A 230,686-nucleotide genomic window follows, 5' to 3' on the forward strand; every position below is an offset into this window, starting at 1 on the left:
GTCACTCAAGCAAGCTCTGCAATTCCTGTAATGCCACTGTACATTGCAATGGTATTTAAGAAGATGCGTGAAGAAGGCGTTCATGAAGGCTGTATGGAGCAAATCTACCGTATGTTTAGCCAACGTCTGTACAAAGAAGATGGCAGCGCAGCAGAAGTGGATGAGAAAAACCGCCTACGCCTAGATGACTGGGAACTGCGTGATGACATCCAACAGCACTGTCGTGATCTGTGGCCACAAATCACTTCTGAAAACCTAAAAGAGCTTACTGATTACGTTGAGTACAAAGAAGAGTTCTTGAAGCTGTTTGGTTTCGGTGTGGAAGGCGTTGACTACGAAGCGGATGTTAACCCAGACTACAAAGCAGATTTCATCGCTATCTAATCTAGATTAGCAACGCGAGAAGTAAAAAATCCGGAGTTTGGCTCCGGATTTTTTGTATTTGTCACTTTGAAAAACTACTTAAACGTTGACCAAATTGGCGCATGGTCAGACGGTTTTTCAATGCCACGCAATTCGTAATCGATATCGGCTTCAATGCATTTCGCTGCGAGCTTAGGTGTTGCCAATACCACATCAATGCGTAGTCCGCGATTGTCTGGGAAGCCTTTCGAGCGGTAGTCAAACCACGAGAAACGATCGTTTACGTCAGGGTGGATCTGACGGAAAGTATCGACAAAGCCCCAATCTAATAAAGTTTGTAGCCACTGACGTTCTTCCGGTTGGAAAGAACACTTACCTGTTTTCAGCCAGCGCTTGCGGTTTGGTTCACCGATACCGATATCGGCATCGATTGGGCTAATGTTAATGTCACCCATCACGATCAACTGCTCATCGTTGTTGTGATGATCGTTTAGGTAAGTCATCAAGTCTTTGTAAAACTGACGCTTATACGGGAACTTTGTCTCGTGACCGATGTTGTCGCCTTGTGGAAAGTAACCGTTCAGTACGGTGACTTTCTCGCCGTTGTCATCTTCTAACGTCACCATAATCATGCGCTTTTGGTGCTCATCATTATCGGTCGGAAAGCCTTTCTGTACCGAAATTGGCTCCTTCTTACACAGCATCGCGACACCGTAATGGGCTTTTTGACCATGGAAGTAGACTTTGTAGCCCATCGCCTCGACGTCTTCGAGAGGGAAGGCTTCATCGTGCACTTTGATTTCCTGTAAACCAATCACATCAGGCTGATGTTTATCAATGACTGCTTGCAGTTGGTGAAGTCTGGCGCGAAGCCCGTTGATGTTGAAGGAGATGACTTTCATCCGGATTCCTTTTTATTTTTCTGTGACGAAATTTATTCGATGTTATCACTTTCTTTCAAAGGATACGAAAGTAACGCGAACGTTTGATTCGCATTAACACATTCGTAAACTTTTAATTGATATATCAGTGCATTGTGTTGTAATTAAATTGTTAATATTTTGCTCGCTGTGGTGTGGATGCACAAAGTGTCCGCTAAAAAGGATGTAATATGCGAACTCTATCTGTTCAATGGAAAATCTCTTTATTAGCAGGGTGCTGCCTGCTCCTCACATCGTTATCTCTCATTGGATTCTCTATCTATAACGCGGTCACGAATCAACAATTGATCAAGCAACAGAGCTCTCAATCGGTAATTAAGAAATCAGAGCAACTGATTGAGACACAAGCGCGCTTGAATGCGACGGTCGTGGCAGAATATTTGAATGAAGCGCTTTATCGCGCAGAAATGCTCGCGGCGAGCGCTCTATTTCAAAAGACCAACAGCGAAGAAAATTTTGGCGATAGTGAAGAGCTCAGAACTGCGTTGGATGAGATGGTCAGAAAGTCGGTGCTTAACTTTGACTCGATTCAAGGTGCGTATTTGGTGTTTGAACCCAACATGCTCGACAATGAAGATGCAAATTATGAAGGGGCGGAATATGTGGGTTCGAATGAAAAAGGACGCTTTGCCCCGTACTGGGTGACGGCTGAGAATGGCGAAAACATCATCCCTAATGTGTTGGCTGAGTCCACCCTTTCTGCGAACGAAAATAGTGAACGTTTCTTTTGCCCGATTTCCAGTGGCGCATCGTGTATTTCCTCACCCAAGCAGGTTAATCATCAAGGCAGTTCATTTCTTGCCTCTTCGCTTTCCGTTCCTATTTTGATCGATGATATGGCCGTGGGCTTTTTTGGTATCGATTTGCGCCTTGACCCGCTTAGAGCGTTGGCGGTTGAATCGGATGCAAAGTTGTTTGAAGGGCAGGGCTCGGTATCTATTGTGAGTCTAGATGGCACTTTGATCGGCAGTGATGATAGCAGCAAAACGCTTGGTCAGCCGTTTAACAGCGCTTATGTAACGGGCGATCAGCTGACCGATCTTCTCTTTGGACAATCGGTGGAAACTCACTGGAGTAGCGATGGCGAGCGCTTGACCGTATTTGCACCTATCGTGGTTGCCAACCAAACTTGGGGCGTGCTGTTTGATATGCCAAGAAGCAGCGTTTTAAGGGATGCAGTACAACTGGATAGCATCATCAGCGAGCAGGTGAGCGCCAGTATTCAGACTGAAATATTGGCCGGCTCGGCTTTGGTTATTTTCGGTTTGCTCACCGTAGCATTTATGGCGTCTCGTTTGGTTAAGCCGATACGCGAAGTGGTCGCAAGACTCGACGATATTGCGTCTGGCGAAGGCGACCTTACTCAAAGGATTGAAGTAAAATCAGGCGATGAAATTGGCCAGTTGGCCAACGGTTTCAACCTCTTTTTAGGTAAGCTGCAAGTAACAATTAAAGATATAATCGACAACACAATGCAGGTTGCGACAACTTCAGAGCAATCAAAAGTCGCGGCGCAAAATACCAGCAGCAGTAGCGACGCTCAGTTTAAAGAGGTCGATTTAGTCGCGACCGCGGCCGAGGAAATGACTCAGACCGCTGGGCTTGTCGTACAAAATGCGCAAGTGGCTGTGAGAGAAGCGGAAAGAGCCAACGACGCAGCATCGGTTGGGCAACAGGTTATCGAGAAGTCACAACATGAAATGGAACGTTTGGTAGAGAGAATGACCTCGGCAGTCCCAGTGGTTGAAGACCTCGCCAAAAACAACGCGAATATCACCGAGATCTTAACGGTGATTGAAGGCATTTCTGAGCAAACAAATCTACTTGCTCTCAACGCTGCAATTGAAGCGGCGCGAGCTGGCGATCAAGGCCGTGGTTTCGCGGTGGTTGCTGAAGAAGTGAGAAACTTGGCAAGTCGTACACAATCTTCGGTGGGTGAAATTCGAGAAGTGATTGCCAGCGTTCAAACGGGCACCCAAGATGTGGTGTCAGCCATCCAAGAAGGGAATGAACTGGCGCAGCATTCGTCAAATCAAGTCGAACAAGCGGTGGGCGAATTGAGCCATATATTTGAGTCGATTGCTTCGATTAATGATATGAACAGCCAAATCGTTAAGGCAGCAGAAGAGCAGCAGTCGGTGTCTGGAGAGGTTAACCAAAGCGTCAGTAATATCAGAGATCTCAGCGCGCAGATATTATCGCAAGCCGAAGAGTCAGAGACGGTCAGTGTGCAGATTGGCGAGCTCTCGAAAAACCAACAACAGCTCGTTAATCAGTTTAAAGTGTAATGAAAAGCCGCAGTGTTGCGGCTTTTTTGATCTTGAGGCAGTCAGATGCTCAGTCGAGTTAATCTAAATACCAGTACCCTAGGTTAACTAAGCGTGTCAGTAACGCGATCCAAGACGGGTATTCAATTGAATAGCTATCGAGCGTGATAGACGCTTGGTCGCAAAGAATAGGCGCAAACGCGGGCTTCGCCACAGAAAACTCTTCACCATTGATGAATACATGATTCGCGTCATTGGCGTGGTACAGCGTTCTCAAGCCTGATACTTTTACCACATGACCGAGCGCTTCTAAGTGAGCATATACTTGCTCTTGCGATATGATTTCTTCAGGTTCGACAATATCAAGTTGGTGACGAGATTGGCTCAAGTTGATGGCTAAGAAGTTTTCAATATCTTGCTTGGATTCAAGCGCAGACTGCAGCATTTGAGTCAGCAGGGTAAGATCAGAGCGTAAAATTTCACCCTGATTGCGTTGAGTTTGCATTTGAGGGTTATGCAGATGCACATCGCCTTTTTCTTTGGCGAGGACATAATCAGCAAAATGGCTCAGCAATTCTTGCTCTTTTGGGGAGCGAAAACCCATTGAATAGCTCATGCTCGGCTCAATGGTATTGCCCTCATGCGGGAACCCGGGCGGAATGTAAAGAATATCTCCAGGCTCCAAGACTTCGTCGATTATTGCGTCAAAGCCTTCGATTTGGCGCAGAGCACCTTGGATGGATTCTTGGTACTGTCCTTCGTCGGCGGCGCCTACTCGCCAACGTCGTTTCCCGCTGCCTTGAATGATAAATACATCATATTGATCGATATGCGGTCCAACGCCACCTTGAGGAGCGGAATAGCAGACCATCAAGTCGTCAAACAACCATTGAGGCAGCGCTTTAAATGGAGCGACTAACTCTGCTGCGCCCAGATGCCAGTGATTACACGCTTGAACAATCAATTGCCAGTGGCTTTCCTCGAGTTGAGAAAAGAGTGACTCGGGTAGCGGACCATGTTGTGCTCGCCAATGACCGTCCCTATTGGTGACAAATCTAGAATCAACTTCTTCTTCCATCGCCAAGCCGGCAAGTTCTTCTGGCGAAATAGGATCGATAAAGTTGGCAATACCATGCTTTATAACGGTTGGTTGCTTGTGCCAATATTTGGCTAAAAAAGAGTCGAGTTCAAAAGAGAGTTGATACATTAATCAGCCTGTTCCAGTTTGCTTTCTAAATCAGACTTAACGATCTTGATCGCTTCAAGCGCGACTTTTGGGTCGACTTCGTTGCTTTCCAATAAGTAAATCAAATCAACAGCGAGTTTGATTTCGTCAGGGGCATTATCGAGTCCGGAAGACATTTATTGATTTCTCTCACGGTAAGTTATTTGGTTTTCAATTTTCAGCTTCGCCTCTTGGCAACGTTTTAAACGTTGCTCGGTGGCGAGCAATTCCTGCTGAGCCGCTTGTTGCTGAAAGGGCGGGGCATATTGAAGTGCGAGCTCTTTGTCTCGTACCATTTCCATTAAACGCCGCTCCCACTCTTGATGCTGAGATAGGTGTTGATAAAGCTCGTTAATGGGCTTTTGGAAGTAGCTTCGGTGCTTTGGCTCGTTCTTGCGTATCGTTACCGTCGCAAGTTCTCGCTGAATCGCACTGATTTGAGATAAGAGGCGCTCGGTTAAGTATTCGGCACGTAAGGCGGTGAGTTTCCCTGCCGCTTCTTCGCGAATGATGCTATCTAGGGTCGATTGGGTCTCTTTGACACAAGGGACCAAAAGCTTGGACCGACCTTTGAATAGGCGTTCGTCGAAAAGAGGCAAATGGTGCTCGCCTCTTTTTCTATCGACCGCGGCTGCTTGCTGTGCTAACTCGTCGAGAGTATTGGAGAGTTGACTAATCCGGCTCATAAATTAACAAACCACGCTTCGTAGGCCAGTTTTACTGCAAGGATGCTGACAACAGTAACAAATACTGGGCGAATAAACTTTGCGCCAAATCGGATTGCTGAGTGTGCGCCCACGAAGGCACCAGCCATCAAACACAGACCCATGGTTAAACCTAATACCCAGTCGATATGGCCAAGAATGGCAAACGTCACCAAAGAAGTGAAGTTGCTGGTAAAGTTCATTGCTTTGGATAGACCAGAAGCGAGCAAAATATTGAGCTTATAGAGCGCCATTGAGCTGACTGTCCAAAAAGCACCGGTTCCGGGCCCTGCGACACCATCATAAAAACCGAGAATGAGACCTTGTCCATACTGTTTCTTGTTTAGTACAGGGCATGGTTCTGGCATCTCGTTTTTAACTGCATTTGGTGTTTTATGCCAAATGGTGTAGACGGCAGCGGCTAATATGATCAGTGGAAGGATTTTCTCTAGCCACTCTGTCGAAATCAAATCGACAAACAAGGTACCAAGGGTGGCACCAATAAGCGTAGAGACAAATGCCCGTTTCCAGCAGCGCGGTTTGAATAAGCGTTTGCGGTAATACGTAAATGCCGCCGTTGAAGACGCGAAGGTAGCAGCAAGTTTATTGGTGCCGAGTGCGATATGCGGGGGTAAACCCAGTGATAGCAGTGCAGGGACAGTGAGCATCCCACCTCCACCAGCTACCGCATCAATGAATCCAGCAGCAAAAGCAACAAGGGCCAACACCAACAGCACGGTTGGCTCAAACAATTCCATAGAGTTATCTTTTTATAGTTGTTTATGGTCAACGGACCTTAGTATTCAATCACGCGTTTAAACGGTGGTAGGGAGTCTAGCAATGATTTTCCATATCGTTTGGTTACAATACGGCGATCAAGGATGATGACTTTACCAGAATCCCTCTCTTTACGCAGCAAGCGTCCCACTGATTGAATCAGTTTTTTACTTGCTTCCGGTACCGTGATTTGCATAAAAGGGTTGCCGCCACGGTTTTCAATATATTCTGCATGTGCTTGCTCTACCGGCGAAGTGGGAACACCAAAGGGAATCTTGGTGATGATTAAGTTCTCTAATAGCTCTCCCGGTAGGTCGAGCCCCTCAGAAAAGCTCCCAGTCCCAAACAGCACACTGGTTTTTTGGCATTGTGCGAGTGTTTTATGTTTTTTTAGTATTTCCGCCCTCGACTCTTGGCCTTGAACTTGAAGTGCCCATCCTTTTTTAACGAAATATGTTGAGAGCGCTTCAGCAACCTGATTCATTTGCCAATAGGATGAGAATAAAACTAAATTAGCCTGTTTGTCCTCGATTAAGTTAGGCAAAATATCGATAAGATATTCCGTAAACTGAGGAGCCTGCGGTTCATATTTCATTTTAGGCACCCGAAGCTCAGCTTGATTCTGATAATCAAACGGAGACGCGAGGGCTAAGAAACGTACGCCGTCTTCCGGTTTTTCGCTGATACCTGCTTGGCGGCAAAAAAAACTAAATGAGTTGAGTGCACGCATTGTCGCTGAGGTGAGTACTGCACCAATACAGCGACTCCATAACTGCTGATCGAGCTGCCAGCCCACTTCAAGAGGCGAAACATTGACAACAAAATCGCCTTCACGTTCTGGGCTTACTTCAAGCCATCTTGCAAGAGGGGCGCCTTTTTCGCGTTGAGGCTCTGCCATTAGGTTCCAGACGGCTGCAAGGTTGTCCATCCTCTGAATATAGAAACCCAACTCCGCCAATGCTGGCTCAGCCAACCGGTTGGTGAGTTCGCCATCTTTAACTCGCTCGGCAATCAAATCCGCAATTTTCCCGACGGCTTGAGATCCTTTTTGAGAGAGCTTCTTTAGTTCTTTAGACTCTTCATCAAGCCATGACGGCAGCTCGCCATTTTCAAATCGATAGATATTTTCTTCAAAATGCGCAGGATCAAATCGGGTTGCCAACTGAGATAAAGAGGGAATCAACTGTTGAATCGCATCCTGTAGTTCATTGCGAAATCGGCTGACTCGTTTTTCATCGGCGAGATTGGCAAACTTGGTCACGGACTGGTTCAAACGCTCTAGCCAACTCGCAGCGCCTTTCAAGCTTGCAGCGGCGGATGAGTGATCCCGTGCGACATGGGGTAGGTGATGCGCTTCATCGAATACATAGATGGTATTCTCTGGCTCTGGAAGTATGACGCCGCCACCAAGATCTGCGTCCGCCATTACCAAACTATGATTGGCAATGATGATGTCGGCTTTATCCATTTCAGAGCGGGCTTTCTGGAATGGGCAACCTCTATGAGCAGGCATACTCCCATTGCAGCTGTGTTTGTCACTGACGATGAGCTGCCAAATGGCATCATCGATAGGCTTTGGCCAAGAATCTCTGTCTCCGTCCCATTTATTTTCGGCGAGTCTCTTATACATCAACTCCAGCTGATCGATCTCTTTCTTCTTTGGCTTGGTCTCAAACATCGCCAGTTGACCGCCGTCCACACCCGAGGCCGCTGCCAGCTTTTCTGCGCAGCAATAACGCTGTCTGCCTTTAGCGAGTATAAAAGAGAACTCACGATCCGTGATGCGTCTATATAGAGGAAGGTCTTTATTCACCAACTGTTCTTGCAGCGCGACGGTTGCGGTCGATATGACAACCTTTCTGTTGTTATGCAAGGCGACAGGAATAGTCGCCATCAAATAAGAAAGCGATTTACCGATTCCCGTGCCTGCTTCTGCGACAATCATCCGAGTTGATTTGTGATACTCACCACACAGTGTCTTTGTTATTTCCGCGACAAGGTAGTTCTGGGCACGTCGAGGTACAAAGTTATCTAACTGGGATTGGAGGTTTTGATAGCTGTTGCGAATGGATTCTTGGATTTTACTGGTTGTCATACGGAGATCTCTAAAACGGGATGAGGATGATAGCACACTTCTCTAAGCGCTACTCAGCTCACGAAATAGAATCCTTAATCCGCAAATGTGGATCTTGTTCACAAAAAAAAACTGAACCATCAGCGACTTAGATTAATTTCTAAATGTAAAAAATATATAACTCTATCTCATATAATATCGTGGTTATAAATTTTATTAATCTTTTTTTAACTCTTATTTTTTGGTGTTTTATTCTGTTTTTTATTTTTGTGCTTTTACGGATATTTATCGGGTTTAGGGTATGAACTTGGTCGTAAAATGTGCGCAAAACTATGTAAGTTGCTGTTATTAAATGTTTTTATGTTTTTTTACGTGAGGTTTTTAGAAGATTTGACACGCAGGACATTCTTTTGCAATCTAGACCCCGCAATTTAGATGGCGATGGCATCAAACCCAAATAGAGGTGAGAGTCATCATCAAAAAACATAAAGGGAACCGGATAAGGATTTCCCAGTTTTAAGAAAAGGCAGTGGATTATTATGAAAAAGACTCTAGTAGCTCTTTCAGTTCTAGCAGCAGCATCAGCACAAGCTGGTATTGAACTATACAACCAAGATGGCGTAACAGTAGCTCTTGGCGGTGACGTTGAAGTTGTTTACGTTAAAGACAAAGCAAAAGGTTCTGAAGCTGAGCAACAAATTCAAGACGCTGACATCAGCCTTGATGTTCGTTATGCAATCAACGACGCGCTTCAATTCGGTGGTTTCTGGCAAATCAACGATGTAGGTGTTGACGAAGACGCTGGAAACGATGGTGACGCTTACGTTGCTTTCTACTCAGACGATTACGGTTCAATCAAGTTTGGTCGTACTTGTGCAAACCTAGATGACGCTGGTATCGGTTCTGACTTCCAGTTCGGTCTAAGCACGTTCTTCGGCGGTGACGACAGCCACTTCTGTGCAGACGAAACAATCCGTTACGATCTTGACAAAGGCGCGTTTTACGGCGGTTTTGCTCTAGTACAAGACAAAAACGGTGACGAAGGTCTAAACGACGACTCTACTTACTTCGATGGTAAACTAGGCTACCGCGTTGAAGACTTCGACTTTACTGCATTCTACGGTGCTGGTGAAGTTGGTGAAGGCGCAGCTGCTCATGATGAGAAGCTTTGGTCTGCTCAAGCTCGTTACAACGGTGTAGAGAACCTAGAGCTAGCTGCTGCTTACTACAACATCGATAACTCTGACGTATCAATCGATACTATCGGCCTAGCTGCAACATACACAATCGAAAAAGTTGTGTTTGCTGGTGGTTACAGCACTTCTAAGTCTGACGCTTCAGGCTCAGACAGCTTCAATGCTTGGTACGTAAACGCTGGTTACAAGCTAGCTCCAAACACTACAGCGTATGCTGAAGTTGGTGGTGACAACGGTGAAAACGACCAAGGTGAAAGCAACGAAACTGGCGTTGCTGTAGGTATCAAAGCTTACTTCTAAGCCTAAATACTAGACACTTAAGCCACCCATAGGGTGGCTTTTTTAGTTCATAAGAGGGATTATATGAAAGCTTTATCAATTGTGATTATGATGTTGCTAACGGCGAGTGTGAATGCCGCTAGCCTAGAGCCTAAAAAAGGCACAAACTTCTTGTTTCTTAACGGTGTCGAGCTTGATGATAAGCGTGAAGTTGTCGATATTCAGTCTGGGCCTATTCAGATAATTGTAAAATATAGTAAGAAGCTAAAAGACTCTGGAGAGGACCGAGTGTTCGACTCAAATCCATTTGTTATTAGCTTCGAAGCTACAAACGATGATATTTCTGTAGTTCCTCCTAAATTGTACACGTATGAGCAAGCAAATAGAGCATTCAAGAACAGCCCAGAATGGGTGATTAGAACAGCAGATGGAAAACCAATAGAATACACTCAAGAAGCACTTGATCGTTCAGAAGGTTTTATGCCTTATTTTAATATGCCAGAACGAGTAGCAAAACATAATGAAGCGCGTGGCATCGTTTTCGGCTCTTCGGCAGCACTTGTAGCAAAAGCAGCTGTTGCAGAACAAGCAACTCCTGCAGTGCCAAATACACAGGCTAAGTCAGATAAAGTTATCAAGCCTGTAGACACGGATAACCTTGAGCAACTAAAGGCTTGGTACGTTAAAGCGTCTAAGCAAGAGCGAAAAGAATTCCGACGTTGGATGATTGACCAAGAGTAGTCATTCGCTGACGTTTACCACAAGAAAGGCTTCCGTTGTGGAAGCCTTTTTGCGTATCAGCGCTTTAATACTGAAAACAATCGGGAGATGTTAACGCTGACTTAATTGCGGCAATGAGCTTCTCAATATCCGCAGGTCGGCTAATAAATGGAGGCATTATGTAGATGAGTTTACCAAATGGCCGTATCCAAACGCCTTGCTTAACAAAGTGTGCTTGAATGGCACCCATACTGACGGGGTGGGTTGTTTCAACCACACCTATCGCGCCTAACCAGCGAACGTCTTTGACTAGAGAGTATTTCATTAGGTTAGGTAATAGCTCTGAAAAAATGCCTTCGATCTGTTTGGTTTGCTTTTGCCAATTACCGCTTTCTAATATCTCCATGCTCGCCGTAGCAACAGCGCACGCCAACGGGTTACCCATAAAGGTTGGCCCATGCATAAAACATCCTGCCTCACCACCACATACGGTATCTGCGACCTCTTTTGATGCTAGGGTCGCCGATAATGTCATGTAACCCCCAGTTAAGGCTTTACCGACGCAAAGTATGTCTGGCTGGATGTTAGCGTGTTCGCAAGCAAACATCTTCCCGGTTCTGCCAAATCCGGTCGCAATCTCGTCCAAGATCAAAAGTAATCCATATTGATCACACAGATCCCTAACTCCTTTTAAGAACTCAGGGTGATAGATTCGCATTCCTCCAGCACCTTGTACTATCGGTTCTAAAATGACAGCTGCGATGTCCTTATGATTCTCCTCGACTTTACGTGTGATATCGTCAAGGTCACTTGGTTGAAACTCCTGCCAGAAACCGGACTTTGGTGATGACGCAAAGATATGTTCAGGCAAGAAGCCTTTGTAAAGTGAGTGCATTGAATTATCGGGATCAGTGACAGACATTGCTGCAAAAGTATCACCGTGGTAACCGTCTCGTAAGGTAAGGAACTTTGCTCGCCTCTCACCCTTAGCATGCCAATACTGGAGCGCCATCTTTAAACTTACTTCGACCGCAACCGAGCCAGAATCGGCTAAAAATACGTGTTCTAAGTTATCCGGTGCAAAGTTGAGCAGTTTTTTGCAAAGCTCAATAGCTGGCTCGTGAGTGATTCCCCCAAACATAACATGTGATACCGTATCGATTTGGCGGTGCGCAGCCGCGTTGAGCTGAGGGTGGTTATACCCATGTATCGCACTCCACCATGACGACATTCCGTCAACGAGTTGATTTCCATCTTCCAATTCAATTAACACGCCATGTGCAGAGACAACGGGGTAGCAGGTCAGAGGTGTTAGCGTTGATGTGTAGGGATGCCAGATATGACGGCGGTCAAAGGCGAGATCCATAGATATGTGTCCTATTTTTCTGGTTAAAAGATAACCATCTGTAAACTTTTAATTTTCTTAATTGTTGACAGTCTACCTGCCGAGGTTAGACTAGCCAAGTAACAAATCTAATAACTAAAGGAATGCACGTGGAAGTACGTCACAACTGGACTGTTGCAGAAGTTCGTGAGCTTATGGAAAAACCATTCATGGATCTCCTCTTCGAAGCGCAACTGGTTCACCGTCAATACCAGCAACACAACCATGTTCAAGTCAGCACACTGCTGTCGATTAAAACAGGGGCATGTCCAGAAGACTGTAAGTACTGTCCGCAAAGTGCGCGCTATAAAACCGACGTAGAAAAAGAGCGTCTGATGGAAGTCGAGCGTGTTTTAGACGCTGCGCAAAAAGCGAAAAGTGCGGGGTCAACACGTTTCTGCATGGGGGCGGCTTGGAAGAATCCTAAAGAGCGTGATATGCCACACCTTAAAAAGATGATTGAAGGTGTTAAAGGCATGGGGCTGGAAACTTGTATGACGCTTGGTATGCTTACGCCAGATCAGGCAAACGAGCTAGCCGACGCGGGTTTGGATTACTACAACCATAACCTAGATACGTCACCAGAGTTCTACGGTAACATCATTACCACTCGTACTTACCAAGATCGCCTTGATACTTTGTCTCATGTCCGTGATGCCGGCATGAAGATTTGTTCGGGTGGCATCATTGGCATGGGTGAAAGCGTCAATGACCGAGCGGGTCTTTTTGTAGAATTGGCAAACTTGCCGGTTCACCCAGAAAGCGTGCCGATAAACATGTTAGTCAAAGTGAAAGGCACACCACTTGAAGAGGTGGATGATGTCGAGCCGTTCGACTTTATTCGCTTGATTGCCATTGCACGCATCATGATGCCAAAGTCGGCGGTTCGCCTTTCTGCTGGCCGTGAGAACATGAATGAACAGATGCAGGCGCTCTGTTTTATGGCAGGGGCCAACTCGGTATTTTATGGTTGCAAACTGCTCACTACACCAAACCCTTCCGAAGACAAAGATATGCTGCTGTTTGATAAGTTGGGCATCAATAGTCAGCAGGTTTCTCAAAAACCAGATGAGATACAAGAAAATGACCTTTTAGACCGAGTTGTCGAGCGCGTAGCTGCACGACCGGCTAAAGATGATTTGTTCTACGATGCCAGCGTTTAAAGCGCGTATAAAGCGCGAGTTGCAGCGTCGTCAAGAATTTGGGCTTTCTCGTCAAGTCAAAGAGGTCAATTTTGGCAACTGCCCCGTACTTGAGAATGGTGGGGAGAAGTTCTTAAATTTTTCGAGTAATGATTATTTGGGCTTGGCCTGCGACGATGAATTGCGCAGGGCTTGGCAAAAAGGGCTTGAGATCTATGGCTGCGGAAGTGGTGCGTCGCCACTGGTTACGGGTTTTAGCTCTGCCCATGCGGGGTTAAAGTCCGCGTTATGTGAATGGTTGGGCTTTGAGAGCGCAGTACTATTTGGTTCGGGCTTTGCGGCAAATCAGGCATTGATTTTTGGCTTATTAGAAAAGGGCGATTTACTGCTGCAAGATAAGCTCAATCACGCTTCTTTGATGGAAGCAGGTATGCTTTGCCCTGCAACAATGAAACGCTTTAAGCACAATGATGTTGCATCGCTTAAGGCACTCCTGACCGACGATGCGTTTGTCATCACAGAGGGGGTCTTCAGCATGGATGGCGATCTGTCACCACTTGCAGATATCCGTGCTGTGGTAGAGGAGGGCTCCTTGCTGGCGGTCGATGATGCTCATGGCATCGGTGTACTGGGGAGTGAAGGCCAAGGCAGTTGTCATTTGGCTCAAATCACTCCTGACGTTTTGGTTGTCACGTTTGGTAAAGCATTTGGCCTTTCGGGCGCGGCAATTCTATGCAGTGAAGAAATGGGCGACTACCTAACTCAATTTGCTCGTCACCACGTTTACTCAACGGCGATACCGCCTTCACAAGCGTATGCCTTAACTCACGCGGTTACCATGCTGCAAACTCAGCATTGGCGTCGAGAAAAGCTCGCGGAGTTACAACATAGCTTCAAAGAGAACTTTAGCCGTTTTCCTGGTTATGTAGAAACAGTAACCCCCATAAAACCGGTGTTACTTGGTGACAGTCACTTTGCTGTGGAAGTATCACAGGCTTTGAAAAGTAAAGGGTTATGGACCACCGCCATCCGTCCACCAACTGTGCCGCAAGGTACAGCGAGACTGCGAATCACGTTGACGGCTAATCATGAGTTGTCGCACGTCTTGCCTTTGGCTGAGAACTTAGAACGACTACTTGAGAATGGAAGTATAGGGTGATTGGATGGAACAAGCGTTAGCGGTACACGGATCGTCATCCAATGATAAAACGGCCATAGCTGAGGCGTTTGGCAAAGCGGCTCAAACTTACGATGCTCACGCGGCTTTCCAGCGTGACGTCGGCCATCGGTTACTCGATTTGATGCCTGCAGACCTGACGGGGCGAGTTGTGCTCGACCTTGGTTGCGGCACTGGGTATTTTTCGCAGAGGCTACAGCAAAGGGGCGCTCACGTTGTTTGTTGTGATTTATCGCAGCAGATGCTCGACACTGCCCGAAAACGCTGTGGCGAGCGCAATATGAGTTACCACTTGGGAGACGCAGAGAAGCTGCCATTTAAGGTTGAGCAGTTTGATATGGTGTTTTCGAGCTTGGCACTGCAATGGTGTGAGGATCTCGCCGATCCACTTAGAGAGATTCGCCGCGTACTAAAGCATACTGGACAGGCCTATTTCTCTACGTTGCTGGATGGCTCATTGAGCGAGCTTAAGCAGTCTTGGGCGAAAATTGACTCATATCAACACGTGAATGACTTTATCAGTACCAATCAGGTAAAAATTGCGTTAGCGCAATCCGACTGCGTAAACCATCGACTAGACTTGCCCTCGATCACAGTTTGGTACACGACGGCTTTTTCTCTCATGCGTGATTTAAAAGGCATTGGAGCAACTCATGTTCACGGTCGCTCTCATGGCTTGACAAGCCGTACAGTGCTTCGCCAAGTCGAGCAAGCATACCAGACGTTCAAAAACCATCAGGGTCTTCTTCCTGCCACTTATCAGGTTTGTTTAGGGGTTATTCATCGATGATTGATGCATTTTTTATAGCTGGTACGGATACCGATGTTGGAAAAACAGTTGCTTCAAAAGCAATTTTAAACGCGCTTGCTGAAAATGACTTAAATACTATTGGCTACAAACCAGTAGCAGCAGGCAGCGAACGAACAGAGCAAGGCTTTCGCAACTCTGATGCACTGTATTTGCAAAGTGCAGCGACAGTTGATGTCGCCTACGATGATGTGAACCCTTATGCGTTAGAATTACCGGCGTCTCCGCATATTGCAGCGCGTCGTGAAGGGGTCGAAATCAATTACTCAGTCTTGAGTGCAAAGTTAGCTGAGCACAAAGCGAATTCGGATATTGTTTTAGTCGAGGGTGCGGGCGGTTGGCGCGTTCCGGTATCAGACAGCGACTGCCTTTCAACATGGGTACAACAAGAAAAGCTGCCTGTCGTGTTGGTCGTCGGGATTAAGCTAGGCTGTTTGAGCCACGCAATGCTTACGCTAGATGCAATCAAAGCAGATGGCTTAGAAGTAGTAGGTTGGGTTGCAAACCGCGTAAACCCAGGCACAGAACACTACGCTGAAATTATTGAAATGCTAGAGCAAAAAATTGATGCGCCAAAAATCGGTGAGATTCCTTATGTTCCTAGTGTCAAACGTAAGGGCTTAGCAAAGTACATTAATGTTGAACCATTAATTAAACGCAGTTAATACAAAAAGGGCAGCCAAGTGGCTGCCCTTTGATTTTTCGAGGGCCGAGCTATTTCTCGTTGCTCAATCCAATCATCGCTTGCTGCATTTCATTAACATGAGTTTGAGCGCCCTGTTCGGATGAAATGCCAAGTTGCTGTTTTGCTTCTTCCTCTGAAATACCAAGGTGACAGCAAAGTAAATCAATAGCCATTTGATAGTTGCTAGTTTCAACCATGATGTTATCCCTTATTCCCATGGATTTATTATCTAATCAAAACTTAGCATGTTTCGCTAATTAGACAATAAGACCAAAGTCTAAAGTTAGATTTGAACGCTTATCTCTCGCAGAGCAAGGATAACTTGGCTGAATGTGAACTGTAGCTAAATGGCATTTGCGAGAGATGGAAAACAAATGTTTCAATTTGAGACTTAACCTTGTTTTTAAAGCCGTTAGACTATATCTATATGTTAACTCTGCTGATGCCATCAACTATGGCAGCTAGGGCCAATAATAATAAGCTTCCAGTTTCGGAGAAAAGTCATGAAGCGTGTAATGTTGTTTCTCGCAACCAACTTAGCCGTTGTACTCGTGCTAAGTGTTGTACTAAATATTGTTTATGCTGTAACGGGGATGCAGCCTGGTAGCCTTTCTGGCCTACTTCTTATGGCTGCAGTGTTTGGTTTCGGCGGTTCTTTTATCTCATTGATGATGTCGAAGAGTATGGCTCTGCGCTCAGTTGGCGGTATGGTCATTGAAAGTCCTCGCAATGAGACCGAGCATTGGCTACTAGAGACGGTTCGTCGCCAATCAGAGCAAGTGGGCATTGGTATGCCTACGGTCGCGATCTATGACTCGGCTGATATCAACGCTTTTGCAACAGGCGCAAAGCGAGATGACTCTTTGGTTGCAGTGTCAACGGGCTTGCTACACAACATGAGCCGAGATGAGGCGGAAGCGGTGCTTGCACATGAGGTTAGCCACATTGCAAATGGTGATATGGTCACTATGACGTTGATGCAAGGTGTAGTGAACACCTTCGTAATTTTCTTATCTCGTTTCATTGCTAACATTGTTTCTTCTAACAGTGACGAGGAAGAAGGCGGCAGCAACATGATGGTTTACTTCGGTGTTTCCATTGTACTGGAACTTGTATTTGGCTTCTTGGCAAGCTTCATCACTATGTGGTACAGCCGTCATCGTGAGTTCCACGCAGATGCAGGTGCAGCAAGACTAGTCGGTAAGCACAAGATGATCGCGGCGCTAGAGCGTTTGAAAGTGAGTCACGAATCTCAGCTTGAAGGCTCAATGATGGCGTTTGGTATTAACGGTAAACGTTCAATGACTGAATTGCTGATGAGTCACCCTCCACTCGATAAACGTATCGCAGCACTCAGAAATTCTTAACAGGTCTACAATGTATTGAAAAGGCTTGGCTTTATGCCAAGCCTTTTTTGATCCAAATTTTTGAGTATTGCGTAACAAATTAAGCAAGTGTATGCATTTTAATTTGTACAACGTTCTCTAATGTTCTAAGCTGAATTTGTTGTACAAAAATATCACTTGTATAACAAATTGAGAGGTAACGATGAACGTAGAGTCTGTTGGCAACATTTATCAGTGTCTAAATAAAGCGAATTTGCACCTGCTAGAAGGTGTTTATCACCAGGACGTTGTTTTTGAGGATGCTGCCCATCGATTGGAAGGCTGGGATGCGTTGCAAAAGTATTTTGTCTCATTATACGAGAACGTAAAGCGCTGCGATTTCGACATTGAAGAACACCAACAGGTCGGGGATGCTGGCTTTCTGACATGGACGATGACGCTCGAACATCCGAAGTTGCAGCGGGGAAGTAAGGTCGAGGTGAAAGGGGTAAGTCACCTCAAGTTCGCCGACGGTAGAGTCGTCTACCACAGGGATTATTTTGATCTCGGTGAGATGCTTTATGAGAACTTGCCACTTCTGGGTTCTGTCATCAAGACCATCAAGCAGAGGTTAGGGCAATGAACCGAGTATTGATTACAGGCGCAACATCGGGCATCGGCCAGCGATTGGCTCGAGATTATGCCGATGATGGTTGGGAGGTGGTTGCTTGTGGCAGAAACAAAGCCAAGCTTTCCGAGCTGGAAGTGTACTCTGACCGGATTCATTCTGTCGCCTTTGACGTAACAGATCTTCAAAGCACTCGCGACGCTCTCGCTACTTTACCGTTTACTCCCACTCTTTGGATTATGAACGCTGGAGACTGTGAATACATTGACGATGGGTGCGTTGACGCTTCTCTCGTGAAGCGAGTATTCGATATCAACGTTGTGGGATTAGCGAACGTGATCGAAGCGTGTCAGCATCACTTTGAACCTGGCCATCGTGTGGCAGTCGTTGGTTCCATCGCGAGTGAGTTGGCGCTCCCTCGAGCTGAAGCCTATGGCGCGTCTAAAGCCGCGGTAAGTTATTTTGCTCGCGCTTTACAAGTCGATTTAAAAAGCAAATCAATTGACGTTTCTGTTATCTATCCGGGGTTTGTTGAAACACCACTCACGGACAAAAACACATTTCCTATGCCCATGCTTGTAAGTGTCGAATACGCCTCGAAAGCGATACGACTCGGGCTGTCTAAGGGCAAATCACATATTTACTTCCCAAGTAGATTTACTTCAATTTTAAGGTTACTTGGGTTACTGCCATACAGTTGGCAAAACAAACTTACATCAAAGCTCATTTCTGGTTAAGGAGTCCAAAGTGAAAATTGCGATTATTGGTACAGGTATTTCAGGGCTTACTTGTGGTTACCATCTACATAAAGAGCATGATGTTACCGTGTTTGAGGCCAACGACTACATTGGCGGTCACACTGCGACGATCGATGTCCAACTCGAAAATAAAACCTACGCCGTCGATACCGGTTTTATTGTTTACAACGACCGAACGTACCCAAATTTTATTCAAATGATGAATGAAATCGGTGTAAAAGGTTTGCCGACGCAAATGAGCTTTAGTGTTCGCAATGATGCCTCCGGACTAGAGTACAACGGCCACACTGTGACAACACTTTTTGCGCAAAAACGAAACTGGTTCAACCCAAAATTCTACTCATTTATCTTTGAAATCCTTAAGTTTAACAAAGCAGTAAAACAGGTTGTGGAGCTTAATAAAGGTCAGCAACAGACGCTGGGTGAGTTCTTAAACACTGAGGGCTTTAGTGACTATTTTTGCGATAACTACATTCTACCAATGGGGGCTGCGATATGGTCGTCAACGTTAGCCGATATGCGTGCCTTTCCTCTCGACTTCTTTGCGCGTTTCTTCCTAAATCATGGTTTGCTTGATGTTACCAATCGACCGCAATGGTATGTCATTGAAGGGGGCTCTCGAGCCTATGTCGAGCCGCTGATTTCCGGTTTTAAAGATCGTATTCGCCTGTCGACGCCTGTCGAGTCAGTAACAAGAGATTCATCTGGAGTTGTGATTAAAGCAAATGGAAGCGTGGAGCGTTTCGAGCACGTTATTTTTGCTTGTCACAGTGACCAAGCAATGGCTCTGTTGCAAGATGCCAGTTTAACGGAAACCGATATATTGACAGGATTGGAGTATCAAGAGAACGAAGTGATTCTTCATTACGATGAAGAACTGCTCCCTAAATCGAAAGCAGCATGGGCTTCTTGGAACTATCGATTGAGTGGCGGTCAAGATGAGCAAGAGAGAAGGCCAACACTCACTTACAACATGAACATACTCCAACATATTGAATCACCAAAAACCTTCTGCGTGTCGTTGAACAGTTCAGAGCAAATTTCTCCAGATAAGATACTGCGTACCTTCCACTACGATCATCCGGTGTTTAATCAAAAGTCTCTGGCATCCCAGAAGCGCCGTAATGAAATCAATGGTATCAATCAAACTTGGTTCTGCGGGGCATACTGGTATAACGGGTTCCATGAAGATGGTGTGCGAAGCGCGTTAGATGTGGTGAAAGGTCTACAATCTCAAACTGCTGCGGTGCCTCAAAAAGGGGCGGCTTAATGAAGACAGATACACGGTCCACAAGCGCATTGCTCGTCGGCAGCGTCAGGCACCGTCGATTTTCGCCAATCAAACACCAGCTCAGTTATCCATTATTTATGCCTTGCTTGGACCTTGATGGCTTGGCAGAGCTAGAAAAGGATGTGTGGTGTTTTGGTCAGCGCTGGTGGCACTGGGCACGGTTTAAGCGCGAGGACTACCTAGGGTCAGGTTGCCTAAAAACGGCTGTCCAGGACAAAGTGTACGAGCTTACTGGAGATCGGGTCGATGGTAAGGTCGAGGCCGTGGTTCACCTAAGATATCTAGGTATTTACTTCAGCCCGGTAAACTTCTACTACCTTTATAACAAAAAGGGGCAGTGGCGTTACTTGCTGGCTGAAGTGAGTAACACACCTTGGAACGAGAGACACTACTATGCCGTTCCAGCATCGAGCAAGCGAGGTTTTGAACAAGATAAGGCTTTCCACGTCTCTCCTTTCAACCCGATCGAACAAAAGTACCAATGGCGAGTAAAACCTTTAGACAGCCGACTATTTGTACATTTGGAATGTCACCGAGAAAACAAAGAGTTTGACGCGACGTTGACGATGAAAAAGCATCCGTTGTCGTCTAAATTTTTACTTAAGCAACTGATCGTGACGCCGATTATGGCAGTAAAAGTAGTTATTGGAATTTACTGGCATGCGCTAAAGCTATGGTTAAAAGGGGCGCCGTTCTATTCACACCCCAAATATCAGTCTGGCGATGACAAACAGGATAAGAGAAAAGAAGTCGAGGAGAATCGAACATGATCAACTCTCAAGCAATACCTTTTAATGGGACACTGACGACTGGGCAAAAGACGGCAAGGTCTATCGCGTTTACTTGTTTATACAAAATATCCAAGGGCTGCCTGACTGTCGTAGAGTCATTTGATGGCGCTGAGAGCAACCAAAGAACAATGTTTGGTCGTCCGAAAAGTGGAGAGCCGAGCGCGCTTATTGAAGTTAAAAATCCTGCATTTTATTCGCGTTTGTTAACGGGTGGCAGTATTGCGGCTGGTGAAGCTTATATGGAAGCTTGGTGGGACAGCCCAGACTTGACCGCGCTTATGGAGCTGATGGCACTGAATATGTCAGCCCTGGATTCAATCGAAAACCGCACCAGTTTTATCTCCAAGCTCTCTTACAAAGTAGGGCACTGGCTCAACCGTAATACGGTCGCCAACTCTCAGAAAAACATACATGCGCATTACGATTTAAGTAATGATCTTTACGACACCTTCCTCGATGAAAACATGCTGTACTCATCGGCGATTTTCTTGTCTCCAAACGATACGTTGGAGCAAGCGCAAATCAATAAGATGGAGCGCTTGTGTCAGCAACTAAAGTTGCAATCTTCCGATCATGTCGTTGAGATCGGTACGGGTTGGGGGGCAATGGCTATCTATATGGCAGAGAAGTATGGCTGTCATGTTACAACAACGACCATCTCTGAACAGCAATTTGACTATGCGCAAGCCCAAGTTAAAGCTCGAGGATTAGAAGACAAAATAACGTTACTGAAAGAAGATTATCGCAACTTAACGGGTGAGTTCGATAAACTCGTGTCGATTGAAATGATTGAAGCGGTCGGCAAAGAGTACCTCAATTCATACATTCAGAAATGCCAGTCTTTACTGAAACCTAAAGGCTTGATGGCGATACAAGCAATTACCATTGCTGACCAACGCTATGATTACTACAGCAACAACGTCGATTTTATCCAAAAATATATTTTCCCAGGGGGATTCCTACCTTCAATTACGGCGCTAACACAAGCCGCGACCAAGCAGAGTGACCTCGTGTTGCGAGATTTGTTTGATATTGGTGAGGACTACGCGCATACATTGCACCAGTGGTATCTCCGCTTTAATGCTGCGGAGGCGCGCGTTAGAGAGCTTGGTTTTGATGATACTTTCATCCGTATGTGGAACTATTATTTCTGTTATTGTGAGGGTGGCTTTAAAGCGAAAAGCATCAGCACCGTACATATGACATTTGAAAGACCCTAATATGAGTGCTCGACGTTTAATTCTCTTATCCACATGGTTTCAGCTCATCTGGTTTCTTGCCATATTGGGTAGAGAAGAGTGGGTATGGCTGACGTTGAGCCTTGTGTTTGTTACCCAAGTATTGACCGTTGGGCTCAGCCAAATTCGATTGGGGGCATGGTTAGGATTACTAGGTCTTGGCGTGTGTATAGACTACGCCAACTACTATTTTGGCTTGTTTCAGTTTGAACCAAGCCGTTTTCCAATCTGGCTCATTCTTCTTTGGGCTATCTTCCTCTGGTATGCCAACTATTTAACGCCAATTCTGAACCAATACCGCCCAGTACTCGTATCACTAGTGAGTGGGATAGCTGGCGCAATGAGTTACTTTGCCGGCATGAAACTCCAAGCGGTTGCCTTCCCACATGGTAACGTGACGACTCTATTGGTTCTGTTCATCGAGTGGTCACTCCTTATTATTGTGATTAAGAAGGTGTATAGCCATGAGCCGAATCTTTCAGTTGATCAAAAGGGGGCTAACTTTTAGCCTGCTAGTCTCATCCACAAGCTATGCGGCCCCAGTAGACAGCGAAACTGAATGGAACACGTGGCCTGCTGTGGGAGAAGCTCAGTTGTCGGTATTTATTTTTGATGTCTATCAGTCACGACTCCAAACCCCCAATGGAACCTATTCTGTTGATGCTGACATTACGCCTCATCCTCTAGCACTTTCGATCGATTACCAAAGAGATATAAGCCAGCAGCAATTGCTTGATGCAACCGAGGACCAGTGGGAAGAAATGGGTTTCGATAAGCAGCTCTCACAGAGATGGATCCAAGAGTTGGTCACCATTTTCCCAAATATCGAGAAAGGACAAAACCTCACTTACGTGACCGATGGCCAAAGCGGGCACTTTTATTTTCGTTCGAATGAAATGGCATCGCCGACACGTATCGGCTCAATCACCGACGAGAGCTTGAATGATGCCTTTCTCGCTATCTGGCTTTCACCCAAAAGTACGTACCCTAAACTGCGAGCACAACTAATAGGACTCAGCCAATAATGAAACTTTTGAAAACCTTTCTTCTAACGTTAGTTTTTGCCGTCACGGGGTGTTCCGCTGACTTAGACAGCTACCAAGCATCAAACCCACGCTTTGACCTTTTCGACTACTTTGAAGGTAAAGTGACCGCTTGGGGTATGGTTCAAGATTACACCGACAAGCAAACTCGTCGTTTTACGGTTGAGATTATTGGCAGCGTTGAAGGTGACACGCTCACACTGGTTGAAGATTTCGTGTTTGATGACGGAGAGATAGACCAGCGAATTTGGGTGATTAATCGAGATGGTGAAGGCAGATACGTCGGCCAAGCAGATGACATCATCGGACAGGCAACGGGCAAAGAAGTCGGCAACGCACTTCAGTGGCAGTACGACTTTGAACTACAAATGGATGATTCATCCGTGGTGGTTGGGTTTGATGATTGGTTATATCGCCAAGACGAAAAGCACGTATTCAATTTAACTAAAATCAAAAAGTTTGGCATTGAGGTTGGAACGATAACCCTCTTCTTTCAAAAGCAATAACGCTCAACTTAATCACACTGACAAACAAAAAGGGCTGATGTGTTTACATCAGCCCTTTGATATTTAACTGTTGAGAGGACTACAGCTTATCTGTCAGCTCGATTGCTTGACCGATGTAGTTCGCTGGCGTCATCTCTTTAAGGCGCGCTTTCTCATGCTCAGGAAGCTCAAGACCGTCGATGAAGTTACGCATTGCTTCGCCGTCTACACGCTTACCACGAGTCAACTCTTTTAGCTTCTCGTAGGGTTTTTCGATGCCGTAACGACGCATTACCGTTTGTACAGGCTCTGCCAATACTTCCCAGTTTTGGTCTAGTTCAGCAAGAAGCGCTTCACGGTTAACTTCTAGCTTGCTGATACCTTTAAGCGTAGAAGTATAAGCGATGATAGCGTAGCCCACACCAACACCTAGGTTACGTAGTACCGTTGAGTCAGTAAGGTCACGCTGCCAGCGAGAGATAGGCAGTTTCTGTGCTAGGTGGCCGAATACAGCGTTCGCAAGACCTAGGTTACCTTCAGAGTTTTCAAAGTCGATTGGGTTAACTTTGTGAGGCATGGTTGAAGAGCCGATCTCACCAGCAATGGTTTTTTGCTTAAAGTGGCCTAGCGCAATGTAACCCCAAACGTCACGGTCGAAGTCAATCAGGATAGTGTTGAAACGAGCGATTGCGTCGAACAGTTCAGCGATGTAATCGTGTGGTTCGATCTGAGTTGTGTAAGGGTTCCAAGTAACGCCGAGAGACTCAGTGATGAACTCTTCAGAGAACTTATGCCAATCAAGCTCTGGGTAAGCAGAAAGGTGTGCGTTGTAGTTACCTACTGCACCGTTGATTTTCGCTAGGATTTCAACGTTTTCGATTTGCTTAAATTGACGTTCCATACGGTACGCCACGTTTGCCATCTCTTTACCCATAGTAGATGGAGAAGCAGGCTGACCGTGAGTACGAGATAGAAGAGGAATGTCGCGGTATTCCACTGCTAGCGCTTTGATTGCGTCGATTAGGTTACGGATTTCTGGAAGAATAACCGTTTCACGCGCTTCTTTTAGCATTAGAGCGTGTGACGTGTTGTTGATGTCTTCAGAAGTACAGGCAAAGTGGAAGAACTCGTTTACTGCGTGCAGTTCAGGAACGTCTGCTACTTTCTCTTTTAGGAAGTACTCAACCGCTTTTACGTCGTGGTTAGTTGTACGCTCGATCTCTTTGATACGGCGTGCGTCTTCTTCTGAGAAGTTTGCAGCAAGGTCGTCTAGGAATTGGTTTGCTTCAGCGCTAAATGCTGGTACTTCAGCAATTTCAGCCGTTGCAGCAAGCTTTTGTAACCAGCGGACTTCAACGATAGTACGGTACTTAAGTAGACCATATTCACTGAAGATTTCGCGCAACGCAATTGTCTTGCTTCCGTAACGACCGTCTACTGGTGAAACAGCAGTCAATGCTGACAGTTCCATGATGTTCTCCTGAATTGAGTTTCTAAATTTCGTGAGCTTTATACCAATATCGAAAGCATTTGTCACTAATGTTGCGCAAACGTTTGCCTTGGTTGTCTTTGATACAAAGTTTTTTGGTATAAACAAAGAGCTCGCGACAAGTCGCGAGCTCATATTGATTATTGCATTCTTGCTAACAGGATTTGAGCTTGTTCGACCATCTTCTTACGCCCAAAAATCAGGTGGCGGCGTTTACCTCCAACTTGACGCCAAAGGACAGAGCAGCGAATACCGGAAAGAAGCAGCGCTCTTACTTTGTGTTGGTTGGTCGTCTGTTGTAGTACAGATGGGGTGCCCGTAACTTGAATTCGGGGGCCAATTGGACTCACCACATCAAGATAGACACTCGCAAGGTTGCTGAGCATTTGCTCGTCGAGTAGCTCGAAATGGTCAAGTTGGCGCTCTAGCATTTGGATGCGATCACCTAGCTGTGCCATAGCGTCATTACGGCCGCTTAGTTTGCGTTCCAAGGCCATCAAGCTAATGATATAACGGGTTATTTCGCTGCCAGTTGGCGTACTATCAATGCCCTTAACTAAACACTCTAAACCCAGTTTAAGATCTGACTCGCGGCCAAATACACTTACCGTATTGCTCGGGTTCGTGTTCATGATCGCTTTGAGAGACGTTTCAAACGCGTCGTTGTCGCAGTGACCGTTTTTCGCTACTTGTTGGACCAAAGCAACGGCTTGGCAAATTCCTGCGAATGCGATGGTGCGGTCATATAATGCGTTAGCCACGTAGTCATACTCCTAAATGTAAGCGTAAATTAAATGCGTTTTTCGATAATTCCACCACCAAGACACACTTCGCCTTGGTAGAATACCGCAGATTGGCCAGGGGTGACGGCGATCTGAGGCTCATCAAAAATAACTTTAATGTTGTCATCATCAATTGGGATGATTGTACAAGGTATATCTGTTTGACGGTAACGTGTTTTTACTGTGCACTTCAAAACATCAGTAATTGGCGTGCGATCTACCCAGTGGAGTTGGGAAGCGATCAAGCCTTCTGATTTAAGAAGAGGATGATCTTTACCCTGAACGGCAATCAATACGTTGCGTTTTAGGTCTTTGTCGCCAACAAACCAAGGCTCTTCATTACCACCGCCGCCTTTTTGACCACCGATGTGAAGCCCTTTACGTTGACCCAAAGTATGGTACATCAACCCTTGGTGTTTACCGATAACTTTGCCTTCAGGCGTTTCGATGTTGCCTGGCTGCGCGGGGAGGTATTTGCCAAGGAATTCAGTAAATTTACGTTCACCGATGAAGCAGATACCTGTTGAGTCTTTTTTCTTCGCGGTGATGAGATCTTGCTCTTCCGCGATGCGTCGAACTTCAGGCTTTTCAAGCTCACCAACAGGGAACAGACTGCGGGCAACTTGGTCGCTGCTTAGTGTATACAGGAAGTAGCTTTGGTCTTTGTTACTGTCTAGACCACGCAGCATCTCAGGTTTTGCTCCCGCCTCAAGCTCTTCCTGAGTTGGGAAAGTGCGGCGAACATAATGCCCCATGGCGATATAATCCGCGTCGAGTACTTCATCTGCAAACTCTAGGAAGGCTTTAAACTTGATTTCTTTGTTACAAAGAATGTCTGGGTTTGGCGTACGTCCTGCTTTGTATTCCGCAAGGAAATATTCGAATACATTATCCCAGTACTCAGCCGCAAAGTTGATGGTGTGAAGGTGAATGCCTAACTTGTCACACACTGCTTGAGCGTCAGCTAGATCTTCAGCTGCCGTGCAATACTCCTCATTGTCATCTTCTTCCCAGTTCTTCATGAACAGGCCTTCTACTTGGTAACCTTGCTGTTGTAGCAGGTACGCAGAAACAGATGAATCAACGCCGCCGGACATACCGACGATGACTTTCTTTTGGCTGTTGTCAGACATTACTTAACACCACTTAAATTAACTGGACGCAGATTCTAACAGAAAGCCGTTCGAGGTGACAGATCCGAGATCGGACTCACACTTCGAAAACAGAGCGAATTTTGTTCTGTTAATCACTATATCTGCGCTTTTTTAACAATAGAGTGTCTATATATGGCATAGTTGCCGAAAATCAAGCCTAACGGGTTAAACAAATGAGTGAAGAAAACCAAGTTTTAGAAGAATCCCATTTGATCGAAGTGGTCGAGAATCAATTGGAAGATGGCAACCCTATTAAAGTCAAAGAGACCCTCATGCGGTTGATGATGACAGGAACCCCGCGTGATGAAGCCGTAGCAATGATGGCCTGTGCCATGTCGATTGAAATTTTCGATGTAATGAAAAACGAAGGGGAATTTAATCTTAAACGCTACTCTGAAAACCTAGATCGCTTACCTGATTTGAGCTTTATGGAAGGGGAATAACTTCTTCTTATTTAAAACGTCCGGAAACGTTCGCAAATTAATTATACCTGCAAACGTTTGCTATACTTGAGATTGTTGCCGCGCCTAATTGTGCGCGGTAGAATCCGGCATCCTTTCATCCCTTACTCGAATCCTTTACCACAGAATATAGCTATGAAATTTCCTGGCCAACGTAAATCGAAACACTACTTTCCCGTTCACGCACGCGATCCTTTGGTGAGCCAAGCACAAGAAAGCAAGAAAATGTCTCGCACCCACATTATCGGTATTGATCAAACCTTGGTTGATATTGAAGCAAAGGTGAGTTCAGAGCTAATCGAAAAATATAACTTGAGTAAGGGACACTCATTAGTTATCGACGATGTTACGGCAGAAGCTTTATATGTTGAGTTGAAACAAAACGAGCTTATCACCAATGAATATGCAGGCGGCACCATTGGTAATACGCTACACAACTATTCTGTTCTTGCTGATGATCGTTCAACGTTACTAGGGGTGATGAGTCAAGATATTAAAATTGGCAGCTATGGCTATCGTTATCTGTGTAATACATCCAGCCGAATGGATTTGAATTACCTGCAAGGGGTTGAGGGCGCCATTGGACGTTGCTTTGCACTCATTACAGAAGATGGTGAGCGTACTTTTGCGATCAGTGAAGGTCAGATGAACCAACTTCACCCTGATAGCATTCCTGAAAAAATCTTTAAAAACGCGTCTGCGCTGGTATTAACGGCCTATTTGGTACGTTGTAAGGAGGGCGACCCGATGCCAGAAGCGACAATGCGCGCGATTGAGTACGCTAAAAAGCATGACGTGCCGGTAGTGCTTACATTAGGTACCAAATTTGTCATTCAAGACGATCCTCAATTTTGGCAAGCATTCTTGCGTGACCACGTTTCTGTTGTGGCCATGAATGAAGATGAAGCTGAAGCTCTGACGGGCGAGTCTGACCCATTGGCCGCGTCTGATAAAGCGCTTGATTTGGTGGACTTGGTGCTATGTACCGCTGGTCCTGTTGGCTTGTTTATGGCTGGCTATACTGAAGAAGCGGCTAAGCGCGAGACTTCTCTACCTTTATTGCCAGGTAGTATCGCAGAATTTAACCGTTTTGAATTTAGTCGACCAGCAGTAAAAGATAACTGTGAAAATCCAATTAAAGTGTATTCGCATATTTCACCTTATATGGGCGGGCCTGAGAAGATTAAAAATACAAATGGTGCAGGGGATGCAGCGTTATCTGCCTTACTGCACGACATGGCGGCAAACAAGTATCACAAAGAAAACGTGCCTAACTCAAGCAAACATGCCCATGCTTATTTGACTTACTCGTCGTTCTCTCAGGTATGTAAGTATTCAAACCGTGCTAGCTATGAAGTTCTGGTACAACACTCGCCACGTTTGTCTAAAGGCTTGCCTGAAAGAGAAGACAGCTTGGAAGAAGCGTATTGGGAAAGATAGAAAAGAAAGCCTCAAAATTATGAGGCTATTGACTTATAAAAAAAGCGCCATGAAGGCGCTTTTTTGTTGTTACTTATTTTAGATTAGGAAATCGTCTAGTGATTTACCTGCATCTAATTGTTCTTGAATTGCTGAAGGTGTACGACCTTGGCCAGTCCAAGTTTTTTCTTCGCCATTCGCGTCTGTGTATTTGTACTTCGCAGGGCGAGGCGCACGCTTTGATTTCGCTTTAGTTTTTGCTTTTGAGTCACCAGCAAGCGCAGAAATCAATGCTTCTACATCGATGCCATCTTTCGCGATTTGCTCTGCAATAGCCGACAGTTTAGCTTCTTGCTCAGCTGCTGCCGCACGTTCTGCTTCTTCTGCTTCTCTGCGTTCTTCTACAACTGTCGTCAATTTATCTAGTGCTTCTTCCAATTGTTCCAGTGTTAATTCACGAGAGAAAGCACGCAAGCTGCGAATGTTTAATAGTGTTTTTGTTAGTTCCGACATATTTAAATCTCACTTTTATAAGGAGTGCCTAATATGAAAGATAATAATCCTGAAAAATGGATATTACAATATATAGAATGTAAATTTAGTTAAATCCTGACAAATATAATTCAACGCAGAAGATTTGTATTTTTTAACGCAAGTTTTCGTGACCTAGTTTAGATTTTACAGAGGTTTTAGACCATATTGATAAATAGTCAACTCATGATTAAGTATTTGGTTTCATATATTGGAAACTGTTTCTAATTTAAGAATAAACAAATCGTCAAAAAATAGTCAGCGACAAACATTTGGATTTTTAGGTGCCACATTATTAATGTCTATTTTAGATGCTTGCCAAGGTCGTCATTCCTTAGTTGTATGAAATGGTATGCAAAGAATGTCTATGCACAAAAGTTGGAAGGTTAATCTTTCCGGTATAAAAATATTTTTAACAATAAATCTGGCACGATGTATTGAAAAGAAGTGTGACTTAAGTACAATAAGCGGAACCTAATGCATTATGCTGGTTAAATTATTGTTAAAATGACTTTTCGATAGTTTAAAGTTTCAGTATGTGCGGTAGAGGCGCGGAATAAATAAGTAATGCTTGTTGGGGTGATGCCAATGAACAAGTAGGAAAGGTTATTTCGCCGAAGTGGGCTATCAAATCAAAGATGCTTGCTGGGGTTACACTCGAAAGGGGTAACACTGCCATAGTCTATAATTTGTAAAACTATGGAGCGCTACTGTAGGGCTGGGTAAGCATTCGCTTGCCTGTCGCTTATTTTTAGTTAATTGTTTGGAAATGAGTTCCTTCAATTAGTCTGCAGTAGATCTCTAACCATTTATTACTGGTTTTTGAAGATCATGAATTTAATTGATTTTGCATCATCTCCTTTATCTCTTTTGCCTCCTTTGGTGGCGTTGAGTCTTGCTATTGTTACGCGTCGCGTACTTGTTTCTCTAGGTGTCGGTATTGTTCTTGGTGCCGTCTTGCTTAATGACTATTCATTGGGTAATGCGCTCGGATACGTGGGTTCTACTGTATCTAGTGTGTTCATCGAAGACGGTGGAATTAACTCTTGGAACATGAGTATTGTCGGCTTCCTATTGTTGCTCGGTATGATGACTGCGCTGTTAACACTGTCAGGTGGTACTCGCGCTTTTGCTGAGTGGGCGCAAACTCGCGTGAAAAGCAAACGTGGTTCTAAGCTTTTGGCTGCGTTTCTTGGCGTGTTCATCTTCGTCGATGACTACTTTAATAGTTTAGCGGTAGGGGCAATCTCTCGACCTGTTACTGACCGTTTCTACGTGTCTCGCGCTAAGCTTGCTTATATCCTAGATTCTACAGCGGCACCTATGTGTGTGATCATGCCTGCGTCTAGCTGGGGTGCTTACATCATGACAATAATCGGCGGCATTCTCGTCTCCCACGGCATCACAGAATACTCGGCATTAGGCGCTTACTTGCGTTTGGTTCCGATGAACTTCTACGCAATCTTTGCGCTATTGATGGTGTTCGCCGTGGCTTGGTTTGGCTTAGATATTGGCAAGATGCGTGACCATGAGATCGCTGCGTCTCAGGGCCGAGGTTTTGACAAAGACCAAGAAAATGATACCGAAGAAGCTCATGAGTTGAACGAAGAGCTGGATATCCGTGAAAGTGAAGGCGGCAAAGTGTCTGATCTTGTTTTGCCGATTGTTTTCCTAATCATTGCGACGGTTGCGTCAATGCTTTACACCGGTGGTCAAGCGTTGGCTTCAGACGGTATCGAGTTCAATCTATTGGGTGCGTTTGAGAATACTGATGTTGGTACCTCTTTAATTTACGGTGGTTTGGTTGGCCTAGCGGTTGCACTATTTACGGTATTCAAACAAGGTATCGCCGCATCGGAAATTGGCCGTACACTTTGGATCGGTGCCAAATCAATGTTTGGCGCAATTCTTATCCTAGTCTTCGCATGGACAATTGGTTCTGTTATCGGCGATATGAACACAGGTAAATATCTGTCAACGCTTGCGCAAGGCAATATTAACCCACATTGGTTACCTGTAATCTTGTTCCTATTGTCTGGTTTGATGGCATTCTCGACGGGCACATCATGGGGTACGTTTGGTATCATGTTACCAATCGCGGGTGATATGGCTGGCGCAACCGATCTTGCGTTAATGCTTCCGATGCTAAGTGCTGTTTTAGCTGGTTCGGTATTTGGTGATCACTGTTCACCAATCTCAGATACGACCATTCTGTCTTCGACAGGCGCACGTTGTAATCACATTGATCACGTTGCGACACAGCTACCTTACGCGTTGTCTGTTGCAGCCGTATCCTGCATTGGTTTCATCACATTGGGTATGACGGCGTCGGTCGGTATTTCTTTTGCCGTCTCTTCTGTGGCGTTTGTAGCGGTTTGTGTATTGCTATCTGTCCTGTCTAAATCGAAAATAGCCAGTTGTCAAAATGCTTAACTGAGCAATATTGCATCATGTTAAAAAGGGAGCTTCGGCTCCCTTTTTAATTGTCATATACAAATGGAAAAAAGTTTAAATAAATGGTTGAAAAATGTTTACACCTTAGTTAGTGTGGATATCAACAAAGCGAAAACGAAGAGCTATATAAGTATGCGTCCAACAGTAATGAACATTCATCACCATCATCACCCAGTCTAATCTTTCGGGAGATGCGCGCATACCCGGGAGGCAGGAAACTCCCGGAGGCTAAAATCGTAAACTACAAGATTTAGAACCCTCGGGAGACCAACTCTTCCGAGGGTTTTTTAGTATTCGATTAACGTAAAATTTCATAAATTTCAAATATTTGCACAGGGATTACAGCAATGCAAACACAACGCCTAAGAATCGCAATTCAGAAAAAAGGTCGCCTCAGCAAAGAGAGCCAAGCTCTACTTAAAAAATGTGGCGTGAAGTTCAATGTTATGGGTGAGCGATTAGTTGTTCATTCAGAAAATATGCCAATTGACTTGCTGTTAGTTCGTGACGACGATATCCCAGGTCTGATTATGGATGGTGTGGTTGACCTAGGCTTCATTGGCGAAAACGAACTGGAAGAAGTTCGTCTCGATCGTAAAGCGCTCGGCGAGCCATGTGAATTTGTTCAACTTCGTCGTCTTGATTTCGGTGGCTGCCGTTTGTCTATCGCAATCAATAAAGACGAGGAGTACAACGGTCCTCAAGATCTAGCGGGCAAACGTATCGCAACCACATACCCGCAACTGCTAAAAGCTTACATGGATGAAGCGGGCGTTCCTTTCTCAACATGTATGCTGACAGGCTCTGTAGAAGTGGCACCTCGCGCTGGTCTTGCTGATGCGATCGCTGACTTAGTCTCTACTGGTGCGACGTTGGAAGCGAACGGCCTTAAAGAAGCAGAAATCATCTTCAAATCAAAAGCGACACTGATTCAACGCACTGGCGAATTTGATGCAGATAAAGTAGCGCTAATCGAAAAACTTCTGACTCGTATGCAAGGCGTACAGCAAGCGAAAGAGTCTAAGTACATCATGCTACACGCACCAGCTGAGAAGTTAGACCAAATCAAGGCATTACTTCCTGGCGCAGAAGACCCAACGGTATTACCTCTGTCAGCTGACAAGCAAAAAGTTGCGGTTCATTTGGTAAGTACTGAAAACCTGTTCTGGGAAACCATGGAACAACTGAAAGAACTGGGTGCGAGCTCAATTCTAGTACTACCAATTGACAAAATGATGGAGTAACGGCAATGAGAACTGTTGTATGGCAATCACTCAGTGAAACGCAACAAGACGCGATTTTGGAACGCCCAGCGATTAGCGAAGGGGCAAATATTACCGCGTCAGTTGCCGAAGTTATTGCGAAGGTTCGCGAAGAAGGTGACGCTGCGCTGTTTGAGCTGACTGAAAAGTTTGACCGTGTAACTCCAGATTCGCTAAGAGTCTCTGAGCAAGAAGTGACAGCGGCGTGTGGTCGATTGTCTGACAATATGAAAAAGGCGTTGGATCAAGCGTACTCAAACATTGCTAAGTTTCACAAAGCGCAGAAGCCACAGCCAATCAAGGTAGAAACTCAACCGGGTGTACTTTGTGAACAGGTAACGCGCCCAATACAAAAAGTGGGTTTGTATATTCCTGGTGGTAGTGCGCCATTGCCATCGACGGTTTTGATGCTTGGTGTTCCGGCAAAAATTGCAGGTTGTCGTAAAGTAGTCTTGTGCTCACCACCACCAATTGCCGATGAAATTTTATATGTTGCAAGACTGTGCGGCATTGATGAAGTGTACAATGTCGGTGGTGGACAGGCGGTTGCTGCGATGGCTTATGGTACAGAGACCGTATCGAAAGTCGACAAGATCTTTGGTCCGGGCAACGCTTATGTGACGGAAGCAAAACGACAGGTGAGCAATGATTTCCGTGGCGCAGCTATTGATATGCCAGCAGGCCCATCAGAAGTGCTAGTGATTGCCGACGAAACCGCAGATGCAGAGTTCATCGCGGCAGACCTTCTAAGCCAAGCTGAACACGGCCCTGATTCTCAAGTGGTGTTGGTCACACCTTCTCCTGTGATTGCTGATCAAGTGACAGACGCCGTTCAACGCCAGCTTAGAGAACTGTCTCGTGCGGATATCGCTGAACAAGCATTGGCTTCAAGCTTGATCATCATTGCTGAGTCTCTGACTCAATCGGTTTCAATCTCAAATTACTACGGTCCTGAGCACTTAATTGTTCAGACTAAGAACCCTCGCGAGCTTTTGCCTCTATTAGACAACGCAGGTTCTATTTTCCTTGGTGATTGGTCGCCTGAATCAGCAGGTGATTACGCATCTGGTACTAACCACGTTCTTCCTACTTACGGTTACACACGCACGTATTCAAGCTTAGGTTTGGCGGATTTCTCTAAGCGCATGACGGTTCAAGAACTGTCGGCTGATGGTCTAAAGAACCTTGCACCAACGGTGGTAACCATGGCGGAAGCGGAAGGTTTGGATGCGCACAAACGTGCAGTGACTATTCGCACTGAAAAATTAACCCGCGTAGAAAAACTGGCAGCGAAGTAAGAGGATATTGAGATGGAAAAGCTAGCGCGCAAACAAGTCCAACAACTTACCCCTTATATGTCGGCTCGTCGAATTGGTGGTACCGGTGACGTATGGCTAAACGCCAACGAATCGCCATTCAATAATGAATACAAAACAGACTTCGCTCGTCTTAATCGTTACAGCGAATGTCAGCCTAAAGAACTGATTTCTGCCTACGCAGCCTATGCGGGTGTGAAACCAGAGCAAACACTAACATCTCGCGGAGCCGATGAAGGTATTGAACTACTGATTCGTGCTTTCTGTGAGCCGGGTGAAGATGCGATTCTTTACTGCCCACCGACTTACGGTATGTACGCCATCAGTGCAGAAACCATCGGTGTAGAGCGCAAAACCGTGCCGCTAACGTCAGATTGGCAACTAGACCTTGCAGGCATCGAAGCTAATCTGGATAACGTGAAACTGGTTTTTGTATGTTCGCCAAACAACCCAACAGGTAACTTGGTTAAGCGTGAGGACATTGTGTCTCTGCTTGAGATGACAAAAGACCGTGCAATCGTGGTGATGGATGAAGCGTACATCGATTTTTGTCCAGAAGCGTCAACGGTAGACCTACTGGCGCAATACCCGAATCTTGCGATTTTGCGTACTCTGTCGAAAGCTTTCGCGCTTGCTGGTCTGCGTTGTGGATTTACGCTTGCGAACGAAGAGCTGATTAATGTACTTCTTAAAGTTATCGCACCTTACCCAGTCCCGGTTCCAGTGGCAGAAATTGCGACTCAGGCGCTTTCGGAAGCTGGTTTAGCGCAAGCGAAGTTCCAAGTTCTCGATCTGAACGCAAACCGTGCTTACTTGCAAGTTGGCCTTTCAATGATTCCGGGTTTGGAAGTGTTTGAAGGGTGGGGGAACTACCTATTGGTGAAATTCCCAGATGGCGATGATCTTTTCAAAGCGGCTTGGGATACGGGCATTATTTTGCGTAACTCGCCAATTGAGAACTGTGTACGTATCAGTGTGGGTAACCGCGACGAGTGTGAAAAAACGCTTGGATTTATTAGAAACTACTACGCATAAGTAGAGACAAAATTAATCGCTCTCGCTCAATAGCGGGAGCGCCAAAAGAATAGCAATAAGGAAGTTCTCGAGTGAGCAAACAACAAAAAATCCTTTTTATTGATCGTGATGGCACCTTAATTGTTGAGCCGCCGATTGATTTTCAAGTAGACCGTTTAGACAAACTAAAGCTAGAGCCATTTGTTATCCCAAGCCTGTTGTCGTTGCAGGATGCAGGATACCGTCTAGTGATGGTCACGAACCAAGATGGTTTGGGTACTGACAGCTACCCACAAGCTGATTTTGATGCACCGCACAACATGATGATGGAGATCTTTGAGTCTCAAGGTGTGAAGTTTGATGACGTGCTGATTTGTCCTCACTTCGATGAAGATAACTGCTCTTGCCGTAAGCCTAAACTGGGCTTGGTAAAAGAGTACCTTCAAGGTGGCAAAGTTGATTTTCAAAACTCCGTTGTGATTGGCGATCGTCAAACAGATCTTCAACTTGCTGAAAACATGGCAATTCGTGGCATTCAATACAACCCAGAAACCATGGGTTGGAAACAGATCCTAAAAGATCTGACGGTGAAGGCACGCGTTGCTGAAGTGGTTCGCACCACAAAAGAAACAGACATCAAAGTATTCGTTAATCTTGATGAGCAAGGCGGTAACGATATTTCTACAGGTCTTGGCTTCTTTGACCACATGCTGGATCAAATCGCTACGCACGGTGGATTCCAAATGGTGTGCAAAGTGGAAGGTGACCTGCACATTGATGATCACCACACGGTAGAAGATACCGCTCTTGCGTTGGGTCAAGCTTTGAAAGAAGCACTGGGTGACAAGCGTGGTATTGGTCGCTTTGGCTTTAGCCTTCCAATGGATGAGTGTTTGGCACAATGCGCACTAGACCTATCTGGTCGTCCTTACCTTAAGTTCGACGCGCAATTCAGCCGTGAGCAAGTCGGTGATCTTTCAACAGAGATGGTAGTTCACTTCTTCCGATCTCTGACTGATACCCTAGCGTGTACGCTGCACCTGTCTTCTGCGGGCAACAATGATCACCACATCATTGAAAGCTTGTTTAAAGCGTTTGGTCGTACTTTGCGCCAAGCAATCAAAGTAGAAGGCACTGAGCTACCAAGTAGTAAAGGCGTGCTTTAAGGCTAACCTTAGCAAGGAGAAAAACAGTGACAGAACAGAAAGTTGTCATTATCGATACTGGCTGTGCCAACGTCTCTTCGGTGAAGTTTGCTATTGAGCGCCTAGGCTATGACGTGACTATTTCAAAAGATCCGCAAGTCGTATTGTCGGCAGATAAGCTATTCCTACCGGGTGTGGGAACCGCCAGCGAAGCGATGAAGAACCTAGAAGAACGCGATCTTATCAGCTTGGTAAAACAGGTAGAAAAGCCGTTGTTAGGTATCTGTTTAGGTATGCAACTGTTGGGCAAAGTGTCTCAAGAGAAAGGGCAGAAAGCCGACGAGTTGGTTGAGTGTCTTGGGCTTTGTGATGGCGAAGTGAAGCTACTACAAACTGGCGATTTGCCGCTGCCGCACATGGGTTGGAATACAGTGTCTGCAAAAGCAGGTAATCCACTTTTCAAAGGTATTGAAGAAGGTGAGTACTTCTACTTCGTGCACAGCTTTGCAATGCCTGTTGGGGATTACACGATTGCGGAATGCGAGTACGGCAACCCGTTCACAGCAGCAGTACAAAGCGGTAACTACTACGGTGTGCAATTCCACCCTGAGCGTTCTTCAAAAGCGGGCGCGAAGCTTATTCAAAACTTCTTAGAATTATAAAAGGGATTTAGTGTGATTATTCCAGCTCTTGATTTAATTGAAGGACAGGTGGTTCGCCTTTATCAAGGTGATTACGGCCAAGTAACCGAGTACAAAGTCGACCCAGCAGAGCAGTTCAACTTGTACCACCAAGCGGGTGCTAACTGGCTGCACTTGGTGGATTTAACTGGCGCGAAAGACACGACAGCACGCCAGCTAGATTTGATTGCAAAGCTACTAGCAAGCACGCCAGCGAACATCCAAATCGGTGGCGGAGTGCGTACAGAGCAAGACGTGATTGATCTGCTAGAAGCTGGTGCTCAGCGTGTTGTTGTTGGTTCTACAGCAGTAAAACAGCCAGAGCTTGTGAAAGGTTGGATGGAAAAATACGGCGCAGAGAAAATCGTTCTCGCGCTAGACATAAACATCGATCAAGACGGCACACGTAAAGTAGCGATTTCTGGTTGGCAAGAAGACTCAGGCGTGACTATCGAAGCACTGATCAACGATTACCTAACGGTAGGTTTGCAGCACGTGCTTTGTACGGACATTTCTCGTGACGGTACGCTAGAAGGCTCAAACGTAGAGCTTTACGTTGACCTATGCAAACAGTACCCACAAGTGCAGTTTCAATCTTCAGGTGGCATTGGCTCATTAGCAGATATCGAAGCGCTAAAAGGCAGCGGTGTGGCTGGTGTGATTGTTGGTCGTGCGCTGTTAGATGGTAAGTTCACAGCAGAGGAGGCGTTTGCATGTTGGCAAAGCGAATAATTCCATGTCTTGATGTTCGTGATGGACAAGTGGTAAAGGGCGTTCAGTTCCGTAATCACGAGATCATTGGCGACATCGTTCCTCTGGCACAGCGTTATGCGGAAGAGGGCGCTGACGAGCTTGTGTTCTACGATATTACCGCTTCAAGTGATGGTCGTGTCGTAGATAAAAGTTGGGTCGCTCGCGTTGCAGAAGTGATTGATATTCCTTTCTGTGTCGCTGGTGGTATTAAATCAGCGGAAGATGCAGCGCGCATTCTTGAGTTTGGTGCAGACAAAGTGTCTATCAACTCACCTGCATTAGCGAACCCGCAGCTGATTACTGACCTTGCTGATAAGTTTGGTGTGCAATGTATCGTCGTTGGTATCGATTCATACTACGACAAAGAGACAGGTAAGTATCAGGTTTACCAGTTTACTGGTGATGAAGAACGCACCAAAGCAACCCAATGGGAAACGCGTGATTGGGTGCAAGAAGTACAAAAACGCGGCGCTGGTGAAATCGTACTGAACATGATGAACCAAGACGGCGTGCGTAACGGCTATGATATTGAACAACTCAATATGGTGCGTGAAGTGTGTAACGTGCCATTGATTGCATCGGGTGGTGCAGGTGCCATGGAGCACTTCGCAGAAGCCTACCAAAAAGCAAATGTGGATGGCGCGCTTGCCGCATCGGTATTCCACAAGCAAGTCATCAATATTGGTGAACTAAAGCAGTATTTGAAACAACAAGGCATTGAGGTACGACTATGAGTGTGAAAGCCGCCGAAGTAAGTTCGCTAGCTGAGCGAATCAACTGGGAAAAGGTGGATGGTCTGGTACCTGCCATCGTACAAGATTTCCAATCAAGCCAAGTGCTGATGATGGGGTACATGAACCAAGATGCGTTGGCAAAAACGGGTGAAACAGGTCAAGTGACGTTCTTCTCTCGTACCAAGCAACGTCTTTGGACGAAAGGTGAGACCTCTGGCAACGTATTGCAATTGGTGAACATGCAGCTCGATTGCGACAACGATACGCTACTGGTGAAAGTGAATCCCATTGGTCCTACGTGTCACTTGGGTAACACAACTTGCTGGGATGTGGACCCTCAAGAGGAGTCACAAATGGTGTGGCTTCATCAACTTGAGCAGCTATTGGCTGCCCGCAAGAGTGCCGACCCAGATTCCTCTTATACTGCCAGTCTTTATGCCCGTGGCACCAAGCGTATTTCGCAAAAAGTGGGCGAAGAAGGCGTTGAAGTCGCGCTTGCGGCGACGTCGGGCGATAAGGCGGAGTTAGTGTGTGAATCAGCAGATTTGATTTACCACTTGTTGGTATTGCTTCAAGACCAAGACGTATCGATGAATGACGTAGTGAATAAACTGAAAGAGCGTCATAAATAACCACGTTTAAAGTAACCACTCGTAGAGTACGAATGCTTCATTAATTATGTAAACGCCCTCAGTTGAGGGCGTTTGATTTTAATGCTTTGCAATAAACTTGCGTTATATTTCGAATAAGAAGTAGTAGCCGTAGCCAACGATAAAAGCAGGTATAGCGGAATAAATTGTCGCGACAAGTGCTGCTTTAGGGGCAAGAGCTATAGCTGGGAATAAGGCGTCACCATCATTTGAAATGGCGTTGGCAAGTTGTGCCGAGAAAGGGGCTGTGCCTGCAATATAAAGACTGGTGACCAATATTTGAGGGCCACAGCCAGGTAACAGGCCAATAGCAACGCCCATTAGAGGCATCCACATTCCCCATCCTGAGAAGCTCGCTGTCAAGTCGATGTGCCCAAAGAAAGCAATCAGTTCAAAAGCCATAAAGGCGAGGATTACCCATGCTGTGACGAAGTTTGTGTCTTGCGCGGCTTTTTGTAACGGGTGAGAAGAAACTTGCTTAGTATCCTCAGAAACAGTCGATTCGTAGTCCTTTATCTCTTTGGTCAGCGACCAAAGCAGCATGCTCGTGATGATTAAAACTGCGCCAATCCATTCAATTGTCATGGCTGGAAGTGATAGTAGTTCGTTTACATCCACTTGGAATGACCCAAGCGCAGCGATGATAGTCGCAGGAACGATCAACCATTTCCAAAATGTGCCTTGGAGATTAATCGCCTTTCTCTCTAGCTTGTTTTGTTCACTGGCGTTTTGACATGAAAATCGCTCACTAATAGATTTCAACTCTGGGCGTAAAAAGTCATCGTCGTGAATAGCGTTGACGGCCCAACCAGATACACATCCGACGATAACACCAAGACCAACGACGGCAAATCCCACGTCAGGTTTGCTTGCCAGCAACAAAAAGGCCGCGTCGCCCATTGTGGAGGTTAATACCGCAACAATTGCCCCAAAGCCAACCCGGCCACTTACAAACTGGGTAGTCACAATGATCGCACCGCCACATCCGGGTAAAGCTCCGAGTAATGCAGCAAACATTACCTGGTATCGTCGAGAGCTTTGATAGAGGTTCACCACCTTGCTTTCTTTACTCATTAAAAGCGACAAGTAATGGTAAAGGGTGAGAGTAAAGGCGACATACGCGGAAACGGCCCAAAACGCGTCAGAAAGTGTGTTGACGGTCAATTCGCTTGTTGTCCCATTTGCGATAAGGGCAATCAACGCAACCGGCAAGAATAAGCGTTTGTAAGCGGGCTTAAACTGTGAAAACGAAAGCCAGTCAGGGGCAATTTGAGAGAGTCTAAGTGAGTCCATAGTTACATCAATGCAAATGATAATGATTATGATTATGATTATCAATATAGTTAAGTGGGAATTATTTGCAACAAAAAGTTGAAAGAAACAGTTTTCTTTTTGCTAACCCATGACAAATCTCAAAATTCAGGTAAAGTAACGCCTTCGTGAGTAATTTGCCCTGAACGGGCCTATTTTAGTCGTATAGGAAATAAGATGATTCTAGTTGTAGGTCACAAGAACCCTGATAGTGATAGTATCTGTAGTGCGCTTGTAGCAACTGAGCTACTGAAAGCGCGTGGTGTTGAAGCAATGCCAATTCGCCAAGGCGAAATCAACCGTGAAACGCAACACATTCTAGAAGTTGCGGGAGCTGAAGTTCCTGAACTTCGCACGTCTGTAGCGGGCGAGAAAATTTGGTTGGTAGACTACTCAGATCTTGCACAAGCTCCGGATGATGTGGCTGAAGCTGAAATCCTAGGCATTGTTGACCACCACCGTTTGGGTGACGTTATGACAGTTAACCCAATGGAAGCTTGGATTTGGCCTGTTGGCTGTACAAACACAGTACTATTCAACATGTTCAAAATTGAAGGTCACGAGATCACGCCTCAGATCGCTAAACTAATGATGTCTGCAATCCTTTCAGACACAGTAGGTTTTGCATCTCCGACTTGTACTCAAAAAGACAAAGATGCGGTTGAAGAGCTCGCTAAAATCGCTGACGTGTGCGATGTTGATGCCTTCATCAAAGATCTTCTCATTGCAAAAACAAACATTGAAGGTCTATCAGCTGCTGAACTAGTAGAAAAAGACCTGAAAGGCTACCCATTCAACGGCCGCGATGTTGTTGTAGGCCAAGTTGAACTTGCAACTCTTGAGCAAGTAGATGGCATGATTGATGCGCTTGAAGCTGACCTAGAGCGCCGCTGTGCTGAAGAAGGTTTAGCGTTTGCTGCTGTTATGCTAACAGACATCACTACGGCGCAAACTCGTCTACTATACAAAGGTGAGTGGGCTGAGAAGCTAGTGAAGCATGAAAAAGATGGCATGCTTATGATGGAAAACACACTAAGCCGTAAGAAACAAGGTTGGCCTTGGCTACAAGGTGAGCTTGCATAAGCTGGCTATTGTTTGAATTGCTCAAACGCCCACAGTTTCATACTGTGGGCGTTTGTTTTTTTAGCTAATCAATTCGTGGAGAGGCTGATGTCTGAATCACTTTCACAAGATCAAATCGCAACAGTTAATAAAATGCGCGCGGAAGAGCGTTTCAACTACTGCATTAAAGAAATCGCTAAGCATCGAAAAGTGTGGATCCTCACTGATGAACATGGCTGTGTGATGCTTAACACGGAAGATGAAGACTGTGTACCTGTGTGGCCACATGAAGAGTTTGCAAATCAGTGGGCAACTGGTGAATGGGAGCATTGCAAAGCGGAGTCTATCTCTACAGCAAAATGGTTCAGTCGCTGGACTTACGGTCTAGAAGACGATGAGCTTGCTGTTGCTGTTTTTCCAAACAACGAGGAAGAAGGTGTCGTCCTTTATCCGGACGAGTTTGAATTCGAACTCAAAAAGCGCGGTTAATCTTCCCTTAGGCCAAGTGACAATCAACTTGGTCTAACTCTTTTCTCTTCTCACATAAACAGTCCAGTTGCTCACGGGCGTGGTATAGGTGTTATCGCGTTCGTACTGCTGAAAAGCGTCCGCGAATTCAGGGTACTGACTAAAATGTTCGATAAAATCAAAGCCTTTAGGGTAGCGCAGCAGCTGTTCTGACTCTTCGACCAAAATGACTTTAGGCTGATTGCGTAGGATATCTTCCGTCACAATTTGGCTTACCAATTGTAAACGTTGTTGGCTATCTTCACTTTCTGGGTGCTTTAGCGATTCAGGTAATGGCCAAAGAACGGGGAAGCGACCTGCCCACTTTTGTTCAAGATGAATAGCTATCGGGTGTCCGACAAATAATCGAGCGCTAAATGCGTACACCTGTTCTCCTGGCTGCGTCACTTCGCTGACCGCGTTGTAAACCACGTGATAGGGGTTATGCTCAATGACTTTTTCAGGTGCGTAGCTGTGCTTGGCTAGGAGTTGTGTTGCCGCCGCTTCATAGTCCACTCTATCGATATCAATAAAATGAAATTGTCTCAAGAACACTAGGATGGCGCTAAAAAATAGAAACTGAGCGAGGCGCTTTGTCGAAAATCTTTGACTTAACTCGCCAGCCGCATAGAGCCAACTGCTGATAGAGACAATACCAAGCAGAGCAAATACCAGAACTAAGTGATAACTGAATCCAGCTCGGCCAAGCACGTAGGCAACAAATGCGGCTGCCAATGTGACATAGAGATAATCGATAGTTTGGGGCGATTGAGTTGCGTGTCGTAAGTAACGATAGGGTAAATAGGAGACCACGGCCAAAAGAGCCACACGAGTGAGCAGACTATAAATCGGCTCAAAATAGGCAATGTAAGTCTGTTTAGCGAGGGGGGCGACGTTATCGAAATAACTCGGGTGGGCAAAGTAGACGTAAGTTATGTACGTAGCGCCCAGCAAGCCTAGGTATAGGTTTTGCCATCGAAACAACAAGGATAATCGACGTGCCGTCCATAGGTAGTAGATATCGAGCAACACAAAAACAGTCACATACTGAGGTTTCAAGCAGACACTGAGACCAGCGAGTGTCAATGTTAGCCATTGGATGGCAACAGAGCACGATTGATTCTGCATGCGGCACAAAATCATGCACAAGTATGCGATCATTGCTGCGGCGATGATATGTTCTCGCTGCAAGAATGCTGCTGGTAGGACAAAAACAAGGCTTAATCCTATTGCTGCAATCCAGATGTAAGGCTGACGAATGGGCAGCTTAACCACGTAATAGTGGCAGAGTGCGGCTATCCCGAGTAAGTAACCAATCATCGATATCCGCAGTGAGGAGACAACGCTCCAATCGCCCAAATAATGAGGCACTAAGAAAAGCCGATAGATATATACAATCAACGGCGGATTGATTTCAAAATATTGGGTATACAGATCACCGGGTTGGCCATAGAGTGCCATCTGCGTTAGAAAGGCAACATCTGCATTTAAGAAATAATGCGTCTGGCTAATAAGTGAATGCAGCGCCCCAACAAGAATTACGCTCCAAGCAAGGATTGACCATAGCTTGTAATTCGGTTGCGACTGATGATTAGTTTCCAACAAGCTGATAAAGCTCCCCTGAATTAGCTGTAGCGACGGCTTTGCCCAAGACGCCCTGTTTTTGATAGCGGCGCAGTATTTTTCTGACGATAGGTCTGGCTTGCTTCGCGCTCATCCCGACGGTTAACTCTGGCTCGTACAGCAACTGAAGTAAGACAACATCTAACGGCGACAGTAAGTCTTCGGGTGTTTCATCGTTAAAGATTGATGGGAATGCACTCTCTGCATCATTTGGAAGCCCCATGACCTGGGTTATCTCCTCAACAATACAGGCTAGTAGTTTGCCGTGGTTGCGAGCTTGATCGACGGGAATAATAATAGCTGCTGACGTGATAGCGCCAGAGCGAGAATCTAGGCGATAACCTGCTTTGCATATTGCTCCATGCATATTGTTTAACGCAGCTTTGCCGAGCTCTTTTTCAACTTCTTTACGCCACTGAGACTCGCGAGTGAATATCCAGATAACATTCGCTTGGCTACGAGTGTTGACTCTAGTTATTGGCATGCCAGTCACCTTAGAAAGGTGTGTTATGTGTGCGTTGGTAAGCAGGTCATGAAGTTCTTGATCGCCAACTTGATGGTTAACCCAAATCTTGATTGGTTGGTTCCATTTAACCAGTTGCCAATTGCCCGAGTTGTATTCGCGTTTTAGTGCCACATCGACAAAAGCGCGTTCCACAAATTCAGGATCAAGCCAAGTGCGATTTTGAGGGTAATTCGCGTACACGCTGCACGCGAACACACCACATATCAAGAGAGCTATCCTTAGCATAATCGTGCTACTTAAAGCAGGTCGACTTATTGAAATGGCTTTCTACAAGTCGCTGGGTGACGATGTGTTCAGGGCAAGAGAGTACCTGCTGAGTATCGCCACTTTCCACCACTTCACCTTCATGCATGACCATTATTTTATCCGTGATGTGTTTCATGATTCCAATATGCTGCGAAACGTAAACAAAGGAAACCCCCATCTCTTCTTGTAGCTCAAGGAACAGGTTAATGATCTGCGAACGCATCGCCATATCCAATCCGTTTAGCGCTTCGTCGGCGACAATAATGGAAGGTTGCAGAATGAGCGCCCGCGCCAAACAGACCCTCTGTTTTTGGCCCGTTGCCAACATTTGTGGGTAAAAATAGGCGTGCTCAGGGAGTAAGCCGACGCGAAGCAAGGTGTCCTTAACGCGTTTCATGCGTGCTTCGGGAGGCATGCTGGTGTTTCGTTTTAGAGGGCCTTCCAGAATTCGCCCAATTTGAATTCTCGGGTTGAGCGACGTGTTCGGGTCTTGGAAGATCATTCGAATCAACTTACAGCGCGTTTCGTAATCTTTGTGCGACAGAAGCTCACCATTGACTCGGATCTCGCCCTGAGTGGGTTCCACTACACCTGCAAGCATTCTTGCTAACGTCGACTTTCCAGAACCGTTTTGGCCAATAAAACCAATGGTTTGTCCTGCCTCTAAGTCAAAACTGACAGGCTTAACCGCTTGGTGAACTTTTTTACGAAACAATCCAGAGCGCGTAGTAAACACTTTGGAAAGATCAGTGACTTCTAATAGAGCACTCATGCTTTTTTCTTCTCCCTCTCTTTTGGAGAGTGATTGAGTGGGAAGTGACAAGCAAATTTATGATTTTTGATTCGTCTCGTCATAGGGATTTCGACACATTGTCGCTGTGCATACGGGCAGCGTGGACCCAAACGACACCCAATGGGTAAATGCTGCAGTGGAGGTATGGAGCCCGGCAGCGACTGTAGTTTCTCTTTGTGAGGAATCCAGTCGTTAAAGTCAGGCATCGCTTTCAGAAGGGCAACAGTATAGGGGTGCTTGGGTTTTTCGAGAATCTTCTTCGTGTCAGCAGATTCAACGGATTGGCCGCAGTACATTACCGTGATTCGGTTTGCCCACTGAGTGATGGTTGTCAGGTCATGACCGATTAGCATGATCGAGGTATTGTGAACCTGATTCATTCGACTCAGCAGACGCAGAATTTGCGATTGAGTAATCGGGTCTAAATCGTTTGTCGGCTCGTCCGCGATCAGCAGTTTAGGTTTCGCTGCGATGGCCATCGCAATCATCACCTTTTGACACTCACCGTCGGTCAGTTCATAGGGGTAGCTGCTCATCAATTGACGGTGGTTTTTGATACCGACTTTATGCAGTAGGGCAATCGCTTGTTTTTTACGCCACTTAAAACGCTCCCACCATTTCCCTTCGAATGATTTCGATGGAATGGCCTCGATAAGCTGCTTTCCAACTTCTTCAGAAGGATCTAAACAAGTGGAAGGCTCTTGGAAAATCATGGCAATATCGCGAGCAATGACGCGTCTACGTTCTCGCGGGGTGAGTTGCAATAAGTCAATATTGCCGAGTCGCATACGGTCGGCTGTCACTTTCCAGTTGTCTTTACAGACGCCAACAATGGCTTTCGCGACTAAGCTTTTGCCTGAGCCCGACTCGCCTACAAGACCGCGAATTTCGCCCTCATTTAAGGTCAGGCTCATGCGATCGACCGCTTTCATCATCCCTTGCGGGGTTTCGATTTCTATCGTCAGATGTCGAATATCAAGTAAAGGCATTATTCGATTCCTGCATTAAGGGCTTGGCGAACACCTTCACCTACAAGGTTGATGGCAATCACTGTAAACATAATCGCAAGTCCGGGTAAGGTCACGGTCCAAGGCGCAAGGTAAATTAACTCAACAGAGTCTCCAAGTATTGCGCCCCATTCGGTACTCGGTGCCTGCGCGCCAAGGCCTAAGAAGCCTAGCGCGGTAATATCTAAGATCGCAATTGATAGCGCGAGGGTGACCTCTGATGCAATAACCACCAATATATTTGGCAGTATTGAGTTCCACAGCAAGTAGAAGTCGTTGGCACCATCAAGTCTCGCCGCCATGATGTAGTCTTTCTCTACTTCTGTGTGAACCGCGATATAGACGGAGCGAACAAAACGTGGAATGAGCGCCAAGCAGATGGCGAGCAGAATATTGAACTCGCCGAACCCCAAAAAGGCGACAAAGATGATCGCTAGCAAGAGTGAAGGGATCGACATCACCGTATCCAACAGGTGGTTCAAAATGCTCGAAACCAGACCTTTTGTCATCCCGGCAAGAATACCGATCAAACAGCCGACAGTACCCGCAATCAAGGTGATAATCACCGCCGCTCCGAAGGTGAGCTGCGAACCGCCAATTAGGCGCGATAGAATATCTCTACCGAGATCGTCAGTTCCTAAAAAGTACTCGACGGTGCCCGCTGGGTTCCAAGAGGGTGGAATGAGGAGTTCGCCCGATTGCGCTTGTGGATCGTGCGGAGTGATCCAAGGTGCGATTATGGTAATGATGACAATCAGCCCCAAACACCACAGGCCAAACATCGCAAGATTGTTGGATCGATAGCTTCTCCAGAATCGCTCAAATTGAGTCGGGACCTGCTCTTCCTGATAAATGTTATCGGTTAGCATACCATTCCTTCCTCACTAACGGGTTGATCATCGCGCCGATCAAGTCAGACAAGATATTTGCGGTCAAGACTAGCGTGGCCACGACAATTACGCCTGCTTGAATGGCGACGTAATCTTGATTTGAGAGCGCATCGAGCAGCCAGCGACCGATGCCTGGCCAGTTGAAAATAGACTCGGTAATGATTGCCAAGGTCAACATACTTGATAGCTGCACGCCAATCTTGGGAATAATGGGTGGAATGGCATTTCTCATCACATGCTGAGTGACGATTTCTCGCGTCGATAAACCTTTGATTCGGGCTGCGCGAATATAGTTTTGCCCCATCACTTCTGCCACTGAAGTACGCATTAAGCCGATGACCTGAGTAGTCGGTGCGAGTGCAAGCACTAGGCAAGGCAGAATCAGATGCTCTATCACACTCTGTAATGCGTGGGCACGGTATGGACCCTCGGCAAAGAAGGCGTCGATGATGGCGAAGCCCGTCACGTGATCAATTTGATACAGCAAGTCATAACGGCCAGCGACAGGAAACAACTCAAAATGGAGTGAAAACGCCATAATCATCAGTAGTGCGACCCAAAAAAGAGGCGCAGAGTACCCAGACATAGAGGTGAATGAGATAAGCGTATCAACCCATTTTCCTTGTTTCATGCCAGCGATAGTGCCAATAGGGATGCCAATTAGTAGCGAAATAACAAACGCGATAAAGCACAACTCAAGAGTGGCAGGAAACACGACCGCGAGCTCATCAGCGATCGGAACGCCATAGTGATTGACGCCGAAATTTAGCTGCATCAACTCACCTAGGTAGGTTAACCAACCCGGCCAAAAATCTTGCAGTGCCCAAACCGAATCTGGAGCTAAACGTAAAATGCTAAAACCAACCATGGTCAGAATTAACATTGTGATAATGAAAAGGTTAAGTCGCCTTACGGTGTAAAGAAACATTATCTGACCCTCTCTACATTATCGAAAGGCTGCGCGTTAAACGGGCTCACTTTAAATCCTTGCAATGAATGATGCTGCGCCTGCAGTTGCATTCCGTGATTGAGTGGAATGACAGGGACTTCTTCATTCAAAATATTTTGGGCTTGTTTGTATAGGTTTAAGCGGTATCGCTTCTTATCGACTTCTAGAGCGAGGTCGAGCAAAAAATCGAAATCAGGATTACACCAGCTCGAAACATTGAGCCCGACACGTTTTGAGTCACATGAGAGCAATGGTCGGAAAAAACTGTCTGGGTCACCCGTATTAGCTATCCAACCCGTTAAATAGAGATCCACGCTCGCATCGAGTTCAGTACGATTAAATCTGTCATCGGTCATAAGGTTTAGCTTTATACCCACATCCGCTAGGTTAGCTTGAATAAGTTCGGCTGTTTTGCGTGGACTTGGGTTGTAAGCTCTTGGCTCTAAAGGTACCGACATGGTTAACTCTAAGCCCTTGCTGTATCCCGCCTCACGAAGCAACGCGATTGCGTAATTACGGTCATAGCGAAGTTGGGTTGTGTCTTTTTGATACGCCCATGATGAAGGTGGAAGCACAGAATAGGCTTGGCTGCCTGTACCGTAATAGACGGAATCGAGGATGTTTTGCCTGTTAATCGCGTAACTGAGTGCTTTACGGACTCTTGAATCATTCAGAGCAGGATGAAGAGTATTGATGGCCACAAATGAAATGTTCATCGCAGGTTTGGCTGTCAGCTTAATATCATCTCGTTGCTCAATAACAGGCAGTTGGCTTGATAACGGCGCGTTGAGAATATCGCACTCTTCCCTAAGCATCTTGGCTAATGTTCCGGTTCCGCGATTTGAGATATCAAATACGACTTGCTTCATTTTGGCTTTGCCTTGCCAATAGTCGTTGTGTCTTTTTAGTCGAATGAAGTCATTAATTTGGTACTCGGACAGGTAAAACGGACCAGTACCGATCGGGTGAGAGTCCATCATCCCTTTCTCGTCACGCAGCTCTAACTGGTTGCCATACTCTTTTGAGTGAATTACCGCGTGGCTGGTTGCGATGTTGGACAAAAAAGAGTTATCCGGTCTACTCAGAGTGAAACGGACTTGGTGACGAGACAAGGCAACAACATCAACCAACAAGTTTTGGAAATCGATGCCATTAAACCAAGGGTATAACCCACCACCTACGTAATGAAAGGGGTGACTAGAATCGATAATGCGACGAAAGCTGAAGACCACATCATCTGCCGTTAATGAACGAGATGGTGTAAACCATGCTGCGGACTGGAACGCAATGTTGTCTTGAAGTGTAAACGTATACTCCGTCCCAGATTTATTCACTGTCCAACTCTTAGCGATGTTTGGAACGGGCTCGAACGTTTCAGGATCAAGGGTAAGCAAGGTGTCGAAAAGTTGCGGACTGAGGGTCTCAGGCGTTATGCCACTGTCAATCAACTGCGGGTTAAATGTCTCCGGCCCGCCTTGACCACAATAGACAAACCCTTGTTGTCGAATTTTATTGTGGTCGATGGCTTCGCCACAGCCAGATAACAGGCTGAAGCTAAATATACCAAGTGTAAGTTGTAAGAATGCTTTCATAGAAAGATTAACTGCTGAAGACAAGCACAAAGGGATCTCCAATTGTGCCTTATTCTGCCACCCGTTTACCATCAATAATTACGTTAAACCTCAGTAAACCTTAACTTATGTCATGTTACTCAGACTGAGTTAGGTTGTATTTGCGCACCATGCCTCTTAGCTGGTGATAACTTAAGTCTAGCAATTGAGCCGCTTTCCTTTGATTGAATTTCGCTTCTTCCATGGCGGCATTGAGAATTTTCAAGTCTTGTTCTTCTTGCCATTGCTTGTAATTAAGCGGAAAGGTTATGGTGTCACTGCTTGTTGATAGCTCGCTTTCCGAGCCCGGTTCGGGCTCTGACCAAGTATTGGCGAAGGGGTCGAAAATCATGTGAGAGATAGGCTCGTCTTGCTGCCCATGTTGATAGACGGCTCGCTCGATCACGTTTTTTAGCTCACGAACGTTACCTGGCCACGCGTAGTCTAACAAGCTCTGCTTTGCGTGTTCGCTAAACCCGACAAAATACTCGAACCCGAGTTCACGACACATTTTGATTGCGTAGTATTCGGCGAGAAGCAAGATGTCTTCCGTTCGTTCGCGCAGAGGTGGGAGTTGAATGACATCGAAAGCAAGCCTGTCGAGAAGGTCGGCACGAAACTCCCCGTTGGCAGCCATTTCTGGAAGATTGGCATTGGTGGCACACACCAAACGTACATTCGCATTGAGCAACTGGTGCCCACCAACCCGCTCATATTGACCATATTCAATCACTCGCAACAATTTTTCTTGAACGAGGAGGGGGGCGGTCGCAAGCTCGTCTAGGAACAAAGTGCCATTTTCTGCGCGCTCAAAGCGACCTTTATGCCTGCCTTTTGAGCCTGTAAATGCGCCTTGTTCATGACCGAACAACTCAGAGTCAATAAGCCCCTCACTCAATGTTGAACAGTTCAACGAGATAAGAGGCTGATCCCAACGTTTAGATAAATAATGCAGACGCTGCGCGATGAGTTCTTTGCCGGTTCCGCGCTCTCCAATAATCAGGATAGGGCGCTCAATCGCTGCAAGTTTTGATACTTTATCCAGTACCGCAAGGAAAGCGGGAGACTCACCAATCAGGTTTTGTTGCATGACTTCACTCCGTTGGTCAAATTTACCTAAAGTTGGCTAAATTCATCACATATTGAATCAGGTTGCAAGTTGATATTTGTTAAGTTTATGATTTTTAATGAATAAAAAGTTGGCACACATATTGGAGTAGTTAAACCAACATAAAGAGTTCGATGATGACTCAAACCCCAATGACTACTATCGGCCTAAGTGCCAACATATAAAATGAGGAGCTGTGCTATGGGTATTTTTTCTCGATTCGCAGATATTGTAAATTCAAACATCAGCGCACTACTGGATAAAGCGGAAGATCCAGAAAAGATGATTCGCCTTATCATTCAAGAAATGGAAGACACCTTGGTAGAGGTGCGCACTAACTCGGCAAAAGCGATTGCAGATAAAAAAGAGTTGGCACGTAAAGTGGAAACTTTGGAAGATCAAATTGCGCAATGGCAAACCAAAGCCACATTGGCGTTGACCAAAGAGCGTGAGGATCTGGCTCGAGCAGCATTGATTGAGAAGCAAAAGCTGCAAGATGTCTTAAAGGGTTTACATACTGAGCAAACGCTTGTTGAAGAAACTATCGATAAGCTAACGGGTGAAATTGGTAAGCTAGAAACTAAGATCACGGAAACCCGAGCTAAGCAGCAAGCATTGGCTATTCGCTCTCAAGCTGCGTCAAATCGTCGCGATGTGCAAAAGCACCTTCATACTGCTCGTACGTCAGAAGCGATGGCGAAATTCGAACAGTATTCGAGAAAAATTGATGAGCTTGAGGCGGAAGCGGACGTCTATTCCAAAACCGGCAATGCGAAATCGCTTGATCAAGAGTTCGCAGAACTTCAAGCTCAAGATGAGATTGAACAAGAACTGGCCAAGTTAAAAGAGCAGATGGGAGAGAAGAAATAATCCGTCGCATTCTTTAACTCAAATAAATGTGCACCGATCTAGGTATTGAGGTTTCACTGCCTGAGCTTGATACTTAGATTGGTGACTAAGGCTTAATTGTTTTATCTAAATTATCAGTCGGTTGTCTATAAAATCAATCTGATTGAGCGCTATCAGTAGGAGTTGTTTATGTCGACATTTATTATTGCCGGGCCATTGATTGTTTTTTTGATTTTTGTCGCTCCCTTGTGGCTCATCTTACACTATCGCAGTAAGAAGAAAGCGGCAGGTGGACTATCAGAAGATGATTTCCAACGCTTGCAATCTTTGTCAGAGAAAGCTGATCAGATGCAAGATCGTGTTAACACGCTAGAAAGAATTTTAGATTCAGAGGCGCCTGAATGGAGACGTCGCTATGAGTAAACAAGAGCTTTATCGTGATACTGATAATGGAAAAATTGCTGGTGTTTGCGCAGGCGTGGCCAATTACTTCGGATTGGAGGTATGGTTAGTCCGAATCTTAGTCATATCCGCCGCGTTACTTGGTGGTAGTTTTCTTGTTTTACTCGCGTATGTTGCATTTGCATTTATGATCGAAAAGCAGCCGCCAAACTACGTAGAAGCGATGAAAAGCAAACAAGAGCATAAGTTGAAAAGTAAACCTTGGACTCAGGGCCAAGCGCCTGATGCGTTGCTGACAACGCTCGAAAATGATTTTTCTACGCTAGAGACTCGAATTCGCTCCATCGAGGCGTATGTCACATCCGATACGTTTAAGGTTAATCGCGAGTTTAACAAGCTGTAAGTCGTTTCTGAGACTTAGTCGCGTTTTCTTTTAGCAAATTATTAATTTTAATAAGTTTTTACCACCCCTACTGTGGAAGTCATTAATCCAATCATCTATCTTTGTTATTAATTGTGATAACTGGATGATTGGACATGCAAAAATCAATGCTGCTTCTCGCCATAGCTGCGTCACTCAGTGGCTGTGGTAAGGAGCATCCACCCGTACCTGAGCCCGATTCTCGGCCTGCGAAACTCTTCACTATTTCAGTGGGCAATGCCACTTTTGAACGCCATTTTCCAGCCACTTCTGAAGCCGGTGATAAAGCAGTTCTTGCATTTAGAGTACCTGGTCAGCTTCAAACCATTGATGTTGTTGCCGGGCAACGGGTCAAAAAAGGGGATGTGCTTGCGTCTCTAAACCCTGATGAATACACCCTGTTGGCGAAGCAGGCAGAGGCTCAATTTAAACTTGCCGATGTTCAATACCAACGCTACAAAAAGTTAAGAAAAGATAAAGTGGTTTCCGAGCAAGATTTTGATCAAGCTAAAGCCAACCACAATTCTGCGCAAGCAGCTCTTGAGCAAGCAAAAGCGAACCTAAGATACACCAAACTAGTCGCTCCGTATGATGGGACTATCTCACTCGTTCCCGCAGAGAATCACGAATACATAGCCGCTAAGTCTGGCGTGTTAAACATTCAAACCAATCAGTTGATGAAGGTGATTTTCCAGCTCCCCGATCACTTGTTAAGCCGATTTTCTACAGGGATTAACCTAACGGCGACAATGACCTTTGATGCCTTTCCGCAAAATACCTACGATCTAACCTTCCAAGAGGTCGATACTGAAGCCGATCCCAAAACGGGCTCTTACAAAGTCACCATGATTATGGAACGTCCTGAAGATACTGGGATCCTACCTGGTATGGCAGGGTCGGTTCACGTCGCTGTCGAATCGACAGGCGCGACTCGTATTCCGGAAGCCGCTTTGTTTGAAGAGCAAGGAGACACCTTTGTTTGGCGTGTTGACGACCAAGGTATTGTTTCCAAAGCGGCGGTTGAACTGAACGATAAGCGACAAGTGGAAAGCGGTTTAGCCGATGGCGAGAGAATCGTCGTGTCCGGAGTGAGTGGTATTGAACCGGGAATTAAAGTTCGCGAATGGATCAAAGAGCGAGGTCTGTAAGATGAAGCAATGGTTAGGGATAAGTGTGTTATCCACGGCAGCGTTCTTAGCGGGCTGTAGCGGAGAGGTAGCATATGTCGATTTTGGTCTTGCCAAAGTAAAAGTGTTGGAGCTGTCGAATCACGAAGTGAGCGAGGACAGATTGTATTTTCCCGCTGTTGCCAATGCAGCGGAACGCTCACACCTCAGCTTTAGGGTGGCGGGTGAAATTAGCAAGATTTACGTCAAGGAAGGGGATCAAGTTAAGCAAGGAGACCTGATTGCCGAGATTGAACCAACGGATTACAAACTTGATGTTGATAACGCAAGTGCTCGTTATTCGGTCGTCGATAGTCAGTATAAACGCTCCAAGCCTTTGGTCGACAAAGGCTTACTTGCCAAGTCTCAGTTCGATGAAATAGCGGCTAATCGTCAAATTGCCTACGCAGAGTTGCAGTTAGCGAAGCTACGATTGTCTTTTACTCAGCTGAAAGCGCCTGTTGACGGGATCATATCTCGAGTGAGTGCGGATCAGTTTGAGAACATTCAAGTTGGCCAGCAAATCGTTAATATTCATAGTCTAGATAACGTAGAGATCCTGATTCAATTGCCTGATCGCCTCTACATCAATCAGCCTAGCCAAGAGGCTTTTGAAAAAGTCGATGCTGTGGTTAAAGTACCAAGCGGTAATGAATACAGCGCAAAAATCAAAGAGTTTACTACAGAGCCGGATCCGGCGACGGGGACGTTCACTGTGACACTGTCGATGCCGATGCCACAGCAAGAGTACATCTTGGATGGCATGGCGGTCGAAGTGACTTCTAGAGGCGAAGACATTGGATTGGAGCTGAACACTGGTGTCCAAGTCCCGATTGAGTCAATATTCAATGCAGATGGCGATGACTTAGCGCGTGAAAACAAGTACGTGTGGACGGTAGAGTCTGACAACACGGTTACCAAGAGAAAAGTCGTTGTTGGTAAGGCAAATAAGGAAACCGTTCAGGTTCTTGAAGGGCTAGACAAAGACCAAGTTGTCGTGGTCGCAGGCGTATCACGATTAAGGGAAGGTATGCATGTAGAAGTTATTGAGAAGGAGGCGGGTCATGAGTGAACAAAATCTCAACGCGCCTCAACGTGATGAAGACGTAACGGGCATCGCCGCGTACTTTATTCGAAATAGAGTCATCAGTTGGATGATCTCGCTGATCTTCCTTATTGGCGGCACCGCAGCATTCTTTGGATTGGGGCGCCTCGAAGACCCTGCATTTACCATCAAAGATGCGATGGTTGTTACTTCTTACCCTGGTGCGACCCCTCAGCAGGTCGAAGAAGAAGTGACATACCCATTGGAAAAAGCCATCCAGCAATTAACTTATGTGGATGAGGTGAACTCGATATCCAGTCGGGGTTTGTCGCAAATCTCGGTGACGATGAAAAACAACTATGGTCCCGATGATTTGCCACAGATCTGGGATGAGCTACGCCGTAAGGTCAATGACTTAAAAGGTCAGTTACCTCCGGGGGTCAATGATCCACAAGTGATTGATGATTTCGGTGATGTTTACGGAATCCTACTAGCGGTCACAGGTGAAGGTTATAGCTACAAAGAGTTGCTCGATTATGTTGACTATTTGCGACGAGAATTAGAGCTCATTGATGGTGTAAGTAAGGTCTCGGTATCGGGTCAGCAGCAAGAGCAAGTGTTTATCGAAATCTCGATGAAACGCATGAGCAGTTTAGGGCTTTCGCCAAACACCGTGTTCAATCTGCTGTCTACTCAAAACGTTGTCTCTGATGCAGGAGCGATTCGAATTGGTGACGAGTACATTCGTATTCAGCCTACGGGTGAGTTCCAAAATGTGGACCAACTTGGGGACTTGATCTTAACGGAGAGTGGTGCTCAGGGGCTTATCTACTTGCGGGATGTTGCTGACATCAAACGTGGTTACGTTGAAGTACCAAGCAATATCATCACGTTTAACGGCGATCTGGCGCTCAACCTCGGCGTCTCCTTTGCGCAGGGTGTAAACGTCGTCGAAGTTGGTAAACGCTTTGACCGACGCTTCGCCGAACTCAAGTATCAGCAACCCGTTGGTGTCGATATTTCGGAAATTTACAGTCAGCCAAAAGAAGTCGACAAGTCAGTCAGTGGCTTTGTCGTCAGTTTGGGACAGGCTGTTGCTATCGTAATCATCGTGCTCCTTTTCTTTATGGGATTGCGCTCTGGTTTGCTCATCGGTTTGATTCTTTTGCTTACGGTGCTCGGTACATTCATCTTCATGAAGTACTTCGCTATCGATTTGCAACGAATCTCTCTTGGGGCGCTTGTTATCGCTTTGGGTATGTTGGTGGACAATGCCATCGTGGTGGTCGAAGGGATATTGATAGGGACGCAAAAAGGTCGAACGAGGCTGCAAGCTGCGACAGATATTGTCACACAAACCAAGTGGCCGTTGCTTGGCGCGACGGTGATTGCCGTGACGGCTTTTGCTCCTATCGGCTTGTCGGAAGATGCGACTGGTGAATATTGTGGCACGTTGTTTGCGGTGCTTTTGATCTCGTTGATGTTGAGTTGGTTTACCGCAATTTCATTGACGCCTTTCTTCGCAGATATCTTCTTTAAAGGTCAAAAAGTCCAACAAGATGGCGCAGAGAGCGACCCGTACAATGGCATGATCTTTGTGGTGTACAAAAACTTCCTTGAGTTTTGTATGAAACGAGCTTGGTTGACCGTCGTTGTTCTGATCCTTGGATTAGCCGCGAGTGTGGTTGGCTTTACCCACGTTAAGCAATCGTTCTTCCCATCTTCTACAACACCGATTTTCCAAGCGGATATCTGGCTGCCTGAAGGGACGGACATTAGAGCGACCAACACTAAGTTGAAAGCCCTTGAAACGTGGATCTCTGGGCAAGATGGAGTGGACCATATCACCACAACTGCGGGTAAAGGTTTGCAGCGCTTTATGCTCACTTACGCGCCAGAGAAAAGCTATGCCGGTTACGGAGAGATTACGACTCGAGTGACCGATTATGAGAAACTTCATGACCTTATGGCACGTTTTCGTCTGCACGTAGAAGAGAACTTCCCTGAGATTAACTACAAGTTGAAGCAAATTGAGCTTGGTCCTGGCGGCGGTGCTAAGATTGAGGCGCGTCTAGTAGGCTCTGATCCTACCGTATTGCGTAGCCTTGCTAAGCAAGTGGAAGACATCATGCACGCGGATCCAGGTACGACAAACGTCCGTCATGACTGGCGTGAAAGAACGAAGGTGCTTGAACCTCAGTTTAATGAAAGTCAGGCTCGTCGCTATGGTATTACCAAGTCAGACGTCGATGAGTTTCTCGCGATGTCTTTCTCAGGAAAAGCGGTGGGTGTCTATCGTGACGGAACCACTCTAATGCCAATCGTGGCGCGTTTGCCAGAGGACGAGCGTGTAGATATCCGCAACATCGAAGGTATGAAGATCTGGAGTCCAGCGCTCAGTGAATATATTCCACTGCAACAAGTGACGATGGGCTATGACCTTCGCTGGGAAGACCCGATCATCGTGCGCAAAAACCGTAAACGTGTCTTAACCGTTATGGCTGATCCCGATCTATTAGGTGAAGAGACGGCGGCGACGTTGCAAAAACGTTTGATGCCACAAATTGAAGCAATCGAGCTTCCTCCTGGCTATTCATTGGAGTGGGGCGGTGAGTATGAGTCTTCTGGAGACGCTCAAGCTTCGCTGTTCACAACGATGCCAATGGGTTATCTGTTCATGTTCTTAGTGACGGTGTTCTTATTTAACTCAGTCAAAGAGCCACTGATTGTGTGGCTGACAGTACCTCTCGCGATTATCGGTGTGACGACAGGACTGTTGGCGCTCAATACCCCATTTGGGTTCATGGCGTTGCTTGGTTTCTTGAGTTTGTCGGGGATGCTTTTGAAAAATGGCATCGTATTGCTGGATCAGATCGAGATCGAAATGCATTCAGGCAAAGATCCTTATGTTGCCGTGGTCGATGCAGCGCTGAGCCGCGTGCGTCCAGTGTGTATGGCGGCCATCACCACGATTCTCGGCATGATTCCTTTGCTGCCTGACATATTCTTTAAGCCAATGGCGGTAACGATTATGTTTGGTTTAGGTTTTGCAACTGTTCTGACACTAATCGTTGTGCCAGTGTTGTATCGTTTATTCCACAAGGTCGCGATACCAAAATAGCGTAACTCGCCAATAATGTTTTTCAAACGCCCTTGATGAAGAATCCGGGGCGTTTTTATAAGGATTGAAAATGGATAACAAAACATGTGCTTGGGCGATGAACCACCCACTTGAACGCGAATATCATGATGCAGAGTGGGGTGTGCCCGTTTATGACGATAACTTGTTGTTTGAGTTCATCACGTTAGAAGGCGCGCAAGCCGGTTTAAGTTGGGTTACGATTTTGAAAAAGCGAGAAGGCTATCGCCAAGCATTTGAAAACTATGACTTAGATAAGCTCATTCAACGTGATGAAATACGTACTGAGTTCATCGTTGAACACTTCGACGTGGTTAAGCACCGTGGCAAAATTAACTCGGTATTTACTAACGCTAAAGCGGCAAAGCAATTAATCGAAGAATACGGGAGCTTATCTAATGCTCTATGGCAGTTTGTTGATGGCAAGCCTATTGTGAATCACTGGACAGATATGAGCCAAGTGCCAGTCTCTACGGAACAGTCCAAAGCGATGAGTAAGTTCCTTAAAAAGAAAGGCTTTAAGTTTGTGGGTGAAACAATTTGCTACGCCTTTATGCAGGCCGTGGGCATGGTGGATGATCATGTTATTGGTTGCCCTAAAAAGCCTAATTAGTTTTTCGATTGTTCGTCATGAATACGCTCAAGAGCTTCGATTCGCCTTTGTTGGTGTGGTTCAAAACTCTGATTTCTTAGCGTGGTGATTTCTTGTTGAATTGCTTCAGGTCCTAAACCTGGGGTGTTCAAAATGTCTGACCGTTGGCCGAAGTAGTGGTCGAGGGACGCTTTAAAGGCGGCCCTTTTGTCGTCAAGTTCTTGCAGTCGCTGAGCACCTTGTTCACCAACCAACTCAACCCTTGCCAGATACTTTTGCTGTGAACTTAACTGTGATGTATTGACTAGTTGAAGAGTGAGAGCATTATTTCGTTCGCTTTCCTGAATGTGACTTGGTTGCGCGATTAAGAGCTCTTCTAAACGCAGCTTTTGGTCTACTGTGTCTAAGGTGTTCTCTTTAATGACCAGTTTGTCGACCGCGAGTTGGCGTAACCTGTTTTCCTCATCAAAAAGTTGTTTAATTTGCTCATCAGTAAAGAACTGCCGCTGCAGCGCCAGAATTTCATCATTGATTCGCTGTAACTCCAAAACTGAAAGTGACGTCGCGCCTAACGGCTCAAGATTCGTAAGCGCTCGTTTGTAGGCGAGGTAGGTGTCAAAGAGCGCAATACTGACGTTGATCGATGTTTGCTCAGCGGCATCAGAACGCACATTTGTCCGCACTTGATCAAGCGACTGCTCGCCAACACTGCTTAACGAATATTCAAAAAAATCCTTTTGGGAAGAAAGGTCGACAGCAACATCTTGTTGTGATTCTGCTTTGATTGGCATTGGTGAGGTCAGCGGATGAAAATAAGTCGCTCCAACGAAAAAAAGGGAAACGACAAACAGTGAGAACAGAGCGACTTTTTTCATAACGGACTCCTTACAAACCTTGTTGTTTCAGGCGGTTTGCATGTTGACGGTATAGCGTTACTGGATCGGTCTCGAATAAATGATGAATACCAAGCAACCCATTGATTTCGTCGAGATGGTTCATCTTGTAATCGTCGCGAATGACTTTGCCTAAATGCGTACTGCAAGTGGCGACCAACCCATCGTTTGGACCATCAAACGCCAGCCCTAAAACCATCATGGCACCGTCCGTTGGATCAAAGACGTTGGTAAAGTTTGCCGCACCTGTCCAAGAGTAATAGTACACACCATTAGATGCTAACAGGTCGCCGTTACCGCATTCGGTGCTTGGGATGCCCTCTGGGTAATATCGGTTAAAAGTTAGTGAGCCTTCCGTCGTAAGTGCATCTAATGACGCTAAAGGATCTTGCTCAAGATCGGAGCCTCCAGACAGTAAGTTAATCAATGTCACTAGCCCTTGTGCGAGTTGGACGGCTACTCCTTCACTGATTGAGCCCTCAGGTACCGTTCCACGAACAATGTCTGCCACCTTTGACCCTTTATGTACACCACCAACACTTGTTACTGAAGCGACCAAATCTGGGCGAATCGATGCAACATAACGAGCGGTAGGGCCACCATGACTGTGTCCAATCAAGTTGACCTTTTGAGCGCCAGTCGCCGCGAGTAGCGTCTCAACTTGGTTTAAGAGCTGTTCACCTCGCGCTTCGCTACTATGAGTCGCAGAGACTTGAGCGACATAGACGGTGGCGCCATCTTTAGTTAGTGATTGAGGTATGCCGTAAAAATAATCGACGCCAGCCAATGAATCAAAACCGAACAGCCCATGCACTAAAACGATAGGGTACTTGGTTTCGGTATACCCTGATGCATGGGCGAGGTTGACGACGGGTTGGACTATTGCCAAAGAGACGAAAAGAGTCAGTGCTTGGTAGAGTTTCAAATTGTTGCTCCTTCTGGTTAGACCTCTGATGAGAAATAACAACGTAGAAGAAACGCGACAGATAAGGCAAGAAACAATGTAAATAAAATGTTAACTCGTGAGCTTGAGATAAAAAACAACAGATTGGTTTAACTCGACCAAAGGTATGAGAAATATTGAAGAGTGTAGATAAAACAAAAAGCCCCGCAAATGCGAGGCTATAAGTTTGTTAGTGTCGTTACGCAGTCGCTTCTTTCTCTAAAATCAACGCGTTGTAACGCTCCAACCCTGCTTCTAGATCGGAAATTAAGTCGTCTACGTCTTCTAGACCAATGTGAACGCGAATCAATGTGCCTTCAAAATTGGGATTCGCGACGGTACGCAAACTGTTGAAACTTTTTGGCTCGTTGGCAAGGATTAAACTCTCAAATCCTCCCCATGAATAGCCCATACTGAAATGTTTCATTCCATCAAGCAATGCTGTCGTCGCGCGAGGATAACTGGTTTTCAATACGAAAGAGAACAGACCGTTTCCACCAGTAAAGTCGCGAGTAAAGAACTCATGACCTGGACATGTCTCAAGGGCAGGGTGTCGAACATGATCGACTTCTGGACGGCTTTGTAACCACTTTGCCATTTTTAAGCTATTTTCCGCATGTTGGCGAAGTCGAACATCTAGGGTTCGAATCCCTCGCAGGCCCAAGTAGGCATCATCAGGAGAAACGCATTGGCCCATTAAGTAGCTTTGCTCGCGCAATTGATCCCAATGCTTTTCGTTGGCGACTGCGGTACCCAGCATAACGTCGGAATGTCCCACGATGTACTTTGTCGCCGCCTGAATTGAGATATCTACGCCGTACTCAAAAGGAGAAAAGTTAACGCCAGCGGCCCATGTGTTATCAAGCATTACAACAATGTCAGTTTCGTGAGCAATACGGGACAGAGTTGGAACGTCTTGTACTTCCATCGTGATTGAACCAGGCGACTCTAAAAATAGAACTTTAGTATTTGGCTGGATGAGTTCACGAATACCTTCGCCAATTGTTGGGTCGTAATAGGTTGTTTCTACGCCCATTTTTTTCATGATCTTGTCGCAGAAATCTCTTGTAGGTTCGTAGCACGTATCAACCATCAAGATGTGATCGCCAGTCTCTACAAAGGCAAGTATGGCGTTTGATATTGCTGCGGTGCCACATGGATATAAAGCGCATCCCGCACCGCCTTCTATCTCAACCATCGCGTCTTGGAATGCAAAGTGGGTATTTGTTCCTCTGCGCCCATAGAACAGAGTCTTGTTTGCTCTGTTGACGGTAGCGTGGTGCTTTTCGGCTACGGTGTTGAAGACAACGGTAGAGGCGCGTTGTACTGGGGGGTTAACGACTCCGTTTGTCCATTTGCCATCACGGCCGGCTGTGACAAACTTAGTTTGTTTCTTTTCTGACATTTGAAGTCCCTATCTCTAACTGTTGCCCTATTTAAAACATGACAACACTCAATAAGCAAGGGCTAGAGCAGGGGATTAAACAAGTAAAAGACTCGCTCAAGAAAACGTGAGTACAATGAGCGCTTCTGCCATTGTTTCAAACTGACTCGATGCGACTCCTGCATGTAGCTGTTTTGTAGCCAGAACATTTCTTTGGTAAATGACTCGTCGTCAATAGCCAGTGTCAGCTCGAAATTGAGCCATAAGCTACGCATATCGATGTTTACGGTGCCAACTAGGCAAAATTGTTCGTCGATCACGACCGATTTTGTATGCAGAAGACCGCCATAGAATTCGTAGATCTCAACACCTGCCTGCATCAGTTCGGTATAGAAGGCGCGCGATGCCCATTGAACCATGATTGAATCGTTCTTATGTGGAATGATTAGCTCGACTTTGATACCCCGCTGAGCGGTCATTTTAAGCGTTTCAAGTAAATCGGAGCTCGGGACAAAGTACGGCGTGGTGATCCGCACCGACTGATTCGCTTGGTTGATCGCCAATGTAAGCACTTGAGAGATCAGATGCTCTGGCATTCCCGGTCCAGATGGCACAACTTGAACAGGGTGTTGCGGTTCTTCGGGATTAATTCTGCATTCAGGCAGTTTGGGTAGCCTACGGTTTCCTGTTTCGACCTCCCAGTCCCAACCGTGAATGGCGGATAGGACGTTCACGGTCGGTCCGGTCAAGCGAACCATAATGTCTATCCACTGGCCAACACCGCTACTTTGTTTAAAAAAGGCAGGGTCAACCATATTCATCGATCCCGTGTAACCAATGTTATCGTCGATAACGATGATTTTTCTGTGCTGCCGAAGATCGAGGCGGCGAAGAAAAATACGCCAAGGGCTGACTTCTAGCGCTTGCACTACCTCTATGCCAGCAGATTTCATCATCTTGTACCATTCGCTTCGAAAGAAACGCGGGCTACCTGCAGAGTCGAGTAAGAGTCTAACTTTAACTCCACGTTTAGCTGCTTTAATCAGAGAAGCGGAGACGGCATCAACAAGGCCGCCCGGGTGCCAGATATAGAAGACCATGTGGATGCTTGATTTTGCCGTTTCAATATCTTGAATGACGGAATGGAGGATCTCGTTGGGTGAACTTTGCAGAGAAAGAGTGTTGCCGCTTAATGCAGGCAAGCCTAGACGATTATTACAAAGTTCATCGATTCGGTAGATATGGCGGCCAAAACTCTCTGGTGCATGCGCATGGCATTCATTCAAACTAGAAAACCATTGCTCGAAGGGAGCAAACATAAGCTTCGCTCTCTCGGCTCGCTTCCTGCCCAAGTTCAGTTCTCCAAACAGGAAGTAGCAGGCAACACCAACGATCGGGATGATATAGATGATCATCAACCAAGCAAGGGAAACACTAACAGCACGCCGTTTTAATACCACGCGAATCGTTACACCGGCCACAAGAATCCAGTAAAACACGATCCCGGCAAGGGTTAGAAAGTGATAAAACTTGTCCATTCAACTACCTAGAACACATATCGAGCGACTTAATAGTAATCTGCCATAGTCATAGTCACAACAACAAACTGGGTTGAATTAAGAGAGTGTTGCAAAGTTTACAAAAAGAGGATTTGTGTTAGAGGAGTGTTAAATCTAGTGGGTAGAGCTTGCTATTGTGTAAAAAATCAGCATTTAAACACAATAATTACATTTGTGGTGAAGAAATGTACTTTTCGGGGTTTCAATTTTACTTTTAAACTGCTTTACTTGCTACAACGTTAGCGTCACTCAAAATTCTAATTAGTGTAAAAAAATATATACACCCACTTTTAAAGACGCCTAACAGAAGCAAACACAACTTATAAAATGATTTTAATGGAGTAAATCGTGGCTACTAGTTCAAGTTCAAAGCCCCGTGATACGTGGGGGTCTAAATTAGGCTTCGTTATGGCTGCAGCAGGTTCTGCTGTTGGTCTTGGTAACATTTGGAAGTTTCCTTATACGGCAGGTGAAAGTGGCGGTGGTGCATTCGTTGCTATCTACCTTCTTTTTGTCATCTTTATCGGCTTTAGCGTCATGCTTACCGAATTCACGATTGGTCGTAAGACAGGTCTATCAGCAGTAGGTGCGTTCAAATCGACTGACCGTCGTTGGACGTTTACCGGTGTTATGGGAGTATTAAGTGGTCTACTTATTATGGGTTTCTACCCTGTAGTAGGTGGCTGGGCACTAGCTTACATCTTCAAAGTAGGCGGCGGTCTACTAAGCACACCTGAAGCGATCGGTGACAGCTTTGGTGGCTTTATCTCTGATCCAGTTCAGCCACTTATGTGGATGGCTGTATACCTATTCCTTAACATCGTAATTGTTATGAAAGGTATCTCTGGTGGTATCGAGAAAGCAGGTAAGGTTCTAATGCCTTTATTATTCCTGATTCTGATTGTTGTATCAGTGAAAGGTTTAATGCTGCCAGGTGCAATGGCAGGTCTAGAATTCTTGTTCATGCCTGATTTCTCTAAAGTAGACAGTAATGTTGTACTAGCGGCGCTAGGTCAAGCATTCTTCTCTCTATCACTTGGTATGGGCTGTATGATGACATACGGTTCTTACCTTAAGAAGAAAGAGAACCTAGTTCAGACGACAGGTATGGTTACTGCGATGGATACAGGTGTTGCTATCCTAGCTGGTGTTGCAATGTTCCCTGCAATGTTCGCATTTGGTATGGAGCCAGCAGCGGGCCCTGGTCTAGTATTCGTCGTTGTTCCTCAGCTATTTGCGGAAATGGGTGGCGTAATTGGTCTTCTATTCGCTCTAATGTTCTTCATCGGTTTAACAGTCGCGGCTCTAACTTCTTCAGTATCTCTTCTAGAAGTTGTGGTGTCTTACCTAATCGATGAAAAAGGCATGAAGCGTTCAACTGCGGTAATCTCTTCAAGTGTTGTTATGGCGACACTATGTGTGTTCGCATCACTATCGCTTGGCGGTGTTGGTCCAACACTATTCGGTACTGGCGCGTTTGATATCTTCGACCTACTGACAGATAAGATCTTCCTAGCGGTTGGCGGTATGTTAGTGTGTATCTTTGCTGGCTGGCGTCTATCTCGCGCAGAGCTTGAGAAAGAAATTACTAACGACGGCAAAGTATCTTTCCCACTATTCGGTCTATGGTACAACTTAGTTAAGTACGTAATTCCAGTTGCAATCGCAATCGTTGCGTTCATGGGCATTAAGTCTGGCTTTGATAGCGGCAAAGGTGAAATCATGCTGCTTGGTATCGGTATCATTGCTTTAGCTGGTATTTTCTCGAAGAAACTATAACGCTAAGAAAGAACGAATCAAAAACCTCCCAATTGGGAGGTTTTTTCGTTTCTGTCAGCTACTTTTATTAAAGTTATCGATAATTAGTGCCGATACAGAACGATATTAGCAATAAATTGGAAGGTGCTTTGTGAAGTGGTCTGTTCGTAAAAAAATGTATGCAGGTTTTGGTTGTGTTTTAGCAATCATGACGATTATGGCCGCAACGATATGGGCTGAAGTCACTCGGTCACACGCAGTTGCTCACGAGATTCGTACGGATGATGTACCAGAAGTTGTCGGTTATCTTGTTCTTATTGATGAAGCCGGTGATGTCTACCGTGATGCGACCGGAGCTATTACCGGTGTCCCTGGTGCTATCAATGACTATCGAACCAACAAACAAGAATTTGCTGACGCGATAAACGTAGTAAAAAACCTTGAGGTTAGAGGAGGGGCGGATTATCAACGAGTTGAAAAGATTGAGCGTTTGATGTCTGGTTTTACACAAGGTTTTGAGCGAGAAATCGTCCCTTTGCTCGGTAACAAAGAGCAGTTGAATAAACAAATTGCCCAACTTCGGCAATTATATGAGACTTACTTATCGCCGATAGAAGCGTATTTAGATGAAGCATCGTCGACCGAGGTAGTAGAAACTGATGCAGCGCTGTTGGCACTCACAGATTCATTCTACACGATTGAAACGACAATCATCACACTCTTTATTGTTGCCTTGGTGCTAACGTGCGTAGTGGCATATTGGCTATCTCATTCCATTACAACTCGTTTATCTAAACTTGATTCAGTTGCTCAGAAAGTGGCGAATGGCGACTTAACCACGGAGGATATAGTCGATAACTCAGGTGATGAGCTCTCTAATCTAGCCGGTTCAATCAACCAGATGCAAGCCTCTTTAACAACCCTGATTGGTAGTATATCCGCCGTTGCAGATGAAGTGAAAGTGGTAACCAAAGAGCTTTCCGATGTAAGCCAAGACATTGTAAGTGGAGCTTCATCCCAAGCCGATAAAGCTAATCTGATTGCCACTGCCGCAGAAGAGTTGAGTTTGACGATTTCAGAAGTGGCACAGCAAGGTAACGCGACTTTCGAGGAAGCGCAGCGTTCTGAAGGAAACGCTGAGTCGGGGCGTAAAGTAATCAATGAAATGGTCGCGTCGATACAGCAAGTCAGCGTGCAAATGACAGAGATGTCAAAGCAAATGAATGAACTCGGGACGCATAGCGAGCAAATTGGTTCGGTTATTCGAGTAATTGAAGAAATCGCAGAACAAACAAACTTATTGGCGTTAAACGCGGCCATTGAAGCCGCGCGTGCTGGAGAGTTCGGCCGCGGCTTCGCCGTTGTAGCGGACGAAGTTCGAGCGTTGGCAGAGCGCACAACGAAAGCGACACAAGAGGTAGGCGGAATCATCCAACAAATTCAATCAGGCACTCAAGAGGCTGTTACCTACACTGTAGAAAACTGTCAGCTAGTAGAAATCGGTGTCGAGCGAAGCTCTGGTGCAGTGAGTGCTTTGGATGAAATTGTATCAGGTGCTGCCAACGTTCAGGCGATGGTTAATTCTATTGCGACTGCGGCGGAAGAACAGACAGCTGTAACCAAAGAGATAGCCGCTGACATCACGGCAATCAGTGACATTTCGGAGCGCTCGCTACAGCTTGCGAACAACAGCTCACATAACGTCAATGGGTTGAACGCAAAAGTATTGGAACTTGAATCCCTCGTTGGCAAGTTTAAATTGAGTTAACCTCACTTTCTCGCTACTGGCTTTCACTCGGATTGTAGGTATACTCTTGCGTCCTAAGTGGAGCCAGTCGTATGTTTGATATCCTTTATACCCACCCAGATTTTATTGTCGTCATTAAACACCCAAACGTGTCTGTGCATAAAGACGAAGGCGAGACCATGCTACTCCAAGAAGTTGCAGCCAAGACGGGTGACCCTAAGTTGTATCTTGTCCACCGTTTGGACAAAATGACATCAGGTTTGTTATTGCTCGCAAGAAGTTCCAAAGCGGCGAGTGCCTTGGCAACACTCTTTTCTGACAGAGAAATTGAGAAATACTACCTAGCTATTGGCAGTAGTAAACCAAAGAAAAAGCAGGGCGCAGTGATTGGCGATATGGAACGTTCAAGGCGTTCTGCCTGGAAACTTATCAATCGGCGAGACAATCCTGCTATAACCCAGTTTTTCTCGACTGCTAGTGGTCAGGGAGAACGCCTTTTATTGTGCAAGCCTCACACTGGCAAGACGCACCAAATCAGAGTTGCCTTGAAGTCGGTTGGTTCCGCGATTGTTGGAGACGCGATTTACAACGCATCATGTAAAGCCGATAGAGGCTACTTGCATGCTTTTGCTTTGCGCTTTAATTATCTAAATGAAGAATATAAGTTCATTAGTGACCCAAGAGAGAGTACTGAGCTTGGCACTAAATGGAGAGATGAAACAACGAGTCAGGCGATTGAATCCTGGCTCAAGCCTTGGGAGCTGTCATGGCCGAAGATCAAAATGTAATTCCACTACCAATGCAATCAAATCAATTGCCTGTCTTCTTTGAACAGCTTACGCAGCGATTAACCGATGCTCCAAACGAAGTAAGACGCCTGTTTCATGGGCGAGGACGCTGCTTCTCTGGTTTAGAGCAAATTACCTGTGACTGGGTAAACGGACAGCTGATTGTTGCTTTGTTTAAAGAGGGAGATGCACTCTTTGTTGAAGAATTAAAGTGTGGCTTGCTTGCCCTGGCGACTTCAGAGTTGTGGCGTTCAACAGCTGGACGCTCAATCGTCATACAGTATCGATACAAGGAAGGGGCTCCTTCTGAAGTGCTTATCGGTGAACTGGAGAGCAACCCAGTAGTTATTGAATCTGGAATCAAATATCAACTCAACATTGGACGCAATCAAAATTTTGGTCTGTTTCTTGATATGCGCTTTGGGCGGGATTGGGTAAGAGAGCATGCGCAAAACAAAAACGTACTCAACTTGTTCGCTTATACCTGTGGGTTCTCTGTCGCCGCTGTAGAAGGTGGAGCAGACAAGGTTGTAAATGTCGATATGTCGAGGAGCTCTCTTTCAAAAGGGCGTGAAAACCACAAGCTAAACGGACACAACCTAAACAGCGTGAGTTTTCTTGGCTATGACATCTTCCGGTCATGGGGGAAAATTCGCAAGCTTGGTCCCTATGACTTAATCATCATAGACCCGCCTTCATTTCAAAAGGGGAGTTTCGCCCTAACGAAAGATTATAAAAGAATATTAAGACGCCTACCTGAACTGCTTACTTCAGACGGTAGAGTGTTGGCATGTGTAAACTCTCCTCAAGTAAGTTGCGACTTCTTGATAGACAGCATGAGAGAAGAAGCACCGAGTTTGCGCTTTGTCCAACGTATTGATAATCCGCCAGAGTTTAAGGACATCGATTCAGAAGCCAGCTTGAAAGTGATGGAATTTACATACTAGCCCTAAAATATAATCTTGGTTATTTCGCACTAAAAAGTAACTAAGGGGCTCTTTTCCAAGTTTGATGTTTCAAAAGTGAGATTTTTTGACCTTGCTAACTTCTGAGTGAGTACATGTTAAGTCAACTATATTGTACAAGAGTAAGTAAAGATGTGTTTTATGTCAAAATGTTCATTTTTTGTGAATAAGCATGCTTAACCAAAACAAATTACGTCACATAAATCACTATCAATTAGTGTTACACTGTAATTGTTGTTTATTTTATTATGTAAAATAAGTGTCAGTAATTGTTTGTCACTTCGCATTCACTTATATAGAATGCGTACATCTTTGATGCATATATTGTTACAAAAATATATGCAATAGTTCTAGTAAAGGAAAAATATCATGTTAACTAAAGCTTTTGTTGCTGCTCAATGCGCTCTTTATTCATTTAAAAACGATCAACGCGGTGTCACTGCAATTGAATACGCAATCATCGGTGTAGCTGTATCTGCAATCGTGCTTGCTGTTTTTAACAGCGACCTAAAAACAGCATTAACAGGTGCTATCACAAAAATTTCAGGCAACATCGACAAAGCAAACTCTTAGTAGCTTGAGTAACTACTTGAGTTTTGTGTGGTGGCTAATACTAGCCACCATTTGTCTATTTATATGTTGGCGCGACTATCGTTTCCGATTAGTTTCCAACAATAGTGTTTTGTCACTGGGATGTGTGTTACTTAGCTCTGCTTTCATAAACGGTTCACAAATATATCCTTCTACTGCACTGATGCTATTTATACCTGGCTTACTTCTCTGGCGGTTAGGAGTGTTTGGTGCTGGTGACATAAAATTGATATGTGTATTCTCACTGCTTATTCAGCCCGATTTTTTACTCTTAGTCGGAGTGATTCTTATGCTGCTGGGTGGGCTCGAGGCGCTAGTCTACATACTAATTAAAAAATTTAAGCCTATAAGTATTGTCCATGACGGGCTGCCCTTTGCGATACCAATTGTGTTAAGTGGTGTGTTTGGCATAGGTGCTTCAATTTAGGAATTTAACATGCGCACAAAACTTATTCTCGCTGTCGCCGTTTTAGCCATCATCTTTGGTCTTTATGGATTAGCGGGTAACTTAACACGCCCCACAGACTCCAGCAGCCCACAAACGGCTCAACCACTCAAATTCTATTCCGTCTGGCAAGTTAGAAGCCAAGTCTCTGCTACCGACGTTGTGCGTCCGGAACACTTGCAAGTACTAAAAATCCAAGAAGACGACGCGGCCCTTCAGGGAATTACGGAAGACATGTTGTTCGAATACCCGCTAGGTTCCATTTATCGCTCTGATATGGCCGAAGGTAGCTTGCTGTATCCAACCGATATTGTTGCGCCTAATTCACCAGAATATTTAGATTTAACGCTTGCTGACGGGTATGTTCCATATCCACTAAAGGTTTCCCCCGAAGCGGTTATAGGTGGGGTAATAAGAGCCAGTAGTTATATTGATATTTTGGCGTTGACGGTGCCCGGTAATGCGGCATCTATAGAAGTAGGGGCTTCTGTTTCTGCACGAGGCAAGGCAATTTCAATATCGCCTGTATTGATGGGCGTCAAAGTGTTGCGCGTCGATCAATCAGATGCCAAAGAAGCGACCGGTGAAGATGTCGCATTGGAGACTCATCTAATACTAGAACTTGATAGAAAACAAGTTTCTATATTGAGTGTCGCGAAGCAGATTGCGACACTGGAAGTTCACAAATCTGTAGGGAATTATCGCCCTGCGGACCTTAGTGCTGATGCTGGTGACGTATTACCGGGATTTAAATCAGTGATTGAATATCGAGCTGATGCTGTAACCATTAAGTAGGGAAAACGACAATAATGTATTTAGTTAGAGCGAGCGTTGCTATTTTCATTGCTATGTGGAGCAGTATCACCTTCGCGCAGGTTTTGATGAACCTTGGAGAGGGGGAGGCAAAAGCAATCAATACCAAGGCTGAAATAGCATCAGTTTTTATCTCAGACCCTCAAATTGCTGACTATCAAGTGGTTGATAAGAATAAGTTGGTAATCTTTGGTAAGAAAGTGGGTACAGTTTCGTTGCTCGCGTTCGATGATAACTCTGAGACGATAATCAGCCGAAAGCTCGTAGTAAATCAAAGTCTTATTCATATCCAGCAACAGGTTCAAATTCGTTACCCTGATGTCAGTATCTCAATATACAACTTGGGTGAGCAGGTTGTGCTTGCTGGCAAAGTACCCAGTGAAAAAATTCGTGATGAGATAAATATTCTTGTGGGTGAACTTCTTAACAAAGAATATGAGGATTATAAGATTGAGTGGGATCTAGGCGATAACACCTACGAGATGGAGTTCATGACTAGACGTCACTACAAGGGCATCGTTAACAATATTGAAGTTTCTACAACAAAGCAGGTCAATGTAAAATTATCGATTGCCGAAGTGTCACAGTCCTTTCTCGAGCAGTTTGGTGTTAAGTATGGCACAGTCGGACAAGATACATTTATGCCAGGAACTTTTGTCGACCAACTAATCAATTTCAGTGCCTCGGATATTGTGTCTGTGATATCAGCAATTGGTGATGATGCAGTAGGGCAAGTATTAGCCGAGCCGAATTTATCGGTCATATCGGGAGAGACCGCTAGCTTTTTGGTTGGTGGGGAAATCCCTGTGGTGACGGTAGTCGATGGTGGAACCAACGTTCTGTTCAAAGAATTCGGTATTCGACTAGAGATGATGGCGAAAGTTTTGCAAGACGACAAGATCAAGCTATCACTAATGCCTGAGGTCAGCTCGTTAGATACCCAGTATCAAAATGACCGCTATAGCCTACCTGCACTGAAAACACGTCGTGCTCGCACAACCGTAGAGTTGGGTGATGGTCAGAGTTTCGTGTTAGGTGGCTTGTTAAGTACCGAGGATCGCGAGTCGCTAAGCCGAGTTCCGTTTATTGGTGATGTCCCCATTTTAGGCGCGTTATTTAGACATACAGAAACAGTCCGAAATAAAACAGAGCTTGTTATTGTCGCGACGGTAAACCTAGTTAAACCAGTTAATCCTTCGCAAATCCAACTACCGACGATGAAACGAACAACGACCATGCAAAGATTTTTTAATGTCGAGTACAGCTATACGCCAGCAAGTAAGGCTTGGGCGGAAGAAGTACTGCAGGCTGGAGGCTTCAAGAAATGAGAAGTTTATTGGTTGTGCTAATGTCGAGTGTGTTACTTTTTGGTTGTGCTGAACGTGTAGCAGAGCGAAATGGTATTTCAGTAGATTTGGTCCCAGTGACCTATACCTTTAAAGCGAAAGTAGATAAAACGAACCGTGATAAAGTCGATAAACAAGTGAACGAGTATCTCGATACGCATCGTGAAAAGGTGCAAACTGAGCAGCTATTTTTTACATGGTCTTCTGAACTGGCTAAAGAGCATGTATTGAAAACAAAGAAAATGCTTTTACAGCAAGGTATCGATCCTCAAAATATCCATGTAGCAGAACAATCAAACGGTATAGGCCCGTTCAACCTGACGTTATCATTGCAGCAATACCAAGTGCTTGTACCAAGATGTGAAGGTGCCCAAGTCAATCGATTCGACTTTACGACACATGACTGTTTTGTTGAAGGGAATCGTTGGCATTCATTACAGCACCCCGAAAAAATGGTCGATAATAAAGCGCAATACAACGACATGGATGAGTAGTAAATGTTAGATCTTGTTGAACTATTAAAGCCTTCTGAATCCAAAGAGCCTGAAACGCAAGGGCTGTCTTCTGTCCTGTTTTATCAAACAGAGGTCTGTAGAAAATTAGTTGAAGAAGCGTTCACTTTTGAAGGCCTTGCTGTCCCTAAACTATTAGAAAACGACGACGAAGTAATAAAGAAGTATGCGCGTAGTAGTGCGCTAGAGATTGTTATTGTTGAGCTGAATGAAAGCAACAATGTCACAGAAGATATGCGACGTATCAGTCATTTGTTGCCAAATTCTGCGTCAGTGATCGTGGTCGGAAGTGAAGATGCGATTTCGACGATTCGAAATCTTAAGGAGATGGGTTTCTATTACCTGTTCTGGCCTGTAAGTAAGCAAGAACTGATAGATTTCGTCAAAAACGTTTCTGATAACCGTCAGAGAAATGCTGGTTTGGGTAAGGCGCGAGAAGCAAAAAAAGTCGCGTTTTGGGGAGCGAGTGGTGGCGTTGGTAATTCACTGCTCGTTGCTGAGATTGCTTGTGAACTCTCGAGTAAGAAAAACAGTTCTTGTGTTGTGATTGATCACGACTTTGTCGGGGGCAACCTAGACATACTGCTTGGCCTTAAGAAGTTCGAGAAAAAAGACATACCACCAGGAGCTTTAACTGCCAACTTGGACACCTCGTATGCGCTTAACATGACGCAAAAGATCACGCCAATGCTGTCTATACTCTCTGTTCAGTCAAAAGATCTCAACGAAATTCAGATGAAGGAATACGTAAGAACTTTGTCTGATGAACTTTCAGAGCAAACTAATTTTTTGATTGAAGATCTCTCGTGCTCAGTAAACTGTAAGCAAGATTTAGAGTACAGTGCAAAAGAGTGCGATGCGATTGTATTGGTATTGAAGCCGACAGTTGCATGCCTTCGCGACGCCAGCCGGATAGTCTCCCAATTAAAAGAGTTAGAAACTAGAGCTCGAATCATAGTGGTAATTAACCACACGAGTCCCGAAAAGCACGCGACGGTGACAGAAGAAGAGATCGAGAAGTATCTTCGCAGGCCTATCGATGTAATGTGTCCTTATGATGGACAAATGAGCAAAGCGCTTCTTGAAGGAAAACACCTTCATGAACTAAAGCTACCAATTAGTAAAAGCATAAAACAGATTACTGCAGCACTATTGGGCGAAAAACATGAGATCGGAAAAGTTGGTGTGTTGAGTAAGTTGTTTAAGAGGAGCCGTAAATAATGGATCACTCTAAGTCAATTTTCATTGCTATTCGCAGCCAAATTTTTGAGGCTTTAGATAGCGAAGCGGTCACCGTTTTATCTAAAGAGCAGTTGAGTAAACAGTTAGCTGAAGCTGTCGAGCTTTTGATTGAACGACAAGGGTGGTCAGTGCCATCTATTGTGAAAGCCGATTATGTTCAAAGCCTCGTCAACGAAATCCATGGTTTAGGTCCGATGCAGTCACTTATGGAAGACGAGTCCATCAGTGACATCATGATTAACGGGTGTGATAACGTTTTCGTCGAACGAAATGGCTTGGTTGAGAAGTCAGAAGTTACCTTTATCGACGAAGATCAGTTGATTCAGATAGCGAAACGTATCGCCGCACGTGTTGGACGTCGTGTCGACGATTCTTCACCAACTTGTGATGCGCGTTTGCCAGATGGCAGCCGTGTAAACATTGTTATCCCACCTATTGCGATTGATGGCACTTCGATTTCAATTCGTAAGTTTAAAAAGGGCAGCTTGAGCTTCGATGCACTGGTTGAGTTCGGTGCGATGAGCCCGGAAATGGCCAAGTTACTTATGATTGCTGCACGTTGTCGCTTAAATATACTTATCTCAGGGGGGACGGGCTCGGGTAAAACAACCATGCTGAATGCCCTTTCCCAGTTTATTTCCGAAAAAGAACGTATCGTAACGATCGAAGATGCCGCCGAACTTAAGCTACAACAACCACATGTTGTACGATTAGAGACGCGTACCTCCGGTATTGAAGGAACTGGTGCGATTGACCAGCGTGATCTTGTGATCAACTCACTTCGTATGCGACCAGACAGAATCATTGTCGGTGAGTGTCGTGGTGGAGAAGCGTTTGAAATGCTTCAAGCAATGAACACTGGTCACGATGGCTCAATGTCGACCCTCCACGCCAACACGCCCCGTGATGCGTTAGCACGTGTTGAAGCGATGGTTATGATGGCCACCAACAACCTACCGCTTGAGGCAATCCGTCGGAACATTGTTAGTGCGGTTGACTTGGTCATTCAGATTAGCCGCCTGCATGATGGCTCTCGTAAAGTGATGAGTATATCCGAAGTTGTTGGTCTAGAAGGACAAAGTGTTGTACTTGAAGAGATATTCCGCTTTGTTCCGAATCAGATGCAAGGGGATGATGGTAAAGTGCGCGGAAACTTTATGACTGCTGGCTTAATGCAGCGCTCTGTACTCGTTGAGAAAGCGAAATTTTTCGGCTTAGATGCACAATTGAGTCAGCTATTTGCTGCTAGAGAAGCGATATGATCTTCTGGCTTGCTCTCATTCTCGGAGGTGTTTTATTCATCATTGCGTTTTGGCCCTCAAAGCGCAAAGAGAATGAGTACCTCGAACAGCTAAATAGAACGATGTACGTCAACTCCATGGATGAAGACCACAAAGCCGTCAACCTCAATAGTCTGACAGGTGAAACCTTCCGCCAGAAAATCCAACGTAGAGTACGCAATATCAAAATGCAACTAGGGGCGTTTGCGCTACTTAAAGTATTGGCTTATTGTCTGGTCGTCGCTCTGGTTAGTTTCTATGCGAACAACACCTTCATCAGAGTCAATCCTCTGTATGCACTAGTGATAGGGCAGATGGTCGGTATATTTTCTGGTTTGACGATACTCGAGAGTCGTCAGCAAAAAGAGTTTGAAATGGCCTTTCCAGACGCTCTTAACATGCTTGCCAGTGCTGTTAGTTCTGGTGAAAGTTTGATGCACTCAATTATCTTTGTCGGCAAGTCGTTAGAAGGCAGTGTAGGCGAAGAGTTCAAACGCATGGGTGAAAGGCTACAAATGGGGGAGTCGCCAGATACGGTATTTAGGAAATCTTGTAACCGTTTCCCTTATCGATCTTTCCAATTTTTCGTCATCACCCTGAGAGCAAATATGCAACGTGGTGGCCAGTTGAAAGACGTGATTACAAGACTCAACAGGCTAATGTTTGACGCAAGAGCCATCGAGAAGAAGAAATACGCGTTAACATCGGAAGCTCGAACGTCAGCAAAAATTGTTGCCGCTATCCCTTTTTTCTTTCTATTTATGTTGCAGTACCTGAGCCCAGAGAACTATGACTTTGTGATGAACCACCCTAAAGGTCAGCCGATTTTGTATTATATGCTGATCAGTGAAGCGATAGGAATCAGCATCGTTTGGGGACTCATGAGAGGGGTTCGCTAATGGATATCTCACCGCAACTTTATGTCTTCCTTCAGTTATGCGCGGTTTTTTTAGGTGTTTTGTTAATCGCACTTGTTATTTTTCGTCTGACTAAGCGAAAGATGTTTTTAAACCAGCTTTCTTTAAAATCTGACTCGAATCGGATGGCTGGCTTTGTCGAGTTTATGTCTGAGAAGGTGGCGAAACCAGCAGTAGAACACAGCAACCAGGAAATAAACGACAAGTTTAAGCGTGCTGGCATATCATCGAAAAGTAAATGGGTTGCCCTTTATATGCCCCTAAAATATGGGGCGTTGATGTTAGGCTGTGCTGCGATATATATCTATTCGATTAAAAGCGCAATTTCTACACCGACATTAATCGCGTTTATGGCCACATGGTTAATTATTTGTATTGTGGTCCCTGATGCACTTCTGGATGGCAGAGGTAAGGCAAGGGTATCTCGAGTATCTGGTCAGTTACCTTACCTGCTCGACCTGTTGGCTGTATGTGTACAAACAGGTATGACGATTGAGTCAGCGATGAACTATTTGTCAAAGGAGATGGTTGGTTTCGACAAGGAATTAGCTGGGCTGCTCAAAAAAACGAATGATCGCGCTCGATTGGTTGGTATGCAAAAAGCTTTGGACGAGCTCTACGAAGACATTCCTTCCAGTGAAATGCGTAGCTTTGTTATGACCTTGAAACAAAGCCTCCAATACGGGTCTTCCATTTATGGTGTGCTTACTACGCTTGCTGGCGACATACGTGACGTACAGATGCTTACTTTAGAAGAAAAAATCGGTAAGTTGGCCGCGAAAATGTCGGTACCTTTGATCCTATTTATAATGATGCCAATTGTTATTCTCATTGCAGCACCGGGTATTCTGAGGATGATGTCCAATGTCTAAATTAAGTTGTTTTTTACTCGTTGTTTTTTTAGTCGGATGCGCGACCACAAACTCTGATGATCGCTCTCTGAATAAAGAGGCGTTGCTTTTACAGGCTCAGAACTACAATGAGCTCGTTGGTTACTATAAATCTCAACTCAGTGTCAGAGATACAGAAGAAGTACGAATCAAGTTAGCAAGAAGCTACCTTAAAATTAAAGATGCGGATTCTGCACTATTTATCCTGAAACCTCTGATGGCACAAAAAAAGATATCTGCTGAGGCATTGTTGTTAAATGCCAACAGCTTATACGAACTGGGAGAATTTGAACAAGGTCTTCGAGACATCGAAAAGGCAAAAGAAATAGACCCCAAAAACGCTGAAATTCAAAATATGGCGGGTTTATTGTACTCGGCAAACGGAGATTATAACCGTGCGAGAATGATGTTTAATCACGCACGTAGTAATTTCTATGATGATATAACGGTCAAAAACAACCTAGCTGTATTGGATATAATTGAAGGCCACTATCTAGATGCGGTACAGCGTTTGATGCCTATTTACACTAATGATAAAGCAGATGCTCAAGTTCAAGCAAACCTGATGTTAGCGTTGGCAAAGTTGGGGAATTTTGATTACGTGAAAACTATGCTTGGTCCTGAAGTAACGGAAGAAGAGGCATTTAACCATTTTGCAGCACTAAGAAACAGTGAGCCTACTAGCCAAGTGAACCCTGAGCTCTTAAAACAAAACGAAGAGAAGACACTGCAATGATAAAAAAAGTGCGATCGTTTTATCAAAGAGGCATTGCGAGTATAGAGTTTGCTCTTGGGTTTATGGCTTTTTGGCTTATGTGTATGGCGTGGGTAGAAATGAGTTACCTCTCTTATGTTAGCGCTATATCTGACTTAGCCATTTCTGAAGCAGCACGTTCGGCGAAAGTCTCGAAAGGAAACTATAAACAGTCTTTTTCTAGTGTCATTGACGATAGCAACGCCCTTTGGTCTGGGGTTGTCGATGAATCGAATTTTCGTATGTCGGTAAACTATATACGCAAGGTTGCCGATCTAACCAATGTGAATCCGTGCGAAGTGCCCGATGGCGATACTTTTGCTGAGTGCGGGATAGCAGCGAATAGTGCGATGGCTATTTATCGTGTTGACTACGATTTCAACTCTATCTTCACCTTTTTCATAGATACCTCGAATCTGGTAAGCCGTGAGGTGATTGTAGTGCAGGAGTACGAACGGGATGCCTTCTAAATCATCGCCTCGTAAACAACGGGGCACTTTTAGTGTTGAGTTCGCCATCGTTGGCTTGTTCTTTAGCATTCTACTCGTCTTCAGTGGAGATCTGGTGATGAAACTGTCTTTGAAAGGCAAGCTTGACCGCCTTTCGTATTCGATGGTTAATATTCTTAAAGAGCGTACCCAACTTTATGATGAAGAGTATCGAATTAACAGCAGCGAAGCGCGTCAACTCTATGTGATTTCTCAAGGCTCTCTTGAACGAATGGGAGGATCCTCATTTGACAACACTAAGTATCGAGTCGTAGTTGAGGAGCTGACATTTGCATCGAATGGTTCGCCAAATCCATCTACCACTTTTTCGTTTGGTCCAAATGTATGCACGTTAAGCAATAGGTTGAGTGATTTACGCCATCTATCTGTCATTACATCTTGGGATCGCCAAGCCACCCTTTATCGTGTGACCTTGTGTTATGAGACTGATAATTGGATAGGCGACATTTTGGGTAAAGACTTTAAGTTAGTCTCTTCAGATGCGGTCATTATAGGTAGGTAGCAATATGAGAAAGATCAAAAAGCAATCCGGTCATGCTGCTCTGCTATTTGCTATGATCATACCAGGGCTCTTTGGGATATTTACACTCGCGACTGATGGAGCACGTGCGTTGCAAACTAAGGCGCGTATTGAAGATGCCTCGGAAATCGCAGTGCTTGCCATTGCAGCTCACAACGATGACAACGTGGACTCACAGGGAGCAGGCTCAGGAAGCCGGGTTAATCGCCAGATTGCCACCGATTATTTAAACGCTTATTTGCGTGATTCTACACAGCTCACAGGTTTAAAAGTTAAAAAATACAATTGTGACCAAATCGCTGAATGTAGAGCGGGCTTGGCACGCGGTGAACCTCGTTTCTTCCAATACGAGATTGAAGTTTCTAGCGTTCAGGATACCTGGTTCCCAGGAAACGATTCGATAGAAGGGTTCGGAGATACTTTCTCTGCAAAAGGCGCAGCTGTTGCTCGCAAGTATCAAAGCGAGGCTGTTGATATCGTTTTTGTTGCTGATTATTCGGGATCGATGAAAGACCCTTGGCGTGGCGGGAGTAATGCCAAATATGTTGATCTTAGAAATATTATTAAATTGGTAACTGACGAGTTGCAGAAATTTAACGATCTTAATAATACGGACGACAATACGGTCGGAATCACGGCGTTTAACTTTTACACCAGAACGAAACGAAACGGTAACGGAAGCCGTTGTTGGATGAGCCAACTGTACGGGAACTTATGGGGAGGCATCAACTACGCAAGAACAGTCTCCAACTTATGGGTAGAAAAAGGTAGTTCACATTGCGTCGGTGAGTCGGGAGGCGCTTCGTTTAGAGATATTCCCTTGACGACCAATTATAGTAACTTGAATTTAAATGTACGCGATTTTCGCCCAAATCACGGCACCGCTTCATACCAAGGCATTATGCGTGGTGCACAAATGCTCAGAAAAGGCAAAAATCCGCGGCGACTGCTAATCGTACTTTCTGATGGGGATGATTGGAGAGAACATAGAACTTATCACTCGAACCTTGTCGCGTATGGTATGTGTGATGAGATTCGGCGTGGGTTAAACCAGGGCACTACCGCTAGCGGGGCGAGTATCAAAGCGCGCTTGGCAGTTGTAGGGTTTGACTATGATGTAAATGATAACCGTGCTCTTAGAGATTGTGTTGGCGCAGAAAATGTCTATAAAGCACAAAATCGAGACGATATACTCAATAAGATTCTTGAGCTTATTACAGAAGAAATTGGTCACTTAAAATGATATTAAGCGAATTAAAATGATTACTATGCGAACTGTTATTGCAACATCTCTTTGCCTTGTTTCTTTTCATGGTTTTGCCCAGGAAAACCATGACCCTCTTGCATTATATTGTAATCAAGACGGGTTGGAGTTTGAGCACTCTATGAAAGTTGGGCAAAGTATACAAGTGATGACTCACCAAGGTGGTTTTCAACAAATTGTCAGGCAAGGAGAAGTAGCTCCCGAGATGGCTTGGTTGAAAGAAGAATTAAAAGCAATTGGTCTTTCCCTAAACTGTACAGAATACCTTCTAACTAACTCCGAAGTCCGACTTTCTAATGATCCGGAAGTGATCGCCAGAGTCTATTTTAACTTCGATCAATCAACACTGACACAGCAGTCGGAATATGTACTGACGCGGGTTATCAGAATGGTTGAATCAAGCCCCTCTAACCTTGAGTTGGCTGGTCACACGGATAACGTTGGGGATGCTGGCTATAACTTTTCACTGGGTCTAAAAAGGTCTAAGTCGGTAGAAGACTATTTGATAGGCCAAGGAGTGGATCCAAAACGCGTGACTACAACCAGTTATGGTGAAACGAAACCATTCGTCGACAATATGAGTGATGAGAATAGAAAGCTCAATCGACGTGTTGAAATTTCCACACTTTAGTTGTGACCACTATACCAGTGGTAGAAACTGCCAATGGACCATGCCCGGAGAGATGTTTACTGGGCATTTTCTCAAGTATCTAAACATTAAGTATTTTCCTACCTCAATCTAACAGGTCTTTCGTTTGCTATCTTTGCTTGCTCTGCTTTCGTTGAATATTATCCTTTTATTTATTGGGGTAATCCTCTGCTGGAGTAATGAACATCTACTGATATCACTTTTTTCATTCTATTTTACTGTTTTAACGATCTTATATTTGGGGCGGAAAACCAAGCTTCCGTTATTGATGTCTGCACTACTGTTTTTCTATGTGGGACTGTTAGTTTTTGCGAAGCTATATTATGGCGGCTTCACAGTCGGAGTTATCGGTGCATTATACGAAAGTAACTATCAGGAAAGTATCGAGTTTATAAGCTCTTTAGGAACTGTTAACTTAATTTGTTTCTTTTTCGTTGTGTTAGTTTTTTCTGTTTACAGTGCAAATTTTGTAGCAGTAAGAAAAAAACACTATGTGGTAATGCTATTAACCTTCCTTGTCTCAATTGTTTATGTAGCGCACTTTGCAAAAAATATTGATTCTGACTTGAAGTATACGTTTTCAGAATATGGCTTAGGAGAAAATGATTTGATGATAATCAGATTACTAGATACTAATCCATTTTCTCAACCGCTTTCTTCTTTATATGTTTTCTACAATATTCTCAACTACCATAATTCTAACAACGGTGAGAGTTGGAATCGAATTAACTATGCCAACGCTTCTAATAACAATGAGATTTATGTGGTTGTCATTGGTGAGTCGGCACTAAAATCGCATTTTAGTATATACGGGTACAAACTGCCGACTATGAAGGATGTTAGTGGATTAACGGTATATGATGGTGTGATTGCCCCCTCGGTGGTTACCCGTCTTTCTGTTCCTAGAATGTTATCAAAGAATGAGAGTGCAGCGATATATCAACCGGGTAAGAACATTATCGCTCTTGCCAATCAGGCTGGCCTAGAAACGTATTGGCTGTCAAATCAGGCGAAGTACGGTATTTTTGATACGCAAGTATCTAAACTAGCATCAGAAGCGAATCATGTTATATACACAAGCTTAGATTATTTGTCTTCGCGGCCAGATTCTGTCTTGCTGCCAATATTTGAACGCATTGTGTCAAAGCCTAGTGAGAAAAACAGAGTTGTATTCATTAACACCATGGGTTCTCATAGTGATTTTTGTTCTAGATTCGACTCAATAGCCAAACCGATAGAAACGAATAGACCGAAACAGTTAGATTGTTACGACAATTCAATCAAGGCTAGTTTTGACTTTTTGTTGGAACTAAGGTTTATTCTTGACCAAAGTAATCTCGCCTACCAGATGATATATTTCTCTGATCACGGTTTGAGATCTATCGATGCCCCCCCTTACTATATTCATGATACTAACGGGAGGATATCAACTTCATCCGTTGAGATTCCCTTTTTCTTATTTGACAGTAAAAAAAGAAAGGATATGACAAAGATTATTCGACGGCCTTATAATATGCGGGATTTCAGTGCGACGTTTGCCGATTGGACAAATATTGAGGTAGATGGTCTAAATATGGATAACAGTATATTTAGAGATGAGAATAATTACCTCATGAGCTATGAAGTTATCGATGCGAATCTGAGAATACAAACCGTTAATTAAGATTCACTAGCTAAATCATGACGACTTATTTCCCAACCAGTTTGCTTTTCTTTCGCTTCATACATGGCTAGATCGGCGTTGTGAATGATTGCGGATATATCCTTATAATTTTTAGGCTTAGACGCAATACCAATGCTGGCAGACACATGAAGTAACGAACCCCTATATTCAATCGGTGAGCTTATTGTTGCAACAAGGCTTTTTGCAAGTTTAGTAGCGTCATCTGAGTTAAACGCCTGTTCACAAATAAGAACAAATTCATCCCCTCCTAGGCGATAAACTTTTGTATTTGAGTTTGCTTGCTCATGAAGCCGAGACGCAATCTCTTTTAACAAAAAGTCCCCAGCACTGTGCCCATAGGTGTCATTAATAGGTTTAAACCCATTTAAGTCTACCATTACAAAGTAGACCGCTTGGTTTGGAGCCCTTTCTAGCTTTTCGATGTGTCGATTAAATCCTACGCGATTGCCAATCTTCGTCAGTGAGTCAGTGATAAGCTGCGTCTCTAGCTCACGTTTGGTTGCAATAAGAGAGGTTACATCAAGGGCTGAGCACTCAACGATAAAATCATCACTGTCAGTTGTATTAAAGTGAAATGACCGTTCGCCTTGCAATGTACTGACTTGGAAGTACTTTCCGTTTCGAATCTGGTCATTTGCAATGCGCATAATTAGGCTAAGTTGCAGGTCATTCACGTCGTCAGACGTACTGCCAAAATGCCGTTTGAACTCGTTGTTAGAACGGACGATAGTTTTGTTCTTTGTGTCTACGACAAACTGGCAGACCTGAGTGAGGTTATAGCTTGTGTTTAATCGCTGCTCACTTTTTTTGAGTTCGTTTATATTATCGAGCAGTCGTTCTCTAAGGTTATCTATTGAAGCGAATAGGGCACTGAACTCCACATATTGGTGCTCTGGTGGTGCAACGTTTATTTCCCCTTTTGCCATCAGATAGCCGTATCGCTGTGCGTCATAAAATGGTTTGCTGAGTAGAGCTAAAACTTTGCGACTAAACAAAAAGCCAAGAATTAAAAATGAAAGAACAAACAACATGGCGAAAGGAAGAATGGCGGCAACTTCGCTTTTTCCGATCGCATCGGTGTTTTTTTCAACCAAAATAGATCCGACTTTATTGTGAAGATGATCATACAGAGGGAATTTGAACTGTTCCGTCTCTGCTGAGTCGGTAGTGGAGACCACCTCGGACAGAACCAGGTCATATACGGAAGAAGTTAACGTCACTTTGGTGACATGTTCTACATGGGAAATGTGTATCGCGACTTGTTGCGCCATTTCAGTATCGAGCTCAGTAGCGGCGTGCACTGCATTTAAAGTTTGTGACTCGATAACCTCATAAAACTGGTGGTTAAGAGACTTTAGGTTGGTTTGGTAGTAGAAAACAAAACCAATCGTTCCAAGAACAGTAAGAGGGAGTAAGGTAAAGATCGTGTAGTAGAAAATAATCTTGTGTGTTAGTCGTTTCATTAGAAGTGTCTGCTACAGTTCCGGTTAAGCGCTTTTAAAGGCCCACTCGAGGTCATTTTCATCTTATTGCTCAGTTGTTCTAACAACACTTTGTCCTCTTCACGAACGGCTTGGTGCTCTGGATTTAGAATAATCTCAACCATATTTTGAGAGGTTCCAAAGTGTTTGTGATTGCTATTCCATATCCCAAGGTAAAGCTGTTTCATCACCGCAAATGTCGCATCGTCAACGTGCTTGAGCATAGATGCCATAACAACGTGCGAATAAGCATCATTTTGGTTGGTGTCTACACCAAAGGTGGTGATGCTGTTCTCACTTGCTGCTTTATACACACCTTGGCTTGCAAAACCTGCTACTGGAAATAGAACATCTATCCCTTGCTCAATTAAGCCCTCTGCGATTTCCTCAGCTTTAGTGCTGTTTAGCCACGCATCAGATGTTGTCCCGACATATTCGCTATTGAGCGCCGCATTTGGGTTTGCGTCGTGTAACCCAAGCTCAAAACCACACCGAAAGTTCTCAACTGCTGGGTTGTCTATGCCGCCAATAAAGCCCACTTTTCCTGATTCGGTTTTCGAACCGGCAAGGTAGCCTAAAATGTATGCAGCATGACTGCTGTCAAATAATATTCCCAGGCTATTAGCGATATCGAAACTGATATCGTAAAGGACGAATCGCGTGCCTGGATAGGCTTTCATCACGTTACTTAGTTGAGGTGTACTCGTCGCATAAACGGATATGATTGGGTCGTATCCAGCTTTTACCGCGCTAATTATCGACGCTGTATAACTCTCTTTTTTTGTGATGATCTTGCGTGTCGTTTCAATCCCTAACAGCTTGTCCGTTTTATCAAGCCCTTTTTCTATCAATCCAAGAAAGCTTTGTGGATTTGGCTTTGATTTATAAATAACGATTGGCTTTAAACCAAGCGACTGAGATTTTGCCAAAGCACTCTGAGTGAAAACTAGTGATGAGAATATCGCTAGTAGGGCAACAATGTTTAAAATAGGTTTCACTAAATCAAAGCCTGTATGTGCGCATTTGATATGCATCTAGTTATTGACAGCAAACGCAGGATTTTATTGTATGTTTAATCGTCATTCAATTGTCGTCGTCAAAAAGCCAGATATTTAGTAATAAAACCTTATATCCAATTATTTAGCAGTGAAAATTATCACTTGAGAGTCTGATAGCCTGAGTAGATTCGGGTAAAGGTTGTAAACCAACAGGCAAAACCAAATGCATATGCAATGATGGAATAATGCGCAGGCATTAGACAGAACAGCACGAAACATCCGATGGTTTCTGTTCCCTCGGTTAAACCACTCATGTAGTACAACGACTTGTTTTTGTAAATTGGATTTTCTATGCCTCTTTTGTTTGCCATTACTGCAAACGCGAGGAAACTGCTGCCGGTGCCAATAAATGCAAAGATCAAAAAGGCACTCGCTAATGCATTTTGTTCAGGGTTAGCAAGCGCGAAACCAAATGGAATTAATGAGTAGAACAGGAAGTCTAAACTGATATCCAGAAAACCTCCCGCATCAGTAATGCCTTGTATCCGCGCCAGTGCACCATCAAGCCCATCAGCTATTCGATTGAGCAAAATAAAGATAAGCGCTAATTCAAATTGTTGATAATACAGCGCAGGTAGAGCAAAACAGCCAACAATAAAACCTCCCACAGTGATTTGATTTGCCCTAATGCCAAAGGTATCAAGACGTTTTGCTGTCGAGGAGAGTGGGTTTCGAATGAGTTTTATACTGTAACGATCAAGCATGGTCTATGTTCCAGCTGGGTAATATTAAGTTGCCATCTTTAGGTATGTCGCTTTGGTCATGCGTCACGAGCAGAGTGGGAATACTCGCTTTTCTGAGTTGGTCAAATACCCAGTCTCTGAACTGTATACGTAACTGTTTGTCTAGCTTGCTAAATGGCTCATCGAGCAACACTGCCGAAGGTTTAGTGAGCAACATGCGAGCTAAGCTGACTCGAGCGCGCTGCCCTCCGGATATTTGTTCTGGATACGAATGTGCTATTTTCTCCAACCCTATATGGCCCAATGCGCGTAAAGCGTGAACCTCTCTAACATTTGGTTTGACCGACTCTGGGAGAGCAAACGCCAAATTTTGCCAAACGTTTAGATGAGGAAAGAGCAAATCGTCTTGAAACAGTATCCCTACGCCTCTTTTGTGGGGGGGAATGTCTAATAAGCTCTTACCATTAAGTATCACATCGCCTTGAGGGTGAAAGTCGTCGCTGAGATGACCTGCTACTAGGTTGAGCAGTGTCGATTTTCCACAGCCACTTGGCCCCATAATTACTGCTACCGTGCCTGCTTCAATATCTAACGTTAAGGGAGAAAACAGAGGTTGCTTGTGCTTATCATGGATGACGATGTTTTCGAGCCGTAGCGTCATTGATTCGTGATTCCTTATGTATGATTTGAGGTGCTTTCTTCCTACTTAAGTAGAACCGAGGTAGGAGTATCGCCAAAGAGAAAAATGCGAAAGGAAGAAGCGCTTGCCACAATGCGTAAATCGCGGTCACACGACGATCGTAGCCACTTGAGAGTGCGACAGCTTCCGTAGTAATGGTAGCGATGCGACCCGCGCCCAGCATCAATGTCGGTAAGTATTGCGCCAAACTGACGCTCGCCCCAATTGCCCACGCATAAAAAATGGGTTGAAGTAATATTTTTGCCTTTATCTGAACAAATACTTGCCAAGGGGTTTTACCGAGGCTCAGCGCAACCTGAGAGTATTGATTGTTGTAACTTTTCCAAGAGCCATCCAACGCTAGGTAGACAAATGGAAAAGCGAAAAAGACATGCGACCAAATCACCCAAACGTAATAGCTATCATTGGATACATAGAGCGTTGAAACCTGCAAACCAAATAACAGTGAAAGCTGTGGCATCAACATGGGTAATGCGATGACATAGCTTGGTAAGTGAAGCCGATGCTTGAGTCGGTACTCATGTGCCAATATCGCCAAACCGAGGGCGATTAAAGCGCTAATGAGTGCGAGGTTGATACTTTCGCCCAGTATCGGTAAAAAAGAGCCCGATTCGTTTGCCCAAAATCGAAAGCTAAAGTTTGAAGGAAGCAGGTCAGGAAACCGCCACCTATGGGCCACAGACCATATGGCCATGATTGGCATGAGTAACACATTAATAAACGCAATACTCAGGACAACAAATGTGCCTGGTAAACGAAGCCCAAAACGGCCAGAGTATTGCCAGCTTTTCTTGTTAACCAGATATCGTTCCACTATGTAGACCGTCAATAACAGGCACGCGCAAATGACAAAGAGTAACATCGCCCCCGCAGCGGCTCTGGGCAAGAGGGATAAATCTGGCTCTGCAAACCACTGCCATACCAATACGGCAAGTGTTGGTGGCGTAGTTGGGCCTAGCACCAGTGCGAAATCAACGACAGAAGCTCCGTAAGCGATGACGGCAAACAGAGGGAAGCGCATTTTATTTAGCCATTGGGGTAAAACGACTTTCCACCAAAATTGGTGAGGAGAATATCCCAAAGACGTCGAGACTTTAGCCAAGTTGTCGACGTTAATTTGATGCAAGATTGGGATACTCATTAAAAGCAAGAAAGGTAACTCTTTCAAGGCAAGGGCTAACGTCAACCCGATAGCAAACGGATCGTGCACCAGCCAAGATGCCGCCGAATGGTCACCTTGAAACCAAGGGAGTGTATTTAACACTCGATTGGATAAGCCGGTCGAAGTAAACAAAAAAGCGAATCCGATAGCAAAGGCGACGTGAGGCACAGCTAGAAGTGGGGATAACAAGTTTTCGACGTATCTCCAACGTCTACTATTCCAAAGGCTTTGCAACACCATAAAGCACAAAGCTAATGATAAGTAGGTACTGACTAATGCAGAGAATATCGTCAATAAGCTTGAAGTCGTAAACCCAGGCCACGCCAAGGCTTGGCGATAGCCTGAGAGTGATAGTTCGAATGAACCAATGGGTGGCAAGTAACCTACAGACGAGAGCATGACGCCTAATATCCCAGGAATAGTGGGTAGGATCACGATGAAAATCAATAATAAATACGCAGCTCTAAACATCAGGCTCTCGTTGTAACACTCAATTTAATTTCCGTAACGCTTCTGCCATTCGGTCTCAATCGCAGTTTGCCAACTAGGATGAGGCTCCGCGACTGACTTGAACAGTTTTGTGTTTTTAGCTGAACCGCTAACAAATTCGTTTTTAAGCACAGATGGATCACCCCATACGGTTAAATCGCCTTTACGCGATTGAGCCTCTGGGCTTAGGAGGAAGTTGATCGCTACTCGCGCACCTTCAGAAGCATTTGCATTCCAAGGAATGGCGAGAAAGTGAATGTTAGATAGCGCCCCTGATTCCATTGCATACGCCTTAGTCGTTTCTGCTAGCGTGCCATTCGCTTGAGAAGAAAACACTGCGTTCGGGTTAAAGGTAATAGCTAGATCCAACTGGCCGTCATCCAACAGTTGGAACGTTTCTGCGCTACCTCCGGGAAACTGCTCGCCTTTGCGCCAAGCTACTTTGTGAAACTCCTCTAGGTATTGCCATAACGGCGCTGTCACCTGTTCGAAATTATTAGCGTTTACAGGTTGACTCAGCGATGGATCGTTTGCCGTAAGCTCGATGAGAAGCGCTTTTAAAAAGCTGGTGCCATGAAACTCAGGTGGCTGAGGATACGTCACTTTATTTGGGTAGGCTTTTGCATAGCTCAATAGCTCAGTAAAAGACATAGGTGGATTGTTCAGCGTTTGAGTATCGTGAATAAAAACCAACTGGCCAACTCCCCAAGGCGCTTCTAATCCTTCAGTTGGTTCGGAGAAGTCACTATCGACAGGTAAAGTTTTATCAACATATTCCCAATTTGGTAATTGCTCCACAAACGGACCGAACAGCAATTGATTGGATTTCATAGACTTGAAGTTTTCACCGTTGATCCAAACCATATCAACGCTGCCGCCTTGGTTTTTACCCGCGGCTTTTTCAGCAATCAGCCGTGTTGTTGTTTCGGCTATATCTGAGACTTTTACGTGCTTTAACGTTACGCCATATTGTTGATTCAGTTGCTCGCCGGCCCAACGAATGTAGTTATTGATTTCTTGGCTGCCTCCCCAAGCGTGAAAATACACGGTTTGGCCTTTTGCTTGTTCGGTAATATCTTGCCAAGTATTGCTGGCATAAGCAGCAGTGGAAAGTAATGTGGTGATAAGTAAACTAATAAGCCTTGTCATAACATTCCCTGAGTATGGTTAAAATGGTCTATTTCCATGTAGAGACCGAGCACCGGCCCACATTCTTTCATTATGACGGAAAAATACTAATTTTTTTATGTATTTGCTGGTTAAATGTATCAATGAGTTAGGAACAAAAAAAGCAGCCACGTTGGGCTGCTTATTTGCATTGAGAGTCAGTTACTTTTTCCAGTCACTGAGCTTGAATGTAAGAGTGTGCACATCATTCTTTAGCGTTAAATTCTCTTTAGTTAGAGAAATTGTGCTCCAATCAGAAAGGGTTTGAGAAAATGCTTGCTCAATATCCATGATATCTCCAACACACATCTTCATGGTCATTCCCATTTTCTCGACACGAAACTGATTGTCTTTTAGCTCCGCTTGGCCAAAGAAGTTGTTACAGCCAGCATTGCCGTTTGCCATCATTTTTTCGCCGATCTCTAGGTTTGGTGATTGCTGGCGTCCTTCAGTTTTCACTTCGTTTCCGTCGACACTGACCAGTACCCAATTATGGTGTAGTAGATCGTTTGCGGAGATCTGCTTTATATCGTCACTGTTGCTTGCGCAAGCCGTCATCAGAAAAGGCAGCGATACTGCAGCAAGGAATGTTTTTGGACTAAACTTCATAATAATCGACTCCAATATACGGATAGACTCGTCGGAATTACGACGACAAATATGGGTGCCAGTATAGTTAATAAAACGCTGTTTTTGTCAGCTTTGCGTCATAGTTTGTTGCAAATCACATTGTGGAAGTTATTGATAAACATTCGGTTACGCTTATCGTAAATTAGAATCAGGTGATTAAAGGAGGCTGGATGGAGCAACTAGAATTTTTTAACGTTCCAAGTCCTTGTATCGGAGTATGCACCGTCGATGAGCGGGGCTACTGCAAAGGATGCATGCGAAAGCGAGAAGAGCGTTTTAATTGGTTGTCAATGACTCCCGCCCAGCAGCTGCATGTCATTAAGTTGTGCCGTCAGCGATACTTGCGGAAAATAAGGCAAGGAAAGAGCAATCCAGAAGACATTTCTTCTACTACTAGCCCTCAACAAGAACTTTTTTAACTCTCGTGGTGAGGTAAAGAAAGTTACAAACGTTTAAATGTCACACCAGATGCCTTCGCATCGTTCTTAAATCAATAAAAGAGACGCATTAAAAGTCGTTTCACGCCTCTTCACTTAATGTTATTCACGGTTATTTCATACCCCAGCGATCGCTTACCCAACCACCAGCTGTTTCGTCAAAGTGATTACCAGAAAAACGGTGGTTTTTTTCGATGGTATTGTCAACTTCTGGACGAGCATCGATAAGGGATTGGATATAATTGGCCATTGGATCACCGCAACTAAGCCGCTCTCTCCGAGTTGCGACCTCTTTAATCAGTTGAAGTCGATATGAGTTGCTTGCACGTTTCATTTTGTGATCCTCCGTGGTTGTGACACTAATATGAAAAGTTAGAAGCTCAAATCGATCCCGTCAACGCAGGAACACTGTTTTTTAGCATTATTCTCTTTATCAAAAGCGATAGGTTGGAGCTAAGAATTACTTGAGATTGTTAAGTGGTTAAAATTTCGAATAATTCACTAAATACGCAACTCAAGCATTCACAAAAAATTAACAAAAGGGGCTAATGACGAAAAGTCTTGGGGTATTTTAGGCAAGATGCTTTGTTCTAGTTGTTCAAAGCTCCACGAATGCAGAGCTTTGAATTGAATTAGTTGCTTTCACAGGTTTGTGCAGACACTAACTCGTCAGCCATCAGCTGACCGCGGGTATTGCGTATTTTTATCCGGTAGGTTAATCCAGCGTTGAGGTTTCCTCGAATCGATGGATTGGTGCAATAAGTATTGATGCTATGTTTTAAAACCGCTGAAGTTGGTTTTGCACCAACTTGATCTTGGTTGTATACCATCATCAATTCAATCGTTGTACCACTTGCTGACGCGCGCATTACAGAGAGAGGGCCAACTTCAAGTGGTAGCTCAGAAGAAAGAAGTTGAGCACGGTTGTCTGCCAACAACTCCAAATTTCGTTGTTGTTGCGCATTAGATGAACATCCAAACATCGCGGCCAAAACAGCGAGCAATAGAGTGTTTTTGATGTGATTCGTCATGATTAGAACACTTTCTTAAAGGGTTTGACGATGACGTTCTCATAAACTCCAGCTGCAACATACGGGTCGGCATCTGCCCAAGATTGAGCCTCGGCGAGAGAGCCAAACTCTGCGATAACAGTTGAACCAGTAAAACCTGCTTCCGCTGGGTTTTCTGAGTCAACAGCAGGCATTGGCCCAGCTGTCAATAAACGACCTTGGTCTTGTAATGCTTGGAGTCTTTCTAGATGAGCTGGGCGAACGCTGAGTCGTTTTTCTAGAGAGTTTTCCACGTCTTGAGAAAATATAACGTACCACATGACGAGATATCCTTATTTGGTATTGGGCAGATAGGCTAACACTTTACTTAAATTCGATTCATTTAAAAGTAGTTACGACAATATTTTTGTGAAATCAAACATTAAGCGGTGACAATAGGACGTGGTTTACCGTTACCATCAATTGCCACGTAATTAAAGGTGGCTTCACAAACTTGATAGCGAGATTGTATGCCATCTTCAGTTACGGGTTTTACCCATACTTCCAAATTGATTGACATTGACGTCCGGCCAATTTTGGTACATTCACCGTAGCAACATACCACATCGCCTACTTTTACCGGTTTTTTAAACGTGATACTCGAGACGGATACGGTAACGATACGACCTGCTGAGATCTCTTTCGCTAAGATACCGCCAGCCAAGTCAAGTTGAGACATAATCCATCCGCCAAAAATATCCCCATTAGCGTTGGTATCGGCAGGCATGGCTAAAGTGCGCAATAAAAGTTGGCCTCTTGGGGCGCAATTTTCTGAATTCATAATTAACATCCACAACAAACAAAACAGCGGCTAGTGAGCCGCTGGAAATCCTTTACAAGGAGAATGAGTTGGATTGTAACAAAACTTGCCGCGTTGTCGCCAGAACCACACCTATGAGCGAAATAATCTCGCGATGTGTATATCTAAGAATCGATAAAGCGAACGCTTTGTAAATGGTTAAGTGTGAATTTGGCGCTTCCAGTCTTCTAGATAACCTTCATTACGTAAGTTATCGACGGTTGATTCTAACTCTTCGTCGCTCATCGCAAAGCAACTAGATTTGCCCGTCATCAGGTTTAGATATTCGTGATATTCCATTTCTGTAAAGTGACCCAATCGGTCGACTAGAAGACTTTTAATCCCATGATGTATAAGTCGGTAATATGTGTGACGATGAACTTCCATAACCAGCCCCTTACAGCTACCAGCAAAGTCGAGACTTTGCCGCTTTGAGTGATGTAGTGGAAAGATGCATGATTGGTGCCACAAAGAACGTCAAAAATAGGGGGATGTTGCCTCAAAAATCGTAGCGGTGAGTCATTCTGAGAATTGACGTTTCAAAATGAGAAAATCAGTGTGTGGCGTTACTATGCAGGTTCTTTCGTCTCAAACGTTCCGATTAAAATTCGTTCCAGGGCATTTTTTGTTGTCGGTTTAGAGAGACGACCATCCATGAGTTGACTCATGCGCAATATGTCTTGTTCACCTGATTCACCCGAGAGAGCAATAATCGGTATAGCAGGGTAGGATTGTTTGATGATGCCCGCCGCTTCGAATCCATCCATTACCGGCATCTGTATATCCATAAAGATCAGGTCAATTGGATTATTGTGGATGATTTCTATCGCGACTTTTCCATTGTTAGCGAGTACCACACGGTAGCCAAGTTGTTCCAGATAAAGTTTTACCAACGCTCGTTGGACTTCTTTATCGTCAACCACAAGGATTAATTGAGGCTTACTGGCAACACTAATAGGCTTCGTTTGAATCGTGGCGGACGCCGTAACTTGCGAAGGAAGTGGTGTTTCTTCCGGTGCGATTGAGATGTTACTGATCGGAAATGACAGCGTAAACTCCGTATAATGCCCGTACTCGGAACGGCACCGAATAGAACCTCCAAACGACTTCATTACACGTTGACAATAGCCTAAACCAAGCCCGCTACCACCGCTCTTGTTGTGACTGAAAAAATCATCAAAGATTCGACTGAGCAGATCTTCGGGGATGCCAGGGCCTAAGTCTTTAATTATGATGTTGTTTTCATAGTCATTGACGTCAGTTCGGATCTCGATACAGCTTGAAGGGTAGGAGTCAAAATAGTAAACCGCATTTCTTAATATGTTGAACATTACAAAGTTAAACAAGGTTTCATTTATCTTGGCAATAAAGTCATGTTCGGCGGTTATCTTTACTTTTTTTGCGTCCTCGCTGCTATCGAACCCATACAGTGAAACTGCGTTGTTGATTGCTGTGCGAATGGATGTAGGTTCGACAGGCTCTTGGTCAAGTGACGAGTTGTTCACCTCTCTTAAAATGATGTCGATTAACTGGCGGCCACGCGCGATTGCTGAGCGACCTTGTTCCACGTGATGGTACAGCTCTTTAGTGGTTGCATGAGCCAACAACTTTTCATTCAAACATTCAAACTCTAACTGCACTTGAGCCAAAGGGTTTCTCATCTCGTGAGCGATTGAGTTAGCTAATGCTTGGGCTTGTCGCAAACGCTGATCGTAGTTGATATGGACTTGGGCTTTTTTCAATACGCGAGACAACGCGACTAACTCCTCATAAGAGAAGTTGTGTCCATCTGGTTTATGGCTTGAGACGAGCACATGAGAAAGCTTGTTTTTCGACTCGTATAGCGGTAGGACTAGAGCATAATCAGTCTCGTTCATTTGGCTATGAAGTTCAGACAACTCTTTCGTTTTGGTTTGCTCCAGTTCATCTTCGAGTTCATCAATAACCAAAGGATCGGTGTGGCTTTCAAAGTATTGCCTGTAGGTGTTTGCCCCTTGGTAGTCATCGAGCAGTTTTAGCTTGTCATTCGGGACACCTAGATATCGCGCGAGGTGTGAAACGGCTTGAGAAGGAGACTGCTGAAACATATCTTCGAGACGCACGATTTTGTCAGCGGGTGAAAGTGTCGTGCCATACATCAATAAATTGGCAATGATCTTGGTTCTTGTGTAAAGATATGGCCAAGTAGCCCCGATGACAATCGTGCTCAATAGAAGAGATGTGGGAGTAAGTTCAATTGAGTTACTAACCAACAACAGTGTCAAGGTATAGATAAGACCTGCAAGGATGGCAGCAATCGAGACAGTACAAATATGACGGAAGCTGTAAAAGCGAGACGCCAAGATGGCGTAACCCATAAAGAGCATCTCACTAACAGATAGAGCTGGTGGTAGCCAAGTTAACGAGAAATCTTGGAAAAAATAGGTGAACCCTAGCTGAATGATGGCGGTAGAACACATGAAAATAGTCATCCCCAGCAACATATAGTTGATTCTGGTTCGACGTATTCTCTTCGCACTACCGCGAATCGAGAATAGATTAATAAACGTGAGTACTACCAAGGTTGTTAAGCCTAGAAAGAAGGGCTTGGTGTAGTCACCAAAATCAATGATAAATTGACTAGGTGCGACGATAGTGACGCCGCGAATGGTTAGATCTGGGATGAGGTTCCAAGATAGGCATAAGACAAATGTGATGAGTGCGAGCGCTCGTTGAATATCCCAAGGCTTACTGCGAGTGTAATGATGTTTGAGCTTTACGGTGAACTGATAAGCGGATGCAAATGCGACCAAAGCAGATAAGTTTGCCACTATTGCCATCCATACGGCAGTGCTTTCACCAAAATCGACCAAGTACCCGGTATGGAAGTAGGCGTTACTCAATATCCAAATTGACAGTCCTAGCGTGTAGCTTATGTAGTAGCTGTATGATTTAACACTCTTGCCACCAAAACGCTTGTGTAAAGATAAACAGAAGTAGCCGGCCCATACAAAAACGAGTACTGCGGTAAGAATCAGAACGATGGCTTTGGGGTAAAAAGTGTTCGCAGCAAAAGTACTAAGCATGGTTGAGCTCATTGTGACGTGTCTTTTTTATTTGTTGTAAAGTTTGTTGTTTGTAGCGGCGATAATCTGAGGATGTTAAAGCGAGGTGCATTTGAGGAACAACCCAAGCCCCTTTATACGTTGGATTATCCGACCCCACTAACGTGCATGCTCCAAATTGGCAATAAGATCCCAAAGATAAGCTTTCATAGTACTTGATCATCAAAGGTTGTTCGACTACCACGAACGACAGCATCATTTGTTGTTCGTACAACTGTTTCATCAAACGCTTTTGCGAAAGATACAAGTAATACATTTTTTGTAATTTGGTTCCGCTCACGGTTAGCCGAATCACTTCACAAGATCTTTCAGGGCAAACTAGGTGCTCCCAGACTAATTTATCAAACTCTTGTTGACTCCGTGGCTCTTGAAGCAATGCTTCCGCAGATAGCAGCCCCTTTTGTATAAGTGTTGTAAGTTGCTGTGTGTGACTGATGCTTCTCCAATGTTTGCTTTGGAAAAAAGAGGAGAAGTAGAGCCAGTCTTGCATCCCGACGGCAAAGTTCACTCTTGCGGTTGAGACGATCAGTGGATGCTCAAGCTGTGGATCTGAATAAGTGAGTAAGAAGTGTGTGCCAGACTTAGACAGTTCGATATGTTCGAGCAGCTCATACCATTGAAGCTCTAAAACCAAAGTCGACAGATTGATCATCGCCACTGCATCTTTTAGGACCATAGCGAAAGGAGAATGAAGCGTGAAAAACAATTTCCGGTTTTGGTCGATATCGTCGACAAGGCCATCGTCATACTCTGCTTCGTTTTCTGGCAGTGCTTGCCAATGGTTTAGATTTATACGTCGAGTTTGTAACTCTGTGTATTTTTGCTCTAGCGACCAAATTTGAAATTGCGTCCATGCTTCAGCCCAGTTCGAAAAGTGCGCGAGCAGTAAGGATTCATAGTAACACCAATCTGAAGGCCAAAAGGTTAGGGGCGTGCGCGAGCTAACGTTGAACTCAGAAGAATTTATTTTGCTTGAAATATTATCGTCGCGCTTTTCGGGGAATCGCTCGTGAAACTGTTTGAGCCGGGATTTGAGGCATTGATAAAACAGCTGATTCGCGGAATCGCCAAATTGACTTTGGATGAGATAAAAGACATCGGAGTAGGTTTCAGACGCTGAGAGACAAACCGAATTTGTATGATCGTAACTAGCCATCACGAAGTTTGGTTCTGTTGTTATAATTTGACATCATTATTGATTTGTTGTGAATGATACGCAAATTATTTTATAGCAAATAAATACATCTATCAGTATCTTGCAACGAAAGTTGTAGCGAGTTTGCGTTTTCAACGGGAGATGTCATTGCTTATCTAACGTGTCGAGCGATTGTTGTGGTTTAAGTGAACTTTTTCTTTCGGGTGGCGATGACACTGAAATGCACGACAAGATGAGTTAACGTATTGATTTAACAATCAATAAAATAGCATGTGACAGCATTTCTTTGATTTTTAGCGTTTTATATTAATAGTTGTGTCAATTTGGTTTGTTGTCTTGCTATTTTGTGTTTTTATGGTGCTTTTTGGCATTAACCTCTGTTTTGGTTTGCGCTAAGTTGGCGACTTTGAAGCGTTTTTTGTCTCAAATGATCAACATTTCATAAAAAAGTTGGCGAAAATCATAAGCTTGGCATACACTTTCCAAAGTGAGGCCGATATGTTGTTGATTGGCTTGACGAAAGTGATGGTGTCGCCCTTGGGTGACGAGGTTTAACACAGCTTTGAGGAAAGTTTTATGGCGCTCACAAAGGCCGATTTGGCTGAGAACCTGTTTGAGAAGCATGGATTCAGTAAACGGGATGCCAAGGAAACGGTTGAGGCGTTTTTCGAAGAGGTGCGTAAGGCACTAGAAGGTGGCGAGCAGGTTAAACTATCTGGTTTTGGCAACTTCGATCTTCGAGATAAAAATGAACGTCCAGGTCGAAACCCTAAAACAGGGGAAGACATTCCTATCAGTGCTAGACGCGTAGTTACCTTCCGTCCGGGTCAAAAGCTAAAAGCACGTGTAGAAAACATTTCAATTGATGAGTAATGACAGCTAAATTGGCTAAGCATTGACTCATTCGCCATTCTCTAAAGCAGACAATGGCAGATAAAACACCCAAGTCTATTTACTTGGGTGTTTTTCTATTTAGCTAGTCTCTTTTCCACAGAATGTGGCAAAACTTGTGGTCTGGGTCTCGGCTTACAAGCAGTCGAGCAAATACGTCATCAAGGACGTCGTTTTCCTCGTTAACCAGTCCAACCCTGACTTCTGCATAGACCTCTTTGTCCACATCAAAGCCAACATGGCCAGACCAATCATCACCTGTCTCAACCAGTTCAGCAGCGCCGCGCTCTTCAAATTGCGCAGTGAAGATAATGACGTCTGCTGCCTCTAGGTTGTCGGGTGCCATTTCCAAGAAGATGTCGTAGGCCGTGTCGATGGCATCATCGTAAGAGATCAAATCGGTCATCACTACGCGCGGCTCATGTATTTACGTTCAGCAGTGTTCACGATGATGCGATCACCTGTCGCGATGTACTCTGGTACTTGTACTGTTAGACCAGTAGGAAGACGCGCTGGTTTAGTGCGTGCAGACGCTGAAGCACCTTTGATCGATGGGTCTGTCTCTTCGATGGTTAGCTCAACGGTTGCTGGAAGTTCAATACCTACCGCATTTCCGTTTACCAAAATGATATGCAAACCTTGGATCTCTTCAGTGATGAACAGCAGTTCGTCTTCAATTTCGTCTTTTTTGAATGTGAACTGAGTGTAATCCTCGTTATCCATGAAGATGTACTCGTCGCCATCAACGTAAGAGAATGCTGCCGCACGCTTAAACATATCTACCGTTTCAACAACGTCATCAGACTTGAAGCGCTCATCAACGCGAGCTCCTGTGTTTAGGTCTGTGCAACGCAGCTTGTAGATTTTTGCGCCGCCGCGACCACCAGGCGTTGTTACTTCGATATCTTTGATTAACAGCGTTTTACCATTAGATTCAATAGCAAAACCTTTTTTAAGCTCACTTGCCTTAGGCATGAACGTTTTCCTTTGTATGGTGTTGAATTCGAGCATTATATACTTAGCAAGAGGTAGAAGGAATATCTTGATTCACAACCTTCTCTAAGCGAACATTGTAGGATTACCAAGAATAAGCTCCTTTACGTTATGTATCTGTCAACTATCGATTCCGACCAACCATTACAAACGCCATACCGACCGGCGGTTAAAGAACTGATTGGCTTTTTGACAAGCGGGTTGGAAGACAATCTGCATAGCATTTATTTGTATGGCAGTGTTGCTAGGCGCACTGCGAACCCCGGCTCGTCTAATCTCGATGTGATTGTGGTGACTCACAAATCATTTAATGACTCTAAGGCGGCTCTGTTTAATACCATCAAGTGGCGTTTTCAGAAGAGTTATCCATTTATCACTGAGGTGAGTTTTAAAACCGCATTGGTTAGTGACGTAGTCAGCTTAGACAGTATTTTCTCTTGGGGCTTTCAGTTGCGACATTGCGCTGTTTGCGTTCACGGTGAGAACCTAGCGGAGTGTTTTGGTGATTACGAGCCAAGCTGGGAAATCGCCAAGCATTGGAATATGGACGTGGAAGATTGGGTAGCGGTTTATCGCAATCGAATAGCACGAGCAGATAAAACGGAAGACTTGATAAAATCACAAAAAATTATCGCCAAAAAACTGCTTCGTGCGAGTTACTCAGTGGTGATGTATCGTGATAAAAAATGGTTTGATGATCCGTTAGAATGTGGCCAACAATTTTTACGTTACTTCCCCGAAAAACAGGTAGAAATTGAGCGTCTTGGTATCTTGCTGTCAGGCCGCCTCATTGCCAAACGCTCTGTTATTGGGATCTTGGATAGCTTCGGTGATTGGCTGGTGAAACAGTATAAAAAAACCGAATTTAAAATTGGTTAAACCTCCGAATACACTCATTTTTTGATATGTCTGTTACTAATTGTGCTAGCTTTATTAAAGGAGAGGGTTCCACCGAGAGGTTAGATACCAGTGCAGGACCATGCGAAAAATCATCAACTTTCTAAGGTGAACACTTCAAGCCACATTCGACGTTATATTGTCCCTTCCTTACAAGCGATACGAGAGGGGATGTTGTGGCTGATTCCATGCCTTATGATCTCCTCGTTTGCTCTATTCTTTGCCAGTATTGGTGAGTTTATTGCGGGGCATAGATACCCTTGGATCGAGCTTTTTTATCAAGCTCATTCCGCCATTGCGACCTTTTTCCCTTATTTGATGACCTCTACTATTTCCTATGTTCTAGCGATGCAGTGGAAATTGCCTCGCCCTCCCATCGCGTTGTTGATGATGACGTTTCTAGTGACGGTCAGTAACCTTTTGCCAGCCGAGAATACGGTGCTGACATTCCATATCATCATGGCGATTACGATGCCTTTGTATGCTATTCCCTTGCTTGCCTATCTACTCAAATTTGACGCGTTGAAGTTGACTAAAACCGACTCCGCAGGACAAATAGTCAAAGAGTCGCTGAATTTTGTGCTTCCTGCATTGATTACGGCTTTTATTGTATTGGCGGTTAACTATGGTGTTGTTACCGCGTTGGTGAATGTTGAGTTTTTGTCTTTGCTTTCCGTCGACTATTCCAATGAACCCACGTTATTTGGCGTGACATTCGCTGCATTGAACTCAACACTCTGGTTTATGGGCGTACATGGGTACTACGCACTATTACCGCTGGTGGAACTATTACAAGAAGCCAGCAACTTAAACTATTCCACAACGTTAGCGGGTGGTGCTGCCCAGTATCATATGAACCTGTCCTTCATGGGTGCGTTCGTTTTTATCGGCGGTAGTGGCGCAACCTTTTCTCTGGTAATAGCACTTCTGTTATTTGCCAAGCAGCGAAGTTTAAGGCTGATCGCGCTTGCTAGCATCCCGATAGGAATACTGAATATCAACGAAATTCTACTCTTTGGCCTGCCTATCATCTTTAATCCGAGACTATTTTTACCTTTCTTGATCGCGCCCATCGTGAATGTCATGACGGGAATGGTCGCAGTCTCATTTGGCTTGGTGGATTCGCCCTCCGTGTCGGTGCCGTTCAATAGTCCCATCTTGCTCAACGCATGGATGGCAACTGACGGTGACTTTAGCGCAGTGATGCTTCAGTTGGTCAACATCGCGCTTGGCGTGCTCATTTACTTCCCTGCAGTCAACTCGTTGAGCAGTCATCAGGAGAGAGCAAGTATTCGCCTGTCCGCATTTGATACTTCGTATACGCGCAGACAAGAAGAGGCCAAAACCCTGATGGATGACCCAATTGCACAGGCGGTAAACCGTGAAAAGGCCACCATACAAGTGGAACAAGCACTAGAGCAAATAAGTCAAAGAGACTTTTGCTTAGAGTATCAACCGCAAGTTTGTTCATTGACTGGAAAAGTGATTGGTTGCGAAGCCTTGATTCGTTCTGTGGATACGAAAGGGCATATGCAGTATCCGAACACCTTTTTACCATGGCTAGAAAAAGCCAATCTCATGAAGGATGTCGATTTATGGGTATGTAAACAAGTGGTGCGTGATCTTGCCGATATGCAAGCGAAAGGACTATACATCGCGGTAAGTGTCAACGTGACAGCTGATGTACTCACTGATGAAGAATATCTGACTGAGTTAGAGAAAACGATAGAGCCTTATGCGCGTTTCATTCACATTGAAATTACCGAAGAGACCTTGCTGGCAGATGAGCAGGTATTGGCGCTTGCCTTTAATCGGCTACATATACTGGGAACTAAAATTCATATTGATGACTTTGGTACTGGGTATTCTTCGCTGAGCTACTTAAACAAGTTTGAAGTGGATGTACTCAAAGTTGATCGTTCTTTTGTCTTAGCATTGAGCAGTGACAAAGGGCAGAAAGTATTTTCTAGTATTATGTCTACCGCGCAATTGCTTGACTTGGATGTGATTGTTGAAGGCGTAGAGACCGACGAGCAACTTTCCCATATTCCCAAACAGAAAGGGACGTCTATTCAAGGCTGGTATTATGCAAAATCCCTGTCGCTCGAGAAGCTCATTGAGTTCGTCTTAAAATAGTCCCATTTGAGGTTCACTTAGCGATGTAAAGTCCAGCCCAATAAACGGCAAGATCGCATCCGCGACAGGTTTTAGCTGTTTATCGATGTAGTGCTGGTAGTCAATCGCACTTTTGACATACTCCTTGGGTTCGGGGCCTGACAGTGTGATCAGATATTCGATTCTCCCCTTGTTTTGGTACTGTAGCGGCCTACCGAGTTGAGTATTGATCTCGTCAGCCATTCTTGCTGCCCTTACTTGAGGGGGCACATTCTTTTGATATTCATGCAGTTTACGGCGTAGACGCTTTTGATAGATTAGCTCCGCATCAAAATCACCAGCCATGGTCTTCTCGACCATATCACGCACGTATTCGCTTGGGTTTTCTCCATGGAACACCATTGAGTAGAGCGTTGACTGAAACCTCTGTGCGAGAGGGGTCCAGTCAGTACGAGCACTTTCGAGACCTTTGAATACGATGCGTTCGTTATCACCCGCGCCAATCAAACCCGCATAGCGTTTTTTGGAGCCTGTTTCTTGGCCTCGAATGGTTGGCATCAAAAAGCGTCGATAGTGGGTTTCATACTCCAGTTCAAGAATAGACGTTAAGTTGTATTGCTCTTTTAAATGTTCAGTCCACCACCTGTTGATGTGATCCACCAATGCTAGGCCAATTTGGTCGGCGTCTTGCTGCGAATAGGCGCCGTTAAGAGACACAAACGTAGAGTCGGTGTCGCCATAAATAACCTGATAGCCTTGCTCTTCAATCAACTTTTTGGTCTGCTTCATGATCTCGTGACCTCGCATGGTAATGCTTGAGGCTAAACGGGTATCAAAGAAACGGCACCCCGACGAACCAAGCACGCCATAGAAGGAGTTCATGATGATTTTTATCGCTTGAGAGAACGCCTTTTCGTTGTTCTGCTTGGCAATATCGCGTGCTGCCCACAAGTCTTCGATCATCTTAGGTAAAAAGTGTTTGCTCCTGTGGAACTGACCGCCGCGAAAACCCGGGACAGCTTGATCCATTTGATTGCCGATCTCTAATCGAAGGCCTTCAATCAAACCCATAGGGTCGATGAGAAATGACCGAATGATCGACGGGTAGAGGCTTTTAAAGTCCAATACCAGTACTGAATCATAGAGATTTGGAATCGAGTCCATCACATAACCACCAGGGCTTGCGATCCAGTTTTCTGAATGAAGATTGGGCGCGACATAGCCCGCTCGGTGTATCTGAGGAAGATAGAGATTGGTGAATGCCGCAACCGAGCCACCAACACGATCGAGCTCAACACCGGTTAACCTTGAGCGCTCTATGGCAAACTCAAGCAGATGTGTATGAGCGAAGATTTTATTAACCAGAACGCAATCTTGCAGGTTGTATTTTGCCAGTGACGGTTTGTCGTTGCGAAACATCTGGTTAATTTCATCCATACGGTCATGGACGTTATGAATCTCTTTCCCTTCACCGAGCAGCTCTTGGGAAACCGATTCTAAAGACCAACTTCGAAAGTGGTAGGTTGCTGTCTTGAGAGTGTCAATACCATCTAATACCACCCGGCCTGGAATCGAAATAAAGCCTTGTTGAGTGGTATTTGACGAGCGGAAAAAACTGGATTGTTTTGCTCGACCTAGCGTTAGTTTGACTTGGTTCCACTCAGCTCGTTTATGCAGTAAGCGGAAGTCGAAGTCGATAACGTTCCAACCGATAATGACATCTGGATCAAAGCGTTCAAACCAACTTACCAAAGCGAGCAGTAGCGCGCGTTCATCGTTGACCCATTCGACGGGCGTGTCGCAAGGTTGTGGTGCACCAACCATTATTACTCGGCTATCCATCGGGCTATCTAAACCGACAGAGTAAAGAATTCCTTTCTCAGAACATTCAATATCCAAAGAGACAACCTTCAATTGGGGAAGGTAATTTCCTTGGCGAAGTTTGCTATGAGCGATGCGTTTGTAGCCGGGTTTCTGAGCAATTGAGCCAGTAAACTCAAGGCTCCCTTTTACGAACCGCTCCATGAGGTAGCGATCTGCGAGGCGGATGTCGTCCTCAAGCACTAAAACGTCGTGATCTTTTAGTCGTTGGCTCAGAGCTTTAGAGTCTTTGATGGTATTGCAGTAACATGCCGACAGGTCAGTCTGATCAAAGTCTTTGAGTGCTAACGATTTGAACGTGATCGACAGGTTAAGAGAGTCTGCGACTTGCTGCGCTTTGTTACATTCAGCTTGAGGGATGAAGAACACGGGTTGCTCATCTGTGATTATAAGCTGGGCTGGCCCGTTATCAGTGGTTACCCAAAGTTCAATTTGAGTTGTGCCTGATACATCTCTTGCTTGTCGAGTGAGAAGGAAACCTTGTTCAACTGTCATTCTTGTGCTGCTACATAGTGAAATCGAAACACCGTTGTGATGTTTCGAAACTTGCATATTAGCACAGACCTCAGTAATAGAAGTAGCCAGTCAACCGAGTGGTGAGCTCTTCGTTTGTCCAATGTTGGTAGTTCACCTGACCACGAAGCGCAAAGTGACGATTCAGTGACCAGTGCCAAGTCGCGGTTGCGTTGGCATTTTGCTTCGCTTTGGAGTTAAACAAAGAAAGGTATTGCCCTTCTAGACCAAGTCTGTGCTGGTCGTTCAGTTGATAAAGGATACCACTCTCGACACCGACTCCCAGTGTTGATTGATAGTCAGTGAGTTCTCCGCCGCTCAGTTCCCCCGAGAGTAAGCTATAAACGTGGAGTTTATCTGAATTTCCCCAAGCTTTGCCAAATCCAGCTTGCCCAAACCAACGTCCCAACGAGTCATTTAGGTGGGGTTTACGATCATAACCTGTGCGGATGTTCCAAGCCCAACTGTCGAAGACACGATTACTTGGCGCGAGAGACATTGCGTCGAGTATGTAAAGCTTATCAATCTGAGTGCGTGAATGACCGTCGATGCTTGCTTGAAGGTCAAGGAAGCTAATTTGTGCTCCTGGGATAAAGCCCGCAGGTGAATCGAGAAGATCATGATAAGCGGCCCGCCATTCAATCAAGCCTTGATTGAGGTAAGAATCGCTGTATTGATAACTGAGACCAATTCGAGCGGAGGCATGGCCTTTCTCTGGGCTAACGTTTGGTTTTGGTACAGGCGTGAACGGTGAATCAACTTTTATGAGGCTTCTTTGGTAAAGGAGCGCGGTAAGCTGTTTTGCGGTCGGGTCTCTTTCAAGTCCCAAGTCATACAACTCAAAGTTCAGCCACTCATAGGCAAACTCGAGGATGGCAGCTCGCTCAGCGTCAGTGTATTTATCTTTTGACGGGAACTCTCCTTGTTTCGCTCTTTCAGCCGCATCAAACAGTTGCTGATCGATCTCGTTGGCTTGATGGAGTAACCGCGTACCGAATGCCTCGCGATAGTTCGGCTCTTCTAGCAGGTTGCTATTCGCCAGTGCCTCTACGGTATCCGAGGGAATTGCCTTGAAAGGAAAATCTTTGACCAAATACAAATCATCTCGCGCAAGCTCTAACAGTGCCAGCAACTGATACGAGCAGTTTTCGTCAAGAAAATAGTAGTCAAACTCGGCGTCTTGCATTTCCCAAAGGTGCAGCAACACCCTCTCGACTTCCTGTGGGGATAATTTGAGTTTGTATTCCCAAATGTCCCTTGATTCTATGTCATTGTACTCGCGAACCTTTCGGTAGTAGGGCATCACTGTGTACCTACCTGGGTAACTGCCGACTAGACCTTTAAGGGCATAGAGTGCAGCGTTGTCATCACTGTCTGGCTCGGCAGCAAAATTGATCGCAAAAGCAACAAGCTCTTTATGTCGGGTTTGGTCTTTGGCGTCCACACGAAGTAGCGTGTGCCCAAACATAGAAGAAGGGTTGTTCATAAATGCAGTGGGGAATACCAATGTTAGACCTTCTGGGTCCAACACATCACGCCATCGATTTAACTCCTCACAGTTTAACTTAGCCTCACGCCCAAGCTTAGCTTCGAGCCAGGTATAACGAGCGGGAAAACGACATTGCGCAACCTTAGCTGCATCATTGGACTGTCTATAGAATGCCTCATAGGTTGCTTGCAGTTCATTGGTTGGGGATGTCTTACCGTCTTTCGCAAAGAAGAATGCCTCTGAGTCAACTGTGCTTGTATGTCCAGTCAGCGTGTTGGGTAAATAGTGTCCTAGTTTCAACCAGTATGGGTCGTTAGCTAGATCGACTATGCCAGGAACTGGGTTCGCAAAACTGACAAACGAGGTTAGTGCGCCAATTCCTATAAGGAAGGAGTGCTTAAGATGGATTAACTTCATGACGACTGCTTACCTGTAGACAGTTTCCAAACGAGAGTGGTTTCTATAACGTATTGAACAATAGGGAATAATACAATAGGAAAGAAAGGTGCTCACAAAGGAGCACCCTAATAGGAGACACTTATCGAGCTAGATTAAATCGCGTAAGTTGCAAGTGTACCGTTGTTAGCAACAAGCGCATTAAGGTTTACGAAAACCTCTTCTGACGTTACGTTTTCAGATTGGAAGATTGACGCAAAGTTTTCTTGTGCAAGTTCGTTGAATGCTGCTTTGTCAGACTCTTGAATGCCCCACACTTCAGAAAGTGTCGCTAGGGTTTCACCTTCGCCTTTCGCGATGTCACGCGCTAGGTTGTCCATATTGCCATCAATGAATAGCGCTAATTTTTGCGATGAACTGATGGTGCCAGAGCCGTCACAGCCTAGTGTACCGAATGTGATACCAAAAGTTTGGTTACCCGAGGTGCCGTTTGTTGTCGCACCAAGGACTTTAAAAACTTTGCCTGATTGACCGTCAAAGATCATTGTACCTAGACCACAACCGATGTCTGAGTCAGCCATTGCGATGTTTGAAAGAGGAAGCGTTGTTGCCAAAGCTGCCACTGCGAATAGCTTTTTCATAGTATATCCTTATGAAGTTATCGTTCACTAATGAAGTAATTCGTTTTTATGCAACTCAATGAGTTTAGCTAAGAAAAAATAGTGGAAAGTTGACATATAAGCAATGTGAATTATTGCATAACCATGCATTGTTCCAACAGCTGAGACACTTGGCATAGTTGAGTGCCAAGTTATTGATTAATAGCTAAATAAAGATTTAGTCATCAGATATGAGAATAAGTACTTGCTAAAGTTTGCGTTTCGGCACATATTCAGAATACGTAAATTCTCGAATTTGCGCTAGAATGCAACCATCCTGCTTTTCTCATAGTGAGAAGTAGCAGAGCTGAACAAAAAGTGTGGAGATACAAGTTTGATAAGTGTTTTCCTTGTAGATGATCACGAGCTGGTTCGCACAGGGATACGACGTATTATTGAAGACGTCCGTGGAATGAACGTAGCAGGGGAAGCTGAGAGCGGTGAAGATGCGGTAAAATGGTGTCGTAGCAATCATGCAGATGTCATTTTAATGGACATGAATATGCCGGGTATTGGAGGTTTAGAAGCAACCAAAAAAATCCTGCGATTCAATCCAGATGTCAAAATCATCGTTTTAACTGTTCATACGGAAAATCCGTTTCCAACTAAAGTGATGCAGGCCGGCGCTGCCGGATACCTGACAAAAGGCGCAGGGCCAGATGAAATGGTCAATGCAATTCGTGTGGTGAACAGTGGCCAACGCTACATTTCACCAGAAATCGCGCAACAGATGGCTCTTAGTCAATTTTCTCCAGCATCGGAAAATCCTTTTGCCGACCTATCTGAGCGTGAATTGCAAATCATGATGATGATTACCAAAGGGCAGAAAGTGACAGACATTTCTGAGCAACTGAATTTAAGCCCTAAAACGGTAAACAGCTATCGTTACAGACTGTTTAACAAGCTCGATATCTCCGGTGATGTAGAGTTAACCCATCTTGCCATCCGTCATGGAATGTTAGACACCGAGACATTGTAGTGACCTCTTCATTTGACTCGGTTTCGTTCCTCAAAACAGTAACGAATCAGCCCGGCGTTTATCGTATGTATAACGCCGACGCTGTCGTTATTTACGTGGGCAAAGCGAAAGACCTCAAAAAACGCCTTTCTAGTTATTTCCGTAAAAAAGTCGACAGTGAAAAAACACGTGCTTTAGTCGCCAATATTAACAAGATTGATGTCACGGTCACCCACACTGAGACCGAAGCGCTCATCCTTGAGCACAACTACATCAAGCAGTATTTGCCTAAATACAATGTATTGCTGCGTGACGATAAATCTTACCCCTACATATTCATTAGTGGTCATAGGCACCCAAGAATATCCATGCACCGTGGGGCTAAGAAGCGCAAAGGTGAATACTTTGGTCCCTACCCAGATTCGGGTGCGGTGAGAGAAACACTCCACCTCATTCAAAAGATTTTCCCCGTTCGTCAATGCGAAGACACCGTGTACAGCAATCGAACCCGACCTTGTTTGATGTACCAAATTGGTCGCTGTGCCGCACCTTGTGTCAGCTCAGTCATCAGTGATGAACAGTACGCTGAGCTTGTTGAGCTCGTACGACTGTTTTTGCAGGGCAAAGATCAACAGGTGCTTGAAACCTTGATTGAGAAAATGGAGCAGGCGAGCAAGACCCTTCGTTTTGAAGATGCGGCGAAATTTCGTGATCAAATCCAAGCTATCCGACGCGTTCAAGAGCAACAGTTTGTTTCTGAAGACTCGATGGATGATATGGATGTACTTGGGTTCGCCCAAGAAAATGGCATTGCCTGTGTTCATATATTGATGATTCGCCAAGGTAAAATTCTTGGTAGTCGAAGCCATTTCCCCAAAATTCCAAACGACACCAATCGCGAAGAAGTGTTCTATAGCTTTTTGAGCCAATATTATTTGAGCCACAATGAAGCGAGAACGATCCCAACTCGTATTCTACTCAACAGTGGACTTCTTGATGACTCAGAACCGTTGCAGCAGGCGTTGACCAGTATTGCAGGACGAAAAGTACGTTTTCATGTCAACCCAAGTGGTACGCGAGGTCGATATCTCAAATTGTCGAATACGAACGCGTTGACGGCGATTACCACCAAAATCAACCATAAGATGACCATTTCCCAACGTTTTAAAGAGTTGAGAGAAGTTTTGGGGATGGAGGGTATCTCGCGAATGGAGTGTTTCGATATCTCACACACAATGGGGGAAAACACCATAGCTTCTTGTGTGGTGTTCAATCATGAGGGGCCGCTCAAGCAAGAATATCGTCGCTACAATATTAGTGGTATTACTGGTGGGGATGACTACGCGGCGATGGGGCAGGCGTTAGAACGTCGCTACTCCAAGCAACTCGATGTTGAGAAAATTCCGGATATTGTTTTTATCGATGGTGGTAAAGGGCAACTAAATCGTGCCCACGACATCATTTCTCAATATTGGTCTGATTGGCCGAAGCAACCAAAACTTATTGGTATCGCGAAAGGTGTGACTCGCAAACCAGGTTTGGAAACTTTGATTACGACGGATGGTGATGAGTTTAACTTGCCAAGTGACGCGCCTGCTTTGCATTTGATGCAACACATTCGCGATGAGAGCCACAATCATGCCATTGCTGGCCATCGCGCGAAACGCGGTAAAGCGAGAAGAACCAGTGCCTTGGAAGGTATAGAGGGTGTGGGTCCTAAGCGTCGTCAGTCGCTTTTGAAGTACATGGGCGGATTGCAAGAGCTTAAACGTGCAAGCGTTGAAGAAATCGCCAAAGTGCCTGGCATTAGTCACTCTTTGGCAGAAAACATTTATCAAGCATTGAAACAATAAGAAAAATCCCGCACCATAAGGGCCTGTTTTCAAGCAGTAAACAGCGCAACACGATAAGAGCCATTAATAAATATGCGTTTAAACATCCCTAATATTCTATCTTTGCTTCGACTTTTTCTGATTCCAGTCTTCGTCGTAGTCTTTTATCTTCCTTATAGCTGGGCTCCGTTTGCGGCTGCTATGGTTTTTTGGGTAGCAGGTTTCACCGACTGGTTAGACGGTATGCTAGCAAGAAAATTAGGGCAAACCTCTCGATTCGGTGCATTTATCGACCCAGTTGCTGATAAAGTGCTTGTCGCTACCGCTCTTATCTTGATTACGGAACATTATCATTCGATTTGGGTCACCATTCCTGCCGTCACCATGATTGCTCGAGAAATTATTATTTCGGCGCTCCGAGAATGGATGGCTGAAATTGGTAAACGCGCGAGTGTTGCTGTCTCTTGGGTAGGTAAGGTAAAAACCGTCAGCCAGATGTTTGCTTTGTGGGTGTTAATTTGGCGCTACGATGATTGGATGATATGGGTCGGCTTTGCTGCGCTTTACATCGCGACCATCCTCACTTATTGGTCGATGGGGCAGTATTTACTTGCCGCCAAAGATGACTTGCTCAATGAAGAGCATCACTGATTTAAATAAACGGGCTCTGGCCCGTTTTTTTGTATCTGTGTTAGCGTTTATCCTAGGAAACTTACCGTTATTCAAAGAATTAACGCGAGTAAATTGAGCAATTTGGCGCTTTTTGAGCGTTAATTAGACAAACGATTCAAAAAATTAAAAATAGTGTTGACTCATTAGTTCGAATCCGTAGAATGCATCCCGTACCCAAGAGGAACGCAGCAATTAAGCGAGCTGATTGGAGTATCGAAGGCGTGTTGGCAGAGTGGCTATGCAGCGGATTGCAAATCCGTGGACCTCGGTTCGACTCCGGGACGCGCCTCCATTTGCGACACTAGCTCAGTTGGTAGAGCGCAACCTTGCCAAGGTTGAGGTCACGAGTTCGAACCTCGTGTGTCGCTCCAAATTATTGGATAGCGAAACAAGCTTCGATATCTAGATGGTGTTTTACTTACTTCAGTAAAGGCCTCACAAATTTAGATTTGTGTGCCCTGGTGGTGGAATTGGTAGACACAAGGGATTTAAAATCCCTCGGCGTTCGCGCTGTGCCGGTTCAAGTCCGGCCCGGGGCACCATCTAACACAAATTATTGCGACACTAGCTCAGTTGGTAGAGCGCAACCTTGCCAAGGTTGAGGTCACGAGTTCGAACCTCGTGTGTCGCTCCAAATTATAAAAAACCAGCCATTCGGCTGGTTTTTTTGTGCCTTCATATTTCCTTTGATGATAAAATACTCAAATAAGTGTTAATTCACTCGTAAATCCCATAAAATACGCCACAGTTTATAAGGTTGTTCTTGCTACGCGAAAGGGTGTTGGATTGCGTATGAAAAAAGTTTTGCTGTTGAGCCTGTCGGCAATACTGTCTTTGGTGTCCTCCTGCGTGTTATCCCAATCATTAGCGAGTTACCCTCAAAATTGGTCTCAATGGCCTGTAGTCAAAGAGTCGATGAACCTTCCAGCAGATACCGTCCTTCCTGACGACGCTTCGCTCTTTTTACAAGAATCTGTAAAAGCATACAGCTGGATCAATAATGGGCAAGGCTCCCCCCTGACGATTCGAGTCAATCCTGAAAAAATCGAACAATATCAGAATCATGGTCCTTACACTGATGGGCCAACCGCTGTCGCTGTTTCAGAAGTTCAAGGCATTGTTTGGGTCACCGAGCACATAGGCGGAGAAGCCATTTATGGCAGTTACAACCGAAAAGGTGAGGATATTAGCCACACTCATCCTTCACTCCAGCCAAGTTACTGTCAAAGCTGTCATACAACTTACAAAGATATTTGTCGCAACGGGACATGCGCTTCGTCAACTTCTCTTGATACAGAGTGACGCTGTTTATGAGATTTAGTGCCCCGCTGCTTAAAATGACCATTAAACAAATGCTGATAGTCTCTCACTTGGTATTGGTGGTGATGATTGTGCTAGGCATGAGCTACGCACGCTATTCCAGTGAATGGGATCGTCAAGTCAGATATTCGGCGTTGCTTGCAAAACATTCGCTTGATACGCAGGTAAACTTCTTCTCTGGTTCTGTTGCTGGCGTAAACTATGCCAATCTCACGATGTCATCGACCAAACAGGTGATAAGTTCTATCGAGGACATTCTGTTTTTCGAAGTTAAAGGCGTCTCAGACTACTCTAAGCGAAATGTCCATGTCCGGTATTTAGCGGAACGTGATTTGCTTTGGCGAAATGATGTTGAAGCTCAAGAACTGATAACGGCAGCCAGGCGAATAGAGATACTTGAGCAGAGGTTAGCGGACTCAGCAAACAGCAGTCCGGTGACAGTAAAGAAGCTCAATTACCTGTTGAAAAGAAATAAGACTGAATATGATTCACTGCTCCGCAGTAAGGAGTTGAGTGAAACCATCAGGCTCGCTTGGGATAAGCCAAAGTATCAAGGATTACGATATTATCTTGATCAAGAACGGTGTGCTTTGCACATCGAAGTGCCGCTCACTAACGCAAATGGTGGCTACATTTGGGCGGTTATCGACGCGAGCAATTTGACGAAAATCAGAACTCACTTGATCAAAGAACTTGTTCTGGAAGCCAGCGTTGCGTTACTGATCTCTTTACTGTTGATAGGTTGGGTAACACACTGGATTGTGTCACCGATGAAAAATCTGGCTCGCAGCATGGACTCGGAAAATGCCTATCAAGAGATTGATTCTCTGGTGGAGCTCAAGCGGTCGGATGAAATTGGCCAACTTGCCAGAGCGTATAAAGGGTTGTTGGTTAAAATTGAAAACCAGCTGAATATATTGCGTACGAAATCCGACACTGACCCGCTTACTGGCTTAGGATCTCGGAATAAATACACTCGCATGGTGCAACCGTTTATCAAACGCTACCTTAGTAAAGACTATTACGTTGGAATGATTGTCTGTGATGTGGATAACTTCAAAGCGTTTAATGATTTGTATGGGCACACAGAAGGTGACAATGCATTAGCGAAAGTAGGAAGCAAAATTGCTGAGTTAGTGCGCGATACCGATCTTGCTTTTCGTTATGGTGGAGAGGAATTTGTGATTCTTTGCGCACGCCCGTCCGGGTCTCAGCTGGACTACTTTACAGAACGGCTAAGGCTAGAAATTGAAGGTTTAGCCATTCTACATGGAGGCAATGATCCGCACCGAGTTATTACGGTGTCTGCGGGAGGAGCTCGAGTTCGGGCTTTCAAACCGACATCGGAAACGGATTACGAAGCATTGCAAGATCAACTGTTTAACGCTGCCGATAAATCACTGTACTTGAGCAAAGAGCAGGGACGAAACTGCGTCAACTGGAAGAGTATTGACGCATAACTCGTTTGTTACTTACTCCACGAGACGGTAGAGATTCCCGCTGTCAGTGCTAAACAGAATCTCTCCTGCTGGTGTTACTTCCAGATCTCGTATTCGCTCTCCTAAGGATTCTAGTAGCCGCTCTTCAGCAACGATATTTGCTTTCTCATCGAGTGTGACGACATTGAGGTGTGTGAGTTTCAATGCGCCAGATACCAGTTTGCCATTTAGGGATGGGTACTTATCCCCTCTGTAAAGGATGAGAGAGCTAGGTGCGATAGAAGGCACGTACACTTTCTTCGGTGTTTGAATACCCGGTAGGGTTTTGGCTTCACCGACTGAGATTGGCCCCCAATACTCTTTGCCGTGGGAGGTTACAGGCCAGCCATAGTTTTCTCCTTTGAGAATCAAGTTGATCTCATCTCCGCCTCGCGGACCATGCTCGATAGACCATAGCTGTTGAGTACTGCGGTCATAAAACAGTCCTTGAGGATTGCGGTGACCATAACTCCATATCTCGTTTAACGCTGAGTTTACTTTGGTAAACGGGTTGTCTTCTGGGGCTAGCCCGTTTGGTAATAGGCGCAGGATCGAGCCGGCGTGTGTCGTCTGATTTTGCCCGTTGTCTCGAACGCCTCTATCGCCGACAGACATATACACGTAGCGTTCGTCAAAGGTGATTCGGCTACCAAAATGCCTGCCCGTATCAGATCCAGACTGAGTCACGAGAAGCTCTTTCCATCCAATCAGTTTACCTTGTTGATATTGAGCGGAAGCTAATACCGTTTCGTATGCATCTTCCACTTGCTTTGAATAGGTGAAATAGAACGTATTGTCTTCAAAAGGAGACTTGGCAACATCAAGCAAGCCTCCCTGACCAACAGCGCTCACCTGTGTCGGCTTAGCGACAGTACGATAGGTGCCATCATCAAGGTTGACTACACCTACTTCGCCATGGCGTTGTGTGACAAGCAATTGGTTGTCGTCAATCGAGCTCATCCCCCAAGGTACCTTGAGACCAGACGCAACAAGCTCGGCTTGCCAAGCGTATACGGAAGTTGAGAGCACTGCTCCAATTGCGCCAAGAGCCAAATATGTGTGTATCTTCATCGTCTGCCGCACCTCTCACTTGGGTTTAATGACTATCTAAGTTGTATACGTTAAATGGGTTGTCATCAATCATTCTTATAAATGTACTTGAAATGATCAATAAATACACTATTATGACGATGTGTCAAAAATGACGAATCGTCATAAATCGCTGTTTATCACGTTTATGGTAATCGTGTTACAATGACTAGGTTAAGGAGTAACGGATTAGTACGGATTGATACATCATGTTTGGCTTTAGCTGTAGTAAAAATGACAAAAGTGAACGTTCTGGTGGTGGTGGTGCTCTTTCGAAGAAGCAACAGGCAATCGCTGACAGAGAGGTTGAGTTAACGCTTCTCGCTAAGTCGATAGTGCAAGAGCAAGGTTGGAGTAACTTGACAATGGACAAGTTGACCGCGGCGAGTGCTTATTCGAAAGGAACGATTTACAACCATTTCTCGAGCAAAGAAGATGCAGTGATCGCACTGTGTATTCATTCGCTCAAGAGTGAAGCCATTTTGTTTGCTAGAGCCGCAGCTTTTGAGGGGACAACACGTGAAAAAGTGATGGCGATGCACGTAGGTTACCGAATTTACGCCCGCATGGAGCCAGTTCTTTCTACGTGTGCCATTATGGCCAAGAGCCCGTGGGTGCTTGAGAAAGCGTCACCTGAGCGAGTCAAAGAGCTCAACGAGCTGGAGGAACAAGTCATTGGCCACGCCGATTTGCTTGTGAATACCGCGGTAGAGCAGGGCGACTTGAAGTTTTCTCCCGGCATAGGCTCTGATGCCATTGTTTATGCGAACTGGTCCATTGCTTTTGGCTCCAATGCTTTAAACCAAAATGCCTCAAACAGTCATTGTATCAAGCGTATTCAAGATCCATTCTCTGCATTGCATAACGCGAATATGTTGTTGGATGGGTTGAACTGGAAGCCACTTTCAAGCGAGTGGGATTACCGGAAAACCTGGCAGCGCGTGGAACAAGAAATGTTCTCCCAAGAGATTGAGTATTTGGAATCGGTGGGAAGGTAACACTTTATTTTAGAAGCCCTAGCGGGCTTTTAAATTGCCAATGGATGACGAATCGTCAAAAAAAAGACACAAAAGCAAAATGATAGTGGTCTATGACCATTAACGATGTGTAGAAACCAGCTTAGTCTGGTTTTTAAATGTATATTTTTGACGAAACGTCACAAACGGAGAGTGTGATGAATACCGAACAACCGATCCCAAAACAGCCTCCCTATTGGCTAACCATGCCCACCCGTTTTAGCTGGTGGATGTTGTTAGCAACAATGTTGCTTGTTGTTGTGGCAACCATTGGCGGGAAAAACCTCTACTTCAGAGGGGACTACAACATATTTTTTGATGGGCAGAATGCTCAGTTAAGAGCGTACGACGAAATCCAAACGACATTCGCGAAATCAGACAACTTGTCTATCGTGATTGCACCGAAAAGCGGCGAGGTTTTTGAAGGTGAAACCTTGTCTCTTATTCAGCAACTGACCAAAGATGCGTGGCAAATCCCTTATTCGAGTCGCGTCGATTCACTTGCCAGTTATCAGCATACCGAAGCGCTAGAAGATGACTTGATTGTCGAAGACCTGTTGTTAGAAGAATACGAGCTAACAGATGCACGAATCGATAAGATAAAACGTATTGCGTTGTCGGAGCCTGTTGTAAAACACTCGCTTATTTCCGGGAAAGGGGATGTCACGGTCGTGAACATTACCGTCCAGTTACCACAAGTAGATGAAACGGCAGAAGCGATTGAAGTGATCGACAGTGCAAATGCGTTGATTGCGAAGTATCAGCAACAATACCCAAACGTTGAGTTTTATAAAGCGGGCATTGTTGCGATGAACCATGCCTTTATGGTCGCCGCGCAAGATGATAGCGCGACACTCGTTCCGACTATGCTATTGGTAATTTTGCTGTTTCTCACCATCATGTTGCGCTCTTTTCTTAGCGTAATTGCTACTCTCGTGGTCATTGTCGCGTCGGTGATGGCAACAATGGGGTTATCAGGTTGGGCTGGCATGTTCCTTAGCACAGCAACGGTTAATATCCCCACCTTGGTAATGACCCTAGCAGTCGCAGACTGCGTCCATGTAATTGCCACTATGCGTCAAAACATGAAAAAAGGGCACTCAAAGCCGTTTGCCATTGATCAAAGTGTTGCGATTAACTTTATGCCAATTCTGATGACGTCGGTCACCACGGCAATTGGCTTTTTGATGATGAACATGTCTGACTCACCGGTTCTGAGAGACTTTGGCAACCTGGCTGCACTGGGCGTGATGATCGCGTGTTTTCTTTCTGTTTCGTTGCTTCCTGCGTTACTGCGGGTGTTACCAATCAAAGTCAAACAGGTGGACAAGACGCAACAAGGCTCTCCTGATTTTATGGACAAGTTGGGTGATTGGGTTGTCTGGAACCGCAAAGCCTTGCTACCGGTGTCTGCGATTGTGATTGCTATGTCTGCAGCGCTCGTGCCTTTGAACAAGGTGAATGACGAGTCGGTGAAGTACTTCGATTCACGAAGTGAGTTTCGACAAGCGGCAGACTTCATGGAAGCGCGAATCAGCGGTATGACGAATATCAGTATTGCGGTTAAGACCAATGAATCCCAAGGCATAGCGGATCCTGTGTTCCTAAAAGCGATTGGTGATTTCTCTCAATGGTTAAGAGATCAACCAGAAGCGGATCACGTCGCGACGCTTTCTGATGTGTATAAGCGTCTCAACAAAAATATGCATGCTGATGATCAAAGCTACTACACACTTCCGTTGGATCGAGAGTTAGCCGCTCAATACTTGCTTCTTTACGAGATGTCTCTTCCTTATGGGTTGGACTTAAACAACCAAGTTAATGTCGATAAGTCCTCGATTAAAATGGTGGTTACAGTCGATAACCTAGGTAGCGTTGAGTTGGTCGATCTGGAAAACCGAATCTACGCGTGGTTTGCACATCATGCTCCTCAATATGAGGTGGTCGCTTCAAGTCCATCATTGATGTTTGCCCACATCGGAGAAACAAACATGGCAAGCATGCTGTCCACCCTTCCAGTGACACTCATTCTAATCTCTGCACTGATGATTTTTGCGCTTCGCTCGCTACGTTTGGGCTTAATCAGCGTCGTGCCTAACATGGCCCCAGCGATAATTGGCTTTGGTTTGTGGGCCCTTCTATCTGGAGAGATCAATTTGGGGCTCTCTGTAGTCGTGACGCTGACGCTGGGAATTGTCGTCGATGATTCCGTGCATTTTCTATCGAAATACCAACGCGCCCGCCTGCAAGGTCAATCTGCGGAGCAGGCAGTACGATACGCATTTCACACGGTAGGGCGCGCGTTATGGATAACTACGGTTGTTCTGGTTGCTGGTTTTTCCGTACTCGCGATGTCGAGTTTTAGGCTGAACGCTGACATGGGCCAGCTAAGCGCACTTGTTATTTTCATTGCACTGGTTGTGGATTTTATTTTCCTTCCTGCATTGTTAATGAAGTTTGATACGGCGAGTTATACCGAAAAACAAGAAGAACAAACATTGTCTACCACGGCTGTAGCTCCAACCCAAGGTTAATAAGGATATAACGATGAACACATTGAGAAAGACACTGATTAATACGATGGCATTGGCGGTTTTGTTTGCGTTTACTGGACCAGTGATCGCATCTCCAGAACGTGGTCTGGAGATCGCCAAGGAGCGCAAAGCAAGAGATGAAGGCTGGAAAGACTCCATCGCAACCATGGAAATGGTTTTGAAAAACGCACAAGGCGAGAGCAGCACGCGTGCAATGAGGCTGAAGTCATTTGAGGTCGATGGCGATGGCGACAAAGGGCTTACGATATTTGACCAACCGAGAGATGTGAAAGGGACGGCTTTTCTAAATCACTCCCACACCTTGGATGCGGACGACCAGTGGCTTTACTTGCCTGCATTGAAGCGAGTGAAAAGAATCTCCTCACGCAACAAGTCAGGCCCTTTTATGGGCAGTGAATTCGCTTACGAGGATCTGAGCTCATTTGAACTCGAAAAGTACTCCTTTAACTATCTACGCAACGAGGCGATAGAAGGCGTCGAAAGCTACGTGTTGGAGCAAGTACCGACGGACAAAAACTCAGGTTACACCAAGCAACTGGTTTGGCTAGATCAGCAACACTATCGACCAATTAAAGTCGAGTTTTATGATCGCAAAGGTGCACTGCATAAAACATTGCAATTTGAAGATTATAAACAGTATCTCAATCAATACTGGCGAGCTCACACCATGGTAATGGTGAATCATCAAACAGGTAAAAGTACGTTACTGACCACCAGTCAATTAGATTTCCAAACAGGTCTCAGCGAAAAAGATTTCGAGAAAAACATACTCAAAAGGGTGAAATAAACCATGAAGCAAAGTGTTAATGCATGCGCTTGGCGACTGACAGCGAGCTCAATTCTGACTCTGTTTGCGTTACATTGTCACGCTTTTGAGTTGGCGGGGAAGTCCACCGTCGAGCATCGTCAATTTTTCTCTGAAGGAATACAAGGTCAGGATAAAGGGCAAAGTTCGCTTATTTTAGAGCCCGAGCTGTATTGGAAAATTGATGACAGCTCTGATTTTACATTTGTGCCTTTTTATCGTGTCGACAGCTTGGACGAAGAGCGAACACATGGTGATATCCGTGAGGCGCTCTATCTGAAATATTGGGACGACTTCGAAGTTCGAGTTGGCGTCGGTAAAGTGTTTTGGGGAGTCACGGAGTCTGCGCACCTTGTTGATGTTGTCAATCAAACTGATGCAATTGAGTCACTGGATGGAGAAGATAAGCTAGGCCAACCAATGGTTCACTTTACGTCGATTCAAGATTGGGGAACGCTTGATGCCATGATACTGCCATGCTTTCGGGAACGAACGTTCGCAGGGGAAGATGGGCGTTTAAGGCCAACAGTGCCTGTCTCAAGCCACGCTGTTTATGAATCAAGCCGAGAAGAGAAGCATGTCGATGTGGCGTTTCGTTATTCACAAATGCTGGGGGATTGGGATTTAGGTGTCAGCTATTTTCAGGGGACAAACCGAGATCCCTATTATCGCTTCGATGGTCGAGAGCTTCAGCCTTATTATGCTCAAGCAAAGCAAGTAGGGTTCGATCTACAAGGGATTGTGGGTGATTGGTTGTGGAAACTTGAAAGCATCTACCGAGACAGTGATGACCACCACATAGGTATGGTCGGTGGGTTTGAATACACCATTGTGGGGGCGTTTGGTACAGTTTGGGACATTGGCTTGATCGCTGAGTATTTGTATGACAGCCGAGGAAACAATGCCCAATCGATCGGACAAAACGACGTATTTGCGGGTACCAGAATTGCGCTCAATGATGAGGACAGTACGGAGATATTGTTTGGTATTACTCAAGACTTAGATAATCGAGATGTATACAGCGCCAAACTTGAGGCATCTAGTCGCTTAACGAATCATTTGTCTTGGACTGTGAATGGCTGGTTGTTTGAAAACGATACGCCAGACGATCTGCTGTACTTTGCTCGAAAAGACGATTTCGTTGAAATTTCATTAGAGTATTACTTCTAAAGAGATCCGAATCACTATTTAAATAAGTGATATGGATTCCAAACCATAGGGAGCTGATCTAGCTCCCTTTTTTCGTGTTTCAGTCGGTGAAATGAAGAAAATCTATGTAGAATTCCATATACGAGGTATGGTTATTATAAATCTATTAAATTAAACCCAGTAAATTATAGACAAGGGCGAACGGTCGATGCAGTCATTTAAATGGGACAAATGCTACACGACAGGTATTGATGAAGTAGATGAACAGCATCAGTATCTCGTTGAGATCATCAATCGGTATGGAGAGTTAATCGCTAAAAACAGTATCTCAATCCAAGATATTCGAATGGCGCTATTTGAACTTTCTCGTTATGCAGAATTTCATTTCAAAGAAGAAGAAAACCTCATGCGCAGTGCTGGGGTTTACTCGGAACATATTGAAGAGCATGTGAAGGTTCATCGTGCGTTTATGGCTGACATCATTGGCATGCAAGCCTTTATCAGCGACGAGAACAAAAAGGCGTCGGAACACTTGCTTAACTTTTTGATTCATTGGCTTGCCTACCATATTCTCGGCATCGATCAGAATATGTCTCGCCAAGTCAAACAGATAGAAGCAGGGGTAGACCCAAAGACCGCTTGGCTCAATGAAGAGAGAAAACAAGACAGCTCAACGGAGCCACTGCTTAAAGCACTCAACGGTTTGTTTGAACAAGTTTCAGAGCGCAACAAAGAACTGCTTGAGTTAAACCAATGCTTGGAAGACAAGGTAGAGCAGCGAACCAAAGCGCTATCTGAAGCAAACAAGCAGTTAGAAGAACTGTCGTTGACGGACTCCTTGACTAATTTACCAAACCGACGCTGCGCCATCCGAAAACTCAAGGTCTACTGGCAAGAATCAGTGCAAAACAACGAGCCTTTGGTTTGCATCATGATTGACGCAGATTACTTTAAACAAGTGAACGACACGGCAGGTCATGATGCAGGGGATAGACTGCTAATCGAGTTGTCGCAAAATCTTGCCCATTCGTTTAGAAGTGATGACTTGGTGTGTCGCTTAGGCGGAGATGAGTTCTTTGTCATTTGTCCAAACACCGATCTTGAAGGTGGCTTGCACATCGCCGAAATTACACGAGACAGAGTAAGCCAAATGTTGGTTCCGGTGGGAGAAAGCGTTTGGCGAGGTAGCATCAGTGTCGGGGTTGGTGTACGCACGCCAAATATGAACGATTATAATGACTTGATTAAAGTGGCCGACAATGCGGTGTACTTAGCGAAGTCGTCGGGGCGAAATCAAGTTGCCACGGTTCAATCGAGTGACTTCAGCATCCAGACATCACAGCCACTGTGTTCGGTTCCATCTAAAGGCTGATCTAGGTGTGCAAACCCCAGTTTTTCATACAATCGAATCGCGGATTTCATAGAAGTGAGTGTATCCAGATAACACTCACGAAATCCTTGTTCTTTCGCATAGGTTAAGCACTGCTCGCTGAGCGCTTGGCCTATGCCATGACCGCGACTTTCTTCCAATAAGAACAGCTTTTTTAGCTCGCAAACTGTGTTCGAACCTTGAAAAGGCGCGATGCCGCACCCGCCAACAATTTTTCCATTTAGGCTTGCTACAAGATATAAGCTTCGGTTTTGTGCGGTGTAGTACTGGCTCATGGCAAGAACCTCTGGGTCCGATGGACCAAACCCTTCGCCGATGGCACCAAATTCGGCACCAACCGCTTTGATTATCTTGCAGATCTGATCATCTTGATGTGCCTTAATCGGTTCAATTAACATTGCCATTTCTCTTCCTTAGGATTCCGTCAATGCTTTATAGATTGGTCTGAAAGCCTGTTTTATCAAGCATTGAGGCGAATTTTTACCCAAAGGCGGTAAATAGCAAGATTTCAATTTGGATTTGACCTTGTCATTCGTTACTATGTAGAGCTATTTATAGACCCAAAATCCCTGTCGGGTAATCGCACTTTGCGAGTAGCCCAGAATGGACACTACCACTTATGCCTATTGCATGTAGGTGTAGGTAGATGAGGAAACGATGCAACATCTAGAAGAGATCATTGCTAACGCGAACGCCGCTATTGAAGCAGCAGATTCGTTAGTTGCACTTGATGAAGTGCGTGTTCAGTATCTAGGTAAGAAAGGTGAGCTAACAGCTCAGCTTCAAAGCCTAGGTAAACTACCACCAGAAGAGCGCCGTGAAGCTGGTCAAGAGATCAACAAAGCGAAAGGCGTTGTTCAACAAGCGATCGCAGCTCGTAAAGATGCACTACAACGTGCAGAGCTAGAAGCGAAGCTAGCCGCAGAAACAATCGACGTGACTCTACCAGGTCGTCGTATCGAGAACGGTGGTCTTCACCCTGTGACTCGTACTGTTGAGCGTATTGAACAGTTCTTTGGTGAGCTAGGCTTTAATACTGAGTCTGGTCCTGAGATTGAAGATGCATTCCATAACTTTGATGCACTAAACATCGCAGAAGACCACCCAGCGCGTACTGACCACGACACGTTCTTCTTTAACCCAGATCTAATGCTACGTACTCACACGTCTGGCGTTCAGATCCGTACGATGGAAAATGGCAAACCACCATTTCGCTTCATCGCACCGGGCCGTGTTTACCGTAACGACTACGACCAAACGCATACGCCAATGTTCCACCAAGTGGAAGGCATGCTAGTCGACGAGAACGTAAACTTCGCACAGCTTAAAGGTATCCTGCACGACTTCCTATGTAACTTCTTTGAAGAAGAAGTTGAAGTTCGTTTCCGTCCTTCTTACTTCCCATTCACTGAGCCTTCAGCTGAAGTAGACGTGAAAGGTAAGAACGGCAAATGGCTTGAAGTTCTAGGTTGTGGCATGGTTCACCCGAACGTACTTCGCAGCGTTGGCATCGACCCTGAGAAATACTCTGGTTTCGCATTTGGTATGGGCGTTGAGCGTCTAACTATGCTTCGTTACGGCGTAAACGATCTTCGTGCGTTCTTCGAGAACGACCTTCGTTTCCTAAAACAGTTCAAGTAATCCAGGGGAACCATCACTATGAAATTTAGCGAATCATGGCTTCGTGAGTGGGTAAACCCTGCGGTATCGACTGACGAACTTACACACCAAATCACAATGGCGGGTCTAGAAGTAGACGACGTACTACCTGTCGCTGGTTCTTTCACTGGCGTTAAAGTAGGTAAAGTGGTTGAGTGTGGTCAACACCCAGACGCTGACAAACTACGTGTAACTAAAGTAGATGTTGGCGCTGAAGAACTTCTAGATATCGTTTGTGGCGCATCCAACTGCCGCCTAGGTATCAAAGTTGCGGTTGCAACTGTTGGTGCTGTGCTACCAGGCGATTTCAAAATCAAAAAAGCAAAACTACGTGGTCAACCATCACACGGCATGCTGTGTTCATTCTCTGAGCTAGGCATCGACGTTGAATCTGATGGCATCATGGAGCTAGCAGAAGACGCAGTTATCGGTACTGATTTCCGTGAATTCCTAGGTCTAGACGACGTAACAGTAGACGTAGACCTAACAGCAAACCGCGCTGACTGTTTCAGCATCCGTGGTCTAGCTCGTGAAGTTGGCGTACTAAACCGTGCTGACGTAACTGAGCCTGCGGTAAACGCAGTAGCACCAGCTATTGACGACACAGTTTCTATCGAAGTGAAAGCGACAGCTGCATGTCCACGTTACCTTGGCCGTGTGGTTAAGAACGTAAACGTTCAAGCTGAAACACCACTATGGATGCAAGAGAAGCTGCGCCGTTGTGGTATCCGCTCTATCGACCCTGTTGTTGATATCACTAACTTTGTTCTTCTAGAGCAAGGCCAGCCAATGCACGCATTCGATCTAGCTATGATTGAAGGCGGCATCGTCGTTCGTATGGCAGAGCAGGGCGAAAAGCTCACTCTTCTAGATGGCAACGAAGCTGAGCTAAACGCTGATACTCTAGTAGTAGCAGACCACAACAAAGCACTGGCTATCGCAGGTATCTTTGGTGGTGAAGAGTCTGGTGTAACGGCTGAGACTAAAGACGTTCTTCTTGAGTGTGCATTCTTCGCACCAGACCACATCCGTGGCCGCGCGCGTAGCTACGGTCTACACACGGATTCTTCAATGCGTTTTGAGCGTGGTGTCGATTTCGCACTACAAACAAGCGCAATGGAGCGTGCAACAGAACTTCTTGTTGAGATCTGTGGCGGTGAAGTAGCACCTGTTGTTGCTGTAGAGTCAGAAGCTGACCTACCAAAAGCAAACACAGTATCACTACGTCGCACTAAGCTAGACAGCCTACTAGGTCACCACATTGCTGATAGCGATGTTGTTGAAATCCTAGAGCGTCTTGGCCTAACTGTTGAAACAACAGACGCAGGTTGGAAAGCAACTGCACCAACATGGCGTTTTGATATCGCAATCGAGCAAGACCTAATTGAAGAAGTAGGTCGTATCTACGGTTACGATAACATCCCTAACCAAAACCCAGCGGCAGCACTTAAGATGCACGACCACGTTGAAGCGAACATTCCGCTAAAACGCGTTCGTAACCTACTTGTTGACCGTGGTTACCAAGAAGCAATCACTTACAGCTTCGTTGAGCCAGAGCAGCAAAAGCTTGTTGTTCCAGGTGTTGAGCCGCTAATCCTGCCATTCCCAATCTCTGCGGACATGTCAGCTATGCGCCTAGGCCTAATCCAAGGTCTACTAAACACTGTGGTTCACAACCAGAAGCGTCAACAGCCACGTGTTCGTCTATTCGAATACGGCCTACGTTTCATCCCATGTGAGTCTGCTGAAAACGGTATGCGCCAAGAGCCTATGCTTGCTGGTGTTATCGCAGGTACTCGCAGCGAAGAGCACTGGGACATCGAAACCAACACGGTTGATTTCTTTGACCTGAAAGGCGATCTAGAAGCGGTTCTTGAGCTAACAGCTAATGAAGCGGCTTACTCTTTCGCAGCGCTTTCTGCAGAAGACAAAGCAGCGAACCCAGCGCTTCACCCAGGCCAATCTGCAGCTATCATCGTTGATGGCAAGCAAGTTGGTGTGATTGGTACCGTTCACCCAGAGCTTGAGCGTAAGTTTGGTCTAAACGGCCGTACTATCGTATTTGAAGTAGAATGGTCTGCAATCAACACTAAAGTGATTCCTGAAGCAGTAGCGCTTTCTAAGTTCCCATCAAACCGTCGTGACATCGCGGTCGTTGTTGACGAAGCAGTCGCTTCTGGCGACATCGTTGCAGCGTGTCTAGAGCAAGGTGGCGAGTTCCTGAAAGACGCTAAACTATTCGACGTTTACGTTGGTAAAGGTGTTGAAGAAGGTAAGAAGAGCTTAGCAATCGCGCTAACACTACAATCTGTAGAGCGTACGCTTGAAGATGCAGACATCGCTGGTGCGGTTGACGCTATCGTAGCTCACGTATCTGAGAAGTTTGGTGCGTCTCTACGCGACTAATCACTTCTGATTAGATAGAAAACCAAAGGCCTCGCAATCGCGAGGCCTTTTTGTTTGGGGCGGTGTTAGCTCATTAGTGGACAAAAGTTACTTAGAACTTCTACTTAAATTAGCAAAACACGAATTAGCTAAAATATGGGAAAACTTGATTAAATGTATGCATAGCACCGATTATTGTATCTTCTGTCTGCTTTAACCAAAAAGGCTTCCTTTGGTTTTAAACTAGACAATTTTGTGGAACTCTATAAATGCTACTAAACCGATAGTCGCTCAGATAGATAATCAACCAACATTCTGACTCGTCTTGATAGATTTCGATTTAGTGGATATAAGGCTGAAATTGTCGTGGCTGGTTGGTAGTAATCGCTAAGTAGTAATTGCAAGCGGCCCTCTTCAATATCATTTTTGAATAAAAAACTAGGCCCAAATCCTATGCCTACCCCACTAAGAATACTCTCAACTATTAAACCACCATCATTACTCGTTAAACTACCTTTTGCTTTTACAGTAATTGATTCACCACTAGGAGAGAGAAACGGCCAACCCCGATTAATCTTGGAGTCACTATAAATTAAGCAATTATGTTCCATTAGATCTGCTGGTTGGTAAGGTACTCCCGATTTCCTTATATATTGGGGAGAAGCGACGACTTGAAACGTGCAGTCTGCTAACCGACGAGAGATTAGACTGGAGTCTTCTAATTGTCCTACTCTTAGCGCAATATCTATACCTTCTTCCACTAAGTCTTCAGTACGCCCACTGGCTATTACCTCAAGCTCAATTTCTGGATACTGGAGTTGAAATTCTATTAATAATTGACCAAAACCTGAAATGAGAAGACTTTGAGGTAATGTTAGGCGTATTTTTCCCTTTGGTGCGCCTTGGCTATCCATGACCTCAGCACGAGCATTCTCAGCTTCTGCCATAATTATCTTACAGTGCTTATAGAACTGTCCGCCTTCATCAGACAAGCTCAATTTACGAGTCGTACGATATAGTAGGCGAGTTCCTAAATCATCTTCCAAGGTGGAGATCTGTTTGCTGATAAATGATTTAGAGAACCCGAGTTTCTCCGCTGCCGCCGTAAAACTTCCGGTATCTACAACAACAGAAAAAGTTTCCATAAGAGTTAAAATATTCACATTAGCACTCGTGAGTAAACAATGAGTTTACTTTAAGCATATATATCTCACCCTATAAATACAATAAAATTGAAGTTAACAGTTTGAAAGCGATTCGATAACACAAAATGAACAACGTGTGGGTAATGATTACCTTTTACGTAAGTGGTTATCATTAGAGTTTGACCTTTAAATACGACAACACAATGAGACTTTATCTAGGATGAATATTATGAAAAAACTACTACTTACTATATCACTCATTTTATTGAGTTTTACTTCAATTTCACCAGTACACGCGAGTGATGCTGACATGCGCAACACATATATGGTTACGTGGACGCTTGAAGTGAATGATGCCAACTTATTCAAAACCACTCTGAAAGAGCAGATGGATAAAGTACTAGAACTATGGGTTAGTGGCACGATAGAGAATGTCTACCTAGACAACAAAAAATCGGAAGTGATTGTGCGTAAAGGTGATGTTGGTAAAGTGATTTTCTTTATCAAAGCGAAAACTGAAAATGAAGCACAAAACATATTAGATGAATTACCTTTAGCTAAAAAGAAAATAGCGTCATATCAATTGACACCTGCTGGCGTGCTTTGGTTAAAACAGTATTAATTTAACGCTAAAGTGAAGAGTTTTTCTTACCAATGCTTCAGGTGGAAATGCTACATACTGGCTACTAGGTTTCTCTTATAGCCAGTACTTATATTGGACATTAATTTCTCTAAAAATCAATTAAGAGGCTAACCATGGGTACTATTCATGAAGATGAAAAAAAGTATGGATCTGTCGCTAAAATTTTTCATTGGGGGATGGCGATTATAATATTAGTACTAATTGCTATAGGCACCTACATGACAGGCTTAGATAAAACGGAACCAAGTAAAATGCAACTCACGGGTATGCATAAATCGTTTGGTGTTATCTTTATGCAACTCGTTATTCTCCGAATAATATGGAGTAGTATTAATAGCTATCCACAATTGCCAAATGTACTAGCAAGGTGGGAGAAGTTATTATCAAAAACAATTACATTCTTATTATATTTCTTAATGTTGGCAATCCCATTTAGCGGTTACATCATGACGAATTTATTTGGTCATCCTGTTAGTATATTCGGATTGGTAGATTTACCTTTGTTATTTAAAAAAAATACAGAAATGGGATTAATTGCCAAGCAAGCGCACGTTTCACTAGTATATATATTCATGGCTGCATTATTTGCTCATATTTCAGGTGTACTTAAACATCGTTTTTTAGATAAGCCTGAGGCTGATGTATTACCACGTATGCTGCCAGTTAAACCGCGAATATAAAGCGATTTAATTCGTCTGCTCAAAGCTTAGAGGATAGGTTCCTAACACTATGACATCATTAATGCTTTATCACCACCCACTATCCGTTTGTTCGATGAAAGTAAGACTCGCACTTGAAGAAAAGGGGCTTGCTTGGTCTGGCCATATTATTGATATTATGCGAAAACAAGAACAGTTAGACCCATGGTATTTGAAACTAAATCCACAAGGAGTAATTCCTACTGTAGAGATTCGAAATGGCACAACAAAAGTATTGACTGATTCTGCTCATATTATTCGATCCATCGCTTCTTTATCAGAAGGTAACAACTTGATACCATCAGGTGAGAGTGATTGTCGATTAATGGATAAGTTAATTAATTTAGCTGATGATATTGATCTTCAGATCCTTAGTTATGCGCGTCATCCATCAATGGAAAAATCTGAAAAGATATTGGATGCCCGTATCACCAAGGCACTCTTAATGGCCGATCAATATCCTGAGCTTAAAGATAACTATATTGTTTGTGCAAAGCGCTCAGAAAATAGCAAAGTATTTAGGGTTAATAGCAAGCATATAGAAAAGGTTGAACAATATGCATTGGAATCTATTTCATTTGCTGAAAAGCAACTTGAAGGTAATCACTTTCTTTTAGGCAATGTTTATACACTAGCTGACGTAATTTGGACTGTAGTGCTATCAAGACTTGACTTGTTAGGTTATAGCAAGTGGTTAGATAAGGATCAGTTTCCAGAAATATCAAGTTACTACTTAAGAATGCAACATCGAAAAAGTTATACTCTTGCTCAGATCCAAAATGAGTGGTGGGAAAAATAACTAAAGCCATCCATTATAAATGTGGCTTATGTATGGAGATCGCTCAGTATCCTGTTAGTGTATCTCCATTTTATTTAGCTACGTCGATAAAGCAAACATCTTTCGCAAAGTATTCTAGGAACTTAAAGTATTTTAGGTGACGATTTTAGTATCTGCATTATGCATTAATTTGTAACCTATGATTACCAAGTTAAGAGTTTCTAATAATTTTTAATTAATTAAATAAAAGTAAATCCTGTTCTAGATTAAAATCATAAGACCTAATCTAGTAATAAGATTGGAACGTAAAAAATGATACATTCCATTCGACTTCGCTCGTACTTTTTCTATTTAAACGAGTATCCAGCCTATTCGATGATGTCGAAAGTTGGTATCAACATGAATACCGTTACTTCTGCCTTGTATCCAACGCATAGAAATATTCTCTTTCAAAAGATAGCCATCACCATGAGTGACGGGGAGATATTGTTAATATTTGAAATTCCAAAGTAGGAAAATAACAGGGTCAAGCCTTTGCCGAGCGTTACTTTTTTATGTCAAAGTTATCTGACCATCCTTGTACGAACTTCGAAGTGTAACTCATTTCGGGGCAAAAATGAGTTAGCTGGTCATCTCCTCAGAAACCAAAGGCCTCGCAATTGCGAGGCCTTAGTTTTTACAGATATAGTCGAGAGGTTAAATACCCATTGGCTTCCACTCGCGTCTAACGGTTAGCGAAAGCTTGAGATAATCGCTGGAATCCCTGGTAGAAGCCCAACCAACGCCATCACACTGGTTAGCACTACAAACATAATACCAGGCAACACCCAGCGGCTCATTTTGCTCAGTTCACCGCTACGCTCTTTACAACCGATTAAGCCTAAGTTGTCTAACAGCATGGTGAGTGACCAACCAAATGCAGGGTTTACTAGCGCTGATGAAAATACAACAATCGCGGCAGATTGAGTGGTTTTCCCTTCGCGCGTCATTTCCATGCCAGCTTCTAGCAATGGGACGAAAACGCCAACGATTAGTGCTACACAAAGTACCGGTTGCCAGATAGCTAAATCCATCGGGTAGCCCCAAATAGCGGCGATGATACAGAAAAGAGCTGTCAGCAAAGCACCCGCAGGAATAGGGCGTTTAGCTATAGCCGCTGGCACGATATAAGTCCCCCACGAAGAGGTAAAGTTAGTACCACCGAGCAAAGAACCAAATGTCTGACGAATAGATGCTGTGGTCATGGTATCGTCGATGTTCATGTGTACTTTTTCGGTACGTTCTGGGTAGCTGATTTTTTGAAACACTTGATGCCCTAAAAAATCTGGTGACCACATCGCTACGGCTAAAATAGCGAACGGCAATACCACCATGAAGTGTTCAATTGTCGGTAAGCCTAACATCCAACCGGTATCTTCTCCCCACCAATACATAGGGTTCAGATGAGGCAAACCAGGCTCGGTTTGGAAAGAAAACGGTGCGCCCATAGCAAAAGCTAACGTGCCACCCAGCAAGCAACTCAGAGGTACGGCTAGCCAACGCTTACGGAAATGCTCTAACAGCGCATACAAAACAATGGTACAAAAGATCACGACGAAAGCGATGTGACTCATACCAATTCCTTCTGCCCAAGCAAATAGCTTTTTAACTTGAGAAACGGTCCCAACAAAACCTAGGTAGAGCAATAAGCCGCCACACACGCCTTTGCTGGTGAGATTTGCCAACATGCTGCCACCTTTACTGATGGCCAACAGTAAGCCAAAAGCGCCTATCAGCAAGCCAAAGGCCATTGGATGACCTCCAGCGGCAACAACAATAGGAATTAACGGGATAAGTGGCCCGTGTGTACCTGCGAGGTTTGCTGTCGGTAATAAGAAACCGGAGAAGAGAATAATGAAAACGGAAGCGATCAGTAATTCATAACGAACATTTTCTAGAATAAAGCCTTCATTTAGCCCTAGAGCTCCGGCAAAGGTTGCTGCAATAGCTCCGACCATAACCACTTTACCAATGGTCGCCGCCATTGCTGGGATGGTGTCTTCAATCTCAAATCGATAATCTTTAAACGGCAAGTTTGGGCGCCAGCGTTTAGGCGACATGATTTGCAATTCGTGCTCTAGATACTGTTCTCGGGACTCAAATTCAGAGCTTGGTTTGTGTTGTTGCTCATAACTGAGTTCATCCTCATTGGCTTGAGGCTTATCTGTTCTTATGTTTACGGACTCTAAAGTGCTGCTCATTTTGATTCCTTTCGTTCACACTCTGAGGTGTGTTGTTCCAACAAACGTAATTTACTCTCGGTATTAAGAGGTAGCGGATTAGTCAGTATTCGGTGTCACTTGAGTTATTGTTAAAAAATGAAGGTGACTGACTAAGAATAGGGTCGGAAACAAGCTTGAATATCATTGGTATTGTTGTAAAAGCTTGAGGTTCACGGATAAAGACAAAGAAAAAATTACCCTATAACTGACGTAATCATTCAAGTCGCTAGTACCTTAAACCAAACTCAAAAAAACAAATAGTCTCAGTGAGTTAGACATTGGTCGTAGAGTCAGCCTGCGAGCATTAAGATGCAGATATCGCAGGTGTGGTTGACGCTATCGCCGCTCACGTATCTGAGAAGGTCGGCGCGTCTCTTCGCGACTAACTACAACTAAAGTCATACCAAAACCCTGTTACTGCTCTTCAGTAGCAGGGCATATCAATGGAGTCTCACTTTAAGGTGGTACTGTTTTTGACAAAAATGGGAGTAGGAAGTCACCGAAACGGATTCTGGCTAGTGCAACTACTGCATTAATTCACAAAATTCGCGGAGTGTTAAAAAAAAATTTGAAAGTTAAGTAACTACTTAATTAGCAAGGTTAATTATTCATTTAATGAATGATTTGGGTTTGATGCTCTTTATCGAACTACTATTCTATCTTTTTGAAATATTGATGAATTTGGTACATCAACAACTATTCTAACTTAATAGTTTGGCATGGCTCGCAAATTGGCGGATATGGTCATTTCACACTAGCTTATATGTGTTGGTTAGTTAACTAATGGATATAGGTATGAAACTAAACAAAATTTCCTTAGCTCTTGGCTTGGCTAGTGCTGTTGTTTTATCGGGCTGTGGTGGCGGTAGCTCATCCTCCTCAGACTCCTCCGGAAGTAGTACATACAGCGTGAAAGCGATCGATGGTTACCTAAAAGGGGCCTTGGTATGGCTTGATATTGACGGTGACTTCGTATTGGACGATAACGAACCTTCAGCGACGTCTGGCGATGGCGGCGTTGCCAACTTAGACGTGTCGAACGTTTCCAATCCGGGGCAATACTCAGTGGTCGTCAAAGCGATTCCTGGCCAAACTATTGATGAAGATAACGGCCCAGTTTCAACGGGTTATGTGATGTCTGCTCCTGCAGGCGAAACCAATGTCACTCCTCTTTCTACACTTGTTCATGTCACTCTAGAGCAGACGACAGACGACGATGCGACTGAAGAAGAGATTGAGCAAGCGAAACAAGATGCTGTCGATAAAATTGCGGCAGATTTGGGTATTGATCCTGATGATGTACTTGGCGACTTTATCGAAGAAGACCTTGATGACGCTGCCTTCGCCGCAGAAACGCTAGTGGAACAAAATGTGCTCCCCGATGATGAAGAAGATTTGGGTGATGCGGCAGAAGGTACCGATGACACACTACTTGAATCAGCCAACACCGTTTCTTCCTCCATCAAAACGGTTAACGATACCGACCCAGAAGATTACGATACTATCGACTTAGACACAGATACGGATGGTGATGGTGTTCCCGATTTACTTGATGCATTCGATGATGATCCAAACGAACAGTACGATCTTGACGGAGATGGCACAGGTGACAACTCTGATTTGGATAAAGATGGAGATGGCGTAAACAACGATGTCGATGCCTTCCCAACTAACGCTAGTGAAACCGCCGATTTTGATAAAGATAAAATTGGTGACAATGCCGATTTAGACGACGATAACGACGGCATCAATGATATCGATGATGACTACCCGAATGATAAAACGCGGGCGGGCGACTCAGACGGTGACGGCACCGATGATCTTTACGATGAATTCCCAGATGATCCAGAACGTGTCGGCGATTCAGACGGAGATGGCGTTGATAGTGCGCAAGACGAATACCCTGGGGATCCTACCAGAGCAGGGGACAGCGATGGTGACGGCGTTGATGACTTAGATGACGAGTTCCCGGATGACAACACCAAAGCGGGTGACGCAGATGGCGATGGCGTCGACGGTCTACAAGATGCGTTCCCGGGCGATGCGAGTGAATCCGTCGACACGGATAGTGACGGCATCGGTAATAACGCAGATGATGACGATGATGGTGACGGTGTCCTTGATGAGTTTGATACCAAACCGTTAGACGGAGATTCCAAAGAGAGCAACAACGCAATCGCGGCAAGCTTCTTCTCAACCCTTGACCACGCGTTTATTTTTGACGGCGACATTGAAGATGGATACATCGACATTGAAACGCTCGATGTTGCTAATGGTATGGCAAACCTAACAGGCATCGCGACGTTAAACAGCTTTGGTGAGTTTAGTTTCGATCTAGATGAAGACAGCAGCATCGTACTGACAGCAACAGGTTGGCAGCAGTTGGATGGCCTTTACACCATCGATTTCTCTGAAGGCGACGATATTTATGCGTATGCGACCAACTTTAAATCAACCGTTAGCTATACCGTATCGGCACTTCTGACTGATCTTGAAGGCAGCAATGTTTCAGACTATGCGAATGAGGATGAGATTTGGGACGAATTTACCGACACCACTAAGCTGTTTAGCAAAGATGCCAAAGAAGTCGAAGCCACGCTGACACCTGAAGATGATATCTATCAACTGTGGGAAGAGAGCGAAGCGTATGTGTTCCAAGGTGATGGTGGCGCGACCGATGGCAAAGTAACTGATCTTGATGAGTTGATCACGAGCACTTCGGTCGGGACTCCAGCCAACACTGGCGACTTTATCGGTGTTTACTTGTCAGGTAATGGTGACATGGCCGCCGCTGTGGAGTTGTTGGATACCAATGTCGCAAACTACTACCTGATGAATTGGATGGCTGAAGACCCAGAGATGAGCGCGACGCAAGTTGCGACCGGCACATGGTCAGGCAGCCCAGTGGTTGGGGTGGAATTGATTGAATTCACTGTACCTGATACAGCCATTACCGCATGGGGCAGTATTTGGGATGAAGATAACACTACATTCATCTTCTCTGAGTACGATGGTGTTGTTCGTCAAGGTCGTGTAGAGAAGGCGGGTGAAGCTCTCGAAGACGATGAGGTTCTCTTTGTCAGTGAAGTCGCGAAAGAAGACATCGTTAGCGTTCTCGATCTGCCATTGGGCGAATGTTACGCCAATAATGCTGAGTCCGGCGCGACTGAATCTGACTTCTTGCTTGCGATTGCAGGATGTGGTGGTCTGGAAAGTAAGATCACATCAGAGATGGTCGTTGGGAATACGTTTGAACGATTCAGAGGCGATGACAGCTCTCGCCAGTACACCTTTGTTGAGGGTGGCACTGTTCATGTTGGTAAAGATGGTGTCTACTCGTTCGATGCTCAATGGGCAATTGAAGAAACTACGGGATACTTAGTCGTAACGTACGATGATGGCAGCGTATGGAAGTGGGCACTTGTTGGTAAAGAAACTGGGCCAAGCAGCGATTCTGTCTCTGCATCAATCACCAAATTTGCTATTGCTGAAGAAAGTGAAGTTGACAAGGTTTGGTCGGTAAAACACTTTGAAACCTACACTGATGATGCAGGCGTATCTGTCAGTGAGATTTGGTCCGAAACCTACGAACTTGTTGACAAAGCCGTGTGTCCATTTGGGGAAATGGAGTCGAGTGCCACCGAGCAAGATTTCGATAATGCAATCACGGCGTATCAAACTTGTACTGGTAGCACACTCATGGCTTCCAATGACGATGTTTCGGGTAAAACGATACTACGAACCAATAGTCGCGGTGAAATGAGGGCCAACATGTACAATGGTGATGGCTCAGGGTCTTCATACCGTAATGGTGTGTACACTGGAGATTTCGCTTGGACGGTTGTCGATGGTCAGAAAATCCAAGTCACTGACCCTAATGATACCAGCATGGTCTATGAACAATATGTGATTGCTCAACGTGGTGAAGACAGTTACCAAATGGTGGTATTCGAGCCAGAGGAAGGCGCATATTGGGCGGATGAATACATTGATAGTTCAATGGAGAATGTTCAAGAATGTCAAACAGGTAACACTGAGTGGGATGAGGTTAATGATGTTCCTCTCACCACCGCGACATTTGAAGAGTATCTAGAGGCTATTGATGAGTGTAAGTCTGACCTTGCGGAAGAAGTGTGGTTCAGCAACGAGTTCTTCGATAGAGAGGATCGCCAGATTGTCATTTCCCAGACAGGAATGGATGCAGATGAGAAGTATACGTTCAATAGTGATGGCAGTGGCTTCTACACCGATTTAGGTGAAGAGCCATCGGTTGACTACAACTTTACGTGGACTGTCGATTCTGAAAACAAACTCTTGGTAGTTACGATAACCGCTGGAGAGTTAACGGCGATTGATTACCTCGCCATTGTCGGAACGGATGGAAAACTGCTTTCAGTGAAAGCTCTCTCCAAAGCGAACGAAACGGGCTGGCCTGGTATCGGTGAGGACGATGAAGGGGATCTATGGAGTCATGTTTACATGATTGAGCAAGTATTCCCTGAAGAATAGCAACCACGTTTAGGGGGAAGTATTTCTCCCAAACAGAAACAAAAAACGGGATTGCCTAGCGCAATCCCGTTTTTATTTATTGATCATTCAAATAGCAAGAATGCCCCACCATGGGTGGGGCTGGCGTCAAAAACATGTTTTGACTACGGGGACCTTCCTAGTCCAGCAAGGATTAAGCGGTTGCCGCTTTTCCTGCTTTTACGCTTTCACGGGCACCCAATACTAGAGTGAGACCGAAAGCGACAGCAAACGATATTGCCATACCAGCAACGTAATATCCGATTTGGCTTGGTACGATTGAGATGATACCCGGCAAGCCTGCTGCACCTAATGCTTGCGCTTTGACATTAAATAGTGTGATAAACGCACTTGCTGTCGCTGCGCCAATAACCGCAGCAATGAATGGGTAGCGAAGCTTCAAGTTAACACCAAACATCGCTGGTTCAGTGATACCAAGTAGTGCTGTAACACCTGATGGCATCGCAATCCCTTTCAGTTTGATGTCTTTGGTCTTAAAGCCTACCGCTAATGCTGCTGCGCCTTGCGCAACGTTAGACATTGCCGCGATTGGGAAAATAAACGTCCCGCCCGTGACCGCAATATCGGCAAGTAACTGAGTCTCAATGGCGATAAAACTGTGGTGCATACCTGTGATAACAAAAGGCGCATAAATGAAGCCAAATAGCGCACCACCGATGAAGCCAGCTGAGTCGTACAACCAGTTCAAACCATCACCGAGTAGGAAACCGATGTCACGAGTGATAGGACCAACCAGTGTGAAGGTTAGGAAACCCGTGATGAAAATCGCCAGCATCGGAGTGAGCAGATTATCCAGTACCGACGGGATGAACTTGCGTAAACCGTTTTCCACTTTCGCAAGAATGAAGGCAGAGACTAATACCGGTAATACAGAGCCTTGGTAACCGACTTTCTGGATCTCGAAACCAAAGATGTTCCAAGTTGGGATGGTGCCTGCAACGCTAGCGCCACCAAATCCCCAGCCATTTAACAGGTCCGGGTGAACCATCAACATACCAAGTGCCGCACCTAAAAATGGATTACCGCCAAATTTTTTGCTGGCAGAGAATGCAAGAAGAACAGGCAAATAGACAAATGGTGCATTGGCGAAGGTATTGATCATGCTTGCGAGATCCGCAAGGCCTGGGTTCGCTTCGATCAGTGACTGACCTTCAATAAACAATCCCTGAGCGGTCAGCAGGTTGAAAATACCCATTAACAGACCACCAGCAACAATGGCAGGGATGATCGGGACGAAAATATCTGAAAGACCTTTCACCGCGCGCTGTACAATGTTTTGCTTTTCTGCACCCGCACTTGCGACGTCGTTAGTCGACATATCACTCATGCCAGTCAGCTTCGCCATTTCCGCATGGACTTGGTTAACGATGCCAGATCCAAAAATGATCTGGTACTGCCCAGCAACTTTAAATTGGCCTTTGACACCTTCTAGGTTCGAGATAGCGTCTTCATCAATAATTGAATCATCTTTCAGTGCTAAACGTAGGCGTGTCGCACAGTGGGCGAGCGCTTGAAGGTTGTCTTTGCCTCCAAGAAGCTCCAGCAGCTCTTTTGCAATAATCGGATAGTTCATTCCAAACCCCAGTTGTTGTTTTTGCTATTTAATGAATCTTTGGAAAAGGTGGTTAAACTCTTTTCGGGAACGTTTGCAAAGTCGATTTTTGGTGATCTATTCAATTCAGTCAAAACATATTGGGTTTTTATGTGAGATGGATCTGCTAAAATATTTTGCTAAACCGATTGTGCAAAGTGGATTTTGTTTCCAGATCTGGTAGTTTTTGCAAACAATCCCAATAACTTAATTAGAGATCTCGCAATGGCAAGTTTACACGATGTCGCGGAACTGGCTGGTGTCTCAAAGTCGACCGTTTCTCGAGTCATCAATAACGAATACGGCGTCAAAGAGGCGACCAAAGCCAAAGTGATGAAGGCGGTGGAAGAGGTTGGTTATGTGGTCAACCAAGTTGCCAAAGACCTCAAATCGCAAAAAACAAACTTAGTGGGTGTTATCGTTCCGCGTGTTTCATCCCACGCGACGGCGCAAGGGATGGATGGCTTAAGCCGAATATTTGAGTGGGCAGGAAAACAGGTTTTGCTGGCCAGCACGCAGCAATCAAATGAAAAAGAAATTGAATATATTCAGTTATTTAATCAGAAACGAGTCGAGGGAATTGTGCTCTACGCCACTCACATTGATTCGGACTTGGTCAAAGCGATCTCTCAATCACAAGCGCCTGTAGTGCTGGTGGGTCAAGATGGTTCGCTGTTCAACATTCCGAGCGTTGTGCATGATGATTTGAGGGTCGGGTTCGAAGCTGGGAACCGACTCATTGCAGCAGGGTGTGAGCAGATTGGATTTTTGGGTGTGGCGGATTCCGACTTGGCGGTAGATAAACTGCGCTCTGATGGTTTGGTGCAAGCCTTGGCAATGTCTGAAGGAAAGAAGCTACTTTTCCACTGTCACGGAGAGTTCACCATAGATTCAGGCTACGCCAACACAAAACAGATTCTGCAAGACTACCCAAATGTTGATGGCATCTTCTGCGCGACCGACCGAATTGCCGTAGGGGCGATTAAGGCATTGCAAGAGGCGGGAATAGAAGTAGGTAAGCAGGTTAAAGTATTGGGCGTGGGTAATGATGAGCTCGGTTGTATTAGTTCTCCTACGTTATCGACGTTTAACTATGCTTTTGATAAAGCAGGAGAAAATGGTGCAAAGATGCTGCTAGAGCTGATTGAAGGCAAGCCTCAAGTCATGAGCAAACTGGTTTTGACTTTCCAAAATGTAGAGCGAGAAACCTGCTAAAAGCGATTTAATTGTTTCTTTTACCAAGCCTGATTCGTCAGGTTTTTTTTGTGCGTGAGATCACGGCGTTCCAGTATGAACAGCTGTGAGTAGCTTGTAGTTTCCAGATTGATGATGTATTTTGCAAACGTTCCCAATTTTTTAGGTAAGGTCCAATGTCCGTTGAGCACTATCTCTCACTCTGTGGTGGAAAAAACAATATAACTCGGGTTTTGGCCCCCGATGACGAGCTAATAATTGCGGTAGAGGATGTCAGCAAAGTGGCTGATAGCGCCTTAATCGTTGCAATTAGAGAGGTACTTGGAGAGCATCAAGTCGCCTTTAAGCGCACTCGCTGTTTTGATGAAGAAGCGCTGCTTAAAATAGGTCGAATGATTTCAGAGCAACAGCAGTCAGCACTAGTGAACGCTACCAAGCCAGCCCAATGCCCCCATCGACCAAGTTGGCACATTTCACCGCCACAAGGCTTGCTCAACGATCCAAATGGCTTCATTTTCCACAATGGCGAGTACCACCTGTTTTATCAGTGGTACCCACATGCGTGCGTGCATAAAGACAAATACTGGGCGCATCTAACCAGTCCTGATTTGGTCAATTGGCAGTGGCAACCTGTAGCGCTTACGCCCTCGGATTGGTTTGACGCACACGGTGTTTTCTCCGGTCATGCCTTAAGCCATCAGAATCAACTTATGTTGTTTTACACTGGCAATACACGGATTGGTGAACAGCGTGACCGCCATACCACCCAGTGTTTAGCCACTTCACAAGATGGTATTCACTTCACCAAGCATGGCCCTATTATCGGTCAATTGCCTGAAGGGGTGACTCCCCATATTCGTGACCCTAAAATTGTGCGCCACAATGATTCTTGGTTGATGTTGCTTGGTGCTCAAACGTCGGATCTCAAAGGGCGACTCGCCATATACCGATCCGAGGATTTGCACACTTGGCAGTTTGACGGTTTACATGGCCAAGAGTTCGGGGATTTTGGCTACATGTGGGAGTGTCCTGATTTATTCAGCATTGGGGACGAAACGTTCGCGGTCATTGGCCCGCAAGGCATTGAGTCGTTTTCAGAGCACAACACCATTCCGCATCACAATGGCATCGCTCGGGCAAGGTTCAATTCAGACAAGGGCATTGAGCTGTCGGACTTTGAGCACCTAGACTATGGTTTTGATTTTTACGCACCGCAAACCATGCTGACACCTGATGGGCGACGTGTGATGTGCGGCTGGATGGGGTTACCTGATGAAATTGACCAACCTTCGGTCGAAAATGGCTGGCTTCATCAATTAACGTTGATGAGAGAGTTGTCGGTCAAAGATGGTCGATTGGTGCAGTGGCCCATCGCTGAGCTAGATGCCTTGGCTCAGCCGGAGCAATCGATAATGCTCAGTGATCAAGGCTACAATCTCGAGACCAAAAGTTTCGATTTGAGCATTGAGTTAGAGTGGGGCAGCCAGCTAAACCTATTTGAGGGTGAGGGAAGTAAGTTGATGCTGATCGCTGATCAATCGCGCCGAGCCTTAGTGATGGATCGCTCTCAAACTCTTAATCGCGCTCAGGATACGATACGCGAATTGCCGCTAACTGGTGACAAGATTCGCTTGCGCATTTTAGCCGATAGTTCCTCGGTTGAAGTTTTCATCAATGATGGCGACGCGGTAATGACATCTCGAGTGTTTACCGAGCCGCACGCCACGGGAATCTCACTCACGGGTACGCCGAGCTTGGCACGAGTGAAGCGCCTAAATCCAAGTCGAGCGCCATTTGCAGAATAAGTCATCAATAACTCAAAAGCCCCAACTCTAAACGTTGGGGCTTTTTGCTGCTTGGGTTTATGGAATGAACTATTGAATGTAATCGAGCAGTGCTTGCTCGCTAGGCAAAGCCGTCATCGCGCCTTTTTGAGTGGTGGCCAGTGCGCCACAACCGTTTGCCCATTGCACTGCGGCTTCGATTGTGTCCGTATTGACCCAGTCATTATGTTGTGACAGTTTGGCAAGCAATCCGCCAACGAACGCGTCCCCTGCACCTGTGGTATCCACCGGTTTGACCGCTTGACCAGATAGCAAGCGTTGTTGCTGGTTAAACACAACCAGTGCGCCTTTGGCGCCTTGAGTGATCAGTACCAGCGTGTTGTTGTATTTCTCAATGGCCTGTAATCCGGTCTCTAACGAATCTGAATCTGTCAGCAACATCAACTCATCATCAGAAAACTTCACCACATCGGCTAACTCAATCGCTTGGTTAACCACTGGTTTTAGCTCCTCTGGATTTGCCCAAACTTCTTCACGCAAATTGGGATCAAAACTGACAAAACCACCTGCCGCCTTAATTTGACGCATGGCTTCTAAAGTGGTGCTGCGGCTTGGTTCGTTCGCGAGGGCAATAGAGCACACGTGCAGCCACTCACCCGCGTGAAAAGTTGGGATATCGCCAAGTTCGAGAAACTGATCAGCGCTCGGCTTCACCATAAAGGTAAAGCTACGTTCGCCAGAATCATCAAGATCAACGATCACGGTGGAAGTACGCTGAGCTTCATCAAGCCGCATAAACTCTGTATCGACATGCTCATCTGAGAGTGTTTGTTTCATAAAACGACCGAGTGGGTCTTGACCAACGCGACCAAAGAAAGCGCTGTTGCCCCCTAATCGAGCGATTGCGACCGCGACATTAGCAGGCGCGCCACCTGGACACTTTAGGTAGGTAAATGGTGTATCTGGAATCAAGTCGACAACCGCGTCTCCCGTTACCCAAACTCTGTTCATGATTGTTACCTCAGTCGTTCATAGTTGATGTACTAATTATATGGCTAAAACGGTTTAGCTTGCTATTCGAATCCGCCAAAACAGCCAAGAGCGAGTGTAATTTGTGATCTAAAACGATCTTTTGAGCGGCTATGCAAAGCGATCGTCATTCCACTCGGAAAGCATTAGAAATCTTTCTCAATGACAGTAGAATAGACAGGCAAAGTGTCAAATGCTCAGGGAAAAAATGACCACTAAAAAATTAAAACTGGCTGATATTGCTCAGTTAGCGGGTGTCTCAAAATCGACGGTAAGCTTTGTGCTCAACGGGCACGCGAAAAAACACCGAATCAACGAAGAGACGGTTAAGAAAGTTGAGGCAATTGCCGCAGCCCACAATTATTCCCCTAGTATTTATGCGCGAGCGTTAAAGTCTAAACAGACATATACCGCAGGTTTAGTGATTCCGGATCTTGCCAACATGGGCTTTGCCTCTATTGCCAAGCGGCTTGAGGTTTTATGCCGAAATCACGGTTATCAGCTGTTGATTGCGTCGTCCGATGACAACCCTGAGATGGAAAAGCAAGTCATCCAAAGTTTGGTGGATAGACAAGTCGATGTGCTGTTTGTCGCGACCTCTTTCACCAATGAGCAGTACTTACAACAAGTTAAGCAAACAACCCCGATCATCTTGTTTGACCGAGTGTTTGAGGATAGTGCGTTTACAACCATTAAAACGGACGCTGCGAGTGCAACTCAAGAGGTGGTGAGCAAACTGGTTGAGGGATTAGACGAGTGCTGGTACATCGGTGGGCAAATGGATTTGTCGCCCAGCCGAGATAGATTTATCGGTTACCAAGCGGCTTTGCTGCAAGCGGGTATCGACTTTAGACAAGAACACGTCCTCAACAAAGATTATCAGCCCTCATCAGGTTACGACTTGATGGCGAATGCAGTTTCTATTCGTGGCTGTGCACCTAAAGCGTTGTTTACCGCCTCTTACTCCTTACTTGAAGGGGTATTGCGCTATCTGACAGAGCACGACATGCTGTCGGACGATATTCAGATCGCAACGTTTGACAACTATGACATTCTTGATTGCTTACCGCTGAAAATTGATTCGGTAGAGCAAGATTGCGAATCCATTGCTCAAGCCCTCTTCAATGCCGGACAATCCGTGTTAGAGCACCCAAGCAAAGCGCCAGAACAGGTCAGTATTCCTGCCAAAATTCATTATCGTCGTCAGGTATCAGCTAACAAATGAATGTTAACGTGAGTAAAGCGTACCATCGGGTCTCTTTGCTCCGATTGATACCAGCAAGCGGGCATTGCCTTTTCTAGTCCTGCGTTTTTGAGGGCGGATTTTTCTTGTTTGTCGATGGTGATGAAGCGCAGCAAACTATCCAAAATTCGTCTGAGGCTACTTGGTGTCAGCTCGCCATCGCGCCAGTAACGTTTGATCTCGCCAATGACCACATCAAGCGGTACGACTGGTTCAAGTGTGGAGTGCTTTAACGAGTGAACGTTAGAAGAACGCGGGCAAGAGGCGCGAGCAAGTTCCCAATCGGGTTTGCCTTTGCTTGAGACAAACCCCTCCCGATAGCAGAAGTAACTCAACAAGAATCGTTCGATGTGCTGCCATCTTTGGCTGCGAACTTCCAAGTAGATGTGTTCAAATTCCAGTTCTAAATCAGTCATGCACCGCCTCGCCTTAATTTCGGCGACATAGTAACGGCTAGCCAGCCGCGACAGCAAGGGGTTGATGACGACGGGTTTTCTTTATGGCAAACAGTAACTGCGCCAGTAACAGTACCCCAGTTACGCCCAAACCAATGCCAATACCACCCCAAATGCCTGCTAATTCAAATTGCGGCATCAAAATCCACGCAGCCGGTAAGCCAAATGCCCAGTAGCCAATGGCGGTCATAATGGTCGGTCCCATCACGATCTTCATTCCGCGTAATAGGTTGATTGCTAACAGTTGCCAAGCGTCTACCACAAACGACAGTGCTACCACCCATAACACCATGGTTAAAAGAGTACTGAGCTCAGCATCAAGATTGAACAGGCTAGCTATAAACTCGGGCCACAGCATAAATCCGCCCGCTAACACCACACTTAACGCGGTGGTAATGCCAAAACTGCGCAGGGCGGTACGTTTGATACCGTCGTAGTTTTCGGCGCCGAAGTCTTGCCCAACAAGAATGGCTGCGGCTTGCGAGAAACCAAAGTTGATGTTCCAAGTGAAACTCAAACATTGCAGCAAAATTTGGTGTAAAGCTAACGCAGCGATACTGATTGTCCCTGCCATTAACGTTCCGCCATAAATCAGACCATGCTCAAGCAGCGCAGCAAGGGCAATGGGCAATCCCATGGCGAGCAACGGTTTTAGCAATGACCAAGAATACTCATCTCGATTCAACCATGGGGCAAATGCCATGTACTCAGGGCGCTTAAATACCCAGATGCCATAGCCAACCATGACGATTGTCGCTGCAAGTGCCGTTCCCGCGCCTAATCCAGCTAACCCAAAACCCAACGAGAAGGCGAGTACATAACTGATTGGCACATTGAGCAATACGGTAAGCAGTGACATCACCATAATTGAGCGCACGTTGCCAAAGGCGCTGGTTAAACCACGCAATACGAGCAACAGTAGGGAAGGCAACATCGCCCATTTTAAGGTGTCGACATACGCCATCGCCGGCTGTGCGAGCTCTGTGGGTTGGTTTGCCAATGCAAGCAGTTGAGGAACAAATGCAAAGCTAATTGTGAGTACAACAGAAAGCACCAAAGACAGAAGGACCGCGCCTTTCACGGCTAAACGAATTTGTTGATTGCCATACTCAGGGCGAGCGATTCGCTGCCCATAAGCGATGGCAATTAAATTCGCTACGCAGCCAACGGTGCTGCCTGCAATGATAAACACAAAAGAGTAGACCGACGCCCCTAAACCACCTGCTGCGATCGCAGAAACACTCAAGCGCGACATCATCCAAACATCAGTTAACACCAATGCCATGGAGATCATTTGCGAAATAATGAGTGGGATAGCAAGTGAGAGAATTTTTTTCATTGGGCGCCTCGTGATCAGTATCACACAAAGGTACGAATAATCTTGCTGGCGTTCAAATGACATTTATGCCAATCTGGCATAACTTAAACTCATGGGAAAGACGATGCGACCTTACTCCAATCTTCCATACTCTCACAATGCCTTCAAAGTGTTTGAAGCTGTCGCGCGTTTGATGAGTTTTACCGCCGCGGCAGATGAACTCAATGTGACGCAAAGCGCCGTGAGTCGCCAGATCAAGCAACTTGAAACCGAACTTGGTGTCAGTCTTGCTATCCGCAAGCACCGCTCTATTGAACTGACTGAACATGGCAAAGATCTCTACCAAATTTTGCGTCAAAACTACCATAACCTAGATGCATTGATTGCTCAGTGGAAAGCGCCAGTTAAAAAGCGGATTGTGATTAAGAGCGCCCTCAGTTATGCGACGCGTGTTTTGATGCCTAACGTCGCGTTGCTCAATGAGAAATACCCCGAACACGAGATTGTTATCATCCCGTCGATTGAGGAAGATCCGGTACTGGAGCACGAAGACTGCGATCTACTGATCTTAAACACTCGCCATAGAGATCGCTACTTGGGTCTGCCGGGGATTCGCTTTTTACGAGCAGAATACATGGCTCCGGTTTATGCAGAGTTGATGTCTGAACAAACCATTCAAATTGAAGATGTGCTTGAGTTGCCTCACCTCCACGCGACGCTCGATCATCAAGATTGGAAACTGTGGCTTGCTAACGCGAATTTGAAGGGGAAAAAGCGCGGCAGGGATACGGTCTTTTTTAGTTTAGATTTAGCGTTAAGTGCATGCTTGTCTGGTCAAGGAGTGACGGTGACTGATCTGTTATTGGTATTACCTGAACTCAAAAGAAGGTTCCTCAAGTGTCCTGAAAACATCGCGCTGCAGCACAGTGATTGGCACTACCTTTGTTATCAGAAAAACCATACTCCAATCGCCAATGAGATCCTTGAATGGCTGACCGAGCAAACCAAAGCAGAAGTGCAAGAGTTGCAATCGCTTTGTGAACAGTTTGGTTGGCAGTGTGAACACGTTGAGTGGGGTCGCTAAAATATTCATAAACTGCATATTTTTCAGATATTTATTCAGCATCTTGTTGTCTGTATTCTGTGATCCATTGATCATTAATCTCGCCAATACCTCGCTAGACTGCCAACAACAGCTTTCCAAACAATAATAATTTGCAAACACAGATTGAAGCTGAATTCGCCTAATTTGATCCAAAATGGAGATAGAAGAGATGAAAACATGGTCTGTGACATTCGCCGCGAGCGCCATTGCTGTGGCGCTCAGTGGTAATGCAATTGCGTGTACGGGGTTGATTGTTGGTAAAGGGGCATCGTCTGATGGCAGCATTATGATCGCTCGCAACGAAGACTTTGGCATCAACAACTGGAACAAGTACCTTGAGTATCGCTCTGCACAAGATAACGAGCCGGGAGATTGGACACTCGGTAATGGCTTGGTGGTGCCAATGCCTGAGCACTTCTTGGCTTACTCTTCTATTCCCGATTGGGACGCCATCACCGTTGACAGTGACGGCAAATACTACGAAGAACGCGGCATTAACGAGTACAACGTCGCCGTGTCGGCTACCACCAGTGCTGAAGTGAATGACAAAGTTGCCAAAGTGGATCCTTTGGTGAAACCAGGCGTTATTGAAGCGATTATTCCCACTTTGATTCTCCCGCAAGCGAAGAGCGCCAAGCAAGGCGTGGAACTGCTTGGAGACTACATCGAAAAATATGGGGCGGGGGAAGGGAATAGCCTCTATATCGCCGACGTCAACGAAGCTTGGTTGTTTGAAATTGGCTCCGGTCATCACTGGATTGCGGTTAAAGTACCCGATAACAGCTACGCGATGATTGCCAATGGACTGCGCATTCATGGCGTCGACCTTGCCAGCGAGGACGTTCTGCATTCGCAAGGCATGCTCGAGTTTGTCGAAGAGCACAACTTGCTCGACAAGGTTGATCGCCAATCATTCAACTTTGCTAAAGCGTTTGGTGTGGTGGGGGATGAATATAACATTGACCGTGAATGGCTCGGGCAAAAAATGTTGACGCCATCGAAGTACCAGCAAAGCCGATTAGCACAATATCCGCTGTTTATGCAGCCTGATGACAAAATCAGTGTTGAAGATGTGGCTGAAGTGTTGAGTGCAACTTATGATGGTACCGCTCTCGAAGGCAAAGCGAAACGTCCAATCCGCGTTGAACGCCAGTTAGAATCTCACATTATTCAGCTCCGTGCGGAGATGCCCAAAGAGCTACAAGGTGTGATTTGGCAAAGCTTTGGCGTATTGCCAGAGTCCGTTCTGGTTCCGCTCTACTCAACGTTACAGGATTACCCTAAGGCTTACCAAGTGGGGGATGACACCTACAGCGACGACTCAGCTTATTGGCAGTTTAGAAGCTTGACCGCCCTTGCATCAGCGAACCCAGACAAATATTTGCCCATGCTAAAACAGACGTGGGACAAAGAAGAAACGCGTTTGTATAAACAGGTGCAACACCTCGATGCGACGCTCAGTGACATGTACAAGCAAGATAAGCAGGCGGCTCTCGATATGGCAGCGGATTATTCTTATGGTCAGCTTAAACGGACACTCAATATGGCGACAGACATTCGCTATAAAATGATGACCGATTTGACCAAGAGTACAGAGAAGAAGTATTCCGAAGAAGAGTTCAAAAAGATTATGAGTTTATAATTCACCCAACGAAAAACGGAGCCACTGGCTCCGTTTTTGGTTAAGGAATCTAACTTGCTTTATCTAGCGTAGAGATAAGACCAAAGCTCTGCTTTAACTCCGTCAGAAATACCTCATCTTCGCACATCGCTTTTTCAGGCTCGTCACTGATTTTGGCGACCGCCTGTCCATTACATTCTGCCAGTTTGACCACCATAGAGAGGGGCTGGTACGGAATCTGATCATCACGCCAGTCGCCCATGTCATTGGCTAAAAAGGTGCCGATACCAAAACTGACATTAGCGCGATCTTTGAAGTAGTCGCAAATGTCTAATGTGCGTTCAAAATTGAGTCCATCGGTAAAGATCAGTACTTTGGATTTCGGGTCAATTCCCAATGCTTCGTAGTGCGCGATCATTTTGTCACCCCACGCGTAGGGGCAACCGGAATCATGGCGCACGCCAGCATATGCGTTTGCGCGTTCAAGGCTGAAGTCGGCGAGAAAGGCGTCAATCCCAATGGTGTCGGTGAGTGCAATACCGAGTTGACCACCAAAGGTGGTATGCCATTGATCAAGTGCAACCTGTTGAGACTTTGCGGGCTCTGTTAATTGCTGATGCGCCATAAACCATTCGTGGGCGACAGTCCCAATGGGTGTGAGACCAAACTGTTTAGCTAAGTGATAGTTACTCGTGCCCGACATCAGATCTGAGGCGTGTTGGCGTAAATAATCCACCACGTCATGTTGAACCTGCGCGCTAAATCGGCGTCGGCTGCCCATTTCTGAAAACTGGAAGTTGGTGATGTTTCGGCGCTTGAGTTCGCGACGCAACCAATCCACTTTATCGACTAACGTTTTCTGAAATTGTGCGTAGGGAATAGAGGACCAACGGCGGCGATTTCGCACTTCGGAAATGATGCTCATCACCAGAGTTTCATACAAGATCGTCTCATGCCAAAGACCTCGAATAGCGACGCGTAATTGGTCTTTACCTTTTGTCGGTAAAAGACGAACTTCTACCTGAGACTCTGGACGAAAACGAAACTCTGCAAGGTAGTCAATAAACGTGCTATCAAGGTAAGGCGCTTGTTCAGTCAGGTAGCGGCGCTCTTCATTGCTGAAGTTGACCTCGGCGAGGCGAAGAATCTCATGTTCGACGTCATGTTTAAGATCGGACAAGTCTTCATCCGAACGAACAATAAGTTCATATCGCACTTGGGTGCTGGGATACAGCTTGTAAGCGGCGTGCATCATATTAATTTTGTACACGTCGAGATCGAGTGCACTTTGAATAATGCTTTGATTGAAAAGCGAGGTGGTCATGATGCCATCCTATCTATTACTCAGCTTAATTACTTGCTCGAACTCTAATCAACCCAAATGGGTTTGTCAAATTGTGTTACTAACTAGTATTACCATCAAACTAAGTTCCATGCTCTTAATAATTAGGTGAAGTTACTATCAATTTAAACGCAGGCTACCTTGAATTAGAAAAGAATATTAGTTAATCACAAAAGGTTACTTTCTGGTTGAAATTGTGTTGGACGGTGATAATGTACGCACTAGAGAAGGATGTAGGAAACGTAAATGATTGTCACCATTGACATGATATGTCTTAGGCTAGGCAGCCAAGGGTTGGAAGTGTTGTTAATCAAGCGCAATAACCCAAAGCGACCGCAACATGGTATGTGGTCGATTCCGGGTGGATTCGTGTTTGAACAAGATTGGACGGAGCGAGGTGGGCAACCCGCCGACCAAGATTTTGATGCCGCGAGGCGACGCATTTGTCGGCAAAAGATTCACACGTACCCCAATTACATCAGCGAACCCATGGTAGATGGTAATCCCAAACGTGACCCTGAAGGGTGGAGTGTGACAATTGCGCACTACGCGCTGCTCAATCAAGCCAATGTCGAGCAAATCGAAAACTGTGGTTTATGCCAAGAGCAGCTTCGCTGGTTTGCGTTAGAAGACGTGCTTCAAGATGCGTTAGACCTCGCGTTTGATCACGCGGAGCTCATTAAACTGGCGTGGCGTAAGTTGCGTGCAGCCGTTGAGTACACATCGGTGGCGTTATTCGCTCTCGATAAAGAGTTTTTAGTTTCAGACATTATTGCCGCGTACGCTGAGTTTGGCGTTGAAATTAACCGAATGACGGTCAAACGACGCCTGATAGAAACAGGCGTGATTGTGAGTGCCAACAAGATGGCGTCTACCAACAAAGGAAAAGGCGGCAAGCCTGCTCAGGTTTACAGTTTGAGCGAAAAAAGCGTGACATATTTTCAAACGTGCCTGCGTTGAACAGCATAAGGAATAACCCATGTCTTTGAAAACGGTACAGATTGAGAAATCGAAAACAGCGGCCGTCGATGTTGACCCGCAAAAAGGCTTTAGCGAGCTTTGCCCGAACGAACTGCCTGTAGCGGGGGCGCTGGAAATCGTCGACGAATTGATTGCCAACCACAGTAAAGGGAGTATTAAGCTCGTGTCGCGAGATATGCACCCTCCAGGCGCAGCGTGGGAAGCGGAAACTCCAGCGAACATGCTGGAACCTGTTGGTCTGCCAGAAGTGGACATTAAGTGGAACCCGCATTGTGTGGTCGGTACCTCGGGCGTTGAGTTGTTGCCCGGCTTGCCAGCGATTCGCGATTACGACTTCCAAATGAATAAAGGCATTGACCCAGACGCGCACCCTTATGGCGCTTTCTTCCATGACCAAGCAGATACGCTGTCGACAGGCGGGATCGAGTTTCTGCAATCCAAAGACATAGATACCGTGATTGTCGGGGGCTTGGCGTTAGATTTTTGTGTTAAGAAATCGGTAGAACAGCTGGTGGACGCGGGTTTTCGAGTGATTCTGAATCTAGCCTCGACGCGAGCGGTGTTTCCGGAGAATGCTGAGCAGGTGGCTGAGGAGTTAGCGAGCAAAGGTGTGATTCTGGTGACAAGTTCCGAGCAAATCGAATGTCGTGAGTAAGTGTTAAAGCGTCGGGCTGTAAATTAGCGAAGCGACTTAATGCTTCGCTTTTTATATCAAACTAAACACGCTCAAAAGCAGCAAACCTAACGTACAGGTCACGGTAGACATTGTCGTGGTTAGCGCAATAATATTGGCCGCGAGCACAGCGTTTCCGTTCATCGCCCTTGCCATAATGTAGCTCGCAGACGCCACTGGCGCAGCATTCATAAAGAAGATGATTCCAAGCTCCATCCCCTCAAACCCAAACCAATAGGCGCATCCTGTAATAAGTATGGGTGCGGCCACCAACTTAAATCCACTTGCTGTCCAAGAGGGCGCTTGTTCTTTTTTGAGAGAGCTTAAATTGAGTGAGCCGCCAATACATAGAAGGGCGAGAGGCAATGTCATTTTGGCAAGGTAGTTACCTGCATCAATCGCAATGGTTGGTACAGGAATACTAAGAACGTAAAAGGCGATACCGAGTAAAATCGAGATAATGAGGGGATTTTTGGTCAACGTAGCTGCCATCATTTTGCCCACCTTTACCCCCGATTCTTGATGCTTAGGAGTGAGGCAAATCACCGCCAACACGTTGTAAACCAAAGTGGTTGCGGCGACAAATATCGCGCCTAAAGCGACACCTTGCTCACCGTAGGCGTTGGCAACATAAGCGATGCCGATAATGCCAGTATTTGCGCGAAACCCGCCCTGTATGATCACGCCTTGGTCTGGAGAGGTTGGAAAGAGCGCCTTTACGCAAACTGATGTAAACACGAAAAACGCCACACTAGACAGCACGCCGTACAAGATAAAGTGACTCGCGGCAGAGATATCATGTTCTGAAACTACGATGCTCAGAAACAGCATGGTAGGGAGTGTCACCTGAAACACCAGTTTCGAGGCGACCTCAATGAAGTTATCGTTTATCAAACCAATACGTTTGAATACGATACCCAGCACCAACATCAAACAAATTGGCCCTGTGATTGATACAGAAAATTGCAACTGGCTGAGTAAATCCATTCGACTCATCACACAAAAAATCATCCCTTCTCAATACCTTATCAGAGTGCGTCGGTTGGGGAAGTAAGAAATATTCCAGATTTTAGAGGTTTGGCAATATTTCATGTCGGAGACGAGCTGACACGTTACGGTTTCTTATTGATATCCATTCTCATATTGATTGATAATATTGTTATGTTATAACATTGCGCTGAATTTGTTTTTAAGGACATGAATAATGAAATTTAGGATAGCGGGTATCGCCGCAGTCGTTGCTATTGCGGCGGTCACTGTGTCGCAATTCACTCAACCCACGTCAAGCCAAGCATTAAAAATCTCTGGTCCGTTTGAATACTCAAGCCAAGATCTCTCGAAAGATGGTTATATGTTCACCCGAATGCAGGTTGTTGAATCTTTGGTCGCGATCAATAAAAAGGGCCAAGTGGAGCCGCAACTCGCTGTTGCGTGGACCGTGAGTCCTGATGACCTCGAGTGGACGTTCGATATCCGAGAGGGGGTAACGTTTCACGATGGCGAAAAACTGGATGCGGCAGCGGTTAAATTGGCGCTTGAAAATGCGATGGCGAAGCCGGGCGTGATTAAGCGTGCGCCTATTTCAGAGATAGTGGCGAACGGGAATCAGCTGACACTTCGCCTGTCTAAACCTTACAACCCTATGTTGTCGGTTCTGGCTCATTACACGGTAGCGATCGCTTCTCCGAGTAGTTACAACGAAGAAGGAACCTCTACGTCACTGGCTGGTACTGGTCCTTACAAAATTGCTGAACTTGTCCCGCCACATAAAATTCATGTGACCCGTAACGAGGGTTACTGGGGCAGCAAAGCCAAGATTGAAAACGTCGAATATCTTGCTGGTCATCGTGCTGAAAGTCGTGCTCTGCTCGCCCAAACAGGTCAGGCTGATATCGTGTATACCCTCGATCCGGCAAGCATCGCGCCATTGCAGCAAACAGAGAATGTTGATGTCGTGAGCGAATCTATTCCTCGGACAATTTTGCTCAAACTGAATAACGAGCATCCGTATCTTAACTCGTACCAAACACGCCAAGCGCTGAGCTTAGCGCTCGATCGTACCGGGATTTCCAAGCAGATCATTCGCATGCCGGGCTCTGAAGCCTACCAGCTTTTTGCGCCTTCGTTAGGGGCTTGGCACATTGAAGCGTTCGCGCAGACGTCTCGTGATATTGCTAAAGCGAAATCGTTGCTTGCTTCTCAAGGATGGCAGCAAAACGATCAGGGCATGCTAGAGCGAGAAGGCAAGCCGTTTGTTGTCAATCTGACTACCTATTCAGATCGTCCAGAACTGCCCGTGGTCGCTACCGCTATTCAAGCGCAATTGAAGGAAGTCGGCATTCAAGTTGATATCTCTATTGACAACTCCAGCGCGATTCCAGCGAAGCATCAAGATGGCACAATTGAGTTGGCACTCGTGGCGCGTAACTTTGGTGCGACGGTCGATCCCCTTGCGCTGCTTCTTAAAGATTTTGCTGAGCATAAAGGTAGCGATTGGGGACCAACGAACTGGTCATCGGAAGAGTTTAGCGCACTGCTAAGCCGCTTGAGCGCCACTAAAGATCGCGCTGATTACCAACAGCAAGCGCAGCAAGCGTCTCAAATTCTTGCGCAAGAGATGCCACTGATTCCTATCACTTTCTACACCCAACTTGTGGCGGTGAATAAGAAAGTCGGCAACTTTAGCTTTGACCCGTTTGAGATCAACTACCGAATTTCAGAGATGACGCTGAATGATTAACATCCTTCTTAGAAGAGTGTTCCAAGCCACGTTGGTGGCTTGGAGTATCGGCACGTTGACATTCATTTTGATGCGCCTGCTTCCGGGGGATTTTGCGTTTCGTATCGCAGCGGGTCGATATGGTTACGACTATGTGGACGCAGAGGCGGCGCAAGCAGTCAGTGCGGAGCTTGGCTTAGACCGATCTGGGTTTGAACTTTATTTTCAATGGTTGTGGGATCTGCTCCAGTTTGACCTCGGTCATTCCCTGATTAGCGGCGCCCCCGTCATTGAAGAGATAACGCATCAGCTTGGTCACTCATTGCTGCTCGCATTGGTTGCCTTGTTACTGTCTGCCCTCATCGCGATACCTATTGGTGTCTATTGTGGAAAACATGCCAACTCGGCGGCTGACAAGTGGAGTTTGATTACTTCGGTGTTTATCCGCGCTCAGCCAGTCTTTGTGATTGGCTTAGTGATGACGATTCTATTTGCATTGCACTTAGGGCTGTTTCCTGTGGCGGGGTTTGGCAGTGCAGCGCATCTCTTTTTGCCGGGAGTGACGTTAGCGCTATCACTGGCGGCGATGTCAAATCGGCTTATTCGTAACGCGACGCGCAGTGCCATTACAGCGCCATACTTTAAGTTTGCCAGACTAAAAGGATTAACCTTTGAGCAAGCATTCCAGCATCACGCACAGCGCCATATTGCGATTCCGATTGTCACTTTCTTAGCGATTCAAACCATAGGCTTGATGGAAGGCATCATCATGATCGAGTCACTTTTCTCTTGGCCAGGTATCGGCCACGCGTTGGCGCACGCGATTTTTGCTCGAGATATCCCAATGATCCAAGGAACAGCATTGGTGATGGGGTTGTTGTTTGTTGCGATCAACACCTTTATTGACCTCGTGACCTACCAACTTGATCCAAGACAGCAGCAGGAGGCGACGCAATGAAACTGCTTGCTAAACAAATCTGGGGCATTGCGATTATCGGCGCAGCACTGCTGCTCGTGTTGACGCAAAAACTGCTCTTCAATAGTGACCCTGCCGCACAGCAACTCTCATTGGCGTTTTCTTTGCCTGATTTCTCCGAGCCACTGGGGCGCGATCATTTTGGTCGTAGTAACTTTGCTCGTTTAAGTGATGCGATTGTTACCTCGTTAACATTGGCTTGGTTAAGTGTATTGACCTCTGCTGCGTTAGGGATTGTTGCAGGCGTACTCGCAGGGTGGCGCAAAGGGTGGTGGGAGAGAAGTTTCTCTTTTGTGATGAATATTATCCTCGCAATGCCGGGGCTGATTTTAGTGCTGTTATTTGCCGCACTAGTACCGGGATCCTTTACGATTTTGTACGTCGCAATCGCCCTTATTTTGTGGGTTGAGTTCTACCGAGTGGTGCGTAATAGAACGCTATCTCTGATTCATTCTCCGGAAGTTGAAGCTTCTGTGCTGTATGGATTTGGGTCTTGGTATGTATTTAAACGTCATATTTGGCCTCACTGCCGTCAAGATGTGTTCACCCTCTGCTGCTTTGGGGCTGGAAACACCATACTCGCGCTTGCCTCGCTCGGCTTCTTGCATGTAGGCCTTAAGCCACCAGAGGCGGAGTTAGGACTCATGATGGTAGAGCTGTTTCGTTACTACCAAGTTGCCCCTTGGGTGTTAGCTCAGCCACTGATCACCTTGTTTGTTTTAGTACTCGGGTTCCATTTACTCGCGAGTGGGGAAAAGTCATGAGTTGTTTTCTTCGTGTCGAATCATTGTCAGTAAAAACGGCGCAGCAAGTCTTAGTTGACCCGGTCAGTTTTACCCTCGCTAAGGGAACGCCGCTTACGATTCTTGGCGAAACAGGGGCGGGAAAAAGTTTGATTGCGGCTGCGCTAACTGGAACCCTGCCAAAAGAGTTGGTTGCCAAGGGCCAGATTTACCTCCATGACCGAGCGGTAAGTGAAAGTGAGTTGCAGCAGATGTGGGGGCGAAAAATCGCGTTGCTTCCTCAAGAACCATGGCTCGCGCTAGACCCTATTATGCCTGCACACCAACAGATTGAAGAGGTTCATACTCTCGTTAATCAGGCTCCTGCGTCGACGGCCAAAAAACGAGCTCAATCAGCGCTTGAAAGCATGAATCTTAGCCACGCGAAACAAAAATATCCTTTCCAGCTTTCAGGTGGAATGGCGCAGCGAGTCGCTTATTTATGTGCGACTCAGGCTGGCGGAGAATTGCTGTTAGCGGACGAGCCCACCAAAGGGCTAGATCGAGACCATTGCGACATTGTTGGTGACATGCTCGCAGAGCACGCAAAACAGGGCGCATTGATTACCATCACTCATGATATCGAGCTGGCGCAAAGGCTAGGGGGAGACATGATTGTGATGAAACAGGGTGAAGTGGTGGAATCCGGAATCGCACATGAGATCTTAGCCAATCCGAAATCTGACTACGCCAAAGCGCTTATCGAATCGAGCCCGAAACATTGGTCAAAGCGAAGCTCTGCAAGCTCAGGTCAGCCTTTGGTGAGTATAGAAAACCTATCACTGCGTCGAAATCAAACCACTCTGTTTGACAAGGTTTCTCTTCGCGTCGATGAGGGCGAAGTGGTTGGAATCTATGGTCAAAGTGGTTGTGGTAAAACGAGTTTGGCGGATGCGGTGCTTGGGCTACTCACGCCAAGTTCTGGAGAGATTGTGTTTCACCAAACGGTCGGTGTTGGGCAAAAGCTAAAGCTCTATCAAGACCCGCCAAGTGCATTTGCTACACACGTTACGCTCAATCAACTACTGAGTGATTTACAGCAAATTCACTCTTTTGATGAGGCCGAGATAGCGCCCTTGATGCGATTACTGAAATTAGACTTGGGGTTGCTACAACGAACACCTAGGCAGATTTCAGGAGGAGAATTACAGCGTTTCGCTATTTTACGTGCGTTGTTAATGAAACCTAAGCTATTGATTGCAGATGAACCCACTTCAAGGCTTGACCCCATAACAGCGGCAGAAACCTTGCAGTTGCTCACTTCTCTGGCGACTGAGCGACAATGTAGCGTGATCATCATTGGCCACGACGAGGAGGCGTTGCGAAAGCTATGCGATAAGGTCATCAATTTGCATCAATATTCGGTTGAAACCTTGAGTAATAAGGTGGCGATGACGCCCGTGTCGACCTAGTCCCCATTCGGCTCCTTCAATTGTGCTTTTTTGGTAAAAGAGGTTAGCGAAGGAGCCAGTCGTGCACATGCGCTGAATATTAAATAAATTAATTGATAATAATTATCATTACTATATCTTTAATGTCTCGCGATAAACTTCAATCTTGGAGACTAAAATGGGACATTCCGACATCACACAACTTCTGATTCCAAAAAGCGACTGGGTATATCCAGATCTCTATTTGTATGAAGGTGAAGACCGACTGAAATTAAGCTTGGAAGGAGCCATTCAGTTTAGTGGTTTAAATAGTATTGGTGGGGTCGTGCTCGGCTTTCGGATGATGCAATATGCGGTGCAACTGTCCGCTGGAGACTTCCCGCTGCAGCGTGACGGCATTAGCATCTATACGGCGTTTCCTGGCCGCGGTGTCCAAGACGCTTTTGAATATACCTGCCGAGCGCTGCGAGATCGTCGCTACTGCTGCGATACGACATTGAATCACCCTGCCGCCCAATCTGGTCAACGTGGACAGTTCTTGTTTACCATTCGAGCCAACGAGCAATCGATGGTGATGACACCAGCGAATGGTTTGCCTCGTCAAACCTATTTTGAAGCCGATCGCCAATCACAAGATAGCCGCGAAGCTGCGGCAAGATGGCGAGATGAGAAGATAAACTTCGCCAACACGCTGTTGAGCTTGCCGCCAGAAGAGTGCTTGCGCGTATTGTAATCATGAATTCGAATTAGTGGCTGTCGCTTACATTCTGGTGAGCGATATGCCTTCTTTCTACGTGTTTTTTATCCATTGATTTCGGCTTTAGCTTGCAAAGAAATCACGACGAAAGCTCGCGATCTGCTGTTGGTAATAGCTCTGCCATTTCGACTCTGACATGTGGGCATGGCTGCTTGAACGCTGGGCTTCTAGGGTAGATTTCAGCTGTTCTAACTCGTATTGATAGTCACGAACTTGCTGTTGCTGATCGACGATTTGCTGCTTGCGAGCTTGAATGTCGTCACTCTGTTGTTGCGTCAAGTATGTTTGCGCAAGAGCCTGAACTAACGCCTCGCGTTCGCTATGGCTAATATGGTTCGGAATTAGCGTGACGGCTCGTTCGTATTTTGCTTGCTCACTGGCTAATCCCAGAGCTTCCTCACTGCCTTGCCAATTTTTCACTAAATCGTCAAAGGCTTGCACGTAGTCTTGCGCGGGCGCAGCGCCTAACTGTTCTAACTGTTCTGCCTGTAAACTGAAGTCGTACAGCGTAAACTCATCGGCAAAAATCACTTCGGCCAATTCACCCCATATCTTTCTTGCTTCCGCTTTGAGAAGGGCAATGCGAGAGGCGAGCGGTTGCTGATCATCAAACAACAAATTGCCGACACTTTGCTGCCATTCATTATTGAGCCGATGGTAGTTCGCGATCAAAGCAAACCGCTCGTTCGATAAACGGCTTTCCAATTCGGTAAGTTGAGATTCGCAGTCGTTGCGAGTTGTGCATCGATGCCAAAAGGATTCGATTTCACCTTTCAATGCTCGCCCCTTTGTGCCATTTAACACTTCAGCAAGCCCATTGGTTGGGGATGTTGAGTGTTTTCTTTTTGACTCTGGTTGTTCGTCTGCGCTTTGAACTGAACTTGCAAAAACGTCGTTGGGCGATGGATTTTCTGCCTTATTTGAAGAGAGGGCTATCGGTAATGGCGCTTCTTGATTCTCATCCCCAGCCACAGAAACCCAAACTATGCCCGCCAAAATGGCGGGCACAGAGATTAGTAGAATACGCTTCATGGCTTGATCACGGCGCTAACAGGGAAATGATCCGACAGATTGTAGTGTTTCCACAAACTCTCAGCTGTAGAGCGCGGTACGTCGACACGGTTATCGTTAAATGACTTCACGCCATATTCATTACTCACCATCACGTAGTCGAGGTACTCCACATTCTCGCCACCGGATAGAGCCTCACCGGCAAAGTTGTTGATGCGAGGATCGAAGGTCGAAGCCGTATAACCAGAATACTGGGGCTCGATTGCACTCAAGTTGGCAATCATCTGCTGGTAGTCACCAGGGAACTTCAGTTTGTTGACGTTGAAGTCACCACTGTAAACCACAGTTTCACCGCTTGGGATGTTCAGAGACTTCGCCATAGCACGCATCTGCTTGAACTGACGCTGACGATACTCACGTGCGGTGTCGGTATCAAAAGAGGCGGTATGCGTTGCGAACACGTGGTAAGCCTGACCGCCTTTAATGATCTCCGCATAGTTCACGCCTTTATCGGCAAAGCAATCCGTACCCGAACAATCTGGGAAGACGTATTGAGCCTGATTGACGATAGGGTAGCGGCTCACGATGATCACGCCGCCGTCATGGATGTTAAAGCCATCTTTGTCCAGCATCTTTGTTTGGTAAGGGTAGTCTTTTGCGAGCTCGCGCAAGAAGGCATCACGACCACTGGCAAAGACCTCTTGCAGCGCTATGACATCGTAGCCTTTGACGTAGTCAGGAATCAGTTCGTAACGATCGCCAATGTGAGAAGCAATCGCCGGAAGTGCCCAGACGTTGTAAGTCATCAGCTTGAGGTTTTGCTCATCGTTGTCGACGACTTCATCTACCTTGTTAGGCGTGATGGTGTAGTACAAATCATCATAGCGAGCTGTGCTGGCAGACTTAAACGCCAGTTCTGACGTGCGGTCACCGAATGCATCGGTACTAGAGCGGTGAATACTGCGATCGTCTTTTAGCGCGAGATCCACATCCGCCGCAGAGACGCCGTATTTAATGCTTGAGTTGTACCAATGACCTTGCATTACTTGATTCAAAGTGACGCTTTCACCTCGCGGGTTAGAAACCACGGTGTCGAAGCGATAGTGCTGGCCAGACTTCACGCCCTCCCAGCGGTTAAAGCTCAATATTGATTTGGTTTCCCAAGGGCCGAGCACTTGCACATGCTGTTGCCATTCTTCACCGTATTTCAGTAAATCACTGCCTTCGTGTTTCACTTGAATCGTTAGCGGCTGAGCTGAGTTATTCGTCAGGTATACATCCGTATCTGCTAAGCTAGGTAGCGTAACCAAAGCGCCTAGCAAAAGAGTCCACTGCGTCAATTTCATCTTGTTTTTCCATAGTTTGTGTTAGAGCAATCATTCTTATTTATTAATATGACTGGCACGTTAAATATGGATGACAAGTGACGATTCACCAGAAAGAGTTCACGAGTTGTGATCTTTATTCGGATTAAATTAAGGGATTTGTGGTTAGTTATTGTATCGATATAGTTAGAGATAAGAGTGGATATGGAAATCTCCTGCCATTGCGGAAACATCGTTGTTAAAGCGGATTTACCGAAAGAGATAGCATCATGTAATTGCTCTATCTGCCGCCGATACGCAGCATATTGGGCGTACTACTCACCAGAGCAAGTAACGGTTCGTTATGTGAAAGAGCCTTCTGTCTTTTACATCTGGGGAGACAAAGAAGTAGAGTTTCATCGCTGCAATCTGTGTGGGTGTTTAACACACTATGTTACGACAGAGACGTGCGATGCTGATGTTGTAGCGATCAATATGCGAATGGCAGAAGAGGAAGTCTTGAAAGATATCCCGCTAAGACTCATTGACGGTAAAAATTACTAACCAAAGCCAGGCTCAAGTCTGGCTTTTCTCTTTCTAGTCTGGTGACTTTATCTTTGATATTTCAATCAGTTGTGCAACACCTTCCAGGTATATAGCCGGAAAAACCTTTATAAATTAGAGTTAAATATCTATTTTATGAACCGGTTTCATAAATTTCATGCAACTCAATTCATTTTGGATGCTGTAGTGAATATAACAACGCGCTCAAATATATAACTAATCAATGAGTGTTGTTATGTCTCATACCCGTCTATTCCCACGTCATCGCTTGGCGCTCGCTTGCATGCTTGCTGGTGCTTCCAGTTTCTCATTCGCTCAAGAGCAGTGTGATGTTACCGATCTTCAACGAGCTTCTGATCTTGCGTCTGCTGTGTCTGAAGCCACTCATCATTGTTACAGTGATTGGTTTTCTGCCCCCGCTGATTCACTCGACGATATCTACAGTGAAGCGAGCTTAAGCCGTATTCAAATCGCGTTAAATCAAGCCATCGCAAGCTATCGCGGTGAAGCAGAACAAGCGCGCAAACTCGAAAACCTTGGTGAGTTTGTCCGCGCGGCTTATTACGTTCGTTACAACGCGCAACAGCCGGACTTTTCTCAGGCACTAGGGCAACGTTTTGCTCAGTCGATTAATGCGTTCTTAGCCAATCCACACGCATTAGACCAAGGGCGCGAACAAGTGGGGGCGATGAAAAGCTTGACGTTGATGGTCGACAATGTGAAGCAACTGCCTCTCACGATGGATGCACAACTTGCGGCGCTTCGTCACTTCAATCGTGAGACGGCGCAAGACACACAATGGGTTGATGGGCTGAATAATCTTTTCCGTGCGATGGCTGGTCATGCCTCGCGAGATGATTTTTACCAATACATGGCGAGCCATGTACAACACATTGATACGTTAGCAGCGTTTGCTCGTGATAATACTTGGGCATTGGATACCGATTCGAGCTTCTTGGTTTACAACGCCGTTCGCGAAACCGGACGTTTACTAGCGAGCCCAAACCAAGCCACTAAAGAGAAAGCTCTGCGTGCTATGCAGCAAGTGATGGAGCAAAACCCGCTTGGTAGTGAACACGACAAGTTATGGCTGGCCGCCGTCGAGATGATGAGCTTTTACGCGCCAGAGGGGTTGAATGGTTTGGATATCGAGCAGGCGAAACGTGATTTGGCGGCTCGCGTACTGCCTAATCGTCATGATTGCCAAGGACCTGCGATCATTCGTTCTCAAGATCTCTCGCAAGATCAAGCAATTCGTGCCTGTGACGTGTTGGCTGAAAAAGAGGCTGACTTCCATCTAGTGGCGAATACGGGCTATCAACCTGTCGCAGATGACAACAATGAGCGAGTTGAAGTCGCCGTGTTTGCCAACAATAGCAGCTATGTGGATTACTCCTCTTTCTTGTTTGGCAACACGACAGACAACGGCGGTCAGTATTTGGAAGGTAATCCGGCACAAGCAGGCAACGTGGCGCGCTTTGTCGCTTACCGCTATGACAACGGTGAGGCGCTCTCTATTCTCAATCTAGAGCATGAATATGTTCATTATCTCGATGCTCGCTTTAATCAGTATGGATCGTTCAGTGACAATTTGGCGCATGGCTACGTTGTTTGGTGGCTAGAAGGCTTTGCTGAATACATGCATTACAAACAAGGCTACGATGCGGCGATTGGCTTAATTGCTGGTGGCAAGATGAGCCTATCGGATGTATTCGAGACCACTTATTCTCACGATACCAATCGTATTTATCGCTGGGGCTACTTAGCGGTACGCTTTATGTTGGAAGAGCATCCGCAAGAGGTAGATAGCTTACTGGCGCTTTCTCGAACTGGTCAGTTTGCTGAGTGGGCTGAGCAGGTACAGTTATTAGGTGAGCAGTACAATGATGAGTTTGACCGTTGGTTAGATTCTGTCTCTAGTGAACCACAGCAGCCTGAACCGAACCCAGACCCAAATCCGGGTGAGCCGACAGAGCCTTCTGATCAATTAACGCATCTTGCAGCAAATCAGAGTGTGGTGCTCAGCGGCGCAGCATACAGCGAGCAACTGTTCTATGTGGATGTGCCAGAGAACACCACTCATTTTGATGTGGCAATTCATGGTGATAGCCAAGGTGACGCAGATTTGTACATCAGCTTTGAAAAAGAAGCCCATTACTATGACTTCGAATACAGCCAATATGGCGATGGCAGCAACGAGATAGTCACATTTGAGCCGGAGCAATCGGGTTACATCAAACCGGGTCGTTACTACATAAGCATTGCGGGACGTTCGGACTTTAATGACGTAACGTTAAAAGCATCATTGGAAACAGAAATTCCAGCGCCACCATCACAAGAGCAAGATGACTTAACCCCAGTGGTATTGGAATCTGGCCAAGCGCAAACCTTAACTGTGCACCAACAACGCTACGCTGCGGTTTATGTACCGCAAGGCGTGCAACAAGTACGAGTATGGCTGACGGACAAGTCAAGACGCGGCAACGTTGATTTATACGCCAGCCAAACCTATTGGCCAACCAAGGGGCAGCACGAGTACGCATCCAACTATTGGGGCAGTAATGAATACCTAGAGGTTCCGGTAACGGAGGCGGGGTATGTGCACTTTTCACTGGTTGCCGATGGACAAGGCGACGATGTTGAGATGGTCGTCTATTTCCAGTAGTGGAAACCAAGCAAAGCCGAGCAGCTGTTCGGCTTTGCAACGTCATTAGATTGGTTGAATTAAGAAGGTCAGATTAGCTAACGAGTTTATACTGTTCTTAAACTTATGATTTACATGACGTTATTTGGTTGGTTTTCAATGGAAGATCGTTAATTGATGTAGGTCAATCTTATCACTGATTGTTTTGTTAATAAATTTGTTTCATAAGTGTTAATAAAAGTCTGCGCGCTACATCTGCCGTAGTGTTCAAAAATCAATCAGTTTTAACATCGTTTTTTACCATAAAAACTATCGATTTTTTGCATTTCATTGCTCAAATCAATTCTATTACCGTGGTTTCCAGAGCGCATCAATAAGAAATTGCGCCACTCTAGTGAGATATACCATCACTTGAAAAGGAAGCCATGCTATGAAAACAGTGATAGCTGCCAGTCTCTTAACTGCGTTGTCGTTTTCTGCCTTTGCCGAGCGGCAATCGAGCGAGCCAATCCAAGTCATAGAGCCTGTTGTTGGCTTGGACCAGAGCAAAGTCGACTTGGGTAAAACACTTTGGTTTGAGCCACGTTTATCGGCCTCGAACACCATCTCTTGTAACTCTTGCCATAACCTAGCGAAAGGTGGGGTAGACAACCTCCCAAGTTCCATTGGTCACAAGTGGGCGATAGGTCCTATTAACTCTCCAACTGTCTTGAACTCCGATCTTAACTTCGTTCAATTTTGGAACGGCAGGGCGAAAGATTTGCGCGAGCAGGCGGCGGGTCCCATTGAAAATCCATTGGAAATGGCGTTCAGCCATGATTTAGCGGTTGATACGTTACAGTCTATTCCCCAATATCAGGCTTGGTTTAAAGCGGCTTATGGCGTCGACACGATTACAATTACTGAAGTCACCGACGCGATTGCCACTTTCGAGCAAACACTTCGCACACCCAACTCGCCCTTTGATCAATGGCTTAAAGGGGATGACAGCGCGCTGACTACCGCTCAAATTGAAGGTTATCAGCTCTTCAAAGAGAAAGGGTGTACCGCGTGTCACAGTGGCCCGCTTGCTGGTGGTCAGATGTACCAGAAAATGGGACTCGTGAAACCGTTCGCGACCGATAACCCAGATATTGGGCGCAAAGCCATTACTGGAAACGAGTTTGATAAGTTTGTCTTTAAGGTTCCAACCTTACGAAACGTTGAACTTACTTATCCCTACTTCCATGATGGTTCTGTTTGGCAGCTGGAAGAAGCCGTTTCGATGATGGCGGATTTGCAGCTGGGCAAAAAGCTGACTAAAGATGAATCCGGTAAGATTACTGAGTTCCTCAAATCGTTAACCGGTGAGCAGCCGAGTATTACGTTGCCACACTTGCCGCCTTCCGCTGACGAGACTGCAAGACCTAACATCTAGCGTTCTAGAGCCCTTCATTGGGCTCTTTTCGTTTATGTTGCTGGCAAATTTCGACAAGTTCGCTGCGATTTTCACCGTTATGTTGACTAAATTTAAAATAACTCCCCAATGATTCGAATATTGCTCTATAATCTGCGACCGTTATTTTGGTTATGCTTTGAATTAGCCGTTAGCTTTAGGAACAACATATGTCATTTGCATCACAAAACTTTTCTCCAGAAATCGTGAAAGCACTTACAGAGTGTGGCTATGAGAAACTGACTCCAGTCCAACAAAAGGCGATCCCTTTTGCTCGTAAAGGGCATGACATTCTAGCTAATGCGCAAACTGGCACAGGTAAAACTGCAGCGTTTGCTCTGCCTATTGTTCAGAACATTCTGGATAATGAAAAGCCGCGCCAGCGTCACCAAACTCGTGCGGTCATTCTGGCACCAACTCGCGAGCTTGCGGCGCAAATCGCATCAAACATCCAAGATTACACCAAGTACACAGACGTGAAGACCGTGGCCATTTACGGCGGCGCGAAAATGTCATCTCAACAGAAAGCGTTGGAAGCTGGCGTTGATGTGTTAGTCGCGACTCCTGGTCGTTTGATTGAGCACATGGATATGAACAATGTGTCGCTAGCGAACCTTGAGTTCTTAGTTTTTGATGAAGCTGATCGCATGTTGGATATGGGCTTTATCTCTGCGATTGAGAGCATTATGGCGGGCGTTAATACTAAGCCACAAACGATGCTTTTCTCCGCCACATTCTCAGCTCAGATGAATACCTTGGCGGGCAAAATTCTTCGCCAACCAAAACGTGTTTCCGTCGCGCGTGAAAACGTGACTGCCGATACGATTGCGCACGTGGTTTACCCAGTAGAGCAAGAGCGTAAACGTGAACTGCTTTCTGAACTGATTGGTCGTAAAAACTGGCAGCAAGTGTTGGTGTTTGTAAACTACAAAGAGACAGCGAACGAGCTTGTGAAAGAGCTAAAGTTAGACGGTATTAAAGCGGTACTTTGCCACGGCGATAAAGCGCAGAGTGCACGCCGTCGTGCTTTAGATGAGTTTAAATCGGGCAAAGCGCGCGTGATGATTGCAACAGACGTGGCCGCTCGTGGTCTCGACATTCAAAATCTGCCACACGTGGTGAACTTTGATATGCCATTCTTAGCGGAAGATTATGTGCACCGTATTGGCCGTACTGGACGTGCGGGTCAGCGAGGAAACGCGGTATCTTTTGTAAACCGAGAAGAAGAGCTGACGCTGCAACAGGTTGAGACCCTAATCGGCCAGCGTATCTATCGTAAAGAGCTAGAAGGGTACGAGCCGAAAAACCGAGACGCGCTACTAGAACGTATGCACACTAAGCCCGCGTTTAAGAACCGCAGAACGCGTCAAAACAACCCAAGTGATTCAAACCAAGGGGCAGCAGAGCGACGCTCTCGTTTACGCCGAATGATTCGCAGTAAAAATTCTTAAAAACAAAAGGAGCCTAGATGGCTCCTTTTGTTTTCCATTCCGCCAGTACTTGTATGTACTCAGGTCCGATACCACAGCACCCTCCAATGATTTCAGCCCCAGCTTGTTGCCAGGTTTTAGCAAACTCTAGATAGTCTTCTGGGGTGAGAGCACGAATGCTTTGCAAGCTACCGTTGGCTTGATGATCAGGAGTAATGATGTCGAAATTATTCGCGTATGCTCCGATAGTGATTTTGGCACCCTTTTGGTCAAATATGGTTTTGGCATCGATGACGGCTTGTTCAAGTACTTCGGGGATTGAGCAGTTAAATAGCATGCCTGACGCACCGCTCTCTGCGACTTTTAGAGCAGCGTCTGTCACCGTTTCACCAGAGCGCAACTGGGCGTTTTCCCCCAGCGGTTCATCCATCAAGGTAAATGCGTAATGACAGGGCTTATCAGAGTTTGACAGTAACCCATGATTGGTCTCAAACTCTTTAATTGAGGCCAGCGTTTCGACCATCCAAAGATCAATGTATGGCGCTTGAGCTTGGATAAGTGTCTCAAGAATTGGCGTCGCTTTGGCTACATCGAAAAGATCCGGACGATAACTGCCCATAGCGGGTGGCAAGCAGCCCGCGACCAACACTCCTTTATGGTTGTCAGCCACTTTTCGCGCTATGTTTGCAGCACTTCGGGCGAGCGCAGCGCCTTGTTGCTGGAAGCGCTCATCACCAAGGTGAAAAGGCACACAAGCGTAAGCGTTGGTAATTATGATCTCTGCCCCGGCTTCGACGAAGCTTTGGTGCACTTGGGTGACGTGTTGCGGTGATTCTAGTAGAGCTTGAGCGCTCCAGAGTGGTTGGGAAAATGGGGCGCCTACGCGTTTAAGCTCGCGTCCCATTCCTCCATCTAAGATGGTGAGCATTTCATCATTCCGTACAGCTAATGAGTCGATAGATTACTTCTCATCATAGAGTGCTCCTCGCAAAAATGAAATGCTCTTTGACCGTGAGCTTACTGTTTCTGCAGTTGATAGTGCTCTGCGAGATCACCTTTAACGCGTTGACCGTTTTTATCGAGCATGAACAAGATGTTTTCGCCGACGAAGAATTGATTTGCGCCAGTTTCATTTTCAAGCGTGATGATGTTGCCCTCATCATTCCAACTCAGTTGGCCATGAGATTCAAAGAAGCCATCCTCTTTACCTAAATAGGTTTGATTTACGCTGTAACTGCCGTCATGGTTGAGAGTGATTTGTGTTTCAATGCCTTCGCAATCTGCACAAGGTAAAACCCCGAAGTAGGTGCCGTTCCAATCTAACGCGTTGTTCGCGGTGTGTTGGTCAATCACCTCAAAATCAGTCTCGGTTGACTCCTGAGTTGGGGTTGCGGCTTCTGCTTCCGCAACGACATTGTCCATTGAAGCTGATGTCTCGTTTGTCTGCTCATCTTGGCAGCCCGCCAGTGCGATTGCTGCGACGCTAAGACCCACCATTAAAATTACTTTTTTCATCTGACTATCCTATCTATTGGGGAAGTGCAGCAATGGTAAGTTATGACACTGAGCGCTCGTCAGAACTGAGTGAGATCATTTACAAGTTTTAGTGAGTTTATTAGCCAAACCATAACAATAGCCAAAGGAGGGCTACGGGCGGGGGCTTGATGTTTAGGAGCCAGCGAGTTCACTGGCTCCTAAACATCAATCATCAAGTACAGGAAGTAGGGCATCAAAGTGAGGGTTGCCATGTAGCCCTTCAAGGTCTGGCTCGGTGTTGATCAAGTCTCTGATCGAAGGGGTCACCTCTATTGCATGTTCTAGGTCTTCAATGGCTTGCTCCTCAACACCCAATCGCGAGAATGCACATGCGCGTTGATATAAAGCAGGGCCGTTTGTGGTGTCCAGCTCAAGAACACGGTTACACAGGCTTAGTGCCCAGTTGTACTCTTTGATTTCCATTGCTGCGTCGGCTTTATAGGTCAGTGCTTCGAGGTCACCTGGACGAATGTTTAAGATCTCGTCATAGACATCGATACGTTGTTCGGCAGTCGGCATACTTTGCGCGCGAAGCCAGAGGTTATGGATCTCGTTAATGCGTTCAATTTCTTTGTTGTTTTCGCTGATGATGCGGGTTTTACGTTTCAAGTCACGTTCTAGAGCGCTGAACTTTTTCTCGTACTCACCTGCGATTGCGTCAAGACGCTTATCGGCCATCTCTTTGGTGTTGTTTTTAAATTCGCGAAGGGACTGCCATCCCACAAACGCGATAAGAGAAGCGACACCAGCAATAATATAGAAGAAGTAGGTGACCGTGACGTTGGCATAGTTAAGAGACTTATCTGCGACCGCAAGTTCTCGGTCTGTCATTTGGATAGTAAGGCGTCTTTCTAAATCTTGCTGATCCTGACGCAACGATTTGAGCTCATCGATGATGTAGCGCTCCATCAATGGGCGATCGAGCAGATCACTCTCTGAGTACTTGGTGGATTCGGCATGGCTAAGGGAAGCGAAGGTGAGAAAGAAAGCTATGAAAAGAGGAATTAATCGCATAATCAATGGGTACTGTTGTCGTTCTCAATAAGTAAACAGTAACAAAATCAAACGCAGTTGAGTATGGTTGGGCGGAATTAATCCGAGATTAGGGGAGGGAAATGACTGATGGCAGCACCATCAGCCATACACCCAATCAGTTGCTGTGTTCAAAAAACTGATTCGATACTTTATTGATGACCTCTTTTCGACAACTGACATTGAGCTTTTTGTAGAGCTTATACACGTGAGTTTTCACGGTACTCTCCGCCACAAAAAGCGCTTCAGCAATTTCCAAGTTGGATTGCCCTTGAATAATGCGCTCCAATGTTTGCTGCTCCCGTTTAGTTAAGGTTGTGTTCAACTCTTGATAGTTGATGGCATAGGGTCGAAACTCATTGAGCATCTTTACCATCAGTTTACGCGGAAGCCACATGTCATTGTTGCTAACGGCATCTAAACAGCGAAATAAATGATCAATCGGTGCCTCTTGGTAGAGAATGCCTTTGAGTCCCCGGTAGCGACACAACTCTATGTCGACACCTGTCTCAGGGACATCATAAACAATCAGGGTAGAGGTTTCCTGAGAGAAAAAATCAATCAATTCGCTTGTTGCATTGCTTAACACGTTGTATGAAACAAGAGTAATAGTTCTTTGGTTTATTGTTTGAACACTATCGTCACAAAAGTATTGTGGTAACTTCCTCGTAAAGCGGAATTTGTTTTTCTTTTCAATTTCTCGTCGAATAAACTGATTCTGTATACAGTTAAAACCAACCAGCACCACATCCAAAATTTCTCCATTGTTCTTGTTCTTTACCATGACCAACCTCGTGATGATATTTGTCCCTGTCAACATAGACCACGGAAATGTCAGCAGCTAGGTCATATTTGTCTCACGCATGAGAATTCTCAGGGTTGGAGAGTCAAATTCGGCTCAATCGAGATCTGTATCGTGTCTCTGTATTTGCCTCCAGGCCTATTGTTTGTGTCACCCACCTCAAATTGAATGTCCATTGGTGAGCCAGAAGTGGGCTGGTTACGAGTGAGTTGGGCGATGGTTTGTCTTAGGTCTAGTCGCCGTTGTTCGATACTCATTGAGTAGTCGATATCCCAGTTATTGTCGTCGCTCTCATGCCGGAGCTTTCCTTGGTTGTCTGAGCTTACCGATATTGAATAACCGGAGTTGGTTTGGACCCAAAGTTTAGGTGCGGAAGTAATGATTTTATGCGAACTCAGTTCACCCATATCCAATTGGTAATAATTCTGAGCCAAACCATAAAACTGAATTTTTGCAATTGGTAGTACAGTCATTGAAATAGGCAGTGTTTTGGTGAACGTTAACGATGAACTTGTTGATGGCTGGTTGAGAAGGCTTACTTCTAGTTTGCCCTGATAGTTTCCGGCCTCAATCCATTGGAGTGAAGGGTAGCGCAGTTGAAATGTGGTTGTAGGTTGTTGGCTTGTCAGTTCAACTTTCCATTGGTTACCGCTTAAATGCCCTTGGCCAAACCACTCAAAAATTAACGCTTCGTTCGCTCCGTTGAGAAGGCTTTTGTTTCCGTCTTCAAGTTCGACTGTGATGGTTGCAACGCAATCTTGTCCGATAAATTCAGCGGCAACTCTGTAGTTGTTTGATACTGAGAACTGAGAGGAGGAAAGTACGTTGTAGTTTGTCTGCTCGGACAGAGTTTCTAGGGCTAACCCTCTGAGTTCACATTGACCAAAGGCGAATGTTGAACAGAGCATAAGCGAAAGTGCCAAAGTTTGTGCATGGATTTTATTCAACATATAAATCTCCTAAGCGAATGAGAACCTCACTGTTTGGGCTAAGCGTTATGGTGACTGATTGCTGACGTTTGTTGCTTAAAATCAGTGTGTATGCGCCCGCTTTTAGGCCAGATATTGCGAACAAACCGTTTCGGTTAGTGAAGAATTCAATTGGGTCTTGTGTTTCGTCAGTGCGATATGCTTTGCCTGCAATTAGCGAAATTGGCGCATTTGTATTTGGGTCAATGAGGGTACCGATTACCGTTAGAACGGCATCAGAGCCCACTTGAAGTAAGTAGCCTTGTTTATATCCTGGGTTTAGCCAAAAAGCACCGTCACCTAAGTCATACCCAGGGGGCAGGTCTTCAACGTCGTAGGTGAGTAGTCTTGTGTTGTATGCAACTAAATCAGGGACAAGTGCGCTACTCTCACCATCACTGTGCACACGTGCGTGTTCACCACCATTGCTGGGTTCTATGGTGAGGCGGTTTTCTCTGAGACTCGAGTGCTTAGTGACGATAGCAAAGGCATCCCGGACTGGGCGACCAACAGCAAGTTTAGTTCCGGCAAAGGCGATGGCACTGCTGAGTTCCACACGGGTGTTGTGGCTTCGAGTCTGCTCACTGTAACTATCAACACGTGTAGTATGATCCGCGTTAGCGATGAATTGATTCCCAGTGTAGTTGACTCCCATGTCAACACTTGTATCGACATCTCGGTTGCGTGTGATTGAGGCGAAACTCGACACACCACCAGTGTTCCCAATGTTATTTTGGTACGTGTAGTCAAGTGAGGCTTGGTCAGTGTCGCTGTTGTAGCGCCCAACCAGTCGAGTTGTTTTACCAAACGGCCAACTTAGCGTGATGGAGGCGCTCCAGTCGTCATCCTCGATTTTATTGTATCGATAGTTGAGTTTTGTGCTCCAAGTCGCCGGTGTCGCAAAGAAGGAACCAGACAAACTGGGACTTACGGTGACATAGTCTTTGTCTCGGTCGACTCCAGAACTATAACCAACTGAAAGAGCGGATCGTATGTTGTCTACCAGATACATCGAACCAAACAGTGACGCATAATGGGTAGTCGGATTTATAGGGGAGTCAGTCACGTCGTGGCTATTTACGCCCGCATAATGCTCGGATTGATACTCATAAATGAAGCTTAATTGCGGTCTTAGGCGATTATCATCATCAAACTCCGCGTCGAAAGCGAGACGGTAAGCACGCCCAGAACCCAATGTCGGATGGTGACTAAAAGAGGGAGAAAACTCGGTTACACCCAACGGCGAGGCAAGCAGAACCGTTCCACCATATTGGTACAGATCGTCTCTGGTTTGGGCGTTTATTCCCCCGGTCATCCAAGGTGTAAAGCCGATATCCAAGTAGCCATGAAAAACCTTTTGGTCCGTTAGGTACTCAATTTGTCTTTCTTTGCGTTGGCTGGGTACTCCGTACATTACGCTGTATTCAAATTCCCCAGAGTTAAGAAGATCGTTACCAGTAGCAACGGAAAACTCTATAAGCTCCTGAGCGCCACTTGGGTCGGTAATGAGCAGTTCTACGTCATTGTTTCCCTGCGCTAATGGAATATCGTTGAGGTTATAACTACCCGCGCCAAGAGTGAGGCGTTGTACGACGACGCCATCGACCACAACGTCAACACTGGATGTTCTTTGTAACGTAAAGGACTGATTGGCTTTTGGTCTTACATTGCGTGTTGGTATGAGTGTAAAGTCTCTTGTTATGCCTAGCCCGAATACATCGGTTGCATCTTGCAATAGTTTTCCTGTGTTGAACATATCGCCTACAACGACTCGAGTTCCTTGGCTTGGGATATCGAAATTCAACCGTGTTCCTTCACGTACATAAATAGAATCACTGTTGGTGCTGTTTTCAAACGCAGATTCATATTCTAGGTTTAGCTTGCCTAGAGTGAAGCCCGCGTCAAATCGAGAGCTATACGAGTCGATGCGCTCTCTGTCAACGTCGATGGATTGGCTAGTATTCGCATTGACACTAACGTTGAGGTATCCAGAGACAAACTGTGGTGAGAGGTACTCGAAACCACTATTATCCTTCTCCAGTGAAATATTTCTTGTGAGCCCTGCATCGGATGGCACGGTAATGATGCACTCAAGCGTAGAGAGGTCGAATGTCATATCTAGCCCAGCACGTTGGAAGTCATCTTTGGTGAGACGGTTTGGATTCTGCGCTTGCTCGAGCTTTCTAATTGTCTCCTCAGAAACCAAGCTGGAAAGCAGGGTTATAGTGCTTTGTTTAGGTAGCTCGATCTCGTTATCAGCGGTAATGGTGATCAGCGCCTCGCCAAGAACGGTATCGCTGACTTTGAGTAGGGAAGAAAGCTCCAAATAACGACCCGTGGGATTTAACACGACCTCAGTTTGGCTAGCGTATGGCTTGGATATCCCTAACAACCATAGGCACAAGGAAGTAAGGAGGATGTGTCGGACAACATTAGTTATTTTCTTGGCCATAGTAATTTCCCATTGGAATATCGACTGGCTCACTCAACTCGACATAGGAATATGGAGGGATAAAATACTCGCCAAAACTATCCTCTAAATGATTCATAGCGCCAGAAGGAAATTGAAAAGACAGTTGGCTGGAATATATAAAACGATTACCATTGTTTTCCAATTTTGCTAGACCTCGGTTACTAACACGTAATATCACATTGGGTTTATTATTATCTGAATAGACATGAACCAACGTATTGTAGTGAATTTGAAAGTTGACGCTTGGTACTACACCTTGGTTATCTTCATTAGGTGTCTTGAGATTTATTTGACTGAATCTAACAAAATAACTCTCAGATTGGTCAAGGTACTTACTGTCCAACCACTGCAATCGAAAGAGTTGGCTTTCATCTGGTTTTAAAATGACGGCCATAGGAAATATAAGTAATGAACTGTCGTCGGGCTGCCGTTCATAAAGTTGGCCCTTGTCGTTGAACTTAAGTTTAAATACATTCGCTTCAATGGCTACACGTTCAGTGGAGTTGTTGGTTAGAACTATCTTTCCTGATTGATTTTTAGAAATATTATATTCCAGGGTTGTTGGTGACAGAACAATGCCATAGGAGTTGAAAGCAAATAAAGTAAATAGTAGCCCTATAGCAATTCTGTGCATATTACTCTTCCTCGGCAATATCTATTTTTAATTTTCGTACATTAAAGTTATCAATTGGTGTCATCTCAAAGAAGCGGGTAGAATATGGAAGCACTAGAGTTCCCGCAATTAATTTACTGATCTCAACGCCTTTTAAATATAGAGAATTATTTCCGTCATCCAATGTCCAGTTCGTTCTGGAGAGTCGCCCATAGCTGTCGCCGTTATTTTCAACTTCGACAAGCCATTTCGCGTCTTTTTGTGTAACGCTTCGGATGCTTAGCTTTGGATTGGTGTTCTTGGGACGAATGTTTACCAGCGTATTGAACTGTAGTAGCAAGCCCATTTGCCCGCTCTCTTCTTTAGAGTTTTCTACTTTTACCTGTTTAACCGCGACTCGGTACGACTTAGATTGAGAGATTGAAGGATCACCCAAGTATCGAACCATGACAGATTGAGAACGACCTGGTTTAACAATTGCTGTAACCGGGATAACTAAGAGGTCATCATCAGCGGGAGAAATGGTCTCATTACCATATTGGTCCATAGTCATGGAGAGTGGGTAAAGTTCGACGGTAAGTGGCTTGGATGACGTGTTGTCAATGCGCATTGTCATTTGGGCACGTTTTCCGATAGGCTCCATTTCGGCAATCATGGGCTCGACACGGTAGGCATGCGCCGTTAAAGAAACAATCAATAATCCAATAAAACTCATCCAGCGCAACATGTTTGGCTCCGATTAAAAGTTGAATAAAAAGGAGACTGCGTAAACACAGCCTCCTAACGAGTGGCATTAGTTCGAAGTAATGTTTACGGTCAACGTGTCTGAGTAACCACCTGCCCACGCAGCAGTTTCTGTTGTTGCAACGTCCAGTGTTGCAGCTACACCAGTCGCAAGAGTTGATGAGCCTGGGTATGAAATCTCGTTGGATACGTCATTTGGCCCCGGACCACCAGGCGCGTTTAAAACAAGCGCGGCCAAACCTGCAGGAGTGAAGGTTGCTGTATATGTCAGAGCGTAGTCTTCTCTATCGTCAGACTCTAGACCACCTTCCGCACTGGTGAGTTTTACGGTCGCGCCATCAATGTCGTTACATTGAATTGCTAGGGGAATAGAAACAGACTGAGTACTAGTAACCAAACCCAGATCAACAAGTTGTGTTGCAAGACCTGACACTTCACACACTGGTGCGACGTAACCGACGAGTTGTACATCGCCTGGCGCAGCGTGAATAGGTGTTGTCAAAACAGCGGTGACCGCAGCGGCACAAAAAGTTAGTTTTTTCATAAGAAAATTCCTTTAACTCAAATTGAAACATTATGTTTAGCCCGTTTCCGACGAGCTATGGAGCCTACCTAAATAGGCTGAGTTTCTACTTCACTGTACTGAGAATAGAGGGGATGATGTCTATTTCAACAGTATCTCGATAATGGCCTGCGTAGAGAAGGCCACGTTCTAACGTCACTCTCAATTCTCCAGTTGATGAGAATGGAATAACGCCAAAGCTGCTAATTCTATTTACATTAGTTAAGTCTTTACTTTCCGACTTAAAGCGAGTTTTTGTTTTGTCGATTTGTACTTCAAAAATATAATCTTCAACAATATTAGTGTTTTCACTCACTAGTTTTAGTCCTCCGTTGTGTGAAGAAACCTCAATTAGGAATGGTTGGTTGCAATACAACTCGAAAGGTAGTGTCTCTAACCTTTTATGCGAGAGGTTTATTTCATTTCCTTGATTAAAAGAAATTTCACATCGATTGCTAATGTGACCTTCGATATCCATGGTCAAAGATTGGGCGTGCAAATTAAAACCAGCTAATAGACAGGTAAATACAATGAAAATTTGTGTGTAATTATTTGCAATCAAGCTCATTGTTATTTCCAACACAATAGTCATTAACTATTATGAAGTGTACGCCGAGAGTCTCATCTGCAAGTGGTAAACTAGGTTGATATGATTTGAGAAAGTTGTAGAAAAAGTTGGAGGTTTTATCGTGGGGGTAAACGGTATTATCTATATGATCTGAAAACTAAGTGAACCTTATTTTTCTCCAGCCAACTATTCGACAAGATAACGAAAAGTAAGGTTAATTCTTGCGGCTCGCTGTTGTTTGGTTTTGGCTAACGTATGGAGCCAGTGGTGCTGCATTTCCCCAGCCATGATCAATAAGCTCCCCGATGTGAGGTCAAAGGTCATCTTCTGTTTTGATTGTTTGTGCTTTAGGTGAAACCTTCTTGTCTCGCCAAAGCTCAAAGAGGCGATTATTGGGTTTATCCCTAACTCTGGTTCGTTGTCACTGTGCCATCCATTGGAGTCTTGACCGTTGCGGTAGAGGTTGGCGAGAACCGAGTTAAACGGTGCATCGGCGGCAGATTCACAGCGGCGTTTAAGGTCAAGTAAGGTCGGCAACCACGGTTCAGGGGGCATGGTTAAATTGGAATAGCGATAGGGTGAGTCCCCGTACCAACATTGAAGTCGAGGGATCGGCATGCGTTTGCCAAAAAGCGTGATCTCATCTTCTCGCCAACGGATTTGTTGATTGAGTTGCTCGAACAATCGGCTTGCTTCGCCAGAAGGGATGAAATTAGGCGACCAAAAGAGTTTTCCATTTTCGACAGTATGCCATGTGTTTGGTGTCACAAGTGGTTGCTCGATTTGTGTCATGCTCAGTACCTCCCCTAGATTACAATACGAAACGCGTGGTTATGGACACAAACGCGTGATCGCTTGCATATTTGTCTTGCTCATAGCTTGGGTTAATAAGATGGGTATCAGCGACTTGATAGTCAATAATATCAGCGAGCGATACTTGAGAGTTTGCCTGGAACTCTTGTGAGACCAAGATATAGTCAAGAACATTTCCATTCGCAAAGTGGTAGTGAGTGGGTGTGCGCTGGAATTTCCCTTCAGCGTTATACAGCTGCCAACTGTCTACTAGTCTCAACCCACGCTCAATGCCCGTATCTTTCACCAGTAAGCCTGTTGAATCACTGTCTAATGACTGATTCATATCTCCCATAAGCAACGTTGGACAGGGGCTACGCTGATATTCATGTTCCATAAACAAACGCAGCATGACCGCTTCCCAACCTCGTTGCTGAAAAGAGAGCCAATGACCTACGAGAGGTTGCTCTTCACCGTTGTCGTCATTTTCCGTGGGACGCTGTGACTTCAAATGACAAACATATACAGCGATGTCTCCTAGTTCAGGTACCTCAACAATAGCAAAGATGGGGTGTCGACTGAACTCTGGTAAAAGGACAGGGTAGCCGCTAAACAATTCCGTCAATGGGGTGACAGGCATTACCTGCTTGATCGGAAACTTTGAGGCAATAGCGACAACGGGTTTTGAATAAATATAGTCGTCTTCCACATGTGGGGTTTCAACGGTTGCAAAGTGGGGGAAACCCATTGCGGCGCATAAACGTCTAGCCGCCTCAATGCTGAAAACTTCCTGCAGACCGATAATGTCAGCATCAAAGCTCATTAAGCGATTTTTCGTCCAACGACATTTTCCCTCCCACGCCTCTTTCTCATAGATGTTGTCAAAATCATAGAATGCCGATGGCGGCTCTACAAAATTGAAGAGGTTGGCAGTAGCGAATGTCAGTGTGTAGTCAGTCAGCAAAGTCTATTCCGTTTTAGAACCTGTCGACTTCAGTGTAACCAAATCTTTATCGATTTGCTCTTGTTCAATGAATCGTTTCTTTAATTGCGACGGGGTAGATCTGATATCGGGAAGAGCCTAACAACGATCACAATGCGTGCGGTTATTTTTGCTCGACAAACTCCCACTGAGTAACTGGGCTTTGAACCAGCATGACTGAGTCTTGGTGATAGAGCGTTGCGTAGGCATGGGCTATTGATTCTGCTTTACCGAGCTCTTCCTGTTTAAGGATGATAGTGACAATCTTGGATGTTTCTGCTTTGCCTTTCCAGTAGCCTGTCGAATCAACAATATTAAAGCCATCGAAGCGAGAGGCGATGTGGTCTGAGACAAAATCGTTCCACTCGGTTTGGCTAACGTTTCCACCGTTTGGAATAGATAAACCGAAAAATAACTGAACATGCAATACGTCAGAAGCTAGGGCTTTAAGCGGTAAGAGTAGGGTAAGTAGAATTAAACCGATTGAAAAGGCACGTTTTCCATATTGCATTTTTCATTAGTCCTTTTTTGACAAACAAATAAAAGGGCATGGAATATTAACCTATACCCTTGCACCATTTAGACTCTAGATACCCCTTAAGTAACCTTTTGCTTGCCCACATTCCATTTCCCATAGCACGCCATATTGGTCGCGCCAGTAAAAGAATGACATTGGGAATGGTGATAGGACTATCGGTGGCCCTTCCACTTCATTATCGATTCGTCCATCAGGGTATCTGACGATCTCTACGCCTGGTTGCTCTTTCAGGTATTCAAAGGCAGTCATGAGGTACTCCAAACTCCTTTTACTTCAATCGAATGACCACTTGGTTTCTGCCATTGTTTTTCGCTTCATATAGCGCTTTATCCACGCGACTCAGAAGTGAATCGATAGTGTCGGAATATAGAGCGGGCGTAACGCCAATGCTGACGGTGACAGAGTGCGCTGGGCTATTGTCTTGCTCGGCAATGACCCGACCAATTTTCTCTGCGCTGATATTTGCGGCTTCAATGTTTGTTTTGCATACGATAAGAAATTCCTCGCCTCCCCAGCGTGCGGGGGTATCTTCGGAGGATATAGAGTGTTTAATAGAATGAGAGACATTTGTCAGAATGTGATCGCCTGAGCTATGACCAAACTGGTCATTAATACTTTTAAAGTTATCGACATCTAGCATAAGAAGAGACAGAGGCTCGTTATGTTCACTCAATTGCGTTAAAGCATGCGTCAAGGTTTCTTCAGCATACCGGCGGTTATAGAGCCCAGTTAATTGATCTGTGGTCGACAATTGGTAGAGCGCTTTATTGGTTTCACGCAGCTGTTCATTCGCCTGGTAGAGTTCTTTCGTTCGCTCTTGAACTAGCCCCTCTAGGTTGTTATTCATCTGCTCAAGATCGGAAAACATTCTCGCATTTTCAAGTGAGATCGCGGCTTGCGAAGCGATAATGTTGAGCGTCTGTACTCGATCAGCTTGAAAGGCTTGAGCGGTGTGGTTGTTTTCTAAATAGAGCACGCCAGATAACTTGTTTTGACGAATAATAGGGACACAGAGAACGGATAGGGAATCCTTGTTCTCTAGGTATGGGCAGCGTTCAAACTGATTACCGTCTTCGTTTGGCGTATAGAGTACGTGGGTTTTGGCATTGATAACGTAACGAACAATCGAGCGAGATAAGCAATGGGACTTGGAGTACGGAGTGTTCAAACCACGCTTATCGTCACTGGAATCGTCAACGGTCACTTTTTGCGTCACGATGAACTCTCCGCCGGTTTCAAGTAGCAGCAAGCCTCTTGTTGCTCCGGCGTTTTCTACGGCTAGGTTAAGTAATTCCTCAGCTAAGGTGTCCATATTAATGTGCTGAGAGACCGCTTGAGAAGCCTTAAGAACAGAACCCATATCGAGTATTGACGAAAAATCTTCAGTACCCAGAGTTGAATCTAGAGTGACGTTGAAAGCCGTTGAAGAGAGAGTTTTCTGATTTATTAGGCTAGGATAACGCTCACGCAGCCATTGTACTTTACCTTTTGCCCCCCACTGCTCGTAACCTTCCAAGGCGCGAGTAAGGTATGATTGAGCCTGATATGGCTTGCCTGCGTCTTGCCAAAACAGTCCAGCGCACTCATCGGTCAGTGCTGCATCAAATAGAAAGCGAGACTCCAGGGCGCATTCTCTTGCGAGTTCATAGTGGTCAAATGCGGAAAGTACATCTTTGCTCAGTCTGAAACGTTCGGCTTTAAGCAACAGATACTTATGCTTAAAGTTGTAAGGACAAAGCTCTGCCCATGCTTCGAACTTAGCAATAATCTCATCTAACCAAGCTAATTGTTCATCGCGCTCATCCTTAGCGAGTTGACCTATGTTCGTTGCTAAATGCAGACCAGTGTAAAGGTAGCTGTCGACTTGTATGATCTGAGCTTGGACAGTGTTTTCGATTAAAGGCAACCATTCTTTGAGCGTACTGGTTGGTATGGTTTCTTTTGCCAATAATGACGCTCTCAACACAGAGTAAACAGTGTGACCGAGGAAGAATGGGGCGTTCTGGTACTCTTCCATTAGCTGAGCAGTCGAAAAGTTGTCGTCATCAAGAGAGGAAAAGGAGGGCGTTTCTCCTCTTAGATGCTTGAGAGGCTGCAAAACGATGATCTTCAGCAGTTGCGCCACATCCGTCAGGTGATTTGACGTTAGGTAGTCCAAACTCGCGGCTGATTGCTCTGCAACGTTGTCCAAAAGATCGCCAGAAGCTAACAGTACGTGAGGCATTTGCAAAAACACCCAGCCAGCATAGGGAGAACCGGATTCAAGCGACAGCTTTGAAGCATCATACCAATAGTAATAACTGCTTTTTAGCGGCTCGAGCCAATGGTTTATTCCTAATGAGAATACGTGATAGGTATAATTTTTAAATACCGGGCTCTGATATTTGTCCGCCAATCTGATAGCTAATTGGCCTATTCTGTGGCCTAGGCGGTACTCACCGCTTGAGCACAAAACGGTTGCGTAGTTTATCAGGCCTGCGGAAGTGACATTGCAGTTACCCTGCTGTAAAGATAGGCGAGTACTAATTGCCGCAACTGCAGCAAGTAATGGGCCTTTGCCTAATAAGTAGCCATCAGTAAAAGCATCGAATAATAGCTCATGAGTTAAGCTAAACTTCGGGTCTTCGTTATCACTTTGATGAAAAATATCCTCGATACTTAGGTTATCAAGCAGGGCCTCGATGGACGTTTTCTCTTTGCCAAAGAGTTCTAGCAGCGATTGGTCATCATCAGGCAAGCTTATTCCTAGTAAACGCAGTGCTTCATACTCGAATTCAACCGACTTTTGGTATAGGCCTTGATGATGGTATTGCTTTGCTTGGATATTGTACAATTGGAGTTTATCTTGCTCACTTGTTAATGAGTCTCTCAGCTTTGTATAGAGTTGTTCTGCATTATCAAATTCGCCGACAAGATAGCAGGCTTGAGCAAGCTCAAGATCAACGGTAGTCGACAGTTGTGACCTTGGATTGTCTCCTAGTTCAGTGAGAAGGTCTTTGGCATGAACTAGACAGGAATGAGCAATGGTGAAGGCGGCGGATTTTTTTGCCGATTTAGCCGCTTTTAAATTCAACTCAACCAATTCTGTTTTTTCATTCGCTGTCGCGTATTGGCAACCTTGATTTAAGTGTTCTACTAGGTCAAACAAATGGTCACCCGACTGATCACTATGGTTCAGAAGATATCGACCAATTACCCAATGCATTTCTTCACACTGCTCGTCAGAAAGTAAGCTATATGCAGCTTGCTGGATTCTGTCGTGAGAAAAAGCGAATTGGATATCGGGTAATCGCTCAGCGCCACTTGCTGTATTCAATTCAAAATGGTCATCTAAAGGTTGGATATAGCCTTGAGATACAGCGGGAATCAGATGCACTGCGACGCTTGATTTAGGTTGTTGAGATAAGCCGGATAGCAGCTCCAAGTTGAAAGTATTACCAACGCAAGCCGCCGATTTGAGTAAATCCAACGTCTCTACTGCAAGATTTACCATGTTGCTTTGTAACATTGCGATAGAGTTTTCTGCTGGAGGGGTCGCATGAATCTCATCCCAGTGAAAATCCCAATGCTTACTCACATAATTGAAAAAAATACTGCCTTTCGAATAGAGCATACTCAGCATGGTTTTATAGATAAGTGGATTACCGCCTGTTCTGTCACATAAAACTTGGTTAAGTTGTTGATTATACTCTGTTGTAAGCTCTATGGTGTCGCGTAAAAGTTCACCAATCACAGGCCCAGCTAATTCTTTCAACTGGATGTCTATGACGTTTTTACAATCGTGCTTTAGTGAAGGCATGGATATCATCAATGGGTGATGTTCGAGCACTTCGTTGTCCCGATAAGCGCCGATAACCATCAAGTTTGAACGGTTCAAGCTAGGAGCGAGCGTTTCTAGTAGAGATAAACTTGGAGGATCGATCCACTGTAAATCGTCAATGAACAGCACCAAGGGTTTGTCGGCTTTGCCTAATGCGCTGACGAGATTGAAAAATGTCGTGTTAAATCGGGTAGAGGCTGCTTCAGTTGAAAGAGCTGGAACATTGGGTTGTGGGCCAATGAGCAGTTCCAAATCAGGAAGAATATCAATCAGTACTTGGCCATTGGCACCCAAGCTCTCGACGATAAGTTTCTTCCAAGGCTGAATACTGTCTTCTCCTTCAGACATGATTTGCCGAATTAATCTGGTGATCGCTTGAGTAAACGCTGAATATGGCTGGTGGCGAAGTAGTTGGTCGTATTTACCATTCGTAATGTATCCACCTTTTGACGTTAGTGGTTTGTATAATTCACGGATGAGTGACGTTTTGCCAATGCCAGAATGTCCTGAAACGAATACGAGTTGTCCTTCTCCGTCTGCTGCACAATGAAAGGATTCTAGAAGCTTGTTTACCTCGTTGTCACGCCCATAGATTTTATCAGGGATAATTAGGCGATCATTGAGATCATTAGCGCCTAATTCGAAGGGTTCGACGGTGCCGCTTTTTCTAATTGATGCTAAACAATAACTAAGGTCAGCCTGAATGCCTTCTGCGCTTTGATAGCGATCGTTAGGTGATTTGCTCATTAGCTTAATAACGATGTCTGAGACAACACTGGGAAGACTTGGCTTAATGTTAAACAGCGGCTCTGGGTCAAGTGCGATGTGGCTATAGATGAGCTCATTGGTGTCTTTAGTACTGAAAGGGAGGTGTCCCGTAAACAGTTCGTATAACAGTACGCCAAGCGAATAGAAATCGGTTCGGTAATCCAAACCGCAGTTCATTCGCCCAGTTTGTTCTGGAGACATATAAGGTCGTGACCCTTCAACGGAAAGGGGTTTTACGATATTTCTTGCTCGGTCTGGAAACTCAATTGATGAACAGAAATCGATTAATGACACTTCTCCACCGTGGCCAATAATCACGTTGCTAGGCGAAATATCGCGATGACAGAAGTTCTGTCTGTGGACGAGTGATAGAATACGAGATATCTCGGCTCCTATTTCAAGTGCTTGCTCGAGTGTTAGGTCACGCTGCTGTTGGTATGCACGTAGAGATTGGCCTTCAATCCATTCTCTGACCAGTACAGCCGAATTCTTGAGTTCGAGGAAACCATGTGGAGTGGGAATACCTTTCCCACTAAGTGCATTAAGAATTCGATGTTCTCTACCAAGCGCAGATAAATGCTTTTGTTCTGGGAACTCGTTTGCGGGAATCTTAAGGGTGACGGCTATGTCACAGCCTTTCTTAAACCCTTTATAAATTTTGCTCTGATGTCCGTTGTAGATTTCAACTAAATCAGTGAAGCCTTCAATATCCATGTTACTTTCCTGAATAGCGCCAAGCGGGGTAAAAGGCGATGTCGCTAGGTTGTGTAAAGACACATAACCCTAAATTAGACTTAGATTATCAACTAATGATGTAGTTTATTGATAATGAGATAAGTATTCTGATTTACTTCAGTGTTTTACATCGATATTGCGAGTGGATTCTTATTTTTTATTATTCCTATTGATTGTTTTAATATTTAAGTTGGTGGTTAGTTGAGCGGTTTTATTTTTTAGTGGCTCTTGAACGATGGGCTAGGGTATCGACTGGATGGTTCAAAAAAAGCAGCCGATAGGCTGCTTTTTATGATTACAAGTAACGATTTTGCAAATGCTTCTTAAAGTGCAGAGCGTTGAGTGTGTCGCCTGTTGCTTGTGTTACCAGCTCATCAGTGGAAAGAAGGCTAGCTTGCCTCCAGATGTTCTCCGATAGCCATGTAAAGATAGGTGACAAATCGCCGCTTTCAATGGCGCCTTCGACGTCAACGGTTTTCTTCATCGATGCCATAAATTGCGCCGCGTACATCGCGCCTAGAGTGTAGGAAGGGAAATATCCGAACGCGCCATCAGTCCAGTGAATGTCTTGCATACAACCATTTTTAAAGTTGCCTTCTGTCGACAAACCCAGATATTGCTGCATCTTCTGATTCCAAAGTTCAGGGACATCAGTATGCTTAATCTTACCGTTAATTAAGTCTCGCTCGATCTCGTAGCGCAAAATAACGTGGGCAGGGTAAGTTAGTTCATCGGCATCAACACGGATAAAATCTTTCTTTACGCGAGTGTAGAGTTTTTGGAAGTTATCTTGAGAGAAGAGTGCTTGATCGTGAGCAGCAAAATGCTGACCTGCAAGGCGTGATAGATGAGCGATAAACGCGTCACTGCGGCCAACTTGCATCTCAAAAAAGAGTGACTGAGATTCGTGAATACCCATAGAGCGAGCTTCACCTGAAGGCAGTCCCGCTAGAGATTTAGGCAACCCTTGTTCGTAACGCGCATGGCCAGTTTCGTGCACGATCCCCATCAGCGATTGGACGAACTCATTTTCGTCGTAGCGAGTGGTGATACGAACATCGGTAGGAACGCCGCCGCAAAACGGGTGAACACTTTCATCCAAGCGACCGTGATTAAAGTCAAACTGCAGCAGCTTCATCACATCTAATCCCATGGCTTTTTGCTGCTCAGTAGCAAACTGTCCTTTAGGTTCGATAAAGCGCTCTGAGGACTGTTTTTCGATAACGTCGTCGATAAGAGCAGGAAGCCAGGTTTTGACGTCACTAAACAAGGCGTCGAGAGATTCGGAATGGGTGCCAGGCTCGTATATGTCTAGCATCGCATCGTATGGCGATAATCCGGTTGCTTGCGCACGAATTTGTGCTTCTTCTTGAGACAACTTGACCACTTCGGCCCAGTTCTTCTCAAAACCTCGCCAATCATTTTCACCACGTTGGGTGCGCCATGCGTGTTCACACTTCGAACCAGCTAAAGATTTCGCTTCAACTAGCGCTTCTGGGAGTACGTTGGCTTGTTGCCAGTTACGTTTAAGTTCTCGAAGTGTGGCTTTTTCTTGAGTTGAAAGATCTTCTTGTTCGGCTTGCGCAAACCAATCACTGAGCTGTGGTTGAGTTTGTAAGTTATGCATGTGAACAGAGAGCTCTGCCATCGCTTCGGAACGAGCTTGGTTACCGCCACTTGGCATAACGGATGCTTGATCCCATCCGCAGATTGCGCCTAAGTGCGCAAAGCGAGAGATTTTCAGTGAATGATCGGTGAGTTTTTTGAATGCGCTCATGATTCGCCTTCCGTGACTAATAAAAACGAAAGTCTATCAATCAACCATCGACTGTCCAAGTAATTGAACACATTATTATTTGCTAAGTCTATTGAGTCAGTGAGAGCTAAATGTTGGCATGGGTCATTTATTGGTTGAAATAGACCAGCAAACCTCGCTATAACAGAGATGAAGCATATTTGGGCCACGGAATGGGGGCGACCTTGATAGCAAACTTTGAAGCATTTTTACTTGCGATAACCATACTGACATTAACTCCGGGGCTTGATACTGCGCTTGTGATACGCAATTCCTCGCGAGGTGGGTTTAATGATGGAGCGATGACTAGCCTTGGGATCTGCTTGGGGTTGTTTGTTCACGCGACATTTTCTGCGATTGGAATCTCAGCGTTATTGGCGCAATCAGCTGAGCTGTTTAATGTGGTTAAGATGCTCGGTGCGGGCTATCTAATCTATCTGGGTCTGAGCAGTTTAAAAACCTTGTTTTTGGCAAAGGGCGATCCGCAGTCAGCGAGTATCTCAGCAAAACCGCAAAGCCTCAGCCTATGGAAGTCATTGCGTGAAGGTTTCTTGTCTAATGTTTTGAATCCTAAGACTGCGGTCTTCTATCTTGCGTTTCTACCTCAGTTTATTAACCCTGAAGGATCTGCGTTTTTGCAATCGACCTTGATGGCGAGCATTCACTTTGTGATAGCGATGGTTTGGCAATGTGGCTTGGCTGGTGCATTAACCAAAGCCAAAGCGTTGTTACAGAGCGCGCGTTTTATGCACTGGATGGAAGCCACAACGGGAATGGTGTTAGTTGGGCTGGGCGTTAAACTGATACTGGAAGAGCAATAAAAAAAACAGCGACCTAAGTCGCTGTTTTTTTGGTTTATGCTTGAGCAGATTTCATCGAAGCGAACTGCGCTGCAAAGTATTGTTTGGTTTCTTCTAACACTACATTACGTAGGAGAATCAAGCCAATCAGATTAGGTATCGCCATCAAGCCATTTACGATATCGGCGATAATCCAAATCATGTCTAGATGCAAGAAGGCGCCCGACGCCACCAAAGCCACGAAGATAAATTTGTATGGCAGCACCGCCTTGGTTCCAAACAAGAACACCACGCAACGCTCACCATAGTAGTTCCAACCAAGAATGGTGGTGAAGGCAAAGAACATCAAACCAATCGACACGAGCATTGGACCAAAGGTGTCTGCGTTTAAGCCAACTGCAAAGGCATGCGTTGTCATTGCAGCCCCAGCAAAATCACTTTGCCACGCACCTGTCAGAATCAGCGCAAGGCCTGTCATAGTACAGATGATGATGGTGTCGAAGAAGGTGCCTGTCATCGAGATGAGACCTTGCTTTACACAAGAGTCGGTTTTGGCGGCGGCGGCGGCCATCGGCGCACTGCCAAGGCCAGACTCGTTTGAGAATACCCCACGAGCGATACCCGATTGAATCGCAAGCATAATACTCGCGCCCAAGAATCCTCCAGTAGCGGCGGTCGAAGTGAACGCTGAGACAAGAACCAGTTCGACAGCGTCGAGCAGTTTGTCGGCGTTCATGATGATTACACTCAGACAAGCCAGTACGTAAAATAGCGCCATAGTTGGAACAACTTTACCAGCAACTTTGGCGATGGATTGAATACCACCAAGAGTGACAAACGCGACAAGCAAGGTCAGGATGCTCGCTGAAATCTCGCGAGAAACGCCAAATGAAATTTCAGACGCATCTAAAATCGCATTCACTTGCGGGAAGGTACCGATACCGAAGCAGGCTACACCTAAAGCAAACACAGCAAAAAGGACCGCCAATGCCTTCGAACCCACGCCATATTGAAGGTAGTACATCGGCCCACCGACCATCTGGCCGTTATCGTCAACCTTGCGATATTTTACTGCCAATAGACATTCCGCGTATTTAGTTGCCATGCCAAAGAGCGCAGCAAGCCACATCCAGAATAAAGCGCCCGGTCCACCTAGTTTGATTGCGGTGGCAACACCAACAATGTTACCTGTACCAATGGTGGCTGACAGCGCCGTACACAGCGCAGCAAAGCTCGATACGTCACCTTGCTTGTTAGAATCTTCTTTACTAAAGACCATTTTTAGCGCGGTAGGGAGGTGTCGAAATTGGATTAAGCCGAGGCTAAAAGTGAAGTAAACACCGGTACCAACAAGCAAAATGAGCAGTGGTGGTCCCCAGACGAAGCTATCTATGGTTTTCAGTAAAGTGTATAGGTTATCCATGATTTCCCCTTAATTGATAAAGCATTACTAAGGAGAAGAGAGAAAAGCAGAGATCAAGGATCTCAAATAAGCTAATAAAAGACAGGAAGTCTATAGCTGGTTGGTACTTTCCACTCCTCTGTCCTTTTGCCTGAGAGTTTCACTAAAACGAACTCGTTTTAGCTTGCTCCTTCGGCGACCGATTTAACGGTTCTCTCCAGAGGTTCCTCCAACTACAGTCCCCGCTACCTAAGTAGCTCCTGAAATAGTTAATTCTTCGGCGAGTTATTCTGTCTAAATGTTAACATTTAGATAACAACCACTCTCCTGCAGTCTTCATCGGAACAATTACTCATTAAAATGAGCAAAAGATGGTCAATAACTCTGTTTTATTGACGTGTGAACTCTATCATAAAAAATTGCTAGTTCAACATCTGTTTTCAATTTTTATTTAATATTTAAATTGACATTCAAGAGTCATAATGACTCTATTCCATGTGTGTCTATTTGACTTTTTTGTGCAGGGTTTTGGTAGTAAGTTGTTGAAATTTTTGGTGAGTTCTAGGTGGCACAGGTTGTGCAAAAACAAGACTGAAAATAAAAGCAGTTCTAGTGAGGTTCTTATGTTTGCTCAACAAAAAACAGACAATTTCAAATTATTACTTAATGTCTCAAATGTGGTTTTGCTCGTGACAACGTTAGCGATGCTCTTAAGTGTCTTGATTTCATACCCTTATGCAGAATACTTCAGTTTGCCAGTTCAGATTGCTGCGCACATTAGTACCATCGTAATTGCGGCTTTTCTTAAAATCAGCTACGTCGCCCGTTGCCTCGCACAATACCAGCTTGGCCTAGAGGTACGATAACGTCCCAGACAAAAAAATAGCGCCGTGATAGGCGCTATTGCTTTATTTAATTGAGGTTAGAAGTAGTTTGCGTCAAGCAGCTCACTGCTTTCTACTGCTTTCACTTCACCGCGAGCTTTAAGCCAAGCGATAACCTGCGCTTTTTGCTCTTCCGTTGCGTCGATGTAACGCTTTTGAGCACATAAGAAGCCTTCAAAGTGCTCAAGACCACCGCCGCCGAAGCAAAGGCCTAGACTGTCGATGTAGTCGATGAAGTCATCAACGAACGCATCGTAGCTATCAAAGTCTGTGATAGTGGTTTCACAGCTGATTTCAAAGCCAAGCATAGCAAACTCGCCCAGATAGAGCTTTTTAAGAATGCGGCGTTTTTTGTTGTCTAGTTTGTAAGGTTTCATTAGGTAGCCTCGTTGGATTTTGTCATTCTTTTATACCTTGTTTCTATTAAAGCACCAAACTTTATTCTGTGGAAAGCCAGCGAATTGGCGATAATCTGCGCATCATGCAGATACAAGGTGGTATTGCTCTAGGATAATTCGTTTTTGAAAGCAGAAAACTACCGAATGCTGACCATTTTTTCTTGTTTAGTGGTATAAATGAAGTAGTTAAACTATTCAATCCCCGATGTGCAGTGAAGCTAAGGAGAGTGTATGACTCGTTTGATCGCAATCGCGTTTCTCATCGCGCTAGCGTTTGTTTTAATTCGATATCGTACCAGCGAAAAACTACAAAAATACGTCGTGGTGACATTGATTTCCGGCTTTTTATTTTACACTGCCACATTGATGGTGACAGAGTTAATCCGCTAGTGGTTAGGAGCGAGTTAAGTGAGCAAACAGACAGATATTGAAGAGAATGAAGACGTTGTTGTTATAGAAGAGCGAGATCGTCGCAGTTATCTTTACATTGCGATTGCTGGTGTGCTCGGACTTGCTATTGGTGGTCTTGCTGGGTCGTCGCTCACAGCCGGTAAATGGGAGAGCGCCTATCAGGAGATGGAACAAAAGTACCATACCATGATGAGCGATAAGCAGAAATTGGTTGAGCAGGTGGAAGTGCGCGTCGCCAATGTGGATTCGGAAGTCGAAGACAAACTTAAGCAAGCTATCAAAGATCAGGCCCAAGAGCATGAAGCGGCACTAACCGCATTACAGTCTCAAATTGCGGAGCTTGAAAAGGTGAATCTATCGCTTGAAGAGCAAGTTGCCAGTCAGAAACAGAGTTTGACGCAGGCATCCCAACAAAATGCGCAACTTAACCGTCAAGCGGATATCCAAGCGACCTTGTTTGAGCGCTCTCGAGAGCTGTTTCAACAAGAACTCAAAGTGAAAATGGAGCTTGAAGCTCTAGAAAAAGAGCGCGAACAATTATTGCCTAAAATAGATGCGTTGAAAGCGGATTGCGACGCCTATCTTGAAGGAACCTCTTGGGATGCGAAGTCTGATTCGTGTGATAAACAAGACGAAGCAAACTCACGTTTAAGTCAGATTAATCAGATGATTAAAGTGCATCAGATGGATCTGCAACAAATGAAAGAGTTGGCGGAGCAACTAGGTTTATAGCGATTTTTCTGTCACGTACAGGCATTTTTGTGGCGTGATTCAAACTATGATCTTCGATTCCTAATATTCTTATCACATTAGTATCGGTAGTACTGAAATAAGCTCTATAGTTAAGAATGTTAATTCGTTCTTTCAATAGAGCTTTTTTATTGCGCCCGTGTGGGAGCTACGCGAGTCATGCCTAAGGTTGGATGTGCTAGAAGATACAGTACCTAGATCATTGAATATTATAGTAACAGCGCTTTTTTTTGCGTCTGTTGCTTTGATTACCCACACGCTTGTGACAGAGCATGAGGTTTGGAAGGAAGCCTATTTGTTGTTCCCACTTGGCATGTTGGGGGCATTTTTTGTCACTAAACCACGCCTAAAAGTCCTGTTGAGTGGTTTGTCCATTGCTGTCATTTTTGTCGGTGGTCTGTTTGAGCCCCTAGAGCTCGATGCGATTGAAGAGAGTTTTATCCTACTTCCTCTTTGTTATCTGGTTTTGTTTCCTGGTTCATTCTTCCCTATCGGGGTGGCTCTCGCGCTCGTTGCTAGCTATCTCTACAACCTCCCAGCTGAGGAGTTCGAAGAGTTTGTTGAAGATGCCATCGAAGTCCTAGCGATTACGGTGTTCGCCACCATCATGACGTATTACTACGAGAAGGCTTCTCGCCAAGCATTGCGCTATCGCAAAAGCACTTATACAGATGTGCTAACAAAGCTACCCAACTTAAACGCGTTTTATGAGGATATCGGCGAGGTGACGCCCGACAATGCGGATCGTTACGCCGTTATTCAAATCGGTTTAAATAACTTTAAGAGCGTCAACGATAGGTTGGGGTATCGAAATGGCGATGAACTGCTACAAACGTTTTCTCAACAATTGAATGCAAAAGTCCCGTCCTTTGCCAAATTTTATCGCTTGGGTGGGGATGAGTTTGTCTTTATGGTTGAAGCGGAGAAGGAGCAACTGAAGGAGCAAATTCATCAGTTGGTTGAAGTCTTGCACAACTATCACTCTGACTTGTATGTGGTCAGTGATATGTCACACCGGCTTTCATTTAGCCTTGGCGTCGCGTTTGCCAAAGATGCGTTAGGTAACGTGCTGGTGTGGGGAAAGAACGCCGACTTAGCTTTGTTCAAAGCGAGGGAAGAGGGCGCAGGCGCGGTGTGTTGGTATGATGATGTGTTGTTAGATGAGACCGTAAGGCAGCACCAAATTGAGGCGGAGCTACAACGGGCGCTTGATGAGCAGCACTTTGTCTTGCACTACCAACCTAAGGTGTCTATTGAGACGAGTGAACTGGTTGGCGCCGAAGCTCTAATCCGTTGGATGCACCCCAATTTAGGAATGGTTTCCCCAGCCGAGTTTATTCCGGTAGCGGAGCGGACAGGGAAAATTGTACCGCTTGGGCGTTGGGTAGCGAGAGAAGCCTGTCGAGAAGCAAAAAGTTGGTTTGACAAAGGCCACGCTATCGTTGTCTCAATCAACGTTTCCAACGTTCAGTTTGCCCACGATGATGTGTTTAAATTTATCAGTGATGCTCTTGATGAACATCAGTTGCCCGCAAATCTTCTGCAAATTGAAATTACGGAATCGACGTTAATGCAGCAGCCTGAATTTGTGATTGCCGCGTGCGAGAAGTTGCAAGAGCTAGGCGTCTCTATTGCGATTGATGATTTTGGTGTTGAGTACTCATCTCTGAATTATCTCAAAAAGCTTCCTATTGATGTACTTAAGATCGACAAGTCGTTTGTTGACGATTGTGTCAGGCTACACACCGACCACATGTTGGTTAGGACGATCATCCAAATGGGCCACAACCTCAATAAACGCGTGATTGCCGAAGGGGTAGAAACTGAAGACCAACTGGCGCTTCTCGAAAAAGAAGGGTGTCAGGAGTACCAAGGGTACTTTTTCTCTCGGCCGTTGCCTGCTTATGACTTTGTGGGTTTAATTGATGGCTATCGAAGCGACTCCGACTGACTGGAGTACGCGTCAAAATCGCGAAATAGTGTGATTTGAACTAGTGTTTATAGAGACTGTTTACATATGAGCGGCTCGTTATCACAGAGTGTGTAAGCGTTGCATCGTTGAGCTAAAGGGCGATTCGGTGAATGTGACGCCTCTGGTGTTGAAAGACAACACACGATAACTCATTAGTAGGGATCACTATGCGCCAGAATCAACTAACAGACGGCTTTCAGGTTTTGGGTTACTTGGCTTACCTTTCTGCCGTTGGATGGATGACTTATACCCTGACCATGATTCCGCACACTTGGAATTATGTTTACTATCTATTCCCACTGATGATGATGATCGCACTCTTTGTGAAAGAAGCGTCTCTTAAGCATTTGTTTGCGTTTTCGTCATTGGCCCTGTTTGTCGTTGGTGGGCTGATTGATCCTTTTAACCTCGACGATATTCAGCTCTGCTTAATACTGCTGCCACTTTGTTATATCGTCCTTTTTCCCGGAACGTTGTGGCCCATCGCGGTCGGTGCCGCATTAATCAATAGTTACTTGTACCAACTTTCCGTGTCAGATTTTGATGCGTTTGTGGATTTCTCTATTCAACTCACGGCAATCACGCTGTTCTCGACGCTACTTGTCTACTTTTACGTGCAAACGCGTAAGCAAGCAGAGCAATTTCATCGCGATAGCGTCACCGACTATCTGACAAAATTACCGAATGCGAACGCTTACAACGAATCTTTACAAAGAGTCGATAAGTCAAACTTGGGACGCTTTGGTTTGATTCATATCGGGATGGAAGGCTTTAAGAACGTCAATGATCGCCTAGGTTATCGACACGGTGATGCGCTGCTAATTGCATTTGCACATCATCTTAAGGACTTGGTTGAGTCTAAAGGCGAAATATTCCGGTTTGGTGGGGATGAATTTGTCATCCTTGTTGAAAGCAAGCACATTGAAGAGACGCTTCATGAGCTGATCGATGAGTTATTGAAGCACCATAAAATGATGTTCAGCATCGAAAATACCTCGCACCGGATTACTTACTGTATCGGTGTCGCATACGCAACCGATGCGAAGGGGAACATGGAGCTTTGGGCAAAAAATGCCGATTTTGCGTTGTATAAAGCGCGCACCGAAGGGGCTGGGTCTGTTTGTTGGTTCGATAACGAACTATTGAGCGAGACTATTCGTCAGCACCAAATCGAAACAGAGATCAAAGATGCGTTGGCCAACAACCAATTTGTCTTACAGTACCAACCCAAAGTGTCGATTAAAGAGTCAAGGATTGTTGGTGCAGAAGCGCTAATTCGTTGGCTGCATCCAGAGCTTGGTCCTATTTCGCCTGCTGAGTTCATTCCAGTTGCGGAAAAAACCACTCAGATTGTTCCGCTTGGACAGTGGATCATCTACCAAGCGTGTGCGCAGGCGAAGCAGCTTAACGATCAAGGTCTCGATGTGTGCATTGCCATCAATGTATCAACGGTGCAATTTGCTCACGCGGATCTGTTTGACGTGCTGTGCAAAGCGCTTAAGCAAACCAAACTCCCTTCTCATCTTCTGCAAGTAGAGATCACGGAATCCACACTGATGAGTGATCCTGAACATATCACTGATATTTGCCGACAACTTCGTGCGATTGGCGTCACCATTGCGATAGATGACTTTGGTGTTGAGTATTCGTGCCTCAAATACCTCAAGCAACTGCCTATCGATGTACTGAAAATTGACAAGTGTTTCGTTGATGAATGCTCAGTCAGCCATTCGGATCGAGTGCTGGTGAATACCATTGTTCAAATGGGGCACAGTCTGGGCATTAAGGTGATTGCAGAAGGTGTTGAACATGAAGAGCAGTTGGCGGTGCTTGAAGAACTTGGCTGCGACCAATATCAGGGTTACCTCTTTTCACAACCGCTCTCTTATCAAGAGTTCTCTTCGATGATTCTACAAGAGCGTATTGAAGCGAGCTCCGCATAAAAGCCGCAACATGCGCTGCGGCTTAGCTTGGTGTTAATGAGTTAAATAGTGTTTCACAAACTCAGTAATCTTAACCATGTCATCAATTGCGATGAACTCTTCGGTGGTATGAACTTTCGCCATGCCCGTAGACACATTGACGGTGGTGAGTCCTTTGGCATTAAAGTTGTTCGCGTCACTGCCGCCACCTGTGCCCTTGGTGTAAGGGCTTGCACCAATCGCTTCAAACGACGCTTTTACCGACTGAATATGAGGATGATCATCAGCGATAACAAAGGCGTTGTAGGCACGTGTTGATTCAATGTCCACTTCGGCGCCGTGCTGCTTGGAAACTGATTGGAAAGTCTCGATCATGTGGTTGACCTGCGCATCGAGTTTATCACCGTTTAGTGAGCGTGCTTCCGCGACGATCTTAAGTTCTGGCATGACGATGTTAGTTGCGTTGCCGCCTTCGACAATACCAATGTTTGCGGTGGTTTCTTCATCAATACGAAGCAATTTCATCTGTGTAATGGCGTCAGCCGCGACTTGGATCGCACTGATGCCTTCTTCCGGCGCTAAGCCTGCGTGGGCTGGGCGACCTTTGATGTTAGCGACGATTTTTTGCTGTCCAGGCGCCGCGTTGACTATCGTACCAATTGGACCACCTGTATCGAGTACGATGGCCTTCTCCGATGTGATGAAAGACATGTCAAAATGCTCTGAGCCAAACAATCCGCCTTCTTCGTGAACAGTGAATGCCAGTTCAATGGTTTTATGGTCGAGGTTTTCTGATTGAATGCAGCGAACGGCTTCCATGATCGCCGCAATGCCTGATTTGTCGTCACCACCGAGAATGGTGTTGCCTTTGGAGCGGATGATGCCGCCTTCGATGATGGGCTCAATACCAATACCTGGAGTCACGGTATCCATGTGACAGCTCAAAACAATGCTGTCTTCAATACTGCCTTCGAGTCGAGCATAAACGTTGAAGCCATTAGAGACCTCTTCAGGCACAGGTAGCTTGTGAACCGTGAAGCCCAATTCGCCTAATTGCTCTGAAAGTGCTTGCGCGATGGCTTTCTCGTTTCGTGATTCACTGTCGATCTGAACGAGTTGGATAAAATGGTCAACAAGACGGTCGCGATTAATATGTGTCATTTTTATACCTAGGTAGAGAACAGAGGCGACCACCTTAGCCTTACTGGCAGTGAATAAATCTGAGGTAAATCAATCTAACCAACAACTTTACCTGTTTCTGACTAACTAACGGGTAACGGAGTAAAACGTACTCTCGTTGTGTAAAGCAAATTTTTCTTTGATGTAAAATATTTGTTACCAATTTATTTTGTTTAATTCATTGTTTTTATTGGTTTTAGTATTCATCGTAGGCGATGTTTTACAGGTTATGTTGCAAGTTTGTGCGAGTGTAAAATGTCCTCCGTTGGTTCCTTTTATAAGTGAGATCGGCAAATCTTAGCTAAGACACGCTGAAACTAAAAAAGAGGGAACGACAATGAATCAAGCGTTTAATCCACTAGGCACTGACGGATTTGAATTTGTGGAGTACACGGCAGCGGATGAAAAAGGCATTCAAGACCTAAAATCGCTGTTTAGCTCGCTGGGCTTTGCAGAAGTGGCTAAGCACCGTTCCAAAAATGCGTGGCTGTATCGCCAGGGTGACATCAACTTCATCGTCAATGCGCAGCCTCACAGCCAAGCTGAAGCCTTCGCCAAAGTTCATGGTCCTTCGGTTTGTGGCATGGCATTTAGAGTGAAAGATGCCGCTGTTGCACACGCTCATGCTCTTGAGAATGGTGGGGAAGAGTACAAAACAGAAATCGGACCGATGGAGCTGAGCATTCCGGCGATTTATGGCATTGGTGAAAGCCTGCTCTATTTCGTTGACCGATACGGCAAGCAGAGCATCTACGATGTGGACTTTGTATTTTACCCTGATGCAGAGGAACGCTTGGCGAAAATGGACGTTGGTATGTATGAAATTGACCACCTGACGCACAACGTCAAACAGGGCAACATGGATGTCTGGTCGGGTTTCTATGAGCGAATCGGTAACTTCCGTGAGATTCGATACTTCGATATTGAGGGCAAACTGACGGGGCTTGTGAGCCGAGCGATGACCGCACCGTGTGGCAAAATCCGCATTCCAATCAATGAGTCGTCTGACGATAAGTCGCAGATCGAAGAGTTCATTCGTGAATACAACGGCGAAGGGATTCAGCATATTGCCTTGACGACAGATGACATCTACCAAACCGTACAAACTCTACGAGATCGCGGAATGGACTTTATGCCAACACCGGGTACTTACTACGAGAAGGTGGATAGCCGCGTAGAGGGGCACTCAGAGGATGTAAACCGTCTTCGTGAGCTCGAAATCTTGATTGATGGCGCGCCAATGAAAGATGGCATCTTGCTGCAAATCTTTACTCAGACAGTCATTGGTCCTGTGTTCTTTGAAATCATTCAACGTAAAGGCAATGAAGGATTTGGAGAAGGTAATTTCAAAGCTCTATTTGAGTCGATCGAAGAAGACCAAATTCGCCGTGGAGTACTAAACGATGCATAAATGGATCACATTCCCTCACCGGGAGGGGGTGTGCTCCAAACAAGCGCACGCAGACTTCCCGGAAGAGGCAATTTACGAGAGAGAGGCGGGAAGAAGCGGCTTCTTTGGCCCCGCTGCACACTTTCATCATCAACACGCACCTACAGGATGGAGTGAGTGGGAGGGAGAGCTACGCCCGAGAGCATTCAACTTCAATCTTGTCGAGAAAGCGAGCCAACTCTCTCCTTGGGCGGTGCCCCATCTGCTTCACAATGCAGATTGCAAAATTCGCGTTTGGCGCATGGATGAAAAAATGGAATTTCTGGTTAGGAATGCAGACGGTGACGAACTGCTGTTTATCCACCAAGGGAAGGCCGATTTTTACAGTGACTATGGGCATTTAGAGGTAGGGGAAGGTGACTATGTGGTGATTCCTCGTTCAACCAATTGGCGACTCGAACCGTCTGAGCCCATGTTTATTCTCATGGTTGAAAACACCGACGCCGCGTACACCTTGCCCGACAAAGGCATGGTCGGCAACCACGCTGTGTTTGATCCGGCCGTTCTGGAAGTGCCAGCGATCAATGAAAAATTTAAGGCGCAATATTCTGAGCAGTCAACCCAAGTGCAGGTAAAACGCCATGAGCAAATCAGCACGGTCACTTATCCGTTTAACCCATTGGACGCGATTGGTTGGCACGGTGATTTGGCGGTTGTCAAAGTAAACTGGCGTGACATAAGACCACTGATGTCACATCGCTACCATCTGCCGCCGTCGGCGCACACGACCTTTGTGGGCGCGGGTTTTGTGATTTGTACCTTTGTTCCAAGACCCATCGAAAGTGACCCAGGCGCATTGAAAGTGCCGTTTTACCACAACAATGATGATTACGACGAAGTGCTTTTCTACCACGCAGGGGACTTCTTTAGCCGAGACAATATCGAAGCGGGGATGGTCACTTTCCATCCAGCTGGATTTACTCATGGGCCGCACCCAAAAGCGTTTCAGGCTGGCCAAGAGTACAAGAAGAAGTTTACCGATGAAGTCGCTGTGATGATTGATACCCGCCACGCTCTCTCGTTTGGCGAAGAGGCCACCGCGGTTGAAAATAAAGAATACGTCTACAGCTGGAAAGGATAAGAATTAAGGGATTGAGTATGAAGTTAGCAACCTTAAAAAATGGCCGCCGAGATGGTTTGCTGGTGGTCGTCAATAGAGCATTAACCAAGTGTGTTGCGGTTTCTGAAATCGCAGAGACCATGCAGCAAGCCTTAGATGATTGGGATCGCGTTGAGCCTCAACTCCATGAAGTCTATCTCGCGCTGAATGAAGGTGAGCTAGTGCAGGAGCTGCCGTTTGATCAAAGTCGATGCGAATCGCCGCTACCTAGGGCTTACCAGTGGGCGGATGGCAGTGCGTACGTCAATCACGTAGAGCTGGTTCGTAAGGCGCGTGGCGCAGAAATGCCCCCAAGCTTTTGGACTGACCCGTTAATGTACCAAGGAGGTTCCGATGCGTTTATTGGTCCTCGTGATGATATTCCACTAGGAAGCGAAGATTGGGGCATCGATTTCGAAGGTGAAGTCGCGGTGGTAACAGGCGATGTGCCAATGGGCGTCACACCGGAGCAAGCCGCAAAGAGCATCAAATTGGTGATGTTGGTCAATGACGTGTCGCTACGCGGTCTGATCCCCAATGAATTGGGTAAAGGGTTCGGCTTTTTCCAATCGAAACCGTCGTCGGTCTTTTCCCCAGTAGCGGTGACGCCAGATGAGCTCGGTGATGATTGGGATGGTGGCAAACTAAACCTGCCGCTTATGTCTTACTACAATCATGAATTGTTTGGTAAACCGAATGCGGGCGTCGATATGACATTTGAGTTTCCAGAGCTTATCGCCCACGCGGCGAAAACCCGTCCGCTTTGTGCTGGGGCGATCATCGGGTCTGGTACGGTTTCTAACAAGCAGGGCACTGACCATGGAACCTCAATCGTTGAGGGTGGCGTCGGTTATTCGTGTATTGCTGAAGTCAGAATGATTGAGACGATCCGTGATGGTAAACCTACCACTTCTTTTATGAAGTTTGGTGACCATATAAAGATCGAGATGCTGGATAAGCAAGGTCACTCTATCTTTGGCTCGATTGATCAGTACGTGGTGAAATACTAATGTCAGACATCACACTTTATGGATATTGGCGCTCGTCAGCGGCCTATCGAGTTCGGATCGCCCTGAACTTGAAGCAATTGCCCTACAAACAGGCGTCCGTCCACTTAGTCAGAAATGGCGGAGAGCAGCACTCTGCCGATTTCCAGATGCTCAATCCCAGTGAACTTGTACCCGTATTGGTCGATGGTGACGTGCGGCTTAATCAGTCGTTAGCCATCATCGATTACCTTGATGAGCAATACCCGGATGTTTTGCTTACTCCAGCAGATAAAGAGAAGCGCTATCTGGTGAAAGCGATGGCGCAAGATATCGCAATAGATATTCATCCACTCAACAACTTGCGCGTATTACAGTACCTTGCTGGCCCAATGGGTATTGATGACATGAGTAAGCAGGCGTGGTACGCGCATTGGATTGATGTTGGCTTTTCGGGTTTGGAAAAGAAGTTGGCTCAAACAAGTGGTCGATACTGTGTCGGAGATGATGTTAGTTTGGTTGATGTATGCCTGGTGCCACAAGTGTACAACGCCGAGCGATTCAACATCGATATCACGCGCTATCCACATATCGAAAAAGTGACGTCGTCACTTAGGGCGTTGAGCGCTTTTGCTGATGCCGCTCCAGAAAATCAGCCTGACGCAGAATGATTGTGCGTGAATGAATGAGTGGTTGTGATTTGGCAAGATTCGAAAACAAAAAGGCCACCGATTTGGTGGCCTGCTCATCCCTGGAGAAATCTAATGCTTAACGCATCGCCTGCTGTTTTTCACGCTGTGCAAGTTCAGCAATGTTGAATTGACGGACATCCAATGTGGCCAGCTCATTACACTCTTGGCAAGAGTGATGGCGCAGACCGTCAATGTAATCATGCGACGTTAGTAGGCTTGGTTTTTTGCACCAATCGCATATGCCTTCGATAGTAAACATAGTGTTCTCCCCACCTTTATATACTAGGTGTTATCTTCGCGGCGTATTATGACATGACACCTATCAATAGGTTAATCATTTGTTATGGTTAATGGGAGAGTGATCGATTGCGCGAGCCCGTAACTTAAAGCCTGTCGAATATTTTGCTCTCGGCTTACTATGATTTGTAACTATTTATTAACGCAGCTTAGTATGATTTTCAACGCCGCATTCAAACGTTTCATATCTTCTTCACTGCCTTTCAAATCAGGATGGTAAATTTTACACAGCTGCTTATAGCGTGTTTTTATTTGCTTTGTATCTGGAATGGTATCTGGCTTATAGCCAAACAGTGCACATGCCAAGGATAGCTTGTTCTCGCTCGCCGTTTTAGTCGGCTGAGAAGGTTGAGGTCTTTGCTGGGTCGCTTGCTGTTTTTTAAACTGGCGGTAAAGCGTCTCCAACTGGCGCTTTTGTGTTTTGATCGTCGCTTCGTGTTGTTTGATTTTGTTCTGTAGCTGGCGCTGCTCCTGCTTATTCTCTGACAAAGAATGTTGGCTACTTTTATTTAGAGAGCGAGTTGCCTTTAGGTGCCAAAAGAGCAAAGCAATGAGTGCAATACTCAGCGCGATGGATAAGTAAATAAAATCGTTGTTTGCTGTGCTCTCGTATTTCGATTGGGCCACAGGGCTTAACTCAATACCGCTATCGTCAAAGGCCACTTCTAACTGATCGATCGATGACACCTGTTTGGCTCGCTGGGCGTTAAACTGCATCTCAAGCACCTTCGCATACGCGTCTTCTGCCTCTGGCAAGTTTGGGGCGGCAATTTGATACCAAACTTCCGCCAAGGCAAGGTTGGATGGTGGTTGACTCAACCCTTCGTACACTTTGCCTAAATTGAACTGAGCTTGGTAGTTATCGCTAAGAGCAAGTCGAGTTAGCCAGTAGATGGCTTTTGCAACATCAGTTTGATGACTTTGATTGGCTAAGTAGACGTTAGCGAGATCAATCGCCGCTTGCTGGCTGCCAGAATCAGCGGCTTGTTCGAGCCAATAGATGGCTTCGTCTCGAGAGGCTTCAACACCGTCTCCGCTAAGGTACTTCTGACCGAGTTGCAATTGCGCATCGACATTCTGATTTTGAGCTTGCTCGGTTAATGCTTCGATCGAAGCGGCATAGCTCAATGGACAAAAGATGAGCAGAATGAAAGCAATCAGTTTCAAGGCAATCCCTTACAGCGAATTTGGCGTTAGTCCTATAGTTTAAATCATTTGCGAGACAAATAAAAAAAGTGGCTTCAAGGAAGCCACTTATCTTTTATTAAAACGTATTCTCAGTTACTTCAACGGAAGAATTTGAATCTCAACACGGCGGTTACACGCACGGCCTTCTGCTGTGCTGTTGGTGCAAAGTGGGTAACGTTCACCATTGCCACGAGCAATAGCACGACCAGCCGCAACGCCTTGTGACACTAGGTAAGAACGGACCGATTCAGCACGACGCTCTGATAGGATTTGGTTGGTCGTATCGCTGCCTGTGCTGTCTGTATGGCCTTCAATAACCAAACTTGTGTCTGGGTATTCAACCAGAATACGAGCGACTCCGCGTAGGGTATTGTGGATGCTGCTATCGAGTTGATACGAGCTAGAGCTGAACCCGATGCCATTTTCTAAGCGTAGAAGAAGTTGGTTTTCGCCAACACGTTCGACCTGAACACCAGAATTTAGCAGCTCTTGACGCAAAGCGGCTTCTTGTTGGTCAAAGTAGTAGCCTACGCCACCACCTACCGCAGCACCACCCGCTGCGCCGATAAGAGCACGCTTACGGCGATCTTTCGCGTCATCACCAGTTGCAACGCCAATTGCTGCACCTGCGATAGCACCAATGATTGCGCCGGAAGTTGCCGAATTTGTCTCTGATTCACCGGTTGTCGCGTTTTGGCGCTGAGTCGCCTGACAACCAGACAGTGCGATTGCGACAGCAAGGGCTAAGGTAATTTTCTTCACAATAAACATCTCCGTGTATCCAGATTCATTGCTCTGGAGTTTTGATTTGCCGAGGAATAAACCCCATCGACGCCTCTATGTCAATTCTGAACAGTGTATTTTACCAAACCTTAACCGAACCTGAACAAGCGCCTAACGCAGCATTTTAGGGGCTTGAGCGCCGTCAATTGGGCGGTTGACCGATACTTTCCGCCCTTTTTTCAAGCCGACCTCGTAATCTTCAGTGAGATTTTTCATCGCCTCTCGAAGCTGTTGCTTAAAGGTCTCTCGGTCTATGTTTTGGAACTCTTTATCGATGTAGTCGTCAATCTTTTTTGCGGATTCTTCATCTGGAGTAATAATAGGCAATTTTTCTAGTGCGCCTTCCACCCAGCCCGATAAAAATGAGTTTACGCGGCGCGTAACTTCGCTAGATGGAGTGCCCGTGCCGGCAAAACTGTTTCTAAAACGGCCCGTTTGCTCGTTCATTTCTCGGTAAATAATGTCGAAAGCAAAGGCAGCAAAAATAGCGCGGTCGGCTTCACCGATGAATTCAGCGCGCTTGAGTCCTTTATGATTTAGAAGTACCGCTTCTACGCCAAACTTGGTGTTAATACCACGAATGATACGTAGCAGCTGAGAGCCAATGTTAGCAGGAAGGAGATGTGTCGATTGGGTTTTGCCCATTTTGATGAACTCAATATCGTCTTTGTCGAGACCATATTTGAGCATCAAGCTATGAGCCATCTTGATGGCGTTTGCTGCTTCATTCACATTCGCAGAGTTACCAAGTTCAAGACATTTAGCAATTTTCTTCAGGGCTTTCTGTTTATTCATCGACAACTAAGAGGTACCTAATTTTGCAAAGTCGGCTATTTTAACGTGTTCTGAGGAAAAACGGAAATGTCGGTAGGGCTCTGGTCACGAAGAATAATAGGGCGTGGTTTAAAAGGCAGTGGTGGGCAAAACGCCACTGCTTAATCAGTGGCGTTCTATTTTTGAAGAACTGAGTGATTAAATACCTAGTTCATCGAAAAGGTCGTCAGCTGCAGATGCGCTTTCTTGCTTTGGTTCAGACTTGCTTGCCATATTTTGACGAGCTTTCTCTAAAATCTCATCAGGGCACTCGTCTTCCGCTGTCTCAAACTCTTCAAGCTGGATAAACTCTGTCTTATCCATCGCTAGCTCAAGGTAGAAAATGTTGCCTTTCTCTGTTGAGAAAGTAACTCGGCGAGCTTGCGGTCGATCAAGGTTAGTATCTACCGACAAAATTACCTGCTTATTCAGCGTTAGCATCTTAGGTTGGTTTTGTGTGATGTGAGTTTGCAAGTCTTTACGCACTTGGTTGGTAAAGTCACCGACCAGTTGGTTCATTAGTTCGCCCAGTACATCCGCCACTTCATCTGAAGTGTGCAGTACAGCCAACTCATCTTCAGGCATGCCCATATTGCGCATGTAGTTTGTGTACACTTCCAATGCCGCCTTGGCCGTGAAGTTGATGACGACGAGCCCTGAAAAACCACCATCGAATAGAACAAAGCAGCCAAAGTCTGGCTTTAGGCTGGTTTTGGTGATTTTTTGCACCATCGCTGAATAGGTGACAGGCGAGCTAGTTGCTGAAGTCAGTACCCCGGATACTGATTGGCAAAGTTTTAAAAGAATATCTTCTGTTGTGATAATTTTATTTTTCTTCATTGATGATTCGCTCATAAAGACACTTTAAATCAAGTCCATGATTTCTAAGTGTGGGAAAGAATTGCGATAAGTTCCAATTTGACACTGCATTTCTGTTTTGATCACCCTTTTAAATGTTGTAAAGTGACACAACTCAAAGATTATAACTTTATATAAAGAACCCAATGCTGATTGGATCAGCGTAGTAGGGGCAGGAAGCAAATGTTACCAAGATTACACTCTCAATCTGATGTGGATCCCGTCGTCATCAGTTTTCTCGACAAATTGCGCCAATCTGGCTTTAGCGGGGACATCGAAAGCCAATATTCTAGCCGTTTAGCGGTCGCCACAGACAACAGTGTTTATCAACAACTCCCACAAGCTGTTGTTCATCCAAAAAACACTCAAGATGTCACTCTTATTGGTAAGTTAAGCGCACATTCCGATTTTGAACGCATCACGTTTTCACCTCGTGGAGGCGGTACCGGGACCAATGGCCAATCCCTGACTTCGGGTATCGTGGTCGATCTGTCTCGCCATATGAATAAGGTACTTGAAATCAATGAGCAGGAAGGTTGGGTCCGAGTTCAAACTGGTGTGGTTAAAGATCAGCTAAATGATGCCGTCCGACCTTACGGGTACTTTTTCTCTCCTGACCTTTCGACCAGTAATCGCGCCACCTTGGGTGGCATGATCAATACCGATGCGTCTGGTCAAGGCTCCTTAAAGTACGGTAAAACGTCAGATCACGTGCTATCGCTTCAAGCGGTATTCGCTGATGGATCGGTTTTAGAATCAGACCTTTCTCATGGCCTGCCCAAAGAAGGTGAGTTCGCCTATCAAGCACTTAAAGTGACCGAGAAGGTTTGTCGAGAAAAGAGAGAGCAAATCAACAAAAAGTTTCCGCCGCTGAACCGTTTTTTGACAGGTTATGATCTGAAAAACGCGCTCGATGATGAGACCAATGAGTTCGACTTGACTCGCGTTCTATGTGGCGCTGAGGGGTCATTGGCGTTTATCACTGAAGCGAAACTCAATTTAACACCGATTCCTAAAGCCAGAACTTTGGTTAATGTGAAGTACGACTCGTTTGATTCAGCATTGCGCAACGCCCCCTTTATGGTCGAAGCCAATGCGCTATCGGTTGAAACCGTCGACTCTCGAGTGCTCAATTTGGCCAAGCAAGATATTGTTTGGCACACCGTGAGCGATCTTCTGACGGACGTCCCGGGCAAAGATATGCAAGGGATCAACATGGTGGAGTTTGCTGGCCAAGATGTGGATGAAGTCGAGTCTCAAGTCGCAGCGTTAACTGCGCGCATTGACCAGATGCTAGAAAATGGCGAGGCGGGCATCATCGGCTATCAAGTGTGTGATGATGTCGCAAGCATTGGTCGTATTTACAATATGCGTAAAAAAGCGGTCGGCTTACTCGGTGCAGCTAAAGGTCGAGCAAAACCTGTCGCGTTTGCTGAAGATACTTGTGTACCTCCTGAGAACTTGGCGGATTTTATTGCAGAGTTCCGCGAGCTGCTAGATGCAAAACAACTCAACTACGGCATGTTTGGTCACGTTGATGCTGGCGTTCTTCACGTAAGGCCCGCTTTAGATCTTTGCGATCCGAAGCAAGAGGCGCTAATGCACCAGATCTCTGATGAAGTGGTGAAGCTGGTCGCCAAATACGGTGGCTTAATGTGGGGTGAGCACGGCAAAGGTTATCGTTCTGAATATGGCCCTGAGTTCTTTGGGCAAGAGCTATTTACTGAGCTGAGGCGAGTTAAAGGTGCCTTTGACCCTCACAACAAGATGAATCCGGGGAAGATTTGTACACCGCTTGAAAGCAATGCTGAACTGGTCAAAGTGACCGATACCAAGCGTGGCTTCTATGACCGACAAATCGATGTGCAGGTGCGTGATAGCTTTAAGCAGGCGATGGAGTGTAATGGCAACGGATTGTGTTTTAACTACGATACGTCATCGCCAATGTGTCCATCGATGAAAGTTACCGCAGATCGTCGTCATTCGCCGAAAGGTCGCGCTGGTTTGGTTCGAGAGTGGCTGCGACAGTTAACCGAGCATGGCATCGATATTCTCGATTTGGAAAAGCAAACCCTAGAACAAACGGCATCGATAAAAACCATGCTTGATCGGGTTCGCAACAGTTTTAATAAGCGCCATGAGTACGATTTTTCGCATGAAGTTCATGAGGCTATGAATGGATGTTTGGCATGTAAAGCGTGTGCCAGCCAGTGCCCGATTAAAGTTGATGTACCGAGTTTCCGCTCGCGCTTCCTCAATATCTACTACTCACGTTATCAACGTCCTGCGAAGGATTACCTCGTCGCTAATATTGAAACCATGCTGCCGTTGATGGCGAAAGCACCAAAGGTGGTGAATACCGCTCTGAAACAGAAGTGGGTGCAAGACCTGACGGCATCAACGGTTGGCTATGTGGATGCGCCGTTAATGTCGGTTCCGACACTAGAGAAGCGTTTGTCAGGGTTGAAGCCATTTGATTTGCAGGCGCTAGCAGCGTTGTCAAAAGAAGACAAAGCAAATCACGTCGTTATCGTTCAAGACCCGTTCACGAGCTATTACGATGCAGAAGTGGTCGAAGACTTTGCAAACCTGATTGTGAAACTTGGCAAAACACCGGTACTGCTCCCGTTTAAACCAAATGGAAAAGCGCAACACGTAAAAGGGTTCCTTAAGCGCTTTGCCAGCAATGCCGCAAATACCGCAGCGTTCTTACAACAAGTTGCGGATATCGATATCCCCTTAGTGGGCGTCGATCCGGCGTTAGTGCTTTGCTACCGCGATGAGTACACGGAAGTGCTTGGAGACAAGCGTGGCGACTTCAACGTACTGACGGCACATGAGTGGCTAGAGCCTCGCCTGAGTGAATTCGAAGGGGTTAAAGAAGGGGTACAAGAGCCTTGGTACTTACTCGCTCACTGTACTGAAAAAACAAAGATGCCTAATGCAGAAAAAGAGTGGGGCAGCATCTTTAAGCATTTCGGTGCAGTATTAAATACGGTACCTGTTGGCTGCTGTGGAATGGCAGGCACGTTCGGCCATGAAGTCGATAAGCTGCAAATGTCAAAAGACATCTATGGTTTGAGTTGGAAACCAAACTTAGAGCAGTTACCGAAAGAGCGCTGCCTAATTACGGGCTATTCTTGCCGAAGCCAAGTCAAACGGTTTGAAGGCATGAAAGTAAAACACCCAGTACAAGTACTGCTTTCGATTCTCTAATAATAAATAGCCCAGCGTTAAGTTGGGCTATTTTTTAATTGTTAACGCAAGGTATTACGTTATGTTTATGGATAAGCTCGAGTTAAAAGTTCCGCCTGTCGCCGTCGTTATCGTTCTTATGGTTATTGTTAATCGTTTGGCTCATGGTTTTACTGACTTGACGATTTCGCTACCAGCACCTGGTGTAGTGTTTTTATTATGCTTCATAGCGTCTGGAATTATCGGCATTGCAGGCGTAGTGGAATTTCGGCGCTCAAAAACAACAGTGAATCCGATAAAAGTCGAGAGTGCTTCAACAGTAGTCGACACTGGAATATTTGCTTACAGCCGAAACCCTATGTATCTGGCTTTGTTGTTATTATTAATCGGGTTTTCATATTGGCACCAAAATATACTGTCTATCATTTTTGCTTTTTCTTATATCTACTATATGAATCGATTTCAAATAAAGCCAGAAGAGAGAGCATTAGAGAAACTGTTTGGTGCGGAATATTTAGATTACAAGCAGAGAGTTAGGCGTTGGATATAAACGTTACGACAAATGATGAGCTAATAAGCCCCTAAATGAGGGGCTTAATTTTATCTGTTAAAAACTCGGTAATATCGCTTCTGGCATAAGGTGGTTGTGAACCGCCAGTTTAAGCAGCGAGTTTGCTTGCTCAATATCCGGTGCAAAGTAGCGATCTTTATCATAGAAGCTGACTTTCTCACGTAGGATTTGTTTCGCTTCTTCAACTCTTGGCGATGATTTTAATGGTGCTCTAAAGTCGATGCCCTGCGCTGCAGATAAGTACTCTACAGCCAAAATGCCTCGAGTGTTTTCCGCCATATCACGTAGTCTGCGACCAGCAAATGTCGCCATCGAAACGTGATCTTCTTGGTTGGCTGACGTTGGCAAGCTGTCGACCGAAGCTGGGTGAGCTAGGGTCTTGTTTTCACTTGCGAGTGCCGCAGACGTTACCTGAGCAATCATAAAGCCAGAGTTTACTCCACCGTTGTCCACCAAGAATGGCGGGAGCTTACTCAAAGCGCTGTCAATCAACAGAGCCATACGTCTTTCTGAGAGGCTGCCGATTTCAGCGATGGCAAGTGCTAGGTTATCGGCGGCCATAGCAACAGGTTCCGCGTGGAAGTTACCACCGGAGATGATGTCGCCATCTTCTGCGAACACAAGTGGGTTATCAGACACTGAGTTTGCTTCAATTTCCAAGATGTCAGCGGCGTTTCGAATTTGCTGCAAACAAGCACCCATTACCTGAGGCTGGCAGCGCAGCGAGTAAGGATCCTGCACCTTTTCACAGCCCGTATGTGATACCCCGATCTCGCTGCTGACATCTAGCATGTGGCGGTAGGCTAGAGCGGCGTCCATTTGACCTCTGTGTCCACGAACGCGGTGAATACGTGGATCGAATGGGCGTCTACTACCTAATGCGGCTTCTACCGACATCGCACCACATACCGTGGCTGAAGCGAACAGATCTTCTGCTGCAAATAAACCTTCTAGAGCAAAGGCTGTTGAAGCTTGGGTACCATTTAGTAGTGCTAAACCTTCTTTAGGTGCTAAAGTGATCGGCTCAAGGCCAGCGATTTTCAGTGCCTCTAATCCAGAAATGATCTTTCCGTTGTGGCGCGCTTCACCTTCACCCAGTAGAACCGTGCTCATGTGAGCAAGAGGCGCTAGGTCCCCAGAAGCGCCTACCGAGCCTTTCTGCGGAACGCATGGATAAACCTGAGAGTTCACCAAATCAATCAAGGCTTGAATCACTTTCAGGCGAATACCGGAATAGCCGCGAGACAAGCTATTGATCTTCAAGACCATCATCATGCGGACGGTTTCATCTGCCATAAGCTCGCCGATACCCGCAGCATGCGAAAGCACGATACTTTTTTGCAGTGTTTCAAGATCTTCAGGGGCGATACGAGTGTTGGCCAGCAAACCGAAGCCAGTGTTGATGCCATAAACCGTGCGATCTTCAGCAATCACTTGCTCGACAACTTTCGTGCTTTCGTCAATGGCCGGAATCGCTTCTGGGTCCAATGAAAGAATCACTGGAGAACGACTCACTTGACGCAGTTCTTTTAAGCTAATAAATCCAGGCTTTAGCTGTAAATTTAACATCTTCATCTTCCTTTATTCAGCTGAGCTTATTTTAGCTTTTTCAGTTCTTCGTTAAGCATCGGTAAATCAAGACCTTGCTGTGCTGCACAGTTTTTCGCGATGTCATAGCCTGCATCAGCGTGGCGCATTACGCCCGTTGCAGGATCGTTATGCAACACGCGAGAAATACGTTGAGACGCGTCATCACTACCATCACAACAGATAACCATACCTGAGTGTTGAGAGAAGCCCATACCGACGCCACCACCATGATGCAAAGATACCCATGTTGCGCCGCCCGCCGTGTTCAGCAGAGCATTGAGTAATGGCCAGTCAGAAACGGCATCTGAGCCATCCATCATGCCTTCCGTTTCTCGGTTTGGACTCGCTACCGAGCCTGAATCTAGATGATCACGGCCGATGACGATTGGCGCTTTTAGCTCGCCGTTTTTGACCATTTCATTGAATGCCTGACCGAGACGTTCGCGATCTTTCAATCCGACCCAACAAATACGAGCTGGTAAGCCTTGGAACTGGATTCGTTCGCGGGCCATGTCCAGCCAATTGTGGAGGTGTGGGTTGTCTGGGATAAGCTCTTTTACTTTTTGGTCAGTTTTGTAAATGTCTTCTGGATCGCCTGATAGCGCCGCCCAGCGGAATGGACCAATTCCCTCACAAAACAGAGGACGAATGTACGCAGGGACAAAGCCTGGGAAGTCGAATGCGTTTTCTACGCCTTCTTCTAGTGCCATCTGACGGATATTGTTGCCGTAATCGAGTGTTGCTGCGCCGCGTTCTTGAAGGTCAAGCATCGCTTTGACTTGCACTGCCATTGACTCTTTTGCCGCTTTAACCACCGCCGCTTCATCTTTGAGGCGCATGTCTGCAGCGTGTTCCATTGACCAGCCTAGTGGCAGGTAACCATTTAATGGGTCGTGCGCAGAGGTTTGGTCGGTAACAACGTCTGGAGTAATGTTACGCTCTACAAGTTCAGGGAACACATCGGCTGCATTGGCAAGTAGGCCCACAGAAACCGGAGTGTCTGATTCGTAGATAATCGCGAGTGCTTCGTCTAGGCTCGTGGCTTTCTTGTCGACGTAGCCAGTACGTAAGCGGTAGTCAATGCGCGACTCATCGCACTCGACAGCAATCATAGAAAAGCCAGCCATAGTGCCAGCGAGAGGCTGAGCCCCCCCCATTCCCCCTAAGCCACCTGTTAGGATCCAGCGCCCTTTAGGATCGCCGTTGAAGTGCTTTTTCGCTACAGAGACAAAGGTTTCGTAGGTACCTTGGACGATGCCTTGTGAGCCGATGTAAATCCAGCTTCCCGCAGTCATTTGTCCGTACATCATCAAACCCTGTTTATCGAGTTCGTTGAAGTGCTCCCAGTTAGCCCAGTGCGGCACCAAGTTAGAGTTAGCGATCAGTACGCGCGGTGCATTTTTATGAGTTGGGAATACACCAACAGGTTTACCCGATTGAACGAGTAAGGTTTGGTCGTCTTCAAGGCGCTCTAGCACTTCGACAATTTTATCGTAGCACTCCCAGTTTCGTGCAGCTCGACCAATGCCACCGTACACGACGAGTGAGTGAGGGTGCTCGGCAACATCTGGGTCTAGATTGTTCATCAGCATGCGAAGTGGGGCTTCCGTCAGCCAAGATTTTGCTCTCAACTGCGTGCCATGTGGGGCACGAATTGTACGGCTAGTATCGAGACGCTTATCTTCTACTTGGCGTTCCGTCATGGTAAGACTCCTTGTGTTTCATGTTATTCAAGTAGTACGAAGCTCTCCAAGCCACCAAAGTGACTTGGTTCCACTACTTGGTTTAATGTTATTTTTCTGAAAATGCGTTGGCGATATCCCAACAAAGTCGAGCGGCTAATCTCGCCGTCTGACTGTCTACGTCGTAGGTTGGGTTGTACTCGGCGATATCGGCAATCACTAGCTTCTGCTTATAGTGCAAAATTCTGTCTAGAAATGGTGCGACGGTATCTATACTCACGCCTCTCGCAGCCGGGGCACTCACGCCAGGCGCTGTCGCCGCTGGAAAGACATCTAGGTCGATGGTGAGGTAGATATAGTCACAGTTATCAATAAAGTGCTGTAATTGAGTTAAGTGATACATGTGGTTGAGATGCGCAAGATCTTTGTCTTCCACGTACCAGACGCCAAGCTCTTCAGCTCGTTTAAACAGTGCTTCAGTATTACTCGCTCGACTGACCCCAAGGCAGGCGTAATGGAATGGCCAATCATGCTTGTTACAGTAATCATAAATTTGATTGAATGGCGTACCTGAGCTTGGTTTTACATCGGCGTGGCTACTTTCAAAGGCCCGTAGATCAAAGTGCGCATCAAAGTTTATAATGCCAATCTTTGGCGGCTGTGACGGGCTAAGGTATTCAAAATATCTCGCGAGGCCTTGAAAGGAAGCCCAAGCGACTTCGTGACCACCACCTAAAGTGATGACAGGCGTTGAGCGCAATGCGGTTGCAATCACATCAGCACAAATTGACTGGTAGTGTTCGAGTAGATCATCTTCGCAGACAACATTACCCAAATCGATAAGCGAGCTTTTTTTATGCCAAGCCATATTCGCTAAAGCGCGGCGGATGAGATCGGGGGCTTTACGTGCGCCTATTCGGCCTTTGTTGCGAGCAACGCCGGCATCGCAGGCAAAACCAAGTAAGCTAACGGCATTGTGATAGGGCTCTAGATCGCGAACTGGAATCTGTTTAATGACATGATGGACGCGTTTCCCGAGCGCACCATCTTCAGCGTCGTGACGTCCTTGCCAATGAAATTCTTGAACTGTTGTGAGCGTTTTATCGCTAGATTGTTCAGACATGATCCAACTCTCCCTGTACGATGCGACTCGATAGGCGTGACACGCCTTGTTGATAGCTAAAGTCAGCAGGGTGGGACACGTCCCAAATGGCTAAATCCGCATCAAACCCTACTTGTATCTGGCCACGACTTTGCCCATATCCTAATGCTTTTGCTGCATGGCAAGTGACACCACGCAGCGCTTCTTCAGGTGTGAGACCAAAGAGGGTACACCCCATATTCATCATCATAGTCAAATCTGCGAACGGTGATGTACCAGGATTCAAATCGGTCGCGATGGCCATCGGTATTTTGTGCTTTCTCAGTAGCTCGATAGGAGGAAGCTTTGTCTCCTTCAAAAAGTAGAATGCGCCAGGGAGCAACGTCGCGACAGTGCCTGATTGAGCCAATGCTTCAACGCCCGCTTGGTCGAGGTATTCGATATGATCGGCGGATAAGCCCTCGTACTGAGCGGTTAACGCGCTGCCGCCTAGATTAGATAGTTGTTCGGTATGCCCCTTAACGCGGAGACCATGCTCTTTAGCGGTAACGAATACACGCTCGGTTTGCGCTAAATCGAAGCCTATCGACTCACAAAACACATCAACGCTGGTGGCGAGTTGCTCTTCTGCTACAAGCGGGATGATCTCTTGGCAGACGAAGTCAATATAGTCATCTGGTTTGCCTGCAAATTCTGGAGGAAGAGCGTGAGCGGCTAAGAGTGTTGTGGTCACGCGCACTTTACGATGATCTTGCAATGCTTTAGCTGCACGCAACATTTTGACTTCGTCACGCAATGTTAATCCGTAGCCAGATTTCACTTCGACTGACGTCACACCGCTGCGTAGCAAACCGTCTAGCCGAGGCAACGCAAGTTCAATTAACGCCTCTTCGCTGGCTTCGCGAGTTGCACGTACTGTCGAGAGGATCCCGCCACCCTGTTTAGCAATCTCTTGATAAGGCAAACCTTTCAAACGCATCTCGAATTCGTTGGCACGGTTACCTGCGTAGACGAGGTGAGTGTGGCAGTCAATAAAGCCGGGAGTAACCAGTTGCCCTTGGCAATCATAGCTTTCCGACTTGGCGGTCTCTACGTTGTCTCCAATCTCGGCGATGATTCCTTGTCGAATAGCAATATTTGTTGGCTCGCTAATCTCATAACCACAATCACCGGCCACCATTGACACGAGTTTGGCGTTAGTAAGCACCAAATCAAATGACGGAGATCGTTGCTGTTTGAACATACTGCATATTCCATTAATTAAATGTATATACAAATACTCATTCAGGATAGTCAATTGATCAAGTGAGATGTTGCGAAAATGTGATCGATGAAAAAGTATGAAATGCTCTAAGAGAGCAGAACTTTAGAACTTAATTTGTAGCGAGTGCCGGGGTGGTAGAGCAATGCTGAGCTCACAAGCTTGTCTTGACTCCACGTACGTCGGTTAAGCAAAAGGCAGGGTTCATTTGCTCCTAACTTTAACGCAGAGCGAACATGGTCGTCGGCGACGATTGCTTCAACGGTATGCTCGATAGCACTGAGTGGGCAGTTTTGCGATAAGTATTGATTGGGTGTGATTTCGGTAAAGTCTTGCTCGAGATACCCTGGAGCGTAAGCAGCATTGACCCAACGTAGTTCATATTGAATGGGTGATTTATCTTCAAAGTGAATGATTTCACTGTAAAAAACAGCCGTCCCTAACATAACGCCGAGTTTAGTCGCGATGGTTTCGTCAGCTTGGAGCGCGGTTTGAGTTACCACTTTGCTTGAGTAGGATTTACCTCTATGGGTGACTTCTTCTGCAATATTTCGGATATCGAGCAAAGGTGATTCCGCTTTATCTTCGTTGCTACAGACAAACGTACCTAGGCGAGGTCTGCGCTGTAACTTTCCTTCAGCTACGAGATCCCGAATTGCTTTATTTACCGTCATCCGACTGACATTAAATTGTTTGGTCAGCTCAATTTCAGTAGTAATTCGATGTCCAATTGGCCAATGACCAGACTCAATGTTGTCGTTAATGTACTTTTTGATTTGAAGATAAAGCGGGGAGTTACTCATTGGATGACATCGCAGTATACTTATTGACTATACAAATGGTTATACATTTGAAAGGATATTGCAAGTCACGCTGCAAAAGCCTTGATGGTAAACCTCATGAAAAAGTGCGAAAGCGTGAGTGTTTTCAGAAAAATAGTCGATAAAGGGCTTGCTTAGTTGTAGCGGTACACGTTAAATCAATGCAAACAACGACAATCAAAAGGAAAGAAGATGTTTGGTAAGTTGAAAGCATCCTTGGGTATTGGCGCTGCAAAAGTCGATACCGTTTTAGAAAGTATGTCAGTATTTCAAGGTGAAACCCTTAAAGGGACAGTTCACATACAAGGTGGTGACGTTGAGCAGCAAATTGATGCCATCAATTTAAAGCTGTGTACGGAAGTAAAAGTGGAAAGTGATGATAGTGTGAGCTACCAAGACTTCATCATCGGCAAGCTGCAAGCCGTTCAGCCTTTCACCATTCAGCCTGGTGAAAACAAGCAAGTTCCATTTGAATTGAAATTAGATGATGAGACGCCAATTACGGCGCTTAATGCATTAAAGAATCAGTGTCACGTCTGGGTAGAAACCACGCTTGATATCGATTTTGCAATTGACCCGAAAGATCGTGATTTTGTTGAAGTGAAACCACTTCCTGTGGCAGCGAAAGTGATTGGCTTGATTGAACAAGCGGGCTTTTCGATGGTGAAAGCGGATGTTGAAAAAGGGCACTTACGTGGCAGTAATTTCTCTTCGAAGTCTGGCTGCTACCAAGAGATTGAGTTTCGAAACAATGGCTTCATCAATAAGAAAGAGATCGAACTGTCGTTTATTTTAGATGGTCGTGTCATGCACTGTTTAGCAGAGGTCGACCGCTCACTCAGCATGAGAGGCGATCAGTATGTCTCTTTCACACTGGCGTTAGATGCGAGTGAGGCTGAAATCAGCTCGGCGGTGAATCGAGTGCTCTCAGTCTAATTGAGCACTGAACAATACATTAAGAGCCCTCATTTGAGGGCTCTTTTGGTAAAGACTATGCGGCGCTGAGGTGTGTCGTGAGGTATGGTTGCCAAGCATGTTGATAAAGCGCTTTAGATTGACTGCGCATCGATTTGATTTGTGCGACCTCAAACTCACTAAACTCGCGGCGCTCTGATGCTGCTTTACGTTCTATTTTCTGAATTTTCTCATACAGATCATGCTCTGGACCGCTTTTCACATCGGCAATGGCTTTCAAATGGACCTGAACTTCCGCAATCAGCTTGGTTTTTGGAAGCTGAACCAGAAGATTTAAATCACGATAACCCGATGCCGCTGGATTTTTGAAGCGGTTTTTCACCTTAACAATGGTGGTTTCGCGATTAAGTACTTCGTACGCAGACATCAGGCTTTCAATGTCGTCTGCAACGATCGTTGCGCGAGCCAAATCGGTAATGCGTTCAGTTTGGCCGTCTAGCTCATAGGCGATCTTTTCTTTTGCACGTTCAGCGGATTTTACGCCTGCGAAATAAGCGTCTGTGGATGTGAGTAGTGCAGTACTTTTACAGATAGTTTCAAGTTCAGCTTGAGCTTGGTGTGCTTTGCTATAAAGGATATCGAAGTCTGAGTAGGGTTGAAGTGGTGTAGAAGCGATCGGTTTAATACCGTAAAGGCCGCTTAAATTATGCTTGAATGCTTTTGAACAGACTTCATTTTGATTCGCTGGACGGTTTTCCTCACTGCCAGGTGCTGGTGGTACAGCAGCAAAAGCAGGCGCTCGGCTGAGCATTAAAAGCATTAGGGCCGTCGTACGTAGGAAAAGGCTCATTCACTCTCCTTAGAGTCGTTGCTTAGGAAAAAGGTGTCGAAAAAGGTTTCAATCACTAAGCTTGACGATTCTACATTTCATATCTTGGGGCTAAAGCTCCGATTCCAATAGCGATTTTTGCTTCTCTATCCAATCTTTGAACTCTGTCCCATTTCTTTGGAGTGACCAATTTGGATTAAGTTCATCACCAAGATGTAACCAAGTATAAAGCGCGCACCTGAACCTAATCTGAACGGAAATTTAAGAATCAGATTGTTAATAGATAGGGCTTTCGCTAGGCTAAGCGCAAGTGAAGTCAGTGACAGAGAATAACAATGAAAGACCCAGAATTTTGGCATTCTAAGTGGGCGGCCAATCAAATTGGATTCCACCTAGAAGATGTTAACCCGCTGCTTATCGAGTATTGGAAGCATACAAACCCAACGCATGACTCGAAAGTGTTTGTTCCCTTGTGTGGTAAGTCGGAAGATCTTGTTTGGCTAGCGACAAAACACGCCGACGTACAAGGTGTTGAGCTAAGCAATATTGCGGTACGCGCTTTTTTTGCTGAACACTTCTATACACCAATGGTGATGCCAGTTAATGGTCAACACGAGCTGTTTCAGTTTGATGAGCTCTCGATCTATGTGGGAGATTTTTTCACGGCGCCGATTCAGCCAGTTGATATAGTTTATGATCGCGCTTCTCTTGTAGCACTACCGAAGGAGATGCGTGGCGAGTATGCTGAGCGCATTAAATCATTGTTAAACCCAGGTGGAAGAATGCTCTTGGTGACACTTGAGTACGATCAATCGCTGATGGCGGGGCCTCCGTTTTCGGTACCAGAGCAAGAAGTAAGAAGCTTGTATGAAGGCTACAAAATTACCCAGTTGCATCGTAATGATGAGGCGGATATGCCACCGAAACTTTCAAAAATTGAAGGGGCTCGAATGACCGAAGTGGTGTATTTGATAGAGTCTTAAATGAAAAGAGCGTTTGGGAAACCAAACGCCCTTTCGATCGCGATTAGTAAATCACTTTTACTTGTGCTGCGCTAGTGACGGCATCTTCGATTGCTTGCTCAATGGAGTCACGACGAGTAATTGCGACACCTAAGCGGCGGCGTCCATCAATATCTGGCTTACCAAAAAGGCGAACTTGGGTTTGAGGTGCTGCGAGCGCTTGCTCTAAACCTTCAAAACGGATGTTTTGCGAAGTGCCTTGGCCAAGAACCACCGCGGATGCTGCTGGGCCAAATTGTGTAATGCCAGCAATTGGCATACCTGTAAAGGCGCGCACATGCAGCGCGAATTCAGAGCTGTCTTGCGACATCAAGGTGACTAGACCTGTGTCGTGTGGGCGAGGGGAGACTTCATTGAAAATAACGGTGTCGCCCTTGATGAAAAGTTCTACACCAAAAATGCCATAGCCGCCCAATGCGTTGACCACTTTTCCTGCGGCGTCTTGAGCGGCGGCCAGAGCTGCATCTGACATTGCTTGTGGCTGCCACGATTCGCGGTAGTCACCATCCTCTTGGCGGTGACCAATCGGAGCACAGAAGTGTACACCGTCAACCGCGCGCGCAGTCAGTAGCGTAATTTCATAATCGAAATCGATAAAGCCTTCAACGATTACGCGTCCAGCCCCCGTGCGACCACCTTCTTGAGCGTAATCCCACGCTTTTTGGACATCATCAGCAGACTTAATAACACTTTGTCCTTTACCTGATGAGCTCATTACAGGTTTACACACGCATGGAATACCCACGGCTTCAATGGCGGCAGTAAAGTCTTGGTAGTTGTCAGCAAAGCGGTAAGGAGAAGTTGTCAGATCCAGTTCCTCTGCGGCTAAACGGCGGATTCCTTCACGGTTCATGGTCAGTTTCGTCGCGTTCGCAGTAGGGACAACATTAAGTCCTTTCGCTTCAAGCTCGACTAACTTATCGGTTGCGATAGCTTCGATTTCAGGCACAACGAAATCCGGTTGTTCTTTTTCGATGATCGCCTCGAGAGCATCTCCATCAAGCATATCCAAGGTGTAGCTGCGATGAGCGACTTGCATTGCTGGTGCATTTTCGTAGCGATCACAGGCAATCACTTCGAGCCCAAGGCGTTGGCACTCGATTGCGACCTCTTTTCCAAGTTCACCAGACCCAAGCAGTAGAACGCGTGTTGCGCTTTGACGTGTAGCCGTACCAAACATAGATAACCCTTATTATTCAGAGGAGAATGAAATTGTAGGCGATCATACGTATCTCGAACCAAAAAGCAAACGTTTGCGTTGGCTGCGCATAAGATAATGGGTGCATGTACTGTAAATTGGTTTTAAAATGCCGCGCAATAGTATGATTTGTAACTAATAATTACCTAATATTATTGATTGTCTTGTAGTTTATGTCGATTGAGATGAGGAAATTGTTTCGATTGCGATTATAATGATATCAATATGGAAGCCGTGTAATTTATAAGTTAAAGAGCGCCAAATCACTGAAATTTCGTCGAAATCTTGTTTCAAGTTTTCCCCAGACGTAAAGGTGGCAAAAACAAATGCTCGGGATATAAAAAGAACAGATGCAGTACGACCTAAAACAATCCATCAAGATACCGATTGATACGCTGACGGTGGGCATGTTTGTTACCGCCATTGAAGACAGCAAACGCGTCAACCTTGCTAATGCAGGGCGAGTACCTACTCAACAAGCAATTCGTCAATTGGTGAAAAATGGCGTTAAGTATGCTTGGGTAGATCAAAGTCTGTCGGTAAAGGGCAGTGTATTTAAACCAGTAAGCGATCAGCCAGAGGTGGAGCCAGAAGGCGCGCCCCCCGCACCGATAAAGCGTAAGAAAATGAGCCGCTTTTCCCAACAGAAAAAAGCCTCAAAGATTATCCGCGAAGCGAAAGGTCTAGCGCAAAAAATTCTTAATCAGACGTTTGAAGGCAAGTCTATTCATGTAGATGAGCTAGATGGCTGGGCGGATGATTTGATTGAGTCCGTGCTGATCGATTCTGATGCGCTTCACTGCGTTTCTGCGTTAAGAAGTAAAGATGAGTACTTACTGGAACACTCGGTCAACGTTGCGACCTTATTGGTCTCATTTGGTAAGCATCTAAACTTACCCAAAGAGACGTTAAAACAGATGGCGATTGGTGGCATTATCCATGATGTTGGCAAAATTAAAGTCGACGACAAAGTGCTCCATAAACCCGCACGCTTAACGCCAGAAGAGTTTGAGCACATGAAGCTGCATCAGGTCTATGCGGGTGAAATCATCAGTACTGTTACTGGGCTGAGCGACATTGCTCGTGACGTATGCTTGATGCACCACGAGAAATTGGATGGGACAGGGTACCCAAGAGGTTTGACTGCTGAGCAGATGCCAACTCATGGGCGTATGAGCTGTATTGTCGATATATATGACGCTCTAACCGCGGATCGCTGTTACAAAAAGGGGATGAGCTCCGCAGAGGCGTTTAAGATTTTGCTTAGCCTGACACCATTTCATCTAGACCGAGACTTGGTCTATAAATTCATCAATTGTATTGGTGTATACCCAGTCGGTGCTTTGGTTGAACTGAGTGATGGTCGGGTCGGCATCGTATGGACTTCCAATGCGGCGGAACCAGTTAAACCTGAGGTCAAGTGTTTCTACTCTCGAAAGTACAAGCGTTTCGTTGACGTGTCATACGTTGATGTAAAACACAGTAAAGTAACCATCGAACGAGCGATTGCCCCAAGCGGCTTAGAAGTGGATCCGACACCGTTCTTTGACGTTTAGGTAAGTGGCAAAGTGAAACAAAAGGCGCTCATTGAGCGCCTTTTGTATTTTATATCGCTAAGTAGGCGACCGGAATATCGGGATTGATTGCTTCCAGTGTTGCCTGTGTATCCGCAAGGTGACTGATGGTACCGTCGGCCATTTCCGCCAGTGCCGCAGACTCTATATTTTGCAAAGATTTACCATCTAGAAGTAGCTGAATCATCGCCACTTGCAGTGGTGGCAAGCTTGGGTTAAACGCCGCATTTTCAGCGTATGCACCTAAGTAAACCTCACCGCTATCGAGTTTAAGACACACGCCACTTAAGTTCTTAGTGTAAGGGGCGTGGCTGCGGTTAAGTGCCTCGACGGCTTTGTTAACCATTTCATCGGTTTCATTCGTATGCTTGCCATGGTCAACGCTAGACATGAGTCCAGACTCGATACCAAGATCGGAAGGGCCAAACGACTCCGGTAGATACTCTTGCAAGGTCATTTCGTCACGCTGTGGTAGCTGCACCACTAACTTATCTGCGGTGGTCAATTCATTCATAAACTGACGACAGTGGCCACAAGGGCTAAAGTTAATCGTAATGTCTGAAATACCTTGTTCGCCTTTCATCCATGCGTGGCTAATGGCTGACTGCTCTGCGTGAACGGTTTGGCCGAGTTGTGCGCCGAGGATTTCGACGTTCGCGCCAAAGTATAAGCGTCCTGACAAACCGCGTACGATCGCGCCTACATAAAAATTTGAGATAGGTGCATAGGAATAAGCGGCAGCAAAAGGAAGCAGCGCGACGCGAAGTTCGTCATCTTCTAGCCCTGAAATGGACAGAAGCTCTGAAAATTGCTGAGGGGAAAGCGTTGCGTCAAAGTCATCAGCTAACAGAATGGGTGATAGGTATTCTGCGATTTGGCTTGGCGCATCAGATAGCGCTTTTTCAATGCGGCTTCTCATGGTGAATCCTTGTGTATACGTTAATTGATATCTTTGGCACGGGCGTCTTTACAGTACAGACATGCCTTGATACTGGTATTTCATTTTATGCGAAGAGTAAAACATTACTGAGATTTAAATCACACTAATCATTGTAACGAATTTATTGTTTGCATAATTAGAGTGAGGTCACACATGGTATCGATTACATAAAGGAGAGGAGTGAGGTCGGTCGAGCTGCGACTGAACAGCTCGACCAAACGTCGCAAAAGTGAGTTAGGCAGCAAGCCAAACGGCAAATGCGAAGAAAGAAGGGGCAAGAATAGAAGTAATCACACCACAAACCACTAAGGCGAGAGAGCTAAATGCGGCGTCTTGACCATCTTTTTCAGCGCAGGTTGCGGTACCCAGCGCGTGGGATACCGTTCCCATGGTAAGCCCTTTGGCAATAGGGTGAGTAATGTTAAGCAAGTTGTAGACAGGGTACGCCACAATCGCGCCAAACAGACCGACGATTAGGACTAAGATCGCGGCAATTGCAGGCTCTCCGCCTAGGTGGCTAGAGACTTCCATCGCGATAGGCGTGGTGACAGATTTACCAAGTAGGCTTGCGATCAGTGTAATGTCGGCTTGCATGTAGACGGCAATCATACTGGCAGTGAGCATCGACATCACGCTACCTACACCGCAGGCAAGCATGATGATTCGCCAGTTTGCTCGGATCTGCGGCAATTGCTCATACAAAGGATAAGCCAGCGCAACGACAGCGGGTTGAAGCAGATAGTTGATCCACTGGTTGTCGGCATAATATGTCTCAAACGGAACCTTCAAATACGTCAGAAGTGGAATGAGTACAGCTAAGCTGATCAAAAGCGGGTTCATAAATGGGCTTTTGATTTTTTGACACAACCAGCGAGCAGCGAAAAAGACAACAAGGGTAACGAATAGCCACATTACTTTTGTCCCCCTTTTAGCATTCGATCAAGCATAAGGCCAAGCAATACAAGAACAATGAATGTCCCACCTACCGCGCTGGCGAGAATAGGCAGCGCATTAGCGAGTAACATATCGAAATGCTCCATCAACCCAACACTGATGGGCACAAACAGAAGCACCATATAGCGAATAAACAAACTTGCGCTTGGGCGTACCCAGTCGACTGGAACAAGTCCACTTGCAAGCAATCCAAAGAGAATCAGCATGCCGATGATGCTACCAGGAATCGAAATGTCGAGAAGATGTTGAATGTTGATGCCCGCGATGAGGCAGAGGAAAATCAGCCCCATTGACACAACGTATTTCAGCACTGTTTTTGCCATAAGTTGTTATCGTCCGAAATTATCATGCGTTGCAAAAACGCAACGTAAAAAACCAACACGGTGTAAACCCATGTTGGTTGGGTGTCAGTGCCTCATGACTGGTAATTATTGTGTATGTGGCTGAGGCATCTGTTAGGGTGCAGGCGTTCTGGTATCTAAGATACTAGCTTTTGTACGTATTGATAAACGGATTTTAAAATAGCTAGCTTCTTTTCATCACTTTCATGTTCGTGAACTAAGTTTTCCAAATTGAGCATATAGTCTTCAATACGACTTTCGAAGTAGTCTCGGCAATGATTTGCCCAGCGTTGCTGTTCTGACTCATCTAAAGTGGCAGGGAAGTTTCGTGCTCGGTAGCGAAATAGTAGCGGCGCAATTCGGTCATCATTAAACGAGATATCAAGCGCCGCTAAATTATTTGGATCGGTTTGGCGAATAATGTCCATCGAGGCTTTATCCGCCGGAGAAAAGAATCCGTCATAAAGCATGCTATCGACATCGTTATCTTTCGCGTACTCCCGGTCGATACTGTATAAGCCAATCAGCTTTTCGCGTATTTCAGGGGTTTGACGCAGACGAGCCAAGTTCTCAAGGCATTGCTCTCGGTTGATACCAATATTCGCGGCGTTTTCTGCGGTTAAGGTTTTCGCAGGCGCAAGTATCGGACACTTATTAAGGTGGACCAGTTTTACCGGGACCGGAAGTTCATCGTCTGCCAGTTCCGAGTGTTTGGTGTACAGGCGCTCATTGAGCTGCTCAACATCCAAATCGAACAGGGGTTGTGGGTCTTTGGCCAAATCGACCATGATCACCGCATTTTGGTTGGTTGGATGCCAAGCCACAGGAACCATCCAACTGGTGTAATTACACTCTCGACCCAACATGCCCGAGACATGCATTAATGGCGTCATGTTAACAATATCAATCAGATCGTTGAGCTTGCGTTTGTGGCGCATACTGAGGAAATAATCAAACAGCTTAGGTTGCGCAGCTTTGATCTTCTTTGCCATTTCAATAGTAGCAACTACGTCGGCCATCGCATCGTGAGCATTTTCGTGTTCAATTCCGTTGGCTTTAGAAAGATGCTCTAGCTTAAAGCTGATAAACCCTTCGTCATTTTCTGGCCACTCAACTCCTTCTGGGCGTAGTGCATAACAAGCGCGCATCACGTCGAGCAGGTCCCAGCGCGAGTTGCCGTTTTGCCAGCTCCAAGCGTAGGGGTCGATGAAGTTGCGATAACACGTATAGCGAGTCACTTCATCGTCGAATCGAATGCTGTTGTAACCCAGGTTAATGGTGTTTGGAGTAGCGAGCTGCTCATGGATCTTGGCGATGAACTCTGGCTCAGACAATCCTTTGGCAACGGCAGTTTGAGGAGTGATACCGGTGATTAATGCCGCTTCTGGTGCGGGTAAGTAATCTGTCGGTGGTTGGCAATAGATAACCAGAGGCTCACCAATGATGTTGAAATCCATATCGGTACGCACACCTGCAAATTGGCAAGGACGATCCTTTGCAGGGCTGGTTCCCCACGTTTCATAGTCGAAAAAGAAAAACGTAGGTTGATGCTCTTGTTGCATTATCTATTTACCAAGTGGTTGAAAATCACTTGAGTATTAGACCACTGCGACGCGAGCAAGGCAACGGTATCGAAGAAATCAGAGCGGTTCTGGCGAGGGTTTAATCAGAGCAAGAGGAGGGTGAGCATGTCACCCTCATGATTGTTAGTGTTTGGCGAGATCGTCCATCACCATCGAGTTGTGTTGTTCGTGAATGGTATTGACGCGGATGCGCTTCTCAGGTTCCAGCTTTTCATATTCCGTGAGGTAGATGTCACTGTGGATGTGCTCAGCGATCATTTTCACCATCAAGCGGTTGTTGGCATAAAGGCCCAAGGTTTCGTCACGGTGAGAAAACATCAGTGCTAGCTTCATATCCGCCACGCACATAAAGCGGTGGGAAGGGTACTCGATTTCTTCGTTGTCAGAGCGAGAATACATTTCGATCTTCTCATGAGGACTCGCTACTTTATTGAATGAGAAAACAATCACACGCACGCCACGTTCAATGGCATCACAAAGCTCTTGTGCAAACAGATTTAAGTTAAAGTCGGTATTGAGGTAAATCTCCAAGTTGGCTTGGTTGATCACTTCTTTGGCTTTTTGCAGCACATTTTCATAGCCGGTGACGTTGTACACAAACTGCTTTTCTTCTTGCAGCATCATCTTCGACAGTTCGGTTTTAAGAATATTGATATTCTCGACGGTCTTTTTCTCAATTTGATTGAAGATCAGTTCTGGCGATTTCGCTTCATACTCTTTGGTATCACCGTCTGAAAGGAAGATGTAGCCGTTGGTATAGAGGTTATCGATCGATGAATAAACTGAAGAGCGAGACAAAGAGATGTCTTTAGCGATTTTGTATCCGCTTGCACGGCCGTTTTTGAGTAGGTTGATGTACACAAGCGCATCGGTTTTAGAAAAGCCGAAATCCATCAGTTTGGTCACTAGATCTGACACAGGTTGTCCTCTGAAGCTGTTCAATTTATTTACCTACTTTAGATTATCATTGTCATCGTATGGAGAGAAAACGATTGTTGTGATTTTTTTCCGAGAAGAGTGCCGCACCCTGAGCAAAAGCAAACGCATCACTGGATAAGGTGATCGAGTCGGGGAGCAAAGAGACGTCGATGTATCGACTCAGTGCCACGAGTAAATCGTCATTGATAGGCGCGTGGCAAACCACGTCGCCAGACAGCAGAAGAGTCTCGGGCATTAACTCGGTTATTGGCTTGGCCAAACTGCGAGCCAGCTGGTCGATAAAGGTACGATACACCCTTGTATCGGTTGGGACCGCGTTAGCGACGCCAGCAAAGATCACCGCAAGCGGTTTGTCTTGCAAGACAATTTGGTGATACTGCCTTTCAATTCCGCCGACCGACAAAAACTGCTCGATACAGTGTTCACTGCTGCACCGACATACCGGCGTTAAGCCATCGACGAGCCAGTCAAAACCAGGAAGTTCGGAGTGTGCCCACGTGTCACACAGACGGCTTGGGCGTAGTTTGCCGTTCTCAAACAACGCCAAACCACAACTGTCGCCGAGCGAAACGCTTAACAAACGCTGGTGGTGTGCAGACACATGCATCGCAGCCGCTTGCGAGTGGCTGACAAGCCGGCATTCGATCGTGAATGTTTGGCTCAGGGCACTCGCGAGTTGTTCTGGAGACGGCTGATGGTAGCTATTGGCAGCCGTGAAGTATTCAGAGCAACTTAGTGTCAGCGCTTTGAGTTCACCAAATTGAATTCGGCTTTTATTGACCAAGCGCTTTAAGGTGTCGAGAAGCGAAGCTGAGTTTGACGAGAGGGGCTCTCGGGCTCGGAGTCGCTCGTGGCCTGCAGCGTCACTGGTGTATGTGTGAATGGATTGGGAATCCAAAGAGATTCCCAAATGAATGGCGCCTTGCATTAGCGAGACACTTTTTCCATGACATAACCATAGGCGTCAAGCTCGTACGGTTTACCACTACATACGACGGTTTTCACTTGGTCGCTGTTATTGAGAATAAAGCGCCACTCACCACGCTGATAGGCGATGCAGTGATCGTCATCTACATCAAGCCAGTCGAGGTAAGGTAGATTGAATGCCGCTGAGCTTTTACGCAGCGAAATGAGGCCCTGAATAAATCGCTTAAATTCAAGATCTTGCTCTGACTCGTCCCAGATCATGCATTTACGGTTATCTTCACTCCCCATGCCACGTTGCCCATCGAGACCCACTTCGCCCCCGTAGTAGATGCAAGGCGCACCAACTTGGGTGAACATAAAGAGGTAAGCCAGTTTCGCTTTGCGTTTGTCACCACCACATAACGAGATGATTCGGGTGGTGTCGTGGCTATCGAGCAAATTAAACATTGCTTCATTCACATTGCGCGGGTAAGCCATGTAGGATGTCGTGACCGTGTTCTTAAACTCTGCCTTATTCAAGCTGGCGATGGCAAAATAATCGGTGATTGCCTGGGTTAACGGGTAGTTCATCAAAGAGTCATATTGATCGCCACGCAGCCAAGGCATCCCTTCATGCCAAATTTCACCGAGGATGTAGCAGTCTGGATTGGCTTGTTTCACTACCTTGCGGAACTCTCGCCAGAAGCTGTGATCGACTTCGTTGGCAACGTCTAAGCGCCATCCATCAATACCAAATTCTTCAACCCAATGCTTGGCAACATCGAGTAAATAAGCGCGACACTCTTCATTCTCGGTATTGAGTTTTGGCATCTCTGCAACGTTGGCGAACGTTTCGTAGTTTAGGTTCCAAAAATCCCATTCCTCTCTTGGCGTGTCTGGGTAAACAGGGAACTGGTTGATCCAAAACCAATCTGCATATTGAGAGTCTTTACCTTTCTCAACCACATCAAGCCATAGCGGTGATTGATCGCCAATATGATTAAACACCGCATCAAGCATCACCTTCATTCCGCGTTTATGTGCTTCGCTAACCAATGCTTTAAACGCTTCGTTGCCACCAAAATGCGGGTCAACGTTGTAGTAGTCCACCGTGTCGTATTTGTGGTTGGCATTAGCGGTGAAAATAGGACAAAGGTAGAGTCCGTTCACGCCTAGATCTTGAAGGTAATCGAGCTTATCGATCACGCCCCATAAATCACCGCCCATAAAGCTGTCGCTGGTGGGTTGGCTGCCCCATGGTAATACGTTGCTCGGGGAAATCTCTGGACGTCCATTGGCGAAACGCTCAGGGAAAATCTGGTACCAAATCGTCTCTTTAACCCACTTAGGTGTGGTTAATACATCGCGAGGGTTAATAAACGGAAAGCAGAAAAAGTTACTTAAGTTACTCAGTTCCACTTCTGCTTGAGTATCCTGAGCGATGTCGACAATGCGCTTTTCACCAAACAGCAGTTTTTCACCACCTTTACCGTAAAGGATAAAGCCGTAACGTGTGCGCTTTTTGGGAGGGGTAAATTCGGCGAACCAGTGATCGTGATGCTCTGATTGGCCTTCAAAACTCATTTCCACTTCATTACCACCGACCCAACCATGGGCGTCACTACCGCCGAGGTTACCACCATCTAAGCCGCCTTCTGCCCAGTGATAAGGGTCTCCAATCCAAAGGGCGACTTTTTCGATTTCACCTTTGGCGCTGCGTAAGCGGATATGCAGCGTGTCATTATCGTAGGCGTAACTGTCCGCACTCTTTGCCGAGTGTGAAAGGGAGCTTCTTGTAATCATGTGTATATCCTGACGTTGTTATTCTTTTACTGCGCCACTGACTAAGCCTGTGGTGATGTGTTTTTGCGTGACCACAAACAGCAGCGTGATAGGTACCGCGACTAAGAGAGAGCCGGCGGCAAACAGAGTAAAGTTCTCTGCGGAGTTGGAAGAGATCCAACTAAAGATGCCAATCGCTAAGGTCATTTTCTCTTCGCTGCGCAGGATGAGCGTTGGCAAAATGAAGTCCATCCAAGGTCCTGTAAATGACACAAGGGCGACGAAAACCAGAATCGGCTTGGCGAGCGGCAAAATGATCTCAAGGAAAATGGTCATGTGACCGGCACCATCAATTTTTGCTGCTTCATCGAGCGAGGTTGGAATCGCATCAAAATAGCCTTTGACCAACCAAACCATGAAGGGGAGTGACCCCGTCACATAGACGAACAACAAGCCAGCGTAGGTGTCGATAAGGTTCATCTTCGACAGCAAAATGTAGATTGCCGTCATGGAGAGAAACGCTGGGAACATCTGCAGAACAAGAATGCTCATCATAATGTTGCGTTTGCCTTTAAAACGGTATCGTGAAAAGACAAAAGCTGAGAGGGTCACCACAACCAGTGAAATCAACATATTCGCCGTTGCTAACAGAAAAGTGTTTTTGTACCAATCAAAGTAAGGCGTATCGTTGAATAGCGCTCGGTAATGGTCCAACGTGAACTCAATTTCCGTAAAAGATGAGCTGAACAAGTTAGTGCCGACTTTGAAAGAAGCCAAGATCGTCCAAAGTACTGGGCCGAGCACCAATAGCGCATTCGCTGTGAGAAACAGATAGACGATCGCGGTGCCGATTTTTCCGATAAATTTGTCCATGTTACATACCTACGTCGTCTTTAAAGGATTTCATGCGTCGGAACTGCCAAATTGCGATGCCAGACAAGAACAAGAAAATGATGATCGAGATAACAGAGGCAATTTGATACTGCTGGAAGTCGAGCGTGAGCTTGTAGATCCAAGTAATCAGGATGTCTGTGTGACCCGCAAATCGATACTCAGGGTTAATCGGTCCGCCTTCAGTTAGAAGGAAGATGGCGCCAAAGTTGTTGAAGTTATGGGCAAACGTCATCACCAAAGATGGCGCAACTTGGTGTAACACCATAGGTAAGGTGATTTCCCAAAACTGTTGGAACTTACTGGCACCATCCACTTCACTCGCTTCGTACAGATCGGAAGGAATATTGGTCAATGCACCGGCAATCAACAACATGAAGTAAGGTGCGCCGACCCACACACTGACAGCGATAACCGTAATTTTTGCCGTGAATGGATCAGAGAGAAACGCAATAGAATCAAAGCCCCAAGCGTTTAACGTCGCGTTAACCGGCCCGACGCCGTTAAGCAGTAAACGGAACATCAGCAAGGTAACGAAAGCGGGAATGGCATAAGGCAAAATGAAGATAAAGCGCCACGCTTTTTTAGCCTTGATGTCTTTCTTTTGCAGCGCCAGAGCAAGCAGAAAACCAAATCCACAAGTACAGACAGTCGCAAAGAACGCCCAAATTACCGTCCAAGAAGCCACGCCGAAGAAGGTGCTGGACCAGATTTTTAGCTCAAACAGCGCAATAAAGTTTTTAAATCCAACCCAATCCACCAGGTTACGCGGCGGGATATGGTGCGGCGCCGAATAGTTGGTAAACGAGACCAACACGGTGATGACGATTGGCAAAATGATGAACGCGATGCTGGCCAAAAAGGCTGGTGACAGCATGATAAAGGCGAATTTCTCGTCGTAGATCTGCTTGAATTGCTCTGAGAGTGACGCATGGCTCGGCGTTACACTTAGCGCATCTTTCACGTTAATCGTGTAGACACACAAAAACAGAAAGCAGTAAATCAGCGCGATCACCCCTTCAACCAGCATAAAGATAGAGTTGTCGCCGGGGATGATGTCAAAGCCATTACGCACTTGAGCCACATCGCCGAGCGTCACTAATCCTTTTAGTGCGATAGTGATGTCGACGAGAAACAACAAGGTGACGATTTGCAAGGCGAGGAACACAGCCCCTTTGACCCAATGGCCAAAGCGTAGCTGAGTCGCGCCCATAATCAGGATCGAAGCGGGCACCTTAGGTGCCGGCTGAGTTTGTGATAACAACATAGACATCTTTACTCTTGTAATTCAATCTGTTCTGCGATGATTGATCGAGCACGGTCAAGAACCTCTTTCGGTGACTTGTCATTGACCCACATTGCCGTAATGGCACTCGCCATTGGTGACCAAATAAAGCCCATTTCAGGGATGGATGGCATCGCATCGGAATAGAAACCTTGAGTGATGATGGCGTATGTTGCTTCGTCTGCATCAACAATGATCTCTTCCATCACCGATTGGACGGGTGGAATGGCCTTGGTCATCTCAAAGCGTTTTTTCAGCATCTTGTCGCTCGACAGATAATCTGCGAAAAGCTGCGCGGCTCTTGGATATTCCGTGTAAGAAGAGACGACGGCTAGGCGCACGGTTGAAAACGTTCTAGGCTGCTGACCTTCAAGTTTTGGTAGAGGTACAACGCCATAATTGACACCAGAATCTTGGTAGCCTTTGATGGCCCAAGGACCATCGATGATTGCCGCGACTTTACCTTCGCTAAACAAGCCTCGACGTACCTGTGCATTTCTCATGTCGATTGGGTTGGAGTTGTTTGCAACGCGCAGCTTCTTCATCGCCTCTAAGCCTTGCTGCGCTTTCTCTGAATTGATACCGATGTCTTTTGCGTCGGTGCCGTGATTACCAAACTCATACGCGCCGTACAACGTGACAAACGAACGCGACTCGTAATAGTTCTGAATGTCCCACAGCAGCGCGTACTTGTGAGATTTTTTATCGTTGAAAGTTTTCGAAAACTCAATGAGCTCTTCAAATGTGTTGGGTGCTTTTGGCAGTAAGTCCTTGTTATAAAAGAGTGCCGTGGTGGCGAAACTCACCGGGAAACCATAGCTCTTACCTTCTGACTTAGAGGCGTCGATGGCATTTTGCATAAAGGTTTCATTGATGCGCGGTGCGGACACCAAGTTTTCCATCGCACCACCAGCGACAACCAACCTACCCAGCAGGTCATGTTCGATTTCGGCAACGTCCGCGACGCGAGCTGAGCCGCCATCTTGGATCAGTCTTGAAGCTGCATCGATAGGAGCAAGGCCTCGGAAAGAAAACTCGACATCGTAGTTAAAGTCTTGGTTAAACGCTTTAGCCGCGTACTCCATGTAGTCGACTGTTGTGGAGTCCGTCCAGATCAACAGCTCTGCATTGTCTTCTGGGGAGATGGCTTGTGCATTGACCGTTGCCGCGACCAAAAGAGATCCAATCAGTCCTGCTGTAATTAGGTTTTTTTTCATACCCACACCGCTCATTAGGTTAGTAGTCCATAAGATACTACTAGGTTAAAATGCCGTCGTAATAAGTCAATATAATAAACATGGAAATGGTATCTATATGTGATATTTGTCACTAATATCGATCGGTGTTATGGGGTTGCTGTTTGTTATATGAAACCAGGTTGAATAAGGACTCAACGTAAAATTCACTTGTTAATTTTGCCTTATGCTTATGAAAAACAGGGTTTTTGTGACCAAATTCAAAAATACCATCATTAATGGTGATGCAAGTCTCATTTGTATAATCAATAGGAGGAAATCTAAAAATATTTCCAGAACAATAATTAGGCGTTCAACGTGAACTACTAAAATTCATGGCCAGAATTTTTCTAATATCCACTGCCTGGAACAATTAAGGAAATACCGTGAAACGAACAACATTGTCTGTACTCATTGCTAACACACTGCTTTTAAGTACGACCGCATTTGCTGCTAATGACCGAGGCTTTGCCCCTGAAGATACTTTTTTTGATGACGCTCTACAGTTTGGGGGGCATGTCGGCTCATCGGTTGAATATGAATACAAAACAACGACTGACTGGCAGAAATGGGGAGGAGTGAAAGCGACTGAGAAAACTCGCACACACGAAGTGGTGAGTCTGTTTTATCGAAACGCTAAGTGGAACTTAAATGCACTCTATGGCTTTAAATTAGAAGATCGCAAGAAAGAGCAAAAAGGCTACAGTGAGACGGAAGATGGTTATAAACACCTATTTTCAATTGATAAGGGATTCCATTTTGGTGATGGATGGGGCACAGGCTTAATTTATGAACTGGAATACACTCGGAGTCAGTTGTACAGCACAGCCGGTGTATCTGGTCTGAGAAAAACGTCTGGAGAGCATAGCTTAAGACCTTATCTTACATACTGGAACAATGAATATAGCGCGGGCTTCTATTCAAACCTTGAGTACCTAGTAAACAAGGAAGATAAGAGTGAGTGGGGGGATACTCGTGAAGCGGGTTACAGCTTGTTGTTCAAACCATATAAGCGTTTTGCTAACTGGGAGTTTGGTGTAGAGCTGTTCTATCAGATTAAAGAAAATGAAGCGAATGGCAGTAAAGTAGCTGACTTCACAGAGAAATATATCGAACCTATCGTGCAGTACAGCTTTGATGACGCCGGAACCATGTACGTGCGTACTCGAATTGGTCAAAACGAAACTAACGGTATCGGTAGCAAAGATGATTACTTCAAAGATATCCGTAAAGCAACCATTGGCTATGAGCAAGCGCTTGGCGAGGATTGGCTTGTAAAGGCTGAGTATGAGTGGGCCAAAGACACGGAAACATCAAACGCTGACATATACCGTGGTGACGAGAAAGTGGTTGAGCAAAATACTCTATTTGTTCAAGCGCTATACCGCTTCTAAATCCTTCAATCAATAATGGATAACCTGTAATGATTAAAGTTTCAGAAATTGCCCAACTATTGGGTGGGGAAGTCATCGGTGACGAGACACTTGAAATCTCTCAGATTCGCCCTGTAAAGAGCGATGTAAAAGGTGGTCTTGCGATTGTCTTCTCTAAATCTGATTTTAAAGGGCTTTCTGAAACTTTGGCGGACGTCATTATTGGCCCCAAATCGGTTCTCCAATCAAACGCTAAAGTCAAAATCGTCATTGATAAACTCAGTGCTGAGCGTATCAATCAGGTGATGCGCTTTTACAAAGTACACAAGTACCAACTGTTTGATCAAGGCAACACCTCAGACATTGAAGGTGTGTACATTGGTAAACATTGTCAGATTGGCGAAGGCTGCCATTTTATGCCCGGTGTCAAAATCATGAATGGCGTAACGATTGGCAATAACGTTGCCATTCATGCCAACACGGTGATCAAAGAGGGGACGATTATTGGTGACAATGTCACGATTGATTCAAACAACTCGATTGGTAACTACAGTTTCGAATATATGGCCGGCACGCGCACACGTTATGAACGCGTGGAAAGTGTGGGGCGGGTGATTATCGAAGATGATGTTGAGATCGGTTGTAACAACACAATCGACAGAGGCACCTTGGGCGATACGGTAATTGGTCGCGGTACTAAGATCGATAACTTGGTGCAAATCGGTCACGACTGCAAGATTGGTCAGCACTGTCTGCTGGTATCGCAAACGGGATTTGCTGGGCACACCGTATTAGAAGATCACGTTATCGTTCACGGTCAAGCAGGTACAGCGGGCCATCTGACCATAGGCAAGAACTCAGTTGTGAAAGCAAAATCGGGGGTTAGTCACTCCTTTCCGGCCAACAGCGATATCTTTGGCTATCCCGCTAAGAATGCCCGCGAGTATTACAAAAATCTCGCGGTACTAAACAAACTCACCAAAGAAAACAAAAACAAACCGACCGAGAAAAAAGGCTGGCTCGCGCGCTTGTTTGGACGCTAGCAGCATAAATCTTTGAACGAATTAACTCATCATAATAACAAGGAATTGAAACATGAAACGTACGCTACTGGTTACGGCATTACTCTCAAGTGCGCTGATGGGCTGTGCATCTACATCTGATGATGCAAGTTCACAAGCGACGTTGGCAACGGGCCCTTTTGCTGATTGTAACTTGGCCAGCGTTGAAGAACGCGGTCCAATTCGACCTTCACTGTTTGTGGTTGGCACCTTCCCAGATGGCCAATGGCTACACACGGAAAACCGCCAAATGTCTTACAAAGGCAATGGCATTTATCAGGTTGTAAGCGCTGAAAAAGCGGGCAATGTTAGCTTACAGTTTGCAACCATGAGCTGGACACCACAATTTACCGCTGCCGGAATGGAAATGCAGGTTGGGTATGAGAAAGTGCTTAAGCGCGGCGGGTTTGCCAAGAACACGGTTGTTAAGCTGCCAGAAGACGGTAACTACTTATGGTCTATTGAAATCGGCGAAGATAAAAAACCAGTCCGTGCACTAGTGAAAGCTTGTCAGTGATTTAAATAGCACTTCGTTATTTTGGAGTGCTGTTTGATTAGCCGAGCGATGTTAGTTCGGTTAACCAAACAGTTTTAACCAGTTGAAAGTCCATATTCGGAGTATGAGATGGCAACAGTAAGCCTACGTAAAGTAGAAAAAGAATATGACAATGGCTTTAAAGCCGTACACGGCGTCGATCTCGACATTCACGAAGGCGAATTTATGGTCTTTGTTGGGCCATCGGGCTGCGCCAAGTCAACCACATTGCGAATGATTGCAGGCTTAGAGGCGATCACGGGGGGAGAAATCAAAATTGGCGGCCGAGTTGTCAATGATCTGCCACCAAAAGATCGTGGCATCGCCATGGTGTTCCAAAACTACGCGCTTTACCCGCACAAGACGGTGTTTGATAACATGGCGTTTGGTCTAAAGATGCAAAAGCGCCCAAAAGAAGAAATCAAACAACGCGTAGAGGAAGCGGCTGAAAAGCTAGAAATTACCGATCTTCTATATCGTAAGCCAAAAGAGATGTCCGGTGGTCAAAGGCAACGTGTCGCCGTAGGACGCGCCATCGTACGTAAGCCTGACGTGTTTCTGTTTGATGAACCGTTGTCCAACCTAGACGCGAAGCTGCGAGTCTCGATGAGAGTGAAGATCGCTCAGTTGCATCAATCGCTCAAGGAAGAGGGCAACCCTGCGACCATGATCTACGTAACACACGATCAAACTGAGGCACTGACTCTCGGTGACCGAATCTGCGTGTTAAACAAAGGTGAGATCATGCAGGTGGATACGCCAGCGAACTTATATAACTATCCAGCTAATAAGTTTGTGGCAGGGTTTATTGGCTCTCCTGCGATGAATTTGGTGAAAACCACACTACGTCAAATTGGTGAAGATGTGTACGTGGAGCTTGCGCCAGAAGCCAGAATCATCATCCCCAAAGAAAAGCAGCAAAAACTGCTCAACCATATCGACAAGCCTGTTTGGCTAGGTATTCGCCCTGAGCATATTTCGTTAGCTCAAGATGATGAGTCCATTAACGTCCATGCTGGGGAGCTAACGGTGGTTGAAAACCTAGGCAATGAACGATACCTCTACTTTAAACTGGGTGAGAATGAAATCGTGTCGCGCGTTAACAATCAAGAGATCACCACGTCGGACATTGGCAAATCTATTCGTTTCAACTTCGACTCAGGTTT

General features: G+C 45.6%; 208 protein-coding genes, 4 tRNA genes, 2 riboswitches and 1 other annotated feature (2 of these 215 cut by a window edge). Of the genes, 115 read left to right on the plus strand and 97 right to left on the minus strand.

Translation table 11 applies throughout. The features are described 5' to 3' along the window. Positions 1-384, plus strand: partial view of an enoyl-ACP reductase FabV gene (gene fabV / locus OH458_RS06250; protein WP_269977641.1) — the final stretch only. It extends 819 nt beyond the left edge of the window; the window shows 384 of its 1,203 coding nt (coding positions 820-1,203); the start codon falls outside the window, past its left edge; it ends in the stop codon at positions 382-384. A 74-nt stretch (positions 385-458) separates the two neighbouring features. On the opposite strand, the gene xthA is transcribed toward fabV, so the two are convergent. After that, entirely contained in the window at positions 459-1,265 is an 807-nt protein-coding gene (gene xthA / locus OH458_RS06255) for an exodeoxyribonuclease III (RefSeq protein ID WP_038138724.1), read from the minus strand. Positions 1,266-1,474: 209 nt separating this feature from the next. Between xthA and OH458_RS06260 the strand changes: the two genes are divergently transcribed. Continuing rightward, positions 1,475-3,592: a methyl-accepting chemotaxis protein gene (locus OH458_RS06260; protein ID WP_269977642.1), complete on the plus strand. Its 2,118-nt coding sequence runs from the start codon at positions 1,475-1,477 to the stop codon at positions 3,590-3,592. A gap of 58 nt (positions 3,593-3,650) precedes the next feature. Here the strand turns inward: OH458_RS06260 and OH458_RS06265 are convergent, their stop codons facing one another. The 5 genes from OH458_RS06265 to dinG are packed head-to-tail and all read right to left on the minus strand — an operon-like array spanning position 3,651 to position 8,372. Beyond that, entirely contained in the window at positions 3,651-4,778 is a 1,128-nt protein-coding gene (locus OH458_RS06265) for a cupin domain-containing protein (RefSeq protein WP_269977643.1), read from the minus strand. Next, positions 4,778-4,933 carry a pleiotropic regulatory protein RsmS gene (gene rsmS, locus OH458_RS06270; RefSeq protein ID WP_269977644.1) on the minus strand — a complete coding sequence of 52 codons (156 nt, stop codon included), beginning with the start codon at positions 4,931-4,933 and terminating at the stop codon, positions 4,778-4,780. The genes OH458_RS06265 and rsmS overlap by 1 nt, the downstream gene beginning before the upstream one ends. Continuing rightward, on the minus strand, positions 4,934-5,482 hold the full coding sequence (locus OH458_RS06275; RefSeq protein WP_038138715.1) for a primosomal replication protein: 549 nt from the start codon (positions 5,480-5,482) through the stop codon (positions 4,934-4,936). It abuts the gene before it with no gap. Further along, positions 5,479-6,258, minus strand: coding sequence for a sulfite exporter TauE/SafE family protein (locus OH458_RS06280; protein ID WP_005470518.1), 780 nt, complete (start codon positions 6,256-6,258; stop codon positions 5,479-5,481). Before OH458_RS06280 ends, OH458_RS06275 begins: the two co-directional genes overlap by 4 nt. A gap of 38 nt (positions 6,259-6,296) precedes the next feature. Next, the gene (gene dinG / locus OH458_RS06285) at positions 6,297-8,372 is read right to left on the minus strand and encodes an ATP-dependent DNA helicase DinG (RefSeq protein ID WP_269977645.1); all 2,076 of its coding nucleotides are present in this window, start codon (positions 8,370-8,372) and stop codon (positions 6,297-6,299) included. 518 nt (positions 8,373-8,890) lie between these two features. Here dinG and OH458_RS06290 point away from each other — a divergent pair. Continuing rightward, positions 8,891-9,847, plus strand: coding sequence for a porin (locus tag OH458_RS06290; protein ID WP_269977646.1), 957 nt, complete (start codon positions 8,891-8,893; stop codon positions 9,845-9,847). A 63-nt stretch (positions 9,848-9,910) separates the two neighbouring features. After that, the gene (locus OH458_RS06295) at positions 9,911-10,567 is read left to right on the plus strand and encodes a YccT family protein (RefSeq protein WP_269977647.1); all 657 of its coding nucleotides are present in this window, start codon (positions 9,911-9,913) and stop codon (positions 10,565-10,567) included. Positions 10,568-10,631: 64 nt separating this feature from the next. Here OH458_RS06295 and bioA read toward each other — a convergent pair whose 3' ends face one another. Further along, positions 10,632-11,912: an adenosylmethionine--8-amino-7-oxononanoate transaminase gene (gene bioA / locus OH458_RS06300; protein ID WP_269977648.1), complete on the minus strand. Its 1,281-nt coding sequence runs from the start codon at positions 11,910-11,912 to the stop codon at positions 10,632-10,634. A 128-nt stretch (positions 11,913-12,040) separates the two neighbouring features. Between bioA and bioB the strand changes: the two genes are divergently transcribed. Genes bioB through bioD form a run of 4 tightly spaced genes read left to right on the plus strand, consistent with a single transcriptional unit; the run spans position 12,041 to position 15,722 of the window. Beyond that, positions 12,041-13,093, plus strand: a complete 1,053-nt coding sequence (gene bioB, locus OH458_RS06305) for a biotin synthase BioB (RefSeq protein WP_038138701.1) — start codon at positions 12,041-12,043, stop codon at positions 13,091-13,093. Continuing rightward, positions 13,065-14,231 (plus strand): 8-amino-7-oxononanoate synthase, encoded by a 1,167-nt coding sequence (locus tag OH458_RS06310; RefSeq protein WP_269977649.1) that lies wholly within the window; start codon positions 13,065-13,067, stop codon positions 14,229-14,231. Before bioB ends, OH458_RS06310 begins: the two co-directional genes overlap by 29 nt. A gap of 4 nt (positions 14,232-14,235) precedes the next feature. Then, complete coding sequence (gene bioC, locus OH458_RS06315) at positions 14,236-15,039, plus strand: malonyl-ACP O-methyltransferase BioC (protein WP_269977650.1); 804 nt, start codon at positions 14,236-14,238, stop codon at positions 15,037-15,039. After that, a complete protein-coding gene (gene bioD / locus OH458_RS06320) occupies positions 15,036-15,722 on the plus strand; it encodes a dethiobiotin synthase (protein ID WP_269977651.1) in 687 nt (228 codons plus the stop codon). Before bioC ends, bioD begins: the two co-directional genes overlap by 4 nt. 49 nt (positions 15,723-15,771) lie before the next feature. Here the strand turns inward: bioD and OH458_RS06325 are convergent, their stop codons facing one another. Next, the gene (locus OH458_RS06325) at positions 15,772-15,939 is read right to left on the minus strand and encodes a hypothetical protein (protein WP_005470396.1); all 168 of its coding nucleotides are present in this window, start codon (positions 15,937-15,939) and stop codon (positions 15,772-15,774) included. Positions 15,940-16,245: 306 nt separating this feature from the next. Here OH458_RS06325 and htpX point away from each other — a divergent pair, with 306 nt between their 5' ends. The 9 genes from htpX (at position 16,246) to OH458_RS06370 (ending at position 23,322) form a co-directional block, all read left to right on the plus strand. Continuing rightward, a complete protein-coding gene (gene htpX, locus OH458_RS06330) occupies positions 16,246-17,109 on the plus strand; it encodes a protease HtpX (protein ID WP_005470593.1) in 864 nt (287 codons plus the stop codon). 181 nt (positions 17,110-17,290) lie between these two features. Next, a complete protein-coding gene (locus OH458_RS06335) occupies positions 17,291-17,710 on the plus strand; it encodes a nuclear transport factor 2 family protein (protein ID WP_038138692.1) in 420 nt (139 codons plus the stop codon). Next, positions 17,707-18,432: an SDR family oxidoreductase gene (locus OH458_RS06340; RefSeq protein WP_269977652.1), complete on the plus strand. Its 726-nt coding sequence runs from the start codon at positions 17,707-17,709 to the stop codon at positions 18,430-18,432. The genes OH458_RS06335 and OH458_RS06340 overlap by 4 nt, the downstream gene beginning before the upstream one ends. A 10-nt stretch (positions 18,433-18,442) precedes the next feature. Beyond that, positions 18,443-19,723: an NAD(P)/FAD-dependent oxidoreductase gene (locus OH458_RS06345; protein WP_269977653.1), complete on the plus strand. Its 1,281-nt coding sequence runs from the start codon at positions 18,443-18,445 to the stop codon at positions 19,721-19,723. Further along, complete coding sequence (locus OH458_RS06350; protein WP_269977654.1) at positions 19,723-20,514, plus strand: DUF1365 domain-containing protein; 792 nt, start codon at positions 19,723-19,725, stop codon at positions 20,512-20,514. The genes OH458_RS06345 and OH458_RS06350 overlap by 1 nt, the downstream gene beginning before the upstream one ends. After that, complete coding sequence (locus OH458_RS06355) at positions 20,511-21,755, plus strand: SAM-dependent methyltransferase (protein ID WP_269977655.1); 1,245 nt, start codon at positions 20,511-20,513, stop codon at positions 21,753-21,755. Before OH458_RS06350 ends, OH458_RS06355 begins: the two co-directional genes overlap by 4 nt. A 1-nt stretch (position 21,756) precedes the next feature. Next, a complete protein-coding gene (locus tag OH458_RS06360) occupies positions 21,757-22,281 on the plus strand; it encodes a DUF2878 domain-containing protein (RefSeq protein WP_269977656.1) in 525 nt (174 codons plus the stop codon). Continuing rightward, positions 22,238-22,798, plus strand: coding sequence for a chalcone isomerase family protein (locus OH458_RS06365; RefSeq protein WP_269977657.1), 561 nt, complete (start codon positions 22,238-22,240; stop codon positions 22,796-22,798). The genes OH458_RS06360 and OH458_RS06365 overlap by 44 nt, the downstream gene beginning before the upstream one ends. Then, positions 22,798-23,322, plus strand: coding sequence for a DUF3833 domain-containing protein (locus tag OH458_RS06370; RefSeq protein WP_269977658.1), 525 nt, complete (start codon positions 22,798-22,800; stop codon positions 23,320-23,322). The genes OH458_RS06365 and OH458_RS06370 overlap by 1 nt, the downstream gene beginning before the upstream one ends. A 79-nt stretch (positions 23,323-23,401) precedes the next feature. Here OH458_RS06370 and purB read toward each other — a convergent pair whose 3' ends face one another. From purB to mnmA, 3 genes are all read right to left on the minus strand, one after another. Beyond that, complete coding sequence (gene purB / locus OH458_RS06375; RefSeq protein ID WP_038189427.1) at positions 23,402-24,772, minus strand: adenylosuccinate lyase; 1,371 nt, start codon at positions 24,770-24,772, stop codon at positions 23,402-23,404. 158 nt (positions 24,773-24,930) lie between these two features. Further along, positions 24,931-25,551 carry a high frequency lysogenization protein HflD gene (gene hflD / locus OH458_RS06380; protein ID WP_005470549.1) on the minus strand — a complete coding sequence of 207 codons (621 nt, stop codon included), beginning with the start codon at positions 25,549-25,551 and terminating at the stop codon, positions 24,931-24,933. 29 nt (positions 25,552-25,580) lie between these two features. Then, positions 25,581-26,705, minus strand: coding sequence for a tRNA 2-thiouridine(34) synthase MnmA (gene mnmA, locus OH458_RS06385; RefSeq protein ID WP_269977659.1), 1,125 nt, complete (start codon positions 26,703-26,705; stop codon positions 25,581-25,583). A 194-nt stretch (positions 26,706-26,899) separates the two neighbouring features. On the opposite strand from mnmA, the gene OH458_RS06390 reads away from it, so the two are divergent. Then, the gene (locus OH458_RS06390; RefSeq protein WP_038214828.1) at positions 26,900-27,169 is read left to right on the plus strand and encodes a hypothetical protein; all 270 of its coding nucleotides are present in this window, start codon (positions 26,900-26,902) and stop codon (positions 27,167-27,169) included. A gap of 153 nt (positions 27,170-27,322) precedes the next feature. Next, the gene (locus OH458_RS06395) at positions 27,323-28,627 is read left to right on the plus strand and encodes an inosine/guanosine kinase (RefSeq protein ID WP_269977660.1); all 1,305 of its coding nucleotides are present in this window, start codon (positions 27,323-27,325) and stop codon (positions 28,625-28,627) included. A 78-nt stretch (positions 28,628-28,705) separates the two neighbouring features. Here OH458_RS06395 and OH458_RS06400 read toward each other — a convergent pair whose 3' ends face one another. Next, positions 28,706-29,119: an H-NS family histone-like protein gene (locus OH458_RS06400; RefSeq protein ID WP_269977661.1), complete on the minus strand. Its 414-nt coding sequence runs from the start codon at positions 29,117-29,119 to the stop codon at positions 28,706-28,708. 554 nt (positions 29,120-29,673) lie between these two features. Next, positions 29,674-29,855: riboswitch (Lysine riboswitch) on the plus strand. 113 nt (positions 29,856-29,968) lie between these two features. Between OH458_RS06400 and tet(35) the strand changes: the two genes are divergently transcribed. The 9 genes from tet(35) (at position 29,969) to hisIE (ending at position 39,127) form a co-directional block, all read left to right on the plus strand. After that, positions 29,969-31,570, plus strand: a complete 1,602-nt coding sequence (gene tet(35), locus OH458_RS06405) for a tetracycline efflux Na+/H+ antiporter family transporter Tet(35) (protein ID WP_269977662.1) — start codon at positions 29,969-29,971, stop codon at positions 31,568-31,570. Between the two features lie 176 nt (positions 31,571-31,746). Then, positions 31,747-31,883, plus strand: a sequence feature (His leader region). A gap of 55 nt (positions 31,884-31,938) precedes the next feature. Continuing rightward, on the plus strand, positions 31,939-32,835 hold the full coding sequence (gene hisG, locus OH458_RS06410; protein WP_269977663.1) for an ATP phosphoribosyltransferase: 897 nt from the start codon (positions 31,939-31,941) through the stop codon (positions 32,833-32,835). A gap of 5 nt (positions 32,836-32,840) precedes the next feature. Then, positions 32,841-34,151, plus strand: coding sequence for a histidinol dehydrogenase (gene hisD, locus OH458_RS06415; protein WP_269977664.1), 1,311 nt, complete (start codon positions 32,841-32,843; stop codon positions 34,149-34,151). 12 nt (positions 34,152-34,163) lie between these two features. Beyond that, positions 34,164-35,204 carry a histidinol-phosphate transaminase gene (gene hisC / locus OH458_RS06420; protein WP_269977665.1) on the plus strand — a complete coding sequence of 347 codons (1,041 nt, stop codon included), beginning with the start codon at positions 34,164-34,166 and terminating at the stop codon, positions 35,202-35,204. A gap of 71 nt (positions 35,205-35,275) precedes the next feature. Beyond that, positions 35,276-36,349, plus strand: a complete 1,074-nt coding sequence (hisB, locus tag OH458_RS06425; protein WP_005389832.1) for a bifunctional histidinol-phosphatase/imidazoleglycerol-phosphate dehydratase HisB — start codon at positions 35,276-35,278, stop codon at positions 36,347-36,349. A gap of 26 nt (positions 36,350-36,375) precedes the next feature. After that, on the plus strand, positions 36,376-36,990 hold the full coding sequence (gene hisH / locus OH458_RS06430) for an imidazole glycerol phosphate synthase subunit HisH (protein ID WP_005389830.1): 615 nt from the start codon (positions 36,376-36,378) through the stop codon (positions 36,988-36,990). A gap of 12 nt (positions 36,991-37,002) precedes the next feature. Beyond that, on the plus strand, positions 37,003-37,740 hold the full coding sequence (hisA, locus tag OH458_RS06435) for a 1-(5-phosphoribosyl)-5-[(5-phosphoribosylamino)methylideneamino]imidazole-4-carboxamide isomerase (protein ID WP_005390889.1): 738 nt from the start codon (positions 37,003-37,005) through the stop codon (positions 37,738-37,740). After that, entirely contained in the window at positions 37,722-38,495 is a 774-nt protein-coding gene (gene hisF, locus OH458_RS06440) for an imidazole glycerol phosphate synthase subunit HisF (protein ID WP_004749837.1), read from the plus strand. Before hisA ends, hisF begins: the two co-directional genes overlap by 19 nt. Next, a complete protein-coding gene (gene hisIE, locus OH458_RS06445; RefSeq protein WP_269977666.1) occupies positions 38,492-39,127 on the plus strand; it encodes a bifunctional phosphoribosyl-AMP cyclohydrolase/phosphoribosyl-ATP diphosphatase HisIE in 636 nt (211 codons plus the stop codon). Before hisF ends, hisIE begins: the two co-directional genes overlap by 4 nt. A 102-nt stretch (positions 39,128-39,229) precedes the next feature. Here the strand turns inward: hisIE and OH458_RS06450 are convergent, their stop codons facing one another. After that, positions 39,230-40,438 carry a putative manganese transporter gene (locus OH458_RS06450; RefSeq protein ID WP_269977667.1) on the minus strand — a complete coding sequence of 403 codons (1,209 nt, stop codon included), beginning with the start codon at positions 40,436-40,438 and terminating at the stop codon, positions 39,230-39,232. Between the two features lie 195 nt (positions 40,439-40,633). Here OH458_RS06450 and OH458_RS06455 point away from each other — a divergent pair, with 195 nt between their 5' ends. Both OH458_RS06455 and OH458_RS06460 read left to right on the plus strand, forming a co-directional pair. Further along, positions 40,634-41,539: a manganese-dependent inorganic pyrophosphatase gene (locus tag OH458_RS06455; protein WP_038189393.1), complete on the plus strand. Its 906-nt coding sequence runs from the start codon at positions 40,634-40,636 to the stop codon at positions 41,537-41,539. Positions 41,540-41,626: 87 nt separating this feature from the next. Beyond that, on the plus strand, positions 41,627-42,007 hold the full coding sequence (locus OH458_RS06460) for a DUF2750 domain-containing protein (RefSeq protein ID WP_005470352.1): 381 nt from the start codon (positions 41,627-41,629) through the stop codon (positions 42,005-42,007). Positions 42,008-42,040: 33 nt separating this feature from the next. Here OH458_RS06460 and OH458_RS06465 read toward each other — a convergent pair whose 3' ends face one another. From OH458_RS06465 to pspF, 8 genes are all read right to left on the minus strand, one after another. After that, positions 42,041-43,630 carry a hypothetical protein gene (locus tag OH458_RS06465; RefSeq protein WP_269977668.1) on the minus strand — a complete coding sequence of 530 codons (1,590 nt, stop codon included), beginning with the start codon at positions 43,628-43,630 and terminating at the stop codon, positions 42,041-42,043. Then, the gene (locus OH458_RS06470; protein ID WP_269977669.1) at positions 43,617-44,399 is read right to left on the minus strand and encodes a DUF2927 domain-containing protein; all 783 of its coding nucleotides are present in this window, start codon (positions 44,397-44,399) and stop codon (positions 43,617-43,619) included. The genes OH458_RS06465 and OH458_RS06470 overlap by 14 nt, the downstream gene beginning before the upstream one ends. Before the next feature lie 7 nt (positions 44,400-44,406). Further along, positions 44,407-45,192, minus strand: a complete 786-nt coding sequence (locus OH458_RS06475; protein WP_005470433.1) for a peptide ABC transporter ATP-binding protein — start codon at positions 45,190-45,192, stop codon at positions 44,407-44,409. Then, positions 45,189-46,202 carry a peptide ABC transporter ATP-binding protein gene (locus OH458_RS06480; RefSeq protein ID WP_005470366.1) on the minus strand — a complete coding sequence of 338 codons (1,014 nt, stop codon included), beginning with the start codon at positions 46,200-46,202 and terminating at the stop codon, positions 45,189-45,191. Before OH458_RS06480 ends, OH458_RS06475 begins: the two co-directional genes overlap by 4 nt. After that, positions 46,202-47,089: a putrescine export ABC transporter permease SapC gene (sapC, locus tag OH458_RS06485; protein WP_038189384.1), complete on the minus strand. Its 888-nt coding sequence runs from the start codon at positions 47,087-47,089 to the stop codon at positions 46,202-46,204. The genes OH458_RS06480 and sapC overlap by 1 nt, the downstream gene beginning before the upstream one ends. Then, positions 47,076-48,038, minus strand: a complete 963-nt coding sequence (locus tag OH458_RS06490; RefSeq protein WP_038138643.1) for an ABC transporter permease — start codon at positions 48,036-48,038, stop codon at positions 47,076-47,078. Before OH458_RS06490 ends, sapC begins: the two co-directional genes overlap by 14 nt. After that, positions 48,038-49,651, minus strand: a complete 1,614-nt coding sequence (gene sapA, locus OH458_RS06495; RefSeq protein ID WP_269977670.1) for an ABC transporter substrate-binding protein SapA — start codon at positions 49,649-49,651, stop codon at positions 48,038-48,040. Before sapA ends, OH458_RS06490 begins: the two co-directional genes overlap by 1 nt. A 115-nt stretch (positions 49,652-49,766) precedes the next feature. Further along, positions 49,767-50,759, minus strand: a complete 993-nt coding sequence (pspF, locus tag OH458_RS06500) for a phage shock protein operon transcriptional activator (protein WP_269977671.1) — start codon at positions 50,757-50,759, stop codon at positions 49,767-49,769. Between the two features lie 219 nt (positions 50,760-50,978). Here pspF and pspA point away from each other — a divergent pair, with 219 nt between their 5' ends. From pspA to OH458_RS06535, 7 genes are all read left to right on the plus strand, one after another. After that, positions 50,979-51,647, plus strand: coding sequence for a phage shock protein PspA (pspA, locus tag OH458_RS06505; protein ID WP_269977672.1), 669 nt, complete (start codon positions 50,979-50,981; stop codon positions 51,645-51,647). A gap of 168 nt (positions 51,648-51,815) precedes the next feature. Continuing rightward, on the plus strand, positions 51,816-52,049 hold the full coding sequence (pspB, locus tag OH458_RS06510; protein WP_005470370.1) for an envelope stress response membrane protein PspB: 234 nt from the start codon (positions 51,816-51,818) through the stop codon (positions 52,047-52,049). After that, the gene (gene pspC, locus OH458_RS06515; RefSeq protein WP_269977673.1) at positions 52,042-52,431 is read left to right on the plus strand and encodes an envelope stress response membrane protein PspC; all 390 of its coding nucleotides are present in this window, start codon (positions 52,042-52,044) and stop codon (positions 52,429-52,431) included. The genes pspB and pspC overlap by 8 nt, the downstream gene beginning before the upstream one ends. A gap of 134 nt (positions 52,432-52,565) precedes the next feature. Beyond that, on the plus strand, positions 52,566-53,597 hold the full coding sequence (locus OH458_RS06520) for an efflux RND transporter periplasmic adaptor subunit (RefSeq protein ID WP_269977674.1): 1,032 nt from the start codon (positions 52,566-52,568) through the stop codon (positions 53,595-53,597). A 1-nt stretch (position 53,598) separates the two neighbouring features. Next, positions 53,599-54,687, plus strand: coding sequence for an efflux RND transporter periplasmic adaptor subunit (locus OH458_RS06525; protein WP_269977675.1), 1,089 nt, complete (start codon positions 53,599-53,601; stop codon positions 54,685-54,687). Continuing rightward, complete coding sequence (locus OH458_RS06530) at positions 54,680-57,781, plus strand: efflux RND transporter permease subunit (protein ID WP_269977676.1); 3,102 nt, start codon at positions 54,680-54,682, stop codon at positions 57,779-57,781. The genes OH458_RS06525 and OH458_RS06530 overlap by 8 nt, the downstream gene beginning before the upstream one ends. Positions 57,782-57,851: 70 nt before the next feature. Continuing rightward, positions 57,852-58,412, plus strand: a complete 561-nt coding sequence (locus tag OH458_RS06535; protein ID WP_269977677.1) for a DNA-3-methyladenine glycosylase I — start codon at positions 57,852-57,854, stop codon at positions 58,410-58,412. Here the strand turns inward: OH458_RS06535 and OH458_RS06540 are convergent. The 4 genes from OH458_RS06540 to cls all read right to left on the minus strand — a co-directional run bounded on the left by OH458_RS06540 (position 58,409) and on the right by cls (position 63,149). Continuing rightward, entirely contained in the window at positions 58,409-59,266 is an 858-nt protein-coding gene (locus OH458_RS06540; RefSeq protein ID WP_269977678.1) for a lipase secretion chaperone, read from the minus strand. The two genes, OH458_RS06535 and OH458_RS06540, sit on opposite strands and share 4 nt — an antisense overlap. A gap of 10 nt (positions 59,267-59,276) precedes the next feature. Beyond that, entirely contained in the window at positions 59,277-60,191 is a 915-nt protein-coding gene (locus OH458_RS06545) for a lipase family alpha/beta hydrolase (RefSeq protein WP_269977845.1), read from the minus strand. Between the two features lie 235 nt (positions 60,192-60,426). Then, positions 60,427-61,632, minus strand: a complete 1,206-nt coding sequence (locus OH458_RS06550; RefSeq protein ID WP_269977679.1) for a cystathionine beta-lyase — start codon at positions 61,630-61,632, stop codon at positions 60,427-60,429. 62 nt (positions 61,633-61,694) lie between these two features. Next, on the minus strand, positions 61,695-63,149 hold the full coding sequence (cls, locus tag OH458_RS06555; protein WP_269977680.1) for a cardiolipin synthase: 1,455 nt from the start codon (positions 63,147-63,149) through the stop codon (positions 61,695-61,697). Between the two features lie 366 nt (positions 63,150-63,515). Here cls and OH458_RS06560 point away from each other — a divergent pair, with 366 nt between their 5' ends. The 19 genes from OH458_RS06560 to OH458_RS06645 all read left to right on the plus strand — a co-directional run bounded on the left by OH458_RS06560 (position 63,516) and on the right by OH458_RS06645 (position 81,823). Further along, positions 63,516-64,949, plus strand: coding sequence for a sodium-dependent transporter (locus tag OH458_RS06560; protein ID WP_411572118.1), 1,434 nt, complete (start codon positions 63,516-63,518; stop codon positions 64,947-64,949). A 130-nt stretch (positions 64,950-65,079) separates the two neighbouring features. Continuing rightward, positions 65,080-66,696: a methyl-accepting chemotaxis protein gene (locus tag OH458_RS06565; RefSeq protein ID WP_269977681.1), complete on the plus strand. Its 1,617-nt coding sequence runs from the start codon at positions 65,080-65,082 to the stop codon at positions 66,694-66,696. A 71-nt stretch (positions 66,697-66,767) separates the two neighbouring features. Next, positions 66,768-67,463 (plus strand): TIGR01621 family pseudouridine synthase, encoded by a 696-nt coding sequence (locus tag OH458_RS06570; RefSeq protein ID WP_269977682.1) that lies wholly within the window; start codon positions 66,768-66,770, stop codon positions 67,461-67,463. An 11-nt stretch (positions 67,464-67,474) separates the two neighbouring features. After that, positions 67,475-68,410 carry a class I SAM-dependent methyltransferase gene (locus OH458_RS06575; protein WP_269977846.1) on the plus strand — a complete coding sequence of 312 codons (936 nt, stop codon included), beginning with the start codon at positions 67,475-67,477 and terminating at the stop codon, positions 68,408-68,410. Between the two features lie 387 nt (positions 68,411-68,797). Then, on the plus strand, positions 68,798-69,001 hold the full coding sequence (locus tag OH458_RS06580; RefSeq protein WP_269977683.1) for a Flp family type IVb pilin: 204 nt from the start codon (positions 68,798-68,800) through the stop codon (positions 68,999-69,001). 25 nt (positions 69,002-69,026) lie between these two features. After that, positions 69,027-69,446, plus strand: coding sequence for a prepilin peptidase (locus OH458_RS22135; protein WP_443088497.1), 420 nt, complete (start codon positions 69,027-69,029; stop codon positions 69,444-69,446). A 9-nt stretch (positions 69,447-69,455) separates the two neighbouring features. Beyond that, positions 69,456-70,259, plus strand: coding sequence for a Flp pilus assembly protein CpaB (gene cpaB / locus OH458_RS06585; RefSeq protein ID WP_269977684.1), 804 nt, complete (start codon positions 69,456-69,458; stop codon positions 70,257-70,259). A gap of 53 nt (positions 70,260-70,312) precedes the next feature. Continuing rightward, a complete protein-coding gene (locus tag OH458_RS06590) occupies positions 70,313-71,605 on the plus strand; it encodes a type II and III secretion system protein family protein (RefSeq protein ID WP_443088498.1) in 1,293 nt (430 codons plus the stop codon). Further along, the gene (locus OH458_RS06595; RefSeq protein ID WP_269977686.1) at positions 71,602-72,117 is read left to right on the plus strand and encodes a hypothetical protein; all 516 of its coding nucleotides are present in this window, start codon (positions 71,602-71,604) and stop codon (positions 72,115-72,117) included. The genes OH458_RS06590 and OH458_RS06595 overlap by 4 nt, the downstream gene beginning before the upstream one ends. A 3-nt stretch (positions 72,118-72,120) precedes the next feature. Further along, positions 72,121-73,356, plus strand: a complete 1,236-nt coding sequence (locus OH458_RS06600) for an AAA family ATPase (protein ID WP_269977687.1) — start codon at positions 72,121-72,123, stop codon at positions 73,354-73,356. Next, entirely contained in the window at positions 73,356-74,639 is a 1,284-nt protein-coding gene (locus OH458_RS06605) for a CpaF family protein (RefSeq protein WP_269977688.1), read from the plus strand. The genes OH458_RS06600 and OH458_RS06605 overlap by 1 nt, the downstream gene beginning before the upstream one ends. Continuing rightward, a complete protein-coding gene (locus OH458_RS06610) occupies positions 74,636-75,556 on the plus strand; it encodes a type II secretion system F family protein (RefSeq protein ID WP_269977689.1) in 921 nt (306 codons plus the stop codon). The genes OH458_RS06605 and OH458_RS06610 overlap by 4 nt, the downstream gene beginning before the upstream one ends. Next, positions 75,556-76,446, plus strand: a complete 891-nt coding sequence (locus OH458_RS06615) for a type II secretion system F family protein (protein ID WP_052297953.1) — start codon at positions 75,556-75,558, stop codon at positions 76,444-76,446. The genes OH458_RS06610 and OH458_RS06615 overlap by 1 nt, the downstream gene beginning before the upstream one ends. After that, a complete protein-coding gene (locus OH458_RS06620) occupies positions 76,439-77,200 on the plus strand; it encodes a tetratricopeptide repeat protein (RefSeq protein ID WP_269977690.1) in 762 nt (253 codons plus the stop codon). The genes OH458_RS06615 and OH458_RS06620 overlap by 8 nt, the downstream gene beginning before the upstream one ends. Beyond that, complete coding sequence (locus tag OH458_RS06625; RefSeq protein WP_269977691.1) at positions 77,197-77,688, plus strand: TadE/TadG family type IV pilus assembly protein; 492 nt, start codon at positions 77,197-77,199, stop codon at positions 77,686-77,688. Before OH458_RS06620 ends, OH458_RS06625 begins: the two co-directional genes overlap by 4 nt. Beyond that, on the plus strand, positions 77,678-78,229 hold the full coding sequence (gene tadF / locus OH458_RS06630) for a tight adherence pilus pseudopilin TadF (protein ID WP_269977692.1): 552 nt from the start codon (positions 77,678-77,680) through the stop codon (positions 78,227-78,229). Before OH458_RS06625 ends, tadF begins: the two co-directional genes overlap by 11 nt. A gap of 4 nt (positions 78,230-78,233) precedes the next feature. Beyond that, positions 78,234-79,490: a TadE/TadG family type IV pilus assembly protein gene (locus OH458_RS06635; RefSeq protein ID WP_269977693.1), complete on the plus strand. Its 1,257-nt coding sequence runs from the start codon at positions 78,234-78,236 to the stop codon at positions 79,488-79,490. A gap of 25 nt (positions 79,491-79,515) precedes the next feature. Continuing rightward, complete coding sequence (locus OH458_RS06640) at positions 79,516-80,142, plus strand: OmpA family protein (protein ID WP_269977694.1); 627 nt, start codon at positions 79,516-79,518, stop codon at positions 80,140-80,142. A 286-nt stretch (positions 80,143-80,428) separates the two neighbouring features. Further along, the gene (locus tag OH458_RS06645) at positions 80,429-81,823 is read left to right on the plus strand and encodes a phosphoethanolamine transferase (protein ID WP_269977695.1); all 1,395 of its coding nucleotides are present in this window, start codon (positions 80,429-80,431) and stop codon (positions 81,821-81,823) included. On the opposite strand, the gene OH458_RS06650 is transcribed toward OH458_RS06645, so the two are convergent. The 7 genes from OH458_RS06650 to OH458_RS06680 form a co-directional block, all read right to left on the minus strand. Then, positions 81,820-83,307, minus strand: coding sequence for a GGDEF domain-containing protein (locus OH458_RS06650; RefSeq protein WP_269977696.1), 1,488 nt, complete (start codon positions 83,305-83,307; stop codon positions 81,820-81,822). The genes OH458_RS06645 and OH458_RS06650 overlap by 4 nt on opposite strands. Beyond that, the gene (locus OH458_RS06655) at positions 83,307-84,323 is read right to left on the minus strand and encodes a BMP family ABC transporter substrate-binding protein (RefSeq protein ID WP_269977697.1); all 1,017 of its coding nucleotides are present in this window, start codon (positions 84,321-84,323) and stop codon (positions 83,307-83,309) included. Before OH458_RS06655 ends, OH458_RS06650 begins: the two co-directional genes overlap by 1 nt. A gap of 158 nt (positions 84,324-84,481) precedes the next feature. Next, complete coding sequence (locus OH458_RS06660) at positions 84,482-85,087, minus strand: CDP-alcohol phosphatidyltransferase family protein (RefSeq protein ID WP_038189322.1); 606 nt, start codon at positions 85,085-85,087, stop codon at positions 84,482-84,484. Then, positions 85,080-85,727 carry an ATP-binding cassette domain-containing protein gene (locus OH458_RS06665; RefSeq protein WP_269977698.1) on the minus strand — a complete coding sequence of 216 codons (648 nt, stop codon included), beginning with the start codon at positions 85,725-85,727 and terminating at the stop codon, positions 85,080-85,082. The genes OH458_RS06660 and OH458_RS06665 overlap by 8 nt, the downstream gene beginning before the upstream one ends. Further along, positions 85,693-87,399, minus strand: coding sequence for an ABC transporter permease (locus OH458_RS06670; RefSeq protein ID WP_269977699.1), 1,707 nt, complete (start codon positions 87,397-87,399; stop codon positions 85,693-85,695). The genes OH458_RS06665 and OH458_RS06670 overlap by 35 nt, the downstream gene beginning before the upstream one ends. Before the next feature lie 24 nt (positions 87,400-87,423). Then, positions 87,424-88,566 (minus strand): ABC transporter substrate-binding protein, encoded by a 1,143-nt coding sequence (locus OH458_RS06675; RefSeq protein ID WP_269977700.1) that lies wholly within the window; start codon positions 88,564-88,566, stop codon positions 87,424-87,426. Positions 88,567-88,746: 180 nt separating this feature from the next. Next, positions 88,747-89,193 (minus strand): META domain-containing protein, encoded by a 447-nt coding sequence (locus OH458_RS06680; protein WP_269977701.1) that lies wholly within the window; start codon positions 89,191-89,193, stop codon positions 88,747-88,749. Positions 89,194-89,384: 191 nt separating this feature from the next. Here OH458_RS06680 and OH458_RS06685 point away from each other — a divergent pair, with 191 nt between their 5' ends. Further along, a complete protein-coding gene (locus OH458_RS06685; protein ID WP_269977702.1) occupies positions 89,385-89,633 on the plus strand; it encodes a DUF1289 domain-containing protein in 249 nt (82 codons plus the stop codon). 130 nt (positions 89,634-89,763) lie between these two features. Here the strand turns inward: OH458_RS06685 and OH458_RS06690 are convergent, their stop codons facing one another. From OH458_RS06690 to OH458_RS06720, 7 genes are all read right to left on the minus strand, one after another. Then, positions 89,764-89,985 carry a hypothetical protein gene (locus OH458_RS06690; protein ID WP_269977703.1) on the minus strand — a complete coding sequence of 74 codons (222 nt, stop codon included), beginning with the start codon at positions 89,983-89,985 and terminating at the stop codon, positions 89,764-89,766. 298 nt (positions 89,986-90,283) lie between these two features. Next, positions 90,284-90,682: a GspS/AspS pilotin family protein gene (locus OH458_RS06695; protein ID WP_269977704.1), complete on the minus strand. Its 399-nt coding sequence runs from the start codon at positions 90,680-90,682 to the stop codon at positions 90,284-90,286. 2 nt (positions 90,683-90,684) lie between these two features. Continuing rightward, positions 90,685-90,981: a YciI family protein gene (locus tag OH458_RS06700; RefSeq protein WP_269977705.1), complete on the minus strand. Its 297-nt coding sequence runs from the start codon at positions 90,979-90,981 to the stop codon at positions 90,685-90,687. A 101-nt stretch (positions 90,982-91,082) separates the two neighbouring features. Further along, positions 91,083-91,481 (minus strand): acyl-CoA thioester hydrolase YciA, encoded by a 399-nt coding sequence (gene yciA, locus OH458_RS06705; protein ID WP_038138566.1) that lies wholly within the window; start codon positions 91,479-91,481, stop codon positions 91,083-91,085. 177 nt (positions 91,482-91,658) lie between these two features. Beyond that, positions 91,659-91,886, minus strand: coding sequence for a hypothetical protein (locus OH458_RS06710; RefSeq protein WP_038138563.1), 228 nt, complete (start codon positions 91,884-91,886; stop codon positions 91,659-91,661). A 182-nt stretch (positions 91,887-92,068) separates the two neighbouring features. Further along, the gene (locus OH458_RS06715) at positions 92,069-94,564 is read right to left on the minus strand and encodes a response regulator (protein ID WP_269977706.1); all 2,496 of its coding nucleotides are present in this window, start codon (positions 94,562-94,564) and stop codon (positions 92,069-92,071) included. Continuing rightward, a complete protein-coding gene (locus OH458_RS06720) occupies positions 94,557-95,759 on the minus strand; it encodes an acyl-homoserine-lactone synthase (protein WP_269977707.1) in 1,203 nt (400 codons plus the stop codon). Before OH458_RS06720 ends, OH458_RS06715 begins: the two co-directional genes overlap by 8 nt. A 576-nt stretch (positions 95,760-96,335) precedes the next feature. Here OH458_RS06720 and ihfA point away from each other — a divergent pair. Next, positions 96,336-96,632 (plus strand): integration host factor subunit alpha, encoded by a 297-nt coding sequence (ihfA, locus tag OH458_RS06725; protein ID WP_005476979.1) that lies wholly within the window; start codon positions 96,336-96,338, stop codon positions 96,630-96,632. Between the two features lie 103 nt (positions 96,633-96,735). Here the strand turns inward: ihfA and OH458_RS06730 are convergent, their stop codons facing one another. After that, positions 96,736-97,056, minus strand: coding sequence for an HI1450 family dsDNA-mimic protein (locus OH458_RS06730; protein ID WP_038138556.1), 321 nt, complete (start codon positions 97,054-97,056; stop codon positions 96,736-96,738). A 2-nt stretch (positions 97,057-97,058) separates the two neighbouring features. Next, positions 97,059-97,625, minus strand: coding sequence for an elongation factor P-like protein YeiP (yeiP, locus tag OH458_RS06735; protein WP_038138553.1), 567 nt, complete (start codon positions 97,623-97,625; stop codon positions 97,059-97,061). Between the two features lie 129 nt (positions 97,626-97,754). On the opposite strand from yeiP, the gene OH458_RS06740 reads away from it, so the two are divergent. Both OH458_RS06740 and OH458_RS06745 read left to right on the plus strand, forming a co-directional pair. Beyond that, positions 97,755-98,522 carry a nucleotidyltransferase domain-containing protein gene (locus OH458_RS06740; RefSeq protein ID WP_269977708.1) on the plus strand — a complete coding sequence of 256 codons (768 nt, stop codon included), beginning with the start codon at positions 97,755-97,757 and terminating at the stop codon, positions 98,520-98,522. 90 nt (positions 98,523-98,612) lie between these two features. Continuing rightward, entirely contained in the window at positions 98,613-100,676 is a 2,064-nt protein-coding gene (locus OH458_RS06745) for a PTS sugar transporter subunit IIC/EAL domain-containing protein (RefSeq protein WP_269977709.1), read from the plus strand. On the opposite strand, the gene OH458_RS06750 is transcribed toward OH458_RS06745, so the two are convergent. From OH458_RS06750 to OH458_RS06760, 3 genes are all read right to left on the minus strand, one after another. Further along, positions 100,668-103,031: a DNA polymerase II gene (locus OH458_RS06750; protein ID WP_269977710.1), complete on the minus strand. Its 2,364-nt coding sequence runs from the start codon at positions 103,029-103,031 to the stop codon at positions 100,668-100,670. The genes OH458_RS06745 and OH458_RS06750 overlap by 9 nt on opposite strands. Positions 103,032-103,101: 70 nt before the next feature. Next, entirely contained in the window at positions 103,102-104,955 is a 1,854-nt protein-coding gene (locus tag OH458_RS06755; protein ID WP_269977711.1) for an Lnb N-terminal periplasmic domain-containing protein, read from the minus strand. Between the two features lie 134 nt (positions 104,956-105,089). Then, the gene (locus OH458_RS06760) at positions 105,090-105,575 is read right to left on the minus strand and encodes a DUF3015 domain-containing protein (RefSeq protein ID WP_005476891.1); all 486 of its coding nucleotides are present in this window, start codon (positions 105,573-105,575) and stop codon (positions 105,090-105,092) included. A 352-nt stretch (positions 105,576-105,927) separates the two neighbouring features. Here OH458_RS06760 and uvrY point away from each other — a divergent pair, with 352 nt between their 5' ends. The 9 genes from uvrY to OH458_RS06805 all read left to right on the plus strand — a co-directional run bounded on the left by uvrY (position 105,928) and on the right by OH458_RS06805 (position 111,835). After that, positions 105,928-106,572, plus strand: a complete 645-nt coding sequence (uvrY, locus tag OH458_RS06765) for a UvrY/SirA/GacA family response regulator transcription factor (protein ID WP_038138544.1) — start codon at positions 105,928-105,930, stop codon at positions 106,570-106,572. Continuing rightward, positions 106,572-108,404, plus strand: a complete 1,833-nt coding sequence (gene uvrC, locus OH458_RS06770; RefSeq protein WP_269977712.1) for an excinuclease ABC subunit UvrC — start codon at positions 106,572-106,574, stop codon at positions 108,402-108,404. The genes uvrY and uvrC overlap by 1 nt, the downstream gene beginning before the upstream one ends. Positions 108,405-108,476: 72 nt before the next feature. Continuing rightward, positions 108,477-109,034, plus strand: coding sequence for a CDP-diacylglycerol--glycerol-3-phosphate 3-phosphatidyltransferase (pgsA, locus tag OH458_RS06775; protein ID WP_038138539.1), 558 nt, complete (start codon positions 108,477-108,479; stop codon positions 109,032-109,034). 239 nt (positions 109,035-109,273) lie between these two features. Continuing rightward, positions 109,274-109,347, plus strand: a tRNA-Cys gene (locus OH458_RS06780). A gap of 3 nt (positions 109,348-109,350) precedes the next feature. After that, positions 109,351-109,426: transfer RNA gene (locus OH458_RS06785), tRNA-Gly, on the plus strand. 84 nt (positions 109,427-109,510) lie between these two features. Beyond that, positions 109,511-109,597, plus strand: a tRNA-Leu gene (locus OH458_RS06790). A gap of 16 nt (positions 109,598-109,613) precedes the next feature. Next, positions 109,614-109,689 (plus strand) — tRNA-Gly (locus tag OH458_RS06795). A gap of 158 nt (positions 109,690-109,847) precedes the next feature. After that, positions 109,848-110,357: a hypothetical protein gene (locus tag OH458_RS06800; protein ID WP_269977713.1), complete on the plus strand. Its 510-nt coding sequence runs from the start codon at positions 109,848-109,850 to the stop codon at positions 110,355-110,357. Positions 110,358-110,365: 8 nt separating this feature from the next. After that, positions 110,366-111,835 carry a sensor domain-containing diguanylate cyclase gene (locus OH458_RS06805; protein ID WP_269977714.1) on the plus strand — a complete coding sequence of 490 codons (1,470 nt, stop codon included), beginning with the start codon at positions 110,366-110,368 and terminating at the stop codon, positions 111,833-111,835. A gap of 12 nt (positions 111,836-111,847) precedes the next feature. Here OH458_RS06805 and OH458_RS06810 read toward each other — a convergent pair whose 3' ends face one another. Then, the gene (locus OH458_RS06810) at positions 111,848-112,924 is read right to left on the minus strand and encodes a PQQ-dependent sugar dehydrogenase (RefSeq protein WP_269977715.1); all 1,077 of its coding nucleotides are present in this window, start codon (positions 112,922-112,924) and stop codon (positions 111,848-111,850) included. 227 nt (positions 112,925-113,151) lie between these two features. Between OH458_RS06810 and OH458_RS06815 the strand changes: the two genes are divergently transcribed. The 5 genes from OH458_RS06815 (at position 113,152) to OH458_RS06835 (ending at position 119,839) form a co-directional block, all read left to right on the plus strand. Beyond that, positions 113,152-113,940 (plus strand): TetR/AcrR family transcriptional regulator, encoded by a 789-nt coding sequence (locus OH458_RS06815; protein WP_005470716.1) that lies wholly within the window; start codon positions 113,152-113,154, stop codon positions 113,938-113,940. Between the two features lie 176 nt (positions 113,941-114,116). After that, positions 114,117-116,492: an efflux RND transporter permease subunit gene (locus OH458_RS06820; protein WP_269977716.1), complete on the plus strand. Its 2,376-nt coding sequence runs from the start codon at positions 114,117-114,119 to the stop codon at positions 116,490-116,492. A 46-nt stretch (positions 116,493-116,538) separates the two neighbouring features. Further along, complete coding sequence (locus OH458_RS06825; protein ID WP_443088499.1) at positions 116,539-117,300, plus strand: outer membrane lipoprotein-sorting protein; 762 nt, start codon at positions 116,539-116,541, stop codon at positions 117,298-117,300. A 3-nt stretch (positions 117,301-117,303) separates the two neighbouring features. Beyond that, positions 117,304-118,488, plus strand: a complete 1,185-nt coding sequence (locus OH458_RS06830) for a hypothetical protein (RefSeq protein ID WP_269977718.1) — start codon at positions 117,304-117,306, stop codon at positions 118,486-118,488. A 187-nt stretch (positions 118,489-118,675) separates the two neighbouring features. Beyond that, on the plus strand, positions 118,676-119,839 hold the full coding sequence (locus tag OH458_RS06835; protein ID WP_269977719.1) for a GGDEF domain-containing protein: 1,164 nt from the start codon (positions 118,676-118,678) through the stop codon (positions 119,837-119,839). On the opposite strand, the gene OH458_RS06840 is transcribed toward OH458_RS06835, so the two are convergent. Beyond that, positions 119,776-120,261, minus strand: coding sequence for a GNAT family N-acetyltransferase (locus tag OH458_RS06840; RefSeq protein ID WP_269977720.1), 486 nt, complete (start codon positions 120,259-120,261; stop codon positions 119,776-119,778). The two genes, OH458_RS06835 and OH458_RS06840, sit on opposite strands and share 64 nt — an antisense overlap. Before the next feature lie 253 nt (positions 120,262-120,514). Here OH458_RS06840 and pheS point away from each other — a divergent pair, with 253 nt between their 5' ends. Both pheS and pheT read left to right on the plus strand, forming a co-directional pair. Beyond that, on the plus strand, positions 120,515-121,498 hold the full coding sequence (gene pheS, locus OH458_RS06845; RefSeq protein WP_004413586.1) for a phenylalanine--tRNA ligase subunit alpha: 984 nt from the start codon (positions 120,515-120,517) through the stop codon (positions 121,496-121,498). 18 nt (positions 121,499-121,516) lie between these two features. Next, complete coding sequence (gene pheT, locus OH458_RS06850; protein ID WP_269977721.1) at positions 121,517-123,922, plus strand: phenylalanine--tRNA ligase subunit beta; 2,406 nt, start codon at positions 121,517-121,519, stop codon at positions 123,920-123,922. 254 nt (positions 123,923-124,176) lie between these two features. On the opposite strand, the gene OH458_RS06855 is transcribed toward pheT, so the two are convergent. Then, positions 124,177-125,064: a LysR family transcriptional regulator gene (locus OH458_RS06855; RefSeq protein WP_269977722.1), complete on the minus strand. Its 888-nt coding sequence runs from the start codon at positions 125,062-125,064 to the stop codon at positions 124,177-124,179. 211 nt (positions 125,065-125,275) lie between these two features. Between OH458_RS06855 and OH458_RS06860 the strand changes: the two genes are divergently transcribed. From OH458_RS06860 to OH458_RS06870, 3 genes are all read left to right on the plus strand, one after another. Next, on the plus strand, positions 125,276-125,668 hold the full coding sequence (locus OH458_RS06860) for a hypothetical protein (RefSeq protein WP_146443337.1): 393 nt from the start codon (positions 125,276-125,278) through the stop codon (positions 125,666-125,668). 134 nt (positions 125,669-125,802) lie between these two features. Further along, on the plus strand, positions 125,803-126,369 hold the full coding sequence (locus OH458_RS06865; RefSeq protein ID WP_269977723.1) for a cytochrome b: 567 nt from the start codon (positions 125,803-125,805) through the stop codon (positions 126,367-126,369). 49 nt (positions 126,370-126,418) lie between these two features. Next, a complete protein-coding gene (locus tag OH458_RS06870) occupies positions 126,419-127,186 on the plus strand; it encodes a glutathione S-transferase family protein (protein WP_269977724.1) in 768 nt (255 codons plus the stop codon). Positions 127,187-127,896: 710 nt separating this feature from the next. Here OH458_RS06870 and OH458_RS06875 read toward each other — a convergent pair. Continuing rightward, positions 127,897-129,405, minus strand: a complete 1,509-nt coding sequence (locus tag OH458_RS06875) for a DUF3360 domain-containing protein (protein WP_269977725.1) — start codon at positions 129,403-129,405, stop codon at positions 127,897-127,899. An 816-nt stretch (positions 129,406-130,221) separates the two neighbouring features. On the opposite strand from OH458_RS06875, the gene OH458_RS06880 reads away from it, so the two are divergent. Continuing rightward, complete coding sequence (locus OH458_RS06880) at positions 130,222-133,935, plus strand: thrombospondin type 3 repeat-containing protein (RefSeq protein WP_269977726.1); 3,714 nt, start codon at positions 130,222-130,224, stop codon at positions 133,933-133,935. Positions 133,936-134,107: 172 nt separating this feature from the next. Here OH458_RS06880 and OH458_RS06885 read toward each other — a convergent pair whose 3' ends face one another. Continuing rightward, complete coding sequence (locus OH458_RS06885; RefSeq protein WP_269977727.1) at positions 134,108-135,547, minus strand: sucrose-specific PTS transporter subunit IIBC; 1,440 nt, start codon at positions 135,545-135,547, stop codon at positions 134,108-134,110. A gap of 243 nt (positions 135,548-135,790) precedes the next feature. Here OH458_RS06885 and OH458_RS06890 point away from each other — a divergent pair, with 243 nt between their 5' ends. Continuing rightward, positions 135,791-136,780, plus strand: a complete 990-nt coding sequence (locus OH458_RS06890; protein ID WP_269977728.1) for a LacI family DNA-binding transcriptional regulator — start codon at positions 135,791-135,793, stop codon at positions 136,778-136,780. A gap of 155 nt (positions 136,781-136,935) precedes the next feature. Next, positions 136,936-138,564, plus strand: coding sequence for a glycoside hydrolase family 32 protein (locus OH458_RS06895; protein WP_269977729.1), 1,629 nt, complete (start codon positions 136,936-136,938; stop codon positions 138,562-138,564). Between the two features lie 69 nt (positions 138,565-138,633). Here the strand turns inward: OH458_RS06895 and OH458_RS06900 are convergent, their stop codons facing one another. Next, positions 138,634-139,554, minus strand: a complete 921-nt coding sequence (locus OH458_RS06900; RefSeq protein WP_269977730.1) for an aminoimidazole riboside kinase — start codon at positions 139,552-139,554, stop codon at positions 138,634-138,636. A gap of 226 nt (positions 139,555-139,780) precedes the next feature. Here OH458_RS06900 and OH458_RS06905 point away from each other — a divergent pair, with 226 nt between their 5' ends. Continuing rightward, positions 139,781-140,797 carry a LacI family DNA-binding transcriptional regulator gene (locus OH458_RS06905; RefSeq protein ID WP_269977731.1) on the plus strand — a complete coding sequence of 339 codons (1,017 nt, stop codon included), beginning with the start codon at positions 139,781-139,783 and terminating at the stop codon, positions 140,795-140,797. Here OH458_RS06905 and OH458_RS06910 read toward each other — a convergent pair. Beyond that, the gene (locus OH458_RS06910) at positions 140,776-141,231 is read right to left on the minus strand and encodes a hypothetical protein (RefSeq protein WP_269977732.1); all 456 of its coding nucleotides are present in this window, start codon (positions 141,229-141,231) and stop codon (positions 140,776-140,778) included. The genes OH458_RS06905 and OH458_RS06910 overlap by 22 nt on opposite strands. Before the next feature lie 37 nt (positions 141,232-141,268). Next, positions 141,269-142,609 carry an MATE family efflux transporter gene (locus OH458_RS06915; RefSeq protein ID WP_269977733.1) on the minus strand — a complete coding sequence of 447 codons (1,341 nt, stop codon included), beginning with the start codon at positions 142,607-142,609 and terminating at the stop codon, positions 141,269-141,271. Positions 142,610-142,712: 103 nt separating this feature from the next. Here OH458_RS06915 and OH458_RS06920 point away from each other — a divergent pair, with 103 nt between their 5' ends. Together OH458_RS06920 and OH458_RS06925 are read left to right on the plus strand one after the other, a co-directional pair. After that, the gene (locus OH458_RS06920; RefSeq protein WP_269977734.1) at positions 142,713-143,672 is read left to right on the plus strand and encodes a LysR family transcriptional regulator; all 960 of its coding nucleotides are present in this window, start codon (positions 142,713-142,715) and stop codon (positions 143,670-143,672) included. A gap of 190 nt (positions 143,673-143,862) precedes the next feature. Continuing rightward, on the plus strand, positions 143,863-145,335 hold the full coding sequence (locus OH458_RS06925) for a C69 family dipeptidase (RefSeq protein ID WP_269977735.1): 1,473 nt from the start codon (positions 143,863-143,865) through the stop codon (positions 145,333-145,335). A 49-nt stretch (positions 145,336-145,384) separates the two neighbouring features. Here the strand turns inward: OH458_RS06925 and pncB are convergent, their stop codons facing one another. Continuing rightward, on the minus strand, positions 145,385-146,638 hold the full coding sequence (pncB, locus tag OH458_RS06930) for a nicotinate phosphoribosyltransferase (RefSeq protein ID WP_269977736.1): 1,254 nt from the start codon (positions 146,636-146,638) through the stop codon (positions 145,385-145,387). A gap of 264 nt (positions 146,639-146,902) precedes the next feature. Here pncB and OH458_RS06935 point away from each other — a divergent pair, with 264 nt between their 5' ends. Both OH458_RS06935 and OH458_RS06940 read left to right on the plus strand, forming a co-directional pair. Next, a complete protein-coding gene (locus OH458_RS06935; protein ID WP_269977737.1) occupies positions 146,903-147,616 on the plus strand; it encodes an NUDIX hydrolase in 714 nt (237 codons plus the stop codon). Between the two features lie 19 nt (positions 147,617-147,635). Then, the gene (locus OH458_RS06940) at positions 147,636-148,292 is read left to right on the plus strand and encodes an isochorismatase family protein (RefSeq protein ID WP_269977738.1); all 657 of its coding nucleotides are present in this window, start codon (positions 147,636-147,638) and stop codon (positions 148,290-148,292) included. Between the two features lie 51 nt (positions 148,293-148,343). Here OH458_RS06940 and OH458_RS06945 read toward each other — a convergent pair whose 3' ends face one another. Further along, complete coding sequence (locus OH458_RS06945; RefSeq protein WP_269977739.1) at positions 148,344-149,297, minus strand: AEC family transporter; 954 nt, start codon at positions 149,295-149,297, stop codon at positions 148,344-148,346. A gap of 217 nt (positions 149,298-149,514) precedes the next feature. Between OH458_RS06945 and OH458_RS06950 the strand changes: the two genes are divergently transcribed. The 5 genes from OH458_RS06950 (at position 149,515) to OH458_RS06970 (ending at position 154,911) form a co-directional block, all read left to right on the plus strand. Beyond that, a complete protein-coding gene (locus OH458_RS06950; RefSeq protein WP_269977740.1) occupies positions 149,515-151,050 on the plus strand; it encodes an ABC transporter substrate-binding protein in 1,536 nt (511 codons plus the stop codon). Further along, entirely contained in the window at positions 151,043-151,987 is a 945-nt protein-coding gene (locus OH458_RS06955) for an ABC transporter permease (protein ID WP_269977741.1), read from the plus strand. Before OH458_RS06950 ends, OH458_RS06955 begins: the two co-directional genes overlap by 8 nt. Then, the gene (locus OH458_RS06960; protein WP_269977742.1) at positions 151,984-152,769 is read left to right on the plus strand and encodes an ABC transporter permease; all 786 of its coding nucleotides are present in this window, start codon (positions 151,984-151,986) and stop codon (positions 152,767-152,769) included. Before OH458_RS06955 ends, OH458_RS06960 begins: the two co-directional genes overlap by 4 nt. Continuing rightward, the gene (locus tag OH458_RS06965; protein ID WP_269977743.1) at positions 152,766-154,199 is read left to right on the plus strand and encodes an ABC transporter ATP-binding protein; all 1,434 of its coding nucleotides are present in this window, start codon (positions 152,766-152,768) and stop codon (positions 154,197-154,199) included. Before OH458_RS06960 ends, OH458_RS06965 begins: the two co-directional genes overlap by 4 nt. Positions 154,200-154,356: 157 nt before the next feature. Beyond that, positions 154,357-154,911 (plus strand): hypothetical protein, encoded by a 555-nt coding sequence (locus tag OH458_RS06970; RefSeq protein WP_269977744.1) that lies wholly within the window; start codon positions 154,357-154,359, stop codon positions 154,909-154,911. 87 nt (positions 154,912-154,998) lie between these two features. Here OH458_RS06970 and OH458_RS06975 read toward each other — a convergent pair whose 3' ends face one another. After that, on the minus strand, positions 154,999-155,967 hold the full coding sequence (locus OH458_RS06975; RefSeq protein ID WP_269977745.1) for a chromosome partitioning protein ParA: 969 nt from the start codon (positions 155,965-155,967) through the stop codon (positions 154,999-155,001). Further along, entirely contained in the window at positions 155,964-157,292 is a 1,329-nt protein-coding gene (locus OH458_RS06980; RefSeq protein ID WP_269977746.1) for a sphingomyelin phosphodiesterase, read from the minus strand. The genes OH458_RS06975 and OH458_RS06980 overlap by 4 nt, the downstream gene beginning before the upstream one ends. A gap of 183 nt (positions 157,293-157,475) precedes the next feature. On the opposite strand from OH458_RS06980, the gene OH458_RS06985 reads away from it, so the two are divergent. The 4 genes from OH458_RS06985 (at position 157,476) to OH458_RS07000 (ending at position 163,344) form a co-directional block, all read left to right on the plus strand. After that, positions 157,476-157,814 carry a GFA family protein gene (locus tag OH458_RS06985; protein WP_269977747.1) on the plus strand — a complete coding sequence of 113 codons (339 nt, stop codon included), beginning with the start codon at positions 157,476-157,478 and terminating at the stop codon, positions 157,812-157,814. A gap of 235 nt (positions 157,815-158,049) precedes the next feature. Next, positions 158,050-160,479, plus strand: a complete 2,430-nt coding sequence (locus OH458_RS06990) for a M9 family metallopeptidase (protein ID WP_269977748.1) — start codon at positions 158,050-158,052, stop codon at positions 160,477-160,479. Between the two features lie 409 nt (positions 160,480-160,888). Next, complete coding sequence (locus OH458_RS06995; protein WP_039476891.1) at positions 160,889-161,875, plus strand: cytochrome-c peroxidase; 987 nt, start codon at positions 160,889-160,891, stop codon at positions 161,873-161,875. A 188-nt stretch (positions 161,876-162,063) separates the two neighbouring features. Further along, positions 162,064-163,344: a DEAD/DEAH box helicase gene (locus tag OH458_RS07000; RefSeq protein ID WP_005470718.1), complete on the plus strand. Its 1,281-nt coding sequence runs from the start codon at positions 162,064-162,066 to the stop codon at positions 163,342-163,344. Between the two features lie 13 nt (positions 163,345-163,357). Here the strand turns inward: OH458_RS07000 and OH458_RS07005 are convergent, their stop codons facing one another. From OH458_RS07005 to OH458_RS07080, 16 genes are all read right to left on the minus strand, one after another. Then, entirely contained in the window at positions 163,358-164,251 is an 894-nt protein-coding gene (locus OH458_RS07005) for a homocysteine S-methyltransferase family protein (protein ID WP_269977749.1), read from the minus strand. 89 nt (positions 164,252-164,340) lie between these two features. Then, positions 164,341-164,838: a copper resistance protein NlpE gene (locus OH458_RS07010; RefSeq protein WP_269977750.1), complete on the minus strand. Its 498-nt coding sequence runs from the start codon at positions 164,836-164,838 to the stop codon at positions 164,341-164,343. 186 nt (positions 164,839-165,024) lie between these two features. After that, complete coding sequence (locus OH458_RS07015) at positions 165,025-165,873, minus strand: tetratricopeptide repeat protein (RefSeq protein ID WP_269977751.1); 849 nt, start codon at positions 165,871-165,873, stop codon at positions 165,025-165,027. A gap of 136 nt (positions 165,874-166,009) precedes the next feature. Continuing rightward, a complete protein-coding gene (locus tag OH458_RS07020) occupies positions 166,010-166,675 on the minus strand; it encodes a helix-turn-helix transcriptional regulator (protein WP_269977752.1) in 666 nt (221 codons plus the stop codon). A gap of 89 nt (positions 166,676-166,764) precedes the next feature. Then, positions 166,765-167,643 carry a hypothetical protein gene (locus tag OH458_RS07025; protein WP_269977753.1) on the minus strand — a complete coding sequence of 293 codons (879 nt, stop codon included), beginning with the start codon at positions 167,641-167,643 and terminating at the stop codon, positions 166,765-166,767. Further along, on the minus strand, positions 167,633-170,113 hold the full coding sequence (locus tag OH458_RS07030) for a fimbria/pilus outer membrane usher protein (RefSeq protein WP_269977754.1): 2,481 nt from the start codon (positions 170,111-170,113) through the stop codon (positions 167,633-167,635). The genes OH458_RS07025 and OH458_RS07030 overlap by 11 nt, the downstream gene beginning before the upstream one ends. Beyond that, a complete protein-coding gene (locus OH458_RS07035) occupies positions 170,094-170,768 on the minus strand; it encodes a fimbria/pilus periplasmic chaperone (RefSeq protein ID WP_269977755.1) in 675 nt (224 codons plus the stop codon). The genes OH458_RS07030 and OH458_RS07035 overlap by 20 nt, the downstream gene beginning before the upstream one ends. 1 nt (position 170,769) lies before the next feature. Further along, positions 170,770-171,474, minus strand: coding sequence for a molecular chaperone (locus OH458_RS07040; RefSeq protein ID WP_269977756.1), 705 nt, complete (start codon positions 171,472-171,474; stop codon positions 170,770-170,772). Positions 171,475-171,540: 66 nt separating this feature from the next. Beyond that, a complete protein-coding gene (locus OH458_RS07045) occupies positions 171,541-172,035 on the minus strand; it encodes a hypothetical protein (protein ID WP_269977757.1) in 495 nt (164 codons plus the stop codon). Between the two features lie 85 nt (positions 172,036-172,120). Continuing rightward, positions 172,121-172,621 carry a hypothetical protein gene (locus OH458_RS07050; protein ID WP_269977758.1) on the minus strand — a complete coding sequence of 167 codons (501 nt, stop codon included), beginning with the start codon at positions 172,619-172,621 and terminating at the stop codon, positions 172,121-172,123. A gap of 186 nt (positions 172,622-172,807) precedes the next feature. Beyond that, positions 172,808-173,413, minus strand: a complete 606-nt coding sequence (locus OH458_RS07055) for an alpha-ketoglutarate-dependent dioxygenase AlkB family protein (protein WP_269977759.1) — start codon at positions 173,411-173,413, stop codon at positions 172,808-172,810. A 19-nt stretch (positions 173,414-173,432) separates the two neighbouring features. Continuing rightward, complete coding sequence (locus OH458_RS07060; protein WP_269977760.1) at positions 173,433-174,377, minus strand: endonuclease/exonuclease/phosphatase family protein; 945 nt, start codon at positions 174,375-174,377, stop codon at positions 173,433-173,435. 142 nt (positions 174,378-174,519) lie between these two features. Next, a complete protein-coding gene (locus OH458_RS07065) occupies positions 174,520-174,906 on the minus strand; it encodes a DUF3574 domain-containing protein (RefSeq protein ID WP_269977761.1) in 387 nt (128 codons plus the stop codon). 75 nt (positions 174,907-174,981) lie between these two features. Continuing rightward, positions 174,982-175,182 carry a hypothetical protein gene (locus OH458_RS07070; RefSeq protein ID WP_269977762.1) on the minus strand — a complete coding sequence of 67 codons (201 nt, stop codon included), beginning with the start codon at positions 175,180-175,182 and terminating at the stop codon, positions 174,982-174,984. Positions 175,183-175,201: 19 nt separating this feature from the next. Further along, the gene (locus OH458_RS07075; protein ID WP_269977763.1) at positions 175,202-180,235 is read right to left on the minus strand and encodes a diguanylate cyclase; all 5,034 of its coding nucleotides are present in this window, start codon (positions 180,233-180,235) and stop codon (positions 175,202-175,204) included. A gap of 316 nt (positions 180,236-180,551) precedes the next feature. Further along, positions 180,552-182,033, minus strand: coding sequence for a carboxypeptidase M32 (locus tag OH458_RS07080; protein ID WP_269977764.1), 1,482 nt, complete (start codon positions 182,031-182,033; stop codon positions 180,552-180,554). Between the two features lie 191 nt (positions 182,034-182,224). On the opposite strand from OH458_RS07080, the gene OH458_RS07085 reads away from it, so the two are divergent. Beyond that, a complete protein-coding gene (locus OH458_RS07085) occupies positions 182,225-182,872 on the plus strand; it encodes a LysE family translocator (RefSeq protein ID WP_269977847.1) in 648 nt (215 codons plus the stop codon). A gap of 34 nt (positions 182,873-182,906) precedes the next feature. Here OH458_RS07085 and OH458_RS07090 read toward each other — a convergent pair whose 3' ends face one another. Next, complete coding sequence (locus OH458_RS07090; protein ID WP_038215043.1) at positions 182,907-184,274, minus strand: alanine/glycine:cation symporter family protein; 1,368 nt, start codon at positions 184,272-184,274, stop codon at positions 182,907-182,909. A gap of 115 nt (positions 184,275-184,389) precedes the next feature. Beyond that, positions 184,390-184,477: riboswitch (glycine riboswitch) on the minus strand. Positions 184,478-184,876: 399 nt separating this feature from the next. Between OH458_RS07090 and OH458_RS07095 the strand changes: the two genes are divergently transcribed. Further along, positions 184,877-185,119 carry a hypothetical protein gene (locus OH458_RS07095; RefSeq protein ID WP_039626605.1) on the plus strand — a complete coding sequence of 81 codons (243 nt, stop codon included), beginning with the start codon at positions 184,877-184,879 and terminating at the stop codon, positions 185,117-185,119. Positions 185,120-185,175: 56 nt separating this feature from the next. On the opposite strand, the gene OH458_RS07100 is transcribed toward OH458_RS07095, so the two are convergent. After that, a complete protein-coding gene (locus OH458_RS07100; RefSeq protein ID WP_269977765.1) occupies positions 185,176-185,514 on the minus strand; it encodes a YggL family protein in 339 nt (112 codons plus the stop codon). A 252-nt stretch (positions 185,515-185,766) separates the two neighbouring features. Between OH458_RS07100 and OH458_RS07105 the strand changes: the two genes are divergently transcribed. The 4 genes from OH458_RS07105 to OH458_RS07120 all read left to right on the plus strand — a co-directional run bounded on the left by OH458_RS07105 (position 185,767) and on the right by OH458_RS07120 (position 190,611). Then, complete coding sequence (locus tag OH458_RS07105) at positions 185,767-185,925, plus strand: hypothetical protein (protein ID WP_005470825.1); 159 nt, start codon at positions 185,767-185,769, stop codon at positions 185,923-185,925. Between the two features lie 18 nt (positions 185,926-185,943). Beyond that, positions 185,944-186,678, plus strand: a complete 735-nt coding sequence (locus OH458_RS07110) for a chromosome partitioning protein ParA (RefSeq protein WP_269977766.1) — start codon at positions 185,944-185,946, stop codon at positions 186,676-186,678. Between the two features lie 187 nt (positions 186,679-186,865). Continuing rightward, complete coding sequence (locus tag OH458_RS07115) at positions 186,866-188,647, plus strand: putative bifunctional diguanylate cyclase/phosphodiesterase (protein WP_443088500.1); 1,782 nt, start codon at positions 186,866-186,868, stop codon at positions 188,645-188,647. Between the two features lie 188 nt (positions 188,648-188,835). Then, a complete protein-coding gene (locus OH458_RS07120; protein WP_269977768.1) occupies positions 188,836-190,611 on the plus strand; it encodes a putative bifunctional diguanylate cyclase/phosphodiesterase in 1,776 nt (591 codons plus the stop codon). 33 nt (positions 190,612-190,644) lie between these two features. On the opposite strand, the gene OH458_RS07125 is transcribed toward OH458_RS07120, so the two are convergent. Then, positions 190,645-191,751: a M20/M25/M40 family metallo-hydrolase gene (locus OH458_RS07125; protein WP_269977769.1), complete on the minus strand. Its 1,107-nt coding sequence runs from the start codon at positions 191,749-191,751 to the stop codon at positions 190,645-190,647. Between the two features lie 355 nt (positions 191,752-192,106). On the opposite strand from OH458_RS07125, the gene hppD reads away from it, so the two are divergent. Genes hppD through maiA form a run of 4 tightly spaced genes read left to right on the plus strand, consistent with a single transcriptional unit; the run spans position 192,107 to position 195,975 of the window. Further along, positions 192,107-193,180: a 4-hydroxyphenylpyruvate dioxygenase gene (gene hppD, locus OH458_RS07130; protein ID WP_039476864.1), complete on the plus strand. Its 1,074-nt coding sequence runs from the start codon at positions 192,107-192,109 to the stop codon at positions 193,178-193,180. Then, entirely contained in the window at positions 193,173-194,300 is a 1,128-nt protein-coding gene (locus tag OH458_RS07135) for a homogentisate 1,2-dioxygenase (protein WP_269977770.1), read from the plus strand. Before hppD ends, OH458_RS07135 begins: the two co-directional genes overlap by 8 nt. Before the next feature lie 17 nt (positions 194,301-194,317). Beyond that, a complete protein-coding gene (locus OH458_RS07140) occupies positions 194,318-195,328 on the plus strand; it encodes a fumarylacetoacetate hydrolase family protein (protein WP_269977771.1) in 1,011 nt (336 codons plus the stop codon). Continuing rightward, positions 195,328-195,975, plus strand: a complete 648-nt coding sequence (gene maiA / locus OH458_RS07145; protein ID WP_269977772.1) for a maleylacetoacetate isomerase — start codon at positions 195,328-195,330, stop codon at positions 195,973-195,975. The genes OH458_RS07140 and maiA overlap by 1 nt, the downstream gene beginning before the upstream one ends. Before the next feature lie 97 nt (positions 195,976-196,072). Here maiA and OH458_RS07150 read toward each other — a convergent pair whose 3' ends face one another. The 5 genes from OH458_RS07150 to OH458_RS07170 form a co-directional block, all read right to left on the minus strand. Further along, positions 196,073-196,255: a hypothetical protein gene (locus OH458_RS07150; protein ID WP_005470666.1), complete on the minus strand. Its 183-nt coding sequence runs from the start codon at positions 196,253-196,255 to the stop codon at positions 196,073-196,075. Between the two features lie 170 nt (positions 196,256-196,425). Then, on the minus strand, positions 196,426-197,460 hold the full coding sequence (locus OH458_RS07155) for a J domain-containing protein (protein ID WP_269977773.1): 1,035 nt from the start codon (positions 197,458-197,460) through the stop codon (positions 196,426-196,428). A gap of 114 nt (positions 197,461-197,574) precedes the next feature. Next, a complete protein-coding gene (locus tag OH458_RS07160) occupies positions 197,575-198,243 on the minus strand; it encodes an OmpA family protein (protein ID WP_038139069.1) in 669 nt (222 codons plus the stop codon). Positions 198,244-198,375: 132 nt separating this feature from the next. Continuing rightward, complete coding sequence (locus tag OH458_RS07165; protein WP_005470790.1) at positions 198,376-199,059, minus strand: DUF2786 domain-containing protein; 684 nt, start codon at positions 199,057-199,059, stop codon at positions 198,376-198,378. Between the two features lie 177 nt (positions 199,060-199,236). Further along, positions 199,237-199,917 (minus strand): DUF3334 family protein, encoded by a 681-nt coding sequence (locus OH458_RS07170; RefSeq protein ID WP_269977774.1) that lies wholly within the window; start codon positions 199,915-199,917, stop codon positions 199,237-199,239. Between the two features lie 201 nt (positions 199,918-200,118). Between OH458_RS07170 and ydiJ the strand changes: the two genes are divergently transcribed. Together ydiJ and OH458_RS07180 are read left to right on the plus strand one after the other, a co-directional pair. Then, a complete protein-coding gene (gene ydiJ / locus OH458_RS07175) occupies positions 200,119-203,151 on the plus strand; it encodes a D-2-hydroxyglutarate dehydrogenase YdiJ (protein WP_269977775.1) in 3,033 nt (1,010 codons plus the stop codon). Positions 203,152-203,218: 67 nt separating this feature from the next. Then, a complete protein-coding gene (locus OH458_RS07180; protein WP_269977848.1) occupies positions 203,219-203,680 on the plus strand; it encodes a methyltransferase family protein in 462 nt (153 codons plus the stop codon). A gap of 57 nt (positions 203,681-203,737) precedes the next feature. On the opposite strand, the gene hutH is transcribed toward OH458_RS07180, so the two are convergent. The 5 genes from hutH to hutC all read right to left on the minus strand — a co-directional run bounded on the left by hutH (position 203,738) and on the right by hutC (position 210,139). Then, a complete protein-coding gene (gene hutH, locus OH458_RS07185; protein ID WP_269977776.1) occupies positions 203,738-205,276 on the minus strand; it encodes a histidine ammonia-lyase in 1,539 nt (512 codons plus the stop codon). A 20-nt stretch (positions 205,277-205,296) separates the two neighbouring features. After that, a complete protein-coding gene (hutU, locus tag OH458_RS07190; protein WP_269977777.1) occupies positions 205,297-206,994 on the minus strand; it encodes a urocanate hydratase in 1,698 nt (565 codons plus the stop codon). A gap of 88 nt (positions 206,995-207,082) precedes the next feature. Continuing rightward, complete coding sequence (hutG, locus tag OH458_RS07195; protein ID WP_269977778.1) at positions 207,083-208,096, minus strand: formimidoylglutamase; 1,014 nt, start codon at positions 208,094-208,096, stop codon at positions 207,083-207,085. Then, positions 208,089-209,255 carry an imidazolonepropionase gene (gene hutI / locus OH458_RS07200; protein WP_443088501.1) on the minus strand — a complete coding sequence of 389 codons (1,167 nt, stop codon included), beginning with the start codon at positions 209,253-209,255 and terminating at the stop codon, positions 208,089-208,091. The genes hutG and hutI overlap by 8 nt, the downstream gene beginning before the upstream one ends. 170 nt (positions 209,256-209,425) lie before the next feature. Beyond that, a complete protein-coding gene (hutC, locus tag OH458_RS07205; protein ID WP_269977780.1) occupies positions 209,426-210,139 on the minus strand; it encodes a histidine utilization repressor in 714 nt (237 codons plus the stop codon). A gap of 210 nt (positions 210,140-210,349) precedes the next feature. On the opposite strand from hutC, the gene OH458_RS07210 reads away from it, so the two are divergent. After that, positions 210,350-211,093, plus strand: a complete 744-nt coding sequence (locus tag OH458_RS07210; RefSeq protein WP_038189115.1) for a sporulation protein — start codon at positions 210,350-210,352, stop codon at positions 211,091-211,093. 55 nt (positions 211,094-211,148) lie between these two features. Here the strand turns inward: OH458_RS07210 and OH458_RS07215 are convergent, their stop codons facing one another. Further along, positions 211,149-211,922 (minus strand): phosphoribosylglycinamide formyltransferase, encoded by a 774-nt coding sequence (locus OH458_RS07215; RefSeq protein WP_038215080.1) that lies wholly within the window; start codon positions 211,920-211,922, stop codon positions 211,149-211,151. A 314-nt stretch (positions 211,923-212,236) separates the two neighbouring features. On the opposite strand from OH458_RS07215, the gene OH458_RS07220 reads away from it, so the two are divergent. Continuing rightward, on the plus strand, positions 212,237-212,884 hold the full coding sequence (locus OH458_RS07220; RefSeq protein ID WP_269977781.1) for a thiopurine S-methyltransferase: 648 nt from the start codon (positions 212,237-212,239) through the stop codon (positions 212,882-212,884). Positions 212,885-212,927: 43 nt separating this feature from the next. Here OH458_RS07220 and purT read toward each other — a convergent pair whose 3' ends face one another. Next, positions 212,928-214,103, minus strand: a complete 1,176-nt coding sequence (gene purT, locus OH458_RS07225; RefSeq protein WP_269977782.1) for a formate-dependent phosphoribosylglycinamide formyltransferase — start codon at positions 214,101-214,103, stop codon at positions 212,928-212,930. Between the two features lie 368 nt (positions 214,104-214,471). On the opposite strand from purT, the gene OH458_RS07230 reads away from it, so the two are divergent. Next, complete coding sequence (locus OH458_RS07230; protein ID WP_269977783.1) at positions 214,472-215,677, plus strand: HD-GYP domain-containing protein; 1,206 nt, start codon at positions 214,472-214,474, stop codon at positions 215,675-215,677. 49 nt (positions 215,678-215,726) lie between these two features. Here the strand turns inward: OH458_RS07230 and cdd are convergent, their stop codons facing one another. The 10 genes from cdd to OH458_RS07280 form a co-directional block, all read right to left on the minus strand. Continuing rightward, positions 215,727-216,614: a cytidine deaminase gene (cdd, locus tag OH458_RS07235; protein ID WP_005470699.1), complete on the minus strand. Its 888-nt coding sequence runs from the start codon at positions 216,612-216,614 to the stop codon at positions 215,727-215,729. Between the two features lie 255 nt (positions 216,615-216,869). Next, positions 216,870-217,547 (minus strand): CidB/LrgB family autolysis modulator, encoded by a 678-nt coding sequence (locus OH458_RS07240; RefSeq protein ID WP_269977784.1) that lies wholly within the window; start codon positions 217,545-217,547, stop codon positions 216,870-216,872. After that, the gene (locus tag OH458_RS07245; RefSeq protein ID WP_038138294.1) at positions 217,547-217,912 is read right to left on the minus strand and encodes a CidA/LrgA family protein; all 366 of its coding nucleotides are present in this window, start codon (positions 217,910-217,912) and stop codon (positions 217,547-217,549) included. The genes OH458_RS07240 and OH458_RS07245 overlap by 1 nt, the downstream gene beginning before the upstream one ends. 155 nt (positions 217,913-218,067) lie before the next feature. Next, the gene (gene sbcB / locus OH458_RS07250; RefSeq protein WP_269977785.1) at positions 218,068-219,492 is read right to left on the minus strand and encodes an exodeoxyribonuclease I; all 1,425 of its coding nucleotides are present in this window, start codon (positions 219,490-219,492) and stop codon (positions 218,068-218,070) included. A gap of 144 nt (positions 219,493-219,636) precedes the next feature. Then, a complete protein-coding gene (locus tag OH458_RS07255) occupies positions 219,637-220,431 on the minus strand; it encodes a TrmB family transcriptional regulator (protein WP_269977786.1) in 795 nt (264 codons plus the stop codon). 52 nt (positions 220,432-220,483) lie between these two features. Beyond that, positions 220,484-221,380: an ROK family protein gene (locus tag OH458_RS07260; protein WP_269977787.1), complete on the minus strand. Its 897-nt coding sequence runs from the start codon at positions 221,378-221,380 to the stop codon at positions 220,484-220,486. After that, positions 221,380-223,161 (minus strand): glycoside hydrolase family 13 protein, encoded by a 1,782-nt coding sequence (locus OH458_RS07265; protein ID WP_269977788.1) that lies wholly within the window; start codon positions 223,159-223,161, stop codon positions 221,380-221,382. Before OH458_RS07265 ends, OH458_RS07260 begins: the two co-directional genes overlap by 1 nt. 18 nt (positions 223,162-223,179) lie before the next feature. Beyond that, a complete protein-coding gene (locus OH458_RS07270) occupies positions 223,180-224,013 on the minus strand; it encodes a sugar ABC transporter permease (protein WP_005470771.1) in 834 nt (277 codons plus the stop codon). A gap of 1 nt (position 224,014) precedes the next feature. Beyond that, entirely contained in the window at positions 224,015-225,298 is a 1,284-nt protein-coding gene (locus tag OH458_RS07275) for a carbohydrate ABC transporter permease (RefSeq protein ID WP_269977849.1), read from the minus strand. A gap of 8 nt (positions 225,299-225,306) precedes the next feature. Continuing rightward, positions 225,307-226,533, minus strand: coding sequence for a sugar ABC transporter substrate-binding protein (locus OH458_RS07280; protein ID WP_038189568.1), 1,227 nt, complete (start codon positions 226,531-226,533; stop codon positions 225,307-225,309). 404 nt (positions 226,534-226,937) lie between these two features. Between OH458_RS07280 and OH458_RS07285 the strand changes: the two genes are divergently transcribed. From OH458_RS07285 to OH458_RS07300, 4 genes are all read left to right on the plus strand, one after another. Further along, a complete protein-coding gene (locus tag OH458_RS07285; protein WP_005470801.1) occupies positions 226,938-227,945 on the plus strand; it encodes a hypothetical protein in 1,008 nt (335 codons plus the stop codon). 29 nt (positions 227,946-227,974) lie between these two features. Beyond that, positions 227,975-228,967 (plus strand): UDP-3-O-(3-hydroxymyristoyl)glucosamine N-acyltransferase, encoded by a 993-nt coding sequence (gene lpxD, locus OH458_RS07290; protein ID WP_039484811.1) that lies wholly within the window; start codon positions 227,975-227,977, stop codon positions 228,965-228,967. 52 nt (positions 228,968-229,019) lie between these two features. After that, positions 229,020-229,502: a glycosidase gene (locus OH458_RS07295; protein ID WP_269977789.1), complete on the plus strand. Its 483-nt coding sequence runs from the start codon at positions 229,020-229,022 to the stop codon at positions 229,500-229,502. Between the two features lie 108 nt (positions 229,503-229,610). Next, a protein-coding gene (locus OH458_RS07300) for an ABC transporter ATP-binding protein (RefSeq protein ID WP_269977790.1) crosses the window boundary here: on the plus strand, positions 229,611-230,686 show its 5' portion. It continues 46 nt past the right edge of the window; the window shows 1,076 of its 1,122 coding nt (coding positions 1-1,076); the start codon lies at positions 229,611-229,613; its stop codon lies beyond the right edge, outside the window.

Source organism: Vibrio sp. MarTm2 (assembly GCF_027587055.1).
Lineage (GTDB): Bacteria > Pseudomonadota > Gammaproteobacteria > Enterobacterales > Vibrionaceae > Vibrio > Vibrio sinaloensis_D.

Coding starts and splice junctions, on each gene's coding strand:
- hisG (WP_269977663.1), top strand. CDS start 31,939: ATGCAAACACAACGCCTAAGAATCGCAATTCAGAAAAAAGGTCGCCTC.
- OH458_RS06665 (WP_269977698.1), bottom strand. CDS start 85,727: ATGACGCTACGGCTCGAAAACATCGTCATCCATGATAAGCACAAGCAA.
- hutC (WP_269977780.1), bottom strand. CDS start 210,139: ATGAGTAACTCCCCGCTTTATCTTCAAATCAAAAAGTACATTAACGAC.
- ydiJ (WP_269977775.1), top strand. CDS start 200,119: ATGTTACCAAGATTACACTCTCAATCTGATGTGGATCCCGTCGTCATC.
- yciA (WP_038138566.1), bottom strand. CDS start 91,481: ATGAATTCAGAAAATTGCGCCCCAAGAGGCCAACTTTTATTGCGCACT.
- mnmA (WP_269977659.1), bottom strand. CDS start 26,705: ATGTCTGACAACAGCCAAAAGAAAGTCATCGTCGGTATGTCCGGCGGC.
- OH458_RS07005 (WP_269977749.1), bottom strand. CDS start 164,251: ATGCTCACCATCTTAGATGGAGGAATGGGACGCGAGCTTAAACGCGTA.
- pncB (WP_269977736.1), bottom strand. CDS start 146,638: ATGACCACCTCGCTTTTCAATCAAAGCATTATTCAAAGTGCACTCGAT.
- OH458_RS06970 (WP_269977744.1), top strand. CDS start 154,357: ATGGGACATTCCGACATCACACAACTTCTGATTCCAAAAAGCGACTGG.
- OH458_RS06450 (WP_269977667.1), bottom strand. CDS start 40,438: ATGGACTCACTTAGACTCTCTCAAATTGCCCCTGACTGGCTTTCGTTT.
- hisD (WP_269977664.1), top strand. CDS start 32,841: ATGAGAACTGTTGTATGGCAATCACTCAGTGAAACGCAACAAGACGCG.
- OH458_RS06825 (WP_443088499.1), top strand. CDS start 116,539: ATGGCATTGGCGGTTTTGTTTGCGTTTACTGGACCAGTGATCGCATCT.
- sapA (WP_269977670.1), bottom strand. CDS start 49,651: ATGAAAGCATTCTTACAACTTACACTTGGTATATTTAGCTTCAGCCTG.
- OH458_RS06940 (WP_269977738.1), top strand. CDS start 147,636: ATGTCTTTGAAAACGGTACAGATTGAGAAATCGAAAACAGCGGCCGTC.
- OH458_RS06340 (WP_269977652.1), top strand. CDS start 17,707: ATGAACCGAGTATTGATTACAGGCGCAACATCGGGCATCGGCCAGCGA.
- bioC (WP_269977650.1), top strand. CDS start 14,236: ATGGAACAAGCGTTAGCGGTACACGGATCGTCATCCAATGATAAAACG.
- OH458_RS06335 (WP_038138692.1), top strand. CDS start 17,291: ATGAACGTAGAGTCTGTTGGCAACATTTATCAGTGTCTAAATAAAGCG.
- OH458_RS06740 (WP_269977708.1), top strand. CDS start 97,755: ATGTATCTGTCAACTATCGATTCCGACCAACCATTACAAACGCCATAC.
- OH458_RS07295 (WP_269977789.1), top strand. CDS start 229,020: ATGAAACGTACGCTACTGGTTACGGCATTACTCTCAAGTGCGCTGATG.
- OH458_RS07100 (WP_269977765.1), bottom strand. CDS start 185,514: ATGAAACCTTACAAACTAGACAACAAAAAACGCCGCATTCTTAAAAAG.
- OH458_RS06615 (WP_052297953.1), top strand. CDS start 75,556: ATGGATATCTCACCGCAACTTTATGTCTTCCTTCAGTTATGCGCGGTT.
- OH458_RS07075 (WP_269977763.1), bottom strand. CDS start 180,235: ATGGATATTGAAGGCTTCACTGATTTAGTTGAAATCTACAACGGACAT.
- OH458_RS06620 (WP_269977690.1), top strand. CDS start 76,439: ATGTCTAAATTAAGTTGTTTTTTACTCGTTGTTTTTTTAGTCGGATGC.
- OH458_RS07210 (WP_038189115.1), top strand. CDS start 210,350: ATGTTTGGTAAGTTGAAAGCATCCTTGGGTATTGGCGCTGCAAAAGTC.
- OH458_RS06295 (WP_269977647.1), top strand. CDS start 9,911: ATGAAAGCTTTATCAATTGTGATTATGATGTTGCTAACGGCGAGTGTG.
- OH458_RS06470 (WP_269977669.1), bottom strand. CDS start 44,399: ATGCTAAGGATAGCTCTCTTGATATGTGGTGTGTTCGCGTGCAGCGTG.
- OH458_RS06605 (WP_269977688.1), top strand. CDS start 73,356: ATGGATCACTCTAAGTCAATTTTCATTGCTATTCGCAGCCAAATTTTT.
- ihfA (WP_005476979.1), top strand. CDS start 96,336: ATGGCGCTCACAAAGGCCGATTTGGCTGAGAACCTGTTTGAGAAGCAT.
- OH458_RS07010 (WP_269977750.1), bottom strand. CDS start 164,838: ATGAAAAAAGTAATTTTAATGGTGGGTCTTAGCGTCGCAGCAATCGCA.
- OH458_RS07280 (WP_038189568.1), bottom strand. CDS start 226,533: ATGAAAAAAAACCTAATTACAGCAGGACTGATTGGATCTCTTTTGGTC.
- sbcB (WP_269977785.1), bottom strand. CDS start 219,492: ATGCAACAAGAGCATCAACCTACGTTTTTCTTTTTCGACTATGAAACG.
- tadF (WP_269977692.1), top strand. CDS start 77,678: ATGCCTTCTAAATCATCGCCTCGTAAACAACGGGGCACTTTTAGTGTT.
- hppD (WP_039476864.1), top strand. CDS start 192,107: ATGAATCAAGCGTTTAATCCACTAGGCACTGACGGATTTGAATTTGTG.
- OH458_RS06520 (WP_269977674.1), top strand. CDS start 52,566: ATGCAAAAATCAATGCTGCTTCTCGCCATAGCTGCGTCACTCAGTGGC.
- OH458_RS06610 (WP_269977689.1), top strand. CDS start 74,636: ATGATCTTCTGGCTTGCTCTCATTCTCGGAGGTGTTTTATTCATCATT.
- pheT (WP_269977721.1), top strand. CDS start 121,517: ATGAAATTTAGCGAATCATGGCTTCGTGAGTGGGTAAACCCTGCGGTA.
- OH458_RS06975 (WP_269977745.1), bottom strand. CDS start 155,967: ATGAAGCGTATTCTACTAATCTCTGTGCCCGCCATTTTGGCGGGCATA.
- OH458_RS06640 (WP_269977694.1), top strand. CDS start 79,516: ATGCGAACTGTTATTGCAACATCTCTTTGCCTTGTTTCTTTTCATGGT.
- OH458_RS06360 (WP_269977656.1), top strand. CDS start 21,757: ATGAGTGCTCGACGTTTAATTCTCTTATCCACATGGTTTCAGCTCATC.
- OH458_RS07275 (WP_269977849.1), bottom strand. CDS start 225,298: ATGTTGTTATCACAAACTCAGCCGGCACCTAAGGTGCCCGCTTCGATC.
- purB (WP_038189427.1), bottom strand. CDS start 24,772: ATGGAACTGTCAGCATTGACTGCTGTTTCACCAGTAGACGGTCGTTAC.
- OH458_RS07170 (WP_269977774.1), bottom strand. CDS start 199,917: ATGAAGAAAAATAAAATTATCACAACAGAAGATATTCTTTTAAAACTT.
- OH458_RS07215 (WP_038215080.1), bottom strand. CDS start 211,922: ATGAGCCTTTTCCTACGTACGACGGCCCTAATGCTTTTAATGCTCAGC.
- OH458_RS06525 (WP_269977675.1), top strand. CDS start 53,599: ATGAAGCAATGGTTAGGGATAAGTGTGTTATCCACGGCAGCGTTCTTA.
- OH458_RS06680 (WP_269977701.1), bottom strand. CDS start 89,193: ATGAAGTTTAGTCCAAAAACATTCCTTGCTGCAGTATCGCTGCCTTTT.
- rsmS (WP_269977644.1), bottom strand. CDS start 4,933: ATGTCTTCCGGACTCGATAATGCCCCTGACGAAATCAAACTCGCTGTT.
- OH458_RS07140 (WP_269977771.1), top strand. CDS start 194,318: ATGAAGTTAGCAACCTTAAAAAATGGCCGCCGAGATGGTTTGCTGGTG.
- OH458_RS06400 (WP_269977661.1), bottom strand. CDS start 29,119: ATGTCGGAACTAACAAAAACACTATTAAACATTCGCAGCTTGCGTGCT.
- OH458_RS07045 (WP_269977757.1), bottom strand. CDS start 172,035: ATGAAAAAACTAACTTTTTGTGCCGCTGCGGTCACCGCTGTTTTGACA.
- OH458_RS06580 (WP_269977683.1), top strand. CDS start 68,798: ATGTTAACTAAAGCTTTTGTTGCTGCTCAATGCGCTCTTTATTCATTT.
- OH458_RS06945 (WP_269977739.1), bottom strand. CDS start 149,297: ATGGATTTACTCAGCCAGTTGCAATTTTCTGTATCAATCACAGGGCCA.
- OH458_RS06635 (WP_269977693.1), top strand. CDS start 78,234: ATGAGAAAGATCAAAAAGCAATCCGGTCATGCTGCTCTGCTATTTGCT.
- OH458_RS06685 (WP_269977702.1), top strand. CDS start 89,385: ATGGAGCAACTAGAATTTTTTAACGTTCCAAGTCCTTGTATCGGAGTA.
- OH458_RS06925 (WP_269977735.1), top strand. CDS start 143,863: ATGAAAACATGGTCTGTGACATTCGCCGCGAGCGCCATTGCTGTGGCG.
- OH458_RS06260 (WP_269977642.1), top strand. CDS start 1,475: ATGCGAACTCTATCTGTTCAATGGAAAATCTCTTTATTAGCAGGGTGC.
- OH458_RS06820 (WP_269977716.1), top strand. CDS start 114,117: ATGAATACCGAACAACCGATCCCAAAACAGCCTCCCTATTGGCTAACC.
- OH458_RS06980 (WP_269977746.1), bottom strand. CDS start 157,292: ATGAAATTGACGCAGTGGACTCTTTTGCTAGGCGCTTTGGTTACGCTA.
- OH458_RS06475 (WP_005470433.1), bottom strand. CDS start 45,192: ATGAGTGCTCTATTAGAAGTCACTGATCTTTCCAAAGTGTTTACTACG.
- OH458_RS06395 (WP_269977660.1), top strand. CDS start 27,323: ATGAAATTTCCTGGCCAACGTAAATCGAAACACTACTTTCCCGTTCAC.
- pspC (WP_269977673.1), top strand. CDS start 52,042: ATGAGTAAACAAGAGCTTTATCGTGATACTGATAATGGAAAAATTGCT.
- OH458_RS07245 (WP_038138294.1), bottom strand. CDS start 217,912: ATGGCAAAAACAGTGCTGAAATACGTTGTGTCAATGGGGCTGATTTTC.
- OH458_RS06960 (WP_269977742.1), top strand. CDS start 151,984: ATGAAACTGCTTGCTAAACAAATCTGGGGCATTGCGATTATCGGCGCA.
- OH458_RS07020 (WP_269977752.1), bottom strand. CDS start 166,675: ATGGTAAAGAACAAGAACAATGGAGAAATTTTGGATGTGGTGCTGGTT.
- OH458_RS06755 (WP_269977711.1), bottom strand. CDS start 104,955: ATGAAGTTAATCCATCTTAAGCACTCCTTCCTTATAGGAATTGGCGCA.
- OH458_RS06365 (WP_269977657.1), top strand. CDS start 22,238: ATGAGCCGAATCTTTCAGTTGATCAAAAGGGGGCTAACTTTTAGCCTG.
- OH458_RS06540 (WP_269977678.1), bottom strand. CDS start 59,266: ATGAAAAAAGTCGCTCTGTTCTCACTGTTTGTCGTTTCCCTTTTTTTC.
- dinG (WP_269977645.1), bottom strand. CDS start 8,372: ATGACAACCAGTAAAATCCAAGAATCCATTCGCAACAGCTATCAAAAC.
- yeiP (WP_038138553.1), bottom strand. CDS start 97,625: ATGCCTAAGGCAAGTGAGCTTAAAAAAGGTTTTGCTATTGAATCTAAT.
- OH458_RS06995 (WP_039476891.1), top strand. CDS start 160,889: ATGAAAACAGTGATAGCTGCCAGTCTCTTAACTGCGTTGTCGTTTTCT.
- OH458_RS06840 (WP_269977720.1), bottom strand. CDS start 120,261: ATGGCAATGTTAATTGAACCGATTAAGGCACATCAAGATGATCAGATC.
- OH458_RS06895 (WP_269977729.1), top strand. CDS start 136,936: ATGTCCGTTGAGCACTATCTCTCACTCTGTGGTGGAAAAAACAATATA.
- pheS (WP_004413586.1), top strand. CDS start 120,515: ATGCAACATCTAGAAGAGATCATTGCTAACGCGAACGCCGCTATTGAA.
- OH458_RS07150 (WP_005470666.1), bottom strand. CDS start 196,255: ATGTTTACTATCGAAGGCATATGCGATTGGTGCAAAAAACCAAGCCTA.
- OH458_RS06275 (WP_038138715.1), bottom strand. CDS start 5,482: ATGAGCCGGATTAGTCAACTCTCCAATACTCTCGACGAGTTAGCACAG.
- purT (WP_269977782.1), bottom strand. CDS start 214,103: ATGTTTGGTACGGCTACACGTCAAAGCGCAACACGCGTTCTACTGCTT.
- OH458_RS06715 (WP_269977706.1), bottom strand. CDS start 94,564: ATGCTTAGTACTTTTGCTGCGAACACTTTTTACCCCAAAGCCATCGTT.
- OH458_RS06265 (WP_269977643.1), bottom strand. CDS start 4,778: ATGTATCAACTCTCTTTTGAACTCGACTCTTTTTTAGCCAAATATTGG.
- OH458_RS06800 (WP_269977713.1), top strand. CDS start 109,848: ATGAAAAAAGTTTTGCTGTTGAGCCTGTCGGCAATACTGTCTTTGGTG.
- OH458_RS06570 (WP_269977682.1), top strand. CDS start 66,768: ATGTTTGATATCCTTTATACCCACCCAGATTTTATTGTCGTCATTAAA.
- cls (WP_269977680.1), bottom strand. CDS start 63,149: ATGGACAAGTTTTATCACTTTCTAACCCTTGCCGGGATCGTGTTTTAC.
- OH458_RS06935 (WP_269977737.1), top strand. CDS start 146,903: ATGATTGTCACCATTGACATGATATGTCTTAGGCTAGGCAGCCAAGGG.
- OH458_RS06310 (WP_269977649.1), top strand. CDS start 13,065: ATGATTTGTTCTACGATGCCAGCGTTTAAAGCGCGTATAAAGCGCGAG.
- OH458_RS06455 (WP_038189393.1), top strand. CDS start 40,634: ATGATTCTAGTTGTAGGTCACAAGAACCCTGATAGTGATAGTATCTGT.
- OH458_RS06480 (WP_005470366.1), bottom strand. CDS start 46,202: ATGCCTTTACTTGATATTCGACATCTGACGATAGAAATCGAAACCCCG.
- OH458_RS06750 (WP_269977710.1), bottom strand. CDS start 103,031: ATGACAGTTGAACAAGGTTTCCTTCTCACTCGACAAGCAAGAGATGTA.
- OH458_RS06530 (WP_269977676.1), top strand. CDS start 54,680: ATGAGTGAACAAAATCTCAACGCGCCTCAACGTGATGAAGACGTAACG.
- OH458_RS06915 (WP_269977733.1), bottom strand. CDS start 142,609: ATGAAAAAAATTCTCTCACTTGCTATCCCACTCATTATTTCGCAAATG.
- bioD (WP_269977651.1), top strand. CDS start 15,036: ATGATTGATGCATTTTTTATAGCTGGTACGGATACCGATGTTGGAAAA.
- OH458_RS07015 (WP_269977751.1), bottom strand. CDS start 165,873: ATGCGATTAATTCCTCTTTTCATAGCTTTCTTTCTCACCTTCGCTTCC.
- OH458_RS06810 (WP_269977715.1), bottom strand. CDS start 112,924: ATGAAGATACACACATATTTGGCTCTTGGCGCAATTGGAGCAGTGCTC.
- xthA (WP_038138724.1), bottom strand. CDS start 1,265: ATGAAAGTCATCTCCTTCAACATCAACGGGCTTCGCGCCAGACTTCAC.
- lpxD (WP_039484811.1), top strand. CDS start 227,975: ATGATTAAAGTTTCAGAAATTGCCCAACTATTGGGTGGGGAAGTCATC.
- OH458_RS06700 (WP_269977705.1), bottom strand. CDS start 90,981: ATGTGGTACGTTATATTTTCTCAAGACGTGGAAAACTCTCTAGAAAAA.
- OH458_RS06280 (WP_005470518.1), bottom strand. CDS start 6,258: ATGGAATTGTTTGAGCCAACCGTGCTGTTGGTGTTGGCCCTTGTTGCT.
- OH458_RS06720 (WP_269977707.1), bottom strand. CDS start 95,759: ATGGCTAGTTACGATCATACAAATTCGGTTTGTCTCTCAGCGTCTGAA.
- hisC (WP_269977665.1), top strand. CDS start 34,164: ATGGAAAAGCTAGCGCGCAAACAAGTCCAACAACTTACCCCTTATATG.
- OH458_RS06870 (WP_269977724.1), top strand. CDS start 126,419: ATGACATCATTAATGCTTTATCACCACCCACTATCCGTTTGTTCGATG.
- bioA (WP_269977648.1), bottom strand. CDS start 11,912: ATGGATCTCGCCTTTGACCGCCGTCATATCTGGCATCCCTACACATCA.
- OH458_RS06645 (WP_269977695.1), top strand. CDS start 80,429: ATGTCTGCACTACTGTTTTTCTATGTGGGACTGTTAGTTTTTGCGAAG.
- OH458_RS06860 (WP_146443337.1), top strand. CDS start 125,276: ATGAAAAAACTACTACTTACTATATCACTCATTTTATTGAGTTTTACT.
- OH458_RS07260 (WP_269977787.1), bottom strand. CDS start 221,380: ATGCAAGGCGCCATTCATTTGGGAATCTCTTTGGATTCCCAATCCATT.
- OH458_RS06535 (WP_269977677.1), top strand. CDS start 57,852: ATGGATAACAAAACATGTGCTTGGGCGATGAACCACCCACTTGAACGC.
- OH458_RS07050 (WP_269977758.1), bottom strand. CDS start 172,621: ATGAGCTTGATTGCAAATAATTACACACAAATTTTCATTGTATTTACC.
- OH458_RS06460 (WP_005470352.1), top strand. CDS start 41,627: ATGTCTGAATCACTTTCACAAGATCAAATCGCAACAGTTAATAAAATG.
- OH458_RS07065 (WP_269977761.1), bottom strand. CDS start 174,906: ATGCAATATGGAAAACGTGCCTTTTCAATCGGTTTAATTCTACTTACC.
- OH458_RS06675 (WP_269977700.1), bottom strand. CDS start 88,566: ATGACAAGGCTTATTAGTTTACTTATCACCACATTACTTTCCACTGCT.
- OH458_RS06985 (WP_269977747.1), top strand. CDS start 157,476: ATGGAAATCTCCTGCCATTGCGGAAACATCGTTGTTAAAGCGGATTTA.
- OH458_RS06595 (WP_269977686.1), top strand. CDS start 71,602: ATGAGAAGTTTATTGGTTGTGCTAATGTCGAGTGTGTTACTTTTTGGT.
- OH458_RS07240 (WP_269977784.1), bottom strand. CDS start 217,547: ATGTGGCTATTCGTTACCCTTGTTGTCTTTTTCGCTGCTCGCTGGTTG.
- OH458_RS06290 (WP_269977646.1), top strand. CDS start 8,891: ATGAAAAAGACTCTAGTAGCTCTTTCAGTTCTAGCAGCAGCATCAGCA.
- OH458_RS07080 (WP_269977764.1), bottom strand. CDS start 182,033: ATGAGCGCATTCAAAAAACTCACCGATCATTCACTGAAAATCTCTCGC.
- OH458_RS07030 (WP_269977754.1), bottom strand. CDS start 170,113: ATGGCCAAGAAAATAACTAATGTTGTCCGACACATCCTCCTTACTTCC.
- OH458_RS06350 (WP_269977654.1), top strand. CDS start 19,723: ATGAAGACAGATACACGGTCCACAAGCGCATTGCTCGTCGGCAGCGTC.
- OH458_RS07095 (WP_039626605.1), top strand. CDS start 184,877: ATGTTTGCTCAACAAAAAACAGACAATTTCAAATTATTACTTAATGTC.
- OH458_RS06805 (WP_269977714.1), top strand. CDS start 110,366: ATGAGATTTAGTGCCCCGCTGCTTAAAATGACCATTAAACAAATGCTG.
- sapC (WP_038189384.1), bottom strand. CDS start 47,089: ATGCTAACCGATAACATTTATCAGGAAGAGCAGGTCCCGACTCAATTT.
- OH458_RS06390 (WP_038214828.1), top strand. CDS start 26,900: ATGAGTGAAGAAAACCAAGTTTTAGAAGAATCCCATTTGATCGAAGTG.
- OH458_RS07125 (WP_269977769.1), bottom strand. CDS start 191,751: ATGACACATATTAATCGCGACCGTCTTGTTGACCATTTTATCCAACTC.
- OH458_RS06590 (WP_443088498.1), top strand. CDS start 70,313: ATGTGGAGCAGTATCACCTTCGCGCAGGTTTTGATGAACCTTGGAGAG.
- OH458_RS06625 (WP_269977691.1), top strand. CDS start 77,197: ATGATAAAAAAAGTGCGATCGTTTTATCAAAGAGGCATTGCGAGTATA.
- OH458_RS06910 (WP_269977732.1), bottom strand. CDS start 141,231: ATGACTGATTTAGAACTGGAATTTGAACACATCTACTTGGAAGTTCGC.
- OH458_RS07040 (WP_269977756.1), bottom strand. CDS start 171,474: ATGTTGCGCTGGATGAGTTTTATTGGATTATTGATTGTTTCTTTAACG.
- pspA (WP_269977672.1), top strand. CDS start 50,979: ATGGGTATTTTTTCTCGATTCGCAGATATTGTAAATTCAAACATCAGC.
- cpaB (WP_269977684.1), top strand. CDS start 69,456: ATGCGCACAAAACTTATTCTCGCTGTCGCCGTTTTAGCCATCATCTTT.
- OH458_RS07055 (WP_269977759.1), bottom strand. CDS start 173,413: ATGACACAAATCGAGCAACCACTTGTGACACCAAACACATGGCATACT.
- OH458_RS06965 (WP_269977743.1), top strand. CDS start 152,766: ATGAGTTGTTTTCTTCGTGTCGAATCATTGTCAGTAAAAACGGCGCAG.
- OH458_RS06950 (WP_269977740.1), top strand. CDS start 149,515: ATGAAATTTAGGATAGCGGGTATCGCCGCAGTCGTTGCTATTGCGGCG.
- OH458_RS06920 (WP_269977734.1), top strand. CDS start 142,713: ATGCGACCTTACTCCAATCTTCCATACTCTCACAATGCCTTCAAAGTG.
- OH458_RS06880 (WP_269977726.1), top strand. CDS start 130,222: ATGAAACTAAACAAAATTTCCTTAGCTCTTGGCTTGGCTAGTGCTGTT.
- OH458_RS06885 (WP_269977727.1), bottom strand. CDS start 135,547: ATGAACTATCCGATTATTGCAAAAGAGCTGCTGGAGCTTCTTGGAGGC.
- htpX (WP_005470593.1), top strand. CDS start 16,246: ATGAAGCGTGTAATGTTGTTTCTCGCAACCAACTTAGCCGTTGTACTC.
- OH458_RS06695 (WP_269977704.1), bottom strand. CDS start 90,682: ATGACGAATCACATCAAAAACACTCTATTGCTCGCTGTTTTGGCCGCG.
- OH458_RS06490 (WP_038138643.1), bottom strand. CDS start 48,038: ATGTTTCTTTACACCGTAAGGCGACTTAACCTTTTCATTATCACAATG.
- cdd (WP_005470699.1), bottom strand. CDS start 216,614: ATGAGAAGCCGCATTGAAAAAGCGCTATCTGATGCGCCAAGCCAAATC.
- pspB (WP_005470370.1), top strand. CDS start 51,816: ATGTCGACATTTATTATTGCCGGGCCATTGATTGTTTTTTTGATTTTT.
- OH458_RS06355 (WP_269977655.1), top strand. CDS start 20,511: ATGATCAACTCTCAAGCAATACCTTTTAATGGGACACTGACGACTGGG.
- OH458_RS07070 (WP_269977762.1), bottom strand. CDS start 175,182: ATGACTGCCTTTGAATACCTGAAAGAGCAACCAGGCGTAGAGATCGTC.
- OH458_RS06905 (WP_269977731.1), top strand. CDS start 139,781: ATGACCACTAAAAAATTAAAACTGGCTGATATTGCTCAGTTAGCGGGT.
- OH458_RS06550 (WP_269977679.1), bottom strand. CDS start 61,632: ATGTCAGAAAAGAAACAAACTAAGTTTGTCACAGCCGGCCGTGATGGC.
- OH458_RS07180 (WP_269977848.1), top strand. CDS start 203,219: ATGGATAAGCTCGAGTTAAAAGTTCCGCCTGTCGCCGTCGTTATCGTT.
- pspF (WP_269977671.1), bottom strand. CDS start 50,759: ATGCAACAAAACCTGATTGGTGAGTCTCCCGCTTTCCTTGCGGTACTG.
- OH458_RS06835 (WP_269977719.1), top strand. CDS start 118,676: ATGCAGTCATTTAAATGGGACAAATGCTACACGACAGGTATTGATGAA.
- OH458_RS06730 (WP_038138556.1), bottom strand. CDS start 97,056: ATGACCGATTTGATCTCTTACGATGATGCCATCGACACGGCCTACGAC.
- OH458_RS07035 (WP_269977755.1), bottom strand. CDS start 170,768: ATGCACAGAATTGCTATAGGGCTACTATTTACTTTATTTGCTTTCAAC.
- OH458_RS07000 (WP_005470718.1), top strand. CDS start 162,064: ATGTCATTTGCATCACAAAACTTTTCTCCAGAAATCGTGAAAGCACTT.
- OH458_RS06650 (WP_269977696.1), bottom strand. CDS start 83,307: ATGAAACGACTAACACACAAGATTATTTTCTACTACACGATCTTTACC.
- OH458_RS07025 (WP_269977753.1), bottom strand. CDS start 167,643: ATGTTGAATAAAATCCATGCACAAACTTTGGCACTTTCGCTTATGCTC.
- OH458_RS07265 (WP_269977788.1), bottom strand. CDS start 223,161: ATGATTACAAGAAGCTCCCTTTCACACTCGGCAAAGAGTGCGGACAGT.
- OH458_RS06710 (WP_038138563.1), bottom strand. CDS start 91,886: ATGGAAGTTCATCGTCACACATATTACCGACTTATACATCATGGGATT.
- OH458_RS06830 (WP_269977718.1), top strand. CDS start 117,304: ATGAAGCAAAGTGTTAATGCATGCGCTTGGCGACTGACAGCGAGCTCA.
- OH458_RS07165 (WP_005470790.1), bottom strand. CDS start 199,059: ATGAATAAACAGAAAGCCCTGAAGAAAATTGCTAAATGTCTTGAACTT.
- OH458_RS07085 (WP_269977847.1), top strand. CDS start 182,225: ATGGGGGCGACCTTGATAGCAAACTTTGAAGCATTTTTACTTGCGATA.
- hisF (WP_004749837.1), top strand. CDS start 37,722: ATGTTGGCAAAGCGAATAATTCCATGTCTTGATGTTCGTGATGGACAA.
- OH458_RS07120 (WP_269977768.1), top strand. CDS start 188,836: ATGCGCCAGAATCAACTAACAGACGGCTTTCAGGTTTTGGGTTACTTG.
- OH458_RS06325 (WP_005470396.1), bottom strand. CDS start 15,939: ATGGTTGAAACTAGCAACTATCAAATGGCTATTGATTTACTTTGCTGT.
- maiA (WP_269977772.1), top strand. CDS start 195,328: ATGTCAGACATCACACTTTATGGATATTGGCGCTCGTCAGCGGCCTAT.
- OH458_RS06990 (WP_269977748.1), top strand. CDS start 158,050: ATGTCTCATACCCGTCTATTCCCACGTCATCGCTTGGCGCTCGCTTGC.
- hisIE (WP_269977666.1), top strand. CDS start 38,492: ATGAGTGTGAAAGCCGCCGAAGTAAGTTCGCTAGCTGAGCGAATCAAC.
- OH458_RS07105 (WP_005470825.1), top strand. CDS start 185,767: ATGACTCGTTTGATCGCAATCGCGTTTCTCATCGCGCTAGCGTTTGTT.
- hutG (WP_269977778.1), bottom strand. CDS start 208,096: ATGTCTGAACAATCTAGCGATAAAACGCTCACAACAGTTCAAGAATTT.
- OH458_RS07230 (WP_269977783.1), top strand. CDS start 214,472: ATGCAGTACGACCTAAAACAATCCATCAAGATACCGATTGATACGCTG.
- OH458_RS06760 (WP_005476891.1), bottom strand. CDS start 105,575: ATGAAAAAGCTATTCGCAGTGGCAGCTTTGGCAACAACGCTTCCTCTT.
- OH458_RS07135 (WP_269977770.1), top strand. CDS start 193,173: ATGCATAAATGGATCACATTCCCTCACCGGGAGGGGGTGTGCTCCAAA.
- OH458_RS06600 (WP_269977687.1), top strand. CDS start 72,121: ATGTTAGATCTTGTTGAACTATTAAAGCCTTCTGAATCCAAAGAGCCT.
- OH458_RS06815 (WP_005470716.1), top strand. CDS start 113,152: ATGTTTGGCTTTAGCTGTAGTAAAAATGACAAAAGTGAACGTTCTGGT.
- OH458_RS07220 (WP_269977781.1), top strand. CDS start 212,237: ATGAAAGACCCAGAATTTTGGCATTCTAAGTGGGCGGCCAATCAAATT.
- OH458_RS06690 (WP_269977703.1), bottom strand. CDS start 89,985: ATGAAACGTGCAAGCAACTCATATCGACTTCAACTGATTAAAGAGGTC.
- OH458_RS07090 (WP_038215043.1), bottom strand. CDS start 184,274: ATGGATAACCTATACACTTTACTGAAAACCATAGATAGCTTCGTCTGG.
- OH458_RS06660 (WP_038189322.1), bottom strand. CDS start 85,087: ATGCTTGATCGTTACAGTATAAAACTCATTCGAAACCCACTCTCCTCG.
- OH458_RS06890 (WP_269977728.1), top strand. CDS start 135,791: ATGGCAAGTTTACACGATGTCGCGGAACTGGCTGGTGTCTCAAAGTCG.
- OH458_RS07270 (WP_005470771.1), bottom strand. CDS start 224,013: ATGGACAAATTTATCGGAAAAATCGGCACCGCGATCGTCTATCTGTTT.
- OH458_RS06370 (WP_269977658.1), top strand. CDS start 22,798: ATGAAACTTTTGAAAACCTTTCTTCTAACGTTAGTTTTTGCCGTCACG.
- OH458_RS06875 (WP_269977725.1), bottom strand. CDS start 129,405: ATGAGCAGCACTTTAGAGTCCGTAAACATAAGAACAGATAAGCCTCAA.
- hutU (WP_269977777.1), bottom strand. CDS start 206,994: ATGACGGAACGCCAAGTAGAAGATAAGCGTCTCGATACTAGCCGTACA.
- hutI (WP_443088501.1), bottom strand. CDS start 209,255: ATGGTGGCCGGTGATTGTGGTTATGAGATTAGCGAGCCAACAAATATT.
- hutH (WP_269977776.1), bottom strand. CDS start 205,276: ATGAAGATGTTAAATTTACAGCTAAAGCCTGGATTTATTAGCTTAAAA.
- OH458_RS06865 (WP_269977723.1), top strand. CDS start 125,803: ATGGGTACTATTCATGAAGATGAAAAAAAGTATGGATCTGTCGCTAAA.
- pgsA (WP_038138539.1), top strand. CDS start 108,477: ATGCGTTTAAACATCCCTAATATTCTATCTTTGCTTCGACTTTTTCTG.
- OH458_RS06900 (WP_269977730.1), bottom strand. CDS start 139,554: ATGAACAGAGTTTGGGTAACGGGAGACGCGGTTGTCGACTTGATTCCA.
- OH458_RS06670 (WP_269977699.1), bottom strand. CDS start 87,399: ATGTTTAGAGCTGCGTATTTATTATTGATTTTCATCGTGATCCTACCC.
- OH458_RS06575 (WP_269977846.1), top strand. CDS start 67,475: ATGCAATCAAATCAATTGCCTGTCTTCTTTGAACAGCTTACGCAGCGA.
- OH458_RS06955 (WP_269977741.1), top strand. CDS start 151,043: ATGATTAACATCCTTCTTAGAAGAGTGTTCCAAGCCACGTTGGTGGCT.